The 230,686-nt window shown below is 37.0% G+C and carries 219 protein-coding genes and 2 tRNA genes (1 of these 221 only partly in view); 79 read left to right on the plus strand and 142 right to left on the minus strand.

The features are described from left to right. The 3 genes in view from P1K33_RS00745 to P1K33_RS00755 are tightly spaced (at most 47 nt apart) and all read right to left on the minus strand, a layout consistent with a single transcriptional unit that may run on beyond the window. Window positions 1-128 carry the 5' portion of an HD domain-containing protein gene (locus P1K33_RS00745; RefSeq protein ID WP_284650931.1) on the minus strand. The gene continues 517 nt to the left of window position 1, outside the view, so 128 of the gene's 645 nt are visible here — the first part of the coding sequence; the start codon lies at window positions 126-128; the stop codon falls past the left edge of the window. Between the two features lie 47 nt (window positions 129-175). Continuing rightward, window positions 176-1,165, minus strand: a complete 990-nt coding sequence (locus P1K33_RS00750; protein ID WP_284650932.1) for an acyl-ACP desaturase — start codon at window positions 1,163-1,165, stop codon at window positions 176-178. 3 nt (window positions 1,166-1,168) lie between these two features. Next, a complete protein-coding gene (locus P1K33_RS00755) occupies window positions 1,169-1,903 on the minus strand; it encodes a lysophospholipid acyltransferase family protein (RefSeq protein ID WP_284650933.1) in 735 nt (244 codons plus the stop codon). Between the two features lie 246 nt (window positions 1,904-2,149). Here P1K33_RS00755 and recA point away from each other — a divergent pair, with 246 nt between their 5' ends. The 4 genes from recA (at window position 2,150) to P1K33_RS00775 (ending at window position 5,834) form a co-directional block, all read left to right on the plus strand. Beyond that, the gene (recA, locus tag P1K33_RS00760; protein ID WP_284650934.1) at window positions 2,150-3,154 is read left to right on the plus strand and encodes a recombinase RecA; all 1,005 of its coding nucleotides are present in this window, start codon (window positions 2,150-2,152) and stop codon (window positions 3,152-3,154) included. Between the two features lie 92 nt (window positions 3,155-3,246). Then, window positions 3,247-3,654: a hypothetical protein gene (locus tag P1K33_RS00765; RefSeq protein WP_284650935.1), complete on the plus strand. Its 408-nt coding sequence runs from the start codon at window positions 3,247-3,249 to the stop codon at window positions 3,652-3,654. Window positions 3,655-3,681: 27 nt separating this feature from the next. After that, the gene (locus tag P1K33_RS00770) at window positions 3,682-4,233 is read left to right on the plus strand and encodes an RNA polymerase sigma factor (RefSeq protein WP_284650936.1); all 552 of its coding nucleotides are present in this window, start codon (window positions 3,682-3,684) and stop codon (window positions 4,231-4,233) included. After that, window positions 4,230-5,834: a hypothetical protein gene (locus tag P1K33_RS00775; protein ID WP_284650937.1), complete on the plus strand. Its 1,605-nt coding sequence runs from the start codon at window positions 4,230-4,232 to the stop codon at window positions 5,832-5,834. Before P1K33_RS00770 ends, P1K33_RS00775 begins: the two co-directional genes overlap by 4 nt. 84 nt (window positions 5,835-5,918) lie before the next feature. Here the strand turns inward: P1K33_RS00775 and P1K33_RS00780 are convergent, their stop codons facing one another. Beyond that, the gene (locus P1K33_RS00780) at window positions 5,919-6,656 is read right to left on the minus strand and encodes a lysophospholipid acyltransferase family protein (RefSeq protein WP_284650938.1); all 738 of its coding nucleotides are present in this window, start codon (window positions 6,654-6,656) and stop codon (window positions 5,919-5,921) included. A gap of 73 nt (window positions 6,657-6,729) precedes the next feature. Here P1K33_RS00780 and trpS point away from each other — a divergent pair, with 73 nt between their 5' ends. Both trpS and P1K33_RS00790 read left to right on the plus strand, forming a co-directional pair. Beyond that, window positions 6,730-7,707: a tryptophan--tRNA ligase gene (trpS, locus tag P1K33_RS00785; protein ID WP_284650939.1), complete on the plus strand. Its 978-nt coding sequence runs from the start codon at window positions 6,730-6,732 to the stop codon at window positions 7,705-7,707. A 41-nt stretch (window positions 7,708-7,748) separates the two neighbouring features. After that, window positions 7,749-8,399 (plus strand): SIMPL domain-containing protein, encoded by a 651-nt coding sequence (locus P1K33_RS00790; RefSeq protein ID WP_284650940.1) that lies wholly within the window; start codon window positions 7,749-7,751, stop codon window positions 8,397-8,399. A gap of 6 nt (window positions 8,400-8,405) precedes the next feature. Here the strand turns inward: P1K33_RS00790 and P1K33_RS00795 are convergent, their stop codons facing one another. Both P1K33_RS00795 and dprA read right to left on the minus strand, forming a co-directional pair. Further along, the gene (locus P1K33_RS00795) at window positions 8,406-9,824 is read right to left on the minus strand and encodes a hypothetical protein (protein WP_284650941.1); all 1,419 of its coding nucleotides are present in this window, start codon (window positions 9,822-9,824) and stop codon (window positions 8,406-8,408) included. Between the two features lie 10 nt (window positions 9,825-9,834). Next, window positions 9,835-10,938: a DNA-processing protein DprA gene (gene dprA / locus P1K33_RS00800; RefSeq protein WP_284650942.1), complete on the minus strand. Its 1,104-nt coding sequence runs from the start codon at window positions 10,936-10,938 to the stop codon at window positions 9,835-9,837. Between the two features lie 101 nt (window positions 10,939-11,039). Here dprA and P1K33_RS00805 point away from each other — a divergent pair, with 101 nt between their 5' ends. The 4 genes from P1K33_RS00805 to P1K33_RS00820 all read left to right on the plus strand — a co-directional run bounded on the left by P1K33_RS00805 (window position 11,040) and on the right by P1K33_RS00820 (window position 16,716). Beyond that, window positions 11,040-11,984, plus strand: a complete 945-nt coding sequence (locus P1K33_RS00805) for an HU domain-containing protein (RefSeq protein WP_284650943.1) — start codon at window positions 11,040-11,042, stop codon at window positions 11,982-11,984. A gap of 89 nt (window positions 11,985-12,073) precedes the next feature. After that, window positions 12,074-12,583 carry an acyl-CoA thioesterase gene (locus P1K33_RS00810; protein WP_284650944.1) on the plus strand — a complete coding sequence of 170 codons (510 nt, stop codon included), beginning with the start codon at window positions 12,074-12,076 and terminating at the stop codon, window positions 12,581-12,583. 50 nt (window positions 12,584-12,633) lie between these two features. Continuing rightward, window positions 12,634-14,547 (plus strand): transglutaminase-like domain-containing protein, encoded by a 1,914-nt coding sequence (locus tag P1K33_RS00815; protein WP_284650945.1) that lies wholly within the window; start codon window positions 12,634-12,636, stop codon window positions 14,545-14,547. 12 nt (window positions 14,548-14,559) lie between these two features. Continuing rightward, the gene (locus tag P1K33_RS00820) at window positions 14,560-16,716 is read left to right on the plus strand and encodes a DUF3858 domain-containing protein (protein ID WP_284650946.1); all 2,157 of its coding nucleotides are present in this window, start codon (window positions 14,560-14,562) and stop codon (window positions 16,714-16,716) included. Window positions 16,717-16,765: 49 nt separating this feature from the next. Here P1K33_RS00820 and P1K33_RS00825 read toward each other — a convergent pair whose 3' ends face one another. The 26 genes from P1K33_RS00825 to P1K33_RS00950 all read right to left on the minus strand — a co-directional run bounded on the left by P1K33_RS00825 (window position 16,766) and on the right by P1K33_RS00950 (window position 42,328). Further along, window positions 16,766-18,022: a murein hydrolase activator EnvC family protein gene (locus P1K33_RS00825; protein WP_284650947.1), complete on the minus strand. Its 1,257-nt coding sequence runs from the start codon at window positions 18,020-18,022 to the stop codon at window positions 16,766-16,768. A 20-nt stretch (window positions 18,023-18,042) separates the two neighbouring features. Next, window positions 18,043-18,822 (minus strand): lipoprotein insertase outer membrane protein LolB1, encoded by a 780-nt coding sequence (gene lolB1, locus P1K33_RS00830; protein WP_284650948.1) that lies wholly within the window; start codon window positions 18,820-18,822, stop codon window positions 18,043-18,045. Next, window positions 18,822-20,171: a tetratricopeptide repeat protein gene (locus P1K33_RS00835; protein ID WP_284650949.1), complete on the minus strand. Its 1,350-nt coding sequence runs from the start codon at window positions 20,169-20,171 to the stop codon at window positions 18,822-18,824. Before P1K33_RS00835 ends, lolB1 begins: the two co-directional genes overlap by 1 nt. Before the next feature lie 6 nt (window positions 20,172-20,177). Continuing rightward, window positions 20,178-21,188, minus strand: coding sequence for a sugar nucleotidyltransferase (locus P1K33_RS00840; protein ID WP_284650950.1), 1,011 nt, complete (start codon window positions 21,186-21,188; stop codon window positions 20,178-20,180). Between the two features lie 138 nt (window positions 21,189-21,326). Beyond that, complete coding sequence (locus tag P1K33_RS00845) at window positions 21,327-21,542, minus strand: GIY-YIG nuclease family protein (RefSeq protein WP_350028968.1); 216 nt, start codon at window positions 21,540-21,542, stop codon at window positions 21,327-21,329. A gap of 33 nt (window positions 21,543-21,575) precedes the next feature. Further along, complete coding sequence (gene dut, locus P1K33_RS00850) at window positions 21,576-22,010, minus strand: dUTP diphosphatase (protein ID WP_284650951.1); 435 nt, start codon at window positions 22,008-22,010, stop codon at window positions 21,576-21,578. A 1-nt stretch (window position 22,011) separates the two neighbouring features. Next, the gene (locus P1K33_RS00855; protein WP_284650952.1) at window positions 22,012-23,481 is read right to left on the minus strand and encodes a lipopolysaccharide biosynthesis protein; all 1,470 of its coding nucleotides are present in this window, start codon (window positions 23,479-23,481) and stop codon (window positions 22,012-22,014) included. Window positions 23,482-23,532: 51 nt separating this feature from the next. Then, window positions 23,533-23,970 (minus strand): GNAT family N-acetyltransferase, encoded by a 438-nt coding sequence (locus P1K33_RS00860; RefSeq protein WP_284650953.1) that lies wholly within the window; start codon window positions 23,968-23,970, stop codon window positions 23,533-23,535. Window positions 23,971-24,039: 69 nt separating this feature from the next. Further along, window positions 24,040-25,554 (minus strand): AAA family ATPase, encoded by a 1,515-nt coding sequence (locus P1K33_RS00865; protein WP_284650954.1) that lies wholly within the window; start codon window positions 25,552-25,554, stop codon window positions 24,040-24,042. 12 nt (window positions 25,555-25,566) lie between these two features. Then, entirely contained in the window at window positions 25,567-26,397 is an 831-nt protein-coding gene (locus P1K33_RS00870) for an ATP-binding cassette domain-containing protein (protein WP_284650955.1), read from the minus strand. Between the two features lie 3 nt (window positions 26,398-26,400). Continuing rightward, window positions 26,401-27,195 (minus strand): ABC transporter permease, encoded by a 795-nt coding sequence (locus P1K33_RS00875; RefSeq protein ID WP_284650956.1) that lies wholly within the window; start codon window positions 27,193-27,195, stop codon window positions 26,401-26,403. Window positions 27,196-27,220: 25 nt separating this feature from the next. Beyond that, complete coding sequence (locus P1K33_RS00880; RefSeq protein ID WP_284650957.1) at window positions 27,221-29,035, minus strand: OmpA family protein; 1,815 nt, start codon at window positions 29,033-29,035, stop codon at window positions 27,221-27,223. A gap of 29 nt (window positions 29,036-29,064) precedes the next feature. After that, the gene (locus tag P1K33_RS00885) at window positions 29,065-30,189 is read right to left on the minus strand and encodes a coiled-coil domain-containing protein (RefSeq protein ID WP_284650958.1); all 1,125 of its coding nucleotides are present in this window, start codon (window positions 30,187-30,189) and stop codon (window positions 29,065-29,067) included. 1 nt (window position 30,190) lies between these two features. Continuing rightward, a complete protein-coding gene (locus P1K33_RS00890) occupies window positions 30,191-30,853 on the minus strand; it encodes a hypothetical protein (RefSeq protein WP_284650959.1) in 663 nt (220 codons plus the stop codon). 169 nt (window positions 30,854-31,022) lie between these two features. After that, window positions 31,023-31,883: an ATP synthase F1 subunit gamma gene (gene atpG, locus P1K33_RS00895; protein WP_284650960.1), complete on the minus strand. Its 861-nt coding sequence runs from the start codon at window positions 31,881-31,883 to the stop codon at window positions 31,023-31,025. Window positions 31,884-31,965: 82 nt separating this feature from the next. Then, complete coding sequence (gene atpA, locus P1K33_RS00900) at window positions 31,966-33,543, minus strand: F0F1 ATP synthase subunit alpha (protein WP_284650961.1); 1,578 nt, start codon at window positions 33,541-33,543, stop codon at window positions 31,966-31,968. A gap of 22 nt (window positions 33,544-33,565) precedes the next feature. Further along, the gene (gene atpH, locus P1K33_RS00905) at window positions 33,566-34,093 is read right to left on the minus strand and encodes an ATP synthase F1 subunit delta (protein ID WP_284650962.1); all 528 of its coding nucleotides are present in this window, start codon (window positions 34,091-34,093) and stop codon (window positions 33,566-33,568) included. 4 nt (window positions 34,094-34,097) lie between these two features. Further along, entirely contained in the window at window positions 34,098-34,598 is a 501-nt protein-coding gene (locus P1K33_RS00910; RefSeq protein ID WP_284650963.1) for a F0F1 ATP synthase subunit B, read from the minus strand. An 80-nt stretch (window positions 34,599-34,678) separates the two neighbouring features. Continuing rightward, a complete protein-coding gene (gene atpE / locus P1K33_RS00915) occupies window positions 34,679-34,873 on the minus strand; it encodes an ATP synthase F0 subunit C (protein ID WP_103805844.1) in 195 nt (64 codons plus the stop codon). Between the two features lie 33 nt (window positions 34,874-34,906). Next, window positions 34,907-36,094, minus strand: coding sequence for a F0F1 ATP synthase subunit A (gene atpB / locus P1K33_RS00920; protein ID WP_284650964.1), 1,188 nt, complete (start codon window positions 36,092-36,094; stop codon window positions 34,907-34,909). Window positions 36,095-36,210: 116 nt separating this feature from the next. Then, complete coding sequence (locus tag P1K33_RS00925) at window positions 36,211-36,609, minus strand: hypothetical protein (RefSeq protein WP_284650965.1); 399 nt, start codon at window positions 36,607-36,609, stop codon at window positions 36,211-36,213. Between the two features lies 1 nt (window position 36,610). Continuing rightward, window positions 36,611-36,862 carry an AtpZ/AtpI family protein gene (locus P1K33_RS00930; RefSeq protein WP_284650966.1) on the minus strand — a complete coding sequence of 84 codons (252 nt, stop codon included), beginning with the start codon at window positions 36,860-36,862 and terminating at the stop codon, window positions 36,611-36,613. Then, a complete protein-coding gene (locus P1K33_RS00935; RefSeq protein WP_284650967.1) occupies window positions 36,813-37,214 on the minus strand; it encodes a bactofilin family protein in 402 nt (133 codons plus the stop codon). Before P1K33_RS00935 ends, P1K33_RS00930 begins: the two co-directional genes overlap by 50 nt. 7 nt (window positions 37,215-37,221) lie before the next feature. Continuing rightward, window positions 37,222-40,041 (minus strand): type IX secretion system periplasmic lipoprotein PorW/SprE, encoded by a 2,820-nt coding sequence (porW, locus tag P1K33_RS00940; protein ID WP_284650968.1) that lies wholly within the window; start codon window positions 40,039-40,041, stop codon window positions 37,222-37,224. Window positions 40,042-40,130: 89 nt separating this feature from the next. After that, window positions 40,131-40,829: an ABC transporter ATP-binding protein gene (locus P1K33_RS00945; RefSeq protein ID WP_284650969.1), complete on the minus strand. Its 699-nt coding sequence runs from the start codon at window positions 40,827-40,829 to the stop codon at window positions 40,131-40,133. A 32-nt stretch (window positions 40,830-40,861) separates the two neighbouring features. Further along, a complete protein-coding gene (locus P1K33_RS00950) occupies window positions 40,862-42,328 on the minus strand; it encodes a DUF5687 family protein (protein ID WP_284650970.1) in 1,467 nt (488 codons plus the stop codon). A 153-nt stretch (window positions 42,329-42,481) separates the two neighbouring features. Here P1K33_RS00950 and P1K33_RS00955 point away from each other — a divergent pair, with 153 nt between their 5' ends. Then, window positions 42,482-43,537: a ferredoxin--NADP reductase gene (locus tag P1K33_RS00955; protein WP_284650971.1), complete on the plus strand. Its 1,056-nt coding sequence runs from the start codon at window positions 42,482-42,484 to the stop codon at window positions 43,535-43,537. Window positions 43,538-43,577: 40 nt separating this feature from the next. On the opposite strand, the gene P1K33_RS00960 is transcribed toward P1K33_RS00955, so the two are convergent. After that, complete coding sequence (locus P1K33_RS00960) at window positions 43,578-44,576, minus strand: glycosyltransferase family 9 protein (protein ID WP_284651195.1); 999 nt, start codon at window positions 44,574-44,576, stop codon at window positions 43,578-43,580. Between the two features lie 58 nt (window positions 44,577-44,634). After that, entirely contained in the window at window positions 44,635-45,240 is a 606-nt protein-coding gene (locus P1K33_RS00965; protein ID WP_284650972.1) for a DUF4254 domain-containing protein, read from the minus strand. A gap of 136 nt (window positions 45,241-45,376) precedes the next feature. Here P1K33_RS00965 and upp point away from each other — a divergent pair, with 136 nt between their 5' ends. Further along, window positions 45,377-46,030, plus strand: coding sequence for a uracil phosphoribosyltransferase (gene upp, locus P1K33_RS00970; protein ID WP_284650973.1), 654 nt, complete (start codon window positions 45,377-45,379; stop codon window positions 46,028-46,030). On the opposite strand, the gene P1K33_RS00975 is transcribed toward upp, so the two are convergent. After that, window positions 46,025-46,954 carry a DUF6427 family protein gene (locus P1K33_RS00975; protein WP_284650974.1) on the minus strand — a complete coding sequence of 310 codons (930 nt, stop codon included), beginning with the start codon at window positions 46,952-46,954 and terminating at the stop codon, window positions 46,025-46,027. The genes upp and P1K33_RS00975 overlap by 6 nt on opposite strands. A 45-nt stretch (window positions 46,955-46,999) precedes the next feature. Between P1K33_RS00975 and P1K33_RS00980 the strand changes: the two genes are divergently transcribed. Further along, window positions 47,000-47,230, plus strand: a complete 231-nt coding sequence (locus P1K33_RS00980; RefSeq protein ID WP_284650975.1) for a DUF6341 family protein — start codon at window positions 47,000-47,002, stop codon at window positions 47,228-47,230. On the opposite strand, the gene purD is transcribed toward P1K33_RS00980, so the two are convergent. Continuing rightward, window positions 47,222-48,496: a phosphoribosylamine--glycine ligase gene (gene purD, locus P1K33_RS00985; RefSeq protein WP_284650976.1), complete on the minus strand. Its 1,275-nt coding sequence runs from the start codon at window positions 48,494-48,496 to the stop codon at window positions 47,222-47,224. The two genes, P1K33_RS00980 and purD, sit on opposite strands and share 9 nt — an antisense overlap. Window positions 48,497-48,610: 114 nt before the next feature. Here purD and P1K33_RS00990 point away from each other — a divergent pair, with 114 nt between their 5' ends. The 4 genes from P1K33_RS00990 to P1K33_RS01005 are packed head-to-tail and all read left to right on the plus strand — an operon-like array spanning window position 48,611 to window position 53,583. After that, window positions 48,611-49,939 (plus strand): T9SS type A sorting domain-containing protein, encoded by a 1,329-nt coding sequence (locus tag P1K33_RS00990; protein ID WP_284650977.1) that lies wholly within the window; start codon window positions 48,611-48,613, stop codon window positions 49,937-49,939. 57 nt (window positions 49,940-49,996) lie between these two features. Further along, on the plus strand, window positions 49,997-51,310 hold the full coding sequence (locus P1K33_RS00995) for a phenylacetate--CoA ligase family protein (protein ID WP_284650978.1): 1,314 nt from the start codon (window positions 49,997-49,999) through the stop codon (window positions 51,308-51,310). Between the two features lie 3 nt (window positions 51,311-51,313). Next, window positions 51,314-52,399, plus strand: a complete 1,086-nt coding sequence (gene wecB / locus P1K33_RS01000) for a non-hydrolyzing UDP-N-acetylglucosamine 2-epimerase (RefSeq protein WP_284650979.1) — start codon at window positions 51,314-51,316, stop codon at window positions 52,397-52,399. Beyond that, window positions 52,399-53,583, plus strand: coding sequence for a glycosyltransferase family 4 protein (locus P1K33_RS01005; protein ID WP_284650980.1), 1,185 nt, complete (start codon window positions 52,399-52,401; stop codon window positions 53,581-53,583). The genes wecB and P1K33_RS01005 overlap by 1 nt, the downstream gene beginning before the upstream one ends. On the opposite strand, the gene P1K33_RS01010 is transcribed toward P1K33_RS01005, so the two are convergent. The 25 genes from P1K33_RS01010 to P1K33_RS01130 form a co-directional block, all read right to left on the minus strand. Next, window positions 53,580-54,947 (minus strand): undecaprenyl-phosphate glucose phosphotransferase, encoded by a 1,368-nt coding sequence (locus P1K33_RS01010; protein ID WP_284650981.1) that lies wholly within the window; start codon window positions 54,945-54,947, stop codon window positions 53,580-53,582. The genes P1K33_RS01005 and P1K33_RS01010 overlap by 4 nt on opposite strands. A 6-nt stretch (window positions 54,948-54,953) precedes the next feature. Beyond that, window positions 54,954-55,937 (minus strand): UDP-glucuronic acid decarboxylase family protein, encoded by a 984-nt coding sequence (locus P1K33_RS01015; RefSeq protein WP_284650982.1) that lies wholly within the window; start codon window positions 55,935-55,937, stop codon window positions 54,954-54,956. A gap of 7 nt (window positions 55,938-55,944) precedes the next feature. Continuing rightward, a complete protein-coding gene (locus P1K33_RS01020; protein ID WP_284650983.1) occupies window positions 55,945-57,297 on the minus strand; it encodes an O-antigen ligase family protein in 1,353 nt (450 codons plus the stop codon). Then, window positions 57,230-58,345, minus strand: a complete 1,116-nt coding sequence (locus tag P1K33_RS01025) for a DUF1972 domain-containing protein (RefSeq protein ID WP_284650984.1) — start codon at window positions 58,343-58,345, stop codon at window positions 57,230-57,232. The genes P1K33_RS01020 and P1K33_RS01025 overlap by 68 nt, the downstream gene beginning before the upstream one ends. A gap of 90 nt (window positions 58,346-58,435) precedes the next feature. Then, entirely contained in the window at window positions 58,436-59,545 is a 1,110-nt protein-coding gene (locus P1K33_RS01030; protein ID WP_284650985.1) for a glycosyltransferase family 4 protein, read from the minus strand. Next, window positions 59,542-60,810, minus strand: a complete 1,269-nt coding sequence (locus P1K33_RS01035; protein WP_284650986.1) for a hypothetical protein — start codon at window positions 60,808-60,810, stop codon at window positions 59,542-59,544. Before P1K33_RS01035 ends, P1K33_RS01030 begins: the two co-directional genes overlap by 4 nt. Continuing rightward, the gene (locus P1K33_RS01040) at window positions 60,810-62,087 is read right to left on the minus strand and encodes an oligosaccharide flippase family protein (RefSeq protein ID WP_284650987.1); all 1,278 of its coding nucleotides are present in this window, start codon (window positions 62,085-62,087) and stop codon (window positions 60,810-60,812) included. Before P1K33_RS01040 ends, P1K33_RS01035 begins: the two co-directional genes overlap by 1 nt. 105 nt (window positions 62,088-62,192) lie before the next feature. Next, window positions 62,193-62,735 carry a hypothetical protein gene (locus tag P1K33_RS01045; protein WP_284650988.1) on the minus strand — a complete coding sequence of 181 codons (543 nt, stop codon included), beginning with the start codon at window positions 62,733-62,735 and terminating at the stop codon, window positions 62,193-62,195. 101 nt (window positions 62,736-62,836) lie between these two features. Continuing rightward, a complete protein-coding gene (locus P1K33_RS01050; RefSeq protein WP_284650989.1) occupies window positions 62,837-65,341 on the minus strand; it encodes a DUF6311 domain-containing protein in 2,505 nt (834 codons plus the stop codon). A gap of 156 nt (window positions 65,342-65,497) precedes the next feature. Beyond that, window positions 65,498-66,484 (minus strand): glycosyltransferase family 2 protein, encoded by a 987-nt coding sequence (locus P1K33_RS01055; RefSeq protein WP_284650990.1) that lies wholly within the window; start codon window positions 66,482-66,484, stop codon window positions 65,498-65,500. A gap of 9 nt (window positions 66,485-66,493) precedes the next feature. Then, window positions 66,494-67,234 (minus strand): glycosyltransferase family 2 protein, encoded by a 741-nt coding sequence (locus P1K33_RS01060; protein ID WP_284650991.1) that lies wholly within the window; start codon window positions 67,232-67,234, stop codon window positions 66,494-66,496. Continuing rightward, entirely contained in the window at window positions 67,224-67,961 is a 738-nt protein-coding gene (locus tag P1K33_RS01065; RefSeq protein WP_284650992.1) for an FkbM family methyltransferase, read from the minus strand. The genes P1K33_RS01060 and P1K33_RS01065 overlap by 11 nt, the downstream gene beginning before the upstream one ends. A 5-nt stretch (window positions 67,962-67,966) precedes the next feature. Beyond that, window positions 67,967-69,028 carry an NAD-dependent epimerase/dehydratase family protein gene (locus tag P1K33_RS01070; RefSeq protein WP_284650993.1) on the minus strand — a complete coding sequence of 354 codons (1,062 nt, stop codon included), beginning with the start codon at window positions 69,026-69,028 and terminating at the stop codon, window positions 67,967-67,969. Window position 69,029: 1 nt separating this feature from the next. After that, entirely contained in the window at window positions 69,030-70,928 is a 1,899-nt protein-coding gene (locus P1K33_RS01075) for a hypothetical protein (protein WP_284650994.1), read from the minus strand. A 2-nt stretch (window positions 70,929-70,930) separates the two neighbouring features. Continuing rightward, window positions 70,931-71,992, minus strand: a complete 1,062-nt coding sequence (locus P1K33_RS01080) for an NAD-dependent epimerase/dehydratase family protein (RefSeq protein WP_284650995.1) — start codon at window positions 71,990-71,992, stop codon at window positions 70,931-70,933. Further along, entirely contained in the window at window positions 71,989-72,846 is an 858-nt protein-coding gene (gene rfbD / locus P1K33_RS01085) for a dTDP-4-dehydrorhamnose reductase (protein ID WP_284650996.1), read from the minus strand. Before rfbD ends, P1K33_RS01080 begins: the two co-directional genes overlap by 4 nt. After that, complete coding sequence (gene rfbC, locus P1K33_RS01090; RefSeq protein WP_284650997.1) at window positions 72,840-73,391, minus strand: dTDP-4-dehydrorhamnose 3,5-epimerase; 552 nt, start codon at window positions 73,389-73,391, stop codon at window positions 72,840-72,842. The genes rfbD and rfbC overlap by 7 nt, the downstream gene beginning before the upstream one ends. Continuing rightward, window positions 73,392-74,249 carry a glucose-1-phosphate thymidylyltransferase RfbA gene (gene rfbA / locus P1K33_RS01095; RefSeq protein ID WP_284650998.1) on the minus strand — a complete coding sequence of 286 codons (858 nt, stop codon included), beginning with the start codon at window positions 74,247-74,249 and terminating at the stop codon, window positions 73,392-73,394. 1 nt (window position 74,250) lies between these two features. Further along, window positions 74,251-75,234: a hypothetical protein gene (locus tag P1K33_RS01100; protein ID WP_284650999.1), complete on the minus strand. Its 984-nt coding sequence runs from the start codon at window positions 75,232-75,234 to the stop codon at window positions 74,251-74,253. 8 nt (window positions 75,235-75,242) lie between these two features. After that, entirely contained in the window at window positions 75,243-76,934 is a 1,692-nt protein-coding gene (locus tag P1K33_RS01105; RefSeq protein ID WP_284651000.1) for a DUF6909 family protein, read from the minus strand. Between the two features lie 173 nt (window positions 76,935-77,107). Beyond that, window positions 77,108-77,842, minus strand: a complete 735-nt coding sequence (locus P1K33_RS01110) for a carboxypeptidase-like regulatory domain-containing protein (protein WP_284651001.1) — start codon at window positions 77,840-77,842, stop codon at window positions 77,108-77,110. Continuing rightward, the gene (locus P1K33_RS01115) at window positions 77,842-78,726 is read right to left on the minus strand and encodes a carboxypeptidase-like regulatory domain-containing protein (RefSeq protein WP_284651002.1); all 885 of its coding nucleotides are present in this window, start codon (window positions 78,724-78,726) and stop codon (window positions 77,842-77,844) included. The genes P1K33_RS01110 and P1K33_RS01115 overlap by 1 nt, the downstream gene beginning before the upstream one ends. A gap of 6 nt (window positions 78,727-78,732) precedes the next feature. After that, window positions 78,733-80,220: a GH3 auxin-responsive promoter family protein gene (locus P1K33_RS01120; protein WP_284651003.1), complete on the minus strand. Its 1,488-nt coding sequence runs from the start codon at window positions 80,218-80,220 to the stop codon at window positions 78,733-78,735. A 2-nt stretch (window positions 80,221-80,222) separates the two neighbouring features. Beyond that, window positions 80,223-80,588, minus strand: coding sequence for an SdpI family protein (locus tag P1K33_RS01125; protein WP_284651004.1), 366 nt, complete (start codon window positions 80,586-80,588; stop codon window positions 80,223-80,225). Between the two features lies 1 nt (window position 80,589). Further along, entirely contained in the window at window positions 80,590-81,459 is an 870-nt protein-coding gene (locus P1K33_RS01130; protein WP_284651005.1) for a M23 family metallopeptidase, read from the minus strand. 139 nt (window positions 81,460-81,598) lie between these two features. On the opposite strand from P1K33_RS01130, the gene P1K33_RS01135 reads away from it, so the two are divergent. Next, entirely contained in the window at window positions 81,599-81,802 is a 204-nt protein-coding gene (locus P1K33_RS01135) for a Sec-independent protein translocase subunit TatA/TatB (protein WP_284651006.1), read from the plus strand. Between the two features lie 56 nt (window positions 81,803-81,858). Here the strand turns inward: P1K33_RS01135 and P1K33_RS01140 are convergent, their stop codons facing one another. From P1K33_RS01140 to P1K33_RS01160, 5 genes are all read right to left on the minus strand, one after another. Continuing rightward, window positions 81,859-83,982: a Tex family protein gene (locus P1K33_RS01140; RefSeq protein WP_284651007.1), complete on the minus strand. Its 2,124-nt coding sequence runs from the start codon at window positions 83,980-83,982 to the stop codon at window positions 81,859-81,861. Between the two features lie 456 nt (window positions 83,983-84,438). Then, the gene (locus P1K33_RS01145; RefSeq protein ID WP_284651008.1) at window positions 84,439-85,272 is read right to left on the minus strand and encodes an NAD(P)H-hydrate dehydratase; all 834 of its coding nucleotides are present in this window, start codon (window positions 85,270-85,272) and stop codon (window positions 84,439-84,441) included. Then, entirely contained in the window at window positions 85,272-86,174 is a 903-nt protein-coding gene (locus P1K33_RS01150; RefSeq protein WP_284651009.1) for a cation diffusion facilitator family transporter, read from the minus strand. The genes P1K33_RS01145 and P1K33_RS01150 overlap by 1 nt, the downstream gene beginning before the upstream one ends. A 1-nt stretch (window position 86,175) precedes the next feature. Further along, entirely contained in the window at window positions 86,176-86,607 is a 432-nt protein-coding gene (gene rpiB / locus P1K33_RS01155; protein ID WP_284651010.1) for a ribose 5-phosphate isomerase B, read from the minus strand. Window positions 86,608-87,243: 636 nt separating this feature from the next. Then, window positions 87,244-87,477, minus strand: a complete 234-nt coding sequence (locus tag P1K33_RS01160; protein ID WP_284651011.1) for a DUF2007 domain-containing protein — start codon at window positions 87,475-87,477, stop codon at window positions 87,244-87,246. Between the two features lie 111 nt (window positions 87,478-87,588). Between P1K33_RS01160 and rnr the strand changes: the two genes are divergently transcribed. From rnr to P1K33_RS01190, 6 genes are read left to right on the plus strand one after another with little or no spacing between them, the layout of a single operon-like run. Next, window positions 87,589-89,769, plus strand: coding sequence for a ribonuclease R (gene rnr, locus P1K33_RS01165; protein ID WP_284651012.1), 2,181 nt, complete (start codon window positions 87,589-87,591; stop codon window positions 89,767-89,769). A gap of 35 nt (window positions 89,770-89,804) precedes the next feature. Continuing rightward, window positions 89,805-90,470 (plus strand): head GIN domain-containing protein, encoded by a 666-nt coding sequence (locus P1K33_RS01170; RefSeq protein WP_284651013.1) that lies wholly within the window; start codon window positions 89,805-89,807, stop codon window positions 90,468-90,470. A gap of 56 nt (window positions 90,471-90,526) precedes the next feature. Then, the gene (locus P1K33_RS01175; protein ID WP_284651014.1) at window positions 90,527-91,219 is read left to right on the plus strand and encodes a LysE family translocator; all 693 of its coding nucleotides are present in this window, start codon (window positions 90,527-90,529) and stop codon (window positions 91,217-91,219) included. Window positions 91,220-91,229: 10 nt separating this feature from the next. Further along, window positions 91,230-91,619, plus strand: a complete 390-nt coding sequence (locus tag P1K33_RS01180; protein ID WP_284651015.1) for a hypothetical protein — start codon at window positions 91,230-91,232, stop codon at window positions 91,617-91,619. A gap of 5 nt (window positions 91,620-91,624) precedes the next feature. Beyond that, window positions 91,625-91,945 (plus strand): hypothetical protein, encoded by a 321-nt coding sequence (locus P1K33_RS01185; protein WP_284651016.1) that lies wholly within the window; start codon window positions 91,625-91,627, stop codon window positions 91,943-91,945. Then, a complete protein-coding gene (locus P1K33_RS01190; RefSeq protein ID WP_350028969.1) occupies window positions 91,942-92,283 on the plus strand; it encodes a GldM family protein in 342 nt (113 codons plus the stop codon). The genes P1K33_RS01185 and P1K33_RS01190 overlap by 4 nt, the downstream gene beginning before the upstream one ends. A gap of 261 nt (window positions 92,284-92,544) precedes the next feature. Here the strand turns inward: P1K33_RS01190 and P1K33_RS01195 are convergent. Together P1K33_RS01195 and folB are read right to left on the minus strand one after the other, a co-directional pair. After that, window positions 92,545-92,615 (minus strand) — tRNA-Cys (locus tag P1K33_RS01195). 129 nt (window positions 92,616-92,744) lie between these two features. Next, a complete protein-coding gene (gene folB, locus P1K33_RS01200) occupies window positions 92,745-93,104 on the minus strand; it encodes a dihydroneopterin aldolase (RefSeq protein ID WP_284651018.1) in 360 nt (119 codons plus the stop codon). An 83-nt stretch (window positions 93,105-93,187) separates the two neighbouring features. On the opposite strand from folB, the gene P1K33_RS01205 reads away from it, so the two are divergent. From P1K33_RS01205 to P1K33_RS01220, 4 genes are all read left to right on the plus strand, one after another. Then, window positions 93,188-94,873, plus strand: coding sequence for a glutamine--tRNA ligase/YqeY domain fusion protein (locus P1K33_RS01205; RefSeq protein WP_284651019.1), 1,686 nt, complete (start codon window positions 93,188-93,190; stop codon window positions 94,871-94,873). A gap of 281 nt (window positions 94,874-95,154) precedes the next feature. Beyond that, window positions 95,155-95,484 (plus strand): YtxH domain-containing protein, encoded by a 330-nt coding sequence (locus tag P1K33_RS01210; RefSeq protein ID WP_284651020.1) that lies wholly within the window; start codon window positions 95,155-95,157, stop codon window positions 95,482-95,484. Then, entirely contained in the window at window positions 95,484-95,834 is a 351-nt protein-coding gene (locus tag P1K33_RS01215; protein ID WP_284651021.1) for a competence protein, read from the plus strand. Before P1K33_RS01210 ends, P1K33_RS01215 begins: the two co-directional genes overlap by 1 nt. Before the next feature lie 3 nt (window positions 95,835-95,837). Then, a complete protein-coding gene (locus tag P1K33_RS01220) occupies window positions 95,838-96,092 on the plus strand; it encodes a DUF6327 family protein (RefSeq protein WP_284651022.1) in 255 nt (84 codons plus the stop codon). A gap of 26 nt (window positions 96,093-96,118) precedes the next feature. Here P1K33_RS01220 and P1K33_RS01225 read toward each other — a convergent pair whose 3' ends face one another. Then, window positions 96,119-97,105, minus strand: coding sequence for an SPFH domain-containing protein (locus tag P1K33_RS01225; protein ID WP_284651023.1), 987 nt, complete (start codon window positions 97,103-97,105; stop codon window positions 96,119-96,121). Window positions 97,106-97,184: 79 nt separating this feature from the next. On the opposite strand from P1K33_RS01225, the gene P1K33_RS01230 reads away from it, so the two are divergent. Continuing rightward, complete coding sequence (locus P1K33_RS01230; RefSeq protein WP_284651024.1) at window positions 97,185-97,829, plus strand: outer membrane beta-barrel protein; 645 nt, start codon at window positions 97,185-97,187, stop codon at window positions 97,827-97,829. Window positions 97,830-97,843: 14 nt separating this feature from the next. Further along, on the plus strand, window positions 97,844-98,797 hold the full coding sequence (locus P1K33_RS01235) for a hypothetical protein (protein ID WP_284651025.1): 954 nt from the start codon (window positions 97,844-97,846) through the stop codon (window positions 98,795-98,797). Between the two features lie 31 nt (window positions 98,798-98,828). On the opposite strand, the gene gltX is transcribed toward P1K33_RS01235, so the two are convergent. Continuing rightward, complete coding sequence (gltX, locus tag P1K33_RS01240) at window positions 98,829-100,334, minus strand: glutamate--tRNA ligase (protein ID WP_284651026.1); 1,506 nt, start codon at window positions 100,332-100,334, stop codon at window positions 98,829-98,831. 131 nt (window positions 100,335-100,465) lie between these two features. Between gltX and P1K33_RS01245 the strand changes: the two genes are divergently transcribed. The 5 genes from P1K33_RS01245 to P1K33_RS01265 all read left to right on the plus strand — a co-directional run bounded on the left by P1K33_RS01245 (window position 100,466) and on the right by P1K33_RS01265 (window position 107,856). Further along, window positions 100,466-103,837 carry a coiled-coil domain-containing protein gene (locus P1K33_RS01245; protein ID WP_284651027.1) on the plus strand — a complete coding sequence of 1,124 codons (3,372 nt, stop codon included), beginning with the start codon at window positions 100,466-100,468 and terminating at the stop codon, window positions 103,835-103,837. Further along, window positions 103,830-104,252, plus strand: a complete 423-nt coding sequence (ybeY, locus tag P1K33_RS01250; protein ID WP_284651028.1) for an rRNA maturation RNase YbeY — start codon at window positions 103,830-103,832, stop codon at window positions 104,250-104,252. The genes P1K33_RS01245 and ybeY overlap by 8 nt, the downstream gene beginning before the upstream one ends. A 1-nt stretch (window position 104,253) precedes the next feature. Beyond that, entirely contained in the window at window positions 104,254-106,125 is a 1,872-nt protein-coding gene (mnmG, locus tag P1K33_RS01255) for a tRNA uridine-5-carboxymethylaminomethyl(34) synthesis enzyme MnmG (RefSeq protein WP_284651029.1), read from the plus strand. 55 nt (window positions 106,126-106,180) lie between these two features. Beyond that, complete coding sequence (locus P1K33_RS01260; protein ID WP_284651030.1) at window positions 106,181-107,026, plus strand: class I SAM-dependent methyltransferase; 846 nt, start codon at window positions 106,181-106,183, stop codon at window positions 107,024-107,026. Window positions 107,027-107,280: 254 nt separating this feature from the next. Beyond that, a complete protein-coding gene (locus P1K33_RS01265; RefSeq protein WP_284651031.1) occupies window positions 107,281-107,856 on the plus strand; it encodes an OmpH/Skp family outer membrane protein in 576 nt (191 codons plus the stop codon). A gap of 59 nt (window positions 107,857-107,915) precedes the next feature. On the opposite strand, the gene P1K33_RS01270 is transcribed toward P1K33_RS01265, so the two are convergent. After that, on the minus strand, window positions 107,916-108,299 hold the full coding sequence (locus tag P1K33_RS01270; protein ID WP_284651032.1) for a DoxX family protein: 384 nt from the start codon (window positions 108,297-108,299) through the stop codon (window positions 107,916-107,918). Between the two features lie 4 nt (window positions 108,300-108,303). Further along, on the minus strand, window positions 108,304-109,452 hold the full coding sequence (locus P1K33_RS01275; protein ID WP_284651033.1) for a DNA polymerase III subunit: 1,149 nt from the start codon (window positions 109,450-109,452) through the stop codon (window positions 108,304-108,306). A gap of 231 nt (window positions 109,453-109,683) precedes the next feature. Between P1K33_RS01275 and P1K33_RS01280 the strand changes: the two genes are divergently transcribed. The 4 genes from P1K33_RS01280 (at window position 109,684) to P1K33_RS01295 (ending at window position 114,690) form a co-directional block, all read left to right on the plus strand. Next, complete coding sequence (locus tag P1K33_RS01280) at window positions 109,684-110,871, plus strand: phosphoglycerate kinase (protein ID WP_284651034.1); 1,188 nt, start codon at window positions 109,684-109,686, stop codon at window positions 110,869-110,871. Between the two features lie 89 nt (window positions 110,872-110,960). After that, on the plus strand, window positions 110,961-113,228 hold the full coding sequence (locus P1K33_RS01285) for a LysM peptidoglycan-binding domain-containing protein (protein WP_284651035.1): 2,268 nt from the start codon (window positions 110,961-110,963) through the stop codon (window positions 113,226-113,228). A 38-nt stretch (window positions 113,229-113,266) separates the two neighbouring features. Then, on the plus strand, window positions 113,267-114,238 hold the full coding sequence (locus P1K33_RS01290; protein ID WP_284651036.1) for a DUF4837 family protein: 972 nt from the start codon (window positions 113,267-113,269) through the stop codon (window positions 114,236-114,238). 5 nt (window positions 114,239-114,243) lie between these two features. After that, window positions 114,244-114,690, plus strand: coding sequence for a GNAT family N-acetyltransferase (locus tag P1K33_RS01295; RefSeq protein WP_284651037.1), 447 nt, complete (start codon window positions 114,244-114,246; stop codon window positions 114,688-114,690). On the opposite strand, the gene P1K33_RS01300 is transcribed toward P1K33_RS01295, so the two are convergent. Genes P1K33_RS01300 through P1K33_RS01320 form a run of 5 tightly spaced genes read right to left on the minus strand, consistent with a single transcriptional unit; the run spans window position 114,691 to window position 118,894 of the window. Then, the gene (locus P1K33_RS01300) at window positions 114,691-115,503 is read right to left on the minus strand and encodes an OmpA family protein (protein ID WP_284651038.1); all 813 of its coding nucleotides are present in this window, start codon (window positions 115,501-115,503) and stop codon (window positions 114,691-114,693) included. It abuts the gene before it with no gap. A gap of 1 nt (window position 115,504) precedes the next feature. Then, window positions 115,505-117,142, minus strand: coding sequence for a S41 family peptidase (locus P1K33_RS01305; protein WP_284651039.1), 1,638 nt, complete (start codon window positions 117,140-117,142; stop codon window positions 115,505-115,507). Between the two features lie 2 nt (window positions 117,143-117,144). Next, window positions 117,145-118,014: a DUF4349 domain-containing protein gene (locus P1K33_RS01310; RefSeq protein ID WP_284651040.1), complete on the minus strand. Its 870-nt coding sequence runs from the start codon at window positions 118,012-118,014 to the stop codon at window positions 117,145-117,147. Between the two features lie 60 nt (window positions 118,015-118,074). Beyond that, window positions 118,075-118,464 carry a ribonuclease P protein component gene (gene rnpA, locus P1K33_RS01315; RefSeq protein WP_284651041.1) on the minus strand — a complete coding sequence of 130 codons (390 nt, stop codon included), beginning with the start codon at window positions 118,462-118,464 and terminating at the stop codon, window positions 118,075-118,077. Between the two features lie 16 nt (window positions 118,465-118,480). Continuing rightward, entirely contained in the window at window positions 118,481-118,894 is a 414-nt protein-coding gene (locus P1K33_RS01320; RefSeq protein WP_284651042.1) for a hypothetical protein, read from the minus strand. 158 nt (window positions 118,895-119,052) lie between these two features. Here P1K33_RS01320 and P1K33_RS01325 point away from each other — a divergent pair, with 158 nt between their 5' ends. Next, on the plus strand, window positions 119,053-119,646 hold the full coding sequence (locus P1K33_RS01325; RefSeq protein ID WP_284651043.1) for a hypothetical protein: 594 nt from the start codon (window positions 119,053-119,055) through the stop codon (window positions 119,644-119,646). 32 nt (window positions 119,647-119,678) lie between these two features. Here P1K33_RS01325 and P1K33_RS01330 read toward each other — a convergent pair whose 3' ends face one another. The 5 genes from P1K33_RS01330 to P1K33_RS01350 all read right to left on the minus strand — a co-directional run bounded on the left by P1K33_RS01330 (window position 119,679) and on the right by P1K33_RS01350 (window position 127,371). Beyond that, the gene (locus P1K33_RS01330; RefSeq protein ID WP_284651196.1) at window positions 119,679-121,568 is read right to left on the minus strand and encodes a M1 family metallopeptidase; all 1,890 of its coding nucleotides are present in this window, start codon (window positions 121,566-121,568) and stop codon (window positions 119,679-119,681) included. A gap of 43 nt (window positions 121,569-121,611) precedes the next feature. Beyond that, window positions 121,612-123,192 carry a S8 family peptidase gene (locus P1K33_RS01335; RefSeq protein WP_284651044.1) on the minus strand — a complete coding sequence of 527 codons (1,581 nt, stop codon included), beginning with the start codon at window positions 123,190-123,192 and terminating at the stop codon, window positions 121,612-121,614. Window positions 123,193-123,530: 338 nt separating this feature from the next. Beyond that, window positions 123,531-125,978, minus strand: a complete 2,448-nt coding sequence (locus P1K33_RS01340; RefSeq protein WP_284651045.1) for an outer membrane beta-barrel family protein — start codon at window positions 125,976-125,978, stop codon at window positions 123,531-123,533. Between the two features lie 89 nt (window positions 125,979-126,067). After that, window positions 126,068-126,499 (minus strand): MarR family winged helix-turn-helix transcriptional regulator, encoded by a 432-nt coding sequence (locus tag P1K33_RS01345; RefSeq protein ID WP_284651046.1) that lies wholly within the window; start codon window positions 126,497-126,499, stop codon window positions 126,068-126,070. Window positions 126,500-126,513: 14 nt separating this feature from the next. Continuing rightward, a complete protein-coding gene (locus P1K33_RS01350) occupies window positions 126,514-127,371 on the minus strand; it encodes an MBL fold metallo-hydrolase (RefSeq protein WP_284651047.1) in 858 nt (285 codons plus the stop codon). Between the two features lie 181 nt (window positions 127,372-127,552). Here P1K33_RS01350 and P1K33_RS01355 point away from each other — a divergent pair, with 181 nt between their 5' ends. The 4 genes from P1K33_RS01355 (at window position 127,553) to sufD (ending at window position 131,591) form a co-directional block, all read left to right on the plus strand. Next, entirely contained in the window at window positions 127,553-127,882 is a 330-nt protein-coding gene (locus tag P1K33_RS01355) for a HesB/IscA family protein (RefSeq protein ID WP_264519987.1), read from the plus strand. 15 nt (window positions 127,883-127,897) lie between these two features. Further along, a complete protein-coding gene (gene sufB, locus P1K33_RS01360) occupies window positions 127,898-129,346 on the plus strand; it encodes a Fe-S cluster assembly protein SufB (protein ID WP_284651048.1) in 1,449 nt (482 codons plus the stop codon). Window positions 129,347-129,522: 176 nt separating this feature from the next. After that, on the plus strand, window positions 129,523-130,275 hold the full coding sequence (gene sufC, locus P1K33_RS01365; protein ID WP_284651049.1) for a Fe-S cluster assembly ATPase SufC: 753 nt from the start codon (window positions 129,523-129,525) through the stop codon (window positions 130,273-130,275). Beyond that, entirely contained in the window at window positions 130,275-131,591 is a 1,317-nt protein-coding gene (sufD, locus tag P1K33_RS01370; protein ID WP_284651050.1) for a Fe-S cluster assembly protein SufD, read from the plus strand. Before sufC ends, sufD begins: the two co-directional genes overlap by 1 nt. A gap of 118 nt (window positions 131,592-131,709) precedes the next feature. On the opposite strand, the gene P1K33_RS01375 is transcribed toward sufD, so the two are convergent. The 4 genes from P1K33_RS01375 to P1K33_RS01390 all read right to left on the minus strand — a co-directional run bounded on the left by P1K33_RS01375 (window position 131,710) and on the right by P1K33_RS01390 (window position 134,883). Then, window positions 131,710-132,582, minus strand: a complete 873-nt coding sequence (locus P1K33_RS01375; protein WP_284651051.1) for a reverse transcriptase family protein — start codon at window positions 132,580-132,582, stop codon at window positions 131,710-131,712. After that, entirely contained in the window at window positions 132,563-132,853 is a 291-nt protein-coding gene (locus P1K33_RS01380; protein ID WP_284651052.1) for a helix-turn-helix domain-containing protein, read from the minus strand. Before P1K33_RS01380 ends, P1K33_RS01375 begins: the two co-directional genes overlap by 20 nt. Before the next feature lie 77 nt (window positions 132,854-132,930). Further along, on the minus strand, window positions 132,931-133,149 hold the full coding sequence (locus tag P1K33_RS01385) for a hypothetical protein (RefSeq protein ID WP_284651053.1): 219 nt from the start codon (window positions 133,147-133,149) through the stop codon (window positions 132,931-132,933). A 393-nt stretch (window positions 133,150-133,542) separates the two neighbouring features. Further along, window positions 133,543-134,883 carry a serine hydrolase domain-containing protein gene (locus P1K33_RS01390; protein ID WP_284651054.1) on the minus strand — a complete coding sequence of 447 codons (1,341 nt, stop codon included), beginning with the start codon at window positions 134,881-134,883 and terminating at the stop codon, window positions 133,543-133,545. Window positions 134,884-135,007: 124 nt separating this feature from the next. On the opposite strand from P1K33_RS01390, the gene P1K33_RS01395 reads away from it, so the two are divergent. The 6 genes from P1K33_RS01395 to P1K33_RS01420 all read left to right on the plus strand — a co-directional run bounded on the left by P1K33_RS01395 (window position 135,008) and on the right by P1K33_RS01420 (window position 138,951). Beyond that, on the plus strand, window positions 135,008-136,222 hold the full coding sequence (locus tag P1K33_RS01395; protein WP_284651055.1) for an aminotransferase class V-fold PLP-dependent enzyme: 1,215 nt from the start codon (window positions 135,008-135,010) through the stop codon (window positions 136,220-136,222). A 79-nt stretch (window positions 136,223-136,301) separates the two neighbouring features. Next, window positions 136,302-136,739: a hypothetical protein gene (locus P1K33_RS01400; RefSeq protein ID WP_284651056.1), complete on the plus strand. Its 438-nt coding sequence runs from the start codon at window positions 136,302-136,304 to the stop codon at window positions 136,737-136,739. Further along, the gene (locus tag P1K33_RS01405) at window positions 136,739-137,158 is read left to right on the plus strand and encodes a SufE family protein (protein ID WP_284651057.1); all 420 of its coding nucleotides are present in this window, start codon (window positions 136,739-136,741) and stop codon (window positions 137,156-137,158) included. The genes P1K33_RS01400 and P1K33_RS01405 overlap by 1 nt, the downstream gene beginning before the upstream one ends. Before the next feature lie 6 nt (window positions 137,159-137,164). Then, window positions 137,165-137,488, plus strand: coding sequence for an SUF system Fe-S cluster assembly protein (locus P1K33_RS01410; RefSeq protein WP_284651058.1), 324 nt, complete (start codon window positions 137,165-137,167; stop codon window positions 137,486-137,488). A 1-nt stretch (window position 137,489) separates the two neighbouring features. Further along, window positions 137,490-137,999, plus strand: coding sequence for a DUF2480 family protein (locus P1K33_RS01415; RefSeq protein WP_284651059.1), 510 nt, complete (start codon window positions 137,490-137,492; stop codon window positions 137,997-137,999). Between the two features lie 58 nt (window positions 138,000-138,057). Next, the gene (locus P1K33_RS01420) at window positions 138,058-138,951 is read left to right on the plus strand and encodes a DUF3078 domain-containing protein (RefSeq protein ID WP_284651060.1); all 894 of its coding nucleotides are present in this window, start codon (window positions 138,058-138,060) and stop codon (window positions 138,949-138,951) included. Window positions 138,952-139,026: 75 nt separating this feature from the next. Here the strand turns inward: P1K33_RS01420 and P1K33_RS01425 are convergent, their stop codons facing one another. The 4 genes from P1K33_RS01425 to P1K33_RS01440 form a co-directional block, all read right to left on the minus strand. After that, on the minus strand, window positions 139,027-139,269 hold the full coding sequence (locus P1K33_RS01425) for a hypothetical protein (protein WP_284651061.1): 243 nt from the start codon (window positions 139,267-139,269) through the stop codon (window positions 139,027-139,029). A gap of 200 nt (window positions 139,270-139,469) precedes the next feature. After that, entirely contained in the window at window positions 139,470-140,612 is a 1,143-nt protein-coding gene (locus P1K33_RS01430; RefSeq protein WP_284651062.1) for a cystathionine gamma-synthase, read from the minus strand. A 73-nt stretch (window positions 140,613-140,685) separates the two neighbouring features. Then, complete coding sequence (locus P1K33_RS01435) at window positions 140,686-141,141, minus strand: DinB family protein (RefSeq protein WP_284651063.1); 456 nt, start codon at window positions 141,139-141,141, stop codon at window positions 140,686-140,688. Window positions 141,142-141,150: 9 nt separating this feature from the next. Further along, a complete protein-coding gene (locus P1K33_RS01440; RefSeq protein ID WP_284651064.1) occupies window positions 141,151-141,588 on the minus strand; it encodes an acyl-CoA thioesterase in 438 nt (145 codons plus the stop codon). Between the two features lie 106 nt (window positions 141,589-141,694). Here P1K33_RS01440 and P1K33_RS01445 point away from each other — a divergent pair, with 106 nt between their 5' ends. From P1K33_RS01445 to nadD, 5 genes are all read left to right on the plus strand, one after another. Then, window positions 141,695-142,051, plus strand: a complete 357-nt coding sequence (locus tag P1K33_RS01445) for an arsenate reductase family protein (protein ID WP_284651065.1) — start codon at window positions 141,695-141,697, stop codon at window positions 142,049-142,051. Beyond that, on the plus strand, window positions 142,044-142,934 hold the full coding sequence (locus tag P1K33_RS01450) for a DMT family transporter (RefSeq protein ID WP_284651066.1): 891 nt from the start codon (window positions 142,044-142,046) through the stop codon (window positions 142,932-142,934). Before P1K33_RS01445 ends, P1K33_RS01450 begins: the two co-directional genes overlap by 8 nt. Before the next feature lie 51 nt (window positions 142,935-142,985). After that, window positions 142,986-143,846: a YicC/YloC family endoribonuclease gene (locus tag P1K33_RS01455; protein ID WP_284651067.1), complete on the plus strand. Its 861-nt coding sequence runs from the start codon at window positions 142,986-142,988 to the stop codon at window positions 143,844-143,846. A gap of 23 nt (window positions 143,847-143,869) precedes the next feature. Beyond that, window positions 143,870-144,439 carry a guanylate kinase gene (gmk, locus tag P1K33_RS01460; protein ID WP_284651068.1) on the plus strand — a complete coding sequence of 190 codons (570 nt, stop codon included), beginning with the start codon at window positions 143,870-143,872 and terminating at the stop codon, window positions 144,437-144,439. Window positions 144,440-144,503: 64 nt separating this feature from the next. Continuing rightward, window positions 144,504-145,085, plus strand: a complete 582-nt coding sequence (nadD, locus tag P1K33_RS01465; RefSeq protein WP_284651069.1) for a nicotinate (nicotinamide) nucleotide adenylyltransferase — start codon at window positions 144,504-144,506, stop codon at window positions 145,083-145,085. A 56-nt stretch (window positions 145,086-145,141) separates the two neighbouring features. Here nadD and P1K33_RS01470 read toward each other — a convergent pair whose 3' ends face one another. Beyond that, window positions 145,142-145,714, minus strand: coding sequence for a hypothetical protein (locus P1K33_RS01470; protein ID WP_284651070.1), 573 nt, complete (start codon window positions 145,712-145,714; stop codon window positions 145,142-145,144). Between the two features lie 286 nt (window positions 145,715-146,000). After that, entirely contained in the window at window positions 146,001-146,588 is a 588-nt protein-coding gene (locus P1K33_RS01475; RefSeq protein WP_284651071.1) for a hypothetical protein, read from the minus strand. Window positions 146,589-146,804: 216 nt separating this feature from the next. On the opposite strand from P1K33_RS01475, the gene P1K33_RS01480 reads away from it, so the two are divergent. Beyond that, a complete protein-coding gene (locus P1K33_RS01480) occupies window positions 146,805-147,800 on the plus strand; it encodes an NAD(P)H-dependent glycerol-3-phosphate dehydrogenase (RefSeq protein ID WP_284651072.1) in 996 nt (331 codons plus the stop codon). A 1-nt stretch (window position 147,801) separates the two neighbouring features. Further along, on the plus strand, window positions 147,802-148,050 hold the full coding sequence (locus P1K33_RS01485; RefSeq protein ID WP_284651073.1) for a hypothetical protein: 249 nt from the start codon (window positions 147,802-147,804) through the stop codon (window positions 148,048-148,050). On the opposite strand, the gene P1K33_RS01490 is transcribed toward P1K33_RS01485, so the two are convergent. The 11 genes from P1K33_RS01490 to P1K33_RS01540 all read right to left on the minus strand — a co-directional run bounded on the left by P1K33_RS01490 (window position 148,051) and on the right by P1K33_RS01540 (window position 159,160). Further along, complete coding sequence (locus P1K33_RS01490) at window positions 148,051-148,458, minus strand: hypothetical protein (protein WP_284651074.1); 408 nt, start codon at window positions 148,456-148,458, stop codon at window positions 148,051-148,053. Between the two features lie 136 nt (window positions 148,459-148,594). Further along, the gene (locus tag P1K33_RS01495) at window positions 148,595-149,614 is read right to left on the minus strand and encodes a phenylalanine--tRNA ligase subunit alpha (RefSeq protein WP_284651075.1); all 1,020 of its coding nucleotides are present in this window, start codon (window positions 149,612-149,614) and stop codon (window positions 148,595-148,597) included. A gap of 97 nt (window positions 149,615-149,711) precedes the next feature. Then, window positions 149,712-150,068, minus strand: coding sequence for a hypothetical protein (locus P1K33_RS01500; protein WP_284651076.1), 357 nt, complete (start codon window positions 150,066-150,068; stop codon window positions 149,712-149,714). A gap of 112 nt (window positions 150,069-150,180) precedes the next feature. After that, window positions 150,181-150,927, minus strand: coding sequence for a tetratricopeptide repeat protein (locus P1K33_RS01505; RefSeq protein ID WP_284651077.1), 747 nt, complete (start codon window positions 150,925-150,927; stop codon window positions 150,181-150,183). Between the two features lie 8 nt (window positions 150,928-150,935). After that, on the minus strand, window positions 150,936-152,702 hold the full coding sequence (locus tag P1K33_RS01510; protein WP_284651078.1) for a BatD family protein: 1,767 nt from the start codon (window positions 152,700-152,702) through the stop codon (window positions 150,936-150,938). An 89-nt stretch (window positions 152,703-152,791) separates the two neighbouring features. Continuing rightward, complete coding sequence (locus P1K33_RS01515; protein ID WP_284651079.1) at window positions 152,792-153,517, minus strand: tetratricopeptide repeat protein; 726 nt, start codon at window positions 153,515-153,517, stop codon at window positions 152,792-152,794. After that, window positions 153,518-154,555, minus strand: coding sequence for a VWA domain-containing protein (locus tag P1K33_RS01520; RefSeq protein ID WP_284651080.1), 1,038 nt, complete (start codon window positions 154,553-154,555; stop codon window positions 153,518-153,520). It lies immediately after the preceding gene. A 6-nt stretch (window positions 154,556-154,561) separates the two neighbouring features. After that, entirely contained in the window at window positions 154,562-155,560 is a 999-nt protein-coding gene (locus tag P1K33_RS01525; protein WP_284651081.1) for a vWA domain-containing protein, read from the minus strand. Then, window positions 155,557-157,200, minus strand: coding sequence for a hypothetical protein (locus tag P1K33_RS01530; RefSeq protein WP_284651082.1), 1,644 nt, complete (start codon window positions 157,198-157,200; stop codon window positions 155,557-155,559). Before P1K33_RS01530 ends, P1K33_RS01525 begins: the two co-directional genes overlap by 4 nt. Before the next feature lie 5 nt (window positions 157,201-157,205). Next, window positions 157,206-158,072 carry a DUF58 domain-containing protein gene (locus tag P1K33_RS01535; RefSeq protein WP_284651083.1) on the minus strand — a complete coding sequence of 289 codons (867 nt, stop codon included), beginning with the start codon at window positions 158,070-158,072 and terminating at the stop codon, window positions 157,206-157,208. A gap of 83 nt (window positions 158,073-158,155) precedes the next feature. Continuing rightward, the gene (locus tag P1K33_RS01540; protein ID WP_284651084.1) at window positions 158,156-159,160 is read right to left on the minus strand and encodes an AAA family ATPase; all 1,005 of its coding nucleotides are present in this window, start codon (window positions 159,158-159,160) and stop codon (window positions 158,156-158,158) included. Window positions 159,161-159,412: 252 nt separating this feature from the next. Between P1K33_RS01540 and P1K33_RS01545 the strand changes: the two genes are divergently transcribed. The 5 genes from P1K33_RS01545 to P1K33_RS01565 all read left to right on the plus strand — a co-directional run bounded on the left by P1K33_RS01545 (window position 159,413) and on the right by P1K33_RS01565 (window position 163,324). Beyond that, window positions 159,413-160,279, plus strand: coding sequence for an aldo/keto reductase (locus tag P1K33_RS01545; protein WP_284651085.1), 867 nt, complete (start codon window positions 159,413-159,415; stop codon window positions 160,277-160,279). A gap of 11 nt (window positions 160,280-160,290) precedes the next feature. Then, the gene (locus P1K33_RS01550; protein WP_284651086.1) at window positions 160,291-161,442 is read left to right on the plus strand and encodes an ATP-binding protein; all 1,152 of its coding nucleotides are present in this window, start codon (window positions 160,291-160,293) and stop codon (window positions 161,440-161,442) included. Continuing rightward, window positions 161,435-162,172: a metallophosphoesterase family protein gene (locus P1K33_RS01555; protein ID WP_284651087.1), complete on the plus strand. Its 738-nt coding sequence runs from the start codon at window positions 161,435-161,437 to the stop codon at window positions 162,170-162,172. The genes P1K33_RS01550 and P1K33_RS01555 overlap by 8 nt, the downstream gene beginning before the upstream one ends. A gap of 66 nt (window positions 162,173-162,238) precedes the next feature. Continuing rightward, window positions 162,239-162,733: a DUF6646 family protein gene (locus P1K33_RS01560; RefSeq protein ID WP_284651088.1), complete on the plus strand. Its 495-nt coding sequence runs from the start codon at window positions 162,239-162,241 to the stop codon at window positions 162,731-162,733. 15 nt (window positions 162,734-162,748) lie between these two features. After that, window positions 162,749-163,324 carry a PhnA domain-containing protein gene (locus tag P1K33_RS01565; RefSeq protein ID WP_284651089.1) on the plus strand — a complete coding sequence of 192 codons (576 nt, stop codon included), beginning with the start codon at window positions 162,749-162,751 and terminating at the stop codon, window positions 163,322-163,324. A gap of 82 nt (window positions 163,325-163,406) precedes the next feature. Here the strand turns inward: P1K33_RS01565 and amaB are convergent, their stop codons facing one another. Beyond that, window positions 163,407-164,960: an L-piperidine-6-carboxylate dehydrogenase gene (amaB, locus tag P1K33_RS01570; protein WP_284651090.1), complete on the minus strand. Its 1,554-nt coding sequence runs from the start codon at window positions 164,958-164,960 to the stop codon at window positions 163,407-163,409. Between the two features lie 270 nt (window positions 164,961-165,230). Between amaB and P1K33_RS01575 the strand changes: the two genes are divergently transcribed. Both P1K33_RS01575 and P1K33_RS01580 read left to right on the plus strand, forming a co-directional pair. Then, the gene (locus tag P1K33_RS01575) at window positions 165,231-165,833 is read left to right on the plus strand and encodes a TlpA family protein disulfide reductase (RefSeq protein ID WP_284651091.1); all 603 of its coding nucleotides are present in this window, start codon (window positions 165,231-165,233) and stop codon (window positions 165,831-165,833) included. 19 nt (window positions 165,834-165,852) lie between these two features. Continuing rightward, the gene (locus P1K33_RS01580; RefSeq protein WP_284651092.1) at window positions 165,853-167,118 is read left to right on the plus strand and encodes a sensor histidine kinase; all 1,266 of its coding nucleotides are present in this window, start codon (window positions 165,853-165,855) and stop codon (window positions 167,116-167,118) included. Between the two features lie 7 nt (window positions 167,119-167,125). Here P1K33_RS01580 and P1K33_RS01585 read toward each other — a convergent pair whose 3' ends face one another. The 3 genes from P1K33_RS01585 to P1K33_RS01595 all read right to left on the minus strand — a co-directional run bounded on the left by P1K33_RS01585 (window position 167,126) and on the right by P1K33_RS01595 (window position 169,896). Beyond that, window positions 167,126-168,052 carry a magnesium transporter CorA family protein gene (locus P1K33_RS01585; protein ID WP_284651093.1) on the minus strand — a complete coding sequence of 309 codons (927 nt, stop codon included), beginning with the start codon at window positions 168,050-168,052 and terminating at the stop codon, window positions 167,126-167,128. Window positions 168,053-168,189: 137 nt separating this feature from the next. Further along, on the minus strand, window positions 168,190-168,729 hold the full coding sequence (locus P1K33_RS01590) for a 3-hydroxyanthranilate 3,4-dioxygenase (RefSeq protein WP_284651094.1): 540 nt from the start codon (window positions 168,727-168,729) through the stop codon (window positions 168,190-168,192). A 66-nt stretch (window positions 168,730-168,795) separates the two neighbouring features. Next, complete coding sequence (locus P1K33_RS01595) at window positions 168,796-169,896, minus strand: endonuclease/exonuclease/phosphatase family protein (protein ID WP_284651095.1); 1,101 nt, start codon at window positions 169,894-169,896, stop codon at window positions 168,796-168,798. Between the two features lie 139 nt (window positions 169,897-170,035). Here P1K33_RS01595 and P1K33_RS01600 point away from each other — a divergent pair, with 139 nt between their 5' ends. The 5 genes from P1K33_RS01600 to P1K33_RS01620 all read left to right on the plus strand — a co-directional run bounded on the left by P1K33_RS01600 (window position 170,036) and on the right by P1K33_RS01620 (window position 177,715). Beyond that, window positions 170,036-172,843: a carboxypeptidase-like regulatory domain-containing protein gene (locus P1K33_RS01600; protein WP_284651096.1), complete on the plus strand. Its 2,808-nt coding sequence runs from the start codon at window positions 170,036-170,038 to the stop codon at window positions 172,841-172,843. Between the two features lie 13 nt (window positions 172,844-172,856). After that, a complete protein-coding gene (locus P1K33_RS01605) occupies window positions 172,857-173,486 on the plus strand; it encodes a choice-of-anchor J domain-containing protein (protein WP_284651097.1) in 630 nt (209 codons plus the stop codon). Between the two features lie 8 nt (window positions 173,487-173,494). Further along, a complete protein-coding gene (locus tag P1K33_RS01610) occupies window positions 173,495-174,889 on the plus strand; it encodes a DUF5689 domain-containing protein (protein ID WP_284651098.1) in 1,395 nt (464 codons plus the stop codon). 207 nt (window positions 174,890-175,096) lie between these two features. After that, window positions 175,097-177,001 carry a S9 family peptidase gene (locus tag P1K33_RS01615; RefSeq protein ID WP_284651099.1) on the plus strand — a complete coding sequence of 635 codons (1,905 nt, stop codon included), beginning with the start codon at window positions 175,097-175,099 and terminating at the stop codon, window positions 176,999-177,001. Window positions 177,002-177,187: 186 nt separating this feature from the next. Next, window positions 177,188-177,715: a hypothetical protein gene (locus P1K33_RS01620; protein ID WP_284651100.1), complete on the plus strand. Its 528-nt coding sequence runs from the start codon at window positions 177,188-177,190 to the stop codon at window positions 177,713-177,715. Between the two features lie 59 nt (window positions 177,716-177,774). Here P1K33_RS01620 and accC read toward each other — a convergent pair whose 3' ends face one another. From accC to pdxA, 6 genes are all read right to left on the minus strand, one after another. Continuing rightward, window positions 177,775-179,121, minus strand: coding sequence for an acetyl-CoA carboxylase biotin carboxylase subunit (gene accC, locus P1K33_RS01625; protein WP_284651101.1), 1,347 nt, complete (start codon window positions 179,119-179,121; stop codon window positions 177,775-177,777). A 97-nt stretch (window positions 179,122-179,218) separates the two neighbouring features. Then, window positions 179,219-179,701, minus strand: coding sequence for an acetyl-CoA carboxylase biotin carboxyl carrier protein (gene accB / locus P1K33_RS01630; protein WP_284651102.1), 483 nt, complete (start codon window positions 179,699-179,701; stop codon window positions 179,219-179,221). A gap of 24 nt (window positions 179,702-179,725) precedes the next feature. Continuing rightward, window positions 179,726-180,724, minus strand: a complete 999-nt coding sequence (locus P1K33_RS01635; protein WP_284651103.1) for a beta-ketoacyl-ACP synthase III — start codon at window positions 180,722-180,724, stop codon at window positions 179,726-179,728. A 158-nt stretch (window positions 180,725-180,882) separates the two neighbouring features. Beyond that, window positions 180,883-181,077 (minus strand): 50S ribosomal protein L32, encoded by a 195-nt coding sequence (rpmF, locus tag P1K33_RS01640; protein WP_121312109.1) that lies wholly within the window; start codon window positions 181,075-181,077, stop codon window positions 180,883-180,885. Between the two features lie 9 nt (window positions 181,078-181,086). Next, the gene (locus tag P1K33_RS01645) at window positions 181,087-181,626 is read right to left on the minus strand and encodes a YceD family protein (protein ID WP_284651104.1); all 540 of its coding nucleotides are present in this window, start codon (window positions 181,624-181,626) and stop codon (window positions 181,087-181,089) included. An 85-nt stretch (window positions 181,627-181,711) separates the two neighbouring features. Continuing rightward, complete coding sequence (gene pdxA, locus P1K33_RS01650) at window positions 181,712-182,758, minus strand: 4-hydroxythreonine-4-phosphate dehydrogenase PdxA (protein WP_284651105.1); 1,047 nt, start codon at window positions 182,756-182,758, stop codon at window positions 181,712-181,714. Window positions 182,759-182,818: 60 nt separating this feature from the next. On the opposite strand from pdxA, the gene P1K33_RS01655 reads away from it, so the two are divergent. Next, window positions 182,819-183,406, plus strand: coding sequence for a riboflavin synthase (locus P1K33_RS01655; protein WP_284651107.1), 588 nt, complete (start codon window positions 182,819-182,821; stop codon window positions 183,404-183,406). 43 nt (window positions 183,407-183,449) lie between these two features. On the opposite strand, the gene P1K33_RS15400 is transcribed toward P1K33_RS01655, so the two are convergent. From P1K33_RS15400 to mce, 3 genes are all read right to left on the minus strand, one after another. Continuing rightward, window positions 183,450-183,665, minus strand: a complete 216-nt coding sequence (locus P1K33_RS15400; protein WP_504925943.1) for an Fjoh_0651 family PID-CTERM protein — start codon at window positions 183,663-183,665, stop codon at window positions 183,450-183,452. Between the two features lie 223 nt (window positions 183,666-183,888). Next, window positions 183,889-183,962 (minus strand) — tRNA-Ile (locus tag P1K33_RS01665). 106 nt (window positions 183,963-184,068) lie between these two features. Continuing rightward, window positions 184,069-184,470: a methylmalonyl-CoA epimerase gene (gene mce, locus P1K33_RS01670; protein ID WP_284651109.1), complete on the minus strand. Its 402-nt coding sequence runs from the start codon at window positions 184,468-184,470 to the stop codon at window positions 184,069-184,071. Between the two features lie 166 nt (window positions 184,471-184,636). Between mce and rbfA the strand changes: the two genes are divergently transcribed. Both rbfA and P1K33_RS01680 read left to right on the plus strand, forming a co-directional pair. Continuing rightward, window positions 184,637-185,029 (plus strand): 30S ribosome-binding factor RbfA, encoded by a 393-nt coding sequence (gene rbfA, locus P1K33_RS01675; protein ID WP_284651110.1) that lies wholly within the window; start codon window positions 184,637-184,639, stop codon window positions 185,027-185,029. Window positions 185,030-185,032: 3 nt separating this feature from the next. Next, the gene (locus tag P1K33_RS01680) at window positions 185,033-186,232 is read left to right on the plus strand and encodes an ABC transporter permease (RefSeq protein ID WP_284651111.1); all 1,200 of its coding nucleotides are present in this window, start codon (window positions 185,033-185,035) and stop codon (window positions 186,230-186,232) included. Here P1K33_RS01680 and dusB read toward each other — a convergent pair. Beyond that, on the minus strand, window positions 186,229-187,221 hold the full coding sequence (gene dusB, locus P1K33_RS01685; protein WP_284651112.1) for a tRNA dihydrouridine synthase DusB: 993 nt from the start codon (window positions 187,219-187,221) through the stop codon (window positions 186,229-186,231). The genes P1K33_RS01680 and dusB overlap by 4 nt on opposite strands. A gap of 171 nt (window positions 187,222-187,392) precedes the next feature. On the opposite strand from dusB, the gene P1K33_RS01690 reads away from it, so the two are divergent. Together P1K33_RS01690 and lepA are read left to right on the plus strand one after the other, a co-directional pair. Beyond that, complete coding sequence (locus P1K33_RS01690; RefSeq protein ID WP_284651113.1) at window positions 187,393-188,550, plus strand: carboxypeptidase-like regulatory domain-containing protein; 1,158 nt, start codon at window positions 187,393-187,395, stop codon at window positions 188,548-188,550. A gap of 168 nt (window positions 188,551-188,718) precedes the next feature. Then, the gene (lepA, locus tag P1K33_RS01695) at window positions 188,719-190,515 is read left to right on the plus strand and encodes a translation elongation factor 4 (RefSeq protein WP_284651114.1); all 1,797 of its coding nucleotides are present in this window, start codon (window positions 188,719-188,721) and stop codon (window positions 190,513-190,515) included. 61 nt (window positions 190,516-190,576) lie between these two features. Here the strand turns inward: lepA and P1K33_RS01700 are convergent, their stop codons facing one another. Beyond that, window positions 190,577-191,503 (minus strand): 1-phosphofructokinase family hexose kinase, encoded by a 927-nt coding sequence (locus P1K33_RS01700; RefSeq protein WP_284651115.1) that lies wholly within the window; start codon window positions 191,501-191,503, stop codon window positions 190,577-190,579. 88 nt (window positions 191,504-191,591) lie between these two features. On the opposite strand from P1K33_RS01700, the gene P1K33_RS01705 reads away from it, so the two are divergent. Then, on the plus strand, window positions 191,592-192,566 hold the full coding sequence (locus P1K33_RS01705) for a helix-turn-helix transcriptional regulator (RefSeq protein ID WP_284651116.1): 975 nt from the start codon (window positions 191,592-191,594) through the stop codon (window positions 192,564-192,566). A gap of 15 nt (window positions 192,567-192,581) precedes the next feature. On the opposite strand, the gene P1K33_RS01710 is transcribed toward P1K33_RS01705, so the two are convergent. Continuing rightward, the gene (locus P1K33_RS01710) at window positions 192,582-193,070 is read right to left on the minus strand and encodes a DinB family protein (RefSeq protein ID WP_284651117.1); all 489 of its coding nucleotides are present in this window, start codon (window positions 193,068-193,070) and stop codon (window positions 192,582-192,584) included. A gap of 134 nt (window positions 193,071-193,204) precedes the next feature. Between P1K33_RS01710 and thiL the strand changes: the two genes are divergently transcribed. Then, window positions 193,205-194,251, plus strand: a complete 1,047-nt coding sequence (gene thiL / locus P1K33_RS01715) for a thiamine-phosphate kinase (RefSeq protein ID WP_284651118.1) — start codon at window positions 193,205-193,207, stop codon at window positions 194,249-194,251. Window positions 194,252-194,440: 189 nt separating this feature from the next. Here thiL and P1K33_RS01720 read toward each other — a convergent pair whose 3' ends face one another. The 9 genes from P1K33_RS01720 to P1K33_RS01760 form a co-directional block, all read right to left on the minus strand. Further along, on the minus strand, window positions 194,441-195,106 hold the full coding sequence (locus P1K33_RS01720; protein WP_284651119.1) for a response regulator: 666 nt from the start codon (window positions 195,104-195,106) through the stop codon (window positions 194,441-194,443). Then, window positions 195,103-197,145: an ATP-binding protein gene (locus tag P1K33_RS01725; protein ID WP_284651120.1), complete on the minus strand. Its 2,043-nt coding sequence runs from the start codon at window positions 197,143-197,145 to the stop codon at window positions 195,103-195,105. The genes P1K33_RS01720 and P1K33_RS01725 overlap by 4 nt, the downstream gene beginning before the upstream one ends. Before the next feature lie 93 nt (window positions 197,146-197,238). Continuing rightward, entirely contained in the window at window positions 197,239-197,517 is a 279-nt protein-coding gene (locus P1K33_RS01730) for a hypothetical protein (protein ID WP_284651121.1), read from the minus strand. A 482-nt stretch (window positions 197,518-197,999) separates the two neighbouring features. Then, entirely contained in the window at window positions 198,000-198,395 is a 396-nt protein-coding gene (locus P1K33_RS01735; RefSeq protein ID WP_284651122.1) for a hypothetical protein, read from the minus strand. Between the two features lie 419 nt (window positions 198,396-198,814). Beyond that, window positions 198,815-199,051 carry a hypothetical protein gene (locus tag P1K33_RS01740; RefSeq protein WP_284651123.1) on the minus strand — a complete coding sequence of 79 codons (237 nt, stop codon included), beginning with the start codon at window positions 199,049-199,051 and terminating at the stop codon, window positions 198,815-198,817. Window positions 199,052-199,271: 220 nt separating this feature from the next. Then, the gene (locus P1K33_RS01745; RefSeq protein ID WP_284651124.1) at window positions 199,272-199,667 is read right to left on the minus strand and encodes a hypothetical protein; all 396 of its coding nucleotides are present in this window, start codon (window positions 199,665-199,667) and stop codon (window positions 199,272-199,274) included. 82 nt (window positions 199,668-199,749) lie between these two features. Then, the gene (locus P1K33_RS01750) at window positions 199,750-200,568 is read right to left on the minus strand and encodes a hypothetical protein (protein WP_284651125.1); all 819 of its coding nucleotides are present in this window, start codon (window positions 200,566-200,568) and stop codon (window positions 199,750-199,752) included. A gap of 213 nt (window positions 200,569-200,781) precedes the next feature. Beyond that, window positions 200,782-201,498, minus strand: a complete 717-nt coding sequence (locus P1K33_RS01755; RefSeq protein WP_284651126.1) for an imm11 family protein — start codon at window positions 201,496-201,498, stop codon at window positions 200,782-200,784. 3 nt (window positions 201,499-201,501) lie between these two features. Further along, window positions 201,502-203,406 (minus strand): AHH domain-containing protein, encoded by a 1,905-nt coding sequence (locus tag P1K33_RS01760; RefSeq protein WP_284651127.1) that lies wholly within the window; start codon window positions 203,404-203,406, stop codon window positions 201,502-201,504. Window positions 203,407-204,110: 704 nt separating this feature from the next. On the opposite strand from P1K33_RS01760, the gene P1K33_RS01765 reads away from it, so the two are divergent. Beyond that, window positions 204,111-208,229, plus strand: a complete 4,119-nt coding sequence (locus P1K33_RS01765) for an NACHT domain-containing protein (protein ID WP_284651128.1) — start codon at window positions 204,111-204,113, stop codon at window positions 208,227-208,229. A gap of 45 nt (window positions 208,230-208,274) precedes the next feature. Here P1K33_RS01765 and P1K33_RS01770 read toward each other — a convergent pair whose 3' ends face one another. From P1K33_RS01770 to P1K33_RS01805, 8 genes are all read right to left on the minus strand, one after another. Next, a complete protein-coding gene (locus tag P1K33_RS01770) occupies window positions 208,275-209,105 on the minus strand; it encodes a hypothetical protein (RefSeq protein ID WP_284651129.1) in 831 nt (276 codons plus the stop codon). Window positions 209,106-209,332: 227 nt separating this feature from the next. Further along, entirely contained in the window at window positions 209,333-209,725 is a 393-nt protein-coding gene (locus P1K33_RS01775) for a helix-turn-helix domain-containing protein (RefSeq protein ID WP_284651130.1), read from the minus strand. Between the two features lie 217 nt (window positions 209,726-209,942). After that, window positions 209,943-211,976: an ATP-binding protein gene (locus P1K33_RS01780; RefSeq protein ID WP_284651131.1), complete on the minus strand. Its 2,034-nt coding sequence runs from the start codon at window positions 211,974-211,976 to the stop codon at window positions 209,943-209,945. A 16-nt stretch (window positions 211,977-211,992) separates the two neighbouring features. Next, window positions 211,993-214,014 carry a tetratricopeptide repeat-containing sensor histidine kinase gene (locus tag P1K33_RS01785; RefSeq protein WP_284651132.1) on the minus strand — a complete coding sequence of 674 codons (2,022 nt, stop codon included), beginning with the start codon at window positions 214,012-214,014 and terminating at the stop codon, window positions 211,993-211,995. A gap of 9 nt (window positions 214,015-214,023) precedes the next feature. Then, window positions 214,024-216,036: a tetratricopeptide repeat-containing sensor histidine kinase gene (locus P1K33_RS01790; RefSeq protein ID WP_284651133.1), complete on the minus strand. Its 2,013-nt coding sequence runs from the start codon at window positions 216,034-216,036 to the stop codon at window positions 214,024-214,026. 400 nt (window positions 216,037-216,436) lie between these two features. After that, window positions 216,437-217,093: a response regulator gene (locus tag P1K33_RS01795; RefSeq protein ID WP_284651134.1), complete on the minus strand. Its 657-nt coding sequence runs from the start codon at window positions 217,091-217,093 to the stop codon at window positions 216,437-216,439. 32 nt (window positions 217,094-217,125) lie between these two features. Next, window positions 217,126-218,010 (minus strand): LytR/AlgR family response regulator transcription factor, encoded by an 885-nt coding sequence (locus P1K33_RS01800; protein WP_284651135.1) that lies wholly within the window; start codon window positions 218,008-218,010, stop codon window positions 217,126-217,128. Window positions 218,011-218,325: 315 nt separating this feature from the next. Next, window positions 218,326-219,867: a glycine--tRNA ligase gene (locus P1K33_RS01805; protein ID WP_284651136.1), complete on the minus strand. Its 1,542-nt coding sequence runs from the start codon at window positions 219,865-219,867 to the stop codon at window positions 218,326-218,328. A 97-nt stretch (window positions 219,868-219,964) separates the two neighbouring features. Between P1K33_RS01805 and P1K33_RS01810 the strand changes: the two genes are divergently transcribed. Continuing rightward, the gene (locus tag P1K33_RS01810; RefSeq protein WP_284651137.1) at window positions 219,965-220,648 is read left to right on the plus strand and encodes a ComF family protein; all 684 of its coding nucleotides are present in this window, start codon (window positions 219,965-219,967) and stop codon (window positions 220,646-220,648) included. Window positions 220,649-220,722: 74 nt separating this feature from the next. Further along, a complete protein-coding gene (locus tag P1K33_RS01815) occupies window positions 220,723-222,324 on the plus strand; it encodes an Ig-like domain-containing domain (protein WP_284651138.1) in 1,602 nt (533 codons plus the stop codon). On the opposite strand, the gene P1K33_RS01820 is transcribed toward P1K33_RS01815, so the two are convergent. From P1K33_RS01820 to P1K33_RS01845, 6 genes are all read right to left on the minus strand, one after another. After that, on the minus strand, window positions 222,317-223,081 hold the full coding sequence (locus tag P1K33_RS01820) for a nitrilase family protein (protein WP_284651139.1): 765 nt from the start codon (window positions 223,079-223,081) through the stop codon (window positions 222,317-222,319). The two genes, P1K33_RS01815 and P1K33_RS01820, sit on opposite strands and share 8 nt — an antisense overlap. A gap of 1 nt (window position 223,082) precedes the next feature. Further along, on the minus strand, window positions 223,083-225,914 hold the full coding sequence (locus P1K33_RS01825; protein WP_284651140.1) for a GH92 family glycosyl hydrolase: 2,832 nt from the start codon (window positions 225,912-225,914) through the stop codon (window positions 223,083-223,085). Window positions 225,915-225,949: 35 nt separating this feature from the next. Continuing rightward, window positions 225,950-226,789 (minus strand): endonuclease/exonuclease/phosphatase family protein, encoded by an 840-nt coding sequence (locus tag P1K33_RS01830; RefSeq protein WP_284651141.1) that lies wholly within the window; start codon window positions 226,787-226,789, stop codon window positions 225,950-225,952. 112 nt (window positions 226,790-226,901) lie between these two features. Next, window positions 226,902-227,663 (minus strand): succinate dehydrogenase/fumarate reductase iron-sulfur subunit, encoded by a 762-nt coding sequence (locus P1K33_RS01835; protein WP_284651142.1) that lies wholly within the window; start codon window positions 227,661-227,663, stop codon window positions 226,902-226,904. 27 nt (window positions 227,664-227,690) lie between these two features. After that, complete coding sequence (locus P1K33_RS01840; RefSeq protein ID WP_284651143.1) at window positions 227,691-229,700, minus strand: fumarate reductase/succinate dehydrogenase flavoprotein subunit; 2,010 nt, start codon at window positions 229,698-229,700, stop codon at window positions 227,691-227,693. 18 nt (window positions 229,701-229,718) lie between these two features. After that, entirely contained in the window at window positions 229,719-230,597 is an 879-nt protein-coding gene (locus tag P1K33_RS01845) for a succinate dehydrogenase cytochrome b subunit (RefSeq protein WP_284651144.1), read from the minus strand. Window positions 230,598-230,686 lie beyond the last annotated feature (89 nt).

Below are 230,686 nucleotides of genomic sequence, written 5' to 3' on the forward strand. Positions count from 1 at the left end.
CAATCTTCTCCCTGGGCAATCAGGATCGCATTTTTATACACGCGTTCCATATGAAACCAATCGTGTCCGCCTTCGGCGTTCTCCAATTGCTGTTTTACAAAATCTATGGTTTTATCAATGACAGACATGGGTTTGAATTTAAAAAATCCTTTCTTTCGGAAAGGATTTTGGTTATTTATCGGGCTAAGGCTGGTTCAACCCATTTGAATATTTTTGTTTCATCCGGCAAGACTAATCTTTCAGAAATCTTAGCCATTCTTTCCGGCAATTTCATCAGGTAATCTCTGGCTTTTTCTGCTTCTGCCGTCAAGTTGGTCATCTTATCAATTTCCCATTTTTCGGTTAGTTTTCTCAAAATGTCCACATAATCAGCCGCAGTGTATACTCCTATTTTTTGCGCTGAGTTCGAAAACTCTTCAAAAGCAGTGCTGATTTTTTCTCCCGATTCTCTCAGGAAAACCGCAGGCATCACAATTTTTTGCTTCATCATGTATTGAAAAGACAACATCATTTCGCTTGGATCCACTTTGAAAATTTGGCTCACAAACTCTGAATAAGCATGGTGATGACGCATTTCGTCACCTGCAATCATTTTGCACAATTTTGCTAATTTCTTGTCACCATATTGTTTTGCCAATTGTGAAACGCGATTGTGTGAAATATAAGTCGCCAATTCCTGAAAACTGGTATAGACAAAGTTCTTATAAGGATCACGACCGGTTCCGATATCAAATCCGTCACTGATTAAGTGCTGTGTCGTCATTTCAACTTCACGCATGTTCACACGACCGGATAAGTATAAATATTTATTCAATAAATCACCGTGGCGATTTTCTTCACCAGTCCATTGGCGAACCCATCTTGACCACGCGTTTCTCTCCACATTGTCTATTCCTTCAACATCCATTAACCAGGATTCGTAGGTTGGCAACGCTTCTTCGGTAATGGTATCGCCTACTAAAACCACCCAAAAATCATACGGTAAATCTTTGGCTATTTCTCTCAATTCTTTTACTTCTTCAAAGAAGTTTTCGCTTTCGGAATTTGGGAGTAAGTCTGACGGTTGCCATATTTTTTCTACCGGAATCAAGAACTCATCTACAAATTTGTCGACGTCTTTCTCCAGGAACTGCATGACTTCTAGTCTAACATTTTTTTGAGGCATTTTTTAATTTTTTATAGATTCTACTATCGCTTGCTCTGTTTTCACCATCAACTCTTCAAACGAAAAATCTTTAACGGCCATTGGTTCGTGAATAATAAATTGCAAACGATTACCTAAGCCCATAGGGAAAGCTCCAAATTTAACCATTTTCCACGAATTATTAATGGTAATTGGCACAACATAAGCAGAAGGCGCATATTTACATAAGATTTTTAGTCCGCTTTGTGCAAATTCTTTCGGTTTTCCATTTTTGCTTCGGGTTCCTTCCGGGAAAATAACGGCCGAACGTTTGTGCTTTTCAATGTATTCGGACAAACCTTTGATGACCGGAATCGCCTGTTTTGGATCTTTTCTATCAATCAAAATCGAACCGCCGTGTCTCAAATTATAAGAAACACTCGGAATCCCTTTCCCCAATTCTTTTTTGCTGACAAACTTCGCGTGAAAACGACGCAAATACCAAATGATGCCTACGATGTCAAACAAACTTTGGTGATTGGCCACGAAAATAATCGGAACATCTTTAGGAATGCAATCCCTGTTTTCGAAAGTATAAGTGGTTCCTAAAATGTTAGTGCATTTGGTTAGGAAAAAATTCAGATAATCGACACTTTTTTTATGCGCCTGATAACCAAAAACATTGAAGCAAACCCATTGAATCGGGTGAAAAATGACCAATGTCAATCCGAAACACAGATAGTATATAACTGAAATTGGATAGGATATGAGTTTTTCCATAGGGTAAAAATAGTAAGCAAAAGTAAGGAAAAATCAAGGGATGAAATATAAACCCGGGATAAAAAATAGTTTAAAAGTTTAACAAAATATACACTTTTTGTATACCGCGGTAAAATCAAACGTTGCTACCTTTAAAATATATTGATTGAGATGTAAAGGCTAAAAACAATTTGTTCAAAACTCGTCTGAGTTCTACCTTATAACATCAAAAAAAGCATTATTTTTATGCCACTAAATTTTTAAAAAATGAGTTCAGAAAAAGAAGCCAAATTAAAAGCATTACAACTAACATTAGATAAATTAGACAAAGCCTACGGAAAAGGAACCGTGATGAAGATGGGCGATAAAGCCGTCGAAGAAGTTGAAGTAATTCCTTCGGGTTCGCTTGGTTTGGATTTAGCTTTGGGCGTAAACGGATATCCAAAAGGAAGAGTAATTGAAATATATGGTCCGGAATCTTCTGGTAAAACCACTTTAACCTTGCATGCCATTGCAGAAGCACAAAAAGCCGGCGGAATAGCTGCCTTTATTGATGCCGAACATGCTTTCGACAGAAACTATGCAGAAAAGTTGGGTGTGGATATTGAAAATCTAATCATTTCCCAACCTGATAACGGTGAGCAAGCTTTAGAAATTGCTGAAAACTTAATCCGTTCGGGTGCGATTGATATTGTGGTAATTGACTCGGTGGCAGCTTTAACACCAAAAAGCGAAATTGAAGGCGAAATGGGTGATTCAAAAATGGGATTACACGCGCGTTTGATGTCACAAGCCTTGAGAAAATTAACCGGAACAATCAGCAAAACCAATTGTACGGTTTTCTTCATCAACCAATTGAGGGAGAAAATCGGTGTTATGTTTGGAAACCCTGAAACGACTACCGGTGGAAATGCGTTGAAGTTTTATGCTTCCGTTCGTTTAGACATTCGTCGTTCGTCACAAATTAAAGACGGTGAAAACGTGATTGGAAACAGAACCAAAGTAAAAGTAGTAAAGAACAAAGTAGCGCCGCCATTTAAAACGGCTGAATTCGACATTATGTATGGCGAAGGTGTTTCAAAAACAGGAGAAATCTTAGACTTAGCGGTTGAATTTGAAATTATCAAAAAAGCAGGTTCGTGGTTTAGCTATGGTGATACCAAACTCGGGCAAGGTCGAGATGCCGTTAAGGTTTTGATCAAAGATAATCCGGAATTGGCTGACGAATTGGAACAAAAAATCAAAGAAGTCATCAAAGAAAATAATGGCTAAAATAAAAACCCGAAAATTTTCGGGTTTTTTTATTAATTTAACGCAACCATTTATATAATTAGTCATCTAACCCAAAAAAATCATTTACCATTATGAAACGAATAATTTCACTTTTAGCGTTAATTTTTTTATTCAATTCCTGTATACCAGATGATGGGCCAACTTACACATTTGAGTTAAGACCAGTGATTAGTGTTGATATGCCGGATGAATTTACATTGGGGGAAACCTATACAATCACCTTGCATTACAACAGGCCTACAACCTGTCATTTTTTCAACACCATTTATTATGACAAGAATCTAAATGTTAGAACAATCGCTATTGAGACTGCTAAAGAAGAAAGAAACGGATGTATGGAATCACCAGAAGATGAAACTACATGTTCTTTCGACTTTTTAGTAACCAGCAACGGTTCCTATATTTTTAAATTCTGGCAAGGCAAAGATGAACAGGGAAATAATATCTATCTGGAATACGAAATCCCTGTAACAGGATAACAATAATAAACAATCAATTTTTGAAAATTGGATTTAAAACAACTCATAAATGATTGCAAAAACAACAATAGGAAAGCACAAGAACAGTTATATCAAATATATTCACCAAAACTGTTTGCTGTTTGCTTAAAATACTCACGCAATTATGCTGAGGCACAAGACAATCTGCAAGATGGGTTTATTTTGATTTTTAAAAAAATAGAACAATTTTCATTTAAAGGTTCTTTTGACGGTTGGTTAAAACGAGTGATGATTAACAATGTTCTGCAACAATATAGGAATCAAACTTTTTTGAGTTTGGTCAATGAAGATATCGCCGAGGATCATGAAGTTGAGATTGAAGAAGACAATATTTCTATGGATTATTTGTTAAAAATCATCCAGGAATTGCCCGACAGGTATCGATTGGTTTTCAACCTTTATGTCATTGATGGCTTTTCACATGCTGACATTGCGGATATGCTGACCATTAATATAGGAACATCAAAATCAAATTTGGCACGCGCCAGAATGATTTTAAAAGAAAAAATAGAACAATACAAAAACGAAGAAACCAAAAAGTTTCCTTCTGCAAAATGAGTGAAAAAAAGAACATAGATAGACTTTTTCAGGAAAAGTTCAGAGATTTTGAAGCCAATCCGGCTGAAGATCTTTGGAGTGGCATTGAAGCAAGGCTAGACGAGAAAAAACGCAAACGAGTGATTCCGCTTTGGTGGAAACTCTCGGGTGTTGCGGCTGTATTCCTTATTGGCTTATTGATTACCCAAACTGTTTTTAACAATGATATTGCACCAACAAATCCAGTAGTAATTGAAGAAAATACAAATCCAAATAACGGAAAATCAACTGTTGCCGGTTCGGAAAAAGACGGAACAAATACCGCTGTATCCGAATCGAATGCTGACGGGATTCAGCAAAAAGACGGAGATAATGATAGTCAATCAGGAACAACAGTTAATGCTGTAGCCGATAAATCTTCATCAGGCGACAAAAAACCATCAACTAACGGCCAAAGAACTTCTGATAAAATAAACCCAACTGCAATTACCAATGATTCAAAATCTGGTGTGGCTCAGGGCAACAAATCAAACAAACAGCGTTCCGCAACCAATAAATTGGATTCCAAAGGAAACAATCCTTCGATAAACGAATCGGCTTTAGAAAAAAATCAGAACGACCCATTGGCCATCAATAAGGAAAAAGGAAAACAGACTACTGCTGAACAACCCATTGCTCAAACAAACAACGATAAAAATAAATCCAATACTGCCAATCCGTTATTGGACAAAAATGACATCAATCTTGATGGTTTAAAAGGAGATCCTAATTCAAAAATTGCAACTAAAGAAATCGAAAACAAACTTAACGACACTACCAAAAAAATTAGTGTTGCTGAAAATTCGCTGGAAGAATTGCTTAATGAAAAAGAAAGCAAATTAAAACAAGAATCTAAACTAAATAGGTGGCAGCTCACATCGAATGTTGCCCCTATTTTTTTGGGTTCCGCTTCCAATGGTTCTCCAATCGATTCAACACTTGCGGGTAATTCGAAATCCTATAACACCGGAGTTGGTTTTGGTATTGGTGTAAGTTATGCGGTTAATAAAAAACTAACGGTAAGAACCGGTTTGAATAAATTCAACATGAGTTACAATACCAATGATATTGTTTATTATGCCGGAATTCAATCGAGAACATTCAATACCATTAATCCGACGGCCACCGGCTCGAGAATACAGATTGAAAATGGAAATGCGGCAAATCCAGTTATGTCAGAAAATGGATTGCTGCCTTTTGAGTACAATTTTGTCCACAAAAACAAAGGTTACATCAATCAGGAAATGGGATACCTGGAAATGCCGGTTGAAATGACTTATGCTTTGCTAGATAAAAAATTTGGCATCAAAATCATTGGTGGTTTTAGTACGCTTTTCCTTCAGGACAATACCATTAGCGTGGTGTCTGATAACCGAAGCACCTATCTTGGCGAAGCCAACAACCTAAACGATGTTCATTTTAGCACCAATCTTGGGATTGGCCTAAAATATGGTTTTCTGAAATCTTTTGAATTCAATGTCGAACCAACATTCAAGTACCAATTGAATACATTCAGTTCAGATGCCGGTAATTTCAAACCTTACGTGTTCGGAATATACAGCGGTGTTAGCTATAAATTCTAATTTGTGTTTGTTTAAAAATTAGTTAAGTGGTGTTATTGCTCTCGAGTAATGACTGAAAAGAGTTCCGAAATTCGGAACTCTTTTTTATTTTAAATCATCCTGCAAATCATTTAGGATTAATTCCCTGACATTGTTTTTCAATGTCTTTTTAAACTCCGGCGTTTGCTTTTTGGTGTCAAAAAAATGATGCACTTTGGCTCTCATCACGCCCGGGCTTCCGCTAAAAAAGGTATACGAAAAAAGTCTTTTATTATCATAAAAAGTCATGGGAACAATCGGGATTTCGTGTTCTATCGCCAAACGAAAAGCGCCGTCTTTGAATTCGTCTAAAACAATACTTTCATCGGGAACGCCGCCTTCGGGGAAAATACAAATGCTTACGCCTTGATTGAGTCTTTTTTGGGCACGGCCAAAAACCGCCATCCTGCTTTTAGAACTTTTTCTGTCCACCAAAATACAGGTGCGTTTGTAGAAAAAGCCAAACAACGGAATGCTCGCCAATTCTTTTTTGCCCACAAAAACGAAGGGGTTTTTCACAATCGAAAGCATCAGCATAATATCGGTCATCGAAGTGTGATTGGCTACAAACATATAGCTTTTGCCTTCCTGAGGTTCTTCTTCAAATTCTACCCTGACACGATAACCCATTCCGAACAAAATGAATTTGGCCCAAATTCGAGCCATCACAAAAAAATAAGGATACCATTTCTCGGAAAGTATGGAAATAAACAGAAAAGGAAACATGACAATGATAGGAATCGCCATCAAAATGTAGAACCAAATGCGATAAAGCGTCCAAAAAACAATTTTCAATGCTCTCATGTTGTCAAATGTAATGAAAGGTATGCAATTTTTAATACAAAGGTTTAACTTTGCGATTAGAAAAAAATTGAAGATGTCAAAAATTTTAACCGGAATTCAAAGTACAGGAACGCCACATTTAGGAAATCTATTGGGTGCGATTTTGCCTGCAATTGAACTGTCAAAAAACCCAAGCAACGAGTCGTTTCTTTTTATTGCTGATTTACATTCTGTTACCCAAATTAAAAACGGCGATGAACTTCGTCAAAACACTTACAGCACTGCGTCTGTTTGGTTGGCTTGTGGTTTAAATGTGGATAAAGTGATTTTCTATCGCCAAAGCGATGTGACCCAAACCGCAGAGTTGTCTTGGTATTTGAGTTGTTTTTTCCCGTTTCAGCGTTTGACTTTAGCGCATTCATTCAAAGACAAAGCCGACAGACTGGAAGATGTAAATGCCGGTTTGTTTTCGTATCCGATGTTGATGGCAGCGGATATCTTATTGTATGATGCCAATTTTGTTCCGGTTGGAAAAGACCAGATACAGCATATCGAAATCACGCGTGATGTGGCTTCGCGCTTCAATCACCAAATGGGAGAAACCTTTGTGCTTCCGGAAGGAAAAGTTCAGGAAGAAACCATGTATGTTCCCGGAACCGATGGCTTTAAAATGAGCAAATCCCGTGGTAACATCATCAATATTTTCCTGGACGATAAAGCGTTGCGCAAGCAAATCATGAGCATCGAAACCGACAGCACGCCATTGGAAGATCCAAAAAACACAGATACCTGTAAAATCTTTGCCATCTATAAATTGGTGGCCAATGCCGAACAGATTGCCGACATGAAAGTGAAGTATGCCAATGCCAACAGAGACTTTGGTTATGGTCATGCCAAACAGGCTTTGTTTGAATTGATTTGTGAACGATTCAAAACCGAAAGGGAAAAATACAATTACTATATGAATCATCAGGACGAAGTTGATGCCTTGCTCAAATTAGGCGCAGCGAAAGCCGGAGCGATTGCTGATGGTGTTCTTTTGAAAGTAAGAAAAAAATTAGGGTTTGAATAAAAACACTTATATTTGATTATATCTAAAACCAGCAATCAAATATGAAAACTAAATTTAGCTTACTCGCATTATTACTTTTATTGTCTTATCAATCCTTTTCTCAGGATGTAAAAGAAAACCAAATCAGGGTTGTTGGAAAATACCAAGAAACGTTGTTTGCCAAAAAATATGAATTGAATTTTATAATTCAGGAAGTTACTTCAATGTCTGGTGGTGAAAAGCAAGTTTTAAAATCAATGGACGCAGTAAAAAAAGAGTTTTTAGCGTATTTAAAATCCGAAAAACTTTTTGAAGGTGATTTTACTTTCATGAATCAAAATAACCAAAGTTATGGCAATAAAGGCTCCAATTATAGCTTTGTTGTGGCTGATTTAAATAAGGCAAACCAAATTGTTCAAAGTACCAAAATCGCCGGAATTAACAATATCACGATAAAGTATTTGTTTGAATATGATGATGATGACATTAACAAGCTCGCCGCTAAAGCCATTGACAATGCCAAGTCAAAAGCAGATTTTATGGCCAAAAAATTGAATAAAAAAATTGGTGCCGTAATTAGTGTTGACGACAATACAAACAACGAAATCTCTTTATTGGGTAACGCTAATTTATTTGCCAAAAAGAGCGATAAAGAAGCACAACAAGAAGTTGGATACAGCATTTTTATAACCTACGAACTGTTAAACCAATAACCTTTTTTATTGTTTAACCGATAAATTTCCGTGGATGTATCTCAAATCTACATCATTTTTGAAAATGTAATCTTCCGCTAAAATCAATTTGGCTCTTGGTGCCAGTTGGCTAAAACGATACTCAACTACAGAACCGTTTCTGATAAATAAATGGCTGCTTTCTGTTTGGAAAGTGGCCAATTTTTTTCCCATATAGACATTAAAAATAGTCTTGGCATCTGCATCGTTAAAGTTCACATAAACATAATCGCCGGCCTTAATGAAATGAGCTGTTCTTGGAATTTTAATCGAATCATACAGCACCGCATTTTCCAAAAGCAACATATCATAATCACTGCTGTTTTTAATTCTGATATTATTGGAACTATCGCCGGTTGGTTGATTTTCATAGAAGGTCTCAAATGGATTTTGGCCGGTTTTGATATCCGTGATTTTGGTCAGTCTTCTGATTTGATCCTGATTATAACCAACTAAAAAAACACGGAAGCTGTCAATCTTAAACTTCATATCAGTATAATACCGATCCAGTTTTCTGGGTTCAGAAGAGGTTTCATAACTGTCATCATTTTGATAAGTGTCAAACTGTGAATTCATTTCCGAAACATCACCAAAAAAAATCCAAATCCTAACCAATACAATAAGCCCAACAACCGCATAAATCCAGTAATACTTTGTTCTGTTTACGGCAAACGGTTTGTAATTAAGTTCGGCGCTTTCTTTCAGCTTAGCGATATTTGTGGAAAGTTCTCCATCTAACGCTTGGTAGTTTTTCATTGCGGTAAAAGTCCATTTGGCCCATTCTGAATTTTTATCGGCCTTATGCATATTCATTACCGTTGTAAACAGTGCTTTGACTTTTTCCTCAATCGCTTCATTTTTTAAACCATTTAAAAAGTGATAAAAATCAGCATCTTTGACATACAATACTTTGGAGAAATTTCCAAATGGTGGTTGTAGCGTTTGAATGGCAAGATCGAGTTTCTCCATCGCTCTGAAGATCATATTTTCTGAGACTTCATTTGGAAACAAGTCAAAGGCTTCAGCCAGTAAACTGAGTTCCTGATAATCATCTGCGTCTATTTTATTAAATACAAACGGATGGATTTCGTCTATCAAATACCGTTTGATAAAAGCCTTAATTTCGCTCTTTATCAGGATTCCTGTTACTTCCGGAAACTGTTTTTTGGGATAATTCTTTTGACCAAAAAAGTTGAACAAAGCCCTATTCTCCATCACAGCCTGAAATTGCACCGGATATTTTTTCAAGGCCTCAAAAAACTGCGAAATCATCACATCTGTCAGCTCTTGAGGATTAAGTTTTTCAAGCGCTGCTTTGGCTTTCATTTCAGCAAAATCTTCCTTGGTTAACAAAGTTATTTTTGAGCTGTCAAGTGACAGTAGCGTTGCTATTTCAATTACATTCATATCATTCTTATTAAACCGCTTCAAACAATTTTCCCGGCAAAGGTCTGATAATTCCCTTTAATTCCATGTTCAGAAGAATGGAAGAAATTTTAAAAATAGGGAAATCACATTCAAGTGCCAAGATGTCAAGCAATTGTTTGCCATTTTTCTGCAAGTAATCATAAATTTTCTGTTCCTCAAAATCTAAAGACACAAAAAGTTGTTTTTGAATCGGTTTGTTTGCCGGTGGTTTCAATTCCCAATTGAGGCAATACACCAAATCTGCTGCCGAAGTGATCAGATTGGCACGTTGGGTTTTGATTAAATCATTACAGCCCTGACTGTATTTATCTGAAGTTCTTCCCGGAACGGCAAACACGTCGCGGTTATAGTCATTGGCCAAATTGGCGGTGATCAGCGAACCTCCTTTTTCGGCACTTTCAATAACGATAGTAGCTTCACTCATTCCGGCGACGATACGGTTTCGCTTGACAAAATTTTCCTTATCGGGATTGGAACTGCTCCAGAACTCCGTCAGAAATCCGCCATTTTGTTCCATTTTGGCAATGTATTTTTTATGGGTTTTGGGATAAATCTGGTTTAAGCCATGGGCCAAAACGCCAACCGTCTGCAAATCATTGTCCATCGCCGACTGATGCGCTACGATGTCAACGCCATAGGCAAATCCGCTGACAATAACCGGGTTGAAAACGGCCAAATCTTCAATGAGCTTTTTACAAAAATCAGTGCCATGCGAGGTGATTTGCCTTGTTCCGACGATGCTGATCATTTTTCGGTTTTTGAAATCAAGATTACCCGAAGCAAATAATAAAACCGGTCCGTCAATGCAATGCTTTAATCGGTCAGGATAATTGTCATTTTGAAAATACAAAACATCGATTTTTTCATTTTGTATGTATTGCAATTCCTGCTCTGCTTTTTCAAGCGCCGCCTTGTCTTTGAGTTTTCTGATCAAAACTTCACTAACTCTATCAATTGCTTTTAATTGCGATAGCTTCGCCTTGAAAACATTTTCCGCTGAACCACAATGATTTATGAGTTTTTTGGCCACAATATCACCCACGCCATCAATACGCAAAAGGGCTAAAACATGAAAAAGTTCGTTAGAATTCATATAAATAAATTACTACAAAAATAAATATTTTTCTTTTGGATTGTTAATAAAATTTGTGAATAATTTTTTGATACTACTATTGTTTCTCTAAATTTGTTCATATGAAGATTGAACAATACATTTCCCAATTATTATATCGTTATCAGTGTGTTACCGTTCCCGGATTTGGTGCTTTTTTAACCGAATTCCAGTCGGCGCAATTGGATGAAAATGCCCATTCGTTTTATCCACCGAAAAAATTGATTTCGTTCAATCCGTTTCTCAAAAACAACGACGGTTTGTTGGCCAATCATTTGGCACAAACGGAGAAGATAGCTTATGAAGTTGCGGTCAATGCCATTCAGAATGAAGTTTCTGACTGGACAAATAAAATTCAGGAGTTGGGTCGTTTTTCGATTAAAAACATCGGAGAATTTACCGTAAACTCAGAAAAGAATTTGGTGTTTGTTCCAGTAGACCAAATCAATTACCTAAAGGAATCTTTTGGTTTGAGTTCGTTTGTTTCTCCTGCTGTAAAACGCGAAGAATACAAGCAAGTCGTTGAAACCCTTGAAGAAAAAGCGCCTATCGTTTTCACTCCGGAAAAAAGAAGAAGTTACAAAGCGTTGAAGTATGCCGCTGTTGTTGTACTGTCTTTAGGTTTGACCGGCGCAATGGGTTATAAATTGTATGACAATTATTTGACACAAATAGAACAGGAAACCTTATTGGTACAATCTAACGTTCAGAAAAAAATAAATCAAAAAATACAGGAAGCTACTTTCTTTATCGAGAATCCGTTGCCAAGTGTGACTTTGACGGTTCCGAATGAAAAAATGCCTTATCATGTCGTTGCGGGTGTTTTCAGAATAGAAAGCAACGCCGAAAATGCTTATCAATCCTTATTGAAATTAGGTTTTAAAGCCAAGAGATTACCGGCCAACCGACATGGTTTGTTTCCGGTGCTTTACGGAAGTTTTTCATCTTATACCGAAGCGCAGGGCACGATGAAAGACATACAAAAACTAGACAATAAAGACGCCTGGTTATTGATTGAAGAATTATAAAAAAGTCCCGAGAAATCGGGATTTTTTGTTTTCTGTAATTACCTTTGTACCCGAGACCTTCAGATCGAACTTACGAAATAAAAAAACACATGACTCCAAAACATCCTTCAGAATCCTTAACGGTTTTAACCGACTTAGTTTTACCCAGCGAAACCAATCCATTGAACAATCTTTTTGGTGGCGAATTGTTGGCCAGAATGGACAGAGCGGCCAGTATTGCTGCCCGAAGACATTCCCGCAGAATTACCGTTACCGCATCGGTAAACCACGTTGCTTTTAATAGAGCTATTCCTTTAGGAAGTGTGGTAACTGTTGAGGCGAAAGTTTCAAGAGCATTCAATTCTTCTATGGAAATCTTTCTGGATGTTTGGATTGAAGACAGGGAATCGGGAACCAGAACCAAAGCCAATGAAGCGATTTATACTTTTGTAGCTGTGGATGAAACCGGAAATCCTGTATCCGTTCCTGCGATTGAACCGGAAACTGAATTGGAAAAATCGAGATATGATGCGGCACTCCGCAGAAAGCAATTGAGTTTGGTATTGGCCGGCAAAATGAATCCACACGACGCTACAGAGCTGAAAGCGTTATTTATTTAGTCTTTGTTTTTCTATTAAAAAAAATAGTATATTTCCAAAAAATCTTTACAATGAAAACCATTCAACTTTTGTTGGTTTTTTTATGCTTTTTTGTGAATGTTGCTGTGGCACAAAAAGGCATTGATCCAACACCCGAAGACATTACAAAAGCAAAGCAGTTAAGAGAGAAATATACTAAAGACGATATTGCGATACTTGAAAGCAGTGATTTTATCAGCTTTGATTTGAACAAAAAAGATGGAAAAGTCATTGTGAAGCATACTGCCAAACAAAATTTGATGAACATCAACCATCGTGCTGATATTCATAAATATGAATTTTATGACAGTGAGTCGAGCATACAGGCTTTTGGGATGAAATACCGCAACGATAAACCTGCAATGTTTAGGGTTACAGACGAATTTTATAAGGATAAGGATTTGTTCTATAATGATGCGAAAGTAAAATACATTTCTGTTGATTTTCCTACTCAGGGATACAATTACAAATATGAAATGGAGAAGAAATATGAAGACGTAAAATACTTTACGTCATTATATTTCAATGATGAATATCCTGTCTTAAAGAAAAAAATCTCTTTTGACATTCCCAATTGGCTAGAAGTTGAGTTACGAGAATTCAATTTTGAAGGCAATAAAATTACCAAAACCTCGACTCAGGAAGGCAATGTGACGCACATTACTTACACTTTTGACGATGTGCCTGCCATTTACAAAGAAGAGGAAACACCCGGCAGAAGTTATATCTATCCACACATTTTGGTTTTGGCTAAATCTTTTACCAAAGACGGCGCAAAAACACCTTTGTTTGGCGATTATAACGATTTGTACAAATGGTATCACTCCTTGGTTTTGATGATGAAGGATGACACTTCTGTGCTTAAAGACAAGGTAACTGAACTTACAGCCAATGCCAAAACCGATGAGGAAAAAATCAAAAACATCTATTATTGGGTACAGGATAACATCCGTTATATTGCTTTTGAAGATGGCATAGCCGGTTTTAAACCGGATGAGTCCAATAATGTTTTCACCAAAAGATATGGCGACTGTAAAGGTATGGCCAATTTGATCAAGCAAATGTTGAAAGTTGCCGGTTTTGATGCGCGACTGACCTGGATTGGAACCAAACACATTGCATATGATTACAAAACACCATCTTTGGCCGTTGACAACCACATGATTTGTACTTTATTCCACAAAGGCAAAAAGATTTATCTTGACGGAACAGAGAAATTCAATTCTCTGGGCGATTATGCAGAGCGCATTCAGAACAAAGAAGTCATGATTGAAGATGGCGACAAATGTATCATTGAAAAAGTTCCCGGCGGAACCGCTGATGCCAACAAAGAGATTTTCAAGGCAACGCTTAACATCGAAAATGAAACCATGGTTGGTTCTTGCAACAAAAGCTTTTGGGGCGAAAGCAAAACCCAATTTTTGAACATTTACAACAGTTTTGAAACTAACAAAAAGAAAGAACGCCTCGACGGGTTTTTATCAAGACAAAATAAAAGCATCCTAGTTAAAGACCTGAAAACAAGTGATTTTAAAGACCGGGACATTCCTTTGACACTTGACTACAACATTGCCGTTTCAAATAAAATTTCCTCTTTTGACGATGAAATATATGTTGACTTAGACTTTATGAACGAGTATAAAAGCTTCGAATTAAAAGACCGAAAAGTAGATTATGAAATGGATTATAAAACCAATTTTAATTCGTTGATTACCTTAAAAATTCCCGAAGGTTACAAAGTGACCAAAATGCCTTCCAACCTTGTGGTTAAGGAAGCCAATTTTGATATTAACATCAGTTTTGAAAACACCGGAAAGGAAATCGTCTATAAAAAAACCTTCCTTTTCAAAAACGGTTGCATCAAGGCCAATGAAATGGAAAAATGGAATGATTTCAACAAAAAACTAGTCGAGAATTACAACCAACAAATTACCTTATCCAAATAAAACCAAAGTCAAATGAAAGCCAAACTGTTATTGTTTTTGCTATTAATCGCCACTTCGTTGGGAGCACAAACTAAAGAAAATGTCAAAGAATTTTTTTGGGGTGCCAAAGATGAATTCAAAAAATCCAACACCATTCCCGATAAGTGGAAAAATGAATCGGCCGTTCTCATTCACAAAAGAGAACACTACAACTATCATAAGTTTGGCGCCAATGTTACTTATACTTCAGCCATCAGAAAGAGAATCAAACTTCTGGATCAGGCGGCAGTAACCGAGTTTTCTCAGTTCTCCTATAAAACCAAATTCTACTCAAACAAAGCTTATGGCAACTTTTGGCGCAGAGGAACCAATTTTATAGGTGTAAAAGTGGTAAAACCCGATGGAAAGGAAATTGAAATTGACACCGAAAAAGAAGCAAAAGAAGTTAACGATGAGCAAAAATTAGCCATTCCTAATCTGGAAGTTGGCGATATTATTGATTATTATTTTTACAGCGTAGAACCTTTTAAATCGGTTTTTGATTACAGCTTTGAAGCGGTTGAAACGCCATTGGGTGATGTTTATCCAATCATGGATTTGAAAATTACGCTGGAAACAGAAAACGATTTCTTCGTAAATTTCAACACCTATAACGGCGCGCCTGAATTGAAACAGATTCCAACCAAAAGCAGCGGCGAAAGAAGCTATGAATTAGTAGAAAAAAACATCGAAAAGAATGAATTCCCACGTTGGTTTTATCCATTGGCGGAAATGCCATGCTACAAATTTCAGGTGATTTTTGCCCGTTCAGGAAAATTTGAAGCTTTGGCTGATGGTTTTTTATCCGAAAGCGAAAAAGAAATCAAGAAGACCGTTGCCAAACAAGACATTTACGATTATTACAACAAAAAATTCGTTCCGTCCGGAAATCTTGACCCAATCAAGGATTTTCTGAAAGGAAAGGATTTTGCCAACGAAGAGGAAAAAGTACGTGAAGTGTATTATTTCTGTCGTCACGAATATTACACCCGATACGTTGAAGCCTTTGTGGTCAATGAAGCGAAGCTTTTTTATCCTTTTGAATACTATGGCTACAACCCGATATTCTTTAATAAGGAAGAAGCATTTATCAACTATTTCATGTATTTCCTTAAAAAGAATGAAATTGATTATGATATCATAGTGGCAACGCCAAGATACAACGGTTCTATCGATGATTTGTTGATTCAGGGCAATGTGACCAAATTGATTAGGGTAAACACCAAAAATCCGGTGTACTTGGAATACTTTTCACCTTACACCAGTGCGGACCAAATTGACTATACCGTAGAAAATTCGAAAGCGTATGTACTGGAAGTTTCAAAAGGAAAAAAAGTAACGGATGCTTCAACTGTGATGCTTCCTTCAAGTACTTATCAGGAAAACAGCTATAAAACCAAAACAAACTTAACCCTGGATGATTTTACCGGTTTTAAAGTAAAAAAGGAATCTTCCTATTTAGGTCATTTGAAAGAAAATGAGCAAAAAGACAAATTTAATTTCTATGATTATGTTTATGAAGATTACACGAAATATGGTACAACGCAACTCTTGGAATATGTAAAAAACAAGAAAAAGAAAGAGCAATACACCAACGAACTGACTGCGTTGATCAACAAAATGAAGGACAAGCAAAAGGAAACCTTTGAAAAGTCGGTTGAAGAGGAATATGAGTTTGACGTGGATGATTATAAATTCGAAATCAAAAACTCAGGCCGTTATGGTAAAAAATCGGCTTTTGAAATGGAAGAAACTTTTGCGGTTAAAAATAATTTAATCAAAAAAGCAGGCGATAAATACCTGATTGAAATTGGTAAAATGCTAACTTCCCAGATAGAAATCGACCAAAAAGAGAAAGATAGAAAAAACAATATTTATATGGTTTATCCACGTTCTTTTGACAATGAAATCATTCTAGAGATTCCGGCAGGATACAGTGTTTCGGGATTGGAAAAACTAAACAAAAAGGTGGAAAATGAAACCGGTGGATTTACTTCTTCTGCAGAAGTAAAAGGAAATCAGTTGGTCATCAAAACGTTTAAGTATTATAAAAACTATTACGAACCCAACGCTAATTGGAACAAAATGATCGCCTTTTTAGATGCGGCATACCAATTCACTCAGGAAAAGGTTTTATTGAAGAAAAACTAATCCTGTACTCAAAAAAAGTCCCGAATTGCTTCGAGACTTTTTTTATCTTTTATCTTCCGGACAACCAAGTCGCCGGGTTGAAAAAAGTTGAGTTTTGGGAAATTAAGAATTTAAGAACTGTTCTTCCGTCAGCATCTGTTTTAATCTTGCCCAGCGTTTCTTTGGCCGAAACCTTATCGCCTACACTCACATTTACTGTACTTAAATTTTGATAGGTAGTAAAGAAATCTCCGTGCTTAATGGCTACCGCTTTTTTTAGCGGCGATATTTGTTGAATCTGAACAACTTCTCCTGAGAATACGGCTCTGGCTGTTGCACCGCTTTCGGTAGAAATTTCGATACCGCTATTGTGAACTTCCAAGGTTTTAAACACCGGATGCGGTTGGTTTCCATAACCTAAGGTTATTGCTCCTCTTTCAACTGGCCATGGCAATCTTCCTTTGTTGGCTTTGAAATTATCGGAGACCAATTTTCCTTCCGGAGTCAAAACGATATTGGTTGATGTTTCGATGGCTTTTTTCTCTGCTGCCGTTATTTTCGGATTGGCTTTTACATTGGCGGCCGCTGTTTTCTTATTGGCCGCAATGATTGCATCGCGGATCATTTTCTTGATCTGAGCGTCAATCTTTTTGGTTTCCTGCTGTTTCTTCTTGATTTCGGCAGTGATTTTGCCTTTCTCCTTCTTAATCTGATTGGCTATTTTTTCCTGCTCCTGCTTTTCTTTTTCAAGCTCCTTTCTTTCTTTTACATTCTCGGCAATCAATTTTTCCTTCTCAGATTTCTGGGCTCCTATTTTTTCATTGTAAGTCACCAATTGTGTGGTTTTCCCTTTAATTTCTTCACCCTGCATTTTTCTGTAGCTCGCATATTGTTTCATATACTGAGCTCTTTTATAAGCCTGAAGGAAGTTTTGGGATGATAACAAGAACATGGCACGGCTTTGTTCCGAACGGCTCTTATAAGACTTTAAAATCATCTCGGCGTAATCTTTTCGCAGTTGCTCTAAGTCACGGTTGAGTTGGTTTATTTTGAGCTGATTGATATAAATATCGTTGCTCAATAATTTGGTTTGTTTTTCGGTAGTGCGGATTAGTTTTTCCTTGAGTCCGATTTTTTCCTTTTGAATCAATAACTGACTCACTACAGATTTTTCCTTGCTCTTAACCGACTGCAATAGTTTTTCCTTTTCCTGAATTTCAAGTTGTATTTTGATTTTTCTCTGTTCGAGTTCTTCCTGTGTAGGCGGTTGGCTCCACATTGGCGCAGCAAAACAAAAGAATAATAGGCAGAAAAAGAATTTAGGCATGGTACTGTATTTTGGCAAATCTAATTTATAAAAATTCTTTCGTATCCATCAGGAACACTGTATGGAAATGAAAGTTCTTCGTTAAACGTAATTGTATTATATTCGATTGAAATGGCTGTTTTCCCTTTCTTCTGCATCGCATTGATATCCAAATTTGACGGTAAAACCGCTGCGGCAAAGTTCTGATAATTGGAATAATTTACCTCAAATCTTCTCTCATTTTTCGATTGGTCCATTACTTGTTTCCTTAACAAAAAGTTTTGTGGCTCAAATAAAAAAGTCTTTCCCGTATCGTTCTCAACCGTATTTAGTGCATACAATTTATCAATTAAATGATAAATATAATCCTGTTTGGTCAAATCATCTATCGGTCGGCCCAGAAGCATATTCTGTACTTTACTGAAATCCAAATCGGTGCCCAGCCATTCGCTCAGTGAGGCATAATCGCCCTCAAAATAAGTACCATTGATTTTCTCGTAATACTTCACTTCTTTAGGCGTAATCAAGGCTTTGGCCAAAGTGATTCCCAAAACACGAATGCTTACCAAAATCTTCTCGTTCTTTTTGATTTTGATTTCGGCCGAAACATTCTGAGACTGCTTTTCATCACTGTATTTGGCACTTGACCTAATATATAACGTGGAAAAATCGCTTTTATTGTTGTAGTGATTCTCGATGACCTTTTGTGCCGTCATGGCATTTTCATCAAGGATTGGCTTAGTGTTAGTATCAACTAAAACTGCCTTTGATTTACAAGATGCTAAAAAAACGACCAATACAATATAATACCAATACTTCATTATTTCTTTTGCTTTTTAATGAGTTCATTGGCTTTAGTAAAAAACTTTTCTTTCTTCTTCATATCGCCCAAACCATTATAGGCTTCACCTAACTGAATGTTGAAATTGATTTCCAAAGCCGTATCATCGATAACAAAATCCAAGCCAGTCTCTAAGGTTGAAGCGGCTTTCTTGAAATTCCCTGTCTGATTGTAGCCCAAACCGGCATAATAATAAAACTGTGGTTGCGTTGGAAACAATTGGGTCAAATCGTCTGCTTTTTGTGCTAAAACCGGAAATTGTTGTTTTTCGGTATAGGTCTGAAGCAACAGTATTTGTGTTTCAACATCTTCGGGATAGTTTTTAAGATGTTTTTCGAAATATTTAATGGCTTGGTCCCAATTGGCTTTAGCATAATAAAACTTGGCTATTTCATTGGCTACTTTTACTTCCTTATCATTGTCAAAATAGGAAATCGCTTTGTCTAAATCAGCTTCGTACTTCGGATTGTTTTTGGTGAAAATCAAAAACTCATTCAATATCCTATGCTTGATTTTTTGATCAATCTTTTTGCTTGGCAACACCAAATTCATCGCTTTGACCGCATTGTCACCGTCATTGTTATTCAGATGGAATTTGAACAAACTTACTTGTGCCCAGTCGGAAGTTGGGATTTCCTTTTCCAGTTTCTTGGCAATTTCCAATGCTTTTTCTTCCTGATTGCTTTGAGAATACATATAAATCAGCGCGATATAATTGGATTCCTCTTTTGGGAATTTTTTGATTTGGTCTAATAGATTGTTCTTCTCAGCCGACTGGTATTTGGCGTCTTTTAGGATATCCGCTTTGTACAATTCGCGTTTGTCAGTCTTTCCGAATTTTTCATTCAACTCATTGATGAGTTCCAATGCTTTGTCGAACTGTTGGGTATTCATGTAAAGCGAAGTCAAATCTTCTTTGTAATCTTCCTTGAATTCGATGAGTTTTTGAACAATCACAATCGCCTGATTGTAATCGTGAGTGTCATAACACACATCATACATTCCGACCCAGGCCCAACGGTTTTTAGGATCCATTTGGGTTACCTTTTCGAAATTATCATAAGCCTCTTTGTATTTCTTTTGGGCCAGATAATTTTTCCCGAATTCAAAATAAACCACGGCATTCTCAGGCTCCAGTTCTTTGCATTTTTCCAAGGCTTCGATGGCCTTATCATAGTTTTCGATGCCTTTTTGCTTCAGGGATTCGTAGAAAAAGTTTTGAAATTTATTGTCAACTGTCTCGACATCTTCCGGCTCGGTTTGAGCTAAAAGAATATTGGGAACGAACATCATTCCTAACAGCAAACCATAAATTCCGCTTTTTTTCATATTTTTTTATTCTAAAACTGAATAATCACCGATACTGATGCTTTTAAAATCCCCATCAAAGGTAGCGTGATTTCCAATCATCGCGTTGTTCAATTGTGCATTTTTAATATGCGCATGTGTTTGTATCAAACTATTTTGGATATTCGAATTAATCAAATGTGTTCCTCTTCCAAGGGAAACATTCGGTCCAACGGTTGAATTAATCAAAACCACATCTTCCCCAATATAACAAGGTGGAATGATGGTTGAGTTTTCCAATTTCACCGCATAATCAATCAGATGTTCTCCGTCATTGTGCAAAAATCCCAACATGCGCGAATTGGTTTCCACCGTCACATCTTTATTTCCGCAGTCCATCCATTCATCCACTTTCCCAGGCACAAATTTCATGCCTTTTGCCATCATTTGTTTAATTCCGTCATTAATTTGGTATTCACCACCGTGAATGATGTTATTGTCAAGAACCAATTGTAGTTCGTTTTTCAATACAGCAACATCTTTGAAATAATAAATTCCGATTACGGCTAAATCAGAAACAAACTCTTTTGGTTTTTCCACCAGTTCTATTATTTCATTAGACTCATTCAGGTTAATTACCCCAAAAGCTTCCGGTTGGTCCACTTGTTTTACCCAAATCACGCTATCAGCAGTTTTGTCTAAATCAAAATCGGCACGGATTAACGTATCGGCATAAGCAATCACCGCCGGGCCGCTCAAAGAGTCTTTGGCACACATAATGGCATGACCGGTTCCGAGTGCCTCGTTTTGGTAATAAATGGTTCCTTTGGCGCCTAATTTTTGGGCTATTGCAACCAAATCATCTTCTACTTTTTTGCCGAAACTTTCATGAATCACAAATGCTACTTCATCAATCTCCTGATTCAATACACCCGCAATATCTTCTACCAGACGATGAACGATTGGCTTTCCTGCGATTGGGATTAATGGTTTTGGAATGGTTAAGGTATGTGGACGAAGTCGTGAACCACGACCAGCCATTGGTACTATAATTTTCATGTTAATTGCCCGCGAATGCGGGTATCTTTTAAATTAAACTTTATTTCTTATTGTATTGAAATTGAAATTCCAATTTGAACTAATATCCATCCAAGTTGGATTCATATCTTCAATTAAATTTACTTTCCAATCTCTTTTCTATTTTTTTAATTGTTTCTCTCTTTTTGTAGCTTCAAACCCATTTTCCCATTCTTCAAAATAAATTAACTTATCACAATTATATTTAGCCGTAAATGAATTTGGATAAACTTTTAGTTTATGTTCTTTAACTCGCTCAATTAAATTATCAGTAACTCCAACATAAATAACACCCTGATGTTTATTTGACATTATATAGATATACCATAATTTCATTTTTTTACACTAGATTCCTGCCTTCGCAGGAATTTATTTAACTCCTGTACTACCAAATCCACCTTCGCCACGGGATGTTTCAGACAATTCCTGTACTTCAATCCACTCGGCACGCTCATGCCTGGCAATGATTAATTGGGCAATTCTTTCACCGTTTTCAATGACAAAATCTTCATTGGATAAATTTACTAAAATCACACCAATTTCTCCACGATAATCGGCATCAACTGTTCCCGGAGAATTCAATACCGTGATTCCTTTTTTAGCAGCGAGGCCACTTCTTGGGCGAACCTGTGCTTCGTAACCAACAGGTAATTCGATAAAAAGTCCGGTTTTAACAATCGTTCTTTCCAGAGGTTTTAGGGTTATCGGGTCAGCCAAATTGGCTCTCAAGTCCATTCCTGCCGAAGCAATGGTTTCATAATTAGGCAATTCGTGTTGTGATTTATTGATAATTCTGATGGTCATTTTATTTTGCTTTTCTTTTAATTATTCGAAGTAAGGTTTCTTTTTCGTTGTGGTAAATGAAATATAAAAATAGCGATAGCAACACTATTTTTAAAAGATAATTTTCCCTTAAAACCGGGATGTAAAATGAAATCCCCGAGAATAATATCGACAATCCCATATAACCGAAAATCTTTTTAAAATCATACGGAATCGGATAGTGCTTTTGTCCCAGTTCATAAGAGATATACATCATGCTTCCATAAGCTGCAATAGTGGCAATGGCCGAACCATAATAACTCATAGATGGGATTAGCATGAAATTTAATGCCAATGTAATTATCGCGCCGACAATAGAAATATAAGCGCCGATTCTGGTCTTGTCAATCAATTTGTACCAAACCGAAAGATTCGTATAAATGCCAAGGAAAAAATTAGCAAAAACAATCAGCGGAACGACTTTAATTGCATCCCAATATTTATCATCCGGCACAATCGGATGCTTTAATAAATCGACAAATACAATCACAAACAGGGAAATGAAAGAACCAAAAATCACAAAATACTTGGTAATTGTAGCATAGGTTTGTTGGGCATTTTCATTCGCCGCATGGCTAAAAAAGAACGGTTCAATTCCCAAAGTATAGGCCGTTCTGAAAAGTACCATAAACATGCCTATTTTATAGCAGGCCGAATAAGCACCTATATCAGACAAAGGCACATTCATCCAATCCAACAGGATTTTATCAAAATGTTCGTTGATGGCAAAGGCAATTCCGGCAAATAAAATCGGTAGTCCGTATTGCATCATTTTTTTCCACAGCACTTTGTCAAATGTCCAGGAAATTTTGGTGTAATTCGGAATCAACACCAGGAACGTAGCCAAACTCGCCACGATAAATGAAATAAAAATATAGCCTATCTGATAGTTTTCAATATAAATCATGCTGAAAAAACCATCCGGATTCTGGGTCGCCAATTTGGGCAAAATGGCCAGGAAGAATAGTGTCAATATCAAACTGATAGACACATTTCCAATTTTTATAGAAGCATATTTCATGGGTTTACGCTCGGCGCGAAGTTTGGAAAACGGAATAATGGCCAACGCATCCAGCGTTAAAATCCAAACCGTATAGGTTATGTATTCTACCTTGATATCAGACCAACTTGCCAATGTATTCCGGAAGAGCAATCCTAAAACCAAAAATCCTATGGACGACCAAAACAGTGAAATCGTAGATGTTGAAATGACTTTTTTCTTGTCGTTTTCTTCTGCATTATAAAATCGAAAAAAAGAGGTTTCCATTCCGTAAGACAATACCACATTGAAAAAAACCAAATAAGAAAAGATAACCGATACTTCGCCCATCTTGCTTTTATCCGGCAAATACATCACATAAATCGGATTCAGGATAAAGCTGATTAACCTCGGAATAACGGTCGCCAGTCCATAAATAAGGGTTTGCTTAAAAAGATTTTTGTATAAACTCAAAGTAGTTCAATATGGATTTTGAATAAAAACAAAAGTAACCATTTCTTTGGTTTATGTCAGGCCGTTTTCGTCTAAAATTTTAACGAAATGAAAACCTTTAGGGCCAAAACCCTGATTGTAGTAAAAACGGTGCGCCGGGAAGTTTCCGGTAAAAGCATCAAGCACAATCATGGAGCAATTTAAATCTTTGGCTTTCTGGTCTATATAGTCGCAAATCATTTTGCCGATGCCGCGGGAACGGCTTTGTGTCCTGACCACGAAGTTGTCGATCTCAATATATTTCCCCGACCAGAGTTTGGTTCCGTACCAATAACCGGTAAGGCCGAGGCAAATCTCATTTTCAAAAACCGCCACTTGTTTGTAATCTCTTGGCACCATTTCTTCCAAATAAGATTGGTATTTTTCCAGCGTCATATTCGGATACAACTCATGCATGGTTTCGAGTTGTGCCGCCATTTCGGCAACAGTGATAAGTTCTCTGATTTCCATGGGTTCAATTTTAATTTAAAAGTAATAAAAAAAGAGCCAACGTTTATTGACTCTTTTGAATTTATATGCTTACTCCTTATCGATAGAAAACGATACCTGTTCCTGTGTTTCCTTAGGTTCGGGAATGTCTTCTTCGGTAAAGGTTTTTAGTGTTTTCTTAGAAATTTTTGCCAATTTAATGATTCGATTCGCCTGGTTTTGAACACATTTTTCAAACAGGTTGCGCACGACTCTGGCGTTTCCGAAGCTGTCATCTTTTTTATCAACCAAAAGGTCAAAAGTATCTCCCAGTTTTTCTTTAGCGCTTTCGTCTATGACAAAATCGGCATTCCTGCAGAAAGCTTCAAAAATCTGGTACAGTTGTTCAGCCGTAAAGTGATCAAAGTAAAAATAACGGTTAAAACGGGAACGCAATCCCGGATTGGATTCGACAAATATTTTCATCGGTTCCGTATATCCGGCAACCACAACCGATAAATCATCGCGATGGTCTTCCATTCTCTTGAGCAGCGTATTAATCGCTTCCGAACCATAATCATTGCCCATCAGGTTTTGCGTCAGCGCGTAAGCTTCGTCTATAAAAAGTACGCCGCCAAGGCTTTCCTCAACTACCTTATCCACTTTGGTTGCGGTTTGCCCAACATAACCTGCGACCATTCCTTCGCGATCGGTTTCATAGAGTTGTCCTTTGGATAAAAACCCTAAGTGTTTGTATACTCTGCTGAGCAATCTTGCCACGGAAGTTTTTCCGGTTCCCGGAGGTCCAAGAAATACGGTATGCAAAGTGATATCTATGTTTTTAAGTCCTTCCGAATCTCGCCTTTTTTGGATTTCCAAAAGATTAATTAACTCTTTGACATCATTTTTTACTTTCTCTAAACCGACCAGCTGGTGCAATTCTTCGAGTACTTTTTCGAGTGAATCATTTTCCGGAAGATCATTTACTGCGCTGTTTTTTTCTGTGGTTTTGGCTGTAGCGACAATTTGATCCAGCGCTTCTTTGTCAAAACTTAGGTTAAAAGCCAGCTTAGCAAAATTATTAATGATATTGAGTGTTTCCTGAAGTTTATTGCTTTTGGTTTGTGTCAAAGCCGTAATCAGAAAGCTTTGGTTGATTTTATTGTCAACAGAAACCAGGCTGTTGTTTTTTCTGATATTGTCCAGATTGGTTTTAAAATCGGGATTCGTGACCAGCTTATTCAAGGTCTGAATCGCATTGGCATCGGCAAACTGATGATTCTTCAACACATCAAAATAATAGGCCAAAACAAAACGTGATTTTTCATCTTCCCGTTGCAATTGCTGATTGTAAACCGCAATCAAATCAGAAAGGAAAAAGTGTTCCGCTTGGAATTGAATCTTTTTAGTCGTATTGTAATTTACCAAATTATTCAATGTCCTGATGGTCTTTTCATCCGCATTCAGTGTATTGCACAATGATAGAATGGAAGCAGTTTCTTCCTTCAGCTGCTGGATGAATTTTTCATCAAAAAAGACTTTCTTCGGATTCATTTCAGCTTCAAGGTATTCTTTTATCAGCAGAAAGGAATCTTCCAAAAACGACATTGGATTGTTTTTTTTCAATGGATAATAAGGTTAAGAATTCATCATTTGCTTGACAATCTCATCATAAAGTTTATCATGTTTTTCTCCCACTTCTTTCCAGGCCAAGCCCATTTCCCTTAAATCATATTGGGCAACTATGGTTCCGTAATCTTTCTTGTCTCCGTTGATGGTTGGGTGACCAATCACATAAATGGATTGTGCCAATTGCAAAGCCAACTCGATATCATGGGTAGAAAAAATCACGGTATTGAATTCTGACAAGCTGCACAACAAGTCAAACGATTCTTTTACTTCTTCAATATTGCCCACATCCAATCCCGAAAAAGGTTCGTCGAGCACAATAAATTTTTCCGATGAAAAAAGCTGTTCGATAATCGCAGTTCTTTGGCGTTGGCCCCCCGAAAGTTCATTCGGGTATTTGTCGGCACAGGTTTCTAATCCCCATTTGTGGATATAGTTTTTGATTTTGTCCTCTTTTTCAATTTCTGAAAGCGGGCTTTTTCTCAAAGCATATTTGAGTGTTTGCTTTACGGTTTTATGCCTGAAAAGCGTGTATTTCTGATTCACCAATCCGATATCGCCTTCTTTGGCTATTTTGGCAGCCGCCGGATCCTTACTTTCGAAATCCTTGATTAAAATTTTACCGGTATGCAACGGAACCAATCCGGTCAAGGCTTTGAAAAAAGTGGATTTGCCGCGACCTGATCTACCGACAAAAGCGATAATCTGCCCTGTGGCATGAACTCCGTTTCGAACCACGTCTTTCTCGGTTAAATTGATGTCTTTAATGATAATAGTATCATCATAAGCAACGCTCAGATTTTCAACATATAATATTGTCTCTTTAAATGAAAAATCCATAGGTTATATTTTTGAATATCTAAAAAGTGCTTTTCTTAAAAAATTGATTCCCCAGTCTAACAATAATCCTATTAAAAGAATGATGATCTGCAAGGCGATAATCCTTCCGTGATTCATGAATTTATCAGAGTTTTTGATTAGAAATCCTAAACCTCCGGATGCCACAACAATCGATTCAACGGTAACCAACATCATCCAGGTAATGGCTAAGTTTTGACGAATCACATCAATGACGTAGTCGATTCGGCCTAATACTATGACTTGCCAAAGGACTTCCCAACGGTTGCATTTTAAGGTTTTGGCATGGTCAAATTCTTCTTCGGGAATATCTCTGATGACCGCGATAAGTGAGGTCGTCAGGAAAGTCGTCAGGAAGATAACCATAATCCAAATCTGCATATTCCTTGCATCATGGATTACCAATGTGATATAGAATGACAATCCGGTAAACGGAAGGAATCTAAATTTGGTTACAAATTCCGAAACCGGTTTTAACAACGGAATCGGCCAGCTGTAAGCAAACAATAGCGCAATGGTTGTGGCTAAGAAGATGGAAATAAAACACAATTTTAATGAATTAAAAATGTGCACGACCAATCCTTCGTTATACAATCCGCTGAATCCTTCCAACACTTGTGATGGTGAAGGAAAAAGATGTTTTTGGCCCGAAGTTCCGAAGAACCAAATCAAGAGCAAAACTGCAATCCAAGCCACCAAAATGATGGTCTTTTGGGATTTGGCAATTTTTTCAAACGGCGTGATTAGTTTTAGCATATCAAGAGATAAAAAAGCTGTCATTGCTGACAGCTTTTTGCTTTTATTATTATTTCAGGAATGTGATTACAACTCTTCTGTTTTTGGCTTTCCCTGACTCTGTTGAATTATCAGCAATTGGCTCAGCTGCTCCTTTTCCGTCAATCAATTGGAAACGATTTTCAGGAATTCCTTTTTGTTTCAAATAATCAACTACTGCTTGTGCTCTGCTTCTTGACAAAGGAACGTTAGCCGCATCACCACCAACATTATCGGTGTGACCCACAATGGTTAGTTTAGAATTTTCAGCCTGAACCAAAAGGTTATAGATTTTTTCTAAGTCTTTACTTGAATTGTTTTGAATCGTTGAGCTTCCCGAAGTAAAGTTGATTTTCCATTCTCCCGAAGCCATTACTTCAGTAGCCTGAGTGGTATAATCTGCTTTATCAGCAGCGGTAGACTCAATGTCGTTGATGTTTTTCATAAAGAAAAGATTCACTGCTTCTTCGTAAGGAACAACTCTTCCAACATTTTCATTGAATCCAAATGGGTTCAATTCGGTTAAATAGGTTCCAACTTGGTTATAAACTGATTTGTATCGGTTCACCCCATCGGTCATTCCGAAATATTGCATTCCGTCAGCATAGTTGAATACTTTTGATCCACCCATGTTGTAGGTTAAACCATTTTTAGTGCCTTGTTGGCCTTTGAACATATCATACCAGTATTTTGGTGTTTCCATTTTGAAAGTTTCGGCTACAGCTTCAGAAGCGCGTACTCGCCAATCTTCATAGTTCTTCATTTGGTTTGAAGCGGTCAATGCCGACTTAAGGATATTGGTAACGATTTGAGGATTTTTTTCAGCCCATTCCTTTACACCAATAACGGTTGTTGGCATTTGATTGTTGAATTCTTTGGTAGAAACAATATCCACAAAACCTGAAAGCTTGTCAAAAACCAATTTATCTCCAGGAGTCCAGGTAGCACAACCATCGATTTTTCTGTTTACAGATTTTCCGGTTAGTCTACCATTTGAAACTTCTTTCAAAGAAACTGTCCAACCGGTAGTTTGAGATTTGATTAGCTCTTCTGCCGATTTGATATAATCATCATTTTCTGATGGATAGATATTTACTGCATCTGCATCATAAGTCGTTGGATCAGGGTTCACTTTTAAACCGTTCGCAAAACAATAGTTAACCGTAGTTACCCAGTCACCATCACCTAAAACGGTAGAAATCACAGCGCCTTTCATGCTTTTCGGGTTTGATTTCCAACTTGGCGGGCCAATCAATTTATCTTCACCGTAGCTCATTCCAACTACACCCATTACTTGTAAATGGTATTTGTCTTTTCCATATTTTTCGTCGAGCGCTTTTTGTGCCGAACTGATATAGAAAGGTGCACCATCACCCATAATCATGATGGCAAATGCACTTTTATCTGAGCTTGGGAAAGCTGTTCCGCCATCAAATTCTTCGATGAATTTCATTTGCATGTTACGCAATTCCGACAACCAGTCCTGACGGATAAGTTCAAGGTTAACCCCATTTTTTTCCATCAAAGAACCTTTGGTTGTTTTTGGTCCACCATTGGCCACAATCATACCTGATTGTCCGTTCCAGGCGTAACCTGCAATTCTCACTAATGGTTTGTCCGCAACTTCTGTTGAAACATCTTTAGAAGGCAATGCGATTTTCTCTGCGTTGGTTACGTTATTTACGTCGGTATTGTTAAGTTCAATTCCTGTCAACTGCTTGGAAACGGCTGTTCTCAGACCCGGAGATAAGAAATAAATTGCGCCTAAAATTCCCCCAATTCCAACAATAACAATAAGTAATTCTGATAAAGTTGTTAGCTTAGTTGTTCTTAAAATTTTTCCCATTTTATTTAAAAATTAGTTTTGATTTTTTGTTAAAAAATATCGCCGAAACCACCAGCGTTTTGTTTGTCTTCCTTAGACATTTTGTAATTCGGACTTGTGTATTTTGTAGAATCCGGAATCGTGTTGTCTCCCGTTTTTATTTCATCTGCCAACGAATCCAAACGCGAATACAATTCGTCATTATCCACAGAATATTTAGAGGTTAACGCATCGATATCGATAAGGTTTTCCGAAGTTCTGGCGATATCCTGTGCGATGGTTGAAGTCACAACTTCTAAAGCGTATTCCAATTCCCAGTCTTTGGTAAACATCATCGCGCTTTTGGCACTTTCCGTTGCGGCTTTAGCGTTTTTAGCAAACTCATATTCTTTTCGCAACATGGTAATCGTGGTGTCAAAATCGGCTATCTTAATGTCAATGGCTGTACCGGCAAGTGTCAGCTTTCTGTCCATTTTACCCAAAACATTAGCTCTTACCCCATATTTTTGGATAAAACTTTTGCTTTGTTCGTATTGATTTGAAACCCTTTGGGAATCACTCAGTTTTTTGGCCAATTCACTTTGAAGTGCAACATATTCATCGGTGTCTTTGGCCGCAATGCCATTGACTTTTACCATTTCATCCATGGCTGATTTCAATTTTTCAGATTGGCGTTGCAAACTCAAAACTTCTTCCTGGAATTCTTTGGCTTCTTTTTCTGACTTAGAGGCTTCAATTTCCATTTCGTTTTTAAGTCCTTTTAGTTTTGTTTTGGTATTTTTAAAAACTTCACGGTTTTTGAGCATTTTCTCCTTTTGTTCTTCCAATTCATTGAACGGATTGCTTTGGATTAAAGCTTTGTGAAGATTTTTGGTAGCAAAACGAAGTCCTTTCATAATCACCGGAAACATCATCACCAAAAAAATAAGGAACACTGCGGTTGCTGATAATGCAACAACCTGACCTAACATGGTAAATAATGGCGGAATGATATAAGTCCAAATTAAATAACCTCCAACGCCCATTAAGGCTAAGGCTAAAGCCCAGAACAGGCCCTTTTCTCCTTTTTTTAAGGTATTTGCGTTTAAGGCAATTTCGCCTTTTGACTCATCAAAGTGTTTTAATATCGGTAATTCTAATAAAGTACTTTTCTCCTGTTCGTATTTGTTTGTCATCTTACAAGTATTGATTGATTCCTGTTACAACTATATTTATCGAGTCCTGAATTTTCTGTTTGGCGATATTATTCGCTTCTATTTTTAATTGAAGTTCTGAAAATTCTTGTGCATTATCGTTGTCAATTCTGCTCAATTCCATTCTTTTAGCTTCTAATTCCTTTTGAAGTTTGGCAATTTGAGCTTCTAAATCGGTTATGCTTTTAGACAAGTTATTCTTCTCTTCATTAATCTTTAAATTTAAATCAGATTTCTTGCTGTTGCCTGTGATGTTATATTTCTCGTAGACTTTTTCAATTTCGGCTGTATAATACTTTGCCTTGTCAATAAGAAACTCTTTGGTCAGATTAGGATTAATGGTTTTACCCATGGTAAATGCCATTTGGTAACTCTGTGGATTGGTAACTCCAACAGCGTTTACCGATTTATACAATTCAAAGAAATCAAATCCTTCCGCATTTAATCCTTCAAATCCTTTTTGATAAACTTCCAAAACTTCTCCTAAGAAAGGATTGGAATTGATGCCTACGGGATTTGAATTTGTTCCTGCGTCTGGAAATTTATTGGTTTGAGGAAACGAAGTTGATTTAACTTCTTCATTTTTAGTTTGGTTCTCGTCTTCGTTTATGAAAAGACTTTTCCAATTAAAACTTTCTGTACCCATTTGGATGTTTTTTGGTTGCTAGGATTGTACGTATTAATTAGTAAAAAGTTACTATTAATCTATAAAAATATAAAATTATCCTTATCGATACCGTTTTAAATTGGATATTTTCCAAATAAAAAAGAGCCAACTCCTGTTGACTCTTTTTGTAAAAATATTGTTTTGAAAATTAACCCTTCAATGCCTCTGCTCCTCCTACAATCTCTAAGATCTCGTTAGTAATTGCTGCCTGACGCGCTTTATTATAAGTTAACTTCAATTGGTTTCTCAATTCGGTTGCGTTGTCTGTTGCTTTGTGCATTGCCGTCATACGCGCTCCGTGTTCAGCAGCGAATGAATCGCGAACTGATTTGTACAATTGTGTTTTCAATGATTTTGGAATCAAAGTCAATACAATTTCTTCTTTTGAAGGTTCAAAAATGTAATCTCCGGTTGAAACAGGCTTGTCGGAAGCGATTGGCGCTAATGGCAGGAATTGCTCTGTCTGAACGATTTGAGTTGCTGCATTTTTGAATTGGTTGTAAACGATTTCGATTTTGTCGTATTCACCCGAAACGAATTTCTCAGTCAAAACGTTAGCGATTTCGGCAACATTATCAAAAGTCAAGTCATCAAATACTTCGCTTTTATTTTCGATTACCGTATTTGATTTTCTGAAAAAATCGTTTCCTTTTTTACCGATGGCAAAAAAGTCTACTTGTTTTCCGGCGTAACCATCAGCAACCACTTTTGCCTGCTTGATTACGTTAGTGTTAAAAGCACCACACAAACCACGGTTTGAAGTAATCGCTACAACCAACACTTTGTTTACTTCGCGTTGTGTAGTGTATTGTCCACCGGCATCTCCATCTAAAGTAGCACTAACGCTTTGTAATAATTCCGTTAATTTTTCGGCATAAGGTCGCATCGCTGTAATGGCATCTTGTGCTTTTTTCAACTTTGCGGCAGAAACCATTTTCATCGCCGATGTAATCTGCATCGTCGACTGAACGGAAGTAATTCTATTACGGATTTCCTTTAAGTTTGCCATTTATATTATTTTAAATTATAAATTCTGAATTATAAATTATGGAGACCATTTAAAATTTATAATTCAAAATTTAAAATAATTCTTAGTTATATTTCGCTGAAATTTCTTTAGCCGTTTTCTCTAAAACATCAGTAATGTTATCATCTAACTTACCGGCTTTTAAAGCATTTAAAACATCTCTGTGTTTGTTGTTCAAGTACTCGATAAAGTCTCTTTCGAATTCTTTTACTTTGTTTACAGGAACGCTTCTCAACAAGTTTTTAGAACCAGCGTAGATGATTGCTACCTGATCTTCAACAGTATAAGGATCATTTACGGCTTGTTTCAAGATTTCAACGTTTCTTCTACCTTTTTCAATTACGTTTAAAGTAACCGCATCCAAGTCAGAACCGAATTTAGCGAACGCTTCCAATTCACGGAATTGTGCCTGGTCTAATTTCAATGTACCTGCTACTTTCTTCATTGATTTAATTTGAGCGTTACCTCCAACACGTGATACCGAAATACCTACGTTAATTGCCGGACGAACCCCAGAGTTGAATAAATCACCATCCAAGAAAATCTGTCCGTCAGTAATCGAAATTACGTTGGTTGGGATGTACGCAGAAACGTCTCCCGCTTGTGTTTCAATGATTGGTAAAGCTGTTAATGAACCGCCACCTTTTACGATTGGTTTCAAGGTATCCGGTAAGTCATTCATGTTTTTTGCAATATCGTCATCCGCAATCACTTTACAAGCTCTTTCCAATAAACGGCTGTGTAAGTAGAATACGTCTCCAGGATAAGCCTCACGTCCCGGTGGTCTTCTTAACAACAAAGACACCTCACGGTAAGCAACAGCTTGTTTTGATAAATCATCATAGATAATCAAAGCCGGACGACCTGAATCTCTGAAATACTCTCCGATAGCAGCACCTGCCATTGGAGCATATACCTGCATTGGAGCAGGATCTGAAGCGTTAGCTGCAACGATTACCGTGTAAGCCATAGCGCCTTTTTCTTCTAATGTTTTTGCAATACCTGCTACTGTAGAAGCTTTTTGCCCAACAGCAACATAGATACAGAATACTGGTTGCCCAGCATCATAGAATTCTTTTTGATTCAAGATAGTATCGATACAAACCGTTGTTTTTCCTGTTTGACGGTCACCAATAACCAACTCACGTTGACCTCTACCTACAGGAATCATCGCGTCGATTGACTTGATACCTGTTTGTAACGGCTCAGTTACCGGTTGACGGAAGATAACTCCAGGAGCTTTTCTTTCCAATGGCATTTCGTATAACTCTCCACCGATTGGTCCTTTACCGTCGATTGGCTCACCTAGTGTGTTTACTACACGACCTACGATTTGCTCACCTACTTTCAAAGAAGCGATACGTTGTGTTCTTTTTACGATTGAACCTTCTTTAATACCTGTTGATGGTCCTAAAAGTACAACACCCACATTGTCTTCTTCTAAGTTCAAAACGATAGCTTCTAATCCGTTTTCGAATTGTACTAACTCACCGTATTGTGCGTTTGATAAACCATACACACGAGCGATACCATCACCTACCTGAAGTACTGATCCAACTTCTTCTAAAGTAGCACCAGATTGAAATCCTTCTAATTGTTTTTTTAATATTGCTGAAATTTCAGCAGCTTTAATTTCCGCCATTTTGATATATCTTTAATGGTAATTAATTACTAAATTCTCTTCTTAATTCCTGCAGTCTGTTGGCCACAGAAGCGTTGTATTGTTTGTCCCCTATTCTCAAAATAAATCCACCGATGATGGCCGGATCTACGATGTTTTCGATAGTTACTTTTTTATTTGAAATCTCAGCCACTTTAGCCAATACTTTACTTTGCAAATCGGCAGTGATTGGGAAAGCTGTAGTTACTTTGGCCACTTCAACACCATTCATTTCATCAAATAATGTATTGAACTGAGCAGCAACTGCTTCTAATATTTCAAATCTTTTGTTTTCCTGAAGCAATCTGAATAGAGAATTGGTTTCTGACTGAACATTGGCAAAAACTTCTTTCAAAGCGCTCATCTTCACTTCTGAAGAAATGATTGGGCTTGATAGAAATTGGCTTAGTTCAGCGCTTCCGTCTACCGAAGCAACGATTGACAACATGTCGTCGTTTACTTTAGCAGCGTTTCCGCTTGAAACCGCAGTTTCTAAAATTGCTTTCGCGTATCTAATCGCAGCTCTAGACATAAGATTAATTTAATTTTACGTCACCTAACATTTTCTCAACCAATTTGGTTTGAGCTTCTTTGTTAGATAATTCATCTTTTAATAATTTTTCAGCGATGTCTAATGACAAAGAAGAAACCTGAGATTTCAATTCAGCCAAAGCGGCATTTTTCTCGCTTTCGATAGAAGCTTTTGCCTGCTCGATCATTTTTTGACCGGCTGTTTGTGCTTCAGTTTTAGCATCGTTGATCATTTTTTCTTTAATTTCACGAGCTTCCTTAATCATAGAGTCACGCTCTAATCTTGCTTCAGCTAATAATTTCTCATTATCTGATTTTAGATTTTGCATTTCCTTTTTAGCACTTTCTGCAGAAAGTAAAGCATTTTTAATACCTTCTTCTCTTTCATTAACTGCGTCAAGAATAGGTTTCCAGGCAAATTTTTTCAAAAGGAAAATAAGTCCAAGGAACAATACTGTTTGCATGATGAACAAACCCAATGAAAACTGTCCAAATAATTCTTCCATTATATTATATCTTTAATTTTAATGATGTTTAATAGTTAAACAAAAGCTACAACCAACCGTTATAGCTTTTGTTTGTTTTTTTAGTTTACTGCAAATAAAGCAGCGAAACCAATACCTTCAATAAGCGCAGCTGCAATAAGCATAGCTGTTTGGATTTTACCAGTAGCTTCTGGTTGACGAGCGATAGCGTCCATTGCTGAACCACCAATTCTTCCGATACCAATACCAGCTCCGATTACTACTAATCCTGCTCCAATAATTTTAGGAATTTCCATAATGTATATATATTTAATTAAACATTCAGTTTATTAATGATGAGCCGCTTCATGATGCTCATCGTGGTGATGCTCTTCTACAGCCGCTCCGAAATAAAGCGCTGCCAACATCGTGAAAATATAAGCCTGTAATAATGCCACCAAAATTTCTAATAATGACAATACAAACGCCAGGAAGAACGATAACGGACTTCCGATTGGGCTATTAAATGTGTACATCAAGGCAATCAAACTCATTAATACAATGTGTCCCGCTACCATATTCGCGTACAAACGAATCATCAATGAGAATGGTTTGATAATAGTTCCCAACAATTCGATGGGAGCCAAAATAAACTTCATTGGCACCGGCACTCCTGGCATCCAGAAGATATGTCCCCAATAATCTTTCTTAGCGGTAAAGGTAGTAATCAAATAAGTAATTAAAGCCAATGAAGCTGTAATTGCAAGGTTACCTGTGATGTTTACTCCAAGCGGAGTCAAACCGAACATATTTAAGAACCAAATAAAGAAGAAGATGGTCAATAAAAAGCTCATGTATTTTTTATAATGTTTCTCTCCAATGTTTGGAATAGCAATATCATCTCTGATATAAAGAACGATTGGCTCAAAGAATCTTCCTGCTCCAGTAGCAATAGATCCGTTTTTCTTATATGATTTACCCAATCCTCTGAACAAGAAGAACATCATTATTCCAACAATCAAAATCATCAAAACGCTTTTGGTGATAGAAAAGTCAATTGGTTTTGCATTGGTCACATGACCTTTGGCGTCTTCTGTGAAAGTTCCTTCAGCATCTGTTTTGTAAACTAAACCATCGTGGTGGTTTATTCTGTAATAGTTCCCGTTTGATTCGGCTACCGCTTCTCCGTGGTGAAATTTGGAAGAAGAGAAAACATGTAACCCACCATCCCATAGAATTACCGGTAAAGGGAAACCCACATGTGTCGGATGCTCTTCTCCTCCATAGGTAAAGAGTGAAAAATCGTGAGAATCCATCAAGTGGTGCTTAATGTATGCTTTTCTTTCTAAATCTGCTTTTTGCTCTTCGGTTAAATTTGCCGTTTCAGCTTCATGACCGTGTCCTTTAGCCTCAACAGCATGAGCGGTTTCAGCAGCAACAGCAGTTGTGTCACCGGTTGGATTTGCAGCACTAAATAGAGGAAGACAAGCCACTAAAGCAGCTAATATAAATTGGAGTGGTTTTCTTGAAATCACCATATCTGATAATTAACTTAATTAACGTTTTTCAAATTTGGTGCAAAAGTACAATATTAATTAATATTAAAAAGTATATGTTTTATTTTTTTTGATAGAATTATCAATTTAAAACAGAATTATTGTTTATTATTTAAAATTCTGATAATTACAAAGGTTTCTATTGTCAAAAAGTAAATAAAAATGATAAAAAAACTCATTTTTTCAGTTGGGGTTTTTGGCAGGTTCGCGGCCAATATTGGTTTTAAAAACAAATAAGCAATTACCATCTTCATCGTAGTGATAAATAAAAAGGCGTAACCCACTGAATTGATGTTGGTCTGTTTGATTTTTTCCAGGATTAAAATCATTTGTGCCGAAAAGAAAAAGAAAAACAAATACAGCAAAGGAATGGAGTAGATAAATCCTTCTTCATAAACCTTGGGGACAAAAAAATAGAACAATGCCTTATGGACTATAAAACCAATTATCCCTAATGATAATAGGGTAAAAAGATGCTTGAATTTATCTAAATTCATGTTACTCGTTATCTGATTTGTTAATTTCCTTCAACTGCCGGTTGATATTGTAAAAAGCGATAATAACGCCAACTATCGTTAAAATCTTTACATAAACGCTGTGTGTATTGGGATACTTTTCGTCGAGCCAACGACCGAAATAGGCAAACAAGAAGATAATAACACCCATTTGGATTGGAATGTTAATCAGAGCCAACCATTTGTTACGCTGTTTTTTCTTCGGATTGTCCATGGCTTTGAAGGTTTTTGACATGGGGTTTCATGACGCAGGATGCGCTGAATTCTGCTCCGGGTTCAACTGACAATTTACCGCAAATCACCTCACCTTTGATATGGGATTTTGATTTGACATTGAGGATTTCCTGGACTTGTATCTTACCTTCAAAAACGCCTTCGATATCGGCATTTTTACAGATAATGTCGCCTTTAACGCTTCCTGCAGGACCAATCACGATTTTTCCTTTGGATTGAAAGTTACCAATCAAATGGCCGTCCAAACGGAAATCTGCAGGAGAAACAATATCACCATTGATGGTTGTTCCTTCCACAATCCTGTTGGTTTTTCCTAAAAGATCTGTATATGATTTTGGACTTTTCTCAAACATAACTTTCTTATTTTCCTTTAGGTCTCGGTGATTGAGGCGATGGCGGCAATCCCATTCCGCCTTCATTTCCATTTTCCCCTTCCGGTAATTTTGGAGACTTACCATTATCAAAAACTTTCTGCATTTCTTTTTTAGGCTCTTCTTGTTTTTGAACCGGTTTTTCTTGTGGCACTACAGGCTTTTCAAAGGTTCCGTCCCAGTTTGGTTTGGTTGGATTATCTGTTAGATTGCCCGCTAAAAACTCATCTATATTCTTTTTGATCTGAACAATCGTATAGTTTTCAGTTGAAATGATAATTGGCACTTCCTGAACTTTATAATCTTTATAATCTTTTAATATCGTAGCAATTCCCGTCGCTAAATCTTCCGAATTCATACCGTGAATCACCACAAAATTATCGGTCATTGTATAAATATCCAAAGAAACTGTCACTCTGCTTAAGTCTCTTTCTTTAATCAGTTTGGCAATCTTTTCCCTAAGGACTTTTGTGCTTTTATCTTCGAAATCTTTGGTACTGTATAATATTTTCCAGTTTTTAGAATCAAGGCTTGACAATTGCAATGCCTGCAATTTTGGCAAATCAACCGATATCATTTTCTCGGCTCTTTTGCCTTCTTCGCTATTCGGATAAGTCAATGCCACAAAATTCAGGGCTTTACCATATTCGTCAAGGCCGGATAATTTTCCAACAATGTTTGCTTTTAACAATTCTAATTTTGGTACAATTTCATCTCCTGTAAATCGGTCAACTGCTGCTTCCGTTGCCTTTAAAACTTCCTTATAGTCGCCATCCTGATATTGTTTGTAGAGATTTTCATAAACCACATTTGGCGAATCACTGGCTTCCGCTAAGGCGCTATTTGGGTTGTTTAAGATTTGTGCATATCTCGAATCCGGGAAAGATGTAATGATTCTGGCTTTCATTGCTTCCGCCAATTTGGTCTTGCCCATGAATTCGTAGATTTTATACAAATTATACATCGATGGCAAGATCAATCTTTCTTCAGGATTGTTTTGCAACAAACGCTCTAATTTGTCTGCAGCCAATTCATATTCCTTGAATTTCTCTTTGTAGATAATTCCCAATTGGTAATAAGCAAAATTTCTTTCTTTGCTCAAACTATCTATAAGTGTTTGATTGGTTGGTATTTGTTTGATATAAAATTCAGGGGTGAATCGCTCTTCAACAACAACCTCTTTCGATTCTTTTCCTCCTTCTTTTTCAGCTTCAGCTTCATTATCCTTTTCATTGCTTTTACCCGAGCCTGATTCTAATCTCCAGTTGTCCTGCAAGGTTCTTTTACCCCAGGTTTTCTGGAATTCCTTTTGTCCGTAGGCTACGGTTGCCGGATTGTAAAAATAAAAAGTACTTTCTTTTCCGGCCGTATTTGTGGTTGGCACCTTTGGCGCATTTCCTTTTTTAGGATTTCCTTTGTCATCCGACTCAATTTTGCCGTCATTTCTTTCCTTATTCTCTTTGATTCTGGCTTCTTTTTCGGCTAATTTTTGTGCTTCGGCTTCTTCTTTTTTAAGCTTTTCGATGTGTTTTTCAAAATAAGCGGTTCGCTCTGAGCCCGACATTGTATACAATGAAATGATGCTGTCATTTGTTTGCGCTATCGCTTCGTATTTGATTACGTCTTCCAGATTTTCTCTTTTCTTTTTTATCAAATTGAATTCACGTGTTCTTGGTTTCAGATAGACCAATGTACTGTCAAAATATTTTCCTGCAGTAAGATACTTTGCCGAATCAAAATAGATATCTGCCAAGTTTCTGTAATTGGAGGCAATCATGTAAGTATCCTGAGGTGTTTTCTTTTTCAGCGAAATATTGTAGTGCTTTTTGGCTTGCGCCAAATTGTTCTTTTTGTCATAGAACAATCCCATTTGATGGTGTAAAATATCCAAATATGGGCGGTTTTCCCTGTCCTCAATCAAGTCGTTGAATTTTTTTAAAAAGGCAATTGTATCGCCTGTTTTGTAATCAAACTGTCCCGCTTGTTTAGCATGCGCCTGAACCACGTATAATCTTGACGCTTTTCTGTTCATGTCGATTACCTCCTGGTATTTTGCATAAGCGCTGTCTTTGTAACCTAGCTGCTCATACAATTGCGCCAATATGAATCGGTATCTTGCTTTTTCTTCGTTTGATTTGGTGAATTCTGTAGCCAATTTGATTTTGGCCACTGCGCTGTCTTTTTCTTCCATATTCAAAAAAGCCTGAGCTAATGCTGCATTAGCATCTGCAAAAACCTGGTCTTTGAATTTGATTTCTTTTAGAAGCTTGGTCAGATTGTTAACCGCAATCGCATCATTTTCCAAACGCATATTGGTTTTTTCACGCCAAATTTTTACTTCGTAGATTTTATCGCTTTTCGGGTATTTGTACAACACATAGTTGAAGGCTTCCAATGCCGGTACAAATCGTTGTTCGTAGTATCTGGATTTTCCCAAAAGCAAGTGCGCTTCATCCATTTGAGGGTTTTTCTCTGAACCCTGAATGTTCATCGAATGCTTCTGGATTGCTTTAGTGGCTTTGGTTTCCGCCCTTTCAAAATTGGTGTTTCGGTTTTCACCTGGCAACATTCTGTCTTCGGTTACCTGCATTCTTTCAATCGGAAGTATTTCCCAAAAGTTGTCCCTGTTTTGTGCTTTTACATCTTCAATACCTTTATCCAGGGCCATATCGCCATTATACAGGATGTTATATTTAGTGCTTAGCGCATGGGAATTTCTGGAAATGAAGGTGTTTCTTTTGGTAGAACAGGCTATCAAAAAAACAAGCAATCCGGTATAGATAAAATATTTAATTGTATTGGTTTTCAAAGCGAAACGTATTTTTATAATAACGTGAAAAAGTCATAAATAGTATAACTAACTGGTAAAAATACGTTTCTTTTTGATATGGCAAAAAATTAGACTGCAAAAAATGCTTCCAATTCTTTCAAAGTTTCGGGCGAAGTCTTAATGTCTTTGACTACTTCACCCAAATGCAAGGCCACAATTCGGTTACAAACCTCAACCGTATGAACCAGATCGTGACTCGATACCAAAATCGTTCTATCCGGATCATCCGCTAATTCCTTGATGATTTTTTTCAAACGATTCACTGTGGTCGGATCCAAATTGGCAAACGGTTCGTCGAGAATAATCACTTCCGGATTTCCGATTAAAGTAGCAATAATGCCCACTTTTTTCATATTTCCTTTGGATAAATCCCTGAGGTATTTTCGGCTGTTCAGAATTTCACCATTGAAAAATTCTTCGTGTTTTTTTAATAAGGCATCAACATCGGCTTTGTTTTGACCGCGCAAATCTCCGATGAAATAGAAATACTCTTCGGCCGTTAAATAGCCTATTAAGAAACTCTCATCAATAAACGCTGCCGTAAAAGGTTTCCAGGCTTCACTGGTATCCACCTGAACCGTATTGTTTTTGATGAAACCTGTGCTTGGCTGAATTAAATCGAGCAGCAAACTGAAAAAAGTGGTTTTTCCGGCACCGTTATTTCCAACCAGCCCAAAGCTTTGCCCTTTCGGAATTTCAAGATGGGAAATGTTTAAGACTTTAACGCCGTTGTTGTATGTTTTTGAAAGATTAGCTACTTGTATCATTTTTCGAGTAATTAGTAATTAGTGAATGGTAATTAGTTTTTTTGCTTGTAAGCTGCGATGGTCTCGTACTTTTGGGTTTTGTATATTTTCTCAATTTGATTGAAAACATAATTTCTGAAAGCAAAACCTAAAACTCCTGCGCCAGCCACGAATAGTAGACCAACATTTGGAGAAAATAAGTAATAGCCCAAAGTATACAATCCCATGGGAACCAACATTTTTGGTAAAGAAATCAACATCGTTTTCATGTTAAACGCTTGTTTGTCGCCGAAAGCTTGTTTGGAAGTAGTTAAATCGATTGGGGTTTTTACAAAAGCACCACCAAGCATCACCAAATGGGAATTGACACCAATATTGAAAATAGCACCAACCACAATAATCAAGTAAGTATGCAGCCCAAAATACAAATAGAATGACGCTAAAATGGTAGAAATCAAAGTTCCAATTACCATCAGCCACCATTTCGAACTGATGTATTCGCGGTATTGGATATTTTGGCTCATCATTAATTGGTAATAAGCGCTGTCCCAACTCGGAACAAACTGCCCGAAAGTGAACAAAAATCCACCCGAAACAAAGACACCGGCAAAGACTTTCATCCACGGATTGTCGTAAGATTCTATGGCTTGGGTAAAGAACAATAACCCATAGAAAATGAAGATACCACTCATGATTAGTGTCATTCGGGAGCGCTTGTTTCTTTTCAGTAATCGAATGTCATTTTTGAGAAAGGTTCCTAAAGTTCCAAACTGATTCAACCAAGTAAAATTTTCTGTTGTGGCTAAGTCGCTTTTCTTGGCCAGACCATCATCAAGATTTAATCTGGTTTTGAAATAGTCAAAAGACAAATAATATGTTGTGGCTAAGAGAATAATCGGAATCAGAAACAAATAAATGGTGTCATACATGCCTTGGAAGAATCCCACTGAATAAGCCGTAACGTCAAAAACATTGTAGTATTGTGAGGCTGCGAATCCAGCCAAAACAGTCAGAACACTAAAGAAAACAATGTTCTTGCTATTCACTAAAATATTGACAAAATTATTAGTATAAATCAGCGCGGTCATCCCCAAAAACCACAAAATCGCTTGGAATCCATAACCTTGAACTAACAATACTATCGTAAACGGTATAAAGAAAAAAGCATGCAACACATTGAAAAAAGAGATTACCGTTTTCCCAAGAGAATAATGGACAATCGTACCTCTCTTAATTGGTAAAATCAACAAAGGTCTGATATTGGTCACCGGCATTTTTTGAAGAAAATATCGAATGATCAAATCAATCAGCACATAATAAATCAAATATTTATTAATCGTAACTAATGGTTCTAACCCTTCTTTTTTTAAGATAAAAAACACTGCTGTTCCAAGAATAGCAAAACAGCCAATGAAATAAAGGGCTGCCAAACCCATAATGATTTTTAGTGCCAGATTACTGCCAAAGGAAGCCGAACGTCTAAAGGATTTCCATTCAAGCTTGATGAAATGTTTGAACATAGTAGTTGGTTTAGGTTTTCGAAATTAGTTCCTAAATGTAGAAAATTGTTACACACTTTCAAAGTTTCTTTCGGTCAGAAATCGTTGCTATTTCTTACCTTTGCACCCGAGATCAATTTTGATCGAACAGTACGAAGTAAAAAAATAAATTTCATGTCCGCTTTTTATAAATTATATATCAAAGACGTAAAACACGAAACTCCTAATGCGATTTCAGTTGCTTTTACCATTCCTGCCGAATTAAAATCTGTTTACCAATTCACAGCCGGTCAATACGTTAACTTAAAATTGACGCTTGACGGACAGGAAGTCCGTCGCGCTTATTCGGTTTGTTCATCACCTAATAGTGGTGAATTGCGCATTGCCATTAAGTCGGTAAAAAGTGGTCACTTTTCAAAATTTGCCAATGACAATCTAAAGGTTGGCGATATCTTGGAAGTAAGCCATCCCGAAGGAAGATTTGTCTTTGAACCTTCTTTTTCCAACCTGAAAAACTATGCGGCTTTTGCAGCAGGAAGTGGAATTACCCCAGTAATGTCTATTCTAAAATCGGTTTTGGAAGGCGAACCAAAAAGTACTTTTGTATTGGTTTATGGGAATAAAACACCCGAAGAAACCATTTTCCATAATGAATTGCACGAGCTTCAGCTGAAATATGTCGGTCGTTTTTTTGTGCATTATGTATACAGCCAGGCCAAAGTGGAGCACGAACTTTTTGGCCGAATTGACAAGTCAACCGTAAATTTTGTGTTGAACAACAAACACAAGGAAAAAGAGTTCGACAAGTTCTATTTATGTGGCCCTGAAGAAATGATCAATTTGGTTTCCAATGTATTGGTGGAACACAGCATTCCTGAGAAAAATATCAAATTTGAATTGTTCTCTACTTCTGCAGCACCTGAAAACGCTGAAGCAGCAAGCCACACCGGCCATACCAAAATCACCGTGATGGTCGATGATGAAGAAACGACTTTTGAAATGTCACAAAAACAAACCGTTTTGGAAGCGGCACTTAAACAAGGCATCGATGCGCCTTATTCCTGTCAGGGCGGTATTTGCAGTTCTTGTTTGGCGCGAATCACAACCGGTTCGGCTGAGATGAAAAAGAACTCCATTTTAACCGACGGCGAAATTGCTGACGGATTAATTCTTACCTGTCAGGCTCATCCGACATCTGCAGAAATTTATGTGGATTATGATGATGTGTAATTAAAAACTAAAATTAAGAAATGATGGATTCCAATTTTGTTTAGGCGAGATTGGAATTTATTTTTTCCACTACTTTCTCTATTGAAATTGTTCGCATCGCATTTTCGTAACCTTCTACTTTTTTATTTCCGTAAACCGAAGTTGGCAGTAACGGGAACTTTTCCCTATCGGAAACCAAGCAGTTTTCCATTGGTTGATTGAACGGTTTGAATCCTGCGTAAGGATGCGTCGCACCCCAGAGTGTAATGACTTTTATACCTAACATGGCCGCAATATGGGCATTCCCGGAATCCATCGAAAGCATGATGTCAAGATTCGAAATCAACTGGAGTTCCTGTTCAAAAGACAATTTTCCGGCGATGACAATGGCATTTTCCTTATTGATGGCCAAAGTATTTAACTGTTCCATTTCTTTTTTACCGCCACCGAAAAGAAAGATTTTATGGTCTTGGTTTGTGGCCAGATCATCGATTACTTTCTGCATCATATCAAGGGGATAAACCTTGCTGTCGTACTGGGCAAATGGCGCAATGCCAATCCATTTTTGGTTTTCCTTTTCCTTTGAAATTTTTAAAACCTCTTCAGATAAAATTGCTTTTTCGGGAAATATCGGATTGGTTAAATCCACAAAAAAACCAAGGCCTTTAAAAGTCTCAACGTGTCTTTCGACCATTGGTTTTACCGGTTCGAAAATTTTGTTTTTTGCCCGGGTCAATGCTCTTTTATCAGCTCTACCTTTATCGGTATGGGCGATTTTTTTCCCATTTAAAGCGAAAAAGGTTCGGACAATTTTGGACCGCAATACATTGTGTAAATCAGCCACAGCATCAACATTCAGCTTTTTCAAATCGGAATACAATTTGACTAAGCCAAAAAACCCATTGTGCCTTCCTTTGACATCAACGGCAAAGAAATTGACATTAGGGATTCCGTCAAAAAATGGTTGGAAAAAAGGCCGTGAAACCACCGTGAGTTTCACGCCGGGATTTTGCTGTACAAAGGCTCTGATAACAGGAACCGTCATCGCGACATCGCCCATGGCAGACAATCGGATGACGGCTATATGTTGAATTGGGTTTGACAAATGTTGTCGGGATTTATTTTTTGTTTTGGTACAATACCGGATTCAAATCGTCGTCATTGTACATTTTCATTTGTTTGTACACTTTCATGAATTTGTCACCGTTTTCGATATCGGTCAACAAATCATTGATGGAAATAAACATATCACTTTTCTGATCCAACAATACGTTTAATTTCTCCTGGCATTTTGCTCTGTGTTCTGCTGTAGCTTCTGCACGATTGGCTTCTTCACTCATGTGGTAAATTTTCAAAGCCAAAATAGACAAACGGTCGATGGCCCAGGCCGGACTTTCGGTGTTGATTTTAGCATTCGGTTTTACCTGAACGTCCTTGTGTTTTTGTAGAAAATAGCTATCGATATATTCTACCATATCGGTACGAACCTGGTTCGAAGCATCGATTTTTCTTTTCAAAACCAAGGCGGCAACCGGATCAATATTTGGGTCACGGATAATGTCTTCATAATGCCATTGCACGGTATCAACCCAGTTTTTAGCATACAATAAATACTCAATAGTTCCTTTGGTGTAAGGGTTTAACGTTGGTTGATAAACATCATCAATAACGTGGTAATCTTTTATACTTTGTTCGAAAATAGGGAATGCAAATTGTGAAAACATAGTTGTTGATTTTTATTTTATTTGACTTCGTTCCGTTCGCCTTGACGACTCGGGTTCATAAAATTCGACCTTAAGGTCTCGGGTGCAAAGATAGTTTTTTATACTTTTACCTCAACATACAAAATTAAAGTCGTCCATGCACATTCATTACATTTCAGAGCAGAATAGCATTCTCAATCATTTTTTGGCCCAAATTCGCGATGTTACGATTCAAAAAGACAGCATGCGTTTTCGTAAAAATATCGAACGCATAGGGGAAATCATGGCCTACGAACTGAGCAAGACTTTGGAATATAAAAATGTGGATGTACAAACGCCATTGGGTATCAAACACACCACTACGATTGCGGATCATGTGGTTTTGTGTTCTATTCTTCGTGCCGGATTGGCTTTGCATACCGGTTTCATGAACATTTTTGACAATGCCGAAAACGGATTTGTTTCTGCCTATCGCCATCATTATGACAACGATGACAAGTTTGATATTTTGGTTGAATACCAGGCCGCACCGTCATTTGAAAATAAAAACCTGATTCTGATTGACCCGATGCTAGCCACAGGCCAATCAATAGTGGCAGTTTTGCACAAATTACATTTGGAACAAAAACCAAAAGAAATCCACATTGCGGTGGTGATTGCCGCACCGGAAGGCATAGCCTATTTAGAAAAAAATCTTCCGGAAAACTGTCATCTTTGGGTTGCCGCATTAGACGAAAAACTCAACGAGAAAAACTATATCGTTCCGGGATTGGGCGATGCCGGAGACTTGGCGTATGGCAGTAAATTATAACTGAGCAAAAAAGGCAATAAAACTTCCCGCAATGAGCAACAACAATACAATTTCCTGATACATTTGGTTTTGGGAATACTCTATATTGTTGGTTGTCATGACCGCCAAAGGGAAAAAAGTAAACAGCAACATCGCGTTGTTTTTATCAGGCGAAAGAATAAAAACAATACTTCCGATTAAAAACCCGAAAATCATTTTCTTATACGATGCCTGCAAGATTAATGGCCTATTGGTCAAGGAAAAAATCATCGAAAAAAGGAAATACAATGCAATGACTACATAGAAGGAGAGTGCGGCATTTTGATAATTATTGGTAAAATAATCAAGTTCAAAATTCATTTGCGATTGGTTGAGGATGTGGTCTATCCAAGTCCTGTCAAAAAACAACGCAGCGCCATAAAACACTACTGCCGTGGTCACAAAAGCCACAAAAGGCAACAGCCAGTTTCTATAGTCTCTGGACACATGAAAGATGATGGAAATATAAACCAAAACCACAAAAAGGATACACCAAAAATGGAACAAACTGGCGATAAAAATCCACATCGAAGCGTCGAATATTTTCTCTTTTGGAGCTTTTAAGGTTTGGAGTGAAATCAATCTTCGCATCGATAACAACAGGAAAAAATTGGCAAACAACAAATTGGAATTGTTAAAAACCGATGGGAAAAGTAACAAATACAGTAAGAAAAATAAAATGGTATAGCTGCTGTTTTTAGTCAGTCCGTTTTTCTTGACAATGAAGTTGACCAGGAAGAATGAAATCAGTAAAAGCGTGATTAAGATGATGTTACCCGAGAAATTTTCCGGCGCCAACTTGTTTCCAAAATCGCTCGATTGAAATATAAAAAAGGAACCCAATAATAAAATTATTATCAAGGCATAATTAAGAATGCTCGATTTTTTAAAAATGCTTGTTATCATAAGGATATTTTATACATTTGTGCAGTAAATATAACATTTTATACAATGAGAGCATTTTTTGAAGGTATTCAAACTTTATTTGTAGATTTCCTATTCAAACCATTTGACTGGTTACGTGCATTAGAATTGAGCAATTGGTGGTTAGCCAATATCGTTAGCTGGCTTCTAATTTTGGTTTGTTGCAAATACACCATTTACTGGTGTCAGGAATTGAAAAAACACCAAGACAACAACGAAGAAAACCAAGATACTACGGCTCACTCTTTCTTAAGTTAGATCAAAGCCAATATCTTTTCTAAAATACATCTTATCAAAATGTAGCTTGTCTATATTTTGGTAAGATTTTTTTATGGCTTCCCGGAAGTTGTCTCCAAAAGAAGTCACCGCTAAAACCCTTCCGCCGCTGGTGACTACTTTACCATTTTCCAATTTGGTTCCGGCGTGAAAAACAATAGAACCTTCTACCTTTTCAATCCCGGTAATTTCAAAACCTTTGCCATAATCTTCCGGATATCCGCCCGAAACTACCATGATAGTCGTTGCGCTTCTTGGGTCAATTTCCAACGAAACTTCATCCAGTTTTTGATGGGCAACCGCCTGAAATAATTCGACCAAATCAGATTGGATTCTCGGCATGACAACTTCGGTTTCCGGATCTCCCATTCTCACATTGTACTCGATTACCATTGGCTCGCCTTTGACAATGATCAATCCGATAAAAACAAAGCCTTTGTATTCAATCCCATCTTTTTGCAAACCTTCAACCGTTGGTTTAACAATTCGGGTTTCTATTTTGTCCAATAAAATTTTATCCGCAAAAGGTACAGGAGAAACTGCTCCCATTCCGCCGGTATTTAGTCCGGTATCACCTTCTCCGATTCGCTTATAATCTTTGGCAGTAGGCAACATTTTGTAATTTTTGCCATCAGTCAAAACAAAGCAACTCAATTCAATGCCATCGAGAAATTCTTCAATAACCACTTTTGAGCTTGCTGTTCCAAATTTGGCGTGAACCAACATATTTCTTAACTCTGTTTTCGCTTCCTCCAAATCATTCAGAATCAAAACGCCTTTTCCGGCGGCCAATCCATCCGCTTTCAAAACATACGGTGGTTGCAGCGTTTCCAAAAATTGGCATCCTTTTTCTACGGTTTCCGAAGTAAAACTGTCATAGGCTGCGGTTGGTATTTTATGCTTGATAAGAAATTCTTTGGCAAATTCCTTACTTCCTTCCAGTTGTGCTCCTACTTTTGACGGACCAATAACCGGAATGTGATTTAGCACAGCGTCGTTTTTGAAAAAATCATAAATGCCATGAACCAACGGATCTTCCGGGCCAACGACAACCATATCGATGTTTTCTTTTATAACCAATGCTTTTACACTTTCAAAATCGGTTGGGCTGATAGCAACATTGGTTGCTATAGCTGCAGTTCCGGCATTTCCGGGTGCTACAAAAAGTTGATTGCACAGACTGCTTTTTAGCATTTTATAGGCTAATGCATGCTCTCTTCCACCAGAGCCTAGAAGTAAAATTGTCATTTGTGTTATGTGTTGTGTGTTGTATAGTGTTAAAAGTATGCAAAAATACAAGTATTCTTTTTTTATCGGTCCATTTTTACATAATTTAGTTTCGAAATAAAAAACAATATTATTATGAAAAAATTATTACTTCCTTTTTCCTTGCTTTTTGTAGGATTTGCTTCAACAGCGCAGACTTGGAATGCTCAGGCAACAGGATTTACAACTGCAAGCCGAGGGATTTCAGAAATCAAAATTGTAGATGCCAATAACGTTTGGGCTATTGCTTTTGACGGAACTCCTGCTGATGAACCCATTCAGGAATTTACAAGAACAACCGATGGAGGAAACATTTGGTTGCCGGGAACGTTTAGCGTTGGTGACCCAACTTTATCAATTACTAATATTTCTCCTGTTAGCGGAACAACTGCCTGGATTGGTACTTATGATGCGACTCTGGGATTTGGTGGTGTATTCAAGACAACTGATGGTGGTCTGAACTGGGAGCAACAAAATACAGCTGCTTATACAACTGCGGGTGAATCCTGGTTTAACTTTGTTCACTTTTTTAATGCTAACGTTGGTATAACACAAGGTGATCCTGAAGGAGCCGGAGGTGAATTCGAAATATACAGAACTATCGATGGTGGAGATAACTGGACAAGAGTTCCGGGAGCTAGTCTTCCAAATCCTTTAACTGGTGAATACGGATATAACGGTGGTTATGATGTTGCCGGTGGAACATTATGGTTCACTACTAACAAAGGTAGATTATACAGAACTACTGATATGGGTGTAACCTGGACGGTAAGTCAAGCTCCATTAGCTGATTTTGGAAGTGCTGCGGTAAGTGGAAATGCTATTTTCAGTGATGCTAACAATGGTTTTTTACTTAAAACCCAAGGAACAACTTATACGGCTTATACTACTTCAAACGGTGGAACAACCTGGACTGCAGGAACACCATATACCGGAGCTTACAGATTACTTTGTTACATTCCGGGAACTACAACTTTAGTAGCTACAGGTGCCGGACCAACTGTGGCTGAAATGGGCTCAGCATTCAGTTCTGACAATGGAACAACCTGGACATCAATTGATACCGGAGCGCAAAGATTAAGTCCTGCTTTTTTAAATGGCACTACAGGATGGTGTGGCGGATTTAATGAGGATGAGTTTGCCGGTGGTGTATTCAAATTAAATGGAACTTTAGGGAACAGTGATTTTAACACTACCAAATTCAAAGTATATCCAAATCCTGCAACTTCTGTCGTGAATTTACAAACTGAAGGTTTGGATTCTTATACTTTAAAAGTGACTGATTTATCTGGAAAAGTAATGACAACCAGAGAGTTTAGCGGTATTGAAAACGCTCTTGATATTTCAAGTTATGCAACCGGAGTTTATTTCTTCGAAATTAATTCAGGGAGCCAATCACAAACAATTAAGATTATGAAAAATTAATACTAATAAAATAGTATTTTTAAGGGCTGACATTTGTTAGCCCTTTTTTTATTGTTTATGCTCAATATTTTCAACTTAACGCTCCAGCTCAATGGCTTTCCGATGAAGGAAGCCCAACGTGAATTTGAAAAAATTCAGTCTGTCTCCGAAGCTGATTATGAAAAACACATAACAGATAAAAGAAAGGAAATTGTTGATTTCCATCTTCAGCATAATGATTCTTATCGCGATTTAGCGGGGAATAAAAATTATTCCAATTGGGATGAACTCCCGATAATGACCAAAAAGGATTTTCAAAAACCTTTACAGGAAAGGCTTTCGGAGGGCTATCTTCTCAAAAAAGTGTATGTGAATAAAACATCCGGTTCGAGTGGTGATCCATTTATTTTTGCCAAAGATAAATTTTCCCATGCGCTGACCTGGGTCAATATTGTTAACCGCTTTGGCTGGTTTGGAATCGATTTCAATTCGTCATTGCAAGCCCGTTTTTATGGGATTCCGTTGGATTTTATCGGCAATACCAAAGAGCGTATCAAAGACTTTTTGAGTCATCGCTATCGCTTTACCATTTTTGATTTATCCGATACCGTTTTGGAAACTGTGCTTGATAAATTCAAGCAGAAACGCTTTCATTATATCAATGGATATACTAGTTCCATCGTTTTGTTCGCCAAATTTTTACAACAAAAAAACATCGTTTTAAAAACCGTTTGCCCAACGTTGAAATGCTGTGTGGTTACTTCGGAAATGCTTTTTGACAATGACAAACAACTGCTCGAAAAACAGTTTGGCGTTCCGGTGGTCAATGAATATGGTGCTTCCGAACTGGATTTGATTGCTTTTCAAAATCCGCAAGACGAATGGCAGGTGAATTCGGAAACCTTATTTGTAGAAATATTAGACGAGAAAAACAACGTTTTGCCTTATGGAAAAGAAGGCCGTGTTGTGATTACTTCTTTATACAACAAAGCACATCCGTTTATTCGTTACGACATCGGTGATGTTGGGATTTTGGACGAAAAAAGCACTTTCAAAAAACCAATCCTGAAAAAATTAATCGGAAGAACCAATGACATTGCTGTCCTTCCAAGCGGCAAAAAATCACCGGGATTGACTTTTTATTATGTGACTAAAAGCATCATTGAAGACGATGGAAATGTGAAAGAATTTGTAATAAAACAAACCAAAATCGATACTTTTGACATTGAGTATGTAAGTCAGAATGAATTAACCGAAAGCCAGATTAAGCATATTGAAAAAGCCATTACTACTTATCTGGAAACTGGTTTGTCTTTTACATTCACCCGTAAATCAACATTAGAAAGAAGCAAAAGCGGCAAATTGAAGCAGTTTGTTTCGTTAGTAAAATAATTTATGAAAATCACCATAATCGCAGGCGCCAGACCCAATTTTATCAAAATCGCACCCATCATCAAAGCGATCGAAAAGAAACAAGCCGAAGGAGCAACGGTTTCCTATCGGTTGGTGCATACCGGTCAGCATTATGACAAAAACCTCAGCGATACTTTTTTTGAAGAATTAAACATTCCGCAACCGGATGCCAACCTGGAAGTAAAAAGCGGTTCTCAGGCCCAACAAACTGCTGCGATTATGATGGCGTTTGAAAAAGAATTAATCCAGAACCCGTGTGATTTGGTTTTGGTGGTTGGTGATGTCAATTCTACCATGGCTTGTGCAATTGTGGCCAAAAAACTCAATGTCAAAGTCACACATGTTGAAGCCGGAATCCGTTCGGGAGACATGACAATGCCCGAAGAAATCAACCGAATTGTTACCGACAGCATTACCGATTATTTCTTTACGACCTCAACCACAGCTTCTGAAAATCTTGTAAAATATGGTGCCGATGTTTCTCATATCCACTTTGTGGGCAATGTGATGATTGACACTTTATACCAAAATTTAAATCGAATTTCCGCCCCTGATTTTTGGAACGAATTTGGTTTAGCTACCGGCAATTATATCATCCTGACTTTGCATCGCCCGGCGAATGTTGATGAGGAAAAATCACTGATTGAATTGCTTCAGGGCATTGATAAAATGGCAGAGGACAAAAAAATAATCTTTCCGATTCATCCGCGAACCAAGGCGATTTTAGGCGAAACCAATTTGGCTTTAAAAAACATCCTTTTTGTGGAACCGCAAGGCTATCTGAACTTTATGTTCCTAATCAAAAACAGTTTTGCTGTGATTACGGATTCAGGTGGCATTTCAGAGGAAACCACGGTTTTAGGTATTCCTTGTTTTACGATGCGCAACAATACCGAAAGACCAGAAACAGAAACCATTGGAACGAATACTTTGGTTGGGACAGCAGTAGAAAATCTGGAAAAAGTATTTACTGAATTTTTGAAAAACGGACCAAGAACTGCAGGTATTCCGGAGCTTTGGGACGGAAAAGCTTCCGAACGAATTATCGATATCCTTTTGAAAAAATAATGGAATCCATTCTCATTATATCCAATTACTATCCGCCGGAAAAAGGTGCTGCTGCCAACAGGATTGAGCAGTTGGCTTTGAAATTGGACCAAAATAATTATAAAGTCTCGGTGGTTTGTCCATTGGGAAATTATCCCAAAGGCGAATTGTTTGCCGAGTACAAAGGCAAATTTTCGGTAACCGAAAACCGAGATAATATTACGGTTAAAAGGCTTTGGATTTACCCGAGTGTGAGTAAAAACATCCTGGTCAGAATCATTTCGATATTGTCCTTTTCATTGAGTTTGTTCTTTTATTTATTATTCAAAAAAACGCCAAAAAAAATAATCGTTCAATCGCCGCCATTATTGCTTTCCTTTATTTCGGTTTTGGTGCTTTCGCTAAAAAGCAAAAAAATAATCCTGAATGTTTCCGATTTATGGCCTTTGGCTGCCATCGAACTGAATGCGTTGAAAGTTGGTTCGTTTTCCCATAAGGTTTCGCTTTTCTTTGAGCGCTATATTTACAAAAAGGCGACTTTGGTTTTGGGACAATCCAATGAAATTATTGCGCATGTAAAAACCATTTGTCCTCAGAAAGATTGCTATTTATACCGAAATTTCCCTGACCATGAGGTTTCCGGAATGGAATTAAAAACAGCCGAAAACCAGCCGGTAAAAATCTTTTATGCCGGATTGTTGGGTGTGGCACAAGGCGTTTTGGAACTATGCGAAAAAATCGAGTTACAGGACTTAAATATTGAGTTGCACTTGTTTGGTGATGGTGCCGAAAAAAATCAGATAGAAGCGTTGATTTCATCCCTAAAAAGTCAACAGATATTCTTCCACGGTATGATGGAACGTAAAGCACTGCACGAAACACTAAAAACTTTTGACATTGCGATTGTGCCGTTGAAAACCAGAATTTATGGCTCAGTTCCGTCTAAGATTTTTGAATATGGTTCACTTGGATTTCCGATTCTTTATTTTGGCGGTGGCGAAGGGGAAACTATAGTAGAAGAGCACAAATTAGGCTGGGTCGCTTCTGTAGAAAACTTCAATGATTTAAACCAAAAATTGATTGAGATTTCAAGGCTCGGTAAAACGGATTTGGATTCGATGAAAAAAAGAATATTTCACACTGCCGAAACCGAATTTGATTTAGATTATCAGATCAAAGATTTGATAGCGAAAAAGGTTTTCTAGTAGGCTTTATCTTCTCCTTTGAAGATATTGATAACGGTTTGGAAGATGATTTTCAAGTCCATGATAATCGACCAGTTTTCAATATAAAATACGTCAAGTTTAATGCGGTTTACCATATCTTCTTCGGTCTCAATTTCACCTCTGAAACCTTTAACCTGAGCCAATCCTGTGATACCAGGTTTTACGTAATGGCGCACCATATACTTCTTGATTTTGCTGGCGTAAGCTTTGTTTTGTGACCACAAGTGAGGTCTTGGTCCAACAACCGACATGTCGCCTAACAGTACATTAAAAAACTGTGGCAATTCATCCATGCTGGTCTTTCTCATTAGCTTCCCAATTCTGGTAACTCTAGGGTCGTTTTTAGAGGCTTCTTTTTCGGTAAATCCATTGACTTGCATCGAACGGAATTTATAACAAAAGAATTCTTCTTCATCCAGTCCAGGTCGGCCTTGTTTGAAAAAAACCGGGCCTTTGGATTCCAATTTTATCAAAATCGCCAACACCGGAATTAACCACGACAGGATAAAAACGATGACACATAACGAAAAAACTACGTCAAAACCACGTTTAAAACCTTTAATGATTGGGTGATGCAGTTGTGTTTTTTGTAAAGAAAGTACCGGGAATAATTCGTAATAATCAACTTTTAGATTTTTGGAGAAAATCTCTTTTGAATCGGGAATGAATTTTATTGCCTTTCTGTTATCATCTGCAAATTCTACTAATTCCTTGAGCTTTTCGTTTGAAATTTCATTTAAGGAACAATAGATTTCGTCAATTTTATTGTCAATCGTGAATTTTTTCAGGTCTTCAATTTTTCCTAAAATTTCCGGATTTTGCTTCTTATCTGAAAAGTAACCGTAAAACCGATAACCATAATCTTTTCTGTTTTCAAACACCTCCTTCAGTCTTATGGCTTCCGGGGTATAACCAATGATTACCGCATTCCTGAAGTTACTTCCTGTGACCAATCTGTATTTTTTTAAGTAGAAAAACAGGAAGTATTTAAAAGTAAGAATGATAATAAAGCTCATCGTCATAAAAATGGCAATGGCTCTACCGCTGAAAATGGCTGTTTTGGCAAAAGGGAAAAAAGCAATGACAACGAGTAAAAAGAGGCTGAATTGCTTGACCAGTTTAGTGATAATTTCTACCGGAGTGGTAAACCTGAAGACTTCGTAATATTTGACAATGATGGCAATCAGGAACCAGGTAAAAGTTTGATACAACAAATAGTAAAACAAATTAAGTTTCAGTTCTCTGAAGAAAAACAAACTCAATGTTGTTACCACAATCAGATCGAATAAAATGCTTATCGGCCTGATGTATTTTGAATATCTTCCTGTTTGCTGTGCAACCATAAAATACTAATGGATATATCCTTTAAAATCTTTGTGCTCTTCTTTTAAAAGTTCCTCATTCGAAAGCGATTTGAAATAGTCATAGGTCAATTTCATTCCTTCATCTCTCTTTACTTTGGCTTCCCAGCCCAGTATTTCTTTGGCTTTAGTCGTATCGGGTTGGCGTTGCAACGGATCATTAATCGGCAGTGGATGATACACTACTTTTTGATTGGTTCCCGTCAACTTGATGATTTCTTCTGCAAAATCTTTTATCGTAATTTCATCCGGATTCCCAATGTTTACCGGATACACATAATCGGAATGCAATAATCTGAAAATGCCTTCTACCTGATCGGTTACATAACAAAACGAACGCGTTTGGCTTCCGTCACCAAAAATGGTTAAATCTTCGCCTCTCAAAGCTTGACCAATAAAAGCCGGAATTACACGACCGTCATTCAGTCGCATTCTTGGTCCATAAGTATTGAAAATTCTGACTATTCTGGTTTCCACACCGTGAAAAGTATGATACGCCATAGTTATCGATTCCTGAAAACGCTTGGCTTCATCATAAACGCCTCTTGGCCCAATGGTGTTTACGTTTCCATAATACTCTTCGGTTTGTGGATGTACCAATGGATCACCATAAACTTCCGATGTCGAAGCAATCAGGATTCTGGCTTTTTTTACTCTGGCCAATCCCAAAAGATTATGCGTTCCCAAAGAACCGACTTTTAGGGTTTGGATTGGAATTTTTAAATAATCGATTGGACTTGCCGGTGAGGCAAAATGAAGAATATAATCTATATTTCCCGGAACATGTACAAATTTGGTAACATCGTGGTGATAAAATTCGAAGTTTTTATCTTTAAACAAATGTTCTATGTTTTTTAAATCTCCCGTAATCAGGTTATCCATTCCGATAACGTAATAACCTTCGGCTATAAACCTGTCACAAAGGTGGGAACCCAAAAAACCGGCTGCTCCAGTAATTAATATTCTTTTCATAAATTTTTTATTCTGCTTTGGAATTTTTTTGTGCAATTCCTGAATTAAAAAGACAATACATCATTGTAAAATATACCACTCCTCTTTGTCTCCATAAAAATGATTCGGTCAAAAATAAACTTATCATTAGAAATGCGAAAGCAAAATGGACAAAATCTTTCGATTGATATGCGATTTTAACGTTCATAATCAACATTAATAACAATATTATAAAACCGACAACGCCTAATTCAGCAAAATTCTGAATATACTGATTGTGAAAATTTTTGGTTTGGTAGCCCTCAAATCCATTTCCTCCCAAAAACAGATTGTAATGTTTTGCCTTTTCTTCAATTTTCGGATAGGAAGCATTTAAGCCAAAACCGGTAAGGAAAATAGGCTCCTCAGCCATCAACTCGGTGAAAATCCTAAACTGATAAACCCGGAAAGCCGTACCCGGGAAATAATCATTGGTTGAAAATTTCTCATTGGTCCAGGCTTCTTTGAGACTAACATAATGAACGCCATTAGGAATGCCTTCAACCACATTTGTACTTAAGCTTTTGCTTGTATTGGTTTGAAATTCCTGTTCAAATCTGGCTTTTATCCTTCCAAAGGAAAAAATAAACCCTATGAGTAAACCAAAAACAATCAGGTTTCTCAAACGAAGTTTATGGGATGATTTTGAAAAAAAGAAAATATGAAGTAAAACCAATAAGACAACAACAAGAACAATGTTCTTCGAAGAAAGCAAGAGTATAAAACCAAAGAGTAAAATGGATATTAAAATGTCGATTTTAGATTTAATACTCTTGGTGTAAAAGTAAAAAAACGCTACAGCTACGAATATGGAAACGTGAATTGCATTCAATAATTTAGGAACTAACCCGAAATCATCCTCATTGGTTCCGTGATAGAAAAACACGCGGGAATCCTGTAAAATAAAATAGCGGACTACTGCCCTGATGCTGTAATACAAAACCAGAATTACCATAGAATAACTATAATAGGCAATGATTTTTTGCTTTTGCTCACTCGAGAAATCCTTAATCAGCAAAAATCCCAATGGGATAATAAGCAATGGGATTTCCTTTGATAATGCCGGTAAAGTACTGGTTGGATCTATTGACCAAAAATAGGACAGCACCATTAAAACATATAACGCAATGGGTAAAAATAAGCTGGTTGAAAGGGAAAAATTGGCTTTTTTCAGGGTGAAAAGAGCGGTCAATAAAAACAATCCTGACGCCATATTGTTGATGGCATAACTAAGCGGAATGGTAACTAAAACAAGGAGAGTTGGAATAAAAGAACTATTGCTTTTGTTTTCTTTTATCAGATTTTGAAAAACATTCTTCAAAGAGTTGTAAGTATTCCCCATTTATTTTTTCCCAATTAAATTCATTGACGATGGCATCAAAGTTATTTTGAACTAATTGCAAGTTATCATTTTTTTTGATAGTATTCAGAATATTTTTCACCTCTGTCGGATTGGAAAAATAAAAGCTATTTTCCTTTAAAATCCCTTTGTTAAAATCATTATCATGAGCAATTACAAGCGCTCTTGAAGCCATGGCTTCTAATAATGACGGATTGGTTCCGCCTACAGAATGACCGTGGAAATACAAATTGGAAAAATAGCGAAGATTGTTCAAATGCTCTAAATTGTAAAGGCCGCCAATAAAACGAATGTTGCCATGAGCTTTGAATTTATCCTTTAGATATTCACCATATTTGGTCTGGTGTTTTCCAATAACCAAAATAGGCGTTTTGTCCTCGTTCATCGCAACACCTTCAAGCACCATGTCCAGATTGTTTTCAGGTTCAAAACGCGCCATTATCATATTGTACTTTTCTTTTTCTACACCATATTCCTTGAGAAAAACTTCATTTGGGTTGGAAAAAGGATAAGCACCATAAGCAATATAGGTTGACTCTTTTTTATACTTTGTTTTGAGGAATTTCTGAATTCCAACCGAGTCCGAAACCAAAAAATCACTATTGTTTGCCGCTAAGCGTTCGGCAAACCTTAAAAATTGCTGAACTGGTTTTGAATACTTGGTTCTTTTCCACTCCAATCCATCCATATTGGTGATGATGATGGATTTTTTAGGCAAAAGAAAATGCCAAATGGAATTGCTGGTATAACCCAATTGTAAAATGATGTCAAATTCCCTTTTTCGGGAATCCATGATACAGTTAAAATCATAAATGAACTGGCCAAAAGTTCCCATTTTGTGCTCGGGATCATATTGGTGGATGATGTTTACACCATGAAAAGTTTTTTCCTGAAATGGATGATCATGCGAGTTATAGCAGTACACTTCGTGTCCCTGCTCTACAAGATACACCGAAAAAAATTCGGCAAACTGTTCAAAACCACCGTAATAATTGGGTACACCACGAGTTCCTAATATGGCTATTTTCATGATTTATATTACGATTTGCTTTGAGTAATTATTCGAGTTGCAAACATAATAAAATTGAGGGAATATCTTAGATGAAAAAAAATTGTTGCGTTATTTTTTCACGCTTTCAAAATCTTTCAGAGCCTGAATGAAATCGGTCTTTGCCTTTTGCCAACTGTACATGAGTTTCATTTCTGAAATCCTGTTTTGCAGTGATTGATCAGACAATCCTTTTTGGATTTTATCATTCAAATCGGCTTCATTCAATGGATCAAACTGCACGCCTTTTAAGAATTCGAAGTCGGACATGGCTGTCGTATTGGAACAAATCGTTGGAACTCCAGCCGCTAAAGATTCCAAAGGCGGAATCCCAAATCCTTCTGCAATGGAAGGATAAATCGCTAAGTCGGCACCGCGAACAAATAGCAACAAGTCCTCAAAATCAACTTTGTTAAAAGTAAAAATTTTGGCTTTTATGTCGGCCGGCAATGATGCATAATAGGTGTTGTAGGTGCTGTTTTCAATGGCTTTATCACCAATAAAAACCAAGGAATGATTTTTATAATGCTCCTTTTCCACAAAAACCTTTAACAGGCTATGATGGTTTTTTCTGGGTTCCCAGCGACTGACATACAGAAAATAATCGGTTGCGTTGAATTTCGCTTTCACCTGTTCTTTGATGGTTTCCTTGTCAAAGGGTTCAAAATAAACCGGATCAACAGCATTAGCCGTTACAGTTATTTTGTCTATTCCGAAATGCTTCTGGATTTGCTTTTTTGAATATTCTGAAACGCTCAAAACAATATCAGAACATTGGGCGCTTCTTTTGAACAGCAATTTATTCTTCACTCTATAAGCCCACGGGAAGTATTTTGGGAAATCAAGAAACAAAACATCGTGAATGGTTACTATGTATTTGCAGTTTTTGATTGGCGGAACCACATATTGAAAATGGGCATAATCAATCTTGTTCGTTTTGATAATGCCTGGTATGTCAAACAATAACCGGAGAAATTTATTCTTCGATTTGTAGGCCACATAAGTCAGGTTTTCATGCGTGCCAAAAATGGTTTTGATAAACTCAATATCGGCTGCGCCAAAAAAGAAATGGAAATTTTTATCTTGAATCAACTCGGTATAAAGCCCTTTGATATAAGTCGTAGTGCCTTGAAAGTTGCCATCAAAGACATGGCAGTCCACAAAAATATTCTGCTTTTTCATGCTACAACTTTTGGTTCGGTGCTTAGCCCTTTTTCACTTCTCATCAGCATTTCCCTATAGCAAATCAAAAAGCCTAAAAGAATCGATTTGTTGTCCAGTTTCAGATACAATCCCATAAAAACCCAATTGGATACAATCAGGAAAACCGCACTGCCAATGAGCAGCAAATTGATATTTTGAACCGATACAAGATTGGATTTTTGAGGTTTCCCCAATAGGATCATAAAAATGATTAAAAACAAGACCCCAAAAACGCCTGACTTAAGGAATACAGTGGCAAAACCATTGTGAAGAATCGGAATGTATTGGATAAACTCTCCGTCATTGGTCCATATTTCTCTCCCAAGGTTTATGGTTGCGCCTAATCCCTTTCCGAATAGTATCGATGATGTTCCGTCGGATGTAACTTGCTTTACCGTGAGAATGTTTTCGTAGGACCTGTAATTATCGTTAAAATCTTTCCAGTCTTCTTTGTTTATTTTGGTTTTGAAGGGTTCAATTGGTGCATTTTTAATTTTGTATAAAAAGGCTTCAATTCCTTTTCCTGATCGCTGCGGATTTGATTGATAAACCGCTGTATAACCTAAAACAACAAATAAAAGAACCGAAGACATTACCGTAATTGATCTTTTGTTGATTACAAAATATCCTTTTATGGCAATGTAAAGCACGATGAACTCAATAAAGTTTGTCCTTGATAAATAGAGGAAAATTGATGTGGCAACCAAAATAACAAAGATGCGCACCCTTTTTGGGGACCAATCGAGTTGAAATTTTTTATAAAACAATAATATGATTAACACATACACCTCGTAATCACTGTGATACCCACAGAACTCACGCAGTAAATTGACTGAAATGGTGCGAAATCTCAGGAAGGTAATTGCTACAATAACGAGGTGAGCTAAGGATAAAAACACTCCCGTGTAAACAACCGTTGTAAATACTTTCCCCTGACATCGCTTATACAATTGGTATCCGACCAAAAGACCAATGATTGGTTTGAGTAAATAAGCAATATCCCTAAAGAAATTATAGGTGCTTTCGGCATTAAAGAAACTCGATATATAAGCCGTGAGTAAAATAATTGAAAAACACGTGATGTATTTTATGATTCCTAAAGAGTATCTGTTGGAGATTGTGACAACGGCAGTTAAAAACCAAACAGCAAATGTCAATTCATAAATATTGATAAACGGAATCAATACGCAGGTCGCATAGAGTAATTGATAAATGATTGTATTGTTAGGCTTTTCTATTACCATTAGGTTTTTATTGTCTCTTTTGCAAAGCTACTTTTTAAAACTAAAATATAGGATACAATAATAAAGAATTCAGCAATAATAGTTGAAATAAAAGCGCCTTTCAAACCTATGCCCGACAACAAAAAGAACAGCATCAGTAAACTCAGAACTGTTGAAAAAATAGTAATCCTGATATATTCCCTATTCTTATTGAACGAAAACATCAATTGCTTCAGGGCAAAAGAAATCCCCATAAAAACCGGTATCAATAACCCGATTTTAAAATAAGAGCCTAATTCTTCTATGTCCTGCGGATTTACCTTAAAGAACAATAAAATAAATTGGGTGCTGCAATAAAAAACAATCAGGATCAGCAAGATCATCAAATAGTTGAGACCGTTCTTTAGTTTCCATTGGGAAATGCCTATTCTAACGTTATCATAAATCTGGCGGCAAACATCTGCGTAGATAAAGTTAAAGAACATTTGAAAATAGGTTCTGAAAATCATGACAATCTGGTCAATGATTCGGTATTGACCTGCCATAAAATTTCCGCCCACATAACTTATCACCATAATTGGGGCATATTGATAAAACGAAAAAAACAGCTGGGAAACCGTAAGTGAGAACTCGCTTTTTATCAAGGCCAAAGCTTTGGGAAAAGAGCAGTTTTTCAATGAAAATGAATAGTGGTTATAAATCCAAAGAAATCCTAATGAACTCGCAATTATGGAACCGATTCCAAGAAATGAATTGATGTAGATATAATCTTCCGGCTTTTTAATCAACAGGAAAACCGAAGCCACATAGATCACTTTTGAAAGTACATTGATGATGGAAATCCATTTGAAGTTTTGAATTCCCTGGAAAAACCACGTTGGATTGATAAACTGTCCCACAACGATTAGCAGGCTTAACAAAAGCTGGTATTTGTCCTTTTGAAAAAAAGGAATGGTAAAAATGATTAAGCTGCAGCATAGTAAAACGCATACCAGTAGTATTAGCTTTGACAAGTAAATGGTGGTAAATTTTTCTTCTAAAATCGATTTGTCCGAATGGCTAATCGCGACTTCTTTAGTGCCGTTGATATAGGAACCATAATCGACCAAAACTATCGCTATCAAGGCAAAAGAAAAACCAACTCCCGCTTTTCCCAATCCTTCTTCGCCACAAACAAAAACGATATAAGGAATAACCAACAAAGGACTTATAAGATTTACGGCCTGCCCGAAGCCGTAAATTATAAAGTTTTTGAATTGTTGGCTCTTAAGTTTGCCCGCTATTTTTTCTCTTAACATTATTGCCTTTTAGCTCCGTATTGGTTTCTTCAAAAATAAACATAAAAAACGAAAAGCCATAGATTTGTATTGTTCTATGGCTTTTAATTTTGATTTTGAATTGAACTATTTGGCTAGTTTTTCAATTTCAGCTTTTAAGACTTTATCTTGTGGATATAGTGATGGGCTTTGTCTTTTACCATCCTTAACAACTGCTTTTAATATTCCGGTTGCAGGATCGAAGGTACATTTGTTCTCGTCGGCTCTAAAATAAATTCCTAATTCCGGACCCGTAATCTCTCTCTTTTTTCCGTTATATTCTAAAAGAACACTTTTTAAAACAATATCTTCCTGGTCTTGCTTCATCCCAAAATCCAATCTGATTTCTGATGGATAGTTTTCATTTGGAATTGAAAACAACACTTTTTGTTGGTTTTCGTTTCCTTTTACTCCCATCCAGATTGGCTCTTTAAATTCAGGTCCCGATGCATCAGTATAGAAAAAACAAAAATCGTCATCCTTTTTTAAAATCACATCAAGAGTAACTTTGAAAGTATTGTCTTCAACTTGCGGTGTAACAACATCTAACTGATCTACTGATTTTTCATCTTTACAGCCAATAAAAATTGTAGACATCAAAATAAGTGCTACTAAAATTCTATTTCTCATATTTATTAATTTTTCACAAAAATATGTTTTTTTTAATAATTTTTAAAAAAAGTTTTTCGCTTAAAATAGTTTGATTTTAAACGATTTACACTCTCTTGTAGTTATTCAATCTTTATTTTTTTATCCGAAATTATATAACTGTCTTTATTAAAAGTCTTGTTAATTATTCTTATTCCGATGGTGTAATCACCTTTCGGTAACGATTTAGTATCAATCTTTGCCTCAAAGCCGCTGTCATCATAGTTGATGTTGTTTTTTAGCGCCTCTGTTACATCTTTTCTCAGGTTGGCAATTGTTTCAGAAGAAAAGGTTTCGTTATTGCGGAGGAAAAGGACTTCAATCACTGATTTTTTACTTTCAAATTCTTTAAAAGCAGCCCAGCCTTTTATGGTCAATACATTGTTCTTAAAATCAAAAGCATCTACTCCAAGTCCGAGATTAGAATCTTTAATTGAAGTAAGTTTTGTACTGATTGGTGTAATAAATTCTTCAAACCCGATATTAACAACTTTGTTGGTATTGGTATAATACAGATTTCCTTTTTTGTCCTTGATGGCAATTATTAGCTCATACTTGCCTTTTTCCAAGTTATTGGTAAAAGCAAAACTATCAAATCCTGAATTGTCAAGGTTTTGCTTTTTGAATACAATGGTGATGTCTTCCCTTTTTGTCTGAACAGATTTTTTCTTGTACAGATTTTTGTCATTTTTTAAATAAACAAAGATGGAATCTCCGGCGTTATTATCGGTGTTTTCAATAAATGCCCAGCCTTTAACCTGAAATATTGGATTGACAAATAATTCATTTTCAAAATTAAATTTTACTTCTCCATTGCTTTTGCCTAATGGAGTGTTGCACAATTCAAACTCGGTTGTAACTAAATTTTCCCTTTGGGCAACTTCAAATTCACTTTTATCTTTTGGTAGGTTATCCGGTAGATTGCTGATTTTTTTGGATTTGGAATACACAAAATAATAGCCGTCAGAATTAATTATGTTTATCAATCCCTTTTTATAGGCAGGACTGAAATACTTTAGATTTTCTTTACTCGTGATGTATAAGTTATCGGTTGAAAAGTTCCCTTTAATAATGTTACTGATTAAATCATTGGTAAATACTTGCGCTATTTTACCGTCGTATCTGGCCAAATTCCCATTCGTTACAGTGGTTTTATTTTTATAGGCAAAAAAGGCAATTTCCTGATAATCCTGGAAATTAACCAAATCATTATTGAACGGCATTACGGTGATTGCATTTTTAAAATTTGAAAAAATAGCATTCCAAAAATTAATGTTCAAGGCTGGTTTATAATCGCCCAACTGTGTCTCTTTCTTATAAAAAATCGGACTGACATCCACCATTTGAATCAATACTAAAAAGCTAACCAAACCTATCTTGATGTTTTTGCTTAAAGGTATCTTATTGAAAACCCCAATAAAATAAAAAATCATTAAGTAATAAACCGACCAAAAGAATCTTGCAGAAGCCCTAAAAATATCGCCCAGTTTTTCCATCTTATCTAGAAAAGGAATGGTGAAAATCGTTGTATCATTAAAGCTTATGGCATTTGTAGCTGCAAAAACTGATAATCCAATACAGAAAACAACCAGCGGTACTGATTTTTTGCTAAAGAGTAACTTTTTGCTTTTGATAAAAGAGATTACCAAATAAACTGCTGAAATGAAGAACAAAAGGATGAGGCCTAAGCCTAAGTACATAAATCCATCTTGCTGATAACCTGAAACTAAATCCTGGGCAGGCAAAAACCTTGAATATCCCATTGGATTATAAAGCGCATTCAAATTCAATCGGTAAGCACCATAAAATCCGGTTGAGGCAATATCGGTATGTTTTGAAAAGTCGATTAATCCAACCAATACCCAACTGGCAAAAATCATTGCCAATGAAGAGCCTAAACAGGCAATTGCTTTTAGAATGCTTATTTGCTTTTCAAAATAATATATTTTAAACAATAGCAAGGCGAAAAATCCAAACACAGCAACTGTTAAATACACCGTTATCAAGCTGCTCAAAAGCAATAAAAGAAATGAATACTTTATATTTTTACTGACAACCTTTGGATTGTTTGTAGTTGATAAATACAAATAAATAGAGCCTATCAAAAGCCAATGCGCACAATATGACGGATGGATTTGACGGAATATGAATATCGGATTCAACAGTATAATAATCACCAATAAAAAGGCAACTATTTTGTTTATTTTAAAATAATTGAAAATTTTTAAGGAATAATATCCATTCAGAAACATACAGATAAACAGCCAGAGACCAAAATACTGGAAATTAGCAGGCAACAAGAATGAAATTGTTTTTAACAATATTGCCATCAAGGGTATGGAATCCGTAAATCCAATATTGGTTCCTATCGGATAATAATAATTATCAATAGATCCAAGCGGAAATTGCCAAGGTGCATCCCTGAAAAAACCCCAGCCTAAATAATGGGTTGACCAGTCCATTCTTGCTTCAAATAACCAACTGATATTAGCCGGATTAAACTTTTCAAAACCCAACCCGAAATGGAAAGCTATAACGGTTAGAACAAATAATAAGATGCTGTCTTGATACTTTTTTATTTTTTCCATGAATAAATTATTGAAACCCTAAAAGGTAATTTAATGTTTGAATTGAGCCATTTCCTTTCAGATACCATGACTTTATACAAAAGTGTATTCATGATTCCTGGGCTTTTCTTATATGAGATTAATAAATTGCTTAATTGTCTTATATCATAATCCATTTTAATCTTTTTCGGAAGTTTCTTTTCCGTCCTGTATGATTTTATCAACAACAAATAGAGGCCTATTTCGTACTTGATTATAAATCCTTAAAACATATTCACCTATTAATCCCAGTGAAATCAATTGAACTCCGCTAAATAAAATAATAGCCAATATCGTGGCTGTAAATCCTTGAGGAACATCATTATAAAAAACCCTTCTGTAAATGTTATACGCAAAATAAATCAGCGAAAAAACGATGGTGAAAAACCCCAACCGGGTTATAATCTTTACCGGGAAATCACTAAAATTGAAAATACCGTTAAAGGCCAATTCAAATAATTTTGTCCAGCTGTATTTTGTTTCTCCTGCCTGACGCTCATCCCGATCGTATTCATAGCCCAATTGCTTAAACCCAACCCAAGCTCTCATGCCTCTCAAATAGCGGCTTTGCTCAGGCATGCTGTTCATGTTATCTACAACGCGTCGGCTTAGCATTGAGAAATCCCCACTGTCAATTGGAATGTTAAAATTTGAGATTTTCTTTTGAAGTCTATAATACGCTTTGTAGGCCAGTTTTTTGAAAAAGCCTTCTTTTCTGTTTTTTCTGATGGCATAAATGACATCATTGCCATTCATCAACAGTTTGTAAAATTCTGTTATTAATTCTGGTGGATCCTGCAAATCACCATCGATGATCATTGCGCCTTTTTTCCCTCTGACATTGGCTAATCCCGCAGTAACCGCTAATTGATGTCCATGATTTCTTGACAACAATATTCCTGTAAACCTATTGTCTTTTTTACAGATTTCTTCAATTAAATCGGGCGTTTTGTCTGAGCTGCCATCGTTTACCAAAATGACCTCACAAGAAAATCCGGTTGAATCAATCACATTGGTTAATCTTTCAACCAGTTGCTGAAAAACTTGCTCTTCATTGTAAAGCGGAACTATAATTGAAATGTCTATTGTATGCATAATGTTATATGGTGCTTTGTTTTCGGTCATTGCAGAAATCTATTTTTGAATTCTTTTAAAATCCCCTCTTGAAAAGTATTTTTCTACAAAACAGTATACCAAGATAAAAAAATAACGGCTACCCATTTCCTTTATTTTTAATTTTGATTCTCCATACTTTCTATTGGTCCATGAATTAGGAACTACCGTGTAACTATAACCCCTGATAATTGCTTTTAAAGGCAATTCAATTGTCAAATTAAAATGTGGGGACAATATGGGTTTTACGCCGTCAATCACTTCCCGTTTGTATAATTTGAAAGCATTTGTGGTGTCATTATACTTTATGCTCATTACCATTCTGATGATGGCATTGGCGACGCGATTGATAATTTTCTTGACCCAAGGATAATCGATAACTTTCCCGCCTTTGATAAAACGACTCCCAAAAACACAATCATAATTGCCTTCAACCATGGTTGTGTAATACCGAATCAAATCATAGGGTGAATCGGATAAATCAGCCATCATTACCGCAACACAATCACCCGAAAATCGTTCCAGACCGTAGCGAACGGCATATCCGAAACCGTTCGGACCAAGGTTGGTACCATAAGTCAGCGCCGGATATTTTTGTGCCAATTGTTCTAAAACCTGAAGTGTGTTGTCTTTTGAGTTGTCATTGACTACATAGATTTCGTGGTCGATATTGACTTTTGAAAACGCTTCTTCAATTTGGTCAATCGTCTCAGCTATAGATTCCTCTTCGTTATAGGCCGGGATTACAATACTAAGCTTCATACAACTTTTGATTTTCGTATATCAATTCGGCAAAATCTCCAAAGCCATGTTTGATTTCGGCGATTTTTACAAAATGATTTCGGTTTAATAATTCCTCTATATCTGTGTGCTGATTATTACTCAAATACATGTCGTCATTGTGGCTTTCCAATTGAATGAACTTTATTGGCAAAACTTTTGCTTCATCGGCAAATAATCCTTGCAAACACTGCAATTCATGACCTTCGACATCAATTTTTAAAACATTGTATGCTTTATTACTATTTTCTTTTAAAAAATCTGCCAATCTGATTACGGCCACTCTATAATTATCAACAATGATATTTTCTTTGGTAACACCTAAAACTTTGGCTTTCTTTTCGAGATATTTTGAATCCAAATTCAATTCTTCAAAAGTAGACGTTTCATCCAAAATATTTTCATGAAAAACCAATTCCCCTTTGATATTGCTCACACCAAAATTGTGTAATCTGATGCTTTTCATTGCTTTGTATTTGTTCTGTAAATGAACAAATAATTTTTTGTTGGGCTCAAAAGCATCGAACTCGGCATTGGCATTGATCTTTAAGAAAAAATCTATCGACTGTCCTTTATTGGCACCAATATCAAGAATGCTTATCTTTTCTTCCTTTAGATTGTCTGCATAAAATCTTTTCAGTTTTGGATAAAAGAAAATGGCTTCATTGATATGAACCAGTTTTTGGACGATTTGGGTTCTAATGCTCATGAGAACTAGTTCTTCTTAATTGTTGCCGCATAAATCTGCGTCAAAATATCGTTGATATTATATTTCCAGGTCCAATCCGGATAATGGGCTTTGAATTTAGACACATCGCTTACCCACCAAATATGGTCACCAATGCGGTTGGTTTCCGAATATTCGTAATTCATTGGTTTCCCTGTAATGGCTTCACACATTTCTATGGCTTCAGCCATCGAACAGTTGGAAAATCTTCCGCCACCGGCATTATACACTTCTCCCTGTCTTGGATTTTGATAAAAATGCCAAAACATATTGACCAAATCCCAGCTGTGAATGTTGTCGCGAACTTGTTTGCCTTGGTAACCAAAAACCGTGTATTTATCTCCGGTAATAGCACATTTCATCAAATAGGATAAAAAGCCGTGCAACTGCGTTCCCGAATGATTTGGTCCGGTTAAACAACCGCCGCGGAAAACTCCGGTATTCATTCCGAAATATTTTCCGTATTCCTGAACCAAGACATCGGCAGCCACTTTGGAAGCGCCAAACAAGGAGTGTTTGGTTTGGTCAATGCTCATCAATTCGTCAATACCTTCTTTGAAATAAGGATGGGATTCGTCTATTTCCCAGCGTTTGTCTAATTCTACCAACGGTAAATAATTGGGTGTATCTCCATAAACTTTATTCGTTGATGTAAAGATAAAAGTCGCTTGCGGAGCATGTAAACGTGTCATTTCTAACATATTTAATGTTCCATTGGCATTCACCGTAAAATCGGTCAAAGGCTCACGCGCTGCCCAATCGTGGCTTGGTTGTGCCGCGGTGTGAACAATCAGTTTAATGTCTGACTTGTATTTGGAAAATAACTTTTCAAGCGCTTCAACGTTTCGGATATCGATGGCATGGTGTTCAAAATTGGGAACTTCCTTTACCAATTTTTCCGTATTCCATTCTGTAGAAGCATTGGCACCAAAAAACACTTGACGCATATTGTTATCAATTCCTATAATTGTATCAAATTTATCCGCAAAAAAAGCAACTGATTCGCTACCGATTAATCCTGATGAACCTGTTATAATGCAAATATTCATGCTATCGTGTTATTTTGTATTCTGTGATCTTGATTTTATCCTTAATCTGAGATGGATGTTTGGGTATGAACTTATAATATTTAACTTTTGGAATCTCATTGGGTGCTTCAAAAATAGCATTAAAATATTTAGTTTCATTGATTATTCTGTCATAAAAAACGCCCGATTCCAATAATGATTTTGAGGTTCTATGCTTAGCGATATTACCATCTTCCGTATAAATTTCAAGGCTTATTTCAGGAGAATGCTCAATAACTGTAACCACTTTTCCCAGTAGATTGTTGTAAACGCTTACCTCATAGAAAATGTCTTCATGTGGAATTAACGGAGAATCTATAAGCATGGCATACTCTTTTGTTTTTTCAAGCTTAACCGGTTTGAAATCCAATCTCTTTTGCAACAACACCAAACTTCTTCCGTCAAAATCAAATTTATCCACAACCTTATAATTTTTGATGAGGGCCAAATTTACTTTGGGCTCATCAAAAAAGGGATATCTTCCATCGATAGAAGCCACATCGTAAATTACATATTCAGGAGCTTTGCCGGAATTGTAATGGTCAAAATTCATGTTTTCTAAATGTTTTGTATATGCTATATAAGATTGAATAACGGGTCTTGGCCCATAATTCAATTTGTTCATTAGCAACAACTGGACATTCCAAGGATAGATATCAACGGTTTTATCCCCTATTTTTTGTAAAACCGATTGTGGTAGTTGAGAGGCATTTGGGAATAAATGCATCCCCGCTGTTGGAGTGAATTCATTAAACTGTGAAATATAGGTTGACTTAGGAAGTTTTTCAGCTATCTCGAGTGTTCTGTCATTGTCAAATATTAAAAACTTAAACGGTATTAAAAGAGCTGTTACAAAAAGCACTTTTGCATACCATTTGGTGCTGTTTATATGCAAATCTAAATTACAGATGAGAAGTATTGATACATAAATAAAAAAGTCATAAACGTGTCCGTCGGCCCGGGTAAAGGTTTGCTTGTATAAAATGAGAAATGATATTCCAAACAAAAACAGTATTGTTATTTTTTTCAACCAATCTTTTTTATTAAAAATATTGAGGTTAAAAAACATGACGGCTATCAACAAAATTATCATGATGATAAAATGCGGAATACTATGATAAATGGTGTTTTCAAGATACATAATTTCATTATAGCCGCTTATCAGTTCCATACCGGATTTAATATATGGCAATAAAGAAACATTCAATACTGTGCTCAATGAAAACACTAATATGACAGGCAGTAAGGCATAAGAAATTAAGTATATCCACTTTTCATTCCTTTTGATTGCGTTATAAATTAAGCCTGCATAAAAAAGAGGAAAAGCGATTAAACCGGTATTGAATTTTATATAAAAAGCCAGTATAACAATGGCGATTTGAAAAAGATAATAGATTGGTTTGGGATTGTCCAAACTCATTCTTATCCAAAAAATTAAAAAGGCCATCAAAATCAAAGCCCCGGCTGCGGTTGAATTAGAAGGGAAAATCAAGCAAACGGAAAGAATAATCAAGAAGGTAATTATCTTATTATTGCTTTTTTTAAGGCTATAAAAAAACAAAAAGAAATAGTTTATAAAGACAAATAAATCATAGGCTAAAATTAAATACTTATTTTCCCCAATATTTATCCTGGTACATAAATAGCCCATTGGCCCATAGGTAAACGAAAATTCTGTACCCCAATTTAAGTTATTTAAATTGGCATAATTTAAAGCAATTCCCCATGACGGATCTAATGATACCCATAATGGCTGACCCAACGTATAAGGATAAACATTTGATGAAAAAAAGTTTTGAAAAATTAAATAGGCAGCAATAAATGCTATAAAAAAGCTTAATAAATTTGTTTTATCCTTTAAAAACCCTTTGATAAAGTCCATTCCTACTTCAGTATTGATTGCAATTGATTCTCGTTTGTTTTTATCCAGTCATAGATATCCTGAAAAACGGTTTCTACCGATTTTTTTGGCTTCCATCCTATTTCGTTTTCAATACGGGAATTATCCGTTACAAAAATCCGCAAATCGGCTGTTCTTGTGGCTGTTTCCGAAGCAATGTTAATCGAATTTCCGGTAATTTTTTCGCAGATTTTGGTCATTTCCAATAACGAAGCGCTGTTTTCCAATCCGCCGCCAACATTGTAGATTTTACCCTTGAATTTTTCGATTTGGTGAATTTGCAAATCAATCAATTCAACCAAATCATCCACATGAAGGATATCACGAACTTGCTTTCCTGTTCCGCCGTAACCAATGTATTTTAAGGATTGATTCCAAAAATGTTTGACCATCCAAAGCGTTACAACACCTTGATCGGTTTTACCCATTTGTCTTGGCCCGGCAATAACGCCAAATCTTGTAACGGCAGCCTGTAAACCGTAAAAAGCAGCATATTCCTGAATAAAAAGTTCCGAAGCCAGTTTAGTCGTTCCATAAAAAGAACGCGCGCCTTCTAATGATAATTCTTCTGAAATCCCTTTCGGTGAAATGCCTTTGGTGGTTTGATTTTCATCAAAGGCAAAACGCGTTTCTGCTTCGATAAAATTGGCATTTTCAATCCAGTCAATCGGATAAACCCTGCTGGTTGAAAGGAAAATTAATTTAGCTTTATTTTTCAGGCAAGCATTAAAACAGTTTATCGAACCGTATAAATTATTATTGATGACATAAGTAGGATCTGAATCCAACCCGGCAGTAACTGACGGTTCGGCCGAAGCTTCCACTAAAACATCAAAATTACCCAAAGCGGAAAGATCTTCATTGTTTCTGATGTCACCATGAAAAAACGGAATTCCTGCTTTTTGAAAATCAGACAGATTCAATTCTGAACCTCTTCGTTTCAGGTTGTCAAATGCCACGATTTCATAAGCCGGGTATTTTGTCTTTAGCTGTAAACAAAGGGTTGACCCAACAAATCCGGCGCCACCGGTTACTACAATTTTCATACTGTAATGGTTTTTAAGCTTTCGTCCCAATTTTTAATTTGAATTCCAAAAGTGTTCTTGATTTTTGTTTTGTCTAAAACACTATAACTTGGTCTCTTGGCCGGAGTTGGAAACCCCGAAGTAGGAATTGATTGTAAATTTATATTTATATTGTTGATTTCAAATATTTTTTGGGCAAAATCAAACCAACTGCATTGGCCTTCATTGCTGAAGTTATAGATGCCGTAGTTGTCAGTTGCCGGTTGTTGATTGTCGGTTAAAATTATTTGAACTAAGGCGTTGGCTAAATCAACTGCATTCGTGGGCGTTCCAATTTGATCATTGACCACCGAAAGACTGTCTCTTTCCGAAGCCAAGCGAAGCATGGTTTTCATAAAATTATGGCCAAATTGGGAATAAACCCAGGAAGTTCTGATGATAAAATGCTTCTCCCATGTTTGCTGAATGGCCATTTCACCGTCGAGTTTTGTTTGACCATAAACTCCCGTTGGGCTGGGTAAATCAGTTTCCGTATAAGGTGATTGTTTGTTTCCGTCAAAAACAAAATCAGTGGAAACGTGAAGTAAAACCGTATTGTGTGCCTTGCAAACCTCAGCCATATTTTTGGCTCCAATCACATTAATTAAATGCGCTTTTTCGGGTTCACTTTCGGCTTTGTCAACTGCGGTATAGGCTGCTGTGTTGATGCAATAATCGGGTTGGTGTTTAGTGAAAATTTGTCTGCTCTTTTCTAAATCGGTAATGTTCAATTCTGCCGAACTACAAAAAACAAATGTTAAGTCAGGGTAATTCGGTGCAATAAATTGCAAGCTTTGACCTAATTGTCCCGCACTTCCTGTAACTAAAACTACCATGCCTTTTTGGCGTTTTCTAATGTGGATTGAACTCTGTCTTTCTCCGAAATTATAAGTCTTTCTGAAGGGAAATTCCAGTCAATATTGATGGTTTTATCATTGTAGATGATTCCGCCTTCGCTTTCTTTGTTATAGAAATTATCACATTTATAAAAGAACACTGCGGTATCGCTCAACACTAAAAATCCATGGGCAAAACCTCTTGGCACAAAAAATTGCTTTTGGTTTTCTCCCGATAAAACTACCGATTCATATTGTCCATAGGTTGGTGATTCCTGTCTAATATCAACTGCTACATCTAAAACTTCACCTTGTAAGACTCTGACCAATTTGGCTTGTGAGTGTGCTCCGGTTTGGTAATGCAATCCGCGTAAAACGCCTTTTGAAGAATAGGATTGGTTGTCTTGTACAAAATGAGTATCTTGGCCAACACCTTGCTGAAAAGTTTTTTCGTTAAAACTTTCCATAAAATAGCCTCTTTCATCACGGATGATATTCGGCTCAATGATAAAACAGCCTTCGAGTTTTGTTGGAATAAAATTCATTTAAATCAAACTTAATAAATGATTGCCATAACCACTTTTTAATAACGGTTGGGCCAATTTTTTTAATTGCTCTGCGTTGATAAAGCCCATTCTATAAGCGGCTTCTTCAATGGCACCAATTTTTAATCCCTGTCTTTCTTCAATAACCTGAACAAACTGACTGGCTTGCATCAGGGAATTAAAAGTACCGGTATCTAACCAGGCGGTTCCTCTGTCGAGGATGCTTACTTTGAGCTTTCCTCTTTTGAGGTATTCCTTATTTACATCGGTTATTTCAAGTTCGCCTCTGTGACTTGGTTTTATATTCGCAGCAATTTCAACAACATCATTGTCATAAAAATAAATTCCCGGAACAGCATAATTGGATTTTGGTTGTTCGGGTTTTTCTTCTATGGACAATACTTTGCCATTGGTATCAAAATCAACGACTCCATAGCGTTCGGGATCATGAACATGGTAGGCATAAATGATTCCGCCATCAGGATTGTTATTGGCCAAAAGCAAATCAGAAAGTCCGGTGCCATAAAATATATTATCTCCTAAAACCAGGGCTACTTTGTCATTGCCGATAAATTCTTTCCCGATGATAAAAGCTTCTGCCAAACCATTAGGGTTTTCCTGCACCGCATATTCAAATCGACAGCCTAAACTGGAACCATCGCCTAATAATTGTCGGAATAACGGTAAATCATGCGGTGTAGAAATAATCAGAATTTCACGAATCCCCGACCACATCAAGGTTGACAATGGATAATATATCATTGGTTTATCGTAAATCGGCATTAACTGTTTGCTGACTGCCAGAGTCAACGGATGCAATCTTGTGCCTGATCCTCCTGCTAAAATTATTCCTTTCATATTAGTCTTTCAATTTGGCCATTTGAGTTTTGTAATAGTGCTTTAAAAGCCCCAGAAGAATGAAAATGAATATAAACGAAACCGGTAATATCATTTTCATTTTATTGTTTGGCGCTCTCTTATTTCTGTTATTTAAGGTACTCGTGTTATCCTTAATCACTTTATCAAGGCTAACTAATGCAATTCGAAGATTTCCTTGTTCGGCGACTAATGCATCTTTAGTTTTAATTACTTCATCCAATTGAGAGTTTTCGCTATAGTAAACCAATTTGTCACTTTTCTGAGCTCCGTTTACAGTACTGTTCAATGAATTCAAAACCCCGTTAATCTGAGCAATTATCGAGTCGTTTTCAACCATTTTTATTCTAACGTTGTTCAAATACTCCTTTTGAATTCGAGTATAATGCGCTGTATTGTTAAGGTAATTAAGTAACGGCTTAACGGTTTTCTCTTCTGAGGTTAAACCATCTGTTGAGAATGAGATCAAATGGTAAGGATAATTTTTACTGGTCAAAGGTTCATTGACTACTTTTTTGATATCGCCATCTTCCGCCAACAATTTAATCATATCAAAATTTTGATTTTTATTCTCAATAAATTTATACAAATCAACTACAGGTGAAATGCTGATGGACTTGAATTTTCTTGGGTTTTGTATTCCTACCACTTTTTTCAAAAAAACGGTATCGCCTTCCTCAAGTTTAGATTGCAGCAAATCAACTTTAGCATACAGATAATCTACAGAGCCAAAATTAGGAACAACCATAATCTGATTGTCATAAATTTTAGTGGTTTTGTCTATATAATAACCCAATCCTGCGCCAAGAACAAATAGTATTCCAACCCAAATAATGTTTCTCTTGAAAAACAAAAATCCTTTGAAAATCTGATTCGAAATGTTTTCAAAAAAATTTCCGATTCTCTTAGAAATCTGAGATAAATCTATTTCCTGATTGTCAGGGTTATTTTGAGATGTTGCGCTCATAAAAATTATTATTTAACGTTAAAGATTTGTTCTAATATTTTAATTGTAATTAAATAAGTCGGTTTCACTCCTGTCGTTCCCAATCCGCCTGATGCCAATGTGCTTCCGGTTTCCAAAGGATTATCCGAAGCATAATAAGCATAACGGACTTTCACATTAGGATGGATGCTCTTTCTGATTTTCGAAGCCGATTGAATAGCCTTTTGATAGTAAGAACCTTCCATTTCAAGACCAATTACTTCCCAGGTTGACTCGTGGAAGAATTTTAATAAATCTTTGTTCTGAAGTGAAGTTCCCAATACGGTAACCATTGGTCCCGAAAATACGGGGATACCATTGCCTTCAAACATCTCTGCGGTCAATTCATTTTCGAATGGATAATTATCGGCTGTTCCTTCGTTGATGTGCGCCGATGGAATCATAATATCGCCTTTTCCGCCTTGTAAAATTCCGGCTTTTCCCATAATGGAAACCGATTCTACATTGAGGAAAATTTTGGTTTTCCCGTCTTTATAAGGTTTCAATAATTCATCAATCGTTTCAAAAGCCTGCTCGCCAAAAGCATAATCCATAACAATCAGTACCGGGCTTTCTTTTCCGATTACGGCTTTCGGGAAACTTGATTTGGCCCAATCAATTTTAGCGGTGTCAAAAATCTGAACATCGATATTGGTTCCTGATTGGTCAGGTAAAGAAATCATTCCTTGCTTCAAGGCAACTTCCTCTACTTTATTTCTAACCGGATCAGCTCCGGATTTACTCAATTCTTCATAAATAAAGAAATCCGATTTGTCCTTGAATTTGGTTTTCAAAACGTTTGTGGCAAAAATCGAATTCATCACACTGTGCATGTTGGCACTGATAATGTGAATCGGTCTTTCCAACAAATTATTGGCTTTCAGCGTTTCTTTGATGGTAGTTGCCCAAATTTCACCGTGGATATGATGTCCTAATCTTTCTCTTAGAATCGGACTGAACGTAATGGTTCTTTTGTTGTTATCGACGATTTCTTCAATGGCTAATTTTCCTAACCAGTAAATCACATGTAAAAATCTATCTGGTTTTTCTTTGGTTCCAAAAGAATCATAAATGTCTAAAACCTCCGAAAAACTTCTCCCCAAAACATTCGCCGCATGAGAAATCGCGATTTCCTTTTCGGTCTGTGTAAACTTTTTGTTTTGTAAAACTGCCTGCTCTAATTTTTGCCAATCACGGGTCAATTCAACGTTGCTTTCATCAAGCAAAACGCGGTCTTTGATTTTGTGTGATTCGATAAAGATAAAAGTCAAATGCGTTAAAATATCATAGATGTCCGAACGGCCACGTGTGATTTCCACGTTCATTTGTTCTTCATCGATACGGTAACAGTTTCTTCTTCTCTTTGGTGGAACAATCGCCTGGAAGTGCGATTTTGAATAACCTTCATCTGAAGTTAAATTGATAAAACGACATTCTTCAATGCCTACCGGAAGTCTTTCAATAACATAAAGCAAACCGTTGAGTTCTACTTTTTCTTCTGCAATGCTTCCGTAAATTTCAGGTCTTAGAGAAAGTAACGCTTCTCTTAACGTTTCTCCTGAAACACCCATTGGTTTATAGAAACCTCTGTTAAATAAATGTCTCATGGTAATGTACAATCGTTCGATAGCTGCCGACGATTCTTGCGCTCTTGAGCGCGAAATGTTTTTAATTTCTTTCATTAAATTTTGTTTTCTAACCCGCAAAGATAAGGTTTTTGTGATTAGTTGGTTAGAATTAGGTTAATCGCGGGTTCATAAACTCTTATTTTTCCCGTAGATGCAACATTTTCATTTACCTGTTTATTCCATTTTCCGCCTGAAAAAGTGAACAAAGCCTCTCTTTCCACATAGTTCTACAACACCAACGGATAATAGATTTTTTGAATTTGTGTGGTTTGGGTGTTCTGGTCGGTGATGGTTTTTTCCTTCTTGTTTTTTTCAATCATGAGCTTTTCAAACCCAACAAACATTCCGTTTTTTGGCATCACCAAATTATAATCCGTCAAATCAATTTTGTTGTTTTTGGTGCCGTTTTTCACCGAAACAATTAAGGCTTTTTTGAGTAATTCTTCTCCCGGAAAACCATTGCCATCGACTTTAAAAAAATGAAGTTTGATTGTTGCGCCTTCTATTCTGCTATCGGTATAAATCGTTACTTTTTTGATGTATTTCAACCTTTTATAGTCTGGGCTATACGGGAAATATTTCACATCCATTCTTGGTCCGTTGTCAAAAGCCTGGGCAATGGTATTTTCGGTTATGCCTATCGTAATTTGTTTGGTTCCGATACTATTGGAAATGACAACCTCATCCAAATCAAAAGCTTTGGAATTCAGAAAAACTTCAGCAGATTGCGATGCTTTTATCGTTTTCTTTTCGTAACCCAAAGCCGAAAAAATCAGGTTTTTGTTTCCCGAGGCATTGATGGAAAAAATCCCGTCTTCCTCAGATGTCGTGGCGATGTTCTCATTTTCCACCCAAATATTGACATACGAAATCGGTTTGCCTGTAAGGCTGTCTTTTACGATGCCTTTAGTTTGGGCAACGAGTGAAATCGAAAACAAAAAGAAAAAAAAGGCTGTTTTCATTAGTTGGACAATATCAAATTTATGGCAGGCATCATTACTTTATTATACCAGGGTTCTTTGCTTTTCTGTTCAGTAAGGAATACTTTGCTTCTACTCCATTTTCCTTGGGAATAAGTAAATGCATTTTCTTTTTCAGAATAGTTAACCACCAATGATGGTGCGTAATCTTCCATTACCATCATTTTTTTGGTTTGATGATCTTTGTATTTAAAATCAGCTCTGTTTTCTTCTATAATCATCCATTCCAAACCAATGACAATTCCTTTTTCGGGAAAGGTCAGATTGTATTTGGAAACATCAATTACATTTCGTTTCATTCCTTTCTTGACCGTCACAATTAGATCTTCGTCTATTAGGTCATTTCCGGGAATGGAATCGTTGAATTCGAAAATCCTGATTTTTAGTTTGGCGCCTTTTTTATCGCTGTCTGAATAAAATACGATCTTCTTTAAAAACGGCGTTTTTTTATAAATAGTATCCTGTTCAAATAATTTCCCGTAAATCCAAGGTTTGTCCCCGGATAGTTGTCTGTGGTGGATTCTTTGGGCATCACCAATTTCGATTTCCTTATCTTGTTTTCTTTTGGATAGTACTACTTCCTTTAATTTATAAACCGCTTCTTTTAAAACTACTCTTTCGCCTTCTTTTATCGCTGTCTTTTTGACTTCAAAACCAACGGAAGAAAAAACAAGTGTCTTATCCTCAGAAGTATTAATTTTAAAAGTACCATTTTCATCAGAAGTTGTTCCTATATTTTCATTTTCCACCCAAACATTGACATACGGAATCGGTTGGTTTTTTTCATCAACCACAATGCCTTTAATTTGACTAAAAGCAGAAAAACCTATAAAAATAAATAGCCACAACCCTTTTTTTGCTTGCATCTTTTTCTATTTTCTGCTAAAAAAGTCAGCAATTTTTCTGTCGTTGGCTAATCGTGGCAATTTGTTTTGTCCGCCGAGTTTTCCAATGGATTTCATATAGTCCTGGAAGCCGTTTTTGGCCACTTTGGTAATGACTAACGTTCGCAGCACATGACCTACAATTAAATCGTCATAATAGGTGTTTTGTTGGCGCATTGCTTCGTCAATTCTCAGGGCAAAATCGGCTAAGTTTTCGGGTTCGTTTTCAAATTCGATAAACCATTCGTGATAAGGCATTCCTTCACTTGGCGTAATTTGTGGTGCTACGGTAAACTCGTTGACCCGAACATTCGTACCATCCATCGCTTCCTGCAAAGCACTTTCCACTTCTTTCCCTATGACATGTTCGCCAAAAGCCGAAATGTAATGTTTGATTCTTCCGGAAACGATAACGCGATAGGGTTTCAAACTCGTAAATTGAACGGTATCGCCGATGTTGTATGCCCAAAGTCCGGCATTGGTGGAAATGATTAAAACATAATTGGTTCCCAATTCCACTTCGCCTATTGTATAGCGTCTTGGCTTTTCGGTAAAAAATTCGTCTGCTTTTACAAATTCATAGAAAATACCCGAATTCAAAAGCAATAACATGCCTTTTTCGGTTTGTGAATCCTGATAGGCGAAAAAGCCTTCGGACGCCGGAAACAACTCTATCGAATCGACTTTTCGTCCGATTAGGTTTTCAAATTTGGCACGATAGGGTTCATAATTTACGCCACCGTAAATAAACAAATTGAAGTTTCTGAAAATATCACCCACGGGTTTGTTTCCTTTTTGCTGCAGTTTTTCAAAATACATTTGCACCCAACTCGGGATTCCCGAAATGACACTCATGTCTTCGTTGAATGTTTCTTCGACTATCGCATCTACTTTGGTTTCCCAATCTTCAATGCAATTGGTTTCCCAACTCGGCATACGGTTTTTTTGGAGGTATTTTGGCACAAAATGCGCGACGATGCCTGACAATCTTCCCAATTTGATTCCGTTTTTTTCCTCCAGAATAGGGCTGCCTTGCAGAAAAATCATTTTGCCATCAACAAAGTCGGCTTTGCCGGTTTCATGGATATAACTCAGAATGGCATTTCGCGCAGCCTGAATGTGAAACGGCATCGATTCCTTAGTCAGCGGAATGTATTTTGCCCCGGAAGTCGTTCCTGAAGTTTTGGCAAAATATATCGGTTTGCCTTTCCAGAGAATGTTTTCTTCACCTTTTACTACCCTATCCACATAAGGCCGCAATTCTTCATAATCTCGAATCGGAACTTTGGCAGCAAAGTCTTCAAAAGTTTTGATGTTGGCAAAATCATGGTCGTTCCCAAACTGAGTCAATTGGGCTTGGCTTATCAAATCCTGCAACACTTTTTGTTGGGTTTCAACAGGTTTTGAAGCCCAGGCTTGGGTTTTGCTGTGGATGCTTTTGGCAAATAATTTGGCGGCTATAGATTTTATGGACATTGTTAATTGTTTGGGAAATTCTTTCTGATGGCTCTTTCGGTTGCAAAAAATAAAAAAGCACAGCCTATAATAACTGATGAGAATCCGATACTGATTTGCAAACCTCCATCCAATTTCATAAAATAATTCGAAAATGAAAATACTACTAGGGCCAATCCGATTTGTACCATTTTAATTCCTGAAAAACGTTGTGAAAAATCCCAAATCTTTTGGTTTTTCATTGAAGCCCTCGTTCTGTAACCATACAGGTAGTTTATTTTTTTTGGTGGAAATACTAGTGTTACTAAGGCTGCAATAACAAAGATTGATCCCGTTGTAAAAGGAATAATCAAGGTTTGCTGGCTGATGTCATTCAAAATTTCTTCCATATTACTCAAAGGCTATAAAGATACTTGGGTCGATTGGGTAACCATCTTTCCACAATTCAAAATGCAGATGCACACCGGTTGATTCCTGTCCGGTGGAACCGGCAAGCGCGATGACTTCACCTGTTCTTACCACATCGCCCTGTTCTTTGGTTAAGGAAGCGGCGTGTTTATAGGCAGAAATAAATCCATTGGTGTGTCTGATAATGACCACGTTTCCAGTCGTTGGTGTCCAATCGGCAAAAATTACTGTTCCGCCCAAAATGGCTTTTATCGGCGTGTCTTTGGCCAAAGCCACATCAACCGCATAATGCTTGTCCTTCGGGTTGAATTTTTCGGTAATCATGCCTTGAGCCGGTGGAAAAAAAACAACACTTACTTTTGGCTTCGCCTTTTCAAAAAGATTGTATTTGTCTTCCCTGGCGACTTCTTCCCTCAATTTCAAATCGGCTTCCGTAGGCTTCAAATCATCTTCAGAAACCGGCTCAACATTGGTGGCGGTTATCGAATCTTTACTGAATTTAGCATAATCCAAATCGCCGGTCAAAATCTTTTTGATGGAGGCAATATAGGCTTCGTTTTTCTTTAAGGCATTGCTAAGTGAATCGGATTTCAGTGCCAATTCGGTCGCATCTCTTTTTAGTTTGGTCGAAGCATAACCCGGAATATATTCTCGTAAAGGGGTAAAGGCGATGATATAAGTCGTGATAAAAATGATCAAAAAAGCGCCGACTGTGGCTACAACAAAAACATTCATCAATGTCAGACGCAAAGAAAATACTTCTTCAAAGGTTTCTTCATTCAGGATAACCAGACGGTTTTTCGTGAATAGTTTTTTCTTAATGATTTTGCGTTTGAGCCGTTTTCCCGACATGATCGTTGATTATACCACAAATATAGAAATTATATCTGCTTAAGATTTCATAAAGTTTAACGTTCTTTAATGCTAAAACAGACGCATCTATTAATTTATTTTCTACATTTGCCAAATATTTAATCTAATTCATATTATCATGAACTTTTTAACCATATTTCTTGGCACAATTGAATTCCCGCAAATGATGTTGATTTTGGCCGTTATTTTATTACTTTTTGGAGGTAAAAAAATTCCGGAACTAATGAAAGGTTTGGGTAGCGGAGTAAAAGAATTTAAAAAAGCTGCTAAAGACGATACAACAGAGCCTAAAAAAGAAGAAGATACTACTACAAAAGAGTAATTTTTCTTGATTATAAAATTAAACCCCAAAGACCTAATGGCTTTGGGGTTTTTATTTTAAAATACCATCGTCAACTGGATTCTTTTTCGGTCTTCGTCAACCTCAACAACTTTCACCTGAACATGTTGGTGTAACTTGACTACTTCATTCACATCGGAAACAAAACCTTCTTTGAGTTGGGAAATGTGAACCAAGCCACTTTCCTTGATTCCGATGTCGACAAAACAGCCGAAGGCGGTAATATTATTGACAATTCCGGGTAAAATCATTCCCGAGCGAACGTCTTTTATGGTTTTTACATTAGGGTCAAATTCAAAAACTTTTGCGGCTTTTCTTGGATCCAATCCCGGTTTTTCGAGTTCTTTTAAAATGTCTTTGATTCCCAGAATTCCAATATCCGAAGTGATATAAGCTTCCGGTTTTATCAAACTGATTTTGTCTTTTTTGCCAATCAGTTCGGCTGTTTTTAGCCCTAAATCTTTGGCCATTTTTTCCACTATACTGTAAGCTTCCGGATGAACGGCTGAGTTATCCAACGGGTTTTTTCCGTCCTTGATTCTGATAAAAGCTGCGGCTTGTTGGTAGGCTTTATCACCCAAACGCGGCACTTTTTTCAACTGCTTTCTGTCTTCAAACGGACCATTTTCTGAGCGGTATGCCACAATGTTTTCGGCCATTTTTTCACCGATTCCCGAGACATAACTCAGTAATGATTTACTTGCCGTATTGATATTGATTCCAACCGAATTCACGCAGCGAACCACAACTGTGTCTAATTCTTCCTTGAGTTTGGTTTGGTCCACATCGTGTTGGTATTGCCCAACACCGATGGATTTGGCGTCAATTTTTACCAATTCCGCCAATGGATCTGACAATCGTCTTCCGATAGAAACCGAGCCACGAACGGTTACATCAAAATTTGGGAATTCATCGCGGGCTATTTTACTTGCTGAATACACTGACGCGCCGGCTTCTGAAACCACAAAAACCTGAACGGACTTATCAAAAGCAATCTTTTTGATAAAGAACTCTGTTTCTCTCGAAGCGGTTCCGTTACCAATAGAAATCGCTTCAATATTATAGGCATTCACCATCGATTTGATTTTCTTCATCGCCATTGCGGTTTCGTTTTGCGGTTGGTGCGGATAAATGGTTTCGTTGTATAACAAATCTCCTTTTTCATCCAGGCAAACCACTTTACAACCGCTTCTATATCCCGGATCTATGGCTAAAATTCGCTTTTCACCCAACGGCGGTGCCAATAACAATTGACCCAAATTCCCGGCAAAAACTTCAATCGCTTTGGCATCGGCTTTGGCTTTGGCTTCCTGTAAGGTTTCGTTGGAAATCGCCGGTTCCAATAATCTTTTATAACTGTCTTTGATGGCCAATCGCAATTGGTCTGCGGTTTCGCGATTGTTTTTTATAGTGTTGTTTTCGATGAATTCAATAGCTTCCTCGTTTTCTATTTCGACATTGAGTTTGACAAAACCTTCGGCTTCGGCACGTAGCATCGCCAATAATCGGTGTGATGGCGCTTTGGAAATCGGTTCGGCCCATTCAAAATATTGAGAGAATTTTTGAGCGGCTTCGTCGTCTTTTTTGGTTTTGACTACTTTGGTTTCAATAACCGCTTTTCTTTGAAACAAACGACGCAGATTTTTTCGGATGTAGATATTTTCATTGATCCATTCGGCAATGATATCGCGCGCGCCTTGTAATGCATCGTCTTCATTGACCACTTTGGCATTCAAATATTTGGAAGCGAGAAATTCAATATCATCCGAATTTTGTGCCATAATGATTTTGGCCAAAGGTTCCAAACCGTTTTCACGGGCAACATCGGCGCGGGTTTTTTTCTTCTTTTTATAAGGCAGATACAAATCTTCAATCTCCTGCAAATCGAAACTGTTTTCGATTTTAGCTTTCAAATCTGATGTTAGTTGGCCTTGTTCCTCGATTGATTTTAAAACGCTGTCTTTTCGTTTTACAATTTCGTCGTATTGCTTTGAATGTTTGGCAATATTTTCAATCACAACTTCATCCAGATTTCCGGTTTGGTCTTTTCGGTAACGCGAAATAAAAGGAATGGTGCAATCTTCGGATAATAATTTTAAAGTCGCCTCGATGCTTTTTGGCGATGCCGTAACCTGGTTTTGAATGAATTGTATGCTAGTCATTTTTGTATAGGATAATTATGGTGCAATGATAAAATTTTTAGTGTGTATTTGTTGTTAATTATCCCAGAATTTAAAGTTTGGGGATTAATTATTATTTTTACATGAAACGACCGAATGTTCGGTGGACATTTATTTCATACCGTTCGACCTTTGGTCTCGGTTCTCCTCTTAATATCAAATAATGATAAAATATTTTTTCCTGCGTATCTTATTGTTGGTAGTGCTTTGCTTGGGAAGTATTGCTTTTTATCTTAACCTACCTGAGGATTTTTTTATAATTTATGCTTTAAGCATTTACACTGGATTGTTCTTTTGGTCGGTTTTTTTATTGGTGGAAAGCTATTTTTTCCATAAAAAATCCTTGAAACTAAAAAGAAATTTAAACCTATTGGCCGGTATCCCGGTTTTTCTGTTTATTGTAATCAGCTTTATCTTGTTCTGGAAAGCACTACATAGCTAATCCGTTTTTTTAATTTGTACTTGTTGGAAAGCTTTGCCTAGATTTTCTATCACATCGGTAATCAACATGCTTTCCGGACTTTGGGTTTCCAAGGTAATATCGGCGGCCAAACCGTGAAGATAAACGCCGAGAATGGCAGCATTGATCGGTTCGTAGCCTTGTGCTAAAAACGCGGTAATGATTCCGGTCAAAGCATCGCCTGAACCGCCTTTGGCCAAGCCCGAATTACCGGTCGTATTCTGAAAGCTTTGGTTGCCATCGGTGATGAAGGTTTTGTCGCCTTTCAACACAATGATACAGTTGAGCTCGATGGCTTTTTCGATGGCTTTTTGTTGTCTTTTTTCGGTTGAAAAATGGATGTCAAACAATCGGTCAAACTCTTTGACATGCGGCGTTAAAATGGATTTGGCCGGAAGTTTTTTTAGTAGCTCCCGATTTTGGGCAAAAACATTTAGCGCATCGGCATCAAAAACAATGGGGAATTTTACGTTTTCAATCAGCAGTTCTATTTTTCTTTCGGTTGGTTTCTCAGTTCCTAAACCCGGTCCGATGGCAACGGCGTTGTATTGGTGCCAATCGTGATTCTCTTCCCTAAATTCTATCATCGCTTCCGGAATGGAAGTAAAAATCGCCAGACGTTCTTTTTTCGGAATGTTGACTGTGACCAAACCGGCTCCGGCGCGAAGCGCCGATTTTGCTGCGATAATTGCAGCTCCCATTTTTTCTTTACTTCCGGCAATAATCAGCGCGTGACCGTGATTGCCTTTGTGTGAATTGGGCAAACGTTTTTTAAAAATATTTTGGATACTATTTAAATCAAGCGTTGTCATTAGTCCTGAACAATGAAATCTTTTGGATCTTTCTTCTTGAATTCGGGTTGGATATTGATGTGATTGATGTTAAATTTAAGAAATAAAACTTGTTCAACCTTATCCAGCAACTCATTGAATTCACTCATTTTTATATCTTCCGAACAATCCAAATGCGCTTCGAGGTGCAATTCTTCGTCATTGAGATGCCAAACATGGATGTGGTGCAATTTATTAACTCCTTTTATTTTGTGCACTTCGCGAACCAATTCTTTGATGTCAATAAAATCGGGTGTGAAAAGCATCAGCATTTTGGTCGAGGTCATCAATAATTTGATACCAACGACAATCAGGTAAAGGGCAATCGCAATGGTCATCACGCTATCAACCCAGAACCAGCCGTAGAATTTCATCAATAATCCACCAACCAAAACGGCTACGGAAGCCATCATATCGGTCAGTAAATGCAAATAGGCTGATTTCATATTGATGTTGTGTTCCGCATCTTTCCGAAGAAAAACAACTGAAAGTCCATTGACTACAATTCCTAAAAGCGCCAACCAAATCACCAAACCAGATTCTATCGGTTGTGGATTAAAAAATCTTTCCACAGCACCATAAATCAGAATAAAAGCCACAATTACCAATGTCGAAGCATTGACGAAAGCGGCGATTAATTCAGCTCTTTTATAACCAAAAGTATTATTGATAGAAGCTTTTCTTCTGGACAATTTGTGTGCGACCAAACTAAAAATCAGCGATAGGACATCGGAGAAATTGTGCAAAGCATCTGAAATCAGTGCCAAACTGCCAGATATGATTCCGCCCACAACCTGAGCAATCGTAATCAACAGGTTTAAAAGTATGGATAGTACAAGGTTTTTCCCTTTTACTTCATGCTTATGAATGTGGACTTCACTCATGTTACTGACAGGCTATTTTATTCACTCTGTTAGCATGCCTTCCGCCTTCGAACGAAGTATTTAAAAAAGTGTCCACCATTTCGACCGCTTGTTGAACCGAGGTAAATCTTGCCGGTATACTAATGATGTTAGCATCATTATGTTGACGCGCCAAAGTCGCAATTTCTTTGGTCCAGCATAACGCCGAACGAATACCCTGATGTTTATTCACTGTCATATTGATTCCGTTTCCTGAACCACAAATCACGATACCGAAATTGGCTTTTTTTGTTTCCACATCAACCGCAACAGGATGTCCAAAATCGGGATAATCAACACTATCAAAAGTGTCGGTTCCGTGGTTAAAAATCTGATAGCCTTTTTGTTCTAAAAAGTCAACAATGGCTTTTTTATAATCCGGTCCTGCGTGATCGTTTCCGATGGAGATTTTCATGGTGTTGTGATTGTAGTTATGAGGACAAATTTACGGAAACTATCGGTTGGTTTTCTACTTTATTGTAACTACTTGATTCTAAAAACATAAGATTTTCTATCCACTGAGATGTTTCTATAACTATTTGAAAATCATTGTAAAAAGCTCAACACAAATGTTAAAATTATAGAATGTTGATAGTGATTTGCAAATCCTTGATAATCAGTTAACTTTAAATTAACACGGATTGTTAACAACTTTGGATAGAAAATTAGAAGTTTTTCGAGGTTGTAATTAAAATTTTTCTAATCAAAAATTGAAACGAGAAAATCAAATTTAGTTTGGTCTTTTTTTGGATAATTTATGAGCATAAAAAAGATGGTTTTCAACAAAAATCAACAACTAAACTTATTAAAAATTCGAGTGTTTTTTTACCTGTTAACAACTGTTGATAAGAATCAAAATTTTCCTCATTTTAAGAACTTTACAATAACTTAACATTGTTAACTTCTCTGTATAAGTTTAGATAACTTTAAAACACTGCCTTTTTAGAAAAAGTTATTGGTACTATTAACACACTATAATAACCATCATATTTTTTAAATTCTTTTAAATTCTATTTTGTTGTTTTTAATATGTGTTAACAACTTTGATTATTTAAACAATTTTTAAATTGTTATTCAGGTTGTCTAAAATGGTTTGAACCTTTTCCGTATCGTTGGGATGAATTTTGAGTTGGATGCCGCCATAAGCTAAACTCGCGAAAGGATCTATGGAAACTAAGTTTTCGTTTTGGAATAGATATGGAATGCCTTCCTGGTCTAAAATCAATTTTAGTACGGCAATTTCATGAGCGAAATTAAAAGTAGCAATGGTAATAAATTCGGTCATTTTGATTGTTTTTATAAAGGTAGTGAATGTTAGTTTTATATTAAAACTCCCAACTTATAACTCATAACTTATAACTATTTCGTAATTTTCAGCATTAATTGAAAAGATACAATGAGTAAGAAACCTAAAAAGTTTGGAAAAAATACTAAAACATTTTCCGAGAAAATTTTTAAAATATTATCCAAGAATGCCAATAAACCATTCAACTACAAACAAATAGCTGCTATCCTGGAACTGGATGATACCAAAAGCAGAAATGAAATTATCAAAGATTTAAAGATACTGGCAGCCCAAAAACTGATTATAGAATCCGAACCCGGAAAGTATTTGGTGAAGGCAACCAGTCAAAAATACTACGAAGGCACGATTGATATGACTTCGCGTAAAACGGCCTATTTTGTCAGTGACGAATTAGAAAATGATGTCTTTGTTCCTTTTGTCAATTTGAATCATGCTTTGGATGGTGATAAAGTCAAAGCTTATGTTTACGACCGAAGAAGTTCGAGAAAACCCGAAGCGGAAGTCCTAGAAATTTTAGAAAGACACAAAGAAGAATTCGTTGGAGTCGTTGATATCCAAAAGAATTTTGGCTTTGTAACAACGGCAAATGCCAAAATGTATACCGATATTTTTATCCCGAAAAATAAATTAGGAGAAGCCGAACATGGTGATGTCGTTTTAGTAAAATTGGAAGATTGGCCAGCAAAAGCCGATTCTCCTTTTGGTTCCGTAATTAAAGTGTTGGGAAAACCAGGAGAACACAATACCGAAATTCATGCGATTTTAGCCGAATATGGTTTACCGTATGATTTCCCGATTGAAGTGGAAGCGTATGCCAATAAATTAGACACTTCAATAACAGAATCAGAAATTGCAAAGCGTCGTGATATGCGTAAGGTTTTGACTTTTACCATAGATCCGAAAGATGCCAAAGATTTTGATGATGCCTTATCCTTTCAGGTTTTAGACAACGGAAACTACGAAATTGGCGTTCATATTGCCGATGTTTCACATTATTTGAAAGAAGGAACTATCTTGGATGATGAAGCTTACAGAAGAGCGACTTCAGTGTATTTGGTTGACAGAGTTGTCCCAATGTTACCGGAAGTATTGTCTAATTTTGCCTGTTCGTTAAGACCACAGGAAGAAAAATATACATTCTCAGCCATTTTTGAATTAACACCAAAAGCGGAAGTGGTCAACCAATGGTTTGGCAGGACAATAATTTTCTCCGATCAGCGTTTTGCTTATGAAGAAGCGCAACAAATCATAGAAACCAAAGGTGATATCATTCCGGCTGAAATATCATTAACCGGAAAAGAATACAAAGTTCCTGCAGATATTGTTTTTGCTACGTTAAAGCAAGATGAATTGGCAAAAATTCTGAGAAGAAAAAGAATGACTGCAGGTGCAATTTCGTTTGACAAAGTAGAAGTAAAATTCAACTTAGATGAAAATGCAGAACCGGTTGGCGTGTTCTTTAAAATTTCCAAAGATGCCAATCATTTGATTGAAGAATTCATGCTGTTGGCCAACAGAAAAGTGGCTGAATTCATTGGGAAACAAAAGAAAACTTTTGTATACCGTATTCACGATGAACCCAATGAAGACAAGTTGATTAACCTTCAAACGGTGATTTCAAAATTTGGTTATTCTATCAATATGAAATCCAAACAAGATATTTCAAAATCGTTGAATAATTTATTGAATGAAGTCAATGGTAAAAAAGAACAGAATTTAGTGGATACTTTAACGATTCGAAGTATGAGCAAAGCCAAATATTCTACTGAAAATATTGGACATTATGGTTTGGCATTTGATTTTTACAGTCATTTTACTTCGCCAATTCGCCGCTATCCGGATGTTATGGCACACCGATTGTTGCAATATTATCTCGATGGAGGAAAAAGCGTGAACCAGGAAGATTACGAAGAAAAATGTGCGCATTCCAGTGATATGGAAGGTTTGGCTGCACAAGCAGAAAGAGATTCCGTAAAATACATGCAGGTAAAATACATGCAGGATCACAAAGATCAGGAGTTTTTAGGTGTGATTTCAGGCGTTACCGAATGGGGAATTTATGTGGAAATCATCGAAAACAAATGTGAAGGAATGGTGAGAATACGCGAAATTAAAGAAGATTATTATACTTTTGATGAAAAACAATATGCTTTGATTGGTCAGGCCACCAATAGCATTTTGCAACTAGGTGACGAAGTTTACGTGAAGGTAAAAAATGCTGATTTAGTCAAAAAACAATTAGATTTACATTTCCTCAGGAGAAATGAATAAATAGTACTTAATATTAAATAAAATTATTTTAAAAAATGAAAAAGTTAGTTTATAGTTTATTAGTATTCAGTTCGATAGCTTTCGGACAAGTAGAAAAAAATGTGGGCGATTTTACTAAAGTCACTTCTTTTGACCAGATAGATGTGGTGTTGATAAAAGGAAATGAAAACAAAGTGATTATTGAAGGAAAAGAAGCCAATGATGTAGAATTAGTCAATAAAAGCGGCGAGTTAAAAATCAGAATGCCATTAGAAAAATTATTGGGTGGAGATCATATTTCGGTAACCGTTTATTTTACCAATTTAACAGCGGTTGAAGCCAATGAAGGTTCACGAATTGCTTGTGGCGAAGAATTAAAAGCTGTCGCTTTTGAGGTAAATGCCAAAGAAGGATCACAAGTAAGACTAACATTAGACGTTGAAAAGTTGAATGTAAGATCAGGTAATGGATCAACAATTAATCTTCAGGGAAGTGCCGATGTTCAAGATGTTATCGTGAATTCTGGTGGTATTTATGAAGGGAAAAATGTAAAAACCAACATAACCACAGTAACCGCAAATGCCGGTGGTGAAGCAGATGTAAATGCCATAACTCTTGTTGATGCTAAAGTTCGTGCCGGTGGTGATATCACTATCCATGGGAAACCAAAGCAAATCAATCAGAAAGTTGTAGCCGGAGGAAACATTACGGAAGCAAAATAGAAATAGTTTTAAATTGTTAAAATTTAATTCTAACTTGCATTGTCAAAATTCAAACAATGATTTTTCTTAACGATATTTTATCTGCCATTCCGCTTGGTTTCATTCTGAGTTTTATGATTGGACCGGTGTTTTTTGTTTTACTGGAAACCAGTGTTGTCAAAGGATTCAGAGCTGCTATCGTTTTCGATTTGGGCGTGGTTCTGGCAGATATTGTATTTATCCTTATTGCTTTTTTTAGTAGTTACCGATTGATCCAAAGTATCAAAAATGATCCGGCATTGTTTATTTTCGGCGGATTGGTGATGCTTACTTATGGTATTATTTCCTTTGTAAAAAACAAAAAAGAATCCAGAAAAAGCCTTGATGAAATTGACCCAAAAGTATTGGCAAAAACCAATTATCTTTCGCTTTTTATCAAAGGGTTTTTCCTCAACTTTATCAATATTGGTGTGCTTGGTTTTTGGTTGGCTATCCTAATTACCATCGGACCGCAGCTCGAATTGAAAGCGTCGAGAATGATCACTTTTTTTACGACTTTAATCGTAGTGTATTTTATAACCGATATGTTTAAAATACTTTTAGCCAAACAGTTAAGAAATAAACTCAACCCAAAAAACATCCTTTTAATCAAGAAATTCATTAGCGTTGTTTTGATTATTTGCGGTGTGGTTTTATTGTCTCAGGCCTGGTTCCCCAAAGAACAAAAAATGGTGAATTCTGCCATTGAAAAGTTGGAAGAAAAAGAATAAACTCCTTCTTATGAAAAAAGTTATTTTCCTGTTTGTGTTATTTTTTTCTATTTCTTTTTATGGACAGAATGACAAAATCAATTTTGTCGTAACTGTAAACGGCATGGATGCTTCTAACATTATCAAAATGAAAAAGGAGCAGCTTAAAGATGCTGTTATTGCTTATCGTTTTGAAGATAAAAACCTGTCTGATACAAAAGTTATAGGTTTTATCATAAAAGTACCAGGCATTCAAGCCGTGAAGATTGTTGGGAATAAAATAGACGACAGGACTTATCAAAAGATTCTAAGAACAGCATCCAAAGGAGATAAAATCACCTTTTTTGATATTAAGACCAATAAGAATTCTACTTCGGGACCAATATGTAATGTGGGACCGGTTGTTATTGAAATATACTGATGTATATGAAAGCCTTATTTTTAGTTATCTTTTCTTTCTTATCTATTTCATTTTATGGGCAAAATGATACACTTTCTGTTGTGCGTCATACAGAAAACGACATGGTAACCCCAAAGGATCTAAAGGTTATTTATAGAGGAATTAGTAACGAATTATTTATTGATGTACCAAATTCAAAATCCTTTAAAGTATCTGGAGATTTTATCACAAAAAAAGATAAAAATATTTATAAGCTGAATCCTGGAGCTGGTTTTGAAGCTACTATTTTTATTGATATTGTTTTAAAGAATAACTTAAAAAAATCTGAGAGACATATTTTAAAGTGAGAAATACGAGTGGTTTTATCAATGCAATAAATGGAAGGTCTGGTGTGGTTAAAATGAAAAAAGAGCAACTCAAAAATGCTCATGTCACCGTTCGTTTTGTAGATAAAAATCTAAATTTTTTAAACAAGGTAACTAGATTTGATTTAAAAATACCCGGATTAGAATCGATACAAATTGAAGGAGACAAAATAGATGAAGGTACTTATCAAAAAATTCTACGTAAAACATCTCAAGGAGATCAATTGGCTTTATTTGATATCAAAATGAATGTCTATGATCCCAGACTGAAAGGAGCGATGTGTTTTTTGACAACTCCACTTGTTGTACAAATTTATTAGTTTCTTAAAATTTGTAATTAAAATAAATAAGTTTCAAGGGACTTTATTACCAGCACCGTCCGGATTCGAACATATCTTTAATTAATTTTTCCTAAAAATTTAAAATTAAAAAAAAGAGCTACTATTTCTAGTAACTCTTTTGAGGAATCGTCTGTCCCGAAGTTTCGGGAGAACCGAGTAGTCGGTTTTGCATTGTATTTAATTAATTTTTTCTAAAAATTAGCCCATAAAAAAAGCTCTCAAAAAGAGAGCTTAATTCAGAGGCATCGTCCGGATTCGAACCGGAGTATACGGTTTTGCAGACCGGTGCCTAGCCGCTCGGCCACGATGCCAGTTGGACGGCAAATATACTAAAAAAGTTAAAAGGCAAAAGGCAAAAGGTAAAAAGTTTTGTTTTCAAACTTATAACTCATAATTAGCTCAGCTCAGTTCGACTTTCAGTCTCGGGTGCTAACTCATAACTAACTTCGGTATTCTTCCATTTCAATCGTAACCGCTTCAACATCACCGCCAATAGGAGGATTGAGTTTGGAAACCGCCAATACTATTCGGGAAACGGATGGGATTTCGCCAAAGATTCTGGTGATGATTCTATGGGCAACATGTTCTAATAATTTAGAACGAATCGCCATTTCTTCTTCTACAATCTTATTCAAAAGCACATAATCAACCGTATCTTTCAGCTCATCAGTCACCGAAGATTTCCTCAAATCGGTCTTGATTTCCAAATCGACACGGTAATCCGAACCAATTCTTCCTTCTTCTTCCAGGCAGCCGTGAAACGAAAAGGTTCTGATATTTTGCAGTTTTATTGTTCCCATTTTTTGATTTCAACGTCAAATTTCAAATTTTCAAATTTTCAAATTGACTAATTAAACATATCTTTGCTAAAATTACAAAAATAATGTCAACAGAAGAGAAGTCCCTTAATTTCCTCGAACAAATTATAGAAGAAGATTTGAAAAACGGTTTGCCTCAAAACAAATTGCGTTTTCGTTTTCCACCTGAACCTAACGGCTATTTGCACGTTGGGCATGCCAGTGCTATTTGTTTAAATTTTGGTTTAGGAATTGATTATCAGTCGCCGGTAAACCTGCGTTTTGATGATACTAATCCTGCCAAAGAGGAACAGGAATACGTTGACGCGATTAAAAAAGACATCGAATGGTTGGGTTATCAATGGGATACCGAGTGTTATGCTTCGGATTATTTCCAACAATTATATGATTGGGCAGTTGAGTTTGTTAAGAAAGGTAAAGCCTATGTAGACAGCCAATCGTCTGAAGAAATGGCCAAACAAAAAGGAACGCCAACGCAAGTTGGAACCAATTCTCCTTTCAGAGATCGTTCAGTTGAAGAAAATTTAGACTTATTACAACGCATGAAAAATGGCGAATTTCCAAACGGAACGCACATTCTTCGCGCCAAAATAGATATGTCACACAACAATATGTTGATGCGTGACCCGATTATGTATCGTATTCTGCATTCTCATCATCACCGTACCGGAAATGATTGGTGTATTTATCCAATGTATGATTGGGCACATGGTGAAAGCGATTATTTGGAACAAATTTCACACTCGTTTTGTACGCTGGAATTTTTGCCACACCGTGAATTATACGACTGGTTTTTAGACCAAGTTTATGATGAAAGTAAAGTTCGCCCAAAGCAAAGAGAATTCGCTAGAAGAAACCTTTCTCATACGGTTGTTTCTAAGCGTAAGCTTTTACAATTAGTAGAAGAAAAACACGTTACCGGTTGGGATGATCCAAGAATGAGCACGATTTCGGGTATGCGTCGTCGCGGTTATCCGCCTATGGCGATTCGGAATTTTGCTAAAACTATCGGAATTGCCAAGCGTACAAACCTGATTGATGTTTCGCTTTTGGAGTTCTGCGTTCGTGAAGAATTGAATAAAACCACACATCGTGTAATGGCGGTTTTGAATCCGGTGAAGTTGGTGATTACCAATTATCCTGAAGGTCAGGAAGAATGGTTAGAAGCCGAAAACAATCCGGAAGAAGAAGTGATGACTTATCGTAAAGTGCCATTTTCTAAGGAATTATATATCGAAAGAGAAGATTTTCAGGAAGAAGCCAATAAGAAGTTTTTCCGCCTGACTTTAGGAACCGAAGTGCGCTTGAAAAATGCTTATATCATTAAAGGCGAAAGCGTTGTGAAAGACGCTGACGGCAACATTACCGAAATTCACTGTACCTATGATACCGATTCCCGTAGCGGAAGCGGAACTGAAGCGTCTCAACGCAAAGTAAAAGGAACGATTCACTGGGTTTCTACAGCGCATGCCGTTGAAGCAGAAGTTCGTATTTATGACCGTTTGTTTTCACACGAAAGTCCGGATGGAAACAAAGAAATCGACTTTAAGGAATTCATCAACCCAAATTCTTTGGAAGTGATAACCGGTTATGTTGAACCAAGTTTGCAATCGGCTAAAAATTTAGACCAATTCCAATTCCAACGTTTGGGTTATTTTTGTGTCGACAAAGATTCTTCTGCTGAAAAATTGGTTTTCAACAAAACGGTTGGCTTAAGAGATACTTGGGCCAAAGTGGAAAGCAAAGAATAATTTTCGATATAGATTTTATAAATAAAAAGCCAGCAGAAATGCTGGCTTTTTCTATTATTAACAAAAGCTATAGAAATTTAAAATCATATAATTTTAAGCAATAAAAATAGGCTTTCATAAATCGTTTTTATTGCATTTTTAAAATTTCAACAGGTCAAATGATAGGTCAATAAGCAAACGACGATTATTTCGCTTTAAATGAAGTTTTGACTGTTTAACGACATCTTAACAGCCCAAACGGAAAATTTTCGTAACTTTCATAAAATTAAAAAATCAAAATTATGTCAAGTAACAATAGTAATGGTGTTTTGGCACTTTTGGCCGGCGCTGCAATCGGAGTTGGAATCGGAATTTTATTTGCTCCGGATAAAGGTTCGAAAACAAGAGAAAAAATCAAAGGCAGTTTGGATGACTTAAAAAATGAAGTTGAATCCAAATTCAATTCAGTGAAAGAAGAAGGCAAAGAAAAATTTTCACAGTCGAAAGATGAGTTAAAAGACACAGTGGAAAATTTACTTTCGAAATCGAGTTACAAAGCTGAGGAAGCCATTTCTTTTTTAGAAGAGAAATTAGCCGAGCTTAAAAAGCAAAACGCCAAATTGCAGAAATAATGGCCTTTGAAGAAATAAAAGAAAACGTAGACGATATTCAGGAGAATGCTAAAGCTTATATGGAAAGCAGCATAGCTTACTATAAACTTTGGGGTTTTAAGGTTGCTATGAAGTCAACGACTTTGATGGTAAAGTTTATACTGATTGCACTTTGCCTGACGATAGTGTTGCTTTTTGTTTCGATAGCCTGCGCCTTATCCTTAGGAAATCTGTTTGGTAGTTATCCATTAGGGTTTTTGACTGTGGCAGGAATTTATTTGGTTTTAGCCTTGCTTTTATTTTTAGTAAAAGACAAGATAGTGGAAGGACCAATCCTGGAGAAATTCTCTGAAATATTTTTTGACGAATAAATTATGGGCTCTAAAAAGTATTCATCCTACGCCGAAATCGATTACGATTTGGAAATCCTGAAACTGGAAAAGGAAATTAATTATCAGAAAATGGTTTTGAGTTTTGATAAAACCAAAGAAAGCATTCTTCCGTCAAAGCCTTTGGAAGAGTTTTACAACATTTACAAAAAAGTTTTTTCGGGTATTCCCGGAATGATTTTAAAGATACTGATACCTTATGTCATCAATTGGTTTTTAAATAAAAAAAGAGGCGATTAAGCCTCTTTTTTATTGTATTCATGTGATTATTTTGTCGGTTCTTCAGGACCTGAAGTGTCTGACGGATTGTAATCCAACGCGGTATGATCTCCTGATTTCTTAGCTCTTTTAGGTTGATTTTTCATTTGCTCGCCCATAATGCTTGAAGCAGTAAAACTAGTCACCATATTATTCAGCATATCACTTGCTGCTTGTGGTGAATTAGGCAACAGGATCAAATTCGAATTGGTATCGGCACCAATCGCCTGAAGCGTATCATAGTGTTGTGTGATTACAATTAAGGCAGAAGCTTCCTGAGAATTGATTCCAACTTTGTTTAAAACATCCACACTTTCTACCAAACCTTTAGCAATTTCCCTACGTTGGTCAGCAATACCTTGTCCTTGTAATTTTTTGCTTTCTGCTTCTGCTTTGGCTTTGGCTACAATTCTGATTCTTTGTGCGTCTGATTCAAACATTGCCGCTGTTTTTTCTCTTTCGGCAGCATTGATACGGTTCATCGCATTTTTTACCTGGATATCCGGGTCGATATCAGTTACCAAAGTATTGATGATATCATAACCATAGGCCATCATCGCTTCGTTCAATTCGCGTTTTACAGCGATAGCGATATCGTCTTTTCTAACGAAAACATCATCCAGGATTAATTTTGGTACTTCGGCACGAACTACGTCAAATACATAAGCAGTAATCTGGTCGTGTGGATATTCTAACTTATAGAAAGCTTCGTAAACATGTTCCTGGATTACTTTAAACTGAACAGAAACTTTCATTTTGATAAACACATTATCCTTGGTTTGTGTTTCAATGATAACATCCAATTGCTGGATTCTTAAATTCACCTTACCGGCAATACGGTCAATGATGGGAACTTTAAGTTGTAAACCTGAATTTCGAATGTTTAAAAACTTACCGAAACGTTCAATAACGACAGCCGTTTGTTGTTTGACGGTAAAAAAAGAAGAGAATAAAAGAACTAAACCGATAAATAAAAAGATAAAAAAGATTGGCATGATGTTTAAATTAAATTGTTAGTACAGTCTTTATACGAAATATATGTATGTTTGTTACAAAATAAACTGTCATCATTTCATGAACAAAAATCTTATTATCCTTTTGTTGTTTGTTACAACAATTGGCGCGGCACAGTATGGCCGAAGAGATGGAAACCGCATCGGGCTTTCATTTGGTATTTCACAAACCAATTTATTTACGGATAATTTTAAAGTCAATCCCGAAACGGGATTTGCCGGCGGACTTTCTGTTCGTGGAAATTATTACAACAACTGGAGCATGATTTACGGCATGCAGTTCTTCAGCAACAATTTTTCATTGGAATCTACTTTTGACCAAAAAATAAAATACAATTTTTCAGGAGTTCAGATTAGGCTATTGATGAGCTATAATGTGGTTGAAGATCATGTTTCTTTAGACTTTGGTCCGGTACTTCAAATCAACGGGAAACTAAAAGTTGAAAGTTCTGATGAAGACAAAATAATCAAAGGAACTTTATTGAGCGCTGACGATATTATAGATGTTTCTCCGGTAAGCGGTAATTTTTACCTGGGCTGTTCTGCCGGAAACAAAGTCATTCGAGCGGTGATTTTTTATGAATATGGTTTTACCAATTTCCTGAATAAACTCAACAAAGAAGATAGTTTAAGACCGTTGAATAACGGAGACAAATTCAAAGGGAATCTCGGAACCATTAACGGACAAATCATTATCAACCTATAAAATTCAATCTACCAATGAAAAAAGCATTATTGTTTTTATTACTATCAGCTTCAGCTTATTCCCAAATTATTGTTGGAGAATATAAACTGATGAGTCAGGCTGCAAACCAAAATAAGGCAGAGAAAATAGAATTGTTGAAATCCAAAAAAACACTTTTTGTTTTGCCACCAACATTTTCCCCAAAAGAATACGCATCAGTAATTTCAGAAGTTTGGGATATAACGCCGTATGAAATTATATGGACAACCACTTTCGATGAAACACCAGAGCAGGAAAGAATGGCAAAATATGACAGAGATTATAATTTCTTTAAGTTAACCTCGACTAAATATACCAAAACCACCCAAAGCGGAGCAAGAGTTGATTATCTTTTCAACACCATGGATTTGAAAGTATATCAATTAAAAAAAACAGACAAAAACGGAAGAGATTTTTATGATTCCGATAAATTGGCGACCATTTTCTTTACACCTAGCATTGAACAACGCCAAAAAACAGTATCCAATGTTAATCCAAGGCTGTTTTTGAATTATGATTTAGGCTATTTGAGAACCTATTTAAAAATCATCAACGACAAGCTGAAAGCCAAAGCTTATGCCAATTGTTTTTTTGATTTTTTTGATAAGGAAAAAATAAAAGCACTGCAAACCCAGAAGCTCTACATTCCGGAAACAGTAGCCATAAAGTACAATGCTTTCTCAAGAACAGAAGGCGAAAAAAGAGAAGAAGAAGAACTGTTGAAAGATTACAAGTTCCCATATGAAATTGTTACGGAAGAAAAATTAAACGAATTGATGACGGATGGTCAGGAGATTTATTTCCTGAATTATGTTCAGGTGAACGGCGTCAAATTGATTTCTGTAATCAACTCCAAGTCCGGAGATATTATCTACAATGCCAATACAGGAATGTCTTATAACATTAAAGCCGGGGATTTTAAATCGATCTCCAAAAAGATAGACAATTAAAAGAAAAGCCCCTAATTAGGGGCTTTTCTTTTTATAATGTAGCAATCGCTTTTTCCAATCGCTTGATGGTTTCTTCTTTTCCAATCAATTCGACAATGTCAAAAAGATGTGGTCCTTTCAAGGCACCAACCAAACTCAAACGAAACGGCTGCATGACTTTCCCCATTCCGATTTCATTTTGCGTCATCCAGTCTTTGACAATCGTTTCGATATTTACCGAAGTGAAATCTTCAATAGTATTCAAAACCGAAATCAATTGTTTGATTAAATCCGGTGTGTCTTCTTTCCAATTCTTGGCCGCTTTTTCATCGTAAACTTTTGGCGCCACAAAGAAATAATCGGCCAAATCCCAAAACTCTGAAACAAAGTTCGCGCGTTCTTTTATTGAAGAAACGATTCTTATTAATTTATCGTTTTCAACTGTAATTCCTTTTTCGGTTAAAGTAGGAGCAAAGGCTTCCGCCAAACGCTCATCGCTTTGTTTTTGCAAATATTGGTGGTTGAACCATTTGTTTTTGTCCGGGTCAAATTTGGCTCCGGCTTTGTGAACTCTATTCAAATCAAATTTATCGGCCAATTCTTCTAACGAAAACAATTCTTGTTCTGTTCCATCATTCCAGCCCAATAAAGCCAGGAAGTTAACCACTGCTTCCGGGAAAAATCCTTTTTCTCTATAGCCTGAGGATACACCTTCGTCGCTTTTCCATTCCAATGGAAATACCGGGAATCCCATTTTGTCACCATCGCGTTTGGATAATTTTCCGTTTCCGATTGGTTTTAGAATCAATGGCAAATGCGCAAATTCCGGCGCTTCCCAACCAAAAGCTTTGTATAATAAACTGTGCAACGGCATCGATGGCAACCATTCTTCACCGCGAATCACGTGAGAAGTTTCCATTAAATGATCATCCACAATATTGGCCAAATGATAAGTCGGCATACCATCAGACTTGAACAAAACTTTATCGTCTAACAAATTGGTTTCAAAATTGATATCACCACGAATGATGTCGTGCAAATGCAAAGTCTCATTTACCGGCGTTTTAAAACGAATCACAAAAGCTTCTCCGTTAGTAATTCTTTTTTCAGTTTCTGCTGCCGATATAACTAAGGAAGTATCCAGTTTTTCACGATTGTGCCAATTGTAGATAAAGGTTTTCCCTTGTTCTTCGTGTTGCTTTCTGTGTGCATCCAAAGCTTCAGCAGTATCAAATGCATAGTAAGCCCAACCTGAATTCACCAATTGGTCTGCGTATTGTTTGTACAAATGCTTTCTTTCGCTTTGACGGTATGGGCCAAATTTTTCATTCTTCCCAACGGTTTCGCTTGGCGCAATGCCTAACCATTCCAAAGCTTCAAAGATGTATTGTTCCGCTCCGGGAACAAAACGGTTTTGATCGGTATCTTCAATTCTCAAATAGAAAACACCGTTATGTTTTTTGGCAAACAGGTAATTAAATAAGGCTGTTCTAACGCCACCAATGTGCAATGGTCCGGTTGGACTTGGAGCAAAACGAACTCTAACTGGTCTTGACATGACTCTATTTTTTTTGCAAAGATAAAATTTAATTAGGCAGGAATTGATGAATTTTCATTGGCAAATTTTTAACGTTGGTTATTCGCCAAAAATTGTACATTTATCGGTTATAAATAAAGATTAGCAAAAAAGTGGAAAAATCGACCCTTATTTATCAAAAGTTAGAAGACTTTATCAGAAAGTTTTATACCAATGAATTGCTGCGCGGAACCATATTCTTCGTCGGTTTGGGATTGCTGTATTTTATCTTCACGCTTTTCGTGGAATATTTTCTTTGGTTGAAACCAACCGCCAGAACCATCTTGTTTGTATTGTTTATCGCGGTGGAATTATTCCTTTTACTGCGGTTTATTTTATTCCCGCTTTTCAAACTTTTCAAGTTGCAAAAGGGAATCGATTACAATCAGGCATCCAATATTATTGGGAATCATTTTAATGAAGTAGGTGACAAGTTGACCAACTTTTTACAATTATCACAAGATAAAAACAAGTCTGAATTACTGTTAGCTTCAATTGATCAAAAGGCCAATACTTTACAGCCGATTCCTTTTGGAAACGCCATCAATTTAGGCAAAAACAAAAAATATTTACCGCTTGCCATTATCCCGATTTTGTTCTTTTTATTTTTTATGATTTCAGGACAGAGCGAAATCCTATCGCAAAGTTTGAATCGCGTGGTGCATTTCAAGCAACAGTTTTTACCGCCGGCGCCATTTGAATTTGTGGTAATCAATGACAATCTGCAAACCGAACAAAACAAAGACTTTTTACTCAAAGTGAAAACGGTTGGTAAAGTTTATCCAGAGAACGCGATGATTTTTATCGGTGAAGAAAGCTATTTTATGGAAAGCAACAAAGCCGGTGAATTTGAGTTTGTGATTCCGAAACCATCCGAAGATTTGGAATTCCACATTGAAGCGAACGACGTTTCTTCACATGATTACGAGTTGAAAGTGGTAACTGTTCCATCGATTGCCAATTTTGAAATGGTGTTGAATTTCCCGGGTTATCTGAATAAAAAAACGGAAGTAATCAAAGGAACCGGAAATGCCATTATCCCAGAAGGAACGCGTGTGACCTGGAGAATGAATACATTGGCCACACAAAAAGTGGATTGGGTTAATGCAAACAATCATTTTGCTTTTGTAAAAAATGAGAATGTGTTTTCATTGTCTAAAAGCATCCTTCAAAATACCGATTATCAAATCCTGACTTCAAATGCGAAGGTTCAGAATTATGAAAAACTAAACTATCAGATTTCGGTGATCAAAGATCAGTTTCCAACGATTACGGTTAACAATGCCCCGGACAGTTTGAAAGTGAATAAGAATTATGTGCTTGGACAAGTTTCCGACGATTACGGTCTCTCAAGGCTGCAAATCGTCTATTATCCGAAAGACACACCAAACACGGCTAAAAAAGCCTTTATTAACGTTAAGAAAGATGTTTACGACCAGTTTGTGTTTTCGTTCCCGAGCAATCTTCCCGTAGAAGAAGGTGTTTCGTATGAATACTATTTTGAGATTTTCGATAACGATGCTATCCACAATTACAAAAGCACCAAATCGTCTGTGTTTAGTAATCGCATAGCCACCGAAACCGAAAAGCAGGACGAAATGCTGCAACAGCAAAATGAGAATATCAATTCATTGGCTAAATCTTTAAAAGCCCAGGACAAGCAACTATCTGAAATGGAGAAATTGCAGAAAATGGGTAAAGAGAAAGACAATCTGGACTATAAAGAACAACAGAAAGTAAACGATTTCATCCAACGCCAAAAGCAACAGGATGAAATGATGAAAGAGTTCTCAGAGAAGATGAAGGATAATCTTGAGCAATTCAAAACCGAGAAAAAGGATGAGAAAAAAGAATTGTTGCAGGAACGTTTAGAGAAATCAAAAGAAGAAATTGAGAAAAACAAAAAGCTTTTAGACGAACTTCAGAAACTGAATGATAAAATCAGCAAAGAAGAATTGTTTGAAAAAATGGAAAAATTCCAACAGGCGAGTAAAAATCAAACTAAGAGTTTGGAGCAGTTGATCGAATTGACCAAGCGTTACTACGTGGAGAAAAAAGCGGAGCAAATTGCGGATAAATTAGATAAGCTTGCCGAAAAACAAGATAAGTTGTCTGAGAAAACAGACGAGAATAATGCCGAAAAACAGGAAGAAATCAATAAGGAATTTGACAAGCTTCAGGAGGAATTGAATGAACTGGAGAAAGACAATAAAGAGTTAAAAGCGCCAATGGACATGCCTAATACTGATGAAAAAGAGAAAAGCATTGATGAGGATTTGAAGAATGCCAAAGACCAATTGCAGCAACAGCAAAAGGATAAAGCAAAACCAAAACAGAAAAGTGCCTCAAAGAAAATGAAGCAAATGAGCCAACAGATGATGGAGCAAATGCAATCAGGAGAAATGGAGCAAATGGAAGAAGACACGGCGATGCTACGTCAGATATTGGACAACCTCTTGGCTTATTCGTTCTCTCAGGAAGATGTGATGAAACAGTTTAAAAACCTAAAACGAGGCGCGCCATCTTTCAATAAGAATTTAAAAATTCAACAAGATTTGAAGCAACAATTCAAACATGTTGACGACAGTTTATTTGCCTTATCCTTACGCAATCCGAAAATTGCCGAAGAGGTTACAAAAGAAATCGGAAATGTTCAGTATAATATTGATAAAGCTTTAGAGACTTTAGTTGAGGCCAATGTACCTAAAGGTAATTCACACCAACAATATGCGGTTTCTTCTTCAAACAAATTAGCAGATATGTTGAGTGATGTTTTGAACGGAATGCAAATGCAGATGCAAATGCAGGGACAAGGTCAGGGCAAGCCAAAACCAGGCGGACAAGGACAAGTAATGCAATTGCCGGACATTATTAAAAAGCAGGAAGGTTTGGGCGAGAAGATGAAAAAGGGAATGAAGAAGGGCGAGAAACCAGGTGAAGGTCCGGAAGGAAATCAAGGGGAAAAACCCGGCGAAGGCCAACAAGGAAATAAAAGCGGTAAAGGACAAAAAGGCGGACAATCCGGACAAGGACAAGGCAATGAAAAAGGCGGTGAACAAGGTCAGGATGGTGAAGGCGATGCCAAAGCCATTATGGAAATTTATAAAGAACAACAGCAATTGCGCGAAGCTTTAGAAAAAGAATTGAAGAAACAAGGTGTTGGCGGAAACGGCCAAAATACTTTGGATCAAATGAAGCAAATCGAAAAACAATTGTTGAATAAAGGCTTCAATAATGAAACGCTCCAAAAGATTTTAAATGTAAAATATGAGTTGTTGAAATTGGAAAAAGCGTTGCAACAACAAGGCGAAGATAAGAAGCGCCAATCAGAAACCAATAAGAAAGAATTTAGTAATCAGGCGAATGCACTTCCAAGCAAGCTTCAAGAATATTTGAATAGTATTGAAATTTTAAATAGACAAAGCTTACCTTTGCGCTCCAATTTTAACCAGAAGGTTCAAGAATACTTTATGCAGCATGATTAGTTTTAATTACGAGTCGGATTTCAATTTAGACAATGAAAAGGTTTATGCCGATTGGCTTTCCAAAGTCATTAGCTCTGAAATAAAGAACGAAGGCGAAATCAATTATATATTCTGTGATGATGATTATTTGCTTGAAATAAACCAGCAATACCTTAATCACGACACATTAACAGACATCATTAGCTTTGATTATTCTATAGGAAACGAACTACATGGCGATATTTTTATATCTGTGGAAAGAGTACGCGAGAACGCTCAGGATTTCAAGGTTTCTTTTGATGAAGAATTAAAAAGAGTTATGGTTCACGGTATTTTACATTATTGTGGTTACAAAGACAAGTCTGAAAAAGACGAACAATTAATGCGTGAAAAGGAAGAAGAGAAAATGAAAATGTTCCACGTGAAACAAAATTAAAATGTTTTTAGAAAAATACGATACAATTGTAGTAGGAGCAGGACATGCGGGTTGTGAAGCGGCAGCGGCATCAGCCAATTTGGGTTGCACAACCCTATTGGTAACGATGAGCTTGCAGAACATTGCCCAGATGTCGTGTAATCCTGCTATGGGCGGAATTGCGAAAGGACAAATTGTTCGTGAGATTGATGCGCTTGGTGGTTACTCCGGAATCATTTCGGATAAAACCGCAGTGCAGTTTAAAATGCTGAACAAATCAAAAGGACCGGCGATGTGGTCGCCAAGAGTGCAAAGCGACAGAATGCGTTTTGCCGAAGAATGGCGATTGATGTTGGAACGAACACCCAATCTTGATTTCTATCAGGAAATGGTCAAAGGACTTTTGATTAAGAATAATAAGATTGAAGGAATTGTTACTTCGCTGGGAATTGAAATCAAGGCCAAAACAGTTGTCTTGACCAACGGAACTTTTCTCAATGGATTAATCCATATTGGCGACAAACAATTCGGAGGAGGAAGAGCCGGAGAAAGTGCGGCTTATGGAATTACGGAAGATTTGAAGAATGTCGGGTTTGAAGCCGGAAGAATGAAAACCGGAACGCCACCACGTGTAGATGGCCGTTCTTTAGACTATTCAAAAATGCGTGAAGAACCCGGAGATTTGATTCCGGATAAATTCTCATATTCTGACGAAACAAAGCCATTGACACACCAAAAACTGTGTCACATGACTTACACTTCAAATGAAGTGCACAACATTTTGCGTGAAGGATTTGACCGTTCGCCAATGTTCAATGGTAGAATCAAAAGTATCGGACCAAGATATTGTCCTTCGATTGAAGATAAAATTAATCGCTTTGCCGACAAGGAAAGACACCAGCTTTTTGTTGAACCGGAAGGATGGAATACCGTTGAAGTGTATGTAAATGGCTTTTCAACTTCCTTGCCTGAAGACATTCAATTTAAAGCATTGCGTTCCGTTGAAGGATTTGAAAACGTTAAGTTTTTCCGTCCGGGGTATGCTATTGAATACGATTATTTCCCGCCAACACAATTAAAACATACTTTAGAAACCAAGTTGGTTGATGGATTGTATTTCGCTGGACAAATTAATGGAACAACCGGTTACGAAGAAGCGGCTTCTCAAGGTATGATGGCAGGAATTAACGCTGCATTGAAAGTAAAAGAAATGGAACCGATGATTCTTCGTCGCGATGAAGCTTATATCGGTGTTTTAATTGATGATTTGATTACCAAAGGAACTGAAGAGCCTTATCGCATGTTTACTTCACGAGCGGAATACAGAACGCTTTTACGTCAGGACAATGCCGATTTCAGATTGACACCAAAGTCTTTTGAGATTGGTTTGGCTTCTGAAAAAAGAATGAGAAGAATGGAACACAAGTTCAATGAAAGCGAAAAAATGGTGAACTTCTTTAAAGAAACAAGTGTGACCCAAGAAGAAGCCAATCCTATTTTAGTGGAAAAGGAAAGTGCTCCAATGGTACAATCGGATAAAATGTTTAAAGTGTTTTCGCGTCCGCAAATTGAATTGGATGATATCTTGAAATTTGAAAAAGTTCAAAACTATATTCAGGAAAATGATTTGGACAAAGAGATTATTGAGCAAGCCGAAATCCAGGTTAAATATTCGGGTTATATCGAGAAAGAAAGAAACAATGCCGAAAAGCTAATCCGTTTAGAAGACATAAAAATCCCGGAGAATTTCGATTATCACAAAATCAAATCGATGTCTATTGAAGCCAAACAAAAATTATCGAACATTCGTCCGGTAACCATTTCCCAGGCATCAAGAATCAGCGGAGTTTCACCAGCTGATATTTCAGTTTTATTAATTTACATGGGAAGATAGTTTTAACGTTCCACGTGAAACTAAGTTTGCCAAGCCTTATCAATACAGACTTTATATGAGTTTTCAAAACAATATTTTTTTTCAAAAAGTTAGAGATTATTCTGTTTCCAAAGAAATTTTTGAATTACACCACAATCCGGAATATGATTTATTGATCACTTTCCCGAAACCGAGTTTGGAGAAATTACCGAGTTATTATGAAAGCGATGATTATATTTCCCATACCGACGGAAAGCGTTCTTTGTTTGAAAGAGCCTATCATTTGATTAAAGGAATTGCACTCAAAAACAAATTGAAATTAATCAATGCCCAATCTCCAAATGGAAAACTATTAGATATTGGAGCTGGAACCGGAGACTTTTTGGTTGTGGCTAAAAAAGACGGTTGGAACATTACCGGAATCGAACCAAACGCAAAGGCAAAAGGAATTGCTATTAACAAAGGAGTAACCTTTGCAGAAAGTTTAGCAGAATTAGAAAATAATTCATTCGATGTAATTACGATGTGGCATGTTTTGGAACACGTTCCAAATTTGGACGAGTATATTTCAGAATTAAAAAGATTGATCAAACCATCAGGAACAATTGTGATTGCGGTTCCAAATTTTAAATCTTTTGATGCCAATTATTATGGAAAGTATTGGGCCGCATTTGATGTGCCAAGACACATTTGGCATTTTTCAAAAACGACTATCGAAAAATTATTTTCTGAAAAAGGAATGAAATTAGTTGAAGTCTTACCCATGAAATTTGACAGCTTTTATGTGAGCTTGCTTTCTGAAAAATACAAATCGGGGAAAATGAATTTCGTCAGAGCCTTTTTCGTTGGATGGAAGTCAAATCTTAGCGGAAATAAAACAAAAGAGTATTCATCGCATATTTACATCATAAAAAACCAATAAAAATCAAATAAACGAACGCAATTTCACTGAAATCACCAAAGAAACGTCTTTGGTTGCCAAAAAAGCAAAAGTGTCTTAAAGCGCTTTATTTGAAGTCAAAAACAATAATGCGTGATTATTGTTTTTACAGAAGCAATAATCAAATCCTATCACGGTAAAATTGCCCTAAAATTGCTCTTTTTTGTCGTTAGCTTATTGCCTTTTATTTTTATACTTTTGAAACCGAAAATTAATTTATCAAATCACAATAAATAATGAAGAAAACAGTTCTACTTGTTGCATTGGCTATTTCAATAATTTCCTGCAATAAAACCACCGAATCAAAAGAATTCAAAACAGCCTATATCGATACTTCTAAATTAATGGCAGAATCAACAGAAGCCAAAGATATCGAAGCCAAATACAAAGACAAGGCTAAAGTAATGGGAAGCCAATTGGAAGTTGAAGTAAATCGTTTCAAAGCCGAAGCAGCCAGTTTTCAGAAAAATGCACAAGCCAATGGTCAGGTTTGGGCGCAACAAAAAGGCTCAGAATTGAGACAAAAAGAACAGGAATTAACTTATGCTCAACAGGCAATGCTACAACAATTGCAGCAGGAAAGCGGTGTTGAAATGGATTCTTTAGTGAGCAATTACAGAAAAGCTATTAAAGAATTCGGTAAGGAAAAAGGGTACGACTATATCTATGGAACCGGAGATGTTGCTTCAGTTTTATATGCAAAAGACAGCTATGATATTACCAAAGAAATGATCAAATTGGTAAACGACAAATACAAATCTTCAGATAAGAAAGAAGAAAAACCGGAAGCCAAAACCGAAGAAAAGAAATAAAAAAAGAAGACATAAGAAAAGCCTCGAGATTCTCGAGGTTTTTTTATTTTATATTGTTTTTAACTCAACCACCAAACCGCTAAAACGGAAGGCACAAAATAAATGGCGATTGTTCTGGCGCCGTCATAATCCTTGGCCAATCTTTGACCTAACAATAACAATATCAGAGTTATAGAGGAGGAAATAGCGCCATATTTACCAAAGGTTTTTCCTCCATTTACCATTAATTCAACACAGCCAACCAACGCAAAAACGCCGGTAATTAATTCTAAAACCAGAATCGTAAACAAGGCTAAAGGCACATAATTTTTTAGGATGGTTTCTGCAAAATGACCTTTAAGCCATTCCACATTACCTTGCCAGGCAAAGACTTTATCATAAGCAGACTGTACAAAAGTAACCGCTAAAAAAAGCAAAACTAAGATAGAAGCAGTGTTGTTCATAGGTTTATTTATTATGGATTAATCGGGTAAGTTTTATCGATAAATCAGTTAAAATGATTTTGGCGTTTCCATTGCGTTCAATATGATAAATAGCATCTGAAAGCTCTTTGAAAATGTCATTTATATTATTCCCGCTAACAAATGGCGCAAATTTTTCAAGTGTAAAATTCTCTATTTTAGGTTCTAAATATACTAATTTTTCATTTTGATAGTTCAGCAACAAAGCTTGGCGAAACATATCGATGCAGAAATTAAGAAACTGTTTTTGTCCTTCACGGCCAATACCTGCAATTTCTTCGCTCCAAGCAATCAAATCCTGAATTGCCGCCGCATTTCCCTTAGCTCTGAAAGCCGCTCTGACCCAATCCACAAACCATTTTTCAAACTGTAAATCTTCGTTGTCTTCGTTTAGCAAATACAGTGCTTTATTGTAATTTCCTTGTGCCTGATGGGCAATTTTTGTTGCGGTTTTCGAGTCTAAATTTTGACGCGAAACCAAGGCGTCAACGATAATATTTTGAGGAATTCCGCCAAAATGCAATACCTGACAACGGGAACGGATTGTCTGAATGATGTCTTCTTCGTTTTCAGAAATCAGGATGAAAAGTGTTTTTTCAGGTGGTTCTTCCAACAGTTTTAATAATTTGTTGGATGCGGCAATATTCATTTTGTCCACCATCCAAACAATCATCACTTTGTAACCGCCTTCATAGGATTTTAGTGCCAAAGATTTCAAAATATCCTGAGCATCTTCAACCCGGATTTCGCCCTGTTTATTTTTAACGCCCAGATGTTTGTACCAGTCAAATAAACCGCCATAAGGGTTTTGTAAAACAAATTCGCGCCAATCCATAATAAAATCGGCACTTTTCGGTTTGGATTTCACATCTTCATTGGTCACATTCGGATACACAAAATGCAAATCAGGATGCGATAGCGATTGGAACTTTAAATTACAACTTTCATTTCCGCCATTGTTTTCAGTACCAATGTTATTGCACAAAACAAATTGGGCATAGGCAATCGCCATGGCCAAAGTGCCGCTGCCTTCCGGACCGACAAATAGTTGCGCATGCGGAATTCTTCCCGATAAAGCACTGGTAACGAGATGATTTTTGAGGTATTCCTGGCCGAGTATTTCTGAAAACTGCATAGGCAAATATAGAGCAAATTTTTGGCTAAAAGAACAGCAATATACATGGATCAAAATCAAATTTACAGGTCGATAATCTTATGGTTTTATGGTTAATGAATCGTTATTTGATTGAAAATAAATGGCTTACAACTTAATTTTTTCTTAAAAATCATCGACAAACGCACAAGAATCACCGATGAAATTAAATTTTATTATATTTGCATTTAAACTTAACCACTTAAATTTTAGATGAAAACACTCCAAGATTTCAATTTCAATGGCAAAAAAGCGATTATCCGAGTTGATTTTAATGTGCCTTTAGATGAGAATTTTAATGTTACTGATGCTAACCGAATTGAAGCCGCAAAGCCAACTATAGATAAGATTGTAGCCGATGGAGGAAGTGTAATTTTGATGTCACATTTGGGAAGACCAAAAGGAAAACAAGACCAATATTCGTTAAGACATATTGTGGCAAAAACATCAGAAGTTTTAGGAGTTAAAGTAAATTTTGCAGCAGATTGCAGAGGCGAAATTGCCCAAAATGCCGCTAAAAATTTAAAACCAGGCGAAGTTTTATTGTTGGAAAACCTTCGTTTTTATGCTGAAGAAGAAGCCGGAGATGAAAATTTTGCAAAAGAATTAGCTTCGTTAGGCGATATTTATGTTAATGATGCTTTTGGAACAGCACACAGAGCTCACGCTTCAACAACGATTATGGCACAATTTTTTCCAACAAGCAAATGTTTCGGCATGCTTTTGGCAAAAGAAATTGAAAGTTTGAATCGTGTACTGAATAATTCAGTAAAACCGGTAACAGCGGTGCTTGGAGGATCAAAAGTTTCTTCAAAAATCACAGTTATCGAGAATATTTTGGACAAAGTAGACCACATGATTATCGGTGGTGGAATGACGTTTACTTTCGTAAAAGCTTTGGGTGGAAAAATCGGAAACTCGATTTGTGAAGATGACAAACAGGAATTGGCTTTGGAGATTTTGCGTTTGGCCAAAGAAAAAAACGTTCAGATACATATTCCGGTTGATGTAATCGCAGCCGATGCTTTTACAAATGACGCCAACACACAAGTGGTTGACGTTCGCGAAATTCCTGATGGATGGCAAGGTTTAGACGCTGGTCCAAAATCATTGGAGAATTTCAAAAAAGTAATTATGGATTCCAAAACGATTCTTTGGAATGGTCCGTTAGGCGTTTTTGAAATGGAGAATTTCGCCAAAGGAACAATAACATTGGGAAATTATATTGCGGAATCAACAGCTGGCGGTGCTTTTTCACTCGTTGGCGGCGGAGATTCGGTAGCGGCCGTAAAACAATTCGGCTTAGAAGATAAAATGAGTTATGTTTCCACCGGCGGAGGCGCTATGTTGGAAATGTTAGAAGGAAGAGTTTTACCCGGAATTGCGGCAATTGTTAATTAACATTTGCAACACAATAAAAGACAATAAATTACGTTGTTAATGACATCATTAACAACGCTGAAATAAAATACCACTTATAATATTACGATATGAATATTAGAAAAATAACAACATTGGCGCTCATCTTGGCTTCTTCGGCAATTTTTGCCCAGGATACCATTAAGGCGATTCCGGTTCAAATTAAACTGCCCAAAAGGGAATTAACCAAAAGAGAAGTGCTTGATTCTATCAAAGCTTCTTTTGTTCATGACAATATTGCCAAATGCATTGACAGTATGTGGATGAAGGAATTGGCCAGTTTGGATTTGTATGATGAGTTGACTTTTGACATTAAAAATATTAATGTTGATGAAAAAGTGGAATATGAATTGCCAACAGAGCTTTTGAAAGCAAGGCTAAAGGCCATGGACGAGAAATCGCCATTCAATATAGAATACAATCAAGGATTAGAAAACGTTATCAAATCATTTTTAAAGAACAGAAAACGTTCATTCGAGAGATTAATTGGTATTTCTCAATATTACTTCCCAATGTTTGAAGAATCATTGGCCGCACAAAATATCCCATTAGAAATTAAGTATTTATCGGTTGTTGAATCAGCTTTGAACCCAAGAGCGGTTTCAAGAGTTGGCGCCACTGGTTTATGGCAGTTCATGTACCAAACCGGTAAACAGTATGGTTTAAAAGTAGATACTTATGTTGATGAAAGAAGTGATCCATTGAAAGCCAGTAATGCAGCAACACAATACATGAAAAACATGTATTCTATTTTTGGAGATTGGGATTTGGTTTTAGCGTCTTATAACACCGGACCAGGAAATGTAGCCAAAGCAATTCGTCGTTCGGGGGGAAAACAAAACTACTGGAATATCAGACCATATTTGCACAAAGAAACGCAAGGATATGTTCCGGCGTTCTTAGCCACGATGTATATTTTTGAATACCATAAAGAACACGGCATCAAACCGGACAGAGCGATTGCCAATCATTTTGCGACCGATACTGTAATGGTAAAAAGAGCTTTGACCTTCAAGCAAATTGCCGATTTGTTAGATGTTTCTGTGGCAGAATTACAGTTTTTAAATCCTTCATACAAAAGAGAAGAAGTACCTTCAATTACCGGACAAAGTCATTTCCTGAGATTACCGGTAGATAAAATTGCAGTGTTCACTTCAAATGAAGATAAGATTTACGCATATGCTGATTATGAAGCAAGCAAAAGAGAAAGACCTTTTGAAAGAACGATGCTGGCTTCTTCAAATTCAGGATCGGGAACAAAAGTCAAATATCATAAAGTGAGACGTGGCGATAGTTTAGGGGAGATTTCAGACCGATATGGCGTAACCATTTCAGAACTAAAAAAATGGAATCGCTTAAGAAGCAGCAAAGCGCCATTGGGCAGAAACCTGAAAATTTATGTGACTGATTACAGCAACAGTGATATCGCTTCAAACGAAAACAAACCAACAAATACTGCTGACACAGTTGCAGTAGCTTCGAATACCAATAAAATATTCAAAGAAGAAAAAGTGGTGGCCTACAAAGACGTTGTGAAATACCACAAAGTTAGAAAAGGCGATAACCTGGGTGAGATTTCAGATAAATACGGCGTTTCTGTAGCCGAAGTTAAAAAATGGAACAAACTAAGAAGCAGCAATATCGCTTTGGGGGCCAATTTAAAAATCATCAAAAACGAAAGAGTGGTTACTACCGTTAGAAAAGAAGTGAAAGCTGACAAAGCAATCGTTGACAATAAAGTAGAAACAGCAGTAGCTTCGAATGATAACAATGTTGAGGCAAGTGAAAAGCCTAGTGATTACTACGAAGTTCAAAGAGGTGACAACCTTTTCAGCATTGCTAAAAAATTCAACGTTAGTTTGGAAGATCTGAAAAAATGGAACAATTTAAATGATTTGAATGTTCAGTCAGGATCTAAATTGGCCTTGGTAAACACCAGCGAAACGGCAGAAGTTGAAGAGCCAAAAACCGAAACTAAAATTGTGGAACACAAAGTTAGAAGAGGAGAATACCTAGGAACCATTGCCAAAAAATACAATGTTACCATCGCTGAAATCAAAGAATGGAACGAGATGGAAGACAACAATGTGAAATTGGGTCAAAACTTAATCGTTTCCAAAAAAGAAGTGGCCATCAACGAAGCCAAAACTTCTAAAAAGGATAACATCGCTGCGAATGACAGAAACGAAGTAAAAACATACTACGTGAAAAAAGGCGATTCACTATTCAGCATTGCTAAAAAATATCCTGGTGTTACCATTTCCGATATCAAAAAATGGAACGGTATCAAAAACGAAAGTTTGAAACCGGGAATGAAGTTAAAAATTAACAACGGTTAATCCGAAAATCTTCTATAAATTTGGGTTTTATTTCACTTATGAATAAAACCCTTTTTTTATGGCTTTTTGTCACGTTTATCGTGAGTTCCTGTTCGTTTAAAAAGGACAAGTTTCCCGATGAGACATCGGCAGCCATTAACACTATAGCGGTAATCATTGATGATCAGCTTTGGAATGGTGAAGTAGGCGACAGCATCCGTAATAAATTTGCCTCACCGGTTTTGGGTTTGCCACAGGAAGAACCATTGTTCACCATCAACCAATATCCGGTAAAGCTATTTGAAGGATTTTCGACCGATTCCAGAAACATCATCATTGTCAAAAAAGGCAATGAGAATAAATTTGAAATCAAGGAAAACGAATTTTCCTCACCACAAAATGCCGTTCATATCACTGGAAAAACAACTTTTGAAATCCTGGATATTCTAGAAGAAAACGCGCCAACCATCATTCAAAAGATGAGAGCCATTGAAATTGCGCAAAGCCAGAAGATTTTCAAGGACTCCTTATTGGATACCAAAAAAATCCAAAAGAAATTCAATGTCGATTTACTGATTCCATCCAAGTATGAATATGTCATGCGAAGAAAGAATTTCATTTGGCTCAAAAGCGAAATTACCAGCGGCAATACCAGCGTAATTATTTACCAAATTCCATGGAGCGCCATCCATGCCAATAATGCCGTGAGCGATATCATCAAAACCAGAGATTCCATCGGCCAAAAATACATCCACGGTTCAACCGCGCGAACACAGATGGTGACGGAAGAAGCTTATTCTCCTTATTTTTCTAAAACCACTTTGGCCGGAAGAAATGCCTATGAAACCAAAGGCACCTGGCAGATGAAAAACGACTTCATGTCGGGGCCATTTATCAACTATGTCATTTTTGACAAAGAGAACAAAAGAATCTTAGTGCTCGAAGGATTTTGCTATGCGCCATCTAAAGAGAAAAGAGATTTGATGTTTGAACTGGAAGCCATCATTAAATCGATTCAATTCAAAAAATAACAGCAATGAAATTAGAATGGAAAATAAAGCGATTTGAGGCACTTTCTGTAAAGGAGTTCTATAATTTACTACAATTGCGCGCAGAAGTCTTTATAGTGGAGCAAAATTGCGTTTATCAGGATATTGATGGTAAAGACGAGAAAGCATTACATCTAATTGGCGAAGATAATGGTGAAGTCGTGGCTTATGCGCGGCTTTTCAAACCACATGATTATTTTGAACAGGCATCCATCGGACGGGTTGTGGTAAAAGAAACCTATCGCGATAAAAAAATCGGACATATCCTGATGCAGGAAGCAATTCAGGGATTGAAATCGCATTTCGACCAAAGTAAAATTACGATTTCGGCCCAATTATACCTGAAGAAATTCTACGAAAGCCATGGCTTTATCCAAACCAGCGAAATGTATCTCGAAGACGATATTCCGCACATTGAAATGAAAAAAGAGTAATTACACTTTTGAAATAACCAATTCTACTCTTCGGTCATATTCTGTCCCCTTTCCAAGCGGAACGGTATTTCCATAACCTTTGAAAGACATTCTTTCCTTCGGAATTTTTTTCCAAAGCAGGTATTTATAAACCGTTTGTGCGCGGTTGGTAGACAATTGACGCTTTTTGGTGTCTCTATCAATGGCTTCCTTTTGGTATGGCGGGGTGCAACAAACATGGCCCTGAATCTCAAATTGCAGCGTCTTGTATTTCATTAAGACCTTGGCAATTTTATCCAGTTCTGTTTTTGATTTAAAGGTCAGTTTACTGCTGCCTCTTTCGAATAAAACATTATCAAGATAAACGTGATCGCCAACAATGTGTTTCTTTTGGATGGAATTGTAATAACCGGGAATTTCGATTTTCGGTAAAGGTTTTAAATTCAAAACTACATCTACACGACGGTTTTTAGAACGCTTCTCAGGGAGATTTTCAATGATATCATCATCTATCAAAATCCTTCCTTTTCCTTCGATGGTTACAATGACTTTACTTTTGATACCGCTTTCGATAAATTTAGTCTGGATCTCGTTGGCTCGTTTTGTCGAAAGTTTGAAATTATAGGCTTCTTTTCCGACATCATCGGTATAGCCAAAAATCTGAATCGATTCTATACGGGTAGAATCTGTCTTTTTGATAAAATCAACAACATCTTTGGCTTGGATTTCATTCAGTGTAAACTTGTCAAAATCAAAATAAACTGAATGAACGACTTCTTCCTGTGCGTGTAAAAATCCGAAAAATAAGAAAGGCAAATATTTTAGCAGCTTCATATTAAATTTTTAAAATCTTATTGTATTCAGCCGTGTTGTTCAGGACACCAATGGCTTTTTTAATCTCTAAATTGCTTTTAACATAATACTGATACAAACCTTCTTTGTACTGGTATCTTTTGATGATTTCGTCCAAAATCAAATTTTTGATTTCCTTTTGATTTTTGTCAATTAAGGTTTCTTCGCTTTTTTGTAAAGCAGTCAATAATTGTTGGTATTCAGTGGAGATGGCCGCATCGACTTTTTCTTTTTTGGCTTTTTCCAAAGTGTTTTTAAGCGCCACTTCGGTTTCGGTATTGAACTCTACTTTTTCGCGTTTTAAAAAAGCTTTAAAATCAGCAAAATCAGTATCAGTTATTGTTGGGATTTTGTCACCCAAGTTTGGATTTTTATAATAGTAGTAAGTTACATAATTGAAAATCCCGTCATTTTTTTGCAATGCATCAGCGATTGTACTGGTTTTGGTTTCTTCAATTTCCACGTCCGGTAAAACGCCACCGCCATCAAAAACAGGTCTGCCTTTTTTGGTTCTGAATGCATTATAGTTTTTCTCTTCGGTTCGGGTCGCTTTTCCGCTTTTGTCTTTTTTGTTGTAATTCAACGCCTGAATACACCTTCCGGATGGTGTATAATATCTCGAAATGGTTACTTTAACCTGGGTGCCATAAGTCATGTCAATCGGACGTTGTACCAATCCTTTTCCGAAACTTCTGCTGCCTACAATCACCGCGCGGTCTAAATCCTGCAATGCGCCGGCCACAATTTCGGACGCTGAAGCACTTTTTCCGTCCACAATGACTACCAAAGGAATTTCAGTATCAATCGGTTCGCGGGTAGTTTTATAAGTGTTGTTGTATTTCTCGTTTTTTGATTTGGTAGTCACAATGATTTCGCCTTTTGGCACAAAAAGATTGCAAATATTCACCGCTTCATTTAACAATCCGCCCGGATTGCCACGCAGGTCCAAAACGATTTGGGTTGCACCTTCACCTTTTAGTTTTTCGAGCGCTTCCCTTGTTTCTGCAGCCGCTTTTTTGTTGAATTGTGTCAAGACAATATAACCGGTTTTATCATCGATTTTGCCATAAAAAGGAACGGCTTTTACTTCAACTTCATCCAAAATCAATTGCGTGGTCAACGTTTTCCCCTGACGCAGGTATTTGATATCCACTTTGGTGTTTTTAGTACCTTTCAACAATTGTGACGCGTCGTCCTTGAAATCGGCCAGCAAAACATCGCCAATTTGGATAATCTCATCACCGGCTTTTAATCCGGCTTTGTCGGCCGGAAAACCTTTGTAAGGTTCTTTGATGATCAGTTTGTCCTCTTTTCGGGTAATCATCGCACCAATTCCGGTGTATTCTCCCGTATTGTTGATTTTGAACTTGATGACATCCGCTTCGTTGAAATAATTGGTATACGGATCCAAATCGGCCAACATGCTTTTGATGGCTTTGTCCATCAATTCAGCAGGATTGGTTTCGTCCACATAGTTTTGATTGATGGTCTTAAAAAGCGTCGTAAAGATTTCAATCTGCTTCGAAATTTCGAAGAAATCATCTTTAAAACTTACCCCAATAAATAGGAATCCGCTCAATACCAGCGGGATAATATATCGTTTTTTGAATTTTGAAAACATGTTTATTTATTTTTTCTTTTAAATCGTTTTCTGATGAAGAAAATCAAGACAACTAAAGTAACAATTATGGGCCAATTTTCTATTAAACCTACAAAGAAATTTGAAATCCCATTAAAGCCGGCAGTGATGGCATTCCAGATTCTTCCGCCATAGGAAACCGTAGCTTTGCTTCCGGCGGCAACCGGTTTGTAAAACTCGATATCCAAAGTGCTCATCGCTACCTTATTCTGAAGATAACGCAATCGGCCTTCTTTAGCCTCAATTTCTTCCCTGATTTCGGAAAGCTGGCCTTCAATTTCGAGCATTTCCGAAACCTTGTTTGCTTTTTTCAACAGCTCCAAATACCGTGCCTCTAAGATTTTTTTGGTCTTAATTCTGGAAGCGACATCAATATACTCTTCTGTTACATCCTGAGAAGAAATTTCCTTCTGGTCAAAATACTTTATGCCTTTGGAAATATCGTTTATAAAAGCATCAAAATGCTCATTCGGAATCCGGATATTGATGTTTCTCGAAAGCGCATAATCATTGTTGGTTTGCGAATCATTTTTAATCAGCGCCTTGTATTTTTTAACAGCGGCCAGAATCTGACGGTAAGTCACTTCCAAATCATCCGATTGAAATTTTAAATTCCCCGTTTTGATGATTTTGGTTTCAATTTGATCAACTCTTGGCGGCAGCGGTGCTGACATTACCACATCAGCTTTGCGGTCATAAGATTTACTTTCATATTCTTCAGCGGCAACAGCTGTAGTATCCGCGGCCGCGGCATAAACCATCATATCTGCCGAGGCTGCATCAGCAGATTCGGCCTGTCTGCAGGAAGCAAACAACAAAATAAATACAGAATAAATTAGAGAGAGAGTTTTCATAATAAAGAGAGTTATACTACTAAAACGCAAATAGCGGCTAATTTATTGTGTCTGTGGAAACTATAATGACTTTTTCTCTTCCTGTATGGTTTTTCCAAACTTTTCAAAAAGTTGTTTGGTTTTCTCTTCTATTTCTGGATAGGGTAATTTTTCACTGGTTTGATAGAAGAACATAAAACAGTATTTTTTGTCCAAAGCGCCTATCAACTGCGCTTTGTTCAATCGGTAACATTCGCGCAACACCCGTTTGAAATAATTGCGGTCAACAGCTTTTTTAAAATACTTTTTGGATACCGAAACGCCCATTTTCAAAGGCACATCATCTTCAAAATCGCAGGCCACATAAACCAATCGCAAAGGATATTTGCCCACCGATTTGCCTTCGGCGAACAACAAATCTATGATGCTTTTGCTTTTGAGTTTTTCAGCCTTCGAATAGGAGAAATCCATTTTGTTTGAGGGTAAATTATTTGTCGTTGTAGACGTTGTAAACGAATTTTACTTCATTGTAATTGATGTAAATCTGCATTCGGTTGTTTTCCTTTTTCTTGGTAATGATGAATATATTACAATTGGAATACCGATTGTCCACGCATTCAAAAGGAACAATATTTACTTCTTCATTGTCTTCAATTTCTCCGTAAGCCCTGATTTTAAAAGATTGAACTTCAGCAGAATTGATGACAATCAAATCTTTTTTGGCGTCAAGCGTGATTAAAACATTGGCTTCAACAAAATCAGACCATTCATTCCAGCTTCCGTCATTGTTTTTATCCGTAAAACTAACGCTGCTGGTTTTGAACCGAATGGGTTGGGCTACACTTTCTTGAAAACCAAAGCCAAACGCTATCAAAAGAATTAGAAATTTTAAGTTCTTCATAGTGAAAAATATTTGCGGTAAATCTACAAATTCTATTCCACAAAAATAAAATTCTGAAAATTGAGACCACTTTTTTGCCTGATGACAAATAATTTCGAAATGTTTTTTTTATAAAAAGGTTTCTGTTACTTTCGTGTTCTATAGAAAAACCGCTAGCTATGAAATTATCCTTACTCTTGTTACTCTTGCCGTTGACACTGATGGCACAAAAAAAGGAAGTTGTTTATAAAAAATTGGCCACTTCAACCTGTGATTGTATCGGCACAAAAGAAGTCACGGATGTTAATTTGGGGATTTGCATTTTTGCCGCGATGAACAAATTGACCGAGAAAGAGCAAAAGATAATCAATGTGGATGTTGACAATAAAGTCGCTTCTATTGAAAAAATTGCGGAGAGTGTTGGACTGGAAATGGCATCGATTTGTCCTGAAGTTTTTACCAAAATGGCCAATCAGGAGAATGCCGGCGAAAACATCGTTGCTGAAGATGACACCGAATTGGATTTGTTTTACACCGGTACATTAGAAAGCATTAACACCGCAGAATTCAACACCATTATCCTGATGGATGATAAAAATGAAAGGCAGGAGTTCGTTTGGCTGTTTCCTTTTGATGGCGACAATTTGTTTGTGAAAGGCAAAATCGTAAAAGGAGACAAACTCGAAATCCATTACCGCCAACAGGAATTCTTTGACCCAAAGCAAAATAAATACCGCATCTATAACGAGATAACCAGTATTAAATTATTATAAAAAAAGGCAACCGTTGAGGTTGCCTTTTTTGTCTATTTTGCCAAAAAAACATTATTGCTTTTTTTCACGTCGGCCATCAAACCGCTTGGATCCAGTGTGATTTTTTTGATGGCAGCTTTTGACTTTGGAATTTCAAAAAAATAATTCGGTTGCGCCCAGGCCCAATCGTTTAGGATAGTTCTTTTGATTTCCGGCGTAGGGTTTTCTTTTTCAAAACTCATCATGCGCAACGGAATATAGAAGCTTTCTTTTGTTCCATCGGTATATTCAACCAAAACATCTATCGGCATTGGCATCCTGCCTATTCTTTCCAAAGAAACTCCGGTTCTTTGTACGCCATCGGTTGCGCTTTCTACAGTTTTAATTCCGTAATCAATCGTATGGGTGGTTTGCGTCCATTCATTCAGATACCAGTCTAAATTGGCTCCGGAAACGCGCTCAGCAGTGCGTTTAAGGTCATTAGGCGTTGGGTGTTTGAATTTGAAATCGGCATAATAGCGTTTCATGGTCTTCATCAGGTTTTCTTTTCCAATCAGGTAAATCATTTGAGCGATGAAAATTTCGCCTTTGCTATACGAACAAGTGCTGTAGATTTTGTTGTAACTAAAATGGTCGCCATGAGTCGAAAGCGGTTCTTCCAAACCGGAATTTGCCAAATCCACATAACTCTTGTACGCACCGGAAAATGGATTTTCAGATTTTTTTTCAGCGATTTCGTTTACGCCTAAATCCTCAAGGAATGAGGCACCACCTTCATCCATCCACGGATGTTTGCTTTCGTTGGAGGCCAATACATGTTGGAACCAGGAATGCGCCATTTCATGTGAAATGACACTGTTCACCAATCCGTCAAGTGTGCCTTCGCCTAAAACCAATGTAGACATGGCATATTCCATTCCGCCATCACCGCCTTGAATTACCGTGTATTGTTCATAAGGATATTTGCCGATGGTTTTGTTGTAAAAACCCATCAACTGAACTGTTTTTGGCTGTGCCTTTTTCCAGGTTTCAATGATTTTAGGATTGTTTTTGTATATGAAATGAAGCGTTGTCCCAAAGTCGGTTTTCACCACATCATGAAGATAATTTTTATCTGCTGCCCAGGCAAAGTCGTGCACATTTGGCGCTAAAAAATGCCAGGTTAGCGTTTTTTGTTTCTTCGGAACAGTAACCACAACACCATTATCCTGATAACCGTAACCAATCTCGTTTTTGTTTTGCAAATAACCCGAACCGCCTATGAGGTAATCTTTGGCGAGGGTGATTTTGACATCAAAATTTCCCCAAACACCGTGAAATTCGCGGGCGATATAAGGGTCGGCATGCCAACCTTCAAAATCAAATTCGGCCATTTTCGGATACCATTGTGTCATGGATAATTCAACACCTTCTTTGTTGTTTCTGCCAGAACGGCGAATTTGCACCGGAACTTGTCCGTCGAAATCCAAAGTCAGTAAAGTTGATTTTCCGGGTAAAATTGGCTGAACCAAATCGACTTCAAGAATGGTGCTTACTTCTTTGGCTTTGGCCGAAACTCCGTCCTGCTTCACATTTGAAACTCTTAAAAAACCAATTTCGTTTGGCTTTAAAGTTTTGAGTCGGCTTTCAGTGATTTCTTTTCCTTCCGCGTTTTTGACTTTGTTGGTCATTCGTTTGTCGGGATCGGGAATCGATTGAATGCGGGCATCCATTTCACTTCCCGGCTGGAAAGCATTATTGTATAAATGATAATAAACGCGTCTTAAAGTATCGGAGGAATTATTGGTGTAAATTAATTCTTGTTTCCCTTTGTACTGATAGTTTTTGACATCCATCGTAACTTCCATTTTATAGTCAACTTTTTGTTGCCAATAACCATTGGATTGGGCAGAGACAGTAACAACGCTAACGAAAGCAAAACAGAATAAAAATAGGTTCTTCATCATTTATAAATAAAAAAGGGAAGGATTTTTCCTTCCCGAGAGATTATAATTTTGGTTCTTTTGGAATTGTTTTTGATAGTTCCTCGGCCATTTTTAAAGCATTATAAGCGTTTACCATTTTACCGGAAACACTTGCTTTCGAGAAAGGCCTTTTCTCTTCTTTTTCACCAACTACAACATCAAAATCAATCGACGTTCCCGATTGCATGAGAATTTGCTTTACCTGTGTGGCTTTTAAATTTGGATAATACGAACGAATCAACGCAGCTACTCCGGCTACATTAGGCGAAGCCATTGAGGTTCCTTGTTGGTATTTGTAATTGTTATTGTCAACTGTGGCATAAATTTTTACGCCAGGTGCAAAAACATCCACATTATCGGTACCAAAGTTTGAAAAATCGGCAATTACCTTTTCGCCATAATTGTAATTGATGGCTCCCACTTTAATCACATTGTTGACCAACTCGGTTTTTTTGTCGGCTGTATCTTCAGGATAGTTGGGTTCAACATCTACATCTTTTCCATCATTTCCGGCTGCAAGAACAATTAAAACGTCTTTGCTTTCGGCATATTTCATCGCATCCCAAACCCATTCTTTGTGTGGTGAATAATCCTTACCAAAACTGCCATTGATGACTTTGGCACCATTATCAACAGCATATCGGATGGCTAAAGCAACGTCTTTGTCATACTCGTCACCATTCGGCACCGCACGAACCGGTAATATTTCTACATTATTGGCCACACCGTCGCCGCCTATTCCGTTGCCTCTGACTTGGGCAATGATTCCGGCCACATGTGTTCCGTGTGGAGAATCTTTGCGCTCTTTGGAATAAACCACATTGTTGCCATATTTTTTAGTATTCATGTCATCCGGATTGTCGCCAAGCGGTTTTCTGCCATCAAACTCTTTGTTCAGATTGTAGTTCAATTGGTCGTAAACATAATCTTTGTATTCTTCCAATTCATTATGGAATTTTTCACCCGCATAATCGGCATAAGACAACATTATTCTTTTGCTTTTATAAAGATCATATTTAACCGAAGACAGGTTTTTCAGGTCTTCAATCGTGTAATCATCTTTTTTCAAATACTCGCGAACTGTTTTGTCTGCATTGACTAACAAATCGATAGTTTCTTTTTGTGGAAAAACCTCTTGGTACTTGGTATCATATTCTTTTTGTGCGTTCTTGTACTTTTCTGAACCGTCATCTCCATTTCTCAGATAACGAACCAATTCCAAAGTTTCATTATTGGATTCACCTAAGAAATTCCAGCCGTGAACATCGTCAACAAAACCATTTTTGTCATCGTCTTTGCGGTTGTTTGGAATTTCTTTTTTATTGGTCCAAATTACCGGTTTCAAATCCGGATGATTGATATCAACACCGGAATCGATAACGCCAACGATGATTTTGTTGCCTTTTTTATTTTTCAAAAGTTCCGAATATGCTTTGTCAACGCTCATTCCGGGAATAGAATCTTTCTCTAAATCAAGATGACTCCAGCGTTGTTGCTGTTCCTCGGTTAATGGTGTTTTTTTATAAGATTTTGGTTGCTCTGCCTGTTGGGCATGCATTGATAAAGTTGTCAATGACAAAAGCAAAAAGGATAAAGTTCTCATCTTGAATGATTTGATTTTATAATGGTAGTAAAAATAAATTCTTTTACGACAACAAATAAAAGCATTAACAATAATTTAGTAACGGTTTAATAGATTATTGTTACTCAAAAATATAAAAAGTACTCACTTTTAATAATTTAAGGCTTTCAATTTTAGTGAATTTCTCAACTGCAATTCACATGATTTTCCCTTTTGCGGGCTTGCGTTGAGAGTGTTAAAAATCTCAGTTTTATTTGTTGCTTTTTTAAGTCGTCTGATTTGCTGTTTTATCAGAATATGCCTTAGGAAACATTGTCATTTTTGTCAAAAGCAAAGGCCTTTCTCTGACGATAAATACATTATCCGTTTCCTGAACCGGCTCTTTGTTTGATATCTTCAGCACCGCCAACTCTTCGACGCTGTGGACCGCCGTTTTTTCCAAAGTTATAGGTATAAGAAATCGTCGCCACTCGGGTATCACGAGCGACTTTGAAGCTTTCCTTATAATCGGTAAAAGCCGTACTTGCTGTGGTTTTATTGGTGTAAAAAACATCATTAAAAGCAAATCTCAAAACGCTGCTGTTTTTGAATTTCTTTTGGCAGCCGACATTCATATACCAAATCGGGTCAACATCCATAAACGCATACACTTCTCTGGCGCGGTAATTTCCGGTCCATTCAGCAGTAAAGCCATTGCCTAATTTGAAACTGTGGGTTGAATTGAAATTGCAGGTAAAATTGCCTTCGTTTTTGATGGTCGTGTTGGCGACAGTTCCCGAATAATATCCATAATAAAAATTCAGGCTGTTGTTCATGTTCCACCATTTGTTGACTTCCACCGGAACAATCGCAAACAACCCAACGATATCAACGGTGTTGAGGTTTTTATTGGTTTGAACCGTCAGCTGTTGGTCTTCTTCAGATGGCGCAATGACTTCGGTGATATTGTCTGTGGTTCTGGAGAAACTCAGCGTGGTAAATACTTTTTGTATGAAAACATGCGTCAGCTCAATCGAATGCGTTGATTGTGGCAACAAATATGGATTTCCTTCTTTGTAAGTGGTTGGATCCAAAAAGAATTTAAACGGGTTCAATTGGTCATAACTCGGTCTCGAAATTTTTCGGCTGTAGTTAAGTTCTAAGCTGTTTTTTTCATTCAGCGTATAACTAAAAACGGCATTCGGGAATAATTGGGTATAGCTGTTTTTAAACGAAGTATTGTCGACCAGTTGTTTTCCGGTGATGTTGGTGTTTTCCACTCTCAAACCGATATTATAGCTCCATTTCTTGAATTCTTTGGAAGCAATGACATAGGCCGCATTGATGTTTTCCTCATAAATAAAATGATTGCTTTTGGTTGGGTCAAAAACCGGAACGCCAGAACTTTTGTCATAAAAAGCCAAATTGTTATCGGCTTTTACATGACTCGATTTTACACCGGTTTCCAATTTTACTTTGTTCTTTAAAGTCGTCACATAATCTGATTTCAGGGCATAAATTTTCAAATCGCCTTTGATGTCACCATAGAGCAAATACGGATTTTGAAACTCATTATCATTCAAATCAAAATAACGCGTGGTAAAGTTTTGCTGGGTTTTATTGCCATAATTGGCATAGTCAAAATCGGTCGTCAATTCGGTGCCCAAAGTGTCAATGGCAAATTTGTGGTTCAGGTTTACCGAATGATTGTGCCAATTGTCTCTCGAGCGGTTTTTGGTTTCAAATCGCGAAGCCAGGTTATCGGTTTCATCAAAAACATCCGAGTGATTGCTGCCAGTTGGGTTGAATTTATTGCTAACTCTGTTGACTATGATGCCGAAAGTGTGTCTTTTATTGGCAAAAAAATCAGCGCCGATTCGGGCAATGTGGTTTCTGAAATTCATCCTCAAAAAGTTGTCCTGTTCATAAGCTCCGATAAAAGTTCCGTTGTCATAAAACCTTCGGTTAAGCTGTAAATCGTTAAAACCTTCACGATAGACAAAGCTGTAATTTCCAAAAAGATTGACCTTTTTATCGCGGTAATTCAGACTCAAATTGTTGTTGTTCTTGACATATTTCCCTTGTCCGTAAGAAGAAGAAACACTGCCATTGGCACCCACTTTTTTGTCTTTTTTCATTTTGATGTTGATGATTGAAGCTCCGGCGGCGTCATATTTGGCTGATGGATTGGTGATGAATTCAATCTTATCTATGTTTCCCGAAGGAATGCCGCGCAAGTAATTGGCCAGATTCGAGCCGCTCATAGGTGTTGGTTTCCCATCGATTTGAACCAAAATCCCACTTTTACCTCGCAAACTAATGTTATCATTATTATCAACGTTAACACCGGGCGCTTTTTCCAAAACCTCAAACGCGCTCGAACCTGTTGAACCAATATTACTTTCTACATTTAAAATCATTTTTCCCTGTTGCCTTTCGATATAAGGCTTCGCCTTGACCACAACTACTTCGTCAAGCAAGTTGGCGTCAGCATTGATGGAAATTACTCCGAGATTTACATTCTCTTTTGCTTCGAAAGCATTACCCAAATATTTTGTTATGCCTTTTTCAACGACTTTGAGGAAATAGTTTCCTTTGGAAACATTTTCAAATTTGAAATCGCTGTCGCTTGTTGGTGTTTCGGTTTTGATCAGTTTTTTGCTTTCACCGTCAAAAAGATAAATAAAGGCATCATTGGGCGAAATTGTTTTTTCAAATTTCAAACTTCCCGAGATGGAAATCTTGTCTTCGTTTGCAGTTTGAGCACGCGCGGCAAAGCCAAGTAATGAGCTGGCTATGGCATAGAATAATAAAGTTTTGCGAGACATATTTTTAAATAATTTAACTTGTCAATCATTGATATGTCAAATATGTATTTAAAATTATTCTTTTGTTACACAACTTTATGTTAAAGGATTTATTTTTTACAGTTGGTGCTGATTTTTTTTAAAACCACATTAACGGTTTCAATCTCTTCGGCAGTGATGTTTTCTAGGGCTTTTGCCCTGTTTCTAAGGACAATTTCATAAACATCATCAAGGATTTTCTCTCCCGAAGCTGTAATTTTTAGGTCAAATTTTCTTCGGTCGGTTTGGTTGACTTGTCTTTGCAAAAAGTTGGCTCGAACCAATAGTTCTATGATTCGGGTGATGGAAGCATTGTCTTTAAAGACTTTTTCGGCCAATTCAATTTGGGTGGCTTTCGGATTTTCCTTCAGGCATTTTAAAACCAACCACTGATCAATCGTTATTTTCAAATGATTGATTTTTAATTGTTTTTGAGCGTACATCCTATAGGTTTTGATGGCTTCCTCAATACTGTAAAATATGACTGAATTTAAATTTTCCATACCGATTTCTTAAATTATAGTATCTCTTCCACTTTGAAAACATCCTTTAGGCGAATGCCTTTTTCAGTATTTTCAACCGTGATGATTTGGTTATGGGCATCATGCTCAAGCCAAAGATAGTAGTTGTTTTCCACTGCCGCATGAAGAAATTTTGATTTTTCAGGCATGGTTAACAATGGTCGTGTGTCATAACCCATGACATAAGGCAAAGGCAAATGTCCTGCAGTCGGAATCAAATCCGCACAAAAAACAATGGTTTTGTTTTGATACTGAATATGTGGTATCATCATTTTTTCGGTGTGACCGTCAACATAAAAAATCCCGAATCCCAATTCATCCGAAAACCCAAAATCACCATCCGGTCTTTTGATAAAGTTCAATTGTCCACTTTCCTGCATTGGCAAAATATTTTCCGAAAGAAAAGAAGCTTTTTCTCTTTGATTAGGTTTGGTTGCCCATTCCCAATGGTTGTCATTGGTCCAGAATTTCGCATTTTTAAAAGCGACTTCATAACCGGTTTTAGCGGCGTTCCAATTTACACTTCCGCCACAATGGTCAAAGTGTAAATGGGTCATAAAAACATCGGTAATGTCATCACGATGAAAACCATATTTAGCCAAAGAACCATCTAAAGAATGGCTTCCCCAAAGCGAATAATAACTAAAAAACTTTTCCGATTGTTTGTTCCCCATTCCGGTATCAATCAGGATTAAACGGTTGCCGTTTTCAATGAGCATACAGCGTGCCGCAATGTCAATTAGATTATTATCATCCGCCGGATTTGTCTTACTCCAAATGGTTTTTGGAACGACACCAAACATGGCACCACCATCGAGCTTAAAATTTCCGGCTTCTATAGGATATACTTTCATTTGTTGAATATTCTTCGGTTAATATTGGAAATGGTTTGCAAATTACTAAAAATAAGCTGCTTTTAAATCCCCAAAATCATTTTTTTCTATTCTTAAATTAGTTATAAAAATGCTTAGTAATGCCGAAAAAAAAGATATTTGTCTTAACTTTGCCCTTTATTTAGACAAAATCAAAATAGCTATGATCAAAGTTTCAGATACAGCAAGCAAAAAAATCATCGATATGATGAAAGATGACGGTTTCGATGCTGCCAAAGATTACGTGCGAGTAGGCGTAAAAAGTGGCGGTTGCTCTGGTTTGTCCTATGAATTAAAATTCGACAAAGAACTGGGCGAAAACGACAAAGTCTTTGAAGACAACCATGTGAAAATTGCCGTTGAAAAAAAATCATTTTTATACTTAGCCGGAACCATTTTGGAATTTTCAGGCGGACTAAACGGAAAAGGATTTGTATTTAACAATCCGAACGCTTCCAGAACCTGTGGTTGCGGAGAGTCGTTTTCACTATAATTTTAAACAAGCAAAATGTCAAAATACACCGAAGACGATTTAAAAATTGAACTCGAAAACAAGGAGTACGAGTATGGATTTTATACCAATATAGAATCTGATACGTTTCCTATTGGCTTAAACGAAGACATTGTGCGTGCGATTTCCATGAAAAAGGAAGAACCGCAATGGATGACCGATTGGCGTATCGAAGCTTTTCGTGCCTGGAAGGAAATGATTGAGCCGGAATGGGCGAATGTGCATTATCAAAAACCCGATTTTCAGGCGATTTCCTATTATTCAGCGCCAAAACAGGTAGATCCGAATAAAACCTTAGACGATGTTGATCCTGAACTTTTGGCGATGTACAAAAAGTTGGGGATTTCTATCGACGAACAAAAAATGATGAACAATGTCGCGATGGATATTGTAGTCGATTCGGTTTCGGTAGCCACAACATTCAAAAAAACATTAGCAGAAAAAGGCATTATTTTTTGCCCGATTTCTGAAGCGATAAAAGAACATCCTGAATTGGTTCAAAAATATTTAGGAACGGTTGTGCCACAAAGAGACAACTTCTATGCGGCGTTGAACTCGGCTGTTTTCTCAGACGGTTCGTTCTGTTATATTCCAAAAGGCGTTAAATGTCCGATGGAATTATCAACCTATTTCCGTATCAACCAAGCCGGAACAGGTCAGTTTGAAAGAACCTTGGTGATTGCCGATGAAGGCAGTTATGTTTCGTATCTCGAAGGTTGTACTGCGCCAAGCCGTGATGAAAATCAATTGCACGCAGCCGTGGTAGAACTTATCGCTTTAGACGATGCCGAAATCAAATATTCTACCGTTCAAAACTGGTATCCCGGAAATAAAGAAGGAAAAGGTGGAGTTTTCAACTTCGTAACCAAAAGAGGTTTGTGTGAGAAAAACGCAAAAATTTCGTGGACACAAGTAGAAACCGGTTCGGCAGTGACCTGGAAATATCCGTCATGTGTGCTGAAAGGAGATAACTCCATCGGGGAATTTTATTCGATTGCGGTGACCAATAATTTCCAACAAGCCGATACCGGAACCAAAATGGTGCATTTGGGTAAAAACACCAGATCGACTATCATTTCCAAAGGTATTTCTGCCGGAAAATCAAACAACAGTTACAGAGGTTTGGTACAAATAGGCGCCAGAGCTGAAAACGCTCGTAACTTCTCGCAATGTGACTCATTGTTGATGGGAAATAATTGTGGCGCGCATACCTTTCCATACATCGAAAGCAAAAATTCTACCGCCAAAATAGAGCACGAAGCGACGACTTCAAAAATCGGGGAAGACCAGGTTTTCTATTGCAACCAACGCGGAATCCCAACTGAAAAAGCCATTGCGTTAATCGTAAACGGTTTCAGTAAAGACGTTTTGAACAAACTGCCGATGGAGTTTGCCGTGGAAGCTCAAAAATTACTGGAGATTTCGCTTGAAGGTTCAGTAGGTTAATTTGACTCGAGCTTGAAAAGCGAACAGGCGAAGCAAAATGTGTCAATTTGGAGATTTGAAAATGATTTCAAGTTGACTTAAGAGTAATAATTTAAAAACAACAATATAGAAAATTAGAATTGAGAAAATGAGTAAGTAACATCATCAAATTTTCAAATTTTCAAATCATCAAATTTATGTTATCAATTAAAAATTTACACGCTTCAGTTGAAGACAAAGAAATATTAAAAGGCATCAACCTTGAAATAAAAGCCGGAGAAGTGCACGCGATTATGGGACCAAACGGTGCCGGGAAAAGTACACTTTCTTCCATCATAGCCGGAAACGAAAATTACGAAGTAACCGAAGGTGAAATCTTGTTGGAAAACGAAGATATTTCAGAATTGGCGCCCGAAGAAAGAGCGCACAAAGGGGTTTTCCTTTCGTTCCAGTATCCGGTGGAAATTCCGGGTGTTTCGGTGACCAACTTTATGAAAACCGCCATCAACGAAAGCCGAAAAGCCAATGGAAAAGAGGAAATGCCGGCAAATGAAATGTTGAAATTGATTCGTGAAAAATCTGAATTATTGGAAATCGACCGCAAGTTTTTATCGCGTTCGTTAAACGAAGGTTTTTCGGGTGGTGAAAAGAAACGTAACGAAATCTTCCAAATGGCCATGCTGGAGCCAAAATTGGCGATTCTGGACGAAACCGATTCAGGTTTGGATATCGACGCGCTTCGTATAGTGGCCAACGGTGTAAATAAGCTTAAAAACGAAAACAACGCGGTGTTGGTGATTACACACTACCAACGTTTGTTAGATTATATCATTCCCGATTTTGTCCACGTTTTAATGGACGGAAAAATTGTAAAATCGGGTGATGCTTCATTGGCACTTGAGCTCGAAGAAAAAGGATACGACTGGATTAAACAAGAACAGGAAGCATAATGGAATTGAAAGAAAAATTGATCTCGTCTTTTATGGCTTTCGAAGAGCATATTGATGTTCACTGCGAACTTCATGATGTTCGTACATCGGCTATAAAAAACTTTGAAAATAAAGGTTTTCCAACCAAAAAAGAGGAAGCCTGGAAATACACTTCGCTGAATGCCATCCTGAAAAATGACTATTCGGTATTCCCAAAACACGAAAATGCCATCGAATTTGCGGATGTAAAAAAATACTTCATGCACGAAATCGATACGCACAAAGTGATTTTTGTGGATGGAAAATTCTCTTCCTTTTTATCGGCTACGACGCATGACGGATTGGATGTTTGTTTGATGTCATCGGCTTTGAACAAACCCAAATACAAAATGGTGATCGATGAGTATTTCAACAAAATCGCCAGCAAAGAAGAAAGCTTGACGACATTGAACACCGCTTTCGCCAGCGAAGGTGCGTATATCAATATTCCAAAAAGCAAAGTTGTTGAAAAGCCAATAGAAATCATTTATTTTTCGACCGGACAGGAAGATGCGTTGATGGTGCAACCGAGAAACCTGATCATCGTGGGTGAAAATGCACACGTTCAAATCATCGAAAGACACCAATCGCTGAACGAAAATCCGGTATTGACCAATTCGGTGACCGAGATTTTTGCCCAAAAGCGTGCGATTGCGGATTACTATAAAATTCAAAACGACCTGCAGTCAGCCAACCTGATTGACAATACTTATATTTCCCAAAAACAGGAAAGCCGCGTTTCGGTGCATACGTTTTCATTTGGTGGCAACATCACGAGAAACAACCTGAATTTTTACCATTTTGGTGAAAGAATCGATTCGACCTTAAAAGGCATAACCATCATTGGCGACAAGCAACACGTAGATCACTATACTTTGGTAAACCATGCGACGCCCAACTGTGAAAGCCACCAGAACTATAAAACCATTTTGGCCGACAGTTCAACCGGCGTTTTCAACGGTAAGATTTATGTAGAAAGAGAAGCGCAGAAAACCGATGCTTTCCAGCAAAACAACAACATTTTGTTGAGCGAAAAAGCGACGATTAATGCCAAGCCACAATTGGAAATTTTTGCCGATGACGTAAAATGTTCACACGGTTGCACGATTGGACAATTGGACGAAACGGCCATGTTTTACATGCAATCCCGAGGAATTCCGAAGAAAGAAGCGAAAGCATTATTGATGTATGCCTTCTCCAACGAAGTGATTGAAAGCATCAAAATCCCGGAATTGAAAAAGCGCATTACCAAAATCATCGCGATGAAATTGGGCGTGAATTTAGGGTTTAATTTATAAAATTAGGAGCGAATGGTTTGGGCATTTTTGGTGTCCATTTTCCCGCTTTTCACTACAATAAAAAATGCTTCCCAATCAGGAAGCATTTTTTATTTTCATTACAATCGGGGCTAACAACCTAGCCATTTTCTTTTTTCTTTTTAATGTTTGTTTTCTCTATTTGGTCAATATAATTTTGAACTGGATTAAAAGCCATATTTTTATACTTTTCGCCTTTTGCTTTTTCTTTCAACTTTTTTGGAGCACTAATTTTGTTGTTTAAAACATCAATCCCTGTTATATTTTGTTTTCCGTTATAAAGAGTTTTTCGGTAACTAAAATTGAAACCAGTTTTTTTGATTATTATTAATAATTCCGGCAATTTATCTCTGAAATCTACTGGAGAAGAAAATGTTAAATCATCTATATACCTAGTATAAGTCAAATGGTTTTTATTGCAATATTCAATTAATTCTATGTCGGTTTTGAGAAATACTAAATTTGATATCGCAGTACTTGTTGGAGCGCCCTGAGGAACTTCGCCTTTCCAAGTTATAAGTTTAGTTAATGTCGAAGCAAAATGATTGCTAAAACCAAGTTTAAGGCAACAATCGTATACCATTTTGCTTTTTATTGATGGATAGAAATTTTGTAAATCGGTTGTAAACTGGAATTTCTTTCCCTGATGAGGTTTAGCATTTGTTATATTGCTTCTTCTTCTAACTCCGCCATGAACATTATCAGGTAGTAATATTTCGTCTAAAATCCTGCTCTTGATTTGTTTTTGAATAACTTTAAGTTTTCCTTTAGATGGTCTTATAATTCTAACTTTTAAAGTTCCATCCTTATATTTCTTATATCCACCATTAATCTTGTCTTCCTTATATTCAGGAGGTTTTTCATAAAAATAGTTGTCAACATTGTTTAATATATTTTCAACTGTTTTTGTGTCAAAGCCAATCTTAGAACAAAAGAATTTTAATTGAGACTTTTTAAACTGCAAAGAATTCACTTACCAAAGATTTTACGGATGGATTAATAATCTCAAAAGCCTTTCTTTTGTTTGGATCAATGTCTGCTTCGTCTAAAGAAAGGAAAAATAAAATTGGCAAGGGAATGTCTAAATTTAGACTAATATCCTTTAAAGTCGAAAGATTAGGTTCTTTCAAATTACTTTCAATTTGAGAAAGATATGTTTGAGTTATACCACAGTTTGTAGCAAACTCAGATTGAGTTTGCCCTTTTTGTTTGCGGATATTTTTAATAACTGTACCTAAATTCATAAATGATAATTTTGGAATAATTTAAGGAGTGTCGGAGTTTTTTACTAAAAAAATTTACTGTTTTCATAATTTCTGTTTTAGATGAAAAATTTATTAATCAATTCAATTATTTCAACAACTTGTTGTTGAAGATGCTTGTCTGTTAACCCTTTTTTCTTTTTCAGAAATTGAAGTTTAGAAATTGCTTCATTTAAGACATTTAAGTCTTCTGCCGATAGAGAACACTGGCTCTTTTTGATGGTTTCAATACTTGTGATTAAACCATCGATGTTTTGATTACGTTTTTTTCTACTCATGGTATAAAAATTTAGAATTGGACTTCGTTGTCCTGCTTCCTAACGCTAAAGCCAAATACTAAACACGTAAACAATGTTCTCTCTTACACTCGCTTAAAATCCCCTGCTTCAAAAAATGAAAACAGATTATAACAACTTTAATTATCTTATTCGAGTTGGCGATAATGACTTTCATCATAACGTTCAACCGCGTCAGAGTCTTATTGCTGCTGTTAACATACCCGTAAAAGGGTTGCCAAAAGGCTATTAAGTGAACTCTATTTAGTATTGTGCTATCAAAACACTTTCAAAGAACTTACACTGCAAATATATAACAATATTCCTGATAGTTAATAAAAAAAGCAAAAATATTTTAAATTATTTTTCAAAACATTGATAATCAAATATTTACATTTATTTCTTCAAACTCTTGACGATATCTCTCAAAAACCCATTACAATCAAATTCCTCACTCAATCCGGTGCGTACAATCACCAAATCCTGTGACGGAATGATAAACACCATTTGTCCTTGGTAACCGCTGCAGTGGTACAAATCTCTTGGCACATCTGGATATTTGCCTCCGGCGTTTAACCAAAAATGAGCACCGTATTGTCCGTTGGAACCGTTCGTTGGCGTGGCGACATATTTGGCCCAACTAGGATCAAAAATTTGTTCGCCATTCCAATTGCCTTTTCGCAAATAAAGCAAACCAAATTTTGCCCAATCACGCGTTGTGGCCCAGCCATAGGACGAACCCACAAAATTGCCTGCCATATCAGTTTCTACCAAAGCCGATTCCATCCCGATTTTATCCAACAAACTGCTGTACCAAAAATCCAAATATTCCTGATGCGTTTTGAATTGCTTACGCAAAATTCCGGACAGTAAATTGGTCGTTCCCGAGGAGTAATTCCAACTATTATTGGGTTTGCCTACTAATGGCTTGTCGATTTGTGGTTTGGCCATGTCTACCGCGATAAAAAGCATTTTGGTCACATCGGAAATTTTGCCATAATCTTCTTCCCATTCCAACCCGGAATTCATGTGCAATAAATCGTTGATTGTGATATCTCTTCGTGCATCACTAACCCATTCCTTAATCGGCGCACGACTCATAATATTGATTTTACCCTGTTTCTGTAATATTCCAAAGTAAGTTGCCGTCAAACTTTTGGTCATCGACCAACCCAGAATTTTGGAATTCGCCGTAAAACCGGGAGCATATTTTTCGGCAATCAAATGGTCTTTGTAGAGTACAACAACAGAACGTGTCCGTTTATCTTTCTGGCCTTCTTTGTCAAAAGCACTTTCCACGGCATGGTTTAGTTTGCTGTAATCAATATTGTCAAAAACAGTATCTTTTGGATTGTTATTGCCATAAGGATAAGGCAGATTGTTCTTTACAAAAGTTCGTTTCGGAACATCATAAGGTTTGGTTTCATCAAAATCATCATCGATTAAGGTCGCCCCCAAACCTTCACGGTAAATGGCTTTGCGCTCTTTTAGCCCGTAAACTTTTGAAGTGGCAAACTTCCCGGCAGCGTTAATTTCATTGGTCGCCCAATCGACTTTATCGATATCATTGTCGCCTTTTTGAATGGTTTCCAAACTTCTGCCGTCAATAAAATGCCCGGAAGCTACACTTTTGGCCGAAAATCCCGAAATCAAATCGAGTTGCGGATAGATTTCAATGCGCAGATAAACCAGGACAATCAGCAATAAAACAGCAAAGACTTTGAGGAATTTTTTCATATCGGTTAAGGAAAGATAGTACTTTAGTAAAAGTAAAAAAATAAAGCAATTATTAACTCGTGTTTGGCAAATTAACAGTTCCAATTTTATTACTTTTGTATTTAGAATTTTTCTAAATAATACAATGTTAGACATCCAAAAAATCAGAGCTGATTTTCCGATACTTTCACAAAAAGTCAATGGCAAACCGCTCGTCTATTTTGATAACGGCGCAACATCGCAAAAACCACAAGTGGTCATTGATGCGATATCCAAATATTACCAGGAAATCAATGCCAATATTCACCGCGGCGTGCATACTTTAAGCCAATTGGCAACCGATGCCTATGAAGTTTCCCGTGGTAAAATACAAGCTCATATCAACGCTAAACACGTACACGAAGTAATATTCACTTCGGGAACGACACACAGCATTAACGCGATTGCCAATGGTTTTGCCTCGTTTTTAAAACCCGGCGATGAGGTTTTGGTTTCCGCATTGGAACACCACAGCAATATTGTGCCCTGGCAAATGCTTTGTGAGAAAACCGGAGCGACGCTAAAAGTCATTCCGATGAATGAAAATGGCGAATTGATTATGGCGGAATACGACAAATTATTGTCGGCTAAAACCAAAATCGTAACGGTAAATCATATTTCCAATGCTTTGGGAACAATCAACCCAATCAAATATATGATTGACAAAGCGCACGAAGTTGGCGCTGCAATCCTAATCGATGGCGCGCAGGCCACGCCACATATCAAACCCGATGTTCAGGATTTGGATTGTGATTTCTATGTGTTTTCGGGACATAAAATTTGTGGGCCAACCGGAATCGGAATCCTTTATGGGAAAGAAGATTGGCTGCGCAAATTGCCACCCTATCAAGGCGGCGGCGAAATGATTGCGACCGTGACTTTTGAAAAAACGACTTACGCCGATTTGCCACATAAATTCGAAGCGGGAACACCCAACATTGCCGATGGAATCGTCCTGGGAACCGCAATTGATTATCTGAATGAAGTTGGTTTTGACAATATCGCACAATACGAGCATGAATTACTTGAATATGCGACCGGGAAATTACTCGAAATCGAAGGATTGAAGATTTACGGTACCGCAAAAGAAAAAACTTCCGTAATTTCGTTTAACATCAACGGCATTCACCCGTATGACATTGGCACAATTATCGATAAGTTAGGTATAGCGGTGCGCACCGGACATCATTGCGCCCAGCCGATTATGGATCATTTCAATATTCCGGGAACGATAAGAGCGAGTTTTGCTTTTTACAATACCAAAGAAGAAATTGACGCCATGGTCGAAGCGGTCAAAAAGGCCCAAATGATGTTGAGTTAAATTAGAAGCTATTTCCGGCTTTCGCCTTTAGTCCCGATATCGGGAGCTATCGGCTCTATCCGGGCTAAAAAAAAGAAATATGAAAACAATATCCATGATTTTTCTAACACTTTTCCTGGCGAAGAGTTGTTCAAATGAAGCACAAAACGAAATCACCAATACGACAATTCAGTATACGGCCAACACCCGTGGGTTTTACCAAAAGATTGTCATCATCAATAAAAAAGCAACGATTTCAAGAGACCGCGATGAAAGAGCTTTGCCGGTTGAAGTTGCCATTTCTGATGCCGACTGGAAGGAATTGGTAACGGCGTTCTCTAAAATCAATTTGGAACAACTACCCAAATTAAAAGATCCGACACAACAACGTTTTTATGATGGCGCAGCGATTGCGAACCTGAAAATACGTTATCAGGATAACAATTATGAAACCACTGATTTTGACCACGGTCATCCACCAAAGGAAATTGAAAAATTAGTTAATAAGATTGTGGCTTTGGCCAAAGAAAAAGAATAATGACGATAAAAGAAATACAAAACGAAATCGTTGACGAGTTCTCAATGTTTGACGACTGGATGCAACGCTACGAATACATCATTGACCTTGGAAAAGGATTGCCGCTAATCGAAGAACAATACAAAACCGAGGACAATATTATCAAAGGTTGCCAATCCAAAGTTTGGGTGCATGCCGAGCAGCAAGATGGCAAGATTGTCTTCACTGCCGATAGCGATGCCATTCTGACCAAAGGAATCATTGCGATTTTAATCCGCGCTTTTTCCAATCAGACACCGTCAGCGATTTTGGAAGCTGACACCGATTTTATTGACGAAATCGGATTAAAGGAACATTTGTCGCCAACACGCGCTAACGGATTGGTTTCGATGATCAAAAAACTTAAAATGTATGCTTTGGCATTTAATGCTAAAAATTAAATAACTATGGAAGAATTTAAAGACGATATCAACTTAGGCGAAAATGTGGTAAAAGTGCTCAAAGGCATTTATGACCCGGAAATCCCAGTGGATATTTATGAATTGGGCTTAATCTATGATGTGATGATTAATGAAGACAACGAAGTAAAAGTGTTGATGACGTTAACCTCGCCGAATTGCCCGGTGGCTGAAACTTTGCCACGTGAAGTAGAAGAAAAAATCAACAAAATAGACACCGTTAAATCCTGTGAAGTGGAAATCACTTTTGATCCGCCATGGAGCAAAGATTTGATGAGTGAAGAAGCCAAGTTAGAACTGGGAATGCTTTAAAATGGAAGAAGAAATCATCAACAGGGTCGCCAATTCTGTGCTCGAAGTATTCGATTTGGAAGACTATTATCCAAACGGTACGCGAACGCAAATCGATATTTCCCAATGGCTTTTGGAAGGTTTTCTGCTCAAGGAAAAAGACTTTCGCGAAGCGTTGAAAAATCACGATTGGACGCAATATCAGAATCATTTTGTGGCAATTTACTGCTCAACCGATGCGATTGTTCCGGCTTGGGCGACTATTTTAGTGGCGACTTATGTGACGCCATTCGCCCAAAAAACAGTTTCAGGAAACCTGAATGACTTGGAAACTGCCTTGTATCAGGAAATTTTACCAACGCTTGATTATTCAATATACCAGGACAAACCGGTTATCATCAAAGGCTGCTCCAAAAAACCGGTTCCGGAAAGCGCTTACATCATGGCGGTTCAAAAACTCCAGCCAATCGCCAAAAGCATTATGTATGGCGAAGCCTGTTCAGCTGTTCCTTTGTTCAAAAAAGGCAAATAGTTGATTTGAATTACGCTTTGGTATTAATACCTTTGCGGAAAATTTTAAATCAAATAGGATGAAAAAGATTTTACTGTCAGCAGCATTGCTTTTTTCAATGAATACTGTTTTGGCTCAGCTTAATGAAAAAGAGTTGATGAAAATAACGGAACAAACGGTTTCTAAAATTCAGGAAGAAAAACCAAATGGTTGGGAGAAAAAAGGCATCGCGACGATTTTGCTGAATCAGGCGAGTTTCAACAACTGGTTGGCTGGTGGACAAAGCAGTATCTCAGGAAACGCCGGATTGAAATACGATTTCAACTATAAAAGCGATACCTGGACCTGGGACAACAAACTCAACGCCAATTACGGTTTGACAAAAATCAATGGTCAGGATTTGCAAAAAACCGACGACCGATTTGAATTCAACTCGTTATTAGGAAAAAAAGCGACCGGAGAATGGTACTACTCTTTCTTTTTCAACTTTAAAACCCAGTTTGATTCGGGATTTGACCCAGCCGATAATACGGTTAAAATATCCCACTTCTTTTCGCCGGCTTACACCCAGTTTGGTCCCGGTATGCTTTGGAAGAAAAGCGATAATTTTAAAATCAACGTTGCTCCCGCAACTTCAAAAGTAATTATGGTACACAATCATTTTACGGATCTTGGACCGGCTTTTGGGGTAAAAATGGGTGAATCTTCACGTTACGAATTTGGAGCCGCTGTAAACGCTTATTACAAGTTTAACATTATGGAGAATGTTTCGGCAGAGAACATTTTGAATTTATATACCAACTATCTGGAAGATGTTTATAACGTTGATGTTGATTATACCTTGAACATCGTCATGAAAGTGAACAAATATCTGACGACCAATTTTGCATTCCAAACCATTTATGACGACAATGCTTTTGCCGGTTTCCAAACCCGTCAGGTGATTGGTGTTGGCGTGAATTACGGATTCTAAAAAATATAAACAATAAAAAAAGTCCCAGGTAATCGGGACTTTTTTTACAATAATCTAAACGTTTGGCGTTTTTGATTATTTCTTAAAGAATTTTTTACTCTTAGACGACTGCATGGCAAAACCTTTTGAGGTTTTTGGATAAGCCTTGGAAGTTGCCTTAGACATCTTAGCCGGCTTTTTTACAAAACAAGTTTTTGATTCATGACCATTGGAACTTGCTTCTGTTGGTAATTTTGTGGTTGCAAAAGCATTTGCGCTGCATAGTAGCAACGAGAATAGAAATACTTTTAAAGCACTTTTTAGGTTAATTGTTTTCATGGGGACGAATATTAAATTATACAATATAAACTTATGTAAATAAATTTAAATAATCGCCAAAATAACAATAATAATCGACAAAATACACAAAAAGAATAAAAAAACACAAATTTACCTACAATTTATCTATATAATTTTAAGTGTGCTTACAAAAAAAGCCAGAAGTTTTATGTTCTGGCTTTATATAGTTGAAAATGAGATTATCTGAAGGCTTGTTCAATATCGGCAAGCAAATCGTCAATGTCTTCAACACCAGTACTCAATCGGACCAAATCATCGGTAATCCCAATTTCTTTTCGCTTGTCTTCCGGGATCGAAGCGTGTGTCATCAACGCCGGATGATTCGCCAACGATTCAACACCGCCAAGCGATTCGGCCAACGTGAATACTTTTAGTTTTTCCAGGAACGAAATTGCATCTTCTTTTTTTCCTGATTTGAAAGTAAAGGAAACCATGCCGCCAAAACCGCTCATTTGCTTTTTGGCAATGTCGTGAAACGGATGATCAGGCAATCCCGGATAATATACTTTTTCCACTTCAGGATGATTGGCTAAAAACTGCGCCACTTTTTCCCCGTTTTCGCAATGTCTTTGAACACGCAAATGCAGGGTTTTGATTCCACGCAACACAAGGAAACTGTCCATTGGACCCAAAGTTCCACCGGTGGCAAATTGTTTGAAGTGTAATTCATCGCCCAACGTTTTGTCTTTGATAATCAAAGCACCGGCAATCACATCACTGTGTCCGCCCAAATATTTCGTCGCCGAATGCATCACAATATCAGCGCCCAAATCCAAAGGTTTTTGCAAATATGGGGTGGCAAATGTATTGTCAACGGCAAAAAGGATGTTGTGTTTTTTTGTGACTTTGGCAATTTCAGCAATGTCAGCCAATTTCATCAACGGATTCGTTGGTGTTTCTACCCAAACCAACTTTGTATTTTCATTGATCAACGACTGGAATTTGTTCATATCATTCATATCCACAAAGTGGAATTTGATACCACTGTTGTTGTATAAACGGGTGAATAAACGGTATGTTCCGCCATATAAATCGTCCATCGCGATGATTTCGTCACCGGCTTTGAACAAACGCAACAAACAATCGGTTGCGGCTAATCCTGAAGCAAAAGCCAAACCACGAGCGCCATTTTCAATGCTCGCTAAAGCGTCTTCCAAAGCTTGACGGGTTGGATTGGCCGCACGGGAATATTCGTAATCACCAACAGGTTTTCCGGGTGAAGTTTGTGCGTAAGTTGAGGTTTGAAAAACCGGTGGCATCACCGCTCCGGTAACCTCTTCATGGTGTTGGTTACCATGTATGACTTTAGTATTGAATTTCATTATTTGAATGTATTAAAGCGCAAATTTACTTTTTATTCTTCGGTTGAAAAGACTCTTTTCAATTTTATTAACGCTACACAAACTTTCGGATATTCATCATAAAACCCATGTGTAAGGCTTCATGGTAATTGTTGAACTGAATCGCTTCTTCGGTCGAAGCCAAATGAAACCCTGTTCCGGTAGTGTATTCGTTGTAAGTGGTAAATTTTCCGGCCGCATAATCTTCCTTGGTTCTTTCCATCAGTGAAAAAAGCAGCGTTTTCAATTCGTCTACTTCGGCTTGTGATGTATTACCGGTTGGTTTGGTTCCATTCATATAAGTGTTTCTCATTTCATCAGAAACATTGGTTGGAAGGCCCGAAAGACGATAGACCAATCCTTGTTGGCTCACGATGATATGGCCTAAATTCCAAACCAGATTGTTGCTGAAACCTTCCGGAATTTTGTTTAATTGTTCCAAAGTGTAGTTGTCAATCAGTTTGGCATAATGCCTTCTGTTGGTTTCCCAAAGTTTAAAAGTTTCTTCCATGGTATGTTTTTATAGTTGTATAAAGTCGTTCGTTTTAGGGAAAGAATTCATGACATCAACGGCAACTTGTGGCGTTGGATTGGCAATTTTTCTAAGTTGGGTATCAATCCAGGCGCCATCAACCGAAAGTGTTGCAAAAAGCTCATCATTCTCATTTTTCAATTCGTGCACAATCGTCCAACGCGAAGCATCGGCTTTGATTTTCCCGATTTTGGTATTGATAAAAACTCGGCTATTCAATCTGATTTCTCTGCGGAATACACATTCTTCCCGAAACAAAACCGGTCCGAAATGTTGCTCCTGCATTACTTTTAACGTCAGGCCCAATTGCTCTAAGATTTCAATCCTGTGTTGGGCGCCAAAATCATAATAAGCGCTGTGTCTGACATGATAATTCGGGTCTAAGTCCGACCAGCGAATCGATATTTCTTTGGTAAATGTTCCCATTTATTTCAAATTTTATTCAAATGTAATCAGAATTCCCGGCTTGAAAATTCTGTTGCCGGAATTTAAAACTATTTTAACGCAATGTTTTATTTTTGTAAAAAAGACTATGCGCAAAATATACCACCTTAAAACCTGCAGCACATGCCAACGCATCTTAAAATCGCTGCCAAAACTCGACACTTTTCAATTGCAGGACATCAAAACCGAACCGATGACCGTAAAACAACTGGATGAAATGGCACAACTGGCCGGCAGTTATGAAACGCTTTTTAGCAGAAGAGCGACGCTTTACAAAGAAATGGGTTTGAAGGATGAACAACTCAACGAAGCCGATTTCAAAAGATATATTTTGGAACATTATACGTTTTTGTCACGTCCGGTGATTGTTGCCGACGACAAAATATTTGTGGGTAACAGCCCGAAAGTGGTGCAACAAGCCATTGATTATTTGTCAAATGACTAAGCGCACCTGGGCATTATTGGCGGCGACCATGGTGTCGCTGATTTATGGCGTTTCGTTTACGATCGCCAAAGATGTGATGCCCGCATATATCAAACCTTACGGATTTATTTTATTGCGTGTTTTTGGTGCCGCGATTTTGTTCTGGCTGGTTTCCTTTTTTGGTCCAAAAGAAAAAATACAACGCAATGATTTCCCTCGAATCATAGCGGCAGCTTTTTTTGGTGTGGCTTTAAATATGCTCACTTTCTTTAAAGGATTGAGTTATACTTCACCGATTGCTTCAGCGGTGATTATGGTTACGACACCAATTATCGTTTTGGTCTTGTCGGCCATTATCATGAAAGAGCGAATGGAAAACCGAAAGATTTTTGGGATACTGCTCGGACTTTTCGGCACCGGATTTCTGATACTCTATGGCAAATCAATGGGCAATGCTCCCAATGCACCTTTAGGCAACTTTTTGGTTTTTATCAATGCGGTTTCTTATGCCTTTTATCTGATCATCGTCAAAAAACTGATGGACAAATACAACGCTTTTACTTTTGTCAAATGTATTTATGCTTTTGGTTTGCTGATGGTCATTCCGTTTGGCTGGAGCGAATATCAGGAAATTGAATGGCAAACTATTCCGGTCATGATACTATGGGAAATCGTTTTTGTGGTTGTTTTTACAACGTTTTTGACTTATCTGTTTAACCTGGTTTCGATGCGCGAATTAAAGCCGACAACCGTAGCGGTTTTCATTTATCTGCAACCGCTTTTTGCAACCATTTTTGCGATGAGTTTGGGCAAAGACCAACTGACTTGGGTAAAGATACTGTCGGCGGTTTTGATATTTGTTGGCGTTTATTTGGTTCTGCAGAAGAAAACCGTCAATCAATAACTTTCAAGCCACAACCATTTTATTTATCTTTGAGAACATTTTACTGAATTTATGATACAATCGATGACCGGTTTTGGGAAAGCGAGTTTGCAACTACCAACCAAAAAAATTACCGTAGAAATCAAATCGCTTAACAGCAAAGGTTTGGATTTAAACACACGCATGCCTTCTGTTTTCAGGGAAATGGAATTGGGTTTGCGCAACCAGCTTTCGTTGCGATTGGAACGCGGAAAAATTGATTTTTCATTATACGTTGAAGTAACCGGCGAAGAAACTTCGTCAAAAATCAACGTGCCGATTGTCAAAGGTTATATCAACCAAATGAAAGCTGTGATTCCGAATGCTGATGAAACCGAATTGATGAAAATGGCCGTCAGAATGCCCGATGCCTTAAAAACAGAGCGCGACGAAATTGACGAAAACGAATGGAAGCAAATCCAAACAGTGATTGATGAAGCAATGGAAAATATCGCCCAGTTCCGCAAGGATGAAGGCGTGGCTTTGGAAAAAGAATTCCTGCACCGTATTGCCAATATCATGACTTTGATGAACAATGCCGTTTCCTATGATGCGGAACGCGTTGAAACGGTAAAGACAAGATTGAGAACAGCATTAGACGAATTAAAAGAGAATGTGGATGCCAACCGTTTCGAACAGGAATTGATTTTTTATCTCGAGAAATACGATATCACGGAAGAAAAAGTACGCTTGGAAAACCATTTGAACTATTTCATTGAAACCCTAGCCGGAACGGAAGCCAATGGAAGAAAACTAGGCTTTATCACACAGGAAATGGGAAGAGAAATTAATACCATGGGTTCTAAATCAAACCATTCCGAAATGCAGAAGCTGGTCGTGATGATGAAAGACGAATTAGAGAAAATCAAAGAACAGGTTTTGAACGTATTGTAAGCAGAAACAACACAAGCAACACAATGAACAAAGGAAAATTACTAGTATTCTCAGCGCCTTCGGGTTCGGGAAAAACCACCATAGTCAGGCATTTATTAGCTCAACCCGAATTGAATCTCGAATTCTCGATTTCAGCCGCTACGCGAGAGCCGCGTGGTCAGGAAGTGCATGGCAAGGATTACTACTTTATGTCGATTGAAGATTTCAAGAAACACATCAAAGCCGAAGATTTTATCGAATGGGAAGAAGTGTACCGCGATAACTTTTATGGTACCTTGAAAAGCGAAGTAGAACGCATTTGGGCCAAAGGCAAAAACGTCATTTTTGATATCGATGTGGCCGGCGGATTGCGTATCAAACACAAATTTCCGGAAGAGACTTTGGCTGTTTTTGTCAAACCGCCAAGCGTGGACGAACTCAAACGCCGTTTGAAAGAACGCTCTACCGAAACCGATGAAAAAATCAATATGCGTATTGCCAAAGCCCACGTAGAATTGGCTACCGCGCCACAATTTGATACCATCATCAAGAACTATGATTTGGATGTGGCCAAAGCGGAAGCTTTCGAATTGGTCAAAGAGTTTATAAAATAAGTTAAAAGGGATAAGGCATAAGATTTTTACTTATCCCTTTTCTCTTATCCTAATCCCTTTAAAAATGAAGATTGGTTTATATTTCGGAACGTTTAATCCCATACATGTTGGGCATATGATTATTGCCAATCATTTGGCTGAGCATAGCGATTTGGAGCAAATCTGGATGGTTGTAACGCCACACAATCCTTTAAAGCAAAAGAATACTTTACTCGATGATTATCAGCGATTGCATTTGGTCAGATTGGCCACAGAAGATTACCCGAAAATCAAGCCTTCTGACATAGAATTCAAATTGCCACAACCCAATTATACGGTGAATACTTTAGCGCATTTGATGGAGAAATATCCACAGCATCAGTTTTCCTTAATCATGGGCGAAGACAATCTGAAATCGTTCCACAAATGGAAAAACTATGACTATATTTTACAACACCACGATATTTATATTTATCCACGGGTTTCTGAAGGCGAATACAATTTGGAATTCAAAAATCATCCCCGAATTCATATCATTGATGCACCGATAGTCGAAATTTCCTCAACCTTTATCCGCGAAAATATCAAAAATAAAAAGAACATCCGTCCGCTATTGCCACATAGTGTTTGGGAATATGTGGATCACAATAATTTTTATAAGAAATAATCAAAACAAAAAGCCTTCACAATCGGAAGGCTTTTTTATAGATTTTTGTAATTTATTTAGTTTGGACAATCGTCTTCACAAACACTCATGAACATTCCCCAAGAGCTTTGGGTAAATCGTTCGCCTTGAGCCCAAGCTGTTTCAGATTGTACCACCTGACCATTTACCATGCGGTAAACATCAGCATGTGCAGAGATGCAAAAACATTTTGGTAAATTGGCTTTGTCCATAGCGTAAACCACTACTTGTGTTCCGCTTGGTTGTGTTCCGCGAAATGGGAAATGGCCTGGAATTGGTTCACCTCTTCGGTTTACCGGAATCAATGCGCAGTCACCAATGTACAAATGGGTTTTTCTGATGTACCAATTGCCGGCTGTTTCATACTCGACGTAAACTTTATCGTTGTCAAAGTACACTCTGATGTCTCCGGCGTTATAACGTTGCCCTGCGATGAGCGTTGTAGTTATACAAGGAGAATTTTCAGGCAGATCGCTACTGGTACTGGTTACCACAATGTTTTGCTTTGAAGCAGCATTGTTGGTGTTAGAATCCGAATTGTTTTCGGTTTCGCAAGAAATCATTGTTAAGGTGAATGCACCAAGGAACAGATAAAATAATTTTGTTTTCATAATTTGTAGATTCATTATTAGTAGATTTGGGACTGCTAACGTATAAATTTAATCTACAAAATGCATAAAATAATCGATGAAATACACAATTTAACAAATAAAATAAGAAATAGATTATAATAATATTGATTTTATAATTATTTTTTTAACAAGATTAGGCTTCCTTATTTAGTCGAAATGTTACAAATAAGTCGGAGAAGTTGAGCAAATAATCATTTTTGAAATTGTTTAAACATAAAAAAACCGTCCTGTTAGAGACGGTTTTTTTTTGTCTGTATATAATTATTTATTGCTTGCCAAAGTAGTAATCTTCAATGTCAAAGCAATCCGATTGACAAACATTGAAATAAGTGGCCCAGCTTTTTTGGGTAAATCTTATCCCTGATGCCCAAGCGGTTTCAGTTTGAACTACAATACCGTTTTGTACGCGGTTAACTTCCGCATGAGCTGCTATGGCAAAGCATTCCGGTAAACTTGTTTTAGGGATGGTATAAGTTATAGTTTGAGTACCATTAGGATGGGTATTATTTATTGGAAATTGTCCCGGAATAGGATTGCCGGCATTGTTTCTTGGGATCAGCTGGTTGTTACCAACATACAAATGGGTTTTCCTAATATACCAATTCCCGGTTGTGGTGTATTCGACATAGACATTGTCTAAATCAAAGAAAACACTTAAATCACCGGAATCATAATTTTGACCGGCCATCAAATTAGCTACCGTACATGGTGTCAGGCCAACCGTGTTGACGACTTGAGTGTTTGTGGAATTTTTGGATTGAGATTGTTCTGTTTGTGAAACATCTTCGTTCTCACAGGCCACAAATGTTAGTGTCATTGCACCAACAAAAAGGGAAAGTAATTTTGTTTTCATATATAAAAGATTTGGGATAACTAAGATATAATATAATCTTCAAAACGCACAAAATAATCGATGAAAAACATATATTTATTAAATACATAAGAATAGTATTAAAATAAGAATTTATTGTAAAAATAGCGTTAAGGGATTTGTTGGATTTTCTAATTTAAAAAGTTCCCCGATTATCGTCTAAAATTGAGTATTTTTGGAATCCAAAAGTTATTATTCATGAGTGAATCTCCAAAATTTGCAGTCATTGGTGGCGGAAGCTGGGCCACGGCCATAGCTAAAATGCTCTGTGTAAACCTTGACGAAATTGCCTGGTACATGAGAAGTCAATCGGCTATTGACCATCTGAAAACCGAAAGACACAATCCTAACTACCTGAGTTCAGTTGAATTTGACATCAAAAAGTTAAGACTGACTACCGATATCAATGAAGCAGTGGCTTATGCAGATTATTTGATATTTGCGATTCCTTCGGCATTCTTGAGCAAAGAATTGGAGAACCTTACAGTTGATTTGAAAGGGAAAATTATTTTTTCGGCAATTAAAGGAATTGTACCGGAGACTTTCCTGATTGTTGGAGAACATTTCCATAGAGAATATGACATTCCTTATGAGAATATTGGTGTTGTTACCGGTCCGTGTCACGCGGAAGAAGTAGCGCTTGAAAGATTGTCTTACCTGACGATTGCCTGTGCCGATGCTAAAAAAGCCAGAGTTGTAGCCAAGAATCTGAGCTGTCATTTTATTAAAACCAAAATTTCTGATGACATCATCGGAACCGAATATGCAGCAATGCTAAAAAACATTTATGCCATAGCCGCCGGAATTGCCCATGGATTAGGGTATGGAGATAACTTCCAATCGGTGATCATGAGTAATGCGATTCGCGAGATGAAGAAGTTTATCCGCAAAGTTCACAAGATGAAAAGGAACATCAATAATTCGGCTTATCTGGGAGATTTATTGGTGACAGGTTATTCGGTCTTCTCCAGAAACCGAATGTTTGGTAACATGATTGGAAAAGGCTATACTGTTCAAGCTGCAATGATGGAAATGAGCATGGTGGCCGAAGGGTATTATGCTGTGAAAAGTGCCTATAAATTAAACCAGGAATACAAAGCCAAGACGCCAATCATTGATGCAGTATACGAGGTTTTGTATGAAGGAAAAGAAGCTAAAAAAGTATTTAAAAAACTAACTGAAAAATTAGATTAAGATGAGCGAAAGATGGAAATTCCAATTGAAATTTGGATTGTTTTGGGGATTATTTATGACCTTTTGTACCATTTTCTTTGAAGGAAAACAAAATGCCATACAAGAAGAGCTTACCTCTCCAAAGTTTTATTTAAAAATTTCAATTTATCTACTGATAGGAATATTTTTCGTTGGCTATCTTTCCTGGAAAGGGAAAGACCCGAAAAACAACAAGTGGTCCACTTTTTTCGGAAAGAAAACAAAAGAGTAGTTATTTTACTACGACGCCATTTACAAATAAAATCGGCACTTCTTCCGTGGCGTGTTCGTTAATCATGTTTTTGCGAAAGATGAATTTCTTGTCGTATAAAGTACTGCCGATAAAGTAAGTGACCATAAACTCATTGTTGAGTTCGAGGACGCTTTTCTCTACCATTTCGATTTTTACCGCAGATACAGACGGAACCTGCATAAAGGCGTGGCGCAGCAACGACGTTTTTTTCATTTCCCCGTCAATGGTACCAAAAGCTTTGGAAACGACCATTACAGAGTCTAAATCGAAGTCAGAATCGTTGATAAGATAAACATACCAAACCTTTTCCATAAAGTCATCGCTCCATTCCTGAACTGCCGCCAGGAATACGTTTTCTACTGTTGGGATGGTGATGTCGGATTTCATATTTTAGAAAATAGAGTAAAGAAAAAAGAAAATAGACAAAAAAGGTTTACTAATTAGCCCCGATTGTAACGGCACCGTGTATAGTGGAAAGCGGGAAAAAGGCTCACAAAAGTTCGCAAGCCTTTCCGCTTCTAAATTATATACTCGACTTAAACTGCTCCAGGAAACGAACGTCGTTTTCATAGAACATTCTGATGTCGCTAATTTGGTACAACAACATGGCGATGCGCTCAATTCCCATTCCGAAAGCAAAACCATTGTATTCTTCAGGATTGATGCCGCAGTTTTTCAAAACATTTGGGTCAACCATTCCGCAACCCATGATTTCCAGCCAGCCGGTTCCTTTGGTAATCCTGTAATCAGTTTCGGTTTTTAATCCCCAGTAAATATCAACCTCAGCGCTTGGTTCGGTGAATGGGAAATAACTTGGTCTCAAACGAATTTTGGACTTGCCAAACATTTCTTTGGTGAAATATAAAAGCGTTTGCTTTAAGTCGGCAAACGAAACATCTTTGTCAATATACAAACCTTCCACCTGGTGGAAAATACAGTGAGAGCGCGAAGAAACTGCTTCATTTCTGAAAACTCTTCCCGGCGAAATCGTACGGATTGGTGGTTTGTTGTTTTCCATATAACGCACCTGAACCGAGGATGTATGTGTTCTCAACAACACATCAGGATTGGTTTGGATAAAGAAAGTGTCCTGCATATCTCTCGCCGGATGATATTCCGGAAGGTTTAACGCGGTGAAGTTGTGCCAATCGTCTTCGATTTCCGGACCTTCGGAAACATTGAATCCGATGGTAGAGAAAATATCGATGATTTGGTTTTTCACCAACGAAATAGGATGACGAGAACCAATTGTTGTCGGTTCGGCCGGACGAGTCAAATCGCCATAAATGCCTTTTACTTCTTCCTTGCTTTCCAATTCTTCCTGAATCGCTTTTACCTTTTCTTCAGCAACGGTTTTCAGGGTATTGATTACCTGTCCGAAGTCTTTTTTCTGATCGTTCGGGATATTTTTGAACTCGGTAAAAAGCTCTTTCAAAAGCCCTTTGCTGCCTAAATATTTGATGCGAAAATGCTCTAAAGCTTCTTTATTTTTGGTATTGAATGCTTTAGCTTCTTCTATATGTTCTTTAATCTTGTCTATCATGGTCAATTATAAAGGTGCAAAAATAAGAAAAAGTTAGAAGGCAGAAGGCAGAAGGCAGAAGTTTTTAAACTGAAATCTGCGTTCTGATTCCTGAATTCTATTGAATCACTTCTCTCTCTAAGAAATAATTCACAATCGCTTCTTTCATTAAAACCGATTGTTCTCCGGCTTTCAAAGGCGGTAATTCTTCTTTGACGTTGTAATGAGGCCAACCTTCTTTGTCTACATAGTCAAATTCGTAGTAACCATAAGGCTCGAGCAAACGACAAATGGCGATATGCATCAGGTTGAGTTTTTCGTCTTTTTTGAAGGTTTGGTGCACTTTTCCGAGTTCCTGCACTCCGATTAAATATATAATGGCGTCCAAGTCTAAGACATCTCCTTCCGCAAATTGATTGGAAAGAATGCTTACGACTTTGTCCCAGCGTTGTTTTAATTGTTCGTCTCTTGACATTTTTTGAGTTATGAATTATGAGTTATGAATGATAAGTTGATTCAAAACTTCAGCCGACAAAGATAGTTATTGAAAACCAATAAATCTGCCAACTGTTACTGCGAACTGATCACTATTTTATCTCCTTAATCGCGCTGTCTTCAATCCAACCGGTAGTTTCGTCGGTGAGTTCCACTTTTTTCCAGTTGGCGATGCTTTCCAGGATGTAGACTTTTGTTCCTTCGTGTAATACTGTAGCATCTGGTCCGCCTGCTTTTGGCTCACTTTTCAATGGTGCTGTTTCGGCAAAAACAATGGCTGGTTTTTCACTATCTATTCGGCTTTTTTCATAAAATCCCGAAGCGGCAGCAAGACAAATTCCGAGCAACCCAAAGAACATGCTGAAAAAGTAAATGCGTTTGAAAACCGCTTCTTTTGAAAAATAATAACCGGCAAATAAGGCTAAAAATAAGAACGCAAAAGCCACAGCAATCCAAGCCCAGGTGTCATAATAGTATTTCGAAGTAAAATCGGAAATCAGTTTGTGGAAACCTACTTTCGGAATCACTTTGATGTCATCGATGGTCATTTTCCTTGCGAAATCTAAATTGGTTTTGATTTCGTCGTCATTCGGATTCAGCAATAAAGCTTTTTCATAGTTGTAAATTGCCGGTGCTACTTTGTGCAATTTGTAATAGGCATTCGCCAAATTAAAGTAAACTTCCGAAGATTCTTTACCCGAATCTATAATGTTTTCAAAGCTCGAAATCGCAGCTTGGTAATTTTCTTTTTGGTAGTATTGATTGCCTTGTTCAAAATCGGTTTGTGCCCAAAATGTTTGGGAAACGAATAGCAATGCGATGAGGATACAATTTTTCATGATTACTACTATTTGATTTGTTTTTCTAAAGCTGAAATGATGTTCACCGCTTTGTCATAATCCTGCTGAATGGCATTATCCGAAGACGGCGCATATCTGGCAAATTCACAGTTTTCGGTCAAGGCGATAAACTCAGAAACCGTTTCAGCATGACCACTTCTTGATTGCAGGATTTCTGAAATTTTCTCCTTGCTCATTTCCGAAGTTTCGATGTTGAGTTTGGCCTTTAGGAAATTGTGCATCGCTTTTTCAAGCGCGATATAGAAAGGTTCTTTGTCGCCCAGATGTTTTTTGGCATCGCCCAAATATTTCTTTGCCAAGGCATTTGATTTTTTGATTTTATTCCCAACTACGTCATTGTCTGAAGCGTCTTTTCTTCGCTTGCCGACAATCAATAACGGAATCGCTAAAAACGGTAAAAACACCAAAGAATAAAACATTCCCGAACCCAGGAAATCTTCTTTTTCCATCGATTTTAAGGTCGTTTTCTGTTTGTTATAAGCAAACGATTTAGCAACTTCCACTTTGGTTTTGGCGACTTCATTCGGGCTGGCTTTTTCAGAACCAGCCATGCTTGGACCATCCAGAACATTGATGGTTATCGGTGCGGAAGAAATGGTTTTATACTTTCCCGAAGCCAAATCGAAATAGGTAAAACGCATCGGTTTGATTTGATAATTGCCTTTATAAGACGGAATGATGGTGTATTTATCCGAAATTCTTCCGGTCATACCACTTAATGGCGTGTTGACGTTTTCATCATGAACAGGATCATACATTTCCAAAGCAGACGGCAATACCGGTTTAGGCAACGTAAATAATTTTAGGTTTCCGGTGCCGACAACGCTAACATTCAAATCCAGGGATTCACCGTTTTTCAAAACGGTTTTGGAAGGTCTTACCTGAAAATCAAATCGGCCTACAGCTCCGCTAAAATCTTCCGGTTTCCCGGCTTCGGGCAAAGCTCTTACATTGATGATTTTGCTTCCGGCAGAAACGCGCTTGTTGTCTTCAACCATCAAAGGTTGTCCCCAAAAATTGCGTCGGTTGGTTGGCACCTGACAATCGATGTCTAATGAAAGCGGCTCAATTTCCAGCTTGCCCGATTTCTGCGGATACAACACTACTTTCTTCACTACCGCAAAATGATAACGTTGTCCTTTGTATGTTCCTTCTTCCGTTATCAATTGTTTGATGTCTATATTTTGACTCCAAAAATCATTGTATTTTGGCTTATTCAAAGGTGTTGAACCGGTAATCAGGACATTGTCGTTAAAATAAAGTTTGTACACCACCGTAATCGGTTCGTTGAGATAAGGATTGACCTTAGAAATATCTGCTACCAAATGAATATTGTCATCGGCGGTAGCCACCGGCGCTTCATTTGGATCACGAGGCAATTGAACCGCATTGGTCACATTGATTTTTACGGGCGAAGTTTTATAAATCTGGCCATTGATTTCAATCGAGGCTTGTTTGATGGTCAACTGGCCTTTTTGTGTCGGCAATAAAATGTAGATATACGATTTGTTAAACGAACTTTTTCCGTTAATCCAGGATTGGCTTACCGATTGGCTCGGACCGCCAACCACTTTGAAACCCGAAGATTCGAAAGCCGGCGGGACAAAATTATCGCCATCGGCATTCATCGTGAATTCGATGCGCAATCTTTCGTTAAGCCCTAAAGTAGTTTTACTCACTTTGGCTTCAAATTGTACTTGAGCCACAAGCGAACTTCCGAATAACAGCAGCAGTAATACAATTATTTTTTTCATTTTCATTTTGTCATTTAATTCAACCTCAAAGTTCACAAAGTCTCTGTGTTGTAAGATGTTATTTAACGAAATTTTAAATTAACGCCTGACTACCAATCTTTTTCGGCTTTTTTAGGATTGGCATGTACTTTTTGTTTGTTGACTTTATCCTGAACCTTTTTCTCTTCATTATTCACAGCATCCAACAAGTTCTCCAATCGTTGTTTGGAAATTCCGCCCGGTTGCGGTTGTGGTTTGCCTCCGTTTTTGTCTTTGTTGTCTTTTTTATCTTTATCGTTCTGACCTTTTTTATCCTTGTCTTTGTTTTGTCCGTCTTTGTTTTTCTTTTGGTCTTCCTTCTGATCTTTTTTGTCTTTGCTTTTGTCGTCTTCCTTTTTAGGCGGATTGTCTTTTAGCATTTTTTTGGCCAAAGCATAATTGTAACGTGTTTGCTCATCAGCAGGATTGTTTCTCAAGGCATTTTTATAAGCTTCTACCGCACCGGAATAATCTTTGCTCTTCATTAGGGTATTCCCAATGTTGTGAAAAGCATTGTGTTTTTCGGTTTTGCTTTTGGCATTTTTCAACGCTTTGGCATAATGATATTTAGCTTCATTGGGCCGATTTTCACGGTACACGGCATTGCCTAAATTATAGGAAGCAATTGATTTTTTCGGGTTCTTGGATTCCGAAATTCGGTATTCGGCTTCGGCATCGGCATATTTTTTTTCGACAAAAGATTCGTTTCCTTTCGGCAAATTTCTATCCTTTTCCTTTTTTTGGGCATTCGCCAAAAAGGAAATCAGGACAAAACTGTATAAAAGCAACTTTTTCATTTAGTCTTTCTCGTTAAATAAATTCATTTTTTCCACCCATTTGGTCTTTTTCTCCAATAGGAAAACATCCAAGAACAAAAGGAAAAACCCAAAACCTAAAAACCACTGGAACTGCGATTTGAAATCGGCCATCTGTGTGCTTTCAAATTCCGTTTTCTGAATGTTATCCAAAGCATTTTTGACATAATCCAAAACCGCTTTGGTTGAATTGCCATCAACATAACCGCCGCCGGTTGCTTTGGCAATTTCTTTTAAGACTTCCGGATTTCTTTTGGTAATCACCACTTCGTCATTTTGATCTCTTTGGAAATGGTCTACAACTCCGTTTCTCTTTAACGGAATTGGTCCGCCTTTTTCACTTCCTACACCAATCGTGATGATTTTTAATCCTAATTTCTTGGCTTCTTCCGCCGCTGCTAATGATTCTTCTGAATGGTCTTCACCATCACTAATGATAATCAGCAATTTGTTGGTTTTGTCTTTCTTATCAATAAAGGTCGTGGCCAGATTAATAGCCTGATCAATCGACGTTCCTTGTGACGATATTATCCCTGGGTTCATGCTTTGTAAAAACATTTTGGCCACGCTGTAATCCGTTGTAATCGGTAAGACCGGAAATGCACTTCCCGAATAGGCCACAATTCCGATGCGGTCGCTGCCTAAGTTGTTGATGATTTGTGATACCAATTGTTTGCTTTTTTCTAAACGGCTTGGCGCAACGTCTTCAGCCAGCATACTTTTAGAAACGTCAATCGCAAAAACGATGTCGATTCCTTCGCGTTTTACAGTTTCCAATTTGGTTCCCATTTTTGGGTTGACCAAACCAATAATCAAACAGGTCAAAGCCAAAAGCACTAAAACCAATTTCAAAATAGGTTTAAAAACAGATCTTTCAGGGCTTAATTTTTTTAGCAAATCCAGGTCGCCAAACTCGCGTTGTTTTTTTCTTTTCCAATATTGTAAATACAAGAAAAGCATCACCAATACCGGAATGGCAATCAAGAAATACAAATATCCTTTTTCTTCTAACTCGTACATACGCTGTTATATAAAACTTCTGTAAACGGTGTTTCGCAACCCTAATTCAATCAAAACCAAGAAACACGCAAACCAAACAAACGGGCGGAATTTTTCATCGTAATCATAGAATTTCAATTCTTCGATTTCGGTAGTTTCCAGTTTGTTGATTTCGTTATAAATCGCTTCCAGTTTGCTGTTGTTATTGGCACGGAAATATTTTCCGCCGGTATTTTTGGCAATAGTCTGCAATAAATTCACATCGATTTCCACCGGCATCATCCTAAACAAAAATCCACCGTTTGGCGCATAAGCATAAGGTGACATGGCTTCGCCATTGGTTCCTATTCCGACTGTATATACTTTGATGCCATATTCTTTGGCGATTTGTGAAGCCGTTTCCGGTTCAATAAACCCGGAATTGTTCACACCATCCGTCAGGAGAATGATCACTTTGCTTTTGGCTTTGCTGTCTTTCAAACGATTCACCGCAGTGGTCAATCCCATTCCGATTCCGGTTCCATCCTGTAACACATTGTCATATCTGATACTTCGAATGGCATCCTGAACAATCGCTTTGTCACTCGTTACAGGAGTTTTGGTATAAGCTTCAGAAGCGTAAACCACAATTCCGATTCGGTCATTGGGTCTGCCTTCGACAAAACTTGTGGCCACTTTTTTCAAAGCTTCCATACGATTTGGTTTTAAATCTTTGGCCAACATACTACCGGAAACGTCAATTGCCATAACGATGTCAATTCCTTTGGTTGATTTGGTTTGGCTACTGATATCGACTTTTCTTGGTCGTGCCATGGCAATAATCAAGGAGCTCAAAGCCAGCAAACGCAATACGAACAGATAAGGTTTTAGTTTGGCCACCAATGATTTTTGGGCTTTAAAACCGCTAACCGAACTTATTTTCAACGTTGCCGATTGTTTTCTTTTCCAAAATTGCCACGCGATAGCCGCCGGAAGCAATAAGAACAACCAGAAAAACTCAGGATTTAAAAAACTCACTTCTTTCATTGTTGCGCCTGTGTTTGTAATTCAACCGAATTCAAAACTCTTTCGGTAATCTGTTTGCCATATTTGTCGCCTTCTTCATGCATGATCATGATTTGTTGTAAACCCTGACTTTGCGCAAAAATCAGCATCTCATAATACATTTTGGTTGACTTGTTATTGACTTTATCAACAACAGTCAATGTTCCGTAGGCTTTTCTGCCAGAAATGCCTTTTTGCGTATCAAAATCATCCGTTTTTACAATGATATTTGTTGCGCCTTGTTGTTCCAAAGCGTTCAATGATCCTTCAGCAGCTTTGTCCAAATCAGGGTTTGGTATTTCCTGTTTGAATTTGGTTGTACTGACCACAACATAAAAATTGTCAATCATACTTCCATAAGTAAAAATTTGCATCTCTTTAATCATGGCTGCAGCATCTTTGGTAAGTGCTTTGGTCGCGTCAATCCGTTTTAAAACTTTTGGGGTTTCTATTTTCACACCCGGATCGCCATATTCGCTGTAAACCCATTCGCTTTCAGCTAATTCTTTGGTTGGATGCCCAATCAAATTGTCTTTGACATAATCATAGCCTTTGAAATAAATCAAGCTGCCGAGCGCAACCACAATCATTCCCAAGACAATTCCGATAGTGGTAATGATTCTCACGCGTTTTTGTTTTCTGAGCCTTTGCAAACGCGCCAATTCTTTTTGCTGTTCGTTCCACAAAGCCAATTCGTCATCGACTTCCACAATTTCCGGAATCGATTTGTGAATGGTTACGATAGAATTGGAGATGCGTTTTTTATCTTCTTCGATTTCAAAATCAAGCGGTTTTACTTTGGCGAATTTTACCAAATCGGCTTGCTTTAATACTTTTTCCAAGTTCTCAACGGTTTCGTTGGATAGCTTTAATTTCTGTTGTTTTGCCGCCCTTCGTAAACCTTCAATCAGTTCGGAAGTGGTGCTTTCCATCGCCGGAACATGGATTTCTTCTTCGATATAATTACGGGCAATATCCGTCAGTTCGGAATAATAACTTTTGATTTCCCCTTTTTGCCAAAGCTCTTTGGTTTCCAATTGTTGGAGTAAAGTAGTGGCTTTTTCAATTGGAGTTTTATAAACAATAACCTCGACTTTTTCTTTGGTCTGCATTTTTTTGATGAATCGGTACACAAAAAAACCGGCGACAGCGATGGCCAAAACAATCAAAACATAAATCCACCAAAAACCCATCGGGCTTTCCACTTGGGCAATGTCTTTGATGTCGTACATTTTTTGTTTTAAGGTATCGACTTTGACATCATTCACTTCCACTTTGATGCTATCGGAAAAAAAAGTTTTTCCATTAATGATGACGGGAATTCTCGGAATCAGGTATTTTCCACTGTCGAATTGCGTCAAGCCATATCTTTTGATTAACTCGTAACGCGCGCCTTTTTTAACGGTATCAATTTTATAGGATTCGATGACTTCCAAAGCGCCAAAATTCTTGCTTTCCGGGAATTTCACTTTGGATAAGGTATCGACATCAGTTTTTAAAGACAGTTTGAACTCGGCTCCGATTTTGTTTTTGGTTACATTAATGGAAGTCGTGACTTTTTTCGTTTGGGCGAAAAGAGAAATGGAGAGCAAGCACAAAAATAGAAGCAATTTACTTTTCATGTTTCTTATCTCGATTTAAAATAACCCAATAATTTCGTAACATAACTTTCATCCACACGTGTATTCACGGTTCCTGAACCACATTTGGAAAAGATATCCTTGAAATAATTCACTTTGTCCTGGTATTGTTTTTCGTAGCTCAAACGCGCTTTTTTCGAACCGGTATTGACTACTAAAACTTCTCCGGTTTCGGCATCTTCCATTTCGACCATACCAATGTTTGGCATTTTAGCTTCTCGGATGTCATATACACGAACTCCTGTGATATCGTGTTTCTTTCCGGCAATCTTTAGTGTTTTTTCGTAATCGTCTTCGACCATAAAATCGGAAATCACAAAGACAATCGCTTTCTTTTTCTGTGTACCCGATAAAAATTTCAAAGCTTGTGACAAATCGGTTCTTTTGCTTTTGGGCTGGAATTCGATAAGCTCACGAATGATGCGCAATACGTGTGATTTTCCTTTTTTGGGCGGAATGTATAATTCGATTTGGTCTGAGAATAAAATCAGTCCGATTTTATCGTTGTTTTGTGTCGCCGAAAAAGCCATCGTTGCGGCAATTTCGGTTACGATTTCGCTTTTCAGTTGGTTTTTGGTTCCAAAACTCTCCGAACCCGAAATATCGACCATCAACATCATGGTCAATTCGCGTTCTTCCTCAAAAACTTTGACATACGGTTCGTTATAACGCGCGGTCACATTCCAGTCGATGGCACGAATATCGTCGCCATACTGGTACTGACGCACTTCCGAAAACGTCATACCGCGGCCTTTGAATGACGTGTGGTATTCGCCCGAGAAGATATGATCACTCAATCTTCGGGTTTTGATTTCGATTTTACGAACTTTTTTGAGTAAGTCTTTGGTTTCCATTTTTTTAGCGTTCAGCCATCAGCGTTCAGCCATTAGCGTTCAGTATTGTGCTGACTGCTAAAAGCTAATTGCTAAAAGCTGATTTAAGGAACTTCGATTTCGTTTACGATTTTGTTGATGATGTCCACCGAAGTAATGTTTTCGGCTTCTGCCTCATAAGTAACCCCGATTCTGTGACGCAATACATCGTGCACTACGGCGCGAACGTCTTCCGGAATCACATAACCACGGCGTTTGATAAACGCATAACATTTGGCGGCTGTCGCCAAATTGATGCTTCCACGTGGTGAAGCTCCGAAACTAATCAACGGTTTAAGGCTTTCCAGCTTGTACTTTTCAGGAGTACGGGTAGCGAAAATGATATCTAAAATATATTTTTCAATTTTTTCGTCCATGTAAACCTCACGAACAGCTTCCTGAGCGCGAAGGATTTGGTCAACCGAAACCACGGCATTTACTTTATCAAAAGCGCCTTTTAGGTTTTGGCGAACAACCATTCGCTCTTCCTCCATTTTTGGATAATCGATAACGGTTTTCAACATAAAACGATCGACCTGTGCTTCCGGTAACGGATAAGTTCCTTCCTGCTCGATTGGGTTTTGGGTAGCTAAAACTAAAAACGGTTTGTCTAACTTGAAAGTCGTATCGCCAATCGTTACTTGTTTTTCCTGCATCGCTTCCAACAAAGCTGATTGTACTTTGGCCGGCGCACGGTTGATCTCATCCGCTAAAACGAAATTGGCGAAGATTGGTCCTTTTTTGATCGAAAACTCATTGGCTTTGATATTGTAAATCATCGTTCCGATAACGTCGGCAGGTAATAAATCGGGTGTAAACTGAATACGGCTGAAACTTCCATGAACGGCTTGAGAAAGCGTATTGATGGCTAAGGTTTTTGCCAAGCCCGGAACACCTTCCAAAAGAATATGGCCTTGTCCCAAAAGTCCAATTAACAATCTTTCTATCATATGCTTTTGACCTACAATGACTTTGTTCATTTCCAATGTCAGTAAATCGATAAAAGCACTTTCATGTTCTATTTTTTCATTAATTGCTCTGATATCTAAAGCAGTACCATTTTCTTCCATAGTGTTTGGTTTATTCTAATGTATGTCCGTTATAATTTTAACATTTCAAAAGTGAAAATTTATTAGGTTACCGGATGTTAATAATGCGTTAAAACTTTAGAAAACATCCCAATTTTAAGGATGATTTATGATTTTCTTTTTATAATTTTAAGACCTAATCGGTTTTCCTGTTTTCGGGTGGCAAAATAAGAAAATTTTCCAAAGGACAAAAAACCAAAAATAGTTACAACACACTTCTAAAAAATAGAAACAATGCAGACAAAACTTTCACCCATAATTGCCGGAACGATGAACTGGGGCATTTGGGATAAAAACCTAAATACTTCCGAAATGGAGCATCTGATTCACCTTTGTATCGAAAACAAAATCACCACTTTTGACCATGCCGATATTTATGGCGATTATACCACAGAAGCCGATTTCGGGAAGGCTTTGACCCAAAGCAAAATCGACCGAAAAAAGATCCAATTGATTTCGAAATGCGGCATCCAGCATATTAAAGGCAGAGACAATAAAGTCAAGCATTACGATTATTCCAAGGAATACATCATTTGGTCGGCGGAGAATTCCTTAAAAAACCTACAAACCGATTACTTAGATGTGTTGCTATTGCATCGCCCGAGTCCGCTGATGGTTGCTGATGAAATTGCAGAAGCGATTGAGAAATTAAAAAAAGAAGGCAAGATTGTTGATTTTGGGGTTTCCAATTTTACGGCCTGGCAAACCGAATTCATTCGCCAAAAAACCGAAATCAATTACAACCAGATACAATTTTCGGCCACACACCATGAAGCGATGTTGGATGGCAGTTTAGATTATATGCAACTGCATAACATTCGTCCGATGAGTTGGAATCCGCTGGGAACGGTTTTTAGGGAAGACATAGAACAGACACGACGACTGAAAAAAATATTGGCAGAATTGGTCAATAAATATCATTTTGGCGCTGACACCATTCTTCTGGCGTGGATCTTAAAACATCCGGCGAAAGTCATTCCGGTGGCAGGAACGGTAAATGTAGCCCGAATTCAGGCGTTGATGAAAGCAACGGAACTGGAGTTGGAACAAGAAGACTGGTTTGCCATCTGGACGGAAAGCATGGGTAACAAAGTGCCTTAGTATAAGCGACAATGATAAACAAACGCCTTCTCATAAAAAATCTCTTAGCTCATAATGATGAGTGTAGTTTTTATGATAAGAAGCGTCAGTTGAATTTGCATACCAAAGAAGGAAAAGCCAAGTTTTTGAAACACATTTGTGCGTTGTCGAATTCCAATCCTTCCAACAATTCTTATATCGTTGTTGGCGTTGAAGATCAGGACAACGAAATCATGGGTGATGACTTTTTTGACGACAGCCGAATACAGAATCTGGTCAATGCTTATTTGGAAAATCCGCCCAAAATTCAATATGAAAATGTGCCTTTTCCGAATTTGCCCAAAGACAAAGTAGTCGGATTGGTAACGATTAAACCCAAACACAAAACGTCTTTTTTTAAGAAAAACATCCATACAATACTGGCGAACACGGTTTTTGTCAGGGTTGGAAGCAATTCGATGCCAACGGAAGATAAGATTCCGTATTCTAAACAAAATATCGAAACGGTCATCAGCATTGAAAACAGTTCGCGAAACAGCATCGCCTATACCCTTGACGGAGTGATGGATTTTATGAATGTGCGGCATGGCGATATGTCTTCAAAATACAAGGTTTTCAAGGAGTTGTTTGTGATTTGTTGGGCCGGAATTCCGAAAAAAATCCGCGACACGACTTATCTTTCCCGTGTGGATATTGAATTGATTAACGAACAGGTAAAACTGTTTTATTCGGCGCTCGATGTGGTTTCTATCGAATATAATGACCATAGTTTTACAATTGTAGAGCACGTACCGCTTGGGCTGAATGACAAAACGAGTTTTTATCCATTGGAACAATTGACCATTCATTTTTTTGACAATGGCTATTACAAGATGGAGACACAAATGCTTTTTGAACCACCGGCTTACAATAAAAAAATGCTGCATCACATTTATAATTCTAATTTAGCGTTGATTAATAAATTGCAAAAAGGAGTTGAGTTGACAGAAAGAGAAGAAAAAGATTTAGACAATCTGTCTTCGACACTGATGATTTGCTATCTGAACGGTTTTGATGAGGCAAAGCAAAAACTAATTGAGGCCAAACCTTTTTTGAAAACACAAAAAAAAGCAACAATATATTTGAGTTTTAAGGAAGCGATGCGCGTTTTAAGAAAAATGAAATACGACAAAAACAATGAATAGAACACTCGTCATAGGAGATATTCACGGCGGATTACGGGCGCTGCACCAAATTATGGAAAGAGCCAATGTGACCACAGATGACACTTTGATTTTTCTTGGAGATTATGTTGATGGCTGGAGTGAATCGCCGCAGGTGATTAATTATCTGATTGAGTTAGGTCAGCAACAGAACTGTATTTTTCTTCGGGGAAACCATGATGAATTGCTGTTGGATTGGCTGGAAGGGCATACTGCGAATTTTGATGAAAAAATGTGGTTTAAACACGGTGGCGAAGCAACGATAGTGGCTTATTCCAACATATCGGATGCTACTAAAAATGAGCACATCAAATTCCTGAAAGCATTACAGGATTATTATCACGATGACCAAAACAGACTGTTTATCCACGCTGGGTTTACCAATCTGAACGGGATTCATTATGAATATTTCCCTAAATTATTCTATTGGGACAGAACCTTATGGGAATCGGCATTGGCATTAGATCCGGAAATTCCGAAAGACAGTTGGCTGTATCCACGGCGATTTAGCTTGTATGATGAGGTCTATATCGGACACACACCGGTGACGCGAATCGGGCAAACAATTCCGGTAAAAAAAGCTTGTGTTTGGAACGTTGATACCGGAGCTGCATTCAAAGGACCGCTGACGATTATGGATGTTGACACCAAAGAGTTCTGGCAAAGCGAACCTTTGAACGAGTTGTATTTTAACGAAAAAGGACGGAATTGATTTCAAATTAATTCTACAAATAAGAATTTTCTAATAGCTTATATTTGCACTTTAATTTATTAAACAATGAAAAGAATCATCACAGTATTAGCCCTAGCGGCAGTTAGTTTTGTCAATGCACAAGCCTATAAAGGCAAAGGCGATATCAAAGGCCAGGTTGGATGGAATATCCAAGACCACGGAAACGGAATCAATGTGTCAGCTGATTTTGGTATTGGGGAGAATATGTCGTACGGATTTGTAGCTTCCTATTTGCTTTCAGTAGAAAAACCGGGCGGTGTCAAACCTGATTTTGATGACAGAGCGGATGTAAAAGTACGTTTCAATGCCAATCTAGGGAATGTTTTAGGACTAGAAAAAAACATGGATGTTTATCCCGGATTGAATTTGGGAACCAGAAACTTTGGCGCTCATTTAGGATTCCGATATTTCTTTACTGATGGATTCGGTTTGTATGCTGAAGGTGGATTTCCATTAGCCAAATACGATTCACATGTAGAAGGTTTTGAGAAGTACAACAACCAGTTTGTGCTTAACATCGGCGCTTCGTTTAACTTATAAAACAAGACCGATAGCATGAGCGTTGTTACAGAAAAAAGATTAAAAGACAGAAGCGGTTCCCAATGTGAAATTAGCGGAAGTGAGGAGAATCTGTTGGTGTATTTGGTAGAACCAAAAACAGAAGTCACTCCGGAAAACTGCATTTTAATCACCAAAACCTTAAAAGACCAAATTGAAAATCCGGAGACGACTAACCCAAATGACTGGCGCGGTTTAAGCGACAGCATGTGGAATGAAAACCTACCGGTGCAAATTGTTTCCTGGCGCATGTTGGCGCGGTTGAAAAACCACGACTTATTAGACATGATGTATTTGGATGAGGATGCTTTGGAATGGGCAAAAGCAACCGGAGAAGGCGAAGATGAAGAGGGAAAAATCATCCACAAAGATTCAAACGGCAATACGTTATTTGATGGTGATTCAGTAGTTCTGATTAAGGATTTAGATGTAAAAGGCGCTAATTTTACCGCAAAACGTGGTGCTGCAGTGCACAACATCAAGCTGGTTTGGGACAATGCCGAGCAAATTGAAGGTAGAGTTGAAGGCCAACATATTGTGATTTTGACGCAATACGTTAAGAAAACAAAGTAATCTATTTTTATACAAATAAAAAGCCCTGAAATTTCAGGGCTTTTTTTGTCTATATTCTTTACTCTTTGTTCTTTTTTCTGAATTACAAATCAAACTTGATTCCTTGTGCCAGAGGCAAACTCGTAGTATAGTTGATTGTATTGGTTTGTCTTCTCATGTATACTTTCCAGGCATCAGAACCCGATTCGCGTCCGCCGCCGGTTTCTTTTTCACCACCAAAAGCACCACCGATTTCAGCACCGGAAGTTCCGATGTTGACATTGGCAATACCACAATCTGAACCTGCAACCGAAAGGAAAGCTTCCGCTTCACGCAAATTGTTGGTCATAATCGCAGAAGATAAACCTTGTGCCACACCATTTTGGATTTCCAATGCATTGGTTACATCACCCGAATATTTCAATAAGTATAAAACCGGAGCAAAAGTTTCGTGTTGTACAATTTCAAATGAATTTTTAGCTTCGGCAATCGCTGGTTTTACGTAACAACCGCTTTCGTAACCTTCACCTGAAAGTACGCCACCTTCAACCAAAATTTTTCCGCCTTCGGCGACTACTTGGGCTAAAGCTTTGTTGTACAATTCAACCGCATGCGTATCGATAAGCGGTCCAACGTGATTGTTTTGATCCAAAGGATTTCCAATCCTTAATTGGCCATAAGCACCAACTATAGCATCTCTTACTTTATCATAAATACTTTCGTGGATAATCAAACGTCGTGTAGAAGTACAACGTTGTCCGGCAGTTCCAACCGCTCCAAATACGGCTCCGATTACGGTCATTTTAATATCAGCATCCGGAGTTACGATGATAGCGTTGTTTCCACCTAATTCTAACAATGAATTTCCTAAACGAGCCGCACAAGCCTGCGCTACGATTTTACCCATACGGGTTGAACCAGTTGCAGAAACCAAAGGAACTCTTTTATCGTGTGTCATCATTTCACCTACTTTGTAATCACCGTTAATCAAACATGAAATTCCTTCCGGAAGATTGTTTTCCTTTAAAACTTCGGCGATGATATTTTGACAGGCAATACCACACAAAGGTGTTTTTTCAGATGGTTTCCAAACACAAACATCACCACAAATCCACGCCAAGGCTGTGTTCCAGGACCAAACAGCCACCGGGAAATTAAATGCTGAAATAATTCCAACGATTCCAAGCGGATGGTATTGTTCGTACATTCTGTGGCCAGGACGTTCGGAGTGCATTGTTAATCCGTGCAACTGACGCGATAAACCAACGGCAAAATCACAGATATCAATCATTTCCTGAACTTCTCCATAACCTTCCTGTAATGATTTACCCATTTCATAGGAAACCAATTTTCCCAGTGGTTCTTTGTAAAGGCGTAATTTTTCACCAAACTGACGCACGATTTCGCCGCGTTTTGGTGCCGGCATCAAGCGAAAAGTTTTGAAAGCTTCGCTGGCGGTTTGCATTACTTTTTCATAATCTGCTGCGGTAGTGGTTTTTACTTTTCCGATTAATTGTCCGTCTACCGGGGAATAGCTTTCGATGATATCACCGTTTGAAAAATGATTGTTTCCAGTAGAAGTTCCTTCATTAATGGCTTTTACACCCAGGATTTCTAAGGCTTCGGTCATCCCGAATTGTTGCGCAATTGTTGACATTGTATAGTTTGTTTTTTTAGATTTTTTAGATTTTGGGCAAAGTTATCATTTATACACGAATTAGTCGTTTTTTTTACATTATTTCATAATGAGCTGTATCCAAAACAAAGAAAGATGTAATTAATTTCGTTTTTCGTATAAAGGAGAATTGGTTTAAAATTAAAACAAACACGATGATTTGTACCATTTATTTTATATATTTGAGATTGATAAATGTCGATTTGCGAGTTTTTTCTAGATTTAACTTGTAAAGTTTTAAAATCCCCCAAAATGAAAATCAAAATTTTACTGATATTATGGCTTTCTGTTATTTTTGGAGCAATATCCTATTTGTTTTGGCGTAATGAATACAAATACAGTTTACCAACACCAGTGCCGGTAAATTATCATGCAGTTAATATTGGCCAGCATATCAATCTCAAAGGCGCGTTGGGAAAATCATCTGACAAGCCTCTTTTCCTTCACTTTTTTAATCCGGAATGTCCTTGTTCCCGATTTAATATTCCTCATATAGAATCATTAGTAAAAAAATATGGTGATAAAATGGCGTTTGCCATAGTGGTTATTGCCAAGGATTCTAGTTATACCGAACAGGAAATCCAGAATAGGTTTGATTTAACCGTTCCGGTTTTGTTTGATACCTCCATTGCAGATTCGTGTGGAATTTACTCGACGCCACAAGCTGTAATCCTTGATATGAATCACAATCTTTACTATCGAGGAAACTATAACAGGACTCGCTACTGCGCAGATGACAAGAGTAATTTTGCCCAAATGGCTATTGATTCATTGCTTAATAAAACCCAAAACCCAATCTTTGATGCTGTAGCGTTAAAACCTTACGGGTGCACATTACCGAATTGCGAAAAATAATTTTAAAAGAAGCTAAAATATGGATCAGTCTCTACATATTCAGGAATTTCTTTTGGCTATAAAAAACAAGTCAGATAAGTTAATGAACTATTTCATTTTCAGCTATTTTGCTTTTGGCCTTTTTCTGGCGTCTTATTATGATACCTGGGAAATTGCCATTGGTGTCGGCGGATTGTTGCTTGTAGCTTATTTTTCGACAAAGGCCATCCTGCCTAAATCTGATTTTTATCAATATGTGCTGAGTGCCGTATTGGGGATTTATATGGCCCAATTTATTTATCAGATGCACGGAATGTTTGAAATGCACTTTACGGCTTTTGTGGCCAGTGCCATACTGATCACATACCAGAACTGGAAACTGCAAATTCCACTGACTGTGGTTGTTTATGTTCATCACGCGTTGTTTGCCTATTTGCAATACATCGGACTGGATAAGATTTATTTTACCCAGTTGGATTATATGTCTTTGCAGACCTTTATTTTTCACATTCTACTTGCCGTTATTATTTTTTCGCTTTGCGGACTTTGGGCCTACCAATTTAAAAAATACAGCGAAGCCCATATCGAACTGACCTTTAAGAAAAAGGAAATTGAAAATCAGGAATTAAAAACGGCCAATTATGAACTCGACAGGTTTGTTTACAGTACATCACATGATTTACGTGCGCCACTGAATTCGATGATGGGATTGATAGAAATAGCCAAAGATGATACTAAAGAAGAGGTAACGCTTGAATATCTTGGAATGCTGAAGGAAAGTGCTAAAAAACTCGATGGCTTCATTTCTGACATTCTCGATTATTCCCGAAACGCACGTATGGAAGTGAATAAAGAGTTTATCGATTTTAAAGAACTACTGGGGGAAATCACTAAAAATTTAAAATTTATGGGAGACACGGATAGGACGGTTGATTTTAGGATTGATGTTACCGGAGATACTCCTGTTTATGCCGATAAAAATCGCTTAAAAACCATTCTGAGCAACCTGATTTCAAATGCAGTTCGCTATCAAAACAGTGAAATTCAAAATCCGTTTGTAGACATAAAAGTCGAGACCTTAACCAACGATACAAAAATCGCGATTCGTGACAACGGAATTGGTATTCCTAAAGAAGCACAATCAAAAATATTTGATATGTTTTACCGGGTTTCGAATCTGTCAATTGGTTCGGGACTGGGTTTATACATCGTAAAAGAAGCTGTAAACAAGCTCGAAGGCACTATTGAAGTACAATCTGAAGTTGGCGAAGGAACCACTTTTTTAATCACTATTCCCAACCAATAAATCATCTCTAAAACAGGTTTTTCTTTTTGAAAAGGAAAATTCCAAAAACCGAAATCAGTAAAGAAATCAGGATTACTATTGGTAAACCATAATGATTGTCTTCGAGATTATTGGGCACATTCATTCCATACAAACTGGCTACTAAAGTCGGAATCATCAAAATGATAGAGATAGAAGTCAGGCGTTTCATAATGACATTCAGGTTATTGGAAATCACCGAAGCATAAGCATCCATCATACCGGTTAAGATGTTGCTGTAAATGTTGGTGGTTTCTTCCGCCTGACGCAATTCGATTTCAACATCTTCCAAAAGTTCCTCATTGAATTCATCCCGATGTTCTTTTAGGTTTTTGAGTCTTCGGAACAGGATGTCATTGCCTTTTATCGAAGTCATGAAGAAAACCAAACATTTCTCGATTTGCAGCAAAGCCTGTAACTCTTCGTTTTTGATGGATTTCTCGAGATTGTCTTCGGCCAGTTTGATGCGTTGGTTGATTTGTTTCAGGTATTTCAAAAACCAAACACTTGCAGACAACATCAGTTTCAGCACCAGGTCGAAATGATTGTCAATGGAGATCTTTTTTTTACGGGTATAATTGACAAAATCAGTTAAAATATCGGTTTGATAAAAAGAAACAGAAACAAAAATGTCATCCTTAAAAATCAAACCCAAAGGCGCCGTGTTGAAAGGCAATTTGGCATCATCGCTTTTAAAAGGAATGCGAAGCACAATCAGGTACCAACCGTTTTCGATTTCGATACGTGGTCTTTCGTCTATATCTTCAATGTCGTTGTAAAAGGCTTGTGGGATTTGAAGTTCGTCAAGTAAAAACTTTTTGTCCTCTTTCGTTGGGCAAACGGCATTAATCCAGCAGTTTTTTTCCAATTGGTCTGTTTTCACCAAACCGTTCTCGTTTTTGTAAAGCGTTATCATTTCGCAAAAGTTTTGTGGATAACGTTACAACAGCACGAACGTTATTCCTGTTTGTTATCTTTTATTTTCCTCGAATAATCGTCCATGACGTAATTTTTTTTGCGAAAGTATAACTTTAAAATAAAAGGTTACCTTAATTATTCCTTAAGAGTAAATCGGGGATCGGTTTCCATGACGGTGCCACAATGGTTGCAGGTTCGTAATGTTTCTGAATTGTAGAAATGTTCAAAATGGTGAAGGAAATCTTTTTCAATGTCGGTGAGCGGAAAATAGACTTCGTACAATTTGTGGTTGCAGTGGTCACAAAACCAAAGCAATCCGTCTTTGGCGTCTAAATCACCGCGCTTTCTTTCAATCACTAAACCTATTGAGCCTTCTGTTCTGTTGGGCGAATGTGGCACTTTGGCCGGATGCAGGTACATGTCGCCGGCGGATAATTTCATGGCTTTCTTTTCACCATCATCCTGAACATATACCGTGATTTCACCTTCGAGTTGGTAGAATAGTTCTTCGGTTTCGTTGTAATGATAATCTTTTCGGGCATTGGGACCGGCTACAATCATCACGATATAATCCTCCGAATCAATATAGAGATTCTTATTTCCTACAGGTGGTTTGAGCAGGTGACGGTTTTCGTCTATCCATTGGGTCAGGTTAAAAGGTTTTGGGATGGCCATAATTTTGAATTTGAAGTAAAGTTATAAAATAAAAAGGTCCCGAACTATCGGGACCTTTTTAAATTTTTATTTTCCTTCTTTAATCAAATAGATATAAACCGGGAAGTGATCACTATAACCTATTTCGTTGGCACCGTGTCGCAGTGGATAACCTTTATATTGACCTACCGTGGTAATCATATAAGGCTTGTTGTAAATTCCGGCTTTCCAATAACGGAAAGAAGAATAGTCTTTATGAAGAAACTCTTCAGATACCATGATTTGGTCAAAAATATCACCGGCATCGCGATAGAAAAGAGTTGCATTTCCTTTGTAGAACATTTCTTCAAACGGATTGTAAATCCCAAATTTTTGTACCTCTTCTTTTTTGCGTTTGGCACCAATGCCCTCTTTTACACTCTTATTATAAGAGCCATCATTTAAATCACCCATGATGATGATTTTGGCATTTGGATTGATTTTGTAGATAGAATCCATGATGGTTCTGTTTAATCTTCCGGCAGCTTCACGGAACGGAGAACTTTTTTTCTCACCGCCTGAACGTGATGGCCAGTGATTCACTATGATGTTAATTTCTTCACCATCAAGGAAACCGGTAACTAAAAGTTGGTCACGGGTATATACTCTTTCGTCTTTGTCGATTTCAGATTTATCATCGCTGGAATCTTCTTTGACTTCTTTTTCTTTATTATTCAATTGATTTTTATAAATCAATAATGGAATATTTTTAAAGCTGGTTGGCTTAAAATGTTTCTTTTGGTATAAAAGCGCCACATCAATTCCTCTTTTATCCGGAGAATCAAAATGTACAATACCATAATCTTTATTGATAAGTAGTGGTTCTTTAACTAAATCTTCCAAAACGCCTCTGTTTTCAATTTCGCATCCAGCAATTAACGTTGGAGATTTGTCCTGTTTTTCCCCGATACCTATTTCAGAAAGTACACGGGCTAAATTGTGTAATTTTTGTTTGTATTTTTTACCTGTCCAGTTTTGTGCTCCGTTTGGCAACCACTCTTCATCATTATTAGGTCCGTTGATGGTGTCAAATAGATTTTCAAAATTATAGAAAGCAACAGTATGGACATTATACTTTTTTGCTTGTGCATTAGCCCCGGAAATTGCGAATAAAACAAAGAACAGCGCTATAATTTTTCTAATTCTCATAAAATGTATATTAATTTAATATCAAGTTTTTTACAAACTTCGAGCCAAAAGTAGATAATATTATTAAAAGATGTACATTTGTCGGCTGTTAAGTTTTCATTAACACTTAACTAGGATAGAAATTAATTTAATTTTATTTATGAAAAAACTTGTTATTAGTACTTTATTTGTGATGCAAGTGTTTTTTGTTTTTGCACAAACTACTACAGGCATTACAGGGAAAGTGGTAGATTCCAAAACACAAAAACCTTTACAAAATGTCGTTGCTTCTATTGAAAACACTACGTTGACTGTTTTAACAGACGCAGTTGGTGTTTTTGTATTTAAAGAAGTTCCACAAGGCAGTCAATTACTGCAAATTAAAAGCGCCGGCTACAAAGACCAATTGTTGGTAGTTGAGGTTGAAGCAGGAAAAATGGTTGATTTGGGAGTTATTGTTTTCGAAGAAGACATTACCTCTGAACAACAGTTGAGTTTGATTACCATTACGGAGAATGATTTAGGAGACGACAATAGTGGTTCCGAAAGTACAGCCGGATTATTGCAAGCGTCAAGAGATGCTTTCCAACAATCTGCGGCTTTCAACTGGGGTCAGGCTCGTTTTAGAATCAGAGGTCTTGATAATGAATATGGTACTACCATGATTAATGGTGTTATCATGAATAAAATTTATGACGGAAGACCACAATGGAGCAATTGGGGTGGATTGAATGATGCTACAAGAAATCAGGAATTCACAACAGGTTCAGCACCATCAGATTATACTTTTGGAGGAATTCTTGGAACACAGGAAATCAATACAAGAGCTTCTATTTACAGAAAAGGTTCGAGAATCTCTTTCTCAGGAACCAACACCAATTACAGTTGGAGAACCATGGCCACTCATGCTTCCGGAATGGGAACTAATGGTTGGGCTTTTGTTGTTTCAGCTTCAGGACGTTGGGCACAGGAAGGCTATTTTGAAGGAACGGATTATGATGCTAAATCATTATTTGCCAGCGTTGAGAAAAAATTCAACGACCACCATTCCTTAAACTTTACCTCAATTTTTGCACAAAACAGTCGTGGAAAAAATTCTCCAAATACTGCTGAGGTTACGAGATTAGCAGGTGAAAAATACAACTCTTATTGGGGTTGGCAAGATGGTAAAAAGAGAAACTCAAGAGACAAAGATGTTGAAGAGCCAATCTTAATGTTAACTCATTACTGGAAAATAACAGATAAAACCAACTTGAATACCAGTATTACTCATCAATTTGGTAAAATCGGAAATAGCCGTTTAGATTATCAAGGAGTTGATAATCCGGATCCGACTTATTATAGAAACCTTCCTAGTTATTATACATCAGCTTACAATCCTGATGATTATACTGATTTCTTAGGTGATGATCCTGAATATGTGGCTAACGGAGCTGCAGCAGCTTCAAACTTTTTAGCCAACAGACAAATCAATTGGAATGCTTTATACCAAGCAAACCAAACTTCAGATGGTCACAGTGCTTACATATTATATGAAGACAGAACGGATGATAAAATATGGACTGCAACTTCAGTATTGAACTCACAGTTGGCTGACAACATCAATATGAATGCAGGAGCAACTTTCAGAAAATTGAAATCACACAACTTTGCAAACCTTTTAGATTTATTAGGGGGTCAGTTTTATGAGGATTATGATAATTTCCAAGTGGGTTCAGAACAAGAATCTGACTTGAATCATCCTAATAGAACGGTTGGAGTAGGTGATACTTTCGGTTACAACTATAATTTGTTGGCTAATACCGTTGACGCTTTTACCCAATTTAAATTCACTTATAAAAAAATTGACTTTTATTTGGCTCAATCTTTCACAAGAACAGAATACCAAAGAGAAGGGTTATACAGAAACGGATTGTATCCAACCAATTCATTTGGAAAAAGTGACAAATACATTTTTGAAAACTTTGGCTTCAAAGGTGGTTTGACATATAAAATTACAGGAAAACAATTCCTTACTTTCAACGGAGTATACATGACCAAAGCACCAGCTTTGAGAAATGTTTTCCCAAATGCCCGTATCAACGAAAATACACCGGCAGGATTAGAAGCTGAAAATGTAACAAGCGGAGACGTGAGTTATATTATCAAAGCGCCTAAATTCAAATCAAGATTAACGGCTTATTACACCAACATTAAAAATGCTACAGAAACATCATTCTTCTTTGGAGAAGGTATTTTTGAAGATGATGGTGGAGATGGTGGAGATGCTTTTGTGGCAGAAACCGTTACAGATATTGAAAAACAAAATATCGGTTTAGAATTAGGTATGGAATACCAATTGACTTCTACGATTAAGTTAACACTCTCAGGAGCTTACGGTGAATATACTTACCAAAACAATCCAAACGTTACTTTGAACAATGATAACTTGGCCAGTCCGGAAAATACAAATCCGGTAACTGATTTTGGTGCAGCCAGATTAAAAGGATACCGTTTAGCCGGTGGTCCACAAACCGCTGCTTCATTTGGAGTAGAATACAGAGACCCTAAATTCTGGTGGGTTGGTGCTAATGTGAATTACCTTGCGGATAGTTATTTGGACATCTCATCTTTATTGAGAACAGATAATTTCTTTAGAAATCCTCAAGATTTAGAGGGATTAGGTTTTCCTGAAGCAACACCTGAAAGAGCTAAAGAATTATTGAAACAAGAAAAATTTGATGATTTCATGTTGTTAAATTTAACCGGAGGTAAATCTTGGAAAATTAAAAACACTACCTTTGGGTTCTTTGCGTCTATTAATAACGTTCTGGATATCAGCTACAAAACGGGTGGTTTTGAACAAACAAGAAATGCTAACTTTAGAGAAGTGAATCAAGATGTTTCAAGTGGAACTCCTGCTTTTGCACCTAAGTATTTCTATGGTTACGGCAGAACTTATTTCTTGAACCTTTATGTTAATTTGTAAAAAATATATAGTTATGAAAAGTTATAAAAAATTAATTCTTGGAGTGGTAGCACTACTTCCGTTTGCAGGATGTTCTCCGGAAGACGACATCAAAATAGCAGAGCCAACGGATTATAAGTTTTACGAGGAGTTTAATGCTTTCACTGAAGCTACAGAAGGAGATCCAATTGCCTTAACAGGCTGGACGAATTTTGCTCAGGTTGGAACCGTAAAATGGGAAGAAGGATTTTACAGCGGAACAAAATACGCTGAGTTTACTTCATACCAATCAGGACAAGCGTCTAACATTGCATGGTTGATTTCACCGGCAATTAGCGTAAACAAAACAAATAAAGAAACTTTAGCATTTGACGTAGCTCAGGCTTATGTTTCGTCTTCAGCCAATTCTATTGAACTTTTAGTTTCAACGGATTATGATGGTACAAATGTTATGAATGCAACATGGGTAAACAAAACCTTCAACAGACCACCATTAGATTTTGAAACCAATTTTGACTTTTTCAGTTCAGGATTAGTTGACTTGGTAGATGCTGAATACGAAGGAAATATTTATATTGCTTTCAGATGTAAAGGTTCGGGCACTGATTTCTCTTTGGATGGTACCTACGAATTAGATAACATTAGAATTTTCAACAAAAAATAATTATGAAAATGAAAAATATAATTTTAAAATCTGTTTTATTTTTATCGTTAACAACCGGATTGTTTTTCGGTTGTGCCAGTGATGATAAGTATGAAACACCAGAGAATACTTTGGTTACCTACGAACTGACACCAAACAGAACAGTTGAATCTGTGAACAGTGCTGCAACAGGAACTCCAGTTGCGATTACTACAGATGATATTATAGAAGCCTATGTGACTTCAAGTGATGAAAAAGGAACATTCTATAAGTCTATTTCTTTTCAAACCCTCGGTCCAAACCCAATTGGATTCAGTGTGCCTGTAAATGCTACTACTTTATATGGTAAAGGATTTGTACCGGGAAGAAAAGTGTATATCAAATTGAATGGTTTATATACTGCAATAGTTTACGGGTCGTTGCAAATTGGTTCTTTATTTGAAGGAGGTATCGGAAGAATTTCTGAATTTGAATGGAAAAACCATTTATTCCCTTCAGCGACTGTTGAGCCTGAAAGTGCTCTTGTAAGAACATTAAGTTTGGCAGCTGCTTACACAAATGCCAATCAAAATACTTTAGTAGAGTTAGATGCAGTTCAATTTTCTGAAGCTTCTATCAACAGAACCTATTACGATGTTGATTCAGGAGGTGGTGCAACAAATCACACCCTGATTTCTGCAGCAGGAGGTTCTGAACAAATTATCCGTTTCAGTAGTTTTTGTCCTTTCACAGGAAATCAAGTGCCTACCGGCAGTGGAAAAATAAGAGGTGTATTAACAAAATATGATACAGATTTCCAATTTATAGTTCGTTACGAAAGCGATATCCAGCTAGACTTAGATCGTTTTGATGTTTCACCACCACTAGTGGGAACAGCAATTGCCTATTTAGGTTCATTTACCGAAAACTTTGAATCATACTCTTCCACATCACCGGGAAACAGAACTTTTCCTAAATACATCAATGACCCGGTTGTTGGTACAAGATATTGGTTAACCACATTGTTTGGAGGTAATAAATATATCCAAATGACTTCTTTTACCTCTTCAAGTTCAACAACTTTGGTAAACGAAAACAATCGTTCGTTATTTATTGTCCCTGTTGATATGACGGCAGCCAATACTTTTTCGTTCCAATCTAAAGCTGGTTTTGCAAACGGTTCGGTTCTAAAAGTGTATTATATTTTGGCGGCCAATTATACACCTGGCGGTTTGATTAACAACGCGAATTTGGTTGACATAACCTCAAGTTTTACTATTTCAGCAGGTTTGTCCAATGGTTACCCAACTAATTTCACCAATAGCGGAAATTATAATATCCCAGCTTCAGTTACAGGAAACGGATATTTTGTTTTTGAATACATCGGTAGCGGATTAACCGGATTAACTACGACAATGCAAATTGATAATATTGTAGTAAATTAATTTCACTACATCAATACTACAAAGCCATCCCTTTAAGGATGGCTTTTTTTTTATTTTATATTAAGAGGAGCATTGCCTGTGGCAATGAGTATGCAAACTTTAGTTTGCTAATATCCTAGATAATTTTCGCAAAAATCACTCCAAGCGACGTCATTTTTTAATCAATAAATTTTGCTACTTTTAGCCTTTCAAAAATTTACAATAAATATGAAAAAACTATTTTTTATAATCGTCAGCGCTATGAGCATAACAGCATCAGCCCAGGAAGTTCTCAATCCTGAAACCATGTGGAAACTCGGTAGGGTAACCGCTTTGGGAATTTCTAAAGACAAAAAATCTGTGGTCTACAAAGTGGCAACACCATCGATGGCAGAAAACAAATCGAATTCCAAGTTTTATACCATTCCACTTGCCGGAGGAACGCCAACAGAAGTTACAGACACCAAAGAATTATTAGCAGATAAAAACATTTCGCCTGACGGTTTATATATACTTTCCAATCAGGAAGTGAAAACAGAAAACGTATTAGGTAAAGACATTTATTCCGATTTAGACAAAGCCAATGCGCAAGTCTATAACGGTTTGGATTACCGTCATTGGGATACCTGGAACAATGGAACGCACAATCACGTTTTTTTCGCTATTAACAAAGCAACAAAAGCCAAACCGATCGACATTATGCCAAACGAACCGTTTGACAGTCCGCAAAAACCTTTCGGTGGTGATGAAGATTACATTTGGTCTCCCGATAGTAAAAGCATCATTTATGTTTGCAAAAAGAAAGCAGGAACGGCCTATGCGGTTTCTACCAATACCGATTTATACGAATACAACATCGAGACAAAAGAAACCAAAAACCTAACGGAAACCAATTTAGGTTACGATACCAATCCGAAGTATTCTCCAACCGGAAACTTAACCTGGTTGCAAATGAAACGCGACGGTTATGAAGCCGATAAAAACGACATCATTGTTCGTTTCAAAGGAATGGATATGAATTTGACTGCCAATTGGGATGGTTCTGTAGACAGTTTTAAATGGAGTGCCGATGGGAAGAAAGTTTATTTCACGGCTGCTGTTGACGGAACTTTACAGTTATTCGAGGTAAACTTTCCGGGATTGACCAAAATAGCAGTAACAGTAAAACAAGTAACTACCGGTGATTTTGATGTGCATGATATCGTAGACGTTTCAGGAGAGAATTTCATCTTGACCAGAACCGATATGAACCATGCCCTGGAAATTTATTCTTATAACACCAAGAAAAAAACCTGGTTGCAATTGACCAAAACCAATAATGATACTTACGCTAAATTGGCGTTGCCCAAATACGAAAGACGTTATGTAACGACCACCGATGGCAAAAAGATGTTGGTTTGGGTTATTCTTCCGCCGAATTTTGATAAAACCAAAAAATACCCAACACTTTTATATTGTCAGGGCGGACCGCAATCACCTTTAACGCAAAGCTATTCTTTCCGTTGGAACTTCTCTTTGATGGCTTCACAAGGTTATGTCATCGTGGCACCAAACCGTCGCGGAATGTATGGTCACGGACAAGCCTGGAACGAGCAAATCTCCAAAGACTGGGGCGGACAGGTCATGGATGATTATCTTTCGGCGATTGATGATGTGGCAAAGGAAAGTTATGTCGATAAAACGCGTTTAGGTGCTATTGGAGCGAGTTATGGTGGTTATTCGGTATACTATTTAGCAGGAATTCACAATAATCGTTTTAAAACGTTTATTTCACATGACGGAGTTTTCAATTTGGAAAGCATGTATGGCACTACAGAAGAAGTATTCTTTAACAATTGGGATCACGGCGGACCTTATTGGGACAAAAATAATGCAGCTGCACAAAAGACTTTTACACAGTTCAATCCAATCAATTTGGTGGACAAATGGAACACACCAATCTTGATCATCCAGGGCGGAATTGATTTCCGTGTGCCTATCGGACAAGCACAGGAAGCTTTTCAGGCGGCGCAATTAAAAGGCATCAAAAGCCGTTTCTTATATTTCCCGGAAGAAAACCACTGGGTGTTAAAACCACAAAATGCTTTAGTTTGGCAACGTGAGTTTTACAAATGGTTAAAGGAAACGTTGTAACATGGATTTCTTAAAGAAAGAGTTAAGTGATTGATATTAAATATAAATTTTTATATAGTGATTTAGGCATAATCTCTTTAATAACCAGACCTATATTTTTCCTGTTTTTAATCTTTACTAAAAACTTATTTTTAAGTATTGGAGTCTTTACGGTTATTTTTTTTATCTGTTCTTTTTGTTCTCAAATTGACTAATAATCTTGGGCATAAAAGGCATAAGAATATTATCAATAGCGAAGGTTTTCAGAAATTAATATTTAAAGGTTTTAAAGTAGAAAAGGTTAACGATTATATTGGAATTACAGGGGTTTATAATGGATTCATCTGCGACATATATTATGATTGGCAAACCTTTGTTAAGTCCAAAATAGGAAAGGCTTTTGTCATCAATATCTATTTTATCCCGCCCAAACCGCTTCACGAAATTTACATTGCTAATATTGATTTTATAAAGACAATGAAGAAAAAACATGCTGTTTCTCGGTGGAGTTTTAAAAGTTATGATTTTGATTGGCAGGAAGGAGCAATTGTTATTAAAAATAGACTAGGGTTCAAAAACCCATCGTATGAAAAAATTGAAGAGGCTATTAAGATTGCTATTGAGATACTAAAAAAAGAAGAACTAAAACCAATGAATAGAGAAGATCTGACTTCTATTCGCAATAATTTTCCTTATCAAAGTGCACCTCAAATTTTACTCTATCAAGATAAATAATACTTAAGAATAAGCAACAAAAAACCCAACTTGAAAAAGTTGGGTTTTTTATTCTCTATTTATTCCGGATCGTTCATTTTAAAACTCTCCATAAACTTCGTAGTGTAATTTCCGGCTACATAATCCGGTTCGTCCATCAATTGTCTGTGGAAAGGAATGGTGGTTTTTACGCCTTCAATGTAAAACTCATCCAAAGCGCGTTTCATTTTGTTGATCGCTTCTTCTCTGGTTTGCGCCGTTGTAATCAACTTGGCAATCATCGAGTCATAATTTGGCGGAATCGTATAACCAGCATAAACGTGAGTGTCCAAACGCACTCCATGTCCGCCCGGCGCATGTAAAACGGTAATTTTACCTGGTGAAGGGCGGAAGTCATTATAAGGATCTTCGGCGTTGATACGACATTCTATTGAGTGTAATTGTGGTAAATAGTTTTTACCTGAAATTGGCACACCAGCAGCCACTAAAATCTGCTCACGAATCAAATCGTAATCGATAACCTGCTCGGTGATTGGATGTTCTACCTGGATACGCGTATTCATTTCCATGAAGTAGAAGTTTCTGTGTTTGTCCACCAAAAACTCTACGGTTCCGGCACCTTCATATTTAATGAATTCTGCTGCTTTTACAGCGGCTTCACCCATTTTTGTACGCAATTCGTCCGTCATGAATGGAGACGGCGTTTCTTCTGTCAATTTTTGGTGACGACGTTGAACCGAACAATCTCTTTCTGATAAGTGACAAGCTTTTCCGTAAGAATCACCAACCACCTGAATTTCGATGTGGCGTGGTTCTTCGATTAACTTCTCCATATACATACCGTCATTGCCAAACGCTGCCGCTGATTCCTGACGGGCACTTTCCCATGCTTTCAATAAATCTTCTTCTTTCCAAACGGCACGCATTCCTTTTCCACCACCACCGGCAGTAGCTTTTAGCATTACCGGATAGCCCATTTCTTTGGCCAGTTTTTGGGTTTGTTCAAATGATTCCAATAAACCGTCAGAACCAGGAACACAAGGAACTCCTGCCGCTTTCATGGTGGCTTTAGCCGAAGCTTTGTCACCCATGCGGTCAATCATTTCAGGTGAAGCACCGATAAATTTGATACCGTGTTCCTGACAAATTTTAGAAAATTTTGCATTTTCAGATAGGAAACCATAACCCGGATGAATCGCATCGGCATTAGTGATTTCGGCTGCCGCAATGATATTGGACATCTTCAGGTAAGATAAATTACTTGGCGGTGGTCCGATACAAACGGCTTCGTCTGCAAATTTTACGTGTAAACTTTCCGCATCGGCTGTTGAATAAACCGCCACGGTCTTGATGCCCATTTCTCTACAGGTTCTGATGACGCGAAGCGCAATTTCCCCTCTGTTGGCAATTAATATTTTTTTAAACATCTTTTTAAGAATTTTAAATTAGAAATTTTAAATTTTAAATTATTATAATTGACAGCTTGCCATCATTTATAATTTATAATTCATAATTTAAAATAGTTTAAGATGGGTCAACTAAGAATAAAGGTTGGTCAAATTCTACCGGAGACATATCGTCAACTAAAATTTTAACGATTTTACCGGAGATCTCCGATTCGATTTCGTTGAACAATTTCATTGCTTCAACCACACAAAGTACGTCACCTTTTTGGATTGTTCCGCCAACTTCCACAAATACCGCTTTGTCCGGAGATGGTTTGCGGTAGAAAGTTCCGATCATTGGTGATTTTATAGTGATGTATTTTGAATTGTCATCAGCAGCAGGTGCAGCAGCAACCGGAGCAGCAGCAATCGGAGCAGGAGCAGCAACCGGAGCAGCAACAGCTTGTTGCATTGGCGCTTGTTGCACGTAAGTGATATCAGGTGTATTTCCTTCTAAAGTCGTTCTGATAGTAATTTTCACATCACCTGTTTCTAACTTTACTTCGGCAACTCCGGAATTGGATACAAATTTGATTAGGTTTTGAATTTCTTTTAAATCCATAATTAGTTAGTTTTAGAATTAGTTTTATTGTTTGTTGTATGCCCATTTTAAATAGATAGAACCCCAAGTGAATCCACCACCAAATGCTGCAAAAATTAAATTATCTCCTTTTTTAAATTGATTTTCGAAATCGCTCAACAACAAAGGTAATGTTGCTGAAGTAGTATTTCCATATTTTTGAATATTTACCAATACTTTATCTTCATCCAGACCCATTCTGTTGGCTGTCGCGTCGATGATTCTTTTATTGGCCTGATGCGCGATTAACCAATTCACATCGTCTTTGGTTAAGTTGTTGCGCTCCATGATTTTTTCACTTACGTCCGCCATTCCTGAAACCGCGTATTTAAAAACTGTTTTTCCGTCCTGAAACACAAAGTGTTGTCCGTTTTCAACCGTTTCGGCTGATGGAGGAAGGATTGAACCACCGGCATCAATTTTTAGGTATTCCCTTCCGATTCCGTCGCTTCTCAAAAACTCATCCTGAAGACCAAGGCCTTCATAATTTGGTTCGAATAAAACCGCGCCGGCACCATCACCAAAGATGATACAAGTTGCTCTGTCGGTATAGTCAATGATAGAAGACATTTTATCGGCACCAATCAAAAGTACTTTCTTGTATCTGCCTGATTGTATGTAGGCAGCTGCGTTTGACATTCCGAAAAGAAAACTCGAACAAGCGGCTTGTAAATCATAAGCAAAAGCGTTTACCGCGCCAATTTGCGTGGCAACATAAACACCGGTAGAAGCCACAGGCATATCCGGAGTTGCGGTCGCCATAATGACCAAGTCGATTTCTTCGGGATTGATATTGGCTTTGGAAATTAGATCTTGAGCGGCTTTGATGGCCATAAAAGAAGTGCCTTTTCCTTTTTCTTTCAAAAGTCTTCTTTCTTTGATTCCGGTACGCGTGGTAATCCACTCGTCATTGGTATCAACCATGGTTTCCAGTACTTGATTTGAGAGTACAAATTCCGGAACATAAGCTCCAACTGCGGTAATTGCGGCTGTAATTGTAGTCATAAAAATGGTATTTTTCCTGTCGGTTTTTTTAAACCGAAAAGTTGTGGAAATTACAAAAAAAAATTATACCTAAGGTGATTAGGATTGGATATTTCTTAAAATTAATTAAAACAAAAAACTCCCACATAGTGAGAGTTTGTTTTGTAAAAAAACCTTAATTAAGCAACAGCCACTGATTTATCAATAACTACTTGTCCTCTGTAATACATTTTACCTTCATGCCAGTAAGCTCTGTGGTATAAATGTGCTTCTCCAGTTACTGGGCAAGTTGCGATTTGAGCAACAGTTGCTTTGTAATGAGTTCTTCTTTTATCTCTTCTCGTTTTCGAAATCTTTCTCTTAGGATGTGCCATTGTACTATATTATTTATCCGTTAATAGTTGTTTTAATTTGTCCCAACGTGGGTCAATATCATCTTCTTTTTTTACTTCTTTTGCGTCTTTGACTTGTAATTCGTTTAATTTTTGCAATGCTTCAGTTTGTAATGTGCCGTCTTTTACGCCGGGATGAACCCTTTTTTGCGGTATGGACAATACAATCATTTCATAAATGTATTGCGATAAATCGATCTGATGTTCACCATGTGGCAAAATCAACAATTCATCATTGTCATTGTTGAATTCGTCACCAAACTGTACTACCAATTTAATTTTTCCTTTAACAGGTAAATCAAATGGTTCTCCGGTTAAGTCACAAGGAACGTTAACGGTTCCTTTGTGTTTAAAGCTGATTTCCAGCATGGTTGTCTTTTTTTCCAAGACCACATCTGCTGTTATGTCGCAACTTTCGAATTCATCAAAACTAAATTCGTCAAAGAACTTTTTGTTTATTTTAAATTCAAACTGATGCTTTCCTAATTTTAACCCTACAAAAGGAATTAAATATTCATTTGTACTTTTCATCTAAACAACAATTTGACCCGAAGTTTCGGGAGTGCAAAGATATAAAATTATTGGAATTCCAATAACCTTATGAACATTTTTTTGTTTATAACTGTTTTTCTTTTGTTTTCAAGGGGTTTTTGCTGATTTCCTGGTATTGAAATCTCGAATTATAGATATCAATCGCAGTATAAATTGCTTCCTTGAACGAATTATGGTCGGCAACTCCTTTTCCGGCAATCTCATATGCCGTTCCGTGATCGGGAGAAGTTCTTACTTTATTTAAACCGGCAGTATAATTTACGCCATTCCCAAAAGACAATGTTTTAAACGGAATCAAACCTTGATCGTGGTAAGTGGCTACCACTGCATCATATTTTTCATATTGGTTACTGCCAAAAAAACCATCAGCAGCAAACGGACCAAAAACCAAAGTGCCTTTGTCGAATAATTTTTTTAAGGTTGGTTTCAAAATTTCATCATCTTCCTTGCCAATTACGCCATTGTCTCCGGCATGCGGATTCAAAGCCAATACCGCAATTTTAGGTTTGTTGATGCCAAAATCCTGAATCAAAGATTGCTTTACGGTTTCCACTTTTTGGGTAATCAACTTTTCAGTCAAATGTTTGGCCACCTCATTTACCGGAATGTGATCGGTTAATAAACCAACTCTCAGATTGTCCTGAACCATCAGCATCAAAGCATTTCCTTCCAATTCCTGGTCTAAATAATCAGTATGTCCCGGGAATTTAAATTCTTCCGATTGAATGTTGTATTTGTTGATTGGTGCCGTTACTAAAATGTCAACCTGGTTTTCCTTTAGGGCTTTGGTGGCGGCAACAAATGATTTTATGGCATACTTACCAATGTTTTCATCGTTGGTTCCGAAATTCAAATCGACACCTTCGCGCCAAATGTTCAGCACATTTACTTTCCCGACAACAACCTGTTCTATTTTATCAATCCCGTGAAGCGGCAAATTTAGCTCCAGTGTTTTTTTGATAAACGAAAGCACTTTTACATTGGCAAAAATAACCGGCGTGCAAAGCTCCAACATTCTGGAGTCTTCAAAAGTCTTAAGGATTACTTCGCTTCCAATACCGTTTAAATCTCCAATCGAAATTCCAACGATTATATTTTCTGCTTTTTTCATAAGAAGGACTAGTTATTTATTGCTAATTTTGAAGTGCAAATTTAGTAAAATAAAACCATAATGTTTACAGGAATAATTGAAACCCTTGGAATTATAAAAGAAATAAAAAAAGACAACGATAATCTCCATGTTACGGTTTCATCATCGATCACCAATGAACTAAAAATAGACCAAAGCGTATCTCATAATGGTGTTTGTCTTACGGTTGTGGCCATTAACAATGACGAGTTTACAGTAACCGCTATCCGGGAAACCATTGAGAAAACAAATCTCGGAGATTGGAAAACGGGAGATTTGATCAATTTAGAGCGCGCGATGAAATTGGGCGACCGATTGGATGGCCATATTGTTCAAGGGCATGTGGACCAAACGGGAGTCTGTAAATCGATTGAGGAAGCCAATGGGAGTTGGTATTTTACTTTTGAATATGAATCCAAATTAAACAATATCACCATAGAAAAAGGATCGATTACGGTTAACGGTGTCAGTCTTACAGTGGTCAATTCAAAAGAAAATGAATTTAGCGTGGCCATTATTCCGTATACCTACGAGTATACCAATTTTAAAAATTTCAAAATTGGCACAAAAATCAATTTAGAATTTGATGTTGTGGGAAAATACGTTGCGAGATTGTACTCTTTGAGATAACAACTTTAAAAATTCGCGCATTTAAAAAGAAAAAAGCATCCTTTTATAGGGATGCTTTTTTTATGTTGGATTTGTAAATTTTATAACAACCGAAGAGTAATGAAATGACCATCAATAACAATACACCTCCGTCCAAAGGCAAGCCTGGCGGCGGTGGAGGAGTTGATGGCGGTGGTGGTGGTGGTGCCGCAAACGCATTTGTTAGCGACAAAAATAACACGGCCAGAATGATGATTTTTCTATTCGGGACAATTTTCATAGTGCGTAAAAGTATAAAAAAAATCTAATCACCAAAATAAATTAATTATTTAATCCATTAAGTTAATAGAAAATTAATGTGCAAAAGTACTTATTCCAGAGCAAATTACTGATTTTATTCTAAAAATAATGACAAAAGCTTATTTCTATAAACGATAAATTTCCCTTTTCGGTTTTTAAAACCGATAAAAAAAGACCTCTTTTTAGGAGGTCTTTCAATTCTGTGGTCCCACTTGGGCTCGAACCAAGGACCACCTGATTATGAGTCAGGTGCTCTAACCAACTGAGCTATAGGACCAGTTTACTTCACTGACTTTTATTGGTTTTGGAGTTCAGTGAATAAAGCCACGGCTTTATTTAGAGGTTGCAATATTACCACTAATTTTTTTTCGTTGCAACTATTTTTATGGTATTTCTTGACAAAGCTCAATCAAAACACCGTTTGTTCCTTTGGGGTGTAAAAACGCAACCAGTTTGTTATCGGCGCCTTTTTTTGGGGTTTCATTGAGAATGATGAAGCCTTCATTTTTCAGGCGCTCCATTTCGGAAACAATATCTTCCACATCAAAAGCGATATGGTGAATGCCTTCGCCTTTCTTCTCCAGGAATTTTGCAATCGGGCTTTCAGGATTGGTGGCTTCGAGAAGTTCTATTTTGTTTGGGCCATTCATAAAAAAGGAAGTTTTTACGCCTTCGCTGGCGACTTCTTCCTCTTTATAAGGTGGATTTCCAAATATTTTTTCAAAGAGCAGATTGGAAGTTTCCAAACTTTTTACAGCAATGCCGATATGTTCTATTTTTTTCATGATTGTGGATTGGAACGACAAAGTTAACAAAAATTCAAATGGTTTCTTTTTTTAGCCCTGATGGCAGTGGCACTAAAGTATAACGAACAGCAGGAAAAGGGCTTCCAAAAAAGCCAAAACTTTCGCTTCTGAGCATTATAAAAATTTAAAATCGTATTTTTGCCCCATGGAAACGAACAGACAGAAAAAAATTGGCAGTGTGTTGCAAAAGGATTTGGTAGATATTCTTCAAGGTGAAGTGCGCAAAAATGGCATTACCAATTTGGTGATTTCAGTTTCTAAAGTGAGCGTAACGACTGATTTATCGATTGCCAAAGTGTATTTGAGCGTTTTCCCGCAGGACAAAGCTGTTGAATTGCTCGAAGCTGTAAAAACCAATGCGCCTTTAATCAAGCACGATTTGTCGCAAAGGGTAAAACTACAATTGCGCAAAGTGCCGAATCTTGCCTTTTACATTGACGATTCGTTGGATTATATCGAAAAGATTGACAATGCCTTAGCGGGCAAAGAAAATCCGATAGAAAACCGTGATCTTTTAGACAAACGCAAGAAGTTTTAAAAGTTGAACTTCTCGCTTTACATAGCCAAACGTTACCTTTTTAGCAAAAGTAAAAACAATGCTATCAATATTATTACGGGTATCGCTTCGGCCGGAATTATCGTAGGCGCCATGGCTTTGTTTGTGGTGCTTTCTGTTTTTAGCGGGTTGCGCGTTTTTAGTTTGTCTTTCTCCAACGATTTTGACCCCGATTTAAAAGTCAATCCGATTGCCGGAAAATCATTTACGTTTTCACCAAATCAGGAAAACCAACTTGCAGCCATAGAAGGAGTTGCTTCTTATAGTAAAGTGGTCGAAGAACGTGTGCTTTTCTTTTTTGACGGCAAAGAACAGGTAACTTATTTGAAAGGAGTTGATGCGAATTTCACTAAAACCAATGTGGTCGATCAGAACCTGGTGAACGGAAAATGGTTAGAACCCAAAACGATACAGGTGGTGATTGGTTATGGCATTTCAGAGAAATTGTCGTTGGGGCTTTTTGATTTCAACAATCCGTTTGAGGTTTATGTACCTAGAAAAGGGAAAGGTGTTATTGAAAGCGAAGCCGAAGCGTTTAACAAAGCCAAGTTGATTCCGATTGGAATTTATGCCATCAGTGAGGATTTAGACAGCAAATATGTGTTTTGTGATTTGAATTTGGCCCAGTATTTATTGGAATTAAAATCAAATCAGATTTCGGGATTGGAAATTAAGCTGAAACCCGAAGCGGAAGAAGCAGTTGTCATTGAAAAACTGAATCAATTTTTCCAAAATAAAGTCGAGATTAAAAACCGGGCACAGCAAAACGCAACCTTATACAAAATGCTGAATACCGAGAATATTGCGGTGTATTTAATCTTTACTTTGGTCATTATCATAGCGCTTTTCAACTTAATCGGCGCACTGATTATGATGGTTTTGGACAAAAAAGCCAATTTGAAGACACTTTACAATCTGGGTTCCGAAATCAAGGATTTGAAGAAAATATTTCTGTTACAAGGCAGTTTGCTGAGTGTTATCGGCGGTGTTATCGGATTGCTTTTGGGGATAATTATTGTCGTCCTTCAACAGCAGTTTAGCCTCGTTATGATTACCGAAACCTTGGCTTATCCTGTGGTTTTCAGTTTTCAGAATGTGTTGATTGTTTTTCTTACGATAGTTTCCCTTGGTATTCTTTCCAGTTGGATTGCGAGTACGAGAGTAACTAAAAAGCTATTGGATTAAACAAACTGATAACCCGAATATACCTCCTGAATTTCATCCAAAGCCTTGAACAAAGCTTCCGCAGATTCAAGCGTAACCAATTTTAAACGGTGCTCCTTAAAGTTGGGTATGCCTTTAAAGTAATTGGTATAATGACGGCGCATTTCCACGATGCCCACGCGTTCGCCTTTCCAGTCCATCGACCAGGTCAAATGATTTCGAGCGGCTTCAATTCGATCCGACATTGTGGGTTGTGCTAAATGCTCTCCGGTTTTGAAATAATGCTTGATTTCGTTAAAAATCCACGGATAACCAATCGCAGCACGGCCAATCATCATTCCGTCAAGTCCGTATTTGTTTTTGTATTCCAATGCTTTTTCAGGCGAATCAATGTCGCCGTTACCAAAGATAGGCATCGTAATTCTTGGGTTTTCCTTAATGCGTTGGATGTGTGACCAATCAGAATGGCCTTTATACATTTGGGCACGGGTTCGGGCGTGAACCGTCAAGGCTTGTACGCCTATATCCTGTAAACGTTCGGCGACTTCATCAATATTGATGGAGTTTTCGTCCCATCCCAAACGGGTTTTCACCGTTACTGGAAGATTGGTTCCCTTGATGACCGCTTTGGTCAGGCGCACCATCAAATCTACATCTTTTAAAACACCGGCGCCGGCGCCTTTGCAGACTACCTTTTTCACCGGGCAACCGAAATTAATATCGACCAAATCGGGCTGCACTGCATCAACAATTCTTGATGACATTTCCATTGCTTCTTCATCACCACCGAAAATCTGAATCCCAACCGGTCTTTCATAATCGAAGATGTCCAACTTCATTCGGCTTTTCATCGCATCGCGAATCAACCCTTCAGAAGAAATAAATTCCGAGTACATCAAATCTGCTCCGTGCAACTTGCACAATCTGCGGAATGGCGGATCGCTCACGTCTTCCATAGGCGCAAGTAACAAAGGGAAATCAGGTAATTCTATGTTGCCGATTTTGGGCATTGATTCAATTTAATTTTTTGCAAAGGTAAAAATCTATTATTAATAACTCTTAAATGATTATTAATCTTCAATTTATGGAAATAAAATTATAAACAAAGTGAATGATATATAAGAAAAAACATTAAATTTGAGTTCTAGTCAACTTTAAACCAACCAATTAAAATTATTATCATGAAAAAACATTTACTAATTCTGCTGTTGTCAGTACTGACTTTGGCGAGCTGTAGTGACGACAACAACCATTCACCAATTCAAAAAACAGGAACGTTAAAAGGCAAAGTAACCACGATTAATACCCATAAGGCGGTTGGTGGCGCTTTGGTTTTTGCTTTTGACGACAACCACAATATTTATCACACTTACACCAATGCCACGGGAGATTTTACTCTGGATGCGCCAGTTGGTAACCGGGTTTTACACATTCAAACCGGGGACGGCTCTAATTTCAGGACTACAATTGATGTGTTGGTGGAAGAAAATCAAACGCAACAATTGGAAGAATCGGCACTAAGACTCGATCAAGTGGCCAATATCGCTTATGTAAGCGGAAGTTATGACAGCATCGAAGATATTATTTCTTCTTTGGGATATCAGGCTGATGCCATAACCTTTAATCAATTATCGGATTACAGCATTGTTTCGCAATACGACGTTATCTTTTTGAACTGTGGTTCCATATCAGGAAGCATTGCGAGTAATGCAGCAGTTACTAATAATTTAGCCGCATTTGTAACCAATGGCGGAAGTTTGTATGCTTCAGATTGGGCAGTTGCTTATTTAATCGGAGGAGATACCAATACAAGTGCCTGTGATGCTCCGGGAGGATTTATTTCAGATACTACGCTTTGCTCTGTTGATGATGGTGATTCAGCAACACTTAGTGCTTTTATTACTAATACGGCCTTGTCGGATGCGATTGGGATTTCCACTTTACCGATAGAATATGATTTAGGTTCCTGGCAAAAAATTATTACAGTAGATGAAACTTTTTGGGAAGTTTTGGTAAGGGAAACCGGCACCGATCAACCTTTGATGATTAGAACTAACCATTTTTCCAATCCAGGTATGGTAGGGAGCAGAGTTGGGAATTCAGAGAATTCAGAATGGATTACGATTTGCCATCAACCAGATGAAAATTCAGAAACTCCAATTACAATTACTATTGACGTCGCAGATTGGCCTGAACATGAAGCCCATGGAGACAGTTTGGGTTCCTGTTCAGGGAACACGATGAGTGGAACCATCTATTATACCACTTTTCATAACCATGCCAATGGAAATATTGGAAACACCCAGTTCATCCTCGAACATGTGATTTTAAATCTTTAAAAAAATGCTCCGTTAAGGAGCATTTTTTATTTAAAACCTTTAGAAAAATAAGTGTTTAATCAATCCAAAACTTTGACTTATATTTGCCGATTAAACGCAGACGCGTTTTTTGCTCACTTCCGTCTATAGGCCGAACCGAGCGAAGCTAAAAATTGACAGATTACGAAGATGAAGAATATTAGAAATTTTTGCATTATTGCACACATTGACCACGGAAAAAGTACGCTTGCGGACCGACTTCTTGGTGCCACACAAACGGTTACCGCTCGTGAAGAGAAAGCCCAATTGCTAGACAATATGGACTTGGAGCGCGAACGTGGCATTACCATCAAGAGTCACGCCATCCAGATGGAATACAAATACAAAGGCGAAGATTATATCTTAAACCTTATTGATACTCCCGGACACGTAGACTTTTCGTATGAAGTTTCGCGTTCGATTGCGGCTTGTGAAGGTGCGTTGTTGATTGTGGATGCGGCTCAAAGCATTCAGGCACAAACGATTTCTAATTTGTATTTGGCTTTAGAAAATGACCTGGAAATCATTCCGGTGTTGAATAAAGTGGATTTGCCGAGCGCTAATCCGGAAGAAGTAAGCGATGACATTATCGATTTGTTAGGCTGTAAATTGGAAGACATTATCCACGCTTCGGGGAAAACCGGTTTTGGGGTGGAAAACATTTTGGCCGCCATTATTGAAAAAATACCGGCGCCAAAAGGTTCGAAAGAAGAGCCTTTACAGGCTTTGATTTTTGATTCACATTACAACCCTTTCCGCGGCATCGAAGTTATTTTCCGTGTGAAAAACGGCGAAATCAAAAAAGGGCAAAAAATCAAGTTCATGGCGACCGACAACGAATACTTTGCGGATGAAGTTGGAACTTTGAAGTTAAACCAAGTGCCGAAGAATGTCATTTCTACCGGCGATGTAGGTTACTTAATATCAGGAATTAAGGAGGCGAAAGAAGTAAAAGTAGGTGATACTATTACCGATGCCAAAACGCCGACAACCAATATGATTACGGGATTTGAGGATGTAAAACCGATGGTTTTTGCCGGAATTTATCCTGTAGACACAGAAGATTACGAAGATTTGCGTTCTTCGATGGAAAAATTGCAGTTGAATGATGCTTCTTTGGTGTTTACACCGGAAAGTTCAGCAGCCTTAGGCTTTGGTTTCCGTTGTGGATTCTTGGGAATGTTACACTTGGAAATCATCCAGGAGCGTTTGGAGCGCGAATATGACATGACGGTAATCACGACAGTTCCCAACGTTTCTTATTTGGCGTATACCAAAAAAGAACCAGATGCAGGTTTTGTCGTAAACAATCCATCCGATTTACCGGAACCATCCAAATTAGACAGGGTAGAAGAACCATTTATCAAAGCCACTATTATTACCAAAGCTGATTATGTGGGCAATGTAATGAGTTTGTGTATTGAAAAACGTGGTGTAATTACCAATCAAACCTATTTAACGACCGAAAGAGTTGAATTGAATTTCGATATGCCTTTGGCCGAAATTGTATTCGATTTTTATGATAGATTGAAAACAGTTTCCAAAGGATATGCGTCTTTTGACTACGCGCCAATTGGCATGAGAGAATCCAAATTGGTAAAACTGGACGTTTTATTGAATTCCCAATCTGTGGATGCGCTTTCTGCCTTGATTCACGAGAGTAACGCTTATAACATTGGTAAAAAAATGTGTGAAAAGCTGCGTGAATTGATCCCAAGACAGCAATTTGACATTCCAATCCAGGCAGCGATTGGCGCCAAAATCATTGCGCGTGAAACCATTAAAGCGTTGCGTAAAGACGTTACCGCCAAATGTTATGGTGGAGATATTTCACGTAAAAGAAAATTGTTGGAAAAACAGAAAAAAGGAAAGAAAAGAATGCGTTTGGTTGGAAACGTAGAGATTCCACAGGAAGCTTTTATGGCGGTTCTGAAACTGAACGACTAGTCCAAGAAAATAGAGAATAGAATATAGAAAAACCCAATGGCGAAAGTTGTTGGTTTTTTCGTTACTGTAAGCCTTTAAACAATTTTTCAGCATCTTCTTTTTTGAAAAGTTGGGTACCTTCGTTCATTGTAGCTGCTGTTCCGCAGGAAACACCCCATTGGATGACTTCTTTTAAGGTTTTATTTTGGGATAAAGCCCAGACCATTCCGCCTACCATACTGTCACCGGCGCCAACGGTACTTTTTTTGGTTACTTTTGGAGCTGTAACCAATTCAGTTTCATCTTTGGAAACCAAAATGGCGCCTTCTGCTCCCAAAGAGACTACTACCACTTCAGCATTTCCTTTTTGAATTAAGGTTTTGGCTGCTTTTTCGACTTCGGATAATTCTAATCTTTCCAAACCTAATAATTTGGCCAGTTCACCGATATTTGGTTTAATCATGTAAACACCGGTTTCGAGTACTTTTTTAAGCGCATCACCAGAAGTATCGACGATTACTTTTATACCGGAAGCTTTGGCGGTTTTGGCAATTTTTTGGTAAAAATCCGTAGGCAAACCTTCGTTTAAACTTCCACTGATTATCAGGTAATCGGTTTTTATTTTTGTAATGAGGTCTAGAATGCTTTTGGTTTCACTAACAAGTAATTCATTACCGGGGAAACCAAATCGGTATTGTGATTTGGTGTTGTTTTCAAAAGCGATAAAGTTTTCTCTGGTCCAGTTTTGGGTTGGAATAACTTTGCTGTCAATCCCTTTTTTTTCAATCAATTCCTCCAACATTTTTCCTGCAGAACCTCCGGACGTAAAAACACAAAGAGAATTTCCGCCGAGTTCCGCAATAGCTTTGGATACGTTTATTCCACCACCTCCGGCATCATGCCGTGGCTTTTCACAACGTATTTTCTGTTCAGCGACTAATCCTGAAAAATGAGTGCTTTTGTCTAATGAAGGGTTAATCGTAAGGGTAATGATTTGATGTGTTTTCATTTTTAAAAAAATAATTATGGTAAAGGTGCGAAAATTTATTGTTTTTATCTTTTTACTATAATATACTATCTTTGGATAAATGTCTTGTATGTTAGATGATTCACCCAAACGTTTTGATCGGATTATTGCTATTCTGATTCAGTTACAATCGAAAAAGGTTGTAAAGGCTCAAGAATTGGCAGAACGTTTTGAGGTAAGTTTACGCACTATTTATCGAGATATACGAACACTCGAAGCATCCGGAGTGCCTGTTTATGGTGAAGCCGGAATAGGATATTCATTGGTTGACGGCTATCGATTGCCACCGGTGATGTTTACCCGAGAAGAAGCCAGTAGCTTTATTGCCTCACAAAAATTAATGCAAAAATTCATTGATAAGGAACTGGGACAGCATTACCAATCTGCCATGTTTAAAATTAAATCAGTGATGCAAAGTTCGGATAAAGATTGGCTTTCGAGTATCGAATCTAAAATACTGATTCAACCACCGACTGCAGAATTATTCAACGTGAATGTTCCCAATGCCATGGCAATCCTTTTTAAAAGTATTGCTGATAAAACACAAGTTATTTTAAATTATCAGGCCATTGAAGCCGAAAATGCTTCACTGAGAAACATTGAACCGGTTGGAATTTTTCATGATAATAACAATTGGTATGTTTTAGGGTTTTGTCATTTGCGAAATGATTATCGTCAGTTTCGTGTCGACCGAATAGAAGGAATTAAAAAAACAGAAATTGTATTTGCCAAAGAACATGAGGCTTTAGAAACTTATTTGGACAAAGAAAAAGAATCGCCAACAACAAGAGTTCGGCTTTTAGTAGAGAAAAAAATCAGCAAATACCTTTCTTTTGAAAAAAATTACTACGGATTTGTTGCTCAGAAAAATGTAGGTGATTTAGTAGAGATGACTTTTTTGCCAAGAGATATAGAAAACGGTTTTGCCCGTTGGTTTTTGATGTATGCTGATTATGCTGAAATTATTGAGCCGTTATCCTTGAAAGATCGGATTTTGGAACTGATGGATCATTATCGCCAACGCCTACAAAAAAGCCCCGAATAAATCGGGGCTAAATTTCTACCAGCGTTCCCAAAAAAACGGCGGTTCAATACCTAAGGCTCTTAGATAAACATAACCTTGTCCGCGGTGGTGAATTTCGTTATCGATGAAATAAAGAATGTTTTGATAGATTGGAAATTCATATTGCCCAAACAAATTAAAGGTTTTTTCAAAATCTTCTTCGCGCAGATGAGGCCAAAGTCGGATGATTTCTTCTGTAGCTTCGTCCCATTTTTGCAGGTATTCCGCTTTGGTGTTTAATTTGAAACCTTCTTCGGTATAAGGTTTGGTTTCACGGGAAATAATCGCCTTTAAAGCCGGAACTGCTATAGAAAGCAATTCAGAAGTTAATTCAGAAAACGTGCGCATACCTCCGATAGAAAATTCTAAAAAATCTTTTTCCGGGAATGATTCAATCACACGGCGAGTCACAAATCGATGACCTAGCCAGTGGCGTAATAATTGTTCTTTTGAAAGAATTGATGGTGCATTCATTGTAGTGTTCATAAGATGTCTTTTTTGTTTATAGGTCAAAATTATGAGACCGAAATGACAACAGTATGTCAGCAGGAATTTGAAAGTTTAAATTTTATTTAAAAAGAGAAACTGTTTGTACCTTTGCAATCTTAAACTTTGTAACTATGCTTGAAGATAAAACGCCGCAACGCACATCACTTTCACAATTAGGGGAATTTGGCCTGATAGACCATTTGACCAAAAACTTTGATGTAAAACAGCCATCGACTTTGAAAAGTATTGGCGATGACGCAGCCGTTTTGGATTTTGCGGCCAAAAAAGCGGTTGTTTCCACTGATTTGCTGATTGAAGGTGTGCATTTCGATTTGTCTTATATGCCTTTACGCCATTTGGGCTATAAAGCCGTTGTGGTGAATGTTTCTGATATCTGCGCTATGAATGCTAAACCTACGCAGATAACCGTTTCTGTGGCTGTTTCTAATCGTTTTCCCCTGGAAGCTTTGGAAGAACTGTTTGACGGAATCGCTTTGGCGGCCAAATTCTATAATGTGGATGTTATTGGAGGTGATACAACGTCTTCTCAAAAAGGATTAATCATTTCGATTACGGCAATTGGCCAAGCCAATGAAAATGAGATTGTGTATAGAAATGGAGCAAATAATGGCGATTTATTAGTTGTAACCGGAGATTTAGGTTCGGCTTATATGGGATTACAGGTTTTGGAACGTGAAAAACAGGTGTTTCAGGTGAATCCGAATAACCAACCCGATTTGGACGCCTATACTTATTTAATTGAGCGCCAATTAAAACCGGAAGCGCGTCATGATATCAGAGAATTATTGGAAAAATTGGAAGTAAAACCAACTTCTATGATTGATATTTCGGATGGATTGTCTTCGGAGATTATTCACATTTGCAAACAAAGTAAAGTAGGTTGTAATTTATATGAAGAAAAAATCCCGGTTGATCCACAGTTTATTAATGTTTGCGAAGAATTCAATATCGATTCAACAACAGTTGCTATTAATGGCGGCGAAGATTATGAATTGCTATTTACTATTGCTTTAGATGATTTCGATAAGATAAAAGCCAATCCGAATTTTACGGTTATTGGTCATTTAACACAAGAAAGCGAAGGCGTTCATTTGATTACCAGAGCGAATACCAAAATTCCTTTGAAAGCCCGTGGTTGGGACGCAATGGAGTCATAAAAAAAAGCGATACCCGAAAGTATCGCTTCCCCCTAAGTCTTGAAAAATTAAACAGTAGTTTGAAGTTTTATAACTACTTGATTAATTCTACAAATACTAACCCTGAAATCATTCAGCTAAGTTAGGCATTGTAGATAGGTGAGTGTTTACGGTTTCCCACATATTTCGTTACGGTTTCCCGTAATATCGTTAAATGACACCTTTATTTTTGGCCTCTCGTATTAAATCAACATCGGTTCCGCCAGCTACTTCAAGGATTTCACGGATGTTTAATTTCCTTTTTTCAATGGCGCTTAAAGAAAGCGGAATATACGTTGGCAAGTCTTTTGTTTTTACGCCTTTTGACAAATGAAACAGGATTTGTTTGTCAAAAACATCCAATTCGATATTGTTGTATTGCGCTTGTCCTACCAGTTTTATTACGGTTTGGCTATAATAACTCTCATCATTGATGATTTTGTCAAAAGCAAAAAGCAATTCGTCAAAAGTCAAGTCGTTTTTAATAATTAAACCGCTTGGGTTGATATTTTTGATGATGTTGTTGATTTTAAGCAATTCAGTATGCATGGTCAAAAGGATGACTTTACAATCCGGCATTTCAGTTTTAATGAGCATCGCTAAATCTTCCCCTGAATAGATTCCTTTTTCGGCATATTCGGGCATGCTGATGTCAAAAAAAGCAATATCAAAGTGTTTAGATTTGTCAACTACGTTTTCATAACCGGTTTTACAGTTGTTGGCTTGTGTTACAACAAATTCAAAACCTTTTTGGCTGTATTTATTAATCGCATTTTTGTAGGCTTCAATAATAAATGGGTGGTCATCGACGATTAAAATTTGGATAGGGCTTTTCATTCTTGTTCTACAATTATTGGTTTAGTTTCGATTGGTATGGTAATTACAATTTTGGTTCCGTTGTCTTTTTTAGAATTGATGTCAATAATTCCTTTGCAATCGTGTGTTCTCGAAATCATATTTTGCATCCCGATTCCTTTACTTTTTCTGTTGACATCAAAACCAATTCCATCATCCTGGATTTTTAGATATACATTTTCACTATCGCCTTTTATTTCAACAAAGATGTTCTTGGCATTGGCATACTTATTAATGTTTTGCAAACCTTCCTGCAAAATACGGTACATATTGATTTTGATAGCATTTTCTACCTTATCCCAAACCACATTTTCATCAATGGTATAGTTGACATTAACCTCAAATGCTGTTTTCTGTTCTTCTAATAGATTATGAACGATAGAAACAAAGTTATTAATTAAAACTTGTTTTTCTCTATTTAAATCGTGGGATATTTCACGGATGTCTTGTTCGATGGTTTTTAGCTCGTTTAGCAACTCAAATCTCTTTTGGGTAGATTCCTCATCAGTGTTGGAGTTTAAGCTGTCTAAATTTAAACGCAAACCAAACATTCTGCCCAAAACACCATCGTGTAAATCCTGAGCCAAGCGTTTCTTTTCTTTGCTTCTGCTTTCATCAATAATGGCCTGTTGCGACATCATGAGGTTATAAATGTCCTCATTGGCTTTTTGTTGGGCTTGTTTGTATAATAACTCACGCGTTCTGGCCCTTTGTGCTCTAACGACAAACAATAAGACCACTACAATAAAGGAAACCACAAAGGCATAGAGCAGATTTCTGTTTTTTTCGGCTAGGCCTTCTTTTTCCTGAATAATTTCATCTGTTTCTAACGCTAAACGAGCAAACTTTTCTTTAGATATTCTTTCTACATCCTGAATACTGTCATTTATTCTAATATAATCTTTGGAGTATTTGGATGAATTTACATTGTCTACAACCGAAGCCTGTTTTAACGCTGCTAAGAAGTCCCTTGAAATCCCTGTGCTTTTTGCCTGAATTAATGCTTCATTTGCGAATTTTTTTGATAGTTGGTCTTGCTTAGTGGCATGATAGTATTCGGAAAGATGTATTTTACTTAAAACAATTAAAGTTTTTGCGTCAATTTTTTCTCTAACTTTCAACGAAGAGTAAAATAAATTTGGCAATCCTTGATAATCTTTTAACTTAAACTTACAGTAGGCCAAGTTATCGGTTAATAAACTATATAACTCCGGATCATTATCAACGATAGTTTTGTCTTTTAATGCTATAGTATAATTCTTTATTGCTTCTTTATAGTCGCCCTTGTTTTGATAAACATATCCAATATTGTTAAGACAGGTTGCTTCCTGATAGTTATCAGTTAAATTATTTTCTTTGATTATTTCTAAACTCTTTGTGTAATATTCAATTGATTTTTCATAATCTTTAGTCTCATTAGCTACTATACCCATCATGGTAAAAATGACATATAATTTATCATTTTCTTTTGTGTCTTTCAATAAAGAGTATGCGCGGGTCAATGAGCGATCGGCTCCAACAAAATCCCCTACATTATATTGAATAATGCTTTTTGAACTTAATACACCACCTTCATTGGTTTTGTCGTTTAAAGATTTAAAAAGTTTTTCAGCTTGAGAAAAATAAATGAAAGCACTATCATTTACTGCCTTTTTTCTATAATAACCAGCAAGATATCTATACCCTTGTGCTAAACTGAGGGTATCTTGACTTTTAATAGCGTTATTGACTAATGTAATGGATGATTTTTTAAGATTCTCTAAGTTGCCATTCTTTAAGAATCCAATAGAAATATTAAGTAAATGATTTCTAGTTATCGAATCATTTGATTGTGCTATAGATTTTTCAAAAGCTTTTTCAAGATAAAGCTTTTTTTTGTCTGTAGAAATATCATTTCCATCAGCTAACCGAATGTATATAGCAGTACTGTCTGAATCAGTTGTGGTAATGGGTTTTTTCTGTTCATTTTTTGAACAACTTAATAAACAAAGAATCCAAAAAAAAGGTAAAATTTTTTTCAAACTGATTTCATCTTAATTTTTCAAAAATAGTAAACAAATAAAAAAAACCACCCTTTAAAGGTGGTTTTTTTGATATTTAATAATTTGTGTCTATTATATGTTGTCCGATGGAGTTTTGCTTCCTCCGATTGCCAATCCATTTCCTAAATCTGGAGTTTTACTTCCTCCGATTGCTACACCATTTCCTAAATCTGGAGTTTTACTTCCTCCGATTGCTACACCATTTCCTAAATCTGGAGTTTTACTTCCTCCGATTGTAAATCCATTTCCTGTTTCCGGAGTTTTACTTCCTCCAATTTGATTCGGAGTAGTAAACGATGTTACTACAAGCATCAATACTAATAATCCGAAAGTTGTTGCTAATTTTTTCATAATTTGAGACTTTTTATTGTTAATGTTTTTGTTTCGTTTTTAAAGAGTGTGGGCTTTTAATGATTTGGGGGCTTTCACACTTTAACGATGTAAAACTAAAAAGGATGTCTCTGCGAATCCCTATATATAAAGGTGTTTATGGTAGAATGACCTCGTTTGTGAGTGAATGACGGTCAAATCTGAGTGGATGGTTTTTAGGAATTTGGCTATTTAGACCAAAAAGCGCATCAATGGTGAGATTGGCAAAACTTAATTCGGAAGCTTAAATGACGAATCGGGGTGCATGGATGTAATTGACCCTAAAAATGAAAACCGACTGTTTGTATTTCTGAATTTGATTTTCGCAGAAAAAGGAAATGATTATTCATAGGAGAGAAAAAAAGCGTTTCAAGAAAGTGATAAAATGCATTGCTGTCGGGAATAAAAAAAATCAGGTTCCAGCAAAAGCCGGAACCCGATTCCCCACAATTAAATGAATGTATTTATTCACTTATTTTATCACGCATTACTATTAACATTGTCTTTAGTTTGGTTGTTGCTTTGTTTACCGCCTCCTCATGACAATCAATATTAATAGCTCCGGTTATAATCATTTTTTCGGTCCCATCAACCATTTCTATTCTAACACCAATACTTATGTCGCAGGGTTCTTTTGATTTCTTAGGATTGTTTATTATAAAGTCTTTACTGATTTCATCAATGCCATTGTATAAATCCTCGAATGAATCAAAGCGGTATTCTGTGCTCTCTTTGTTGAATGTTGTAATTACCGAGCCTGAGCTGAAATCGTATAGTTTTGAAGTGACCGCATTTTTTTGAGCCTTTCCCGGAGGGATAGCCAAAATTACCATCAGTAAAACAGCTGTTGTATTCTTCATTTTATTTTAAATGCTTTTCTTAATGAGGCAAAAATCATAAGATATTTTTAGAAGTAGTATGCATTTATACATTACTTGTATGCCAAAAATGAAATGTACTGCTATTTGACATAATGTATGTTTTGATACACTACTCATACACTAGGTAGGGCTTTCCTATACTTGAGCTATACACTAGGCAGTTATGAATTATGAGTTATGAGTTTGGGGTATGAAACTGTCACCATTGATGCTTTATCTATACTTGAAGTAGGGCTTTCCCATATAGAAGCTATACACCAGCTATGCTTTAGGGGAGGAAATTGACTCGTCCTAATGTAGCTATACGACTAATTTTGTGCCCTGCTATTTCAGGACAAAATATGAATGCACAAGATAAACCACCCCGGCTTTCAGCCACAGCTCCAGAGGAGGGGAATTTAGGAGGCTAGTTGTGTTATTATTCTTGATGTGCTGTAATTGAATGATGGCTCTTCTTCTGTTTCTGTACTGTTTTCTTTTAGTAATTCCTTTACTTCATCGAGGAATTCGGGCTCGGATTTGGGCATTAATTGGATGGCTAGTTCAAGTACATTGGCGAGGTCGATGTTTGGGTTTCCTACTATGGGTGAGATATAGGGTTCCTCTGTGAGTAATGCTACGGTGCAAAGTTTCATCAGATCGTTTACTGTGGAGTAAAGAGAGGAATAGCAGGAGAAGTTAAGGGTAATGGTGTAACAGTCGTCTTTTTTTGGATGGTCTTGCAAGGTTGTTAAAAGCCATTCGGATTTTTTGAGAAGTTGTGCAAATTTTGTGTTCATGATGATATTAGTTATTAGTTATAAGATGGGTTCCCGCCTTCGCGGGAATGACAGCGTGTTAATTAGAACTATCTTATTACTCGAGAACTGCATGGAGTTGTGATGGCAGTGCGAGGTAGATGTTTTCTACGAGATAGTCCTGCTCTATTTGCTCTTCTACGGGTTTGAGGACTTGTTCACGGATTAGGTCGAGGAGGTCGGCTTCTTCGTATGGGATTAGGTCGAGGATTATGCCGAGGACTCCACTGATGTTGGTCGCGGGTTCGGGGATGCGAGAGGAACTGGTTTCGCCTTCGAGGGCCAGCATTGATACTTTTACAATATCGGCAATGAGGTACATCACATCGGCATAGCCGGAAATGTTGAGCTGGATGGTGTCTCGTTTCTTTTTGACGTTTTGGGATTCGAGCAGGGCGAAGTGTTGTTGTGCGAGTTCGCGGAGGGGTTGTGGGAGGTGGGTGATTGTTTTCATGATCAAGATAATTATGAGTTATAAATTATGAGTTATGAGTTGTGCCCTTTATTACCGAAAGCGTTGCTTTCTCCTCTTAATATCAAATGCTCAGGGTGACAAAAAGATAGGACTGGTCGAGGAACTGTTGGGTGGTGTCGAGGAGGTAAAGAAAATCTTCTTCGGGGGCGTAGAGTTTTGTCCAGTGGTTTAGCATGGATGGAGGGGCGCAGAGCATTTTGTAGCGTTTGGCAGCTAGTGGTGTTTGTTGGCTGAAAATTTGTGTTGGCAAGGTGGTGAAGTGAGTACAAAGCTGTAGCAAATAATTTAAGCCGAATTCATTGGGTATGTAACCCAAGCCAATTCTTATTAAGCCTAAGGCGATTTGTGTACAGGCAGTATTGAGTAATGCTATTTTGCATAGTTCTACCTCGAGTTGTGGGCTTTCTTTTGCGGCCTGGATATTGAATTGTGCTACTGCGACGCATTTTTGCCAGAAGGTTTTATCAGATTCGAAATCCCTTGGAGGAATGGTGTTACTCATTATATAGGGAGGCGCTGATTTGTCGAGGCACAGCCGTTGACTATTACGGATAGCTTTGTCAAAGAAATGCTGCAGACCCGATTGTTTTGTGTTGAGGTCAGAGAGTTTATGCAATAGAATTGAGGCGAAAATGGTTCTGGCGGATTGTTCTGCAATGGTGTTTGCCAAGTTGGAGGCTGTTATTGCCGAATTATTTTTTGTTAACACCAGAATGCAGCAGTAATAAGGGCTGACTGTATCAGTGTTTACCTGAAAATTAGCCAGAGAGTGGTTACTAATTCGGGAATTTAACAGGTAAACTGTACAAGTCCCTAATTGTTGTGTAATGATTTCCACTATTTTGTGGATGATTTCCTGAGGGAGATTTTGTGAGTGCATATCCTTGCTTTTTTGACGCAAGTTACTTTGCTATACTATCGTATACCACTAATACTGTTTGTATTACACTAAAAGAAGAAGGTTGTTTACCATACTAATAAGCATATAAAAAATGCTGATTTGCATAGTTTTTTGATGTTATTTTACATGTCTGAGGAAAAAAAATCCGTTTTGTTTCATCAAAACGGATTTTTAGTGTTAATAATTTATATTCTAAATTTTACCATAAACTTTTTCTCTTTCGCCTCCTTGAAGCCATTCGTTAATTGAAAATTCAACTGGCTGAAATTCTATTCCAGTACAACCAACATTTTCAATTTCACTTTTTAACTTATCCGATACGACATATTTACCAGCTGTTTTGATAAAAAATAAATCATCTTTAATGTCATCAACAAGATGAACTTTATTAATTGAGACAATTTCCATTTTTTGTTTATGATTTTCCTGTACTTTCAAGAACTCTTCTAATGTTTGAACTTTAACATTTTTACGTTCAGTACCACCACCACTTTTCTTGATTCCTACAGTAATTTCACTGGAAGAAAAATCAATAAAATTCATATTGAATTCATATACACTTAGCAACCAATAATCTTTATATTCAATACCATCTTTAAAAACTGAACATTGAAAAAATTGTACTCCAGAAGCCTTTTTACTTTCTAAAATGGACTTTAATTTATTACTAATTAATTTTGTATATGTAAATCCTATATCGCCATTCGCATCGATTAAATCTGTTAGATTAGATTCATGATGTAAAACTGGATTTACAACAATAGGATTAACATCTATCCTTTCAAAATGAAATTTGTCAATAAATAATGGATTATTTGAAACATCACAATTGTATATAAAATCTTTTACTTGTGGATTTTCCCCAAGTATATTTTTATCGAGTGAATGACGGATATAGTAAAATTTCATATTTTAAAAAATTAATTCATTAATAGGTGTTGTTGGATTGTTTTGTATAGCTGTTCTAATATCTTGAATCAAATCTACAACAAAATCATAACATTGATCTGGGGTGGCATTTGGAAAAGTTTCGTTAAATAAATCAAATCTTTCCTGGATTAAATTATCATAATGCGCGTGTGAACCATTATGTACCGCTGTACTTAGCGGTATTCCATTCAATGCCTCATTCATGTGAAAAGCATTTTCTGATTTGGCAGCCCTTTGAACAATTGATTTTGATTGTTTATTCCATGGTATAATGTGATGAGCTTGTAAACCATCTCCGACGACTAAATTAAGAACTTTGCGAAGCTGTCCTCGATTTCCAAATTGCAGTACCCCATTAGCAGCTACTTTCCAAATTAGCTTTGTAGTTCCGGTTGCTGTTGGAACAACTTTAATTGCAAACTTTACCCCAGTGGCCGCCCAGCCGACAATTGGAACAGTAGCGGCAAAACTTAAAGTTGCTTGTAATGCTTCGCCTTCAATTGTGTATAAAACACCGTTTATAAAATCGGCAGGTTCCCCAAAGACAGGAATTATACCAAAGACATCCAGACTTAAATGGATTACTTCTTTACTTGCGTACCAAAGACATTTTCTCCTTGACCATTCTGGATTTATTTGTCTTAATTTATTATATTTAAGCCAAATGTTAATAGCTACGAAATGATGATCGAGGGTTGAAATTGGTCCGTGAATATCAATATCAACATATGGATCAAGCGATAATTCAAATTCATCAGTAAATAGTTGATCTCCGCTGTTTTCAAGTAGCACAGTTAAATTGATAAGCTTTTGTGCTTCTACTGGGTTAGGTTCTAAAAGCGCTAAGTCAATTATTTCTGATACAAAGGTCTTATTTGCTTCCGAATCGTCATTCTCTAATAAGTTAAGAAATATTCGAGAAATTTCATAATTATTAATCAAATAATTAAACTGATTATTAGATAAATTAATTATGGTTCCAATCTTCTGAGTTGTTAGATAAGCCTTACCCGAATTCAATTGACTTGTTAAAACTGGTGAAGTATCAAGGAATACGATTTCATCTATATTACCATTCTCATCTGGATTATAATTACCATCACCCTCAGTTATTGATCCGCCACCAATCCAAACACCAGTTCCAACAATCCAATTAATAATCCCGGTATTATCATAAGTTCCAAAGCCGTTAATAGTGTTGTCGAAACCACCACCGGTATTACCGTCTTCATCAACGTTTGCAATAGTTGGAGGGCAGTTTACAGAAATATAATAAATAATCACCTCATTAATCCCTACCGGTTCAATGTGGTCAACCATGTAGCAATTCCCTTGATTATCATGATAAATTGTTCCTGAATAATCATTCATTGCAACTATCACATTACCAGACAATGTAGTTAGCGTAGTCTTTGAAGTAATATTCGGCACAGTTAGTCCTTCGTTTATTAAATCCTTTTCTTCCTCAGTAAATTCATATTTTGTTAAGTAGGACTCGAAATCGGTATCACTTTTGAAACTTAGTACTAGATTTTCAACTTTTGTCAAGTCATTGTCATTTCTGTAAACTTCAAATGTAAAAGTTTGAAGTCCTTCATTTTCGATGTAAAGTATCTTATCGGTGTTTATATAGAAATCCAATGCAGCGTTATAGATTATTCTTGATTCTGTAGCTACTAAATCTCTAGTTGAAGAATTTTGGGTGTCAATATTTTGATAGAGTTTAAAAGCTGCCGGGAAATTTTTAAGTTCATCTATTGTAATATATCTTTTGTTTGAATGAGTCGACTTTATTTGATCTTCATACAAATCTTTTTCGCAACCTGAGATTACAAAGAAGAGGCAAATGAAAGTTAATTTTAAAAAGTTTTTAAATATGTTTTTCATAATTTTGTTGAGTTAAATTAAACTTTTGTGAGAGATTGTTTCTTTTGACTGTGAGAGCCATTACATCCCGTAGTGGCTTTCTCCTTTTTTTGAATTGTTTTATTTCATATTTGAATTGTTGCAAATAAATTCCTCTTATGCTACTATAAAAAGGTAAAAGGAATTGTTTGTTACTAACAGCCCGGGGCTGTATTTTTTAAATCACGTTTACTGGTTGTATTCCAGAATATAAAACTAGACTTATTTTTTTTAAAGGATTTACACTAAAAGTGTACATTTTGTTAAAATTGAATAGTATTTTATACTTTTTTGCATAGTCTGTGAAAGATTTATTGTTTACTGCAATGGTTTTCCTAGTGATTGTAATGAATTGCATAGCGCTTTGTGGTTGTTTTGCAGTTGACGAAGAAGTAAAGCATTGGGGAAGTGGCTCGGATTGCTTTGCCAGTTCGCTACGCCCGGGTTCAAAGCTGCATTATCGGGGTTTGAACCACACGAAAGATTGACTTCGTCGAATCTGCGATTTCGTGCGGTAGCGGGGAGATTTTACTCACGCGAAAGGATTCGCGCGGTAGCGGGGGCATTGTTTCGCCAGTTTGCTTCGCTCGTGTGCAAATCCGCGCTATCGGGGGTTATAAAGCACAGGATAGTTTTTAAACTACAAACACCTAAAATTGGTACATTTGAATATTTAAGTGGTATATATGACAAGTCAAGGAAAAGGTAAAAGTTTTGAGATATTAACGGAAGAATTCTTTTTATCACTGTTTGAGCAGCTTAAAATCCAAGTTAATAATAATTGGATTCAAAAAGCAGGTTATCAATATGGATTTGATGTTGGATTTGAAGTAGCAATTTTAAAAGACGATATTTTTAAAAGAGGAATTTTTATTGAGTGTAAAAATTATGAAAAATCAATTTTAGAGCAATCTCAACTGCATACAAAACTATTACAATTTGATAGGTCTGACTATGAAAAAAGAAATTCTATTTTTATCTTTTTATCCCCAAAAATTGACTTGTCAAAATGCACACAAGATTCAAATCCTAAACAATTAGAAGACTACTTTAATCGAAAGAGTGATTTTAAGACACTTATATTAACGCCCAATAACAATATAAAAGATATTCTCTCATTAGAAAAAGAAATTTTCACTAAAGTTTATGGGGATGATTTATTTATTGAGCCCGATGAAGAAAGCAAAAACAAGATTTTCGAATATTTTAATATTCTCCTTTTTTCAAAAGGGGAGATACCAAATTTTAGTGAGGTTTCTCAAAGAGAAATTTATTTGAAAGAAGCATCAATAGTTGATAATGATGTTTTGTATATCAAAAGAGCCTTGAAGAGAAATAAATTTTCATTTTTTCAAGATGATAAAAGTTTATTGGAGTTAATTAAGGATGAAAACATCATTTTATTGTTGGGGGAACCAGGGAGCGGAAAGACAACCGAATTAATCAATTTGTCCAAATACTTTGAGAAAAATATATCCGATTTAGGAGTAACACCAATTTTTATAAACTTATCAAATAAGGATAGGTTTGAGGATATTAGTGATTTGATGCCTGTTGATTGGAAAGCCAATAACAGAATAGTGATTTTATTAGACGGATTTGATGAGTTTGAATTTAAGAGTGTTTTATCTGAACAAATTAAAAGACTATTAGAGAATAAAGAGATAAGTTTTAAAATAGTTATCTCTTGTAGAACCTATGCTTACAATGAAGAGCTAAGCCAATTAGAGCCGGCTAAATTTTATTTAGATGGTTTCACGACTGCTCAAAGCATGAAATTATTGAACGGTAAATTTGGATTGCCAGTTGAAGTATATGATAAAATTGAAAAAGATAAATTCAAAGATATTTTAGAAGATCCATTTATGTTGAATCTACTTGGAATTTATTACACAAGTCATAATATAATTCCTGATTCAGTCTTTGAAATATATGAAAATATTAAAGGGGGGATGCCAGCTGATGAAATTGAAATGTATAAAATTTTTGCTTTGATTTTGGAATTAACTAAAAACACAAGTATTGAAAAAGCGGAGTTAAGGAGTTTGTTTGGATTAGGGTATAATAAGTTAATTAATCTTAAATTCATTCAAAAGTCTTTTGACAAAAGAAGTTTTAAGTTCATTCATAAAAATTATCAGGAATACTTTGCTGCACTTGCGTTAAGTGAATTATCATATGATAGAATTATTGATTTCATAGTAATTAAAGGAACAAACAAAACTCATCAATCATTATTTAATACTATAACTTTTTTAATCAATATTGTAGAAATCGACAAGTATAATTTGTTAGTTGAATGGCTCAAGGCGAATGACCGAGAATTATTATTTAAAGCAGACAAAAATAGAATTGAGAATATAAGAGTTGAAATATTCAGAGAGTATTTTGAAACAGAATGTATAGATAAGACCTTTTGGATTACTAACAACAAAACACTTACCGTAAAGGAAATAGCTGATTTTGGTGATTGCGTTGAGAATTTTGATTATCTAAATAGGATTGTAAACAATGATAAGAATCATTACAGGGTAATAATATCTGCTTTGGAATTGTTGAGTTTTTTTACTGTTCCGTTAGATAGAAGAGACGATTTTAAACAAGAATTATTATGCCTCTTGAAATCTGAATCAATATCAGATGCAATAAAAGCTCATGTTGTGAGCTGTATCAATGATCAAATGTTTTGTGATGAAGATATCGAATATTTGCATAAAATATTTGAAATTTTTAAAGCAGAAACAAGCAAGCAAATCAATATAGAGTTACTTTCCTTACTAAAAGATTACAAACCAATTGATGATTTTTTTTGGTATATAAAAGATGAATTTTTGAGAGACAAAAGGATTCTGCCGAGAGTAGAAAAAGATGATGTGATGAGAGGGAATAGTTGGAAATTAGAAAAATTAATAATTAGGTTGAAATCTTCCTCTAATTTTATATTCTTCGCTAAATTTTACTTTGATGAAACTACTAACAGTTATACTGATAATAGATTTGCCGAAGATATTATTGAAAAATGTTTATTTTTTGAAAGCGAAGAATCTGATTTCTTGGTTAGATTATTATCCTCTTTTGAGGATAAGGAAAAATACTATTTAAGGGAGACTCTTTTAAAAGCTTTGATATTAAAAAGTAGTATCAATTCACAAATAGAATCGTTTAAATACTTAATTGAGAACTTCACATTTAACAATGTTGGATATTTTCTTGCTTCAATAACTACTGAGAAAACTATCAATATTGTAATTGATAAATTTAAAGATGGGTCTTTGGATAGTGATAATTTGGATTTTTTTAGGAATGTTATAGCAAATCATGGGAACAGAAAATTAGCTGGTGAATTTAATAGCATTATGATAGAAAACGAATTCACTTTTAAACATGATTTTTTACTTGAAAGAGAGTTTGAAGAACAGAAAATGGAGTTTGAAAATAAGCCACAAGACAATTTTGATAAACTATTCAATAAACCTCAATTGTTGTCTGAAATACAGGTGATTTTTGGTGAATATGGTAATTCAGTGAAGCCAGAACGAATGAGAGAAATTGATATGGCCTGGTATGAAAAGAATGGTCACGGCAATAGAATTGATATAGCCTACTCTCTGTTAAGCAGGTTGGTTTATAAAGAGAAGAGAGAGATTACATATGATGATGTTGTTGAGATTTTAAATGAGGAGTTTATAATTATTAAAGAGATTAAATCAAAAATAGAAGGTAGCGACAAAATAAAAGTAAAGGAGGAACAGAAGGAGTTTTTGTGTCAATGGTGTTTAGAAGTATCAAAAGACATTGATTTTAATAAAATAATGAAGCGAATAGATGATTCTCGTTTTAGTTTGCTCAAAGATTATGAAAGGCTGAAAACAGTTTTGTTTTTTATGATAGAACTGGATATTAATTTACCACAACAGTTCATGCTAGACAGTATTGAGTTTTTTGATGTAGATAAATCAAATGTTGAAGACAATAATTTGGACATATTAAAAGGCAGAATTAAAAATATTGATGTGTTCAATCAGAGAATTGTAGAAAACCTTTTGAATAAACAATTAGTGTTCTTTTCATTAAATAAGCACATACAATATGCTCTTGATAATAGTTTAGTTGAAACATTTTCAAAAATCAGGGAATGCTTTTTAATTGATGGACTGATTTATAATTCAGACAGTCAACTTTCACAATATATAAAACTGACTAGTGATACTGATTTATTAGTTGAACTTTGTATCGACGTGAAGAGTCATGTATGTTGGTCATCAATTAAGATTTTAATGGATTTAGGTATTCATAAGGAATTATGCATAGAAAAAGCAATTGAATATCTTGAGTTAGAGATGGATGATGAGAAGCGATATTATTATTCGAACGCACTTGCAATTTTATTTGAGTCAAACTCGTTGGAGGCATTGAAATATCTTGAATACTTTCTGAATATTGATAGTGTACCGTCACTAAAAGAAAGTTCTTTTGCAAATTATGATATAATAGAGGATTATAACATTTTAGAAGAGTTATTCAATAAAATTTATTTGGAAGATAGAAATAAAATTGGATTTAGTGGAGTTAGCAATTTTCTTAAAATATACATATCAAATTTAGCAAGGACTACAGAAGGATATGAAAAAATAATTGCTAAACTGAATGAGATAAAAAATAAAATAGTCAATATAGAAACAGACAATGGTTTGTTTTATATAAATCTTTTAATAGATGATTGTCGAGACAACTACATTAATTCAAAATCTAAAGCACTAAATTTTGATGATGCTCTAACTAAAATTGAAGAGATTTTAAGTTAATGAATAATTTATTTGCAGTTGCTACAAACTGCTGTTAAGCAAAGTTTATTTTTTCTGTTCAGCCTCTATTTTCAAAATGAAATTTTCAAAATCTTTCAAATCTGTATGTTGATATGTAATTCTTTCAGAAGTTTCTCCGCTAAATTCAAATAATTTTCGTTCTCCTATCTCTACGTGAAACTTATATCTTTCATTTTCGTCAAAAACAAGAATTTTTATTTTTTCAATATCTTGACGAAAGAATTTTTCAATTAATAGCATATAACATAATTCTCCTTTGAGATTGTAATATGGAACTTTGACTGTTCCTTCTATTTTGTAATCGTCATATTCTACTACGACCTTGCCTTTTGCAAACGGATCTTTAGTTTTGTTTCTGTCAGTATTGTATTTTTTGCCTGATTGTGGATATAATGAATGAATTATTTTTGAGCCTTTATAAAGAATTAAATTTGTTTTTTCTTCTGTCTCACCATCAAAATAATAGTTTCCTTGATACTTCTCAAATTTATCGGCATCATCATGAATGTTTTCCGAAATAAAGTTTTCAGGCGAATATATTTTATCAGCTATTTCAGAGTATTTCATGGGAGGAATATTTTCAGGAAACTTACTTTGTGCTTGAAATGCTGAACCATCTTTATTTGAATATCGATGGATTGACCAATAATTATGTCTTGCACGAATATGTTCATGTCCAGTTTCTAGATTTCCTTTAATTAAGATTAAACCTTTATTTGATACACAAATGATTTGTGTAAAGCTATGTTTTGAAGACATCATTACTCGAACACTTGTTCCGTATCTAAACATTGGGTCTGTTCTAGCTTCTTTTTCAATTTCTTGAATTTCAATCTCTGTCAAAATTCGATTCATAGATTGTCGTCTAAATTAGTGGAATCGTTCATAAACTTTTGCGGAACTCGTTTATATGTCTCATGCAATCATTTTAATCCAACTTGTTTAAACAGACTGTTCTGCTTAAAATGAGATTTTGGTTCTTTCAAATATAAATTATTCCTTTTAATGTTTTCGTTTTGTAATATGAAAAAACCTCCCGGATGAGAGGTTTTGAAATGTGGCTTTGAAAATATAATTGTGACTTATTTATTTAGCAGCTTTTCTAAATAAGCCACTTTATCTTTTTCTGCTTCAACTAATCGCTCATACAATTCTACTACTTTGTCCAAAGGATTAAAATTACAAGTGTTATTTTGTCCTATTGGTCCTTGATTTATACTATTATCGCTGAAATTATTAAAGAAATTAATAACTAATTCATCAGAGAAATTCTTTATTGCCTCAACACTTACGCCAAGTGCTTCTGCGATTAGCTGTAATTTATCCTCCTCAATGGTTTCGCTGTTTTCAATGTTGGAAATGGTCTGCTGGCTCACGCCAATAGCCATAGCGAGGGCTTCCTGCTTCATTTCGCGGAGTTCGCGGATGCGTGAGATGTTGCGACCGATGTGTTTTGGTTTGCTAGTTGTTTCCATATTTCAAATATAGGAAAAGTTTTTTTTGAGGAGTATTCAAATAGGTATAAAATTGTATGTCAAAATAGGAAAGATGGGAGCTGCCTGTCGGCAGGGATGAAAGAGGCAAGAATCAAGAGAAAAGAAAATAGAATATAGAGAATGGAGGGAACCACCCCGACCTGCGGTCACCCCTCCTTGAAAAGGAGGGGAGCCATAAAGATATTTGTAGAAATTTCTAGTTGAAATCGTACATTGGAATTGTGATATTGATTGAAGAACCGGAATTTGGTTTTGAGGCAATGCTGAATTTTCCTTTTAGGGTTTTTACACGTTGCTCCATGTTTTTTAAACCGATTCCTTTTGCGGAGGTGTCTTTGTTGAAACCAATGCCATCATCGGCGATTGAGAGAGTGATGGTGGCATTGTTTACCTTAATATTTATTGATGCCATTTTTGCCTGAGCGTGTTTGTTAATGTTATGGCAGGCTTCCTGGATGATGCGGTATACATTCATTTTTGTGCTACTTGAAATACTATTCCAGTCGATAGTGCTGTTTGTTTCGATTGTGAATGAGGTATTGACAGTTTTATTCTGTTCTTCAACAAAGTCTTTAAGTAGCTTGGCAAAGCTATCTGGTTGGTCAAAGACCTCCTGATTTAAATCGTGGGCAATGTTCCTAATCTCTTTTTCGATATTCTGAATTTCGTTTATATGCGTAAGGCATTTATCGATGGTGTTTTTATCGCGATTGATTGATAGTATGGAAAGGAGTAGTCGTGTGCTTGCCAGTTTATTCATGACACCATCGTGGAGCTCCAGACTGATGCGGTTTTTTTCGATCTGTCGCGCTTCTTCTTCCTTGCTTTTTTGGGTTAGCATCAGTTGGTAAATCTCTTCATTGGCGTTTTGCTGGGTTTGTTGCAGGCGAAGTTCTTTGTGTTTTATACGTTGACGGGCAATAATAAAAATGAGTACTGTGATGAAGAGAAGGGTAAGTGCAATGGCAATTACAAGAGATCTTTGTTTGAGGGCGGTATTTTTTTCGGCGGTTACTGCATCTGTCTCCAATTGTATCTTAAAGTATTGGTTTCGGGCCGTTCTTTCGGCAAAAAGGAGACTATCATTGAGGCGATGGTATTCCTGAATGTATTTTGGTGCTTTTTTTGGATTGATACTGCCTGCATTGGTTAATGCGGTTAAGTAATAGTAGGGCGCATCAGCTTCTTTTGACAATCTTACTGCTGATTCTGCGTGAATGTTTGCTTTTAGGCTATCATTTTTCTTTATATAATATTCAGACAGATATACATCACTAACAGCGCTTTCGTTTGTTATCCCGTGGCTGTCAAATATTTTTTTAGATTCCTCAAACAGATATGGGAGTTCCTCAAATTTGTCAGTCTTTAAATAGCAATAGCCTAAATTATTGGACAGATAAGCATATATTTCGATGTCTTTATGTTTTAAGTCTTTTTCTTTCAACCCCAAATTGAAATATTTAATAGCCTCTCTATATTTTTTTTGAACCCGGTATACATTGCCAATGTTGTTTAAGCAAGTCGCCATGTGGCTGAAATTTTTTCTCTTAAGATTATTTTTTCTGGCTAAGGTTAAAGCGCTTTCGAAAGCAGCGATAGCTTTTTCATATTGATTTAAATTATGATTAGCATTTCCAATACTAACCAATAAGTAAAATTGTTTATTAATATTATTTACTTTCTTAAAATATTGATATGCTTTTTCAGAACTCAATTCAGCACCAAGATTATCATCCAATTTGAATTGTACATGAGCCATAAATGAATTTGTATAAGCAAGGCCTTCTACATCTTTTGTTTTTTTATATAATTTTACGGCCTGTAAATAACTATAAAAGGCAGAATCATAGACAGCATTCCTAAAATAATAAGCTCCTTTGTATCTGTAGTATCTTGCTAAACCCAAAGTGTCATTCTGTTCTGAAATCTTTATGTAATATTGAGATGCATATTTGTTGAATTTAGGCCAATCTTGGGCATAAGAATAGTTGTAGGTGACTGAATGCAAATACTCCCTCGTTAAACTATCATTCTTCTTTAAATCCATAAAGGATACTGCCTTATCATTATACTTTATCTTTTTGTCAAAAGCCAAAGTATCATTGCCTGCCAAAGCAAGGTATTTTTGAATGGAGTCGTTTGTTGTAGCGTTTTTTTTATCCGCTGTTGTAGTATTACAACCGAAGAAAATTATAATTGCAAATAATAAAAAAACAGCACATTTGTTCATGTAGTCAATATAAAGTTTATAGAGGAATAGCAATATTTATTGAAGTAGTTGCATTGGTTTGCGCACTAATGCTAAACTTTCCCTTTAAGAGTTTTACCCGGTGCTTCATATTTTTTAGTCCGATGCCTTTTGTGGAATCGGAAGGATTGAAACCGATACCATCATCGGTAATTGAAAGATTAATGTTGTCATTGTCAATGAGAATACTGATTGTGGCTTTTTTAGCTTTTGCGTGTTTGTTGATATTATGAGAGGCCTCCTGGATGATGCGATACAGATTCATTTTCTTACTGCCGGAGACGATATTCCAATCGATAGTGCCTTTTGTTTTGAGTGTGAATGTTGTATTGGCGGTTTTATTTTGTTCAGCAACAAAGTCTTCCAATAATTTGCCGAAGCTATTTGGTTGGTCAAAGACCTCATGATTTAAATCGTGGGCAATGTTTCTAATCTCTTTTTCGATATCCTGTATTTCGTTTATATGCGTAAGGCATTTATCGATGGTGTTTTTATCGCGGTTGATAGACAGTATGGAAAGGTGTAGTCGTGTGCTTGCCAGTTTATTCATGACACCGTCGTGTAAATCCTGACCGATGCGTTTTTTCTCGATTTGACGTGCTTGCTCTTCCTTGCTTTTTTGGGTAAGCATGAGTTGGTAAATCTCTTCATTGGCATTTTGCTGTGCCTGCTGCAGTCGAAGCTCTTTTTGTTTTATACGTTGACGGGCAATGATAAAAATGAGCACTGTGATGAAGAGAAGTGTAAGTGCAATAGCTACTACGATGGATCGCTGTTTGAGTGCTGTATTTTTTTCTGCGGTTACTTCATCAGTCTCCAACTGTATTTTATAGTACTGGTTTCGGGCCGTTCTTTCGGCAAAAAGGAGACTGTCATTAAGGCGATGGTATTCTTGAATGTACTTTGGTGCTTTTTTCGGATTTATACTTCCTGCGTTAGTTAAAGCAGTAACGTAATAATAGGGAGCATCGGCTTCTTTTGCCAATTTTAAAGCTGATTCTGCGTAAAGATTTGCTTTTAAAGTATCTTTTCGATTTAAATAAACCTCGGATAGATAAATATCAGAAATCGCGCTTTCATTTTTTATGCCCAGACTGTCAAATATTTTTTTAGATTGTTCAAATAATTTGAGGAGTTTATTATTTTTATTGGTCTTTAAATAGCAATAGCCCAAATTGTTTAATAAATAGGCATATAGTTCAGGGTCACTATGTGCTATATTCTTTTCTTGTAAACCTAATTTAAAATAGTAAATAGCGGTCTTATATTTTTTTTGAACCCGGTATGTGTTTCCAATATTATTTAAACAAGTTCCAATGTAGCTGTAATTTTTTTTCTTAAGATTATTTCTTCTGGCTAAGGATAATGCACTTTTAAAAGCACTGATAGCTTTTTCATATTGATTTAAATTATGATTAGCATTTCCAATATTAATCAGTGACAAAAATTGGCCTATTATATTATTTGTTTTTTTAGAATGTTGATATGCTTTTTCAGCACTTAATTCAGAGCCTAGATTGTCATCTAGTTTAAATTGAACATCAGCCATACTTGAATAAAGATTAGCGAGACCGTTCTCATTTTTTATTTTTTTATACATCTTTTCAGATTTTAAAAAATTATAGAAAGCAGAGTCAAAAATCATTTTTCTACTACAGTAAAATCCATTATATTTATAATGTCTCGCTAGCCCCAAAGTGTCTTTTGCTTCTGTCACTTTTTTGAAAAAATAGACGGAGTTTTTTTTAAAACTTGACCAATTCTTAGTAGACAAGGAGTAATAAACAACCAAACTCAAATATTCCCTAGTCAAACTATCATTTTTCTTTAAATCCAAAAAAGACGCTGCCTTTTCATTATATTTTATTCTTTTAGCAAAATCTAAAGTATCATTACCAGCCAAAGCGAGGTATTTTTGAATTGAGTCGTTGTTGGCAGAGGTATTTTTATCAGTCGATTTAGTGTTACAACCATAGAAGATTATAAACAGCAGTAATAGAAATCCAATTCTTTTCTTCATGTAGCCAATTTAATTAAACCCTTTTAACGGAATTGCGATATTGATTGAAGTAACGGAATTGGTTTTTGAACTAACGCTAAATTTCCCATTAAGTGTTTTTACGCGGTGGTTCATGTTTTTTAATCCAATTCCTTTTTCAGAAGCGACTGCATTAAAACCAATGCCATCATCAGTAATCGAAAGACAAATATTGTTGTTATCAATCAATATACTGATAATAGCTTTTTTAGCTTTTGCGTGCTTGTTAATGTTATGGCTGGCTTCCTGAATGACGCGGTATAAATTCATTTTCGTACTATTAGATATCGTATTCCAATCAATTGAGCTGTTTACTTCCAATATAAACAGGGTATCACTGTTTTTATTTTGCTCCTCCACAAAATCGTCCAATAGTTTTCCAAAAGTGTCATATTGATCAAAAACATCCTGATTTAAGTCATGAGCTATATTCCTAATCTCTTTTTCAATATTTTGGATGTCATTGATGTGCGATAAACATTGTTCAATGGCATTATCGTCTCTATTAATAGACAATACAGAAAGATTTAACCGGGTGCTGGCCAATTTATTCATCACACCATCGTGCAGTTCAAGCCCAATCCGTTTTTTTTCAATCTGACGCGCTGCTTCTTCCTTGCCTTTCTGGGATAACATCAACTGGTAAATCTCCTCATTGGCATTCTGCTGGGTCTGCTGCAGCCGGAGTTCTTTTTGTTTTAGCCGCTGACGGGCGATAATGAATATCAGCAGTGAAATAACAAGAAGGGTGAGTGCAACCGCTATGATGATTGATCTTTGTTTAAGTGCAGTATCTTTTTGCTGGGTAATTTCTTCTGTCTCGTAGGCTATACGCGCAAATTTATCCCTAAAATTTCTTTCGGCAATCTGCATACTATCATTGATTCGAATGTATTCCTGAGCATAGATTTGAGCCTCTTTTTTATCAACTTTGAGAAGTTGGTTTAGACTTATCAGAACATCATCGGGGTTTTTGTATTCTCTGGAAATCTCAAGTGATCTTTTGGCGGCATTTATAGCGCTCAAAATTTCTTTACGTTTAAAGTAGTATTTAGAGAGGTATATCTGGTTGTAATTTCTAGCAGATAAGCTGTTAACTCTTTTAAAAATGGAATCAGCCTTGAAGAACAAATTTGGCAAATTACTATAATCACCTTTCTCTGTTTTATATAAACCTAATAATGATATGCATTGGGCATAATCATCAGGATTTGATGTTCTGGCTTTTTTATCTTCAAGGAATTTGTTCAAATAATCAAAAGCTTTGTCGTATTCCTTTAAATCAATATAGCAACTAGCTATTTCAACATTTAATTCCTGTTTTTCATTTAAATCAGAATAGTTTTGATTGAGATCCATAAAATATTCAATAGCTCTTTCGTTTTGCTTTAAACTACTAAGATTATTTGCAATTATTTTTTTTAATTTAAAATCAAGCTCAGTGAACCCCATTTTTTTTGCAAGTGATAAAGTTTTAAAAGCAGTATTGTTGCTTCCCAAATAATCGCATGCATAGGATTGAGTTATAGCTATATCCATCATTGTCTTGAGAACGTAACCTTTATTGTTAACAGAATTAAATAGTTTTTTTGCTTTAAATAAATATTCGATTGCCTTTTCGTTATTGGAAACACTTGTGTGGTAAAGCCCTAAGGTTCTGTATGCAAAACCTAAGCTTAGTGTATCTTTTACAGCGGAAGACAGCTGTAACAATTGTGAAGCAGTTTTTTTTGATTCTTCTTTTTTACGAAGTAGATGGTATCTAAAGGAGACGAAGTACAGAGCGTATCTCTTTACAGAATCATTATTTCTCAAATCAATAAATGACAATATTTTATCGTTATATTTTATTCTTTTATCAAAATCCAAAGTATCATTGCTTGCCAGAGCAATGTATTTTTGAATCGAGTCGTTGTTGGCGGTACTACTTTTATCAGTTGTTTTTGAATTACAACCGTTCAGAATTATAAGTAGAAATAAAATAAATACAGACGCTTTGTTCATTTAGCCAATTTAATTAAAATCTTATGATTTTTGTATAATAAGAATAGCCAGTTTGTTATGGCCCCAATTGTCTTTGGCTCTCTTATAGGAGGTGATTAGACAAATAACAGCCCTGCTTTTTAGTCGTCCAAACGTCAAAGCCAGGGCTGTATTGGGTTGTTTTCTTTACTCCTGCTTAATAACAAACCAAAAATAAACAGAAGAAAATTTCGATTAATTTCACCAAACAAAATACCACTTTTATCCGGCTTCATACCCAAGATGGTAAGTCTTGTTGTTTTACCAATTTTGAATTTGAATTTTTATCAAAGTAAAATTATGAGTCAGGAATGACTTTCTGTTACACTAAAAGTGTACATTTTGTTAAAATTTGAAAAAGAGTGGGAAAAGGCGATTTGGTTTAAATCAAACCTTGTTTTCTGGCTTCTCTGAGGATATCTTCATCTGTGCCTTTTTCTATATCAAAGAATTCTTTGATAGTGACTTTTCTTTTGTCAATCGCACTTTTAGAGAGATTTAGGTGTTCAGGAAGGTTTTTAGTTTGGATGCCTTGGGATAATAACATAATAATTTGCCTGTTGTAACTATCCAATACCTTGGCAGATTCTTTAATTTCTTGTTTGAGATTTTTGATTGTACTGCTGAAATAGTTTTCACCTTTAACTATTGTATCAAACGCCACTAAAAGCTCCTCAGCCTGAAAATCGCTTTTTACTAATAAACCCTCGGGATTGCATTCTCTGATTAACTTAAGTAACAAAAGTGATTCATAATGAGAGGTAAGCATCATAATTCTGGCTTCGGGTAAATATTGTCTGATTATCGGGACCAAGTCTGCACCGTTATGAATATTTTTCTCCGGATAGGGTGGCATGGTATAATCAATCATTATGACATCAAAAGCAACTTTGGTGCTTGTAATTAAATCATACGCCGATTCACAACTAAAAATGGTCTCAGTATTTATGACGTAGCCATAGGGATTATAAGACAGTATCGCCTTATAACCTTCTATAAGAGATGGATGATCATCAATAATTAATACAGTTACTTCCATATTTGAATTTGAGTAAATGTATTATTTTTCGTCTATATTTCCAAATAATTTCCACCTGCAATCCGGGTGATGATCAAATCAACATTTTCTTTATAGGATTTAGAGAACGGTAATTTGGTGGTTGAGTTTTTAATGTAACAAACGGTGTTTCCGGTATGGATTCTCGAAACCTGGTCTACATTAATAATATAACTGTTGTGGATACGCAAGAATTGTGTTTGCGGTAAAACGGTTTCAAAATGTTTCAAAGTCTTGAACGCCGTAATCATTTCGCCATTGTTCAAATGGATATCGGTTGAGTTGTTGTCGGCCTCAAAATAAAGAATATCATTCGAATCGATATAACGGTAATCCCCATAAGATTTTACACAAATCACCAATGATTGCTGTTTCTGAACCATAACCGGATTTTCAACCACTATAGGCATGGCTTTTATTTCCACATCGTGTTCAGCTGTTTCTAATTCTTCCGTAAGGGTTTCATCCAAAACTTCAAAAGTCGCCGCAGGATTTTTCACTTCCATATGTGGCAAATCCGATTTAATGGCGCGGTCAAATTTCAAAATCGCTTTTCTGAAATCATTGATGTCTAAAGGCTTCAGCAAATAATCAATCACTTCATACTTTAAAGCGTCATAAGCAGAATCCTTTTTGGAAGTAGTAATGATAATTTTAGGAACCACACTTAAATAACGGTACAGCTCATTAATCAGCGACAAGGAAAGATTGCTCTTTTTGTCCGCCGGATCAATTTCTAAAAAAACAAGATGAGGTTGGTGTTCGAGGATCAAATTTACACCTTCGTCATAACTATTGGCAGAAGCGACAAAGGAAAGGTTACGAAAGCGCTCAGCTATGGCCTGAGTTTTCGTGACATCTTCCTGATTGTCATCAATAATTATGTAAGTGTGGCTCATGAACGCTTTTCCGTGATTTAGGGGAAAGCATCATCAGTTAAATTTAACGGGTAGTTTTGGGGAAACTATTTTGTTTTGGCTAAGATTAAAATTTAAAATCAGCCACAAAAATAAAAACGATTAACCGTCCGTATTTTCGTTGTAACGAAATTAGAATTTTAGTCGACGAATGGTAAATTTTGTTGACAGAAAGGGCAATCCTGTTAATATGTGAATTTTATCTCGGAAAAAAACTTACAAAAAGCAAAAAACCCTAATTCCGAAAGGATTAGGGTTTTTGGATTCCCGTGAAGGCGGAAATGACAATTTATGGTGTTACATTTTCATCAACCAGTTTCTCATCGAAACTTCGTTACCGATTATGTTTCTCAATTCTGAAATTTTGACTCTGTCCTGTGCCATCGAATCTCTGTGGCGAATGGTTACCGTTTCGTCTTCCAATGTTTGGTGATCCACTGTAATACAGAATGGTGTTCCTAATGCATCTTGTCTTCTGTAACGACGACCAACCGCATCTTTTTCATCATAGGCTACATTGAAATCCCATTTTAAATCTTCGATGATTTTTTGAGCGACTTCCGGCAAACCGTCTTTTTTCACTAATGGTAAAACCGCTGCTTTTGTTGGTGCCAAAACCGATGGTAAACGCAAAACGGTACGTGTAGAACCGTCTTCCAAAGTTTCCTCTTTTAAGGAAGTAGCAAAAACCGCCAAGAACATTCTGTCTAAACCAACCGAAGTTTCCACTACATAAGGCACATAGTTAGAATTGGTTTCGTTGTCAAAATATTGCAGTTTTTTACCTGAAAACTGTTCGTGTGCCTTCAAATCGAAGTCGGTTCTCGAGTGAATTCCTTCTAATTCTTTGAAACCGAATGGGAAATTAAACTCGATATCGGCAGCCGCATTGGCATAGTGCGCTAATTTTTCGTGGTCGTGGAAACGGTAGTTTTCTCTGCCTAAACCAAGCGATAAATGCCAGTTCAAACGAGTTTCTTTCCAGTATTCGTACCATTTCATTTCTTCGCCCGGCTTAACGAAAAACTGCATTTCCATTTGTTCAAATTCACGCATACGGAAAATAAACTGACGTGCTACAATCTCATTTCTAAAAGCTTTCCCGGTTTGAGCAATTCCGAAAGGAATCTTCATTCTACCGGTTTTTTGTACGTTTAAGAAGTTCACAAAAATTCCCTGAGCCGTTTCAGGACGCAAGTATAAATCCATTGCGTTTTCGGCTGAAGCTCCAAGTTTAGTACCAAACATCAGGTTGAATTGCTTTACATCCGTCCAGTTTCTTGAACCGGTTTCCGGATCGGCAATTTCCAATTCTTCAATAAGATTTTTTACATCTTCTAAATCTCCGGCACCAAGCGAACGACCCATTCTTTCCAGAATTTCGCGCTCTTTGGCCAAATATTCCATCACACGCGGATTGGTCGTTTTGTACTGTTCTTCGTCAAAAGAAGCACCAAAACGCTCGCGGGCTTTTTCAATTTCTTTTTTGGCTTTCAGGTTTAACTTTTCGGCATAATCCTCAATTAAAACGTCGGCTCTGTATCTTTTTTTAGAATCCTTGTTGTCAATCAACGGATCGTTGAACGCATCAACGTGACCCGAAGCTTTCCAAGTGGTTGGATGCATCAAAATTGCGGCATCAAGGCCAACAATGTTTTCATGCATTTGCACCATGGCTTTCCACCAATATTCTCTAATGTTCTTTTTTAATTCGACTCCGTTTTGCGCATAATCATAAACCGCGCTCAAACCATCATAAATTTCGCTAGACGGAAAAATAAATCCGTACTCTTTTGCATGCGAAACTACATTCTTAAATAAATCTTCTTGTTTTGCCATAATGCTGCAAAAATATAAAAAGCGATGATAAAAAAAGGCTTAAAAATCAATTAGAATAGAAAAATTTTATAATTTTATGTAAGAAAATTACTTTTTTATGTTGAATCATCTGCTGAATTTATTTTTTCCAAAGTCGTGCGCCGGTTGTCATTCCTTTTTATTGAGTGATGAAATGGTCATTTGTACGCAATGTCGACACGAAATTCCGCTCACGAATCACCACAAAATCGAAGAAAATGAAGTGTTCCAAAAATTCTATGGCAGAATTCCGCTCGAGTTTGGTGCGGCACTGTTTTATTTCCACAAAAAAGGCATTGTTCAGGAAATGATGCACCAACTAAAATACAAAGGAAATCAAGAAATCGGGGAAATTGTAGGGTATTGGTATGCTTCAGAATTGCAACATTTGGAACCAATGAAAAACATCGACTATATCATTCCCGTTCCGCTGCACAAAAGAAGATTGCGCGAACGCGGTTACAATCAGGTGACGACTTTTGGCAAAGCATTGGCACAAAACTTAGCAATTCCTTACGAAGAAAGCGTTTTGCAACGGAAAAGATACACCAAAACCCAAACTAAAAAATCACTTTTAGGCCGGGCAGATATCAGCAAAACCATTTTTGATGTTTCGTTTTCGGAAAATCACCATGGGAAACATTTTTTGCTGATTGATGATGTGATTACCACCGGATCTACACTTGAAGCCTGCAGCAGAGAACTGCTCAAAATCCCCAATTCGAAAATCAGCATTGTCTGTATGGCAATGTCACACAGTTAATTTGTTAAGTTTCCCAAAAAACATTTCATTCACACTAAATATAATTGTTATTTTGTGGTTTGAAAAAATGCTTTATGCCAAAAAATAACTTCAGATATTTTTCTTTACTGTTAATCCTTTTAACCATTGGTTGTGCCAAGCGCGGCAATATTACCGGTGGTGCCAAAGACACGATTGCACCGGTTTTAAAATCGAGTTTACCCAAAAATCTTTCAACCAATTTCAACGGAAAAGAAATCAAACTGGTTTTTGACGAATATGTAAAGCTGAAAAATGTTGGCAAGCAGCTGATTGTTTCTCCACCAATGAAAATTAAGCCGGAGATTTTACCCTATAACGCGAGCAAAACCATCACGATTAAAATAAAAGACACACTTCAGTCGAATACCACTTACAGTTTTAATTTTGGTCAAAGTATTGAAGACAACAACGAAGGCAATCCTTATCCGCAGTTCAAATATGTTTTTTCCACCGGAAGTTATATTGATTCTTTGGCGTTAAACGTTAAGATAAAGGATGCTTTGGAAAAGAAAACAGACAACTTTGTATCGGTGATGCTGTACGAAGTGGATGAAAAGTTTAATGATTCTACGATTTACAAAGAAACACCAAGATACATTACCAATACTTTGGATAGTTTGCAAATTGTCAAGCTCGAAAACCTCAAAGAAGGCAAGTATCTTTTGGTGGCACTGAAAGACAATAGCAACAACAATATTTACAATCCAAAAACGGATAAAATCGGTTTCCAAAGGCAATACATTACCATACCGAATGATACGGTGTTTGAAGTAGAATTATTCAAGGAAGAGTTGCCATTCAAAGCTTTCAAACCTACTCAGGCGTCCAAAAGCAGATTGCTAATGGGTTATGAAGGCAAAGCAAAAGGAACTAAAGTAACCATCAAAAATGGTTCGGAAATTATTCCGTCATTGGTTACCCAAATGCCAAAAAAAGATTCACTGCAAGTTTGGTTCAAACCAATAAAAGTTGATTCGCTTCAGGTGAATGTGGAAAAAGACAATTACAAAGCAGACTTCATTGTAAAAATCAAAGCCCAAAAAGCGGATACTATTTCGATTAGCTCCAATTTTAGCGGTACTTTACCACTTCGCGAGAGATTTTCAATGACTAGTGCTACGCCTTTGGTGAAATTTGACAAATCGAAAATAAGCATCAAAAATAAAGATTCCCTGGCTGTTGATTTTACTACTGAATATGATGATTTCAACCAAAAGTTATATCTGGACTTCAAAAAAGAGCCATTGGAAAAGTATACCATCGAAGCGTTACCGGGTGCAATGACCGATTTTTACGAAAAAGAAAACGATACTTTGTCGTTTAAGGTGACTACCAAAAATATTTCGGATTATGGTAATTTGAGAGTGATTCTGGAAAATGTCAAAAGGTTTCCGATGATTGTCGAACTGACTGATAAAGACGGGAAAGTCAAATACACAGAATATACAGAAAGCAATAACGCCATCAATTTTGATGCCATTGAACCCGCGTATTACACCTTGCGGATTATCTATGACGATAATAAAAATAAGGTTTGGGATACCGGAAGCTACTTAGAAAAACGCCAAACCGAAGAAGTTATTTATTTCCCGAAAGAAATAGATGTTCGCTCCAACTGGGATGTTGAGCAGCCATTTAATGTTGGCACTAAATAAGCTCGAACTTATCTTTGTCGTCCAGAAACGCCAATTTACCTCTCGTTTCCAATAATTTTTCTTTGTCCAATGTGACAATGGAAACACTTTCATTTTCATTGGGCTCAATTAAATAATTCCCAAGAAAATCAACAGCTTGTGAATGGCCAACATACTCCAGATTATTATTATCGGAACCAATTCTGTTCACGCCAATCGCATAACTCATGTTTTCTACGGCGCGTGCTTTGAGCAAAATATCCCAAGCATTGACACGGGGTTTGGGCCAATTGGCGACATAAATCAATAGGTCATAGTTTTCAACATTTCGGGCAAAAACCGGAAAACGCAAATCATAACAAATCAGCGGACAAATTTTGAAACCTTTGTAATCCACGATTAATTTTTCTTTTCCTGCGGTATATACTTTGTCTTCTCCGGCGAGCGTGAACAAATGCCGTTTGTCATAGGTTTTGATGTCGCCATTGGGAAAAACAAACACCAAACGGTTGTAATAATTGCCGTTTTCTTCAATCACCAAACTTCCGGTTATCGCGCAGTCTTTGGCTTTAGCCAAATGTTGCAACCAGGAAACCGTTTCGCCATCCATGGTTTCAGCGATAGTTTTTAGATTCATCGTAAAGCCCGATGAAAACATTTCGGGAAGCACAATCAAATCAACTTCTTCTAAAAAACCATTGATTTTTTGAGACAAATGGCTTCTGTTTTCGGTTGGATTTTCCCAGGTTAGCGAGGTTTGGACTAAGGCGACTTTCATACTATTTGATTGTTATTTCATCTACAAAAATAAACGCGTCACCACCGGCACCTTGATGCCATTCGGGTAATTTGCCAAAATTATAGGCTTTGACCTTTACATATTTGGCTTTGATTGGTTTGTCTGATTTGAACCCAAAATTTACCACGTAATTTTCAGTGTCTTTTGGATCGGTTTTATTGTCAATCGTTCCGGCCAAAGTAAAGTTCACATTGTCAGTTGATACATAATATTCCACTTTTGTGGGCATCAAAATCCAGGAACGCGAATCTTGTAAAAACGTGCCGTTACATTCGGTAATGCTTTTTTCGGTTTGCAAATCAATTGTCGCTTCAAAATCCTGACTTTGATAACCCTGCCAATCGCCTTTGCGCCAATTGGTTGTCCCGAAAATCCCATCAATCAAACCTTCCGCACCGCCGGCATGGTACTGCGGATTGTATTTGGATTTGGTATTGATGGTGTAATTATTTGGTTTTTTGAAGAAAGTAGCAGAAATAATACTGCTCTTGAAAGGCTCTTTGTTAATCATCTCGGCAAATCTTGCGTCTACTGTTGCCGTTTCTGTCAATATGATTTTTTCTCCTTGGTATTGTTTAAAGGGCACACCTTTTTCGGCATTATAAACGATTCTATAGGAATAACTACCATGAAAATTCGGATGATCTAATTCAATTTCTAAAGAATCCTTAAACGACTTGCTTTCAGCAATAATCACAGGAACCGAAACAATAGCTTTAGCAGAAAAACCATCAGCCACAATTAAGCTGTTATTTTTGATTCCAAAATATTTCATATCATCCACAAGCATTTTTTTTGAAATGTTTTGGGATGTGTTATCTTCAAAATTGATCTTGATATTTTCAAAATTGGATTGGGTGACACTCCATTCCGATTTTCCCGGAGTCACGGCATAAATTCCCATCGAACTCAATACATACCAAGCACTCATTTGTCCACAATCTTCATTGCCAATCAAACCATCGGGTGTGTTCTTATAGAAATTATTTAAGATGAAGTTGATTTTTGCCGCTGTTTTTTCCGGTTTGCCAATGTAATTATACAAATACGTCATGTGATGACTCGGTTCATTGCCATGAGCATATTGTCCAATCAAACCGGTAACATCCACTTGTTCACGACCGGTAGTTTTGCTTTCGCTGTTGAACATTTCGTCCAGTTTGGCTTCAAAATTATCGGCTCCGCCGTAGGCTTCAATCATTCCGGGAATGTCCTGAGGAACAAAGAAAGTATAATGCCATGCATTGCCTTCGGTAAAGTTGTTGTTGACTTCTCGCGGGTCAAAAGGTTTGTCCCAACCACCATTTTTCTTAGGTCGCATAAAGCCTACATTCCAATCGAAGACATTTTTCCAGCTTTGGGAACGCTGCATGAAATAATTGTAATCTTCTTTTTTATTCAAAATCATTGCCATTTGGGCAATACACCAGTCATCATAGGCATATTCAACGGTTTTTGAAACGCTTTCATGTTCGTCATCCATCGAAATAAAACCTTGTCTTTTGTAGGCTTCCAATCCTAAATGATCCAGCATCGCACTGTGTTTGGCCGCTTCAAAAGCTTTTTCATAATCAAAACCGGTAATGCCTTTCGCCATCGCATCTGCCATGACAGAAACCGAATGATACCCAATCATGCAATCGGTTTCATTGGATGCCAATTCCCAAACCGGCAATCGTCCGCCTTGTTCGTATTGTTTTAAAAAGGTATTGATAAAATCGGCAGTGCGTTTCTTTTCAATCAAAGTATACAAAGGATGTGCGCCTCGGAAAGTATCCCAAAGCGAGAACACCGAATAATAATCGAAGCCTTCAGCTTTATGGATTTGGTTGTCACGTCCACGGTATTTACCATCGATGTCCTGAGCGATATTCGGTTGTACCATCGTGTGGTATAAAGCCGTGTAGAAAATCGACAGTTTGTCTTTATTGGTCTCTGTAACTTCAATTTTGGACAATTGTTTGTCCCAAAGCACTTCCGCTGCTTTTTGAACTTTGGCGAAATCCCAATGCGAAATCTCAGTCATATTTAATTTGGCGCCACTATAACCCGTTGGGGAAAGGGAAACTTTGACCGAAATCTTTTCACCTTTTTTAACTTCTTTTGAAAAACTTAACGCCAATTGTGTTCCGGCAAAGAAGGTATCTGTGTTTTTTGCAGGAGCAAATCCATTGCTTTTAACCTTATTAATTTTCATTGGAACACTAAATTCAATGCGCGCGTAAACATATTGGTCTTTGGCCCAGGCTTCGCTTCGTCTCAGGATTTCAATGGTTTTGTTGTTGATGATTTTGACTTCGCCCTGCAATAATTTATCGCGATGATTCAAATCCAAAATGATATTCGCCTTACCGGATTTGTTAAAAGTATATTGGTGAAAACCAACTCTGGTAGACGAAGTCAAAGCCACGTCGATATTGTGTTTGTCGAGTTTTACCGAATAAAATCCGGCTGTTGCTTTTTCATTGGCATGTGCAAAAACAGAACTGTAATCTTTTGGATTTAACATTGGTTCGCCCATGGTTGGCATCAACATGATGTCGCCATAATCGGTACAACCCGTTCCGTTCAAGTGTGTATGCGAAAAACCATAAATCGTATTGTCATCGTGATGATAACCAGAACAACCGTCCCAACTGCCGTCAATTCGGGTATCTGGAGACAATTGTACCATTCCGAAAGGTACAGTAGCACCTGGATACGTATGTCCATGGCCACCGGTTCCAATCATCGGATTGACATATTGATGGTAATTTTGGCCAAAAATGGAGAACGAAATCAGTAGAAGTAAAGTGGTAAGTTGAAGTTTCATAGTGTTGTTTGTTGTGCGAAATATATAAAAATCTTTTAATTAAATTTAAGTTCGATATAAACCGGCAAATGATCCGAAGGATATTTTAAGTCTCTGGAATCGCTCAGAATACCGTATTTCTTAACCTTAAACGGATTGTCTTTGGACAAAAAGATATAATCAATGCGTTTGGTTACCGGTTCATTGTGTTTGAAGGCATTAAAAGTACCGCTTGGGCCAAAAGCTTTTTCTTCTGAAATATCATGGCTGTCGAGCATTTCCTTTTTTAGATTGATGATTCTTTCTTCGGTTGGTTCCGAATTGAAATCACCCATAAAAAACACTGGATAATTTTTAGAGTTCAGTTCCTTGATTTTGGAAAGAATTAATTTGATAGAATTGGTTCGTGCCAATTCGCCCATATGGTCCAAATGGGTGTTGAAAATCCAGAAAACCTGTTTGCTTTTGCCGTCTTTGATTAAGGCATAAGTGCAAACGCGATTGAGCGCCGCATCCCAGCCTTTGGAAATCTTATCGGGTGTTTCGGAAAGCCAAAAAGTATTCTCCTTAAGCACTTTGAAGCGGTCTTTTTTATAAAATATATTGGATGATTCTCCTTTGCCAATACCATCTCTTCCAATGCCAACATAACCATAATTGGGCAGCATGGTTGCAATATCTATCACCTGATTGGGTAATGCTTCCTGAATCCCGAAAATATCCGGTTCGTGAAAAATAACCTGGGAAGCCCAATAGTCTTTGCGGTTTGGCCAAGCATTTCCCCCATCGGAAGCAATGTCCAGACGAATATTATAGGTCATCAATCTCAGTTTTTGAGCCGAAACAGTGTTGGCAAAAACCAAAATCGTCATCAATGAAAAGAGAAATTTTTTCATGCGGATTGAAAGCTTATTGTTTGTTACTGTAAATATACTTTATTTGACTTTATGGCATAAAAAAACGCATCCAAATCAATGAATGCGTTTCTATATTTTAACAAAGTTTAAATTATTTCAAACTTGCTTTTAAATATTCTCTGTTCATACGGGCAATGTTCTCTAAGGAAATGCCTTTTGGACATTCTACTTCACACGCACCGGTATTGGTACAGTTTCCGAATCCTTCTTCGTCCATTTGACGCACCATGTTTAATACACGTTGGGTCGCTTCCACTTTTCCTTGTGGCAATAAAGCATACTGAGACACTTTGGCACCAACGAATAGCATAGCCGAACCATTTTTACAAGTCGCCACACAAGCACCACAACCGATACAAGCCGCTGCTTCGAATGCTTTGTCTGCATCGTCTTTTGGCACCGGAATCGAGTTGGCATCGATAGTGTTTCCGGAAGTATTTACCGAAACGAAACCACCGGCTTGCTGGATTCTGTCGAACGCGCTTCTGTCAACAACCAAGTCTTTGATTACGGGGAACGCTTTACTTCTCCATGGTTCAACATAAATAGTATCATTATCCTTGAACGTACGCATGTGTAATTGACAAGTTGTGATTCCGGTGTCCGGTCCGTGAGCGCGACCGTTGATGTACAACGAACACATACCGCATATTCCTTCGCGACAATCGTGGTCAAAGGCAACCGGTTCTTTTTGGTCATTTACCAATTGTTCGTTCAACTGATCTAACATTTCCAAAAACGAACTTGCCGTAGAAACGTTATCCAGTTTGTATGTTTCCATACTCCCTTTTGTTTTGGCATTTTTCTGACGCCAAATTTTAAGGTTTATATTGATGTTTTTTGCTGCAGACATAATTTTATATTTATACCTATTGGACTATTATTTGTAATTACGAGCGGCAATCTTGATGTACTCGTAGTTTAGATCTTCTTTGTGCATTACTTCTTTGCTGATGTCGTCTCCGGTGTATTCCCAGGCGCCAACGAAAGCAAAATTCTTGTCATCACGCAATGTTTCCCCTTCTGAATCCTGATACTCTTCACGGAAGTGACCACCACAAGATTCGTTGCGTTGTAAAGCATCCATGGCCATCAACTGACCCAATTCGATAAAGTCAGCCACACGAAGAGCTTTCTCTAATTCAGGGTTCATTTCGTCATTGCTTCCAGGAACGTAAACGTCTTTGTAGAATTCGTCTTTTAAAGCGGCGATTTCAGAAATGGCTTCAGTTAATCCTTTGGCATTTCTTCCCATACCCACTTTATTCCACATGATGTGGCCTAATCTTTTGTGGAAATGATCCACTGATTTGGTTCCTTTATTGTTCAGGAAGAAATTGATTTGATCAGTAACTCTTTTTTCAGCTTCAACGAATTCTGCAGAATCTGTAGAGATTTTACCGGTTCTGATTTCGTCTGCCAAATAGTTGGAAACCGTATAAGGCAATACGAAATAACCATCCGCCAATCCCTGCATCAAAGCCGAAGCTCCTAATCTGTTGGCTCCGTGGTCAGAGAAATTGGCTTCTCCGGCAACGAAACAACCCGGAATAGTAGATTGTAAGTTATAATCCACCCAAACGCCACCCATAGTGTAATGAACCGCCGGATAAATTTTCATCGGTGTTTCGTATGGATTCTCGTCGGTGATTTTTTGGTACATGGTAAACAGGTTACCGTATTTCTCTTCCAGCCATTGTTTTCCAAGTGCCGTAATTTCTTCCGGAGTTGGATTGTGATTTCCTTTGGCGTAAGCCGCTTGTTTTCCTTTGCTTTGGATTTCGGTAGAGAAATCTAAGTAAACACCTTCGTTGGTATCGTTAGCTTCAATTCCGTATCCTTCGTCACAACGCTCTTTGGCCGCTCTCGAAGCCACGTCACGTGGTACTAAGTTTCCAAACGCAGGATATCTTCTTTCTAGGTAGTAATCTCTGTCTTCTTCAGCGATTTGTGTTGGTTTCATTTTACCAGCACGAATGGCTTCAGCATCTTCCTTTTTCTTTGGTACCCAAATACGACCTGAATTTCTCAACGATTCCGACATCAAAGTCAGTTTCGATTGATTGGTTCCGTGTACCGGAATACAGGTTGGGTGAATTTGCACATAACAAGGATTCGCAAATAAAGCGCCTTGTTTGTGGATTTTCCAACCGGCAGTTACGTTAGAACCCATTGCATTGGTAGAAAGGAAATATACATTTCCGTAACCACCTGAGGCTATAATTACAGCATGCGCTGAATGTCTTTCGATTTCACCGGTAACCAAGTTACGGGCAATTATTCCACGGGCTTTTCCATCAACTTTTACGATATCCAACATTTCGTGACGGTTGAACATTTGAACACGTCCCAATCCGATTTGTCTTGATAAAGCCGAATAAGCTCCTAATAATAACTGTTGTCCTGTTTGACCTGCCGCATAAAACGTACGTTGAACCTGTGTTCCACCAAAAGAACGGTTGTCTAACATTCCACCATATTCACGGGCAAAAGGAACACCTTGCGCCACACATTGGTCGATGATATTTCCGGAAACTTCCGCCAAACGGTGAACGTTGGCTTCACGCGCACGGTAGTCACCACCTTTAATCGTATCGTAGAACAAACGGTAAACAGAGTCACCATCGTTTTGGTAATTTTTAGCAGCATTCACACCACCTTGTGCGGCGATGGAGTGTGCTCTTCTTGGAGAATCTTGGAAACAAAATGCTTTTACATTGTATCCCATTTCTCCTAGTGAAGCAGCGGCAGAAGCACCAGCCAAACCGGTTCCAACAACGATTATATCGATTTTTGGACGGTTATTCGGGGCAACTAACTTTAAGTGATTTTTATGATTAGTCCATTTCTCTGAAATAGAACCTTCTGGTATTTTAGAATCTAACTTCATGATTTATACTGATGTTGATTATTTTAGAAAAAAGTGAATGTAAACCGGAATCGATGCAAATAATAGCGGTACCAAAATGGCGAAAGCCGCTCCAAAACCTTTGATAGCCGGTGTATACTTCGGATTGTTTAAACCAAGTGACTGGAACGCACTCTGGAACCCGTGAAGTAAGTGGAAAGCCAAAACAAACATCGCCAAAACATAAAGGATGGTTGCGATCAAACCGAATTTAGCGTCTTTAAAGAATGCCACGGTGATTTTATGTAAATCTTTATAAACATCACCAGCTTTTACGTTGGTTCCGTAATAATACATTTCGGTTCTGTTTTTTAATACGTACTGCTTTTGTTGAGGAGCCATCGGGTTAATTGGTTCTTCAGCTTCTCCAATCTGTACAGCATCTTTAGCGTAATATTGTCCTTGAATCACACCAACATAGACTTCTCCTGAAGGACCTTGATTTGTTTCAACGGTTTGCATGAACAATGGCATTTTTTCATCAAAATGCATCACAGCCCAAAAGTTCATCATATGTACAACGATGAAAACCAAAATCAAGCTTCCCAAAACCGCCATGTTTCTCGAAGAAAAGCTACTGTTTTTTGAAGGATTGTTTTTGGCATAACCAATTGGTCTTGCTTTTACGTTCTGATAAGTCAACAAAAACCCATCGACTGCGTGGAATAGAATTGAAAGGTAAGTTAGGTAAGAAAGAATTTTTACTGCCGGATTTGAGGTCATGAACAATGCGTACTGATTGAAATGTGCTGCATCGCTAAAAATTAATTGAAGATTTCCTGCTAAGTGACCCGCTAAAAACAAGCATAAAAATAAACCTGTAAGAGCCATCCAATATTTTTTTGCTAAGGATGACTTTAAAAGTGCAGATTTTGCCATAATTGTGTGTATTGTTTAAAAAAATCACACAAAAATACACCTATTTGGGATTAACTACAACCTTTTCGTGGTAATTTATAATCAATTTA

The organism is Flavobacterium terrisoli (genome assembly GCF_030167905.1).
Lineage (GTDB): Bacteria > Bacteroidota > Bacteroidia > Flavobacteriales > Flavobacteriaceae > Flavobacterium > Flavobacterium terrisoli.

Bases quoted from the DNA above. Each gene is read 5' to 3' on its own strand.
- P1K33_RS00750 (WP_284650932.1), bottom strand. From the start codon at position 1,165: ATGCCTCAAAAAAATGTTAGACTAGAAGTCATGCAGTTCCTGGAGAAA.
- P1K33_RS00755 (WP_284650933.1), bottom strand. From the start codon at position 1,903: ATGGAAAAACTCATATCCTATCCAATTTCAGTTATATACTATCTGTGT.
- recA (WP_284650934.1), top strand. From the start codon at position 2,150: ATGAGTTCAGAAAAAGAAGCCAAATTAAAAGCATTACAACTAACATTA.
- P1K33_RS00765 (WP_284650935.1), top strand. From the start codon at position 3,247: ATGAAACGAATAATTTCACTTTTAGCGTTAATTTTTTTATTCAATTCC.
- P1K33_RS00775 (WP_284650937.1), top strand. From the start codon at position 4,230: ATGAGTGAAAAAAAGAACATAGATAGACTTTTTCAGGAAAAGTTCAGA.
- P1K33_RS00780 (WP_284650938.1), bottom strand. From the start codon at position 6,656: ATGAGAGCATTGAAAATTGTTTTTTGGACGCTTTATCGCATTTGGTTC.
- trpS (WP_284650939.1), top strand. From the start codon at position 6,730: ATGTCAAAAATTTTAACCGGAATTCAAAGTACAGGAACGCCACATTTA.
- P1K33_RS00790 (WP_284650940.1), top strand. From the start codon at position 7,749: ATGAAAACTAAATTTAGCTTACTCGCATTATTACTTTTATTGTCTTAT.
- P1K33_RS00795 (WP_284650941.1), bottom strand. From the start codon at position 9,824: ATGAATGTAATTGAAATAGCAACGCTACTGTCACTTGACAGCTCAAAA.
- dprA (WP_284650942.1), bottom strand. From the start codon at position 10,938: ATGAATTCTAACGAACTTTTTCATGTTTTAGCCCTTTTGCGTATTGAT.
- P1K33_RS00805 (WP_284650943.1), top strand. From the start codon at position 11,040: ATGAAGATTGAACAATACATTTCCCAATTATTATATCGTTATCAGTGT.
- P1K33_RS00810 (WP_284650944.1), top strand. From the start codon at position 12,074: ATGACTCCAAAACATCCTTCAGAATCCTTAACGGTTTTAACCGACTTA.
- P1K33_RS00815 (WP_284650945.1), top strand. From the start codon at position 12,634: ATGAAAACCATTCAACTTTTGTTGGTTTTTTTATGCTTTTTTGTGAAT.
- P1K33_RS00820 (WP_284650946.1), top strand. From the start codon at position 14,560: ATGAAAGCCAAACTGTTATTGTTTTTGCTATTAATCGCCACTTCGTTG.
- P1K33_RS00825 (WP_284650947.1), bottom strand. From the start codon at position 18,022: ATGCCTAAATTCTTTTTCTGCCTATTATTCTTTTGTTTTGCTGCGCCA.
- lolB1 (WP_284650948.1), bottom strand. From the start codon at position 18,822: ATGAAGTATTGGTATTATATTGTATTGGTCGTTTTTTTAGCATCTTGT.
- P1K33_RS00835 (WP_284650949.1), bottom strand. From the start codon at position 20,171: ATGAAAAAAAGCGGAATTTATGGTTTGCTGTTAGGAATGATGTTCGTT.
- P1K33_RS00840 (WP_284650950.1), bottom strand. From the start codon at position 21,188: ATGAAAATTATAGTACCAATGGCTGGTCGTGGTTCACGACTTCGTCCA.
- P1K33_RS00845 (WP_350028968.1), bottom strand. From the start codon at position 21,542: ATGAAATTATGGTATATCTATATAATGTCAAATAAACATCAGGGTGTT.
- dut (WP_284650951.1), bottom strand. From the start codon at position 22,010: ATGACCATCAGAATTATCAATAAATCACAACACGAATTGCCTAATTAT.
- P1K33_RS00860 (WP_284650953.1), bottom strand. From the start codon at position 23,970: ATGGAAATCAGAGAACTTATCACTGTTGCCGAAATGGCGGCACAACTC.
- P1K33_RS00870 (WP_284650955.1), bottom strand. From the start codon at position 26,397: ATGGATTTTTCATTTAAAGAGACAATATTATATGTTGAAAATCTGAGC.
- P1K33_RS00875 (WP_284650956.1), bottom strand. From the start codon at position 27,195: ATGACAGCTTTTTTATCTCTTGATATGCTAAAACTAATCACGCCGTTT.
- P1K33_RS00880 (WP_284650957.1), bottom strand. From the start codon at position 29,035: ATGGGAAAAATTTTAAGAACAACTAAGCTAACAACTTTATCAGAATTA.
- P1K33_RS00885 (WP_284650958.1), bottom strand. From the start codon at position 30,189: ATGACAAACAAATACGAACAGGAGAAAAGTACTTTATTAGAATTACCG.
- P1K33_RS00890 (WP_284650959.1), bottom strand. From the start codon at position 30,853: ATGGGTACAGAAAGTTTTAATTGGAAAAGTCTTTTCATAAACGAAGAC.
- atpG (WP_284650960.1), bottom strand. From the start codon at position 31,883: ATGGCAAACTTAAAGGAAATCCGTAATAGAATTACTTCCGTTCAGTCG.
- atpA (WP_284650961.1), bottom strand. From the start codon at position 33,543: ATGGCGGAAATTAAAGCTGCTGAAATTTCAGCAATATTAAAAAAACAA.
- atpH (WP_284650962.1), bottom strand. From the start codon at position 34,093: ATGTCTAGAGCTGCGATTAGATACGCGAAAGCAATTTTAGAAACTGCG.
- P1K33_RS00910 (WP_284650963.1), bottom strand. From the start codon at position 34,598: ATGGAAGAATTATTTGGACAGTTTTCATTGGGTTTGTTCATCATGCAA.
- atpE (WP_103805844.1), bottom strand. From the start codon at position 34,873: ATGGAAATTCCTAAAATTATTGGAGCAGGATTAGTAGTAATCGGAGCT.
- atpB (WP_284650964.1), bottom strand. From the start codon at position 36,094: ATGGTGATTTCAAGAAAACCACTCCAATTTATATTAGCTGCTTTAGTG.
- P1K33_RS00925 (WP_284650965.1), bottom strand. From the start codon at position 36,609: ATGAATTTAGATAAATTCAAGCATCTTTTTACCCTATTATCATTAGGG.
- P1K33_RS00930 (WP_284650966.1), bottom strand. From the start codon at position 36,862: ATGTCAAAAACCTTCAAAGCCATGGACAATCCGAAGAAAAAACAGCGT.
- P1K33_RS00935 (WP_284650967.1), bottom strand. From the start codon at position 37,214: ATGTTTGAGAAAAGTCCAAAATCATATACAGATCTTTTAGGAAAAACC.
- P1K33_RS00945 (WP_284650969.1), bottom strand. From the start codon at position 40,829: ATGATACAAGTAGCTAATCTTTCAAAAACATACAACAACGGCGTTAAA.
- P1K33_RS00950 (WP_284650970.1), bottom strand. From the start codon at position 42,328: ATGTTCAAACATTTCATCAAGCTTGAATGGAAATCCTTTAGACGTTCG.
- P1K33_RS00955 (WP_284650971.1), top strand. From the start codon at position 42,482: ATGTCCGCTTTTTATAAATTATATATCAAAGACGTAAAACACGAAACT.
- P1K33_RS00960 (WP_284651195.1), bottom strand. From the start codon at position 44,576: ATGGGCGATGTCGCGATGACGGTTCCTGTTATCAGAGCCTTTGTACAG.
- P1K33_RS00965 (WP_284650972.1), bottom strand. From the start codon at position 45,240: ATGTTTTCACAATTTGCATTCCCTATTTTCGAACAAAGTATAAAAGAT.
- upp (WP_284650973.1), top strand. From the start codon at position 45,377: ATGCACATTCATTACATTTCAGAGCAGAATAGCATTCTCAATCATTTT.
- P1K33_RS00975 (WP_284650974.1), bottom strand. From the start codon at position 46,954: ATGATAACAAGCATTTTTAAAAAATCGAGCATTCTTAATTATGCCTTG.
- P1K33_RS00980 (WP_284650975.1), top strand. From the start codon at position 47,000: ATGAGAGCATTTTTTGAAGGTATTCAAACTTTATTTGTAGATTTCCTA.
- purD (WP_284650976.1), bottom strand. From the start codon at position 48,496: ATGACAATTTTACTTCTAGGCTCTGGTGGAAGAGAGCATGCATTAGCC.
- P1K33_RS00990 (WP_284650977.1), top strand. From the start codon at position 48,611: ATGAAAAAATTATTACTTCCTTTTTCCTTGCTTTTTGTAGGATTTGCT.
- P1K33_RS00995 (WP_284650978.1), top strand. From the start codon at position 49,997: ATGCTCAATATTTTCAACTTAACGCTCCAGCTCAATGGCTTTCCGATG.
- wecB (WP_284650979.1), top strand. From the start codon at position 51,314: ATGAAAATCACCATAATCGCAGGCGCCAGACCCAATTTTATCAAAATC.
- P1K33_RS01005 (WP_284650980.1), top strand. From the start codon at position 52,399: ATGGAATCCATTCTCATTATATCCAATTACTATCCGCCGGAAAAAGGT.
- P1K33_RS01010 (WP_284650981.1), bottom strand. From the start codon at position 54,947: ATGGTTGCACAGCAAACAGGAAGATATTCAAAATACATCAGGCCGATA.
- P1K33_RS01015 (WP_284650982.1), bottom strand. From the start codon at position 55,937: ATGAAAAGAATATTAATTACTGGAGCAGCCGGTTTTTTGGGTTCCCAC.
- P1K33_RS01020 (WP_284650983.1), bottom strand. From the start codon at position 57,297: ATGGGGAATACTTACAACTCTTTGAAGAATGTTTTTCAAAATCTGATA.
- P1K33_RS01025 (WP_284650984.1), bottom strand. From the start codon at position 58,345: ATGAAAATAGCCATATTAGGAACTCGTGGTGTACCCAATTATTACGGT.
- P1K33_RS01030 (WP_284650985.1), bottom strand. From the start codon at position 59,545: ATGAAAAAGCAGAATATTTTTGTGGACTGCCATGTCTTTGATGGCAAC.
- P1K33_RS01035 (WP_284650986.1), bottom strand. From the start codon at position 60,810: ATGGTAATAGAAAAGCCTAACAATACAATCATTTATCAATTACTCTAT.
- P1K33_RS01040 (WP_284650987.1), bottom strand. From the start codon at position 62,087: ATGTTAAGAGAAAAAATAGCGGGCAAACTTAAGAGCCAACAATTCAAA.
- P1K33_RS01045 (WP_284650988.1), bottom strand. From the start codon at position 62,735: ATGAGAAATAGAATTTTAGTAGCACTTATTTTGATGTCTACAATTTTT.
- P1K33_RS01050 (WP_284650989.1), bottom strand. From the start codon at position 65,341: ATGGAAAAAATAAAAAAGTATCAAGACAGCATCTTATTATTTGTTCTA.
- P1K33_RS01055 (WP_284650990.1), bottom strand. From the start codon at position 66,484: ATGACCGAAAACAAAGCACCATATAACATTATGCATACAATAGACATT.
- P1K33_RS01060 (WP_284650991.1), bottom strand. From the start codon at position 67,234: ATGAAGCTTAGTATTGTAATCCCGGCCTATAACGAAGAGGAATCTATA.
- P1K33_RS01065 (WP_284650992.1), bottom strand. From the start codon at position 67,961: ATGAGCATTAGAACCCAAATCGTCCAAAAACTGGTTCATATCAATGAA.
- P1K33_RS01070 (WP_284650993.1), bottom strand. From the start codon at position 69,028: ATGAATATTTGCATTATAACAGGTTCATCAGGATTAATCGGTAGCGAA.
- P1K33_RS01075 (WP_284650994.1), bottom strand. From the start codon at position 70,928: ATGGACTTTATCAAAGGGTTTTTAAAGGATAAAACAAATTTATTAAGC.
- P1K33_RS01080 (WP_284650995.1), bottom strand. From the start codon at position 71,992: ATGAAAATTGTAGTAACCGGTGGCGCCGGATTTGTTGGGTCAACCCTT.
- rfbD (WP_284650996.1), bottom strand. From the start codon at position 72,846: ATGGTAGTTTTAGTTACAGGAAGTGCGGGACAATTAGGTCAAAGCTTG.
- rfbC (WP_284650997.1), bottom strand. From the start codon at position 73,391: ATGAATTTTATTCCAACAAAACTCGAAGGCTGTTTTATCATTGAGCCG.
- rfbA (WP_284650998.1), bottom strand. From the start codon at position 74,249: ATGAAAGGAATAATTTTAGCAGGAGGATCAGGCACAAGATTGCATCCG.
- P1K33_RS01100 (WP_284650999.1), bottom strand. From the start codon at position 75,234: ATGAGCGCAACATCTCAAAATAACCCTGACAATCAGGAAATAGATTTA.
- P1K33_RS01105 (WP_284651000.1), bottom strand. From the start codon at position 76,934: ATGAAAGAAATTAAAAACATTTCGCGCTCAAGAGCGCAAGAATCGTCG.
- P1K33_RS01110 (WP_284651001.1), bottom strand. From the start codon at position 77,842: ATGAAAACAGCCTTTTTTTTCTTTTTGTTTTCGATTTCACTCGTTGCC.
- P1K33_RS01115 (WP_284651002.1), bottom strand. From the start codon at position 78,726: ATGCAAGCAAAAAAAGGGTTGTGGCTATTTATTTTTATAGGTTTTTCT.
- P1K33_RS01120 (WP_284651003.1), bottom strand. From the start codon at position 80,220: ATGTCCATAAAATCTATAGCCGCCAAATTATTTGCCAAAAGCATCCAC.
- P1K33_RS01125 (WP_284651004.1), bottom strand. From the start codon at position 80,588: ATGGAAGAAATTTTGAATGACATCAGCCAGCAAACCTTGATTATTCCT.
- P1K33_RS01130 (WP_284651005.1), bottom strand. From the start codon at position 81,459: ATGTCGGGAAAACGGCTCAAACGCAAAATCATTAAGAAAAAACTATTC.
- P1K33_RS01135 (WP_284651006.1), top strand. From the start codon at position 81,599: ATGAACTTTTTAACCATATTTCTTGGCACAATTGAATTCCCGCAAATG.
- P1K33_RS01140 (WP_284651007.1), bottom strand. From the start codon at position 83,982: ATGACTAGCATACAATTCATTCAAAACCAGGTTACGGCATCGCCAAAA.
- P1K33_RS01145 (WP_284651008.1), bottom strand. From the start codon at position 85,272: ATGACAACGCTTGATTTAAATAGTATCCAAAATATTTTTAAAAAACGT.
- P1K33_RS01150 (WP_284651009.1), bottom strand. From the start codon at position 86,174: ATGAGTGAAGTCCACATTCATAAGCATGAAGTAAAAGGGAAAAACCTT.
- rpiB (WP_284651010.1), bottom strand. From the start codon at position 86,607: ATGAAAATCTCCATCGGAAACGATCACGCAGGACCGGATTATAAAAAA.
- P1K33_RS01160 (WP_284651011.1), bottom strand. From the start codon at position 87,477: ATGACCGAATTTATTACCATTGCTACTTTTAATTTCGCTCATGAAATT.
- rnr (WP_284651012.1), top strand. From the start codon at position 87,589: ATGAGTAAGAAACCTAAAAAGTTTGGAAAAAATACTAAAACATTTTCC.
- P1K33_RS01170 (WP_284651013.1), top strand. From the start codon at position 89,805: ATGAAAAAGTTAGTTTATAGTTTATTAGTATTCAGTTCGATAGCTTTC.
- P1K33_RS01175 (WP_284651014.1), top strand. From the start codon at position 90,527: ATGATTTTTCTTAACGATATTTTATCTGCCATTCCGCTTGGTTTCATT.
- P1K33_RS01180 (WP_284651015.1), top strand. From the start codon at position 91,230: ATGAAAAAAGTTATTTTCCTGTTTGTGTTATTTTTTTCTATTTCTTTT.
- P1K33_RS01185 (WP_284651016.1), top strand. From the start codon at position 91,625: ATGAAAGCCTTATTTTTAGTTATCTTTTCTTTCTTATCTATTTCATTT.
- folB (WP_284651018.1), bottom strand. From the start codon at position 93,104: ATGGGAACAATAAAACTGCAAAATATCAGAACCTTTTCGTTTCACGGC.
- P1K33_RS01205 (WP_284651019.1), top strand. From the start codon at position 93,188: ATGTCAACAGAAGAGAAGTCCCTTAATTTCCTCGAACAAATTATAGAA.
- P1K33_RS01210 (WP_284651020.1), top strand. From the start codon at position 95,155: ATGTCAAGTAACAATAGTAATGGTGTTTTGGCACTTTTGGCCGGCGCT.
- P1K33_RS01215 (WP_284651021.1), top strand. From the start codon at position 95,484: ATGGCCTTTGAAGAAATAAAAGAAAACGTAGACGATATTCAGGAGAAT.
- P1K33_RS01220 (WP_284651022.1), top strand. From the start codon at position 95,838: ATGGGCTCTAAAAAGTATTCATCCTACGCCGAAATCGATTACGATTTG.
- P1K33_RS01225 (WP_284651023.1), bottom strand. From the start codon at position 97,105: ATGCCAATCTTTTTTATCTTTTTATTTATCGGTTTAGTTCTTTTATTC.
- P1K33_RS01230 (WP_284651024.1), top strand. From the start codon at position 97,185: ATGAACAAAAATCTTATTATCCTTTTGTTGTTTGTTACAACAATTGGC.
- P1K33_RS01235 (WP_284651025.1), top strand. From the start codon at position 97,844: ATGAAAAAAGCATTATTGTTTTTATTACTATCAGCTTCAGCTTATTCC.
- gltX (WP_284651026.1), bottom strand. From the start codon at position 100,334: ATGTCAAGACCAGTTAGAGTTCGTTTTGCTCCAAGTCCAACCGGACCA.
- ybeY (WP_284651028.1), top strand. From the start codon at position 103,830: ATGATTAGTTTTAATTACGAGTCGGATTTCAATTTAGACAATGAAAAG.
- mnmG (WP_284651029.1), top strand. From the start codon at position 104,254: ATGTTTTTAGAAAAATACGATACAATTGTAGTAGGAGCAGGACATGCG.
- P1K33_RS01260 (WP_284651030.1), top strand. From the start codon at position 106,181: ATGAGTTTTCAAAACAATATTTTTTTTCAAAAAGTTAGAGATTATTCT.
- P1K33_RS01265 (WP_284651031.1), top strand. From the start codon at position 107,281: ATGAAGAAAACAGTTCTACTTGTTGCATTGGCTATTTCAATAATTTCC.
- P1K33_RS01270 (WP_284651032.1), bottom strand. From the start codon at position 108,299: ATGAACAACACTGCTTCTATCTTAGTTTTGCTTTTTTTAGCGGTTACT.
- P1K33_RS01275 (WP_284651033.1), bottom strand. From the start codon at position 109,452: ATGCAGTTTTCAGAAATACTCGGCCAGGAATACCTCAAAAATCATCTC.
- P1K33_RS01280 (WP_284651034.1), top strand. From the start codon at position 109,684: ATGAAAACACTCCAAGATTTCAATTTCAATGGCAAAAAAGCGATTATC.
- P1K33_RS01285 (WP_284651035.1), top strand. From the start codon at position 110,961: ATGAATATTAGAAAAATAACAACATTGGCGCTCATCTTGGCTTCTTCG.
- P1K33_RS01290 (WP_284651036.1), top strand. From the start codon at position 113,267: ATGAATAAAACCCTTTTTTTATGGCTTTTTGTCACGTTTATCGTGAGT.
- P1K33_RS01295 (WP_284651037.1), top strand. From the start codon at position 114,244: ATGAAATTAGAATGGAAAATAAAGCGATTTGAGGCACTTTCTGTAAAG.
- P1K33_RS01300 (WP_284651038.1), bottom strand. From the start codon at position 115,503: ATGAAGCTGCTAAAATATTTGCCTTTCTTATTTTTCGGATTTTTACAC.
- P1K33_RS01305 (WP_284651039.1), bottom strand. From the start codon at position 117,142: ATGTTTTCAAAATTCAAAAAACGATATATTATCCCGCTGGTATTGAGC.
- P1K33_RS01310 (WP_284651040.1), bottom strand. From the start codon at position 118,014: ATGAAAACTCTCTCTCTAATTTATTCTGTATTTATTTTGTTGTTTGCT.
- rnpA (WP_284651041.1), bottom strand. From the start codon at position 118,464: ATGGATTTCTCCTATTCGAAGGCTGAAAAACTCAAAAGCAAAAGCATC.
- P1K33_RS01320 (WP_284651042.1), bottom strand. From the start codon at position 118,894: ATGAAGAACTTAAAATTTCTAATTCTTTTGATAGCGTTTGGCTTTGGT.
- P1K33_RS01325 (WP_284651043.1), top strand. From the start codon at position 119,053: ATGAAATTATCCTTACTCTTGTTACTCTTGCCGTTGACACTGATGGCA.
- P1K33_RS01330 (WP_284651196.1), bottom strand. From the start codon at position 121,568: ATGAAGAACCTATTTTTATTCTGTTTTGCTTTCGTTAGCGTTGTTACT.
- P1K33_RS01335 (WP_284651044.1), bottom strand. From the start codon at position 123,192: ATGAGAACTTTATCCTTTTTGCTTTTGTCATTGACAACTTTATCAATG.
- P1K33_RS01340 (WP_284651045.1), bottom strand. From the start codon at position 125,978: ATGTCTCGCAAAACTTTATTATTCTATGCCATAGCCAGCTCATTACTT.
- P1K33_RS01345 (WP_284651046.1), bottom strand. From the start codon at position 126,499: ATGGAAAATTTAAATTCAGTCATATTTTACAGTATTGAGGAAGCCATC.
- P1K33_RS01350 (WP_284651047.1), bottom strand. From the start codon at position 127,371: ATGAAAGTATATCCTATAGAAGCCGGAAATTTTAAGCTCGATGGTGGT.
- P1K33_RS01355 (WP_264519987.1), top strand. From the start codon at position 127,553: ATGATCAAAGTTTCAGATACAGCAAGCAAAAAAATCATCGATATGATG.
- sufB (WP_284651048.1), top strand. From the start codon at position 127,898: ATGTCAAAATACACCGAAGACGATTTAAAAATTGAACTCGAAAACAAG.
- sufC (WP_284651049.1), top strand. From the start codon at position 129,523: ATGTTATCAATTAAAAATTTACACGCTTCAGTTGAAGACAAAGAAATA.
- sufD (WP_284651050.1), top strand. From the start codon at position 130,275: ATGGAATTGAAAGAAAAATTGATCTCGTCTTTTATGGCTTTCGAAGAG.
- P1K33_RS01380 (WP_284651052.1), bottom strand. From the start codon at position 132,853: ATGAATTTAGGTACAGTTATTAAAAATATCCGCAAACAAAAAGGGCAA.
- P1K33_RS01385 (WP_284651053.1), bottom strand. From the start codon at position 133,149: ATGAGTAGAAAAAAACGTAATCAAAACATCGATGGTTTAATCACAAGT.
- P1K33_RS01390 (WP_284651054.1), bottom strand. From the start codon at position 134,883: ATGAAAAAATTCCTCAAAGTCTTTGCTGTTTTATTGCTGATTGTCCTG.
- P1K33_RS01395 (WP_284651055.1), top strand. From the start codon at position 135,008: ATGTTAGACATCCAAAAAATCAGAGCTGATTTTCCGATACTTTCACAA.
- P1K33_RS01400 (WP_284651056.1), top strand. From the start codon at position 136,302: ATGAAAACAATATCCATGATTTTTCTAACACTTTTCCTGGCGAAGAGT.
- P1K33_RS01405 (WP_284651057.1), top strand. From the start codon at position 136,739: ATGACGATAAAAGAAATACAAAACGAAATCGTTGACGAGTTCTCAATG.
- P1K33_RS01410 (WP_284651058.1), top strand. From the start codon at position 137,165: ATGGAAGAATTTAAAGACGATATCAACTTAGGCGAAAATGTGGTAAAA.
- P1K33_RS01415 (WP_284651059.1), top strand. From the start codon at position 137,490: ATGGAAGAAGAAATCATCAACAGGGTCGCCAATTCTGTGCTCGAAGTA.
- P1K33_RS01420 (WP_284651060.1), top strand. From the start codon at position 138,058: ATGAAAAAGATTTTACTGTCAGCAGCATTGCTTTTTTCAATGAATACT.
- P1K33_RS01425 (WP_284651061.1), bottom strand. From the start codon at position 139,269: ATGAAAACAATTAACCTAAAAAGTGCTTTAAAAGTATTTCTATTCTCG.
- P1K33_RS01430 (WP_284651062.1), bottom strand. From the start codon at position 140,612: ATGAAATTCAATACTAAAGTCATACATGGTAACCAACACCATGAAGAG.
- P1K33_RS01435 (WP_284651063.1), bottom strand. From the start codon at position 141,141: ATGGAAGAAACTTTTAAACTTTGGGAAACCAACAGAAGGCATTATGCC.
- P1K33_RS01440 (WP_284651064.1), bottom strand. From the start codon at position 141,588: ATGGGAACATTTACCAAAGAAATATCGATTCGCTGGTCGGACTTAGAC.
- P1K33_RS01445 (WP_284651065.1), top strand. From the start codon at position 141,695: ATGCGCAAAATATACCACCTTAAAACCTGCAGCACATGCCAACGCATC.
- P1K33_RS01450 (WP_284651066.1), top strand. From the start codon at position 142,044: ATGACTAAGCGCACCTGGGCATTATTGGCGGCGACCATGGTGTCGCTG.
- P1K33_RS01455 (WP_284651067.1), top strand. From the start codon at position 142,986: ATGATACAATCGATGACCGGTTTTGGGAAAGCGAGTTTGCAACTACCA.
- gmk (WP_284651068.1), top strand. From the start codon at position 143,870: ATGAACAAAGGAAAATTACTAGTATTCTCAGCGCCTTCGGGTTCGGGA.
- nadD (WP_284651069.1), top strand. From the start codon at position 144,504: ATGAAGATTGGTTTATATTTCGGAACGTTTAATCCCATACATGTTGGG.
- P1K33_RS01470 (WP_284651070.1), bottom strand. From the start codon at position 145,714: ATGAAAACAAAATTATTTTATCTGTTCCTTGGTGCATTCACCTTAACA.
- P1K33_RS01475 (WP_284651071.1), bottom strand. From the start codon at position 146,588: ATGAAAACAAAATTACTTTCCCTTTTTGTTGGTGCAATGACACTAACA.
- P1K33_RS01480 (WP_284651072.1), top strand. From the start codon at position 146,805: ATGAGTGAATCTCCAAAATTTGCAGTCATTGGTGGCGGAAGCTGGGCC.
- P1K33_RS01485 (WP_284651073.1), top strand. From the start codon at position 147,802: ATGAGCGAAAGATGGAAATTCCAATTGAAATTTGGATTGTTTTGGGGA.
- P1K33_RS01490 (WP_284651074.1), bottom strand. From the start codon at position 148,458: ATGAAATCCGACATCACCATCCCAACAGTAGAAAACGTATTCCTGGCG.
- P1K33_RS01495 (WP_284651075.1), bottom strand. From the start codon at position 149,614: ATGATAGACAAGATTAAAGAACATATAGAAGAAGCTAAAGCATTCAAT.
- P1K33_RS01500 (WP_284651076.1), bottom strand. From the start codon at position 150,068: ATGTCAAGAGACGAACAATTAAAACAACGCTGGGACAAAGTCGTAAGC.
- P1K33_RS01505 (WP_284651077.1), bottom strand. From the start codon at position 150,927: ATGAAAAATTGTATCCTCATCGCATTGCTATTCGTTTCCCAAACATTT.
- P1K33_RS01510 (WP_284651078.1), bottom strand. From the start codon at position 152,702: ATGAAAAAAATAATTGTATTACTGCTGCTGTTATTCGGAAGTTCGCTT.
- P1K33_RS01515 (WP_284651079.1), bottom strand. From the start codon at position 153,517: ATGAAAAAGTTGCTTTTATACAGTTTTGTCCTGATTTCCTTTTTGGCG.
- P1K33_RS01520 (WP_284651080.1), bottom strand. From the start codon at position 154,555: ATGTACGAGTTAGAAGAAAAAGGATATTTGTATTTCTTGATTGCCATT.
- P1K33_RS01525 (WP_284651081.1), bottom strand. From the start codon at position 155,560: ATGAAAGAAGTGAGTTTTTTAAATCCTGAGTTTTTCTGGTTGTTCTTA.
- P1K33_RS01530 (WP_284651082.1), bottom strand. From the start codon at position 157,200: ATGAAAAGTAAATTGCTTCTATTTTTGTGCTTGCTCTCCATTTCTCTT.
- P1K33_RS01535 (WP_284651083.1), bottom strand. From the start codon at position 158,072: ATGGAAACCAAAGACTTACTCAAAAAAGTTCGTAAAATCGAAATCAAA.
- P1K33_RS01540 (WP_284651084.1), bottom strand. From the start codon at position 159,160: ATGGAAGAAAATGGTACTGCTTTAGATATCAGAGCAATTAATGAAAAA.
- P1K33_RS01545 (WP_284651085.1), top strand. From the start codon at position 159,413: ATGCAGACAAAACTTTCACCCATAATTGCCGGAACGATGAACTGGGGC.
- P1K33_RS01550 (WP_284651086.1), top strand. From the start codon at position 160,291: ATGATAAACAAACGCCTTCTCATAAAAAATCTCTTAGCTCATAATGAT.
- P1K33_RS01555 (WP_284651087.1), top strand. From the start codon at position 161,435: ATGAATAGAACACTCGTCATAGGAGATATTCACGGCGGATTACGGGCG.
- P1K33_RS01560 (WP_284651088.1), top strand. From the start codon at position 162,239: ATGAAAAGAATCATCACAGTATTAGCCCTAGCGGCAGTTAGTTTTGTC.
- P1K33_RS01565 (WP_284651089.1), top strand. From the start codon at position 162,749: ATGAGCGTTGTTACAGAAAAAAGATTAAAAGACAGAAGCGGTTCCCAA.
- amaB (WP_284651090.1), bottom strand. From the start codon at position 164,960: ATGTCAACAATTGCGCAACAATTCGGGATGACCGAAGCCTTAGAAATC.
- P1K33_RS01575 (WP_284651091.1), top strand. From the start codon at position 165,231: ATGAAAATCAAAATTTTACTGATATTATGGCTTTCTGTTATTTTTGGA.
- P1K33_RS01580 (WP_284651092.1), top strand. From the start codon at position 165,853: ATGGATCAGTCTCTACATATTCAGGAATTTCTTTTGGCTATAAAAAAC.
- P1K33_RS01585 (WP_284651093.1), bottom strand. From the start codon at position 168,052: ATGATAACGCTTTACAAAAACGAGAACGGTTTGGTGAAAACAGACCAA.
- P1K33_RS01590 (WP_284651094.1), bottom strand. From the start codon at position 168,729: ATGGCCATCCCAAAACCTTTTAACCTGACCCAATGGATAGACGAAAAC.
- P1K33_RS01595 (WP_284651095.1), bottom strand. From the start codon at position 169,896: ATGAGAATTAGAAAAATTATAGCGCTGTTCTTTGTTTTATTCGCAATT.
- P1K33_RS01600 (WP_284651096.1), top strand. From the start codon at position 170,036: ATGAAAAAACTTGTTATTAGTACTTTATTTGTGATGCAAGTGTTTTTT.
- P1K33_RS01605 (WP_284651097.1), top strand. From the start codon at position 172,857: ATGAAAAGTTATAAAAAATTAATTCTTGGAGTGGTAGCACTACTTCCG.
- P1K33_RS01610 (WP_284651098.1), top strand. From the start codon at position 173,495: ATGAAAAATATAATTTTAAAATCTGTTTTATTTTTATCGTTAACAACC.
- P1K33_RS01615 (WP_284651099.1), top strand. From the start codon at position 175,097: ATGAAAAAACTATTTTTTATAATCGTCAGCGCTATGAGCATAACAGCA.
- accC (WP_284651101.1), bottom strand. From the start codon at position 179,121: ATGTTTAAAAAAATATTAATTGCCAACAGAGGGGAAATTGCGCTTCGC.
- accB (WP_284651102.1), bottom strand. From the start codon at position 179,701: ATGGATTTAAAAGAAATTCAAAACCTAATCAAATTTGTATCCAATTCC.
- P1K33_RS01635 (WP_284651103.1), bottom strand. From the start codon at position 180,724: ATGACTACAATTACAGCCGCAATTACCGCAGTTGGAGCTTATGTTCCG.
- rpmF (WP_121312109.1), bottom strand. From the start codon at position 181,077: ATGGCACATCCTAAGAGAAAGATTTCGAAAACGAGAAGAGATAAAAGA.
- P1K33_RS01645 (WP_284651104.1), bottom strand. From the start codon at position 181,626: ATGAAAAGTACAAATGAATATTTAATTCCTTTTGTAGGGTTAAAATTA.
- pdxA (WP_284651105.1), bottom strand. From the start codon at position 182,758: ATGAAAAAAGCAGAAAATATAATCGTTGGAATTTCGATTGGAGATTTA.
- P1K33_RS01655 (WP_284651107.1), top strand. From the start codon at position 182,819: ATGTTTACAGGAATAATTGAAACCCTTGGAATTATAAAAGAAATAAAA.
- P1K33_RS15400 (WP_504925943.1), bottom strand. From the start codon at position 183,665: ATGAAAATTGTCCCGAATAGAAAAATCATCATTCTGGCCGTGTTATTT.
- mce (WP_284651109.1), bottom strand. From the start codon at position 184,470: ATGAAAAAAATAGAACATATCGGCATTGCTGTAAAAAGTTTGGAAACT.
- rbfA (WP_284651110.1), top strand. From the start codon at position 184,637: ATGGAAACGAACAGACAGAAAAAAATTGGCAGTGTGTTGCAAAAGGAT.
- dusB (WP_284651112.1), bottom strand. From the start codon at position 187,221: ATGCCCAAAATCGGCAACATAGAATTACCTGATTTCCCTTTGTTACTT.
- P1K33_RS01690 (WP_284651113.1), top strand. From the start codon at position 187,393: ATGAAAAAACATTTACTAATTCTGCTGTTGTCAGTACTGACTTTGGCG.
- lepA (WP_284651114.1), top strand. From the start codon at position 188,719: ATGAAGAATATTAGAAATTTTTGCATTATTGCACACATTGACCACGGA.
- P1K33_RS01700 (WP_284651115.1), bottom strand. From the start codon at position 191,503: ATGAAAACACATCAAATCATTACCCTTACGATTAACCCTTCATTAGAC.
- P1K33_RS01705 (WP_284651116.1), top strand. From the start codon at position 191,592: ATGTTAGATGATTCACCCAAACGTTTTGATCGGATTATTGCTATTCTG.
- P1K33_RS01710 (WP_284651117.1), bottom strand. From the start codon at position 193,070: ATGAACACTACAATGAATGCACCATCAATTCTTTCAAAAGAACAATTA.
- thiL (WP_284651118.1), top strand. From the start codon at position 193,205: ATGCTTGAAGATAAAACGCCGCAACGCACATCACTTTCACAATTAGGG.
- P1K33_RS01720 (WP_284651119.1), bottom strand. From the start codon at position 195,106: ATGAAAAGCCCTATCCAAATTTTAATCGTCGATGACCACCCATTTATT.
- P1K33_RS01730 (WP_284651121.1), bottom strand. From the start codon at position 197,517: ATGAAAAAATTAGCAACAACTTTCGGATTATTAGTATTGATGCTTGTA.
- P1K33_RS01735 (WP_284651122.1), bottom strand. From the start codon at position 198,395: ATGAAGAATACAACAGCTGTTTTACTGATGGTAATTTTGGCTATCCCT.
- P1K33_RS01740 (WP_284651123.1), bottom strand. From the start codon at position 199,051: ATGAAACTTTGCACCGTAGCATTACTCACAGAGGAACCCTATATCTCA.
- P1K33_RS01745 (WP_284651124.1), bottom strand. From the start codon at position 199,667: ATGAAAACAATCACCCACCTCCCACAACCCCTCCGCGAACTCGCACAA.
- P1K33_RS01750 (WP_284651125.1), bottom strand. From the start codon at position 200,568: ATGCACTCACAAAATCTCCCTCAGGAAATCATCCACAAAATAGTGGAA.
- P1K33_RS01755 (WP_284651126.1), bottom strand. From the start codon at position 201,498: ATGAAATTTTACTATATCCGTCATTCACTCGATAAAAATATACTTGGG.
- P1K33_RS01760 (WP_284651127.1), bottom strand. From the start codon at position 203,406: ATGAAAAACATATTTAAAAACTTTTTAAAATTAACTTTCATTTGCCTC.
- P1K33_RS01765 (WP_284651128.1), top strand. From the start codon at position 204,111: ATGACAAGTCAAGGAAAAGGTAAAAGTTTTGAGATATTAACGGAAGAA.
- P1K33_RS01770 (WP_284651129.1), bottom strand. From the start codon at position 209,105: ATGAATCGAATTTTGACAGAGATTGAAATTCAAGAAATTGAAAAAGAA.
- P1K33_RS01775 (WP_284651130.1), bottom strand. From the start codon at position 209,725: ATGGAAACAACTAGCAAACCAAAACACATCGGTCGCAACATCTCACGC.
- P1K33_RS01780 (WP_284651131.1), bottom strand. From the start codon at position 211,976: ATGAACAAATGTGCTGTTTTTTTATTATTTGCAATTATAATTTTCTTC.
- P1K33_RS01785 (WP_284651132.1), bottom strand. From the start codon at position 214,014: ATGAAGAAAAGAATTGGATTTCTATTACTGCTGTTTATAATCTTCTAT.
- P1K33_RS01790 (WP_284651133.1), bottom strand. From the start codon at position 216,036: ATGAACAAAGCGTCTGTATTTATTTTATTTCTACTTATAATTCTGAAC.
- P1K33_RS01795 (WP_284651134.1), bottom strand. From the start codon at position 217,093: ATGGAAGTAACTGTATTAATTATTGATGATCATCCATCTCTTATAGAA.
- P1K33_RS01800 (WP_284651135.1), bottom strand. From the start codon at position 218,010: ATGAGCCACACTTACATAATTATTGATGACAATCAGGAAGATGTCACG.
- P1K33_RS01805 (WP_284651136.1), bottom strand. From the start codon at position 219,867: ATGGCAAAACAAGAAGATTTATTTAAGAATGTAGTTTCGCATGCAAAA.
- P1K33_RS01810 (WP_284651137.1), top strand. From the start codon at position 219,965: ATGTTGAATCATCTGCTGAATTTATTTTTTCCAAAGTCGTGCGCCGGT.
- P1K33_RS01815 (WP_284651138.1), top strand. From the start codon at position 220,723: ATGCCAAAAAATAACTTCAGATATTTTTCTTTACTGTTAATCCTTTTA.
- P1K33_RS01820 (WP_284651139.1), bottom strand. From the start codon at position 223,081: ATGAAAGTCGCCTTAGTCCAAACCTCGCTAACCTGGGAAAATCCAACC.
- P1K33_RS01825 (WP_284651140.1), bottom strand. From the start codon at position 225,914: ATGAAACTTCAACTTACCACTTTACTTCTACTGATTTCGTTCTCCATT.
- P1K33_RS01830 (WP_284651141.1), bottom strand. From the start codon at position 226,789: ATGAAAAAATTTCTCTTTTCATTGATGACGATTTTGGTTTTTGCCAAC.
- P1K33_RS01835 (WP_284651142.1), bottom strand. From the start codon at position 227,663: ATGTCTGCAGCAAAAAACATCAATATAAACCTTAAAATTTGGCGTCAG.
- P1K33_RS01840 (WP_284651143.1), bottom strand. From the start codon at position 229,700: ATGAAGTTAGATTCTAAAATACCAGAAGGTTCTATTTCAGAGAAATGG.
- P1K33_RS01845 (WP_284651144.1), bottom strand. From the start codon at position 230,597: ATGGCAAAATCTGCACTTTTAAAGTCATCCTTAGCAAAAAAATATTGG.